Below are 224,829 nucleotides of genomic sequence, written 5' to 3'. Positions count from 1 at the left end.
ACTTGCGGATGGCTTCCGCGGTATCGTGCGCCGGCAGCTTTTTTTCATATTCGGCGCTGAGATAGCCGATATTGCTGACGATCTTCTCATAGCAATAGGCGAGCGAACGCGGCATCTGCCCATTGAGGATCAGGAAGTCGGCAATGTTCGCCGGCTTGTATTCCGGATCATAGGCCCATTTATAGGCCCGGTGCGCGGAGACTGATCTGAGGATCGATTCCCATTGCGCGTTGTCGAGCGAGGAGCCGACATGCGAGACGGATGGTAGCAGCACGTAATATTTGACATCGAGGATGCGTGCCGTGTTGTCGGCGCGCTCGATGAAGGTACCGATGCGGGCGAAATTATAGAGTTCGTTGCGCAGCATCGAGCCGTGGAAGGCGCCGCGGATGAGGCCCGCCCGCTGCTTGATGACGTCGATCGTCTCAGGCAGCTCGGCCGTCTTCAGCTTCTTGCCGAGCAGCGACTTCAGCTCGATCCAGCATTCGTTGGTCGCCTCCCACGTGTCGCGGGTCAGCGCCGTGCGCACCATGCGGGCATTGTTGCGGCCATATTCGATGCAGGACATGACGCTCGACGGATTGGAGCGGTCGCGCATCAGATAATCGATCGCGTCGGCGCCGGTCAGTTTGTTATGCACCTCATCGTAGGCTTCGCGCACGCCGGCGCTTTGCAGGACTCCGTCCCAGTCGTCATCGACGGCATCGCTGCGGGTCAGCGACATGCGCTGGCCGGCGTCGACGAGACGGGCTATGTTTTCGGCGCGCTCGATGTAACGGAACATCCAGTAGAGGCCATTCGCGGTTCTTCCCAGCATGTCCGATCAGTCCTCCAGAACCCAGGTGTCTTTGGTGCCGCCGCCCTGGCTGGAATTGACCACCAGCGAGCCTTCCTTCAGCGCCACGCGGGTCAGACCGCCGGGGATGATCCGCACCTTGTCGGAGACGAGGACATAGGGCCGCAGATCGACGTGCCGCGGCGCAATACCCTTGTTGACCAGGATAGGTACCGTAGAGAGGGAAAGTGTTGGCTGCGCGATGTAGTTATTCGGCTTGCTTTTGAGCTTCTCGGCAAAGGCCGCCCGCTCCTTTTTCGTGGCCGTCGGTCCCACAAGCATGCCGTAGCCGCCAGAACCGTGGACTTCCTTGACTACGAGATCGGCGAGGTTATCGAGCACATATTGCAAGCTGCTGGGTTCCGAACAGCGCCAGGTCGGCACGTTTTCGAGGATCGGCTTGCGGCCGGTATAGAATTCGACGATCTCAGGCATGTAGGAATAGATCGCCTTGTCGTCGGATATGCCGGTGCCGGGTGCGTTGGCGATGGTGATATTGCCGGCGCGATAGACATCCATGATGCCGGGAATGCCGAGTGCGGAATCCGGGCGGAAGGTGAGGGGATCGAGGAAATCGTCGTCAACGCGGCGGTAGAGCACGTCGATCGCCTCATAGCCGCGCGTCGTGCGCATCTTCACCTTGCCGTCGATGACGCGCAGATCCGAGCCTTCCACCAGTTCCACACCCATCATGTCGGCCAGGAAAGAATGTTCGTAATAGGCGGAGTTGTAGATGCCGGGCGTGAGCACTGCGACGCGCGGCTTGCCGGTGCAGCCCGGAGGCGCGAGCGATGCCAGGCTCTGGCGCAGCAGCAGTGGATAGTCCTCGACGCGCTGCACCTTGTTCTGGTGAAACAGCTCGGGGAACATCTGCATCATCGTTTCGCGGTTTTCCAGCATGTAGCTGACGCCGGAAGGGGTGCGGGCATTATCCTCGAGCACATAGAACTGGTCTTCGCCGGTGCGCACGATATCGGTGCCGACGATATGGGTGTAGACGCCGCCCGGCGGGCGGAAGCCGATCATTTCAGGCAGGAAGGCGTCGTTCTTCTCGATCAGTTCGCGCGGGATGCGGCCGGCGCGGATGATTTCCTGCTTGTGGTAGATGTCGTCGAGGAAGGCGTTGAGGGCGACGACCCGTTGTTCGATGCCCTGGGCGAGCTTGCGCCATTCGCGGCCTGATATGATGCGGGGGATGATGTCGAACGGGATGAGCTTTTCGGAGGAGTCTGCGTGTCCGTAGACCGCGAAGGTAATGCCCGTCTTTCGGAAGATGGTTTCCGCATCGCGGGATTTGGCAATGAGGTGGCCTCTGTCCTGGCCTGAGTACCACTCGAAGTATTTCTCGTAAGGCGCGCGCGGACTTTCATCCGCAGTAATCATTTCATCAAATGCCAAAGGTGCGGTCCCCGTGTTTTTACCCATTTGAATACAACGGTTTTTACAATGCAAGAACTATGCGCAGTTGCCATCGCGAATTTCTGAATGTCGGAAAATGCCGGATTTACAGGCATTTAAGAGTAACAGGGTTGTTACCTGCCAGCTCTTGTCGCAATCTGCGGATCAAAATTTGAGCATCTGCTTCTTTTGCGGACTGAGTGCCTGGGTGATGGCTGAGATTTCTGAAACCATGGCGGTGGTTGGCCGGACGTGAAGAAAAATTGATCGCTGTTTTCAGCAGATCGATTTTGACCGCACAGCCGCTATCGGCTATCAGCCTTCAACCCCTCCGCGCGACACCCCGAGTCGACCAGGATTCCGGATCCCAAGCGCCACATATATCGGTCCGATTCCCATGTCCCTCGATAGGCTTGCGCCCGCGATTTTTGTCCTTCTCTGGTCCACCGGCTGGATCGTCGCCAAATATGCTTCGCTGCATGCGGGTCCCTTTACCTTCCTGATGATTCGCTACAGCCTTTCGGCGCTTGCTTTCGTGCTGCTCTGTTCGATCGTCCGCGCCCGGTGGCCACGCGACTGGGCCAGCGTGTTTCGGGCTGTCTATTCAGGGATTTTCCTGCACGGCATCTATCTCGCGGGCCTTTGGTGGGCGATTGCCGAGGGCGTGCCGGCCGGCATTTCCGGCATCATTGCGGCACTGCAGCCGCTGATGACCGCCATGGCCGCACCGCTTCTTGTCGGCGAGCGGCTGCGGCCGATCCAGAAGGTCGGTCTGCTTCTCGGTTTCCTCGGCATTGCGATCGCGATCTCGCCGAAACTCCTGGCGACGGATACGGCCAACCTCTGGCAATCGGCGGTGCCGCTTGTTGTCAATCTGCTGGCTATGGTCTCGGTGACTTATGGCACGCTCTATCAGAAGCGGCACCTTCAGACAGGCGACCTCAGAACCATTGCGACCTTGCAATATGTCGGCGCGCTGATCGTGACCGTTCCCTTGACCTTCATCTTCGAAGATTTGCACTTTGACGGCACGCAGACAGCGATTTTGTCGCTGCTCTGGTCGGTCTTCGGCCTGTCCATGGGCGCCGTCGGCCTGCTGCTCTATCTCATCCGCCGCGGGCAGGTGTCGCGCGCCGCATCGCTGATCTACCTGATGCCGCCGGCCGTCGCCATCGAGGCCGCTATCGCATTCGGCGAGCCGCTGACGCTGCCGATTATCGTCGGCACGGTGATTGTGGTGATCGGTGTCTACCTCACCAATCGGCGTCAGGCGGAAGTCGTGCCGGAATAGGCTCTACGACTTCTTCAGGGCATCGCTCCGTTGCCGCCATCGTAAGAGCCTGCCATCGACAACTACCAGGCTGGAGACGATCAGAGCCAATCCGAGGAATTCGTAAGGTTCCAGACGTTCTCCAAGGAATGCGGCGCTCAAGATGATCGCGCTCGCCGGCACGAGCAGCGTCACCAGCGACGCATTTGTCGCCCCGGCGGAGGCGATGAGATTGAAATAGAGAATGAAGGCGAAGGCAGTCGTTACGATTGCAAGAGTCCCAATGGCCAGCCAGATCGAGATATTCGTACTTATGATTTCGCCCGGATCGTAGAGAAGAAGGACGATCGGTATCATAACGATGGTGGAGGCGGTCAACTGGCCGGCGGCAACAACGACCGGCTTGATATCCCGAAATCGCTTCGCGAAAACGGCCGCGAATGCATAGGAAATTGCCGCTCCGATGACCGCAAGCTTTGCCCATGTCGGTCCGCCCAAATTGGCGAAGAGCCCTGGACCGATCATAATGGCAGCGCCGCCAATCCCCAGAGCCACGCCGGCGAGCTTGCTGGCGGAGAGCTTTTCGTCAGCCGTCAGCAGATTTGCGACCAGGACTGTCCAGAGGGGCGTTGTCGCGTAGAGCACCGAGGCAAGGCCTGCTCCGATCTCCGTTTGGCCGCTGAATATCAGAGAAAACGGGATGACGTTGTTGAGCAGTGCGAGACCCAGGAACGAAGCTGATCTGGCAATAGCGGGAGCAAAGGAAATGTTACGCAGGCGCAACCAGACATGCAGAACAAGCGCGGCAATCGAAACCCGATAGAGCACCAGCGCCAGCGGCGGGATTTCTGCCACCGCTATACGGGCAAAGAAAAATGATCCGCCCCACAACGCGCCGAGAAGCAGGAGCTGCCCCCAGTCGTTTGCCGACATCGGCCGCGTTGCCGTCTTTCGCAATGCACCGCCTCCCAATCCTCCAAACATGCTCTAGACTATGCCGGGAAGCGTCTGCAGGCAGGAAACAGTCATCCAAACATTGTTCGCCAAGAGAAATGAGAAAGCCGGGTTGCTTCGAAGTTTCGAATTTACTCTCATGACTGCGTCCGAAGTCTTCATGCAGGCCGTCAACGGAGGAACTATTGATGGCGATTGAGATTCGGCCTGCTGTCGACGGCGATTTGTCGGGCATTGCCCGTGTCGTGGTCGATGTCTGGAGGGCGACTTTTGCCGGGCTGTTGCCGGAGGATTTCCTAAAGGGCATGTCCTATAGACATCAGGAGCAGCGCCATCGCCGCTATCTTGGTCATGCCGGCATTGCTTATTACGTGGCGGAAGACGAGAAAGGCGAGGTTGTCGGATTTGCGAGCGGAGGGTCAAGCCGGCATTCGGGCTTCCCGCAGGAAGCTGAAGTTTACGCGCTTTATCTTCTGCCTCGCTATCAGCGCCGCAAGATCGGTTCGGCTCTCTTTACTAAAGTGGCGCGAGCTCTCAAAGATATGGAACATAAAGGATTGCTGGCGTTGGCATTGGAGAACAATCCAAACAGGGGTTTCTACGAGCGCCTGCGCGGTCGATCAGTGGCGACGGGGTCGCTTACATTCGGCGAAACTGCAATCGGTCAGATCGCATATGTTTGGGATGATCTCCCGGCTTTAATCGAAAGCCTGCAAAGCCAGGCGGAATAACCAAAGAAAAAGGGGCCAATCGGCCCCCTTAACTCCATCAGGCACGCTCGCGGCGCTGGCCGCTATTGCCGCGGCGGCGCATGCGGCCGTTGCCGCCATTGCGTTGTTCGCCCTGGGCGCCACGCTCTTCGTTGTGGCGACCTGCGGGGCGGCCGTGGGAATGGCGCTGGCCGCGATGGGCGCCGCCCTCATGCGCGGCACCGTTGCCATTGGACTGGCCATTGTGCTGCTGCTTGCGAGCGGGACGGAAATCCGAGGTGGAGGCGAGGTCGTTGTCGGGTTCCGGGCGTGGCGTCGGTTCGTTGCGGCGCTGGCCACGGAAATCGGCGTTGCGATTGTTTTCGCGATGCGGGCGATCGTCGCGCGGGCGGCGTTCCTGGCGCTCGCCAGCCTCACCACGAGCCTCGCCGTTTTCCTTGTCGAAGAACGGACGGCGGGCCGGACGTTGCGGGCGGCCTTCGCCGCGCTCGCGTCCCTGGCCATTCTGGCCTCTGCCCTGGCCGCCATTGCCGTGATTACCATTACCCTGGCCGCCACGGCCCTTGCCGCGAACGGGACGGCCGCGATCGGCCGGAGCTTCGCCGCTCGCAACGGCGATCTCGATACCCATCAGGCGCTCGATGTCACGCAACAGGCGGATTTCGTCGGGCGAGCAGAAGGCGATAGCGATGCCATCGCGGCCGGCGCGCGCGGTGCGGCCGATGCGGTGGACGTAAGCATCCGGCACTTCCGGCAGGTCGTAATTATAGACATGCGAAACGCCGGGAATGTCGATACCGCGTGCGGCGACGTCAGTTGCGACGAGAACGCGGACGTCGCCATCACGGAAGCCCTTCAGAGCGCGCTCGCGCTGGCCCTGGCTCTTGTTGCCATGAATGGAGGCGGCGGCATAGCCGACATGGTCGAGATGCTTCGTCAGTTTCTCGGCACCGTGCTTGGTACGCAGGAAGACGATCGAACGGCCATCCGGGTTGGCGTTCAGCGTTTCCTTGAGGATTTCGGTCTTGTGGTTCTGGCCGGCGACGAAATGCACATACTGTTCCACCTTGTCGGCAGCCTTACCGGGCGGGGTGACTTCCACCTTGACCGGATTGGTCAGGTAATCGGAAGCGAGGTCGGCAATCGCCTTCGGCATGGTCGCCGAGAAGAGCAGGGTCTGGCGCTTGGCCGGGACGAGCTTGGCGATCTTGCGGAGATCGTGGATGAAGCCGAGATCGAGCATCTGGTCGGCTTCGTCGAGGACGAGGTGCGTGACGTGGCCGAGCGAGATGGCACGGCGGTTGATGAGGTCGAGCAGGCGGCCTGGCGTCGCGACGAGAATGTCGGTGCCGCGCTCCAGCTGAAGCTGCTGCTTGTTGATCGAAACACCGCCGACGACGATGTTGATGCGCAGCGGCGTCTTGCGCACGAAGAGCTTCAGATTGTCGGCGATCTGGTTCACCAGCTCGCGGGTGGGGGCAAGGATCAGGGTGCGCGTCGTGCGGTTATCCGGGCGCTTGCCTTCCTTGGTCAGCATTTCGATGATCGGCAGGCCGAATGCGGCCGTCTTGCCGGTGCCGGTCTGGGCGAGGCCGATAAGATCGCGGCCCTGGAGAACGAGTGGGATCGCCTGTGCCTGGATCGGCGTCGGCGTAGCGAAGTTGTTCTGCGACAGCGTATCTACGATCTGCTTGGAGAGACCAAGCGAGTGAAAATCGGTCAATTCAATACCTTTCGGGGCGCCACAGAAAATAGGCCGGGTCGCACCATGCGGTCCGGTCTGTCTCTGGCGTCAAGAACCCCGCGTGAAGTGGGAACTTGTAAGTTGGAAATAGCTTTCCCAGCGCATTGGCCGCAGCGCTTGGCGCGGCCTCATTCATAAAAGCGCTTTTATCCTTCTCTTGCGTACAGATTGTCCCGCAGGGCACGCTCACGCGGCGGCCGGAAGGTGAAAGCTGAGGCGCATTTGGTCTTAAACGCGCGGAATGTCAAGAGGTGTAGGCGAAAGCTTTTCATCGCGCATACAAAAATGCCGCCGAAATCCGGCGGCATCCCAAATCTGACAAGGGCGCATGCGCTCAATCAGCGATTGCTGATCCTAGCGGCAGACCTCGACACGATAGGGCCGACCCCACCCGTCGTGGCGCCACGCCCAATAGCAGCTGGGATAGGGGCGCACATAGACGCGCTCGTAGACCGGGCCGTCATAGTAGGCCGGATATGCCGGATAATAAGCAGGGTAGGCCGGGCGCGCAGCCCCGGCTATCAAGGCGCCACCGACAACACCGGCGGCAAGACCGCCGAAGAAGGCGCCGCGGTCGGAGGCGCTGGCAGTGGTGGTGGTTACGGCCGTGGCGCTGCCAAGCGTCAGCGCGATCAAACCGGCCGTCGTTAAAGTGCGAAGCACAGACATTGACATCCCTTTCCCAAAACACAGGCTGGCTCCCAGCCAAAGCCGAGTTAGACGTTGCTTGGGAAACGGGGCGAAGTCGCGGCCGAAAAGTGGGTCGCGAGATTAAATTTCGTTCATGATTCCAGGCGTAAAGCCTTTGATTTTTAATTAGAAATCTGTAGGAACACCGCCCTCCGCCTTGCGTCTTGCGACGAAGGCGTCGAGCTCTTCCTCGATTGCCGGATCGAGGGGCGGCCGTTCGTAGCGCGCCAACGTTTCCTTATAGACGCGATTGGCGTGATCGTAGGTTGTAGGTCTTCCGGCTTCCGTCCAGGTTTCATTGTTTCGCCAGTCGGACAGGATCGGCGAATAGAAGGCGGTTTCGTAGCGGGCGAGCGTGTGCGCCGTGCCGAAATAATGGCCGCCGGGGCCAACGTCGCGTACGGCATCCAGCGCCAGGGCATCGGCGCTGACATCAAGCGGCTTGAGGAATTCCGCGACCATCTGCAGCATGTCGACATCCAGGATGAATTTCTCGAAGGAGGCGGTTAGCCCGCCTTCGCTCCAGCCCGCTGCATGCAGGACGAAATTGCCGCCGCCCTGGGTCAGCGCCCAGAGCGACAGCGCTGATTCGTAGGCTGCCTGCGCATCGAGCGTATTGGAAGCGTTCGTGTTGGAGGTGCGGTAGGGGATGCCGTATCGGCGAGCGAGTTGGCCGCCCGCGATGACCGCCTTCATGTATTCCGGCGTGCCGAAGGCGGGCGCGCCCGTCTTCATATCGACATTCGAGGTGAAGCCGCCATACATGACCGGCGCGCCCTTGCGCACCATCTGCGTGAAGGCGAGGCCGCAGAGCGCTTCCGCATTCTGCTGCACCAGCGCGCCGGCGATCGTCACCGGCGCCATGGCACCTGCCAGCGTGAACGGTGTGACCACGACTACCTGGCCGCGTGAGGACATTTCGATGATCCCCTGCAGCATCGGTCCGTCGAGGCGCAGCGGCGAGGAGGAGTTGATGATGGTGAAGAGTGAGGGCTCGCGCTCCATCTGCTCCATGCTGATGCCGCGGCCGATACGGGCGATCTCGATCGCGTCGAGATTGCGCTGCTTGCCAAGCGAATAGCAATGGAAGGCCTTGTCGGTGAGCTTCACGATGTCGGAGAGGCAATCGAGATGGCGCACCGAGGCATGGATGTCGATGGGTTCGACCGGATAGCCGCCGGTCATATGGATGACGTCGAATGACTGCGCAAGCTTGATAAGCTTGCGGAAGTCCTCCTGGTTGCCGGCTCTCCTGCCGCCATCGCGGTCGGCGACGAAGGGAGCGGAGGCAACCTGTGCGAAGACAAGATTGCGGCCGCCGATCTCGACGTTTCTAAGGGGATTGCGGGCATGCAGCGTGAAGTTCGAGGGGATCGAAGCGATCAGCTCCATGATCATGTTGCGATCGAAGCGGACGCGTTCCTTGCCCAGCGTGACGTCCGCGCCGGCAGCCTTCATGCGCTCGCGCGCTTCCGGCAGGATGATATCCATGCCGATCTCTTCGAGGATGGTCAGCGATGCCTCATGAATATCGTCAAGCGCTTCAGGCGACAGGAGTTCCGTGTGCGCGAGATTGTTGACGAGGTTGAGATATTTCGTGCCGCTCGGCTTGCGGCTGCGTTCGGCGCCACGCCCTCCGGCCCGCCGCCGCCGTTCGCCCGTCGCCGTTGCGATCTGCGCTTCGTTCAAGGTCAGGCTTTCTTCATCGCTCATGGCGCTCGCTCCCAATGATCCGTTGACGGATTCTTGGCAGAGTTTCCCTCGATGTGCCGCCGTCGTTTGCGACCAAGGCATGACCGTTATAGAACAGTGCATGGTCTGAACGCGACGTCGGCGCGATGGTTAAACATGGTTAACGCCTTGTTAAAGGCATTTATGTTAGAGGGTCGTTTCATGAACTATCATGCGCGGTGAAAAGAGAGGCTCCGTTTGACCTTGGACGGTGAACTGCTCGACATAGCGTGCCGTCGGATCGCCAGTCTGGACAGGCCCGCCTACATCAAGAACAGCGAGCTTCGTTACGTCGCCGTCAATGATGCCTATGCGCGGTTTTTCGGGCGCGAGATTTCCGATTTCATCGGCAATCGCAGTCACGATCTCCTCGATGCGAGCGAGAGCGCCGACAGAGAAGACAGGGAGCGCCGTGCGCTGGTCTTCGGCTCTGAAGAAGTGGCGCTGTGCTTCGATGGATCGGGTCGTGAGCGCTCGCGCATCCAGATCGAAAGTTTTTCCCCTGCGGAAGACCGCCTCTATATTTTCGGTGTATTTCTTGAAGCGCCTGCCAGGGGACTGCATCAGGATCTCGACAATATTCTTCGCTCGATGCCGATCGGTGTTTTGATCCACGACAGCGACTACGTCGTCGAATACGTGAATGATGCCTTCTACGACATTTTCGAATTCTCGAAGGATGAGCGCTTCGAAGGCCGCCCCTATCGGGATCTCATCGCCAAACATTACGAACTCGCGCGCTTCGACACCGACGGCCGCAGCATCGACGACATTTATCAGGCGCGCCTGGCAGCACTGCGCAAGGCAGGCGAGCATCTACAAACAGAAGTGAATTTTGCCGACGGCAAATCCGTCATCATCGATGCGCGCCGCATTGCCAACGGGCGGACGCTGATGTCCTACACGGATATTTCCGCCGTCAAGCAGCAATTCCGCGAGATCACCGAGGCCCGGCTGGCGCTGGAACGCCTCGGCGAGCTGATGGCCGATGCCATGCAGGCCATGTCCCAAGGCCTGCTGATCGTTCAAGACGGTACGATCATGCTGGCCAACGACCGGCTGAAGGATATGCTGAAGCTGCCGGCCGAGCTCCTCGAAGTCGGTAGAAACTGGTCTGCGGCGTTCGATTATTGTGCGCAACGCGGAGACTTCGGCGAGGACGCCGAGGCTATGCGGGCATCTTGGGGAGAAAGCGTTGCTGCCGGCAAGCCGATCTCTTGTGTGTTCCAGATTGAAGGCGATCGCTGGATGCAGCTCGAAGCCGCGCTCGGCGAGCATCGCCGCTGGACGGTGGTGCTGACCGACGTTACCGAGATGAAGGAGCGCGAGGCGGATTTGCAGCTGCTCCTGGCGCGCAGCAATGCCGCGGATCGGGCGAAATCCGAATTTCTCACTCATATGAGCCATGAAATCCGCACACCGATGAATGGCGTTCTCGGTATGGCGGAACTGCTTGGCAAGACCGATCTCGATGCGAGGCAGAAGACCTTCGTCGATATCATCGTCAAATCGGGCAATGCGTTGCTGACCATCATCAACGACATTCTCGATTTTTCCCGCATCGATACCGGCGAGATGCATCTGCGCAAGATGGCATTCGATCCCGCCGAGGCCGTCGAGGATATCGCGACCCTGTTGGCTGCCGCCGCATCGGAAAAGAATATCGAGCTGATGGTGCGCATCGCTCCCGGCGTACCGGCGGCGATCCTCGGCGATGCCGGTCGTTTTCGGCAGATCGTGACCAATCTTGTCGGCAATGCGATCAAGTTCACCGAGCGCGGTCATGTGCTGGTGGAGTTGGACAGCCAGCCGGCACCGGGCGACACCATATTGCTTGTCCTCCGTATCGAAGATACAGGCATCGGCATTCCCGAAGAAAAGCTCGATACGATCTTCGACAAATTCTCACTGGCGGATTCATCCTTTGCGCGGCGGCTCGAGGGATCGGGCCTTGGTCTTACCATTACTGCCGGTCTCGTCGATCTTTTCGGCGGTTCGCTGTCGGTGGAGAGCGAATGGGGGAAGGGATCGGTCTTCACGGTCCATCTGCCGATGCCGCTGGTTGCCGCTCGGGGCAAAATCGCGGAGCTGCCGGCCAATGTCAGGGATGCCCGCGTCCTGATCGTGGAAGACGACGCGATCCATCGGCGCATCTTGACCGAACAGCTGGCGCAATGGGGTTTTGACGGGCATGTCGCCGAGAATGGTGGGACCGCGCTCGCTATTCTGGATGCTGCCTTCGATATGGGCGTATCGGTCGATGCTGTTATCGTCGATTACAGCATGCCCGGCATGAATGGCTATCAGGTCGCGACCGCCGTGCGCGCCGATCCGCGTTTCGACACGCTGCCGATCGTGTTCCTGACGTCGATGGGTGTCGCCGGTTGCGACAGGGAATTCGCCGCGGTCAACGGCCAGGCGCATCTGATGAAGCCTGTGCGCGCCAATGTGCTGCGCGGCACGATCATCGATGTCGTGCGTGCAACGCGGCGGAAAAAGCTGGGTGAGCGATTGGCCTCCGTTGAACGTCGGCTGCCGATAGAGATGGAAGCCGCAGCCGCGATCGAGGCCACGGACGGGATGACGTCGGCCAAATCAGGCAATGCCATCGACGTCCTCGTGGCGGAGGACAACGAGGTGAACCAGATCGTCTTCACGCAGATCCTGCAGGCGACCGGCCTGCGGTTTCTCGTCGTGGAGAACGGCCAGGCTGCCGTGGACGCATGGCGCCAGCTGCGGCCGTCGTTGATTCTCATGGATGTGTCCATGCCGGTCATGAATGGTCATCAGGCGACCCGCATGATCCGGCAGTTCGAGACACAGGCCGGGCATGGATGGCATGTGCCCATCGTCGGGGTGACGGCGCAGGCACTGGATGTCGATCGCATCATGTGCATGCAGTCTGGCATGGATGATTGCATGTCCAAGCCGATCAGCCCCGAACTTCTCGAGACGAAGATCCGGCGCTATCTTGGCGATACCGCTCTCATGGCAGATCGCTCGAACAACTAGGGTTCGGATCCAGACTTGCTCGCAGGGCTGGATGGCGGCTTCCCGCCATCGCAACCGTCGCGGCCATCAGCCATCGGTGGAAACGGTAACGGCTTTCCAGGCTTCGATCTCCTGTTTGAGGCGCTCAATCCTATCCGACACAAGTGCAAGGGCATCGCTGCCGAGCAGGAGCTGCGGCGGAGGGGCGTCGGATTCGATCAGGTCCAGGACGGCTGTGGCGAGCTTGTCGGGATCGCCGAGCTGCTTGCCGCTTTTGGATTGCCGCGCCTGCCGGATCGGATCGAACAGCGTGTCATAATCCGCGATTGATCGTTCGGTCCGGACCATCGAGCGTCCGGCCCAGTCTGTCCGGAAGGAGCCGGGGCAGAGGGCAGTGACCCGAACGCCGAAAGGCGCCATCTCTGCTCGCATGACCTCCGAGATGCCCTGAAGCGCAAATTTGCTTCCACAGTAATAGGCGATGCCGGGCATGGTGATCATGCCGCCCATGGAGGTGACGTTGACGATGAAGCCGCTGCGCCTTTCGCGGAAGCGCGGCAGGAAGGCCTTGGCGACCGCAACTGCGCCGAAGACATTCACGTCGAACTGGCGGCGCATTTCTTCAAGAGGCGACTCTTCAAGAATTCCCTCGTGACCGTAGCCGGCATTGTTGATCAGCACGTCGACCGGTCCATGGTCTTCTTCCGCCTGTCGAACAACGTCGCCTATGCGGTCAAATTCCGTCACGTCGCATAGGATGGGTTGCACTGCCGGCAAGCGTTCTGTCAGGGCTGTCCGCGACTGTTCCGAGCGGATGGTGCCGATAACCTTGTGGCCATTCCGGATCGCGGCGGCTGCGATTGCGAAACCGAAGCCGGAATTCGCTCCGGTGATGAAGAAGGTCTTCTGTGACATGATAGATGTTCTCTTCTTGATTGGTCGATGCTCATGACTGATAATCTTCGAAACTGTTGTCAGCGATCGCGAAAACTATGAATATCTTGCCAAATCCTATGAATACGAAGAGCCAATGGTCGAAGCGTCGGGAGTTGATGGAGCTGGCAGGCCTTCTTGCTCCCAGCCAGGGATACAATCCAACCGCACTTGCCGGTGTCCGGATTCTCAGGACTGAGGCGGTCCTTCACGATGTCCCGGTGCTCTACAAGCCCGGTGCGGTATTCGTTCTGCAAGGCCGAAAGCAGGGTATGCTGGAAGGCGAGGTCTACCTCTACGATGAGGAGCACTATCTGGCCGTGTCGGTGCCCGTTCCGTTTCGGATGGAATCGTCAGCCAGCGCAAAACGCCCCTTGCTTGCTGTCTATGTCGAGTTCGACATGCTTGTGGCTGCTGAGATCGCCTCGGAGGTGGGGGCGAGACGGTCCGTAACAACGATGGGCAAAGTGAGAAGCCTGATATCGAGCAGGATGGAGCCGATGATCGAGGATGTCGTGCTGCGCCTGCTGCGGGCATTGCGTGATCCCATCGAGCTTGCGGTTCTGGGAGCAGGCATACTGCGCGAGCTGCACTACCGGGTCCTTGTGGGTCCGCAGGGCGGAGCGATGATCTCGGCGCTTCAGCAGCAGGGCATTTCCGGTAAGATCGTGCGAAGCCTGGCCCGATTGCGTGAAACCTACAATTCCGAGATTTCGGTTGCCGCGCTGGCGCGTGAGGTGGGGATGAGCGTTCCCTCCTATCACGTCCATTTCAAAGCCCTGACGGGAAGCAGTCCGATACAATATGTGAAGGCAATGCGGCTCCACGAGGCGCGGTTGATGATCGCGCGTCAAAGTGGGACGATTGCGGAGGTGGCGGCATCGGTCGGCTATGCCAGTGCTGCGCAGTTCAGCCGGGATTTCAAACGGCACTTCCGGCGGACGGCCTCCGAAGAGGCCAAGTGGGTTCGCCAGCATCTTGGCGAACTCATCTGAGCCCTCGATATGGTTGCCGACTAACCCGGCACATCGGACCGGCCTCAGGCCGGCTTGATGCCGCAGAGCATTTCGCGCTTGCCGGCGAAGCCCTTGCGCCGTTCCACGATAAATCCGGCCGCCTGCAGGTTTCGCCTCACGAAGCCGGCGGCTGCATAGGTGGCGAAGGTGCCGTTCGGAACCGTCTTGTCGTGGAGCGTCTGCATCAGCTCCGGCGACCACATGTCGGCATTGCGCGAGGGTGCGAAACCGTCGAGATACCAGGCATCAAAACCCGGTTCGGCACGGCTGACGCCTTCGAGAGCCGGGCCACAGACGACGCTGAGACGCGTATTTGCATCTAGCCTCAGCGACACGACACCCTGCGGGTTGTCCGGCCACGCTGCGGCAAGAGCCTGGCGCTCCCCATCGATTTCCGGCCAGTGCGAAAGCGCGCGGTCGATCTCCTCCGCTCTCATGGGATAGAGTTCGAAGGATATGAAGTGCAGGTTCGAACCGGGGATGGCCTGCTGCCGCCATTGGCGCCAGGTCTCGCAGAAGTTCAGGCCGGTGCCGAAGCCGAGTTCGCCGACGCGGAAGTCCTGTCGTCCCTGCCAGCGGTCGGGAACGCCATTGCCGGCCAGGAAGACATGGCCACATTCCAACCTGCCGTCGGTCTGGCAATAAAAATGGTCGCCAAATGCGGTCGAATAGGGCATATCGCCGTCGCGCCATTCGAGCTCCGGGCTTGCCGCATTGGTTTCGGACGCCTTGGTCCGATCGGAAACTGGATCTGTCATGGAAAAAGCCGATAATCCTCCAAGACCTGCGGGTCAATCGTCCGTCGATCTGCTGATCGTCGGTGGCGGGATCATGGGGCTATGGGCCGCCGTTCATGCCGAGCGTCTTGGTATCCGGACATTGCTTGTCGAAGCTGGCCGTTTCGGGCAGGGGGCAAGCGGTGGTCTGCTTGGCGCGCTGATGCCGCACATGCCGGACAAATGGTCCGAGAAGAAACAGTTTCAGTTCGATGCGCTTGTCGCGCTGGAAGAGGAAATTGCAACCCTGGAAGCGGAGACCGGCCTTTCAGCCGGTTATCGCCGCGCCGGTCGCTTGATCCCGCTGCCGAAGCCGCATTTGAGGCAGATCGCGCTGGGTCATTCCCAGGATGCGGAGGTGCATTGGCACCATGGGGAGCGCCGGTTTCACTGGAATGTGCTGGATGACGCACCCGTCGAAGACTGGATCGAACCTTCAGCCGGCGAAAGCGGCTTTGTCCACGATACACTGGCGGCCCGCGTCGCACCGCGCGCGTTTCTGGAGGTCCTGCGGAGGTTCCTTACAGCTGCACGACATGTTCGGCTTTGCGAGGGCGTTACCGTCGAGAGTATCGATCCAGGGCGGGGCCTTGCGCGTTCAAGCGATGGCGACATTCGCTTCGGGCGCTGTATCCTTTCTGCCGGTTACCGTTCGTTTCCGATCCTTGATGAATTGACGGAAGGACGCAAAGCCTCATTCGGTCAACCGGTCAAGGGACAGGCGGCCATGCTGAAAGCCGATGTTGACGGCGGCTTGCCCGTCATCTTCCGCGACGGGCTCTATATCGTTCCGCATGAGAATGGATTGGTCGCGGTCGGCAGCACGAGCGAGAACCGATTTGACGATCCTTTATCGACGGATGGGCAGCTCGACGATCTGTTTGCAGCGGCGCGTGCCATGGCGCCGGTGCTCGCCGCCGCGCAAGTCGTCGAGCGTTGGGCGGGCTTGCGCCCGAAGGCCGTGGATCGTGATCCGATGGTGGGTGCCCATCCAGATCACCCCGCGTTGATTGCGCTCACAGGCGGCTTTAAGGTGAGCTTCGGGCTGGCGCATAGGCTGGCGGAGGCGGCGGTACGTGAGGCGGTGGGCGCGCCCGGTCGCTTCAACTTGCCGCAGAGTTTCACTTTAGCGAGTCATATTTCAGTCATATCACATAAAACGTGAATTCACGCCTCTTTCGGGTCGTCAATCTGTCACGCAAATCACCTATCTCCTTGGCCATCGGTGCCGGTTCGGTCTGCCTGACGTTACGCCCTGGAGGAATTTTATGCGGTATGCCATTTGCTTCACACCGTCTGCGAGCGATCCGCTGACGCTTGTGGCGGCGAATTGGCTCGGCCGCAATGTCTATTCCGGCGAGATGGTCGATCCGCCCGCAGTCCGCGGGCTCGGCATTCACGAGATCGCTTTCTACACCGCAGTCCCGCGCCGCTATGGTTTCATGGGGATTCTGAAGGCGCCGTTCCGGTTGGCCGAAGACATGTCCGAAGCCGGGTTGCTGCGCGATCTGATGCGGTTCTCTGGCACCGTAGCGCCTTTCGAAATCCCGAGGCTCGAGGTCGCGCGGCTCGGCGGCGCGCTGGGCCTCGTTCCCTCCGCACCAAGCCAGCAGATGCATTTCCTCGCGGCATCGCTGGTGCAGACCTTCGATCAATATCGGGCTCCTTTGAGCGAAGCCGAGATCGAACGGATCGATCCGGATGGGCTTTCTGCGACGCAGTTCGCCAATCTGCATCGCTGGGGGCATCCGCACGTCATGGACGAGTTTCGCTTCCAGATGATGCTGACGGGCACCGTGAGCCTTGCCGATATGGCGCGTATCGAGCGTGCGCTGCGCGATTTCTTCGAGCCTGCCTTGGCTGCGCCCATCCCCGTTTCCAACATTGCGCTCATGATGGAAGAAGGCGCTGGCGGTCCCTTCCGGGTGCACTCGCTGCATCCCATGGGAAAGGTCAGCGCCCGCAAGATCGCCTAGATTAGCGGCTGGCGTTCACGCCAATACCCCGCTTTGAAGCGAAAGTGATTTTCCACTTTCCGTCTCGACTTTCGCGGCGTGGATGCTACCGTTCCGGGATCAGAGAAGGTGCTTCAATGTCGGAAATCTATCCCCGTAATCTCATTGGCTACGGCCGCAATACGCCGGATCCGAAATGGCCCGGCGATGCCCGCATCGCGGTGCAGTTCGTGATCAACTACGAAGAGGGCGGAGAAAGCTGCATTCTCGACGGTGATCCGGGGTCGGAAAACCTGCTTTCGGAGATCGTTGGCGCAGCTTCCTGGCCGAATCAGCGCAACCTCAACATGGAATCGATCTACGAATATGGTTCACGCGCCGGCTTCTGGCGGCTGTGGCGCATGTTCACCGAACTCAAGGTTCAAGCGACGGTCTATGGGGTGACGCTTGCCATGGCGCGCAACCCGGAAGCGGTTGCCGCCATGAAGGAAGCGGGCTGGGAAATCGCCAGCCACGGCTACCGCTGGCTGGAATACAAGGATTTCTCCGAGGATCTGGAGCGCAAGCACATTCTCGAAGCCGTTCGGCTGCATACCGAACTCACCGGCGAGCGGCCCTACGGCATGTATCAGGGCAAGCCGTCGGACAATACGCTGCGGCTCGTCATGGAGGAGGGCGGTTTCCTCTATTCCTCCGACTCCTATGCCGACGATCTGCCCTTCTGGGTCGATGGTCTGAACGGCAAGCCGTTCCTGATCATTCCCTACACGCTCGAAACCAACGACATGCGCTTTGCGACACCACAGGGCTTCAATTCCGGCGACCAGTTCTTCACCTACCTCAAGGATGCTTTCGACACGCTCTATGAAGAGGGCAAGGACGGCAGTCCGAAGATGATGTCTGTCGGTCTGCATTGCCGCCTCGTCGGCCGCCCGGGCCGCGCCGCCGCGCTGCGGCGGTTCATCGAATATGTGCAGAAGCACGACAAGGTCTGGATCCCAAAGCGCATCGAGATTGCCAACCACTGGTATGAAAATCACCTTCCCGGGGGCGCGCGCTGATATGATCTCGCGGGATGATTTTGTCGGCCGCTTCGGCGGTGTTTTCGAACATTCGCCCTTCGTTGCCGAGCGCGCCTACGATCAGGGCGCCATTGCCGAGCCATTGACCTCCGGCGGCGTGCATGCCGCGCTGGTGCGGGTCTTCCGCGCTGCCAGCGAGGCGGAGCGACTTGGCGTGCTGCGGGCACACCCCGATCTCGCCGGCCGGCTGGCGATTGCCGGCCAGCTGACCGAGGATAGCCGTAAGGAGCAGGCCGGTGCAGGGCTCGATCGGTTAAGCCCCGAGGAGCATGCTCGGTTTACCGAGCTCAATGCCGCCTATGTGACGAAATTTGGCTTTCCTTTTATTATCGCGGTGAAGGGGCTCGGCAAGGACGATATCCTTGCCGCCTTCGAAACCCGGATTGGCAACGGCCGGGACACGGAATTTGCGACGGCTGCCGCTCAGGTCGAGAAGATCGCGCTACTGCGTCTGCAATCCATGCTGCCTGAAGCCTGAGGTTTGGCCTCAGGGCCGCGATCCTCCAACCCATGTCCCTGGGCGGATTTCTCGTTGAGGTACGCGCTATTTTTCGGTCTACTCATGACTTAGTATCCGCTTGGCAGGATACTGAGTCATGGGACCACGGAAAGCATTGGGCAGAGATAGAAGCGGACGGATGATTGGTGACGCCAAGAGGCGCGTCATCGCACCGGAATCGGGCGTTGCCGGCGGAGGAAAGCCGGCATGAGCCTGGATCGACTGATTACCTACCTCGAACGCATGCAGCAGGCTGCATCCGAAATCGGTCAATTCCTCCGGGACGTCGATCAAGCCGCCTTTTTCAAGAGTGTCGAGAAACAGCGCGCCGTCGGCATGAACCTTCTGCTGATCGGCGAGGCTACCATACGCATTGCCGAGGAATATCCGGAGTTTGTCGTTGACCATCCGGAGCTGCCTTGGCATGTGATGCAGGACTTTCGGAATCGTATTGCGCAAGGATATGTCAACATCGAGTTGGCGGCCCTGTGGGACATCGCGCGCAAATCTCTTCCGGAGTTGCTCCTGCAACTGGACTCCATTCGCCATTGGCGAGCGGAAGGCGAATAATCAGTCAATGACACAGCATCTAGACATCAATCCTTTGACAAAGGCCGCGTTTGAGCCATTCGGCGATGTGATCGAGGCCGATCCTGCGACTATGCGGTACATCAACGGTGGCACAACCGAACGTTTCCACGCGTTGTCGAATGCCGAAGCTCTCGGTGACGGGGCGCGGGTTATCCTGAACCTCTTTCGCGGCCAGCCGCGTGCCTTTCCCTTCTCGATCGACATGATGGAGCGCCACCCCTTCGGCAGCCAGTGTTTCGTGCCGCTGAATGGTCGGCCGTTCCTCGTCGTCGTTGCAGAAGATGAGGGCGGCAAGCCGGGCCGGCCGCAAGTCTTCCTTGCGCGCGGCGACCAGGGCGTGAACTATCGGATCAATGTCTGGCATTATCCCCTGATGGCCCTCGACGAACAGAGTGATTTCCTTATCGTGGATCGTGACGGGTCGGAGAACAACCTCGAGGAATATTTCTTCGACACGCCCTTCATCATCGGAGCACCGACGCTATGACCGGATTGACGACCCATGTGCTCGATACCGCCCTCGGCAAGCCAGCCGAAGGGCTGGTGATCGATCTCTTCAGAATCGAGGGCGATGCCCGCAGGCATGTGAAGACGGTAACGACCAATGCCGACGGACGCGTGGATGGCGGTCCCATCCTGATCGGCGACAGCTTCGTTGCCGGCACCTATGAATTGCTGTTTCGCGCCGGAGACTATCTGCGTGCCAGCGGTATCAAGCTGCCGGAGCCGGCTTTCCTCGATCTGGTGCCGATCCGTTTCGGCATTGCCGATAGCACGGCGCATTATCATGTGCCGCTGCTGATCTCACCCTACGGCTATTCCACCTATCGCGGGAGCTGAGATTGCGTTTTGCAGCCATAGCGGACATCCACGGCAATCATCTGGCGCTTGAAGCCGTGCTTGCGGATATCCGCAGGCAGGGCATTAGCGACATCATCAATCTCGGCGATTGCTTCAGCGGGCCACTGACGGCGGGAAAGACAGCCGACCTGCTGCTGGAACTGAATGCGCCGACGGTGCGCGGTAATCACGACCGCTATCTGATCGAACAGGCGCCCGAGACGATGCATGTTTCAGATCGGGCCGCGCATTCTGAACTGACGGAACGCCATCTCGAATGGCTGCACACCTTGCCGGTCAGTGCGGTCCATCTGGATGAGGCCTATCTCTGCCACGCGACGCCAGCCGATGATAATGTCTATTGGCTCGAATCCGTCTCGCCCGAGGGTCATGTCTATCTAAAGCCGCTGGAAGAGATCGAGGCGCTGGCTGCCGGCATCGATTTTCCGCTGATCCTGTGCGGGCATAGCCATATTCCGCGCGCCGTTCGCCTTTCCGACGGGCGCCTGATCGTCAATCCCGGGAGCGTCGGCTGCCCCGCCTACGACGATGACCTGCCCTACTATCACAAGGTGGAGGCGGGCCATCCCTTTGCTTCTTACGCCATTCTGGAAAAGATCGGCGATACCTGGCTGCCAGTCTTCCGGCAGGTGGCCTATGACCACATGGCGATGGCGACGCTCGCGGCGCAGAACGGCCGCGAGGAGTGGGCGAGCGGTCTGGCGACAGGCTGGCTGCGCTAGAGCATGCCGCGCAAATGTGTGCAGCGGTTTTGCGGTAACGACATGCGCTATTAAAGGTCAGCGAGTATCGACCGATCCACCGCCTTGATATCGCGCTTGCCGCAGAGTGCCATGGAAATATCCAGCTCCTTGCGGATGATTTCGAGTGCCAGCGTGACGCCTTCCTTACCCATGGCGCCGAGACCATAGAGGAAGGGGCGGCCGATGAAGGTGCCCTTGGCGCCGAGGGCTATGGCTTTCAGTACGTCCTGGCCGGAGCGGATGCCTCCGTCCATATGCACCTCGATCCTGTCGCCGACGGCATCGACGATTCTCGGTAGCATGCTGATGGAAGAATGGGCGCCGTCGAGCTGCCGGCCGCCGTGATTGGAGACGATGATGGCGTCGGCGCCGACATCGACGGCCGCTTTTGCATCCTCGACGTCGAGAATGCCTTTGATGATCAACGGGCCGCCCCATTGCTCCTTGATCCAGGCGACATCGCGCCAGGAGAGTTTGGGGTCGAACTGTGAATGCGTCCAGTGTGACAGCGTCGTCATGTCGGAAATATCCTTGGCATGACCGATGATATTGCCGAAGGAGCGGCGCTTGGTCTTCAGCATACCCATGCACCAGCCTGGCCGCGTCGCCATCTGCCAGAGATTTTTCGCCGTCATTTTCGGCGGTGCCGACAATCCGTTGCGGATATCGTTGTGGCGCTGCCCGAGGATCTGCAGGTCAGCTGTCAGCACCAGCGCCGAGCATTTTGCTGCCTTGGCGCGCTGGATCAGATTCAGGACGAAATCGCGGTCCTTCATCACATAGAGCTGAAACCAGAAGGGCTGCTTCGTCACCGAGGCGATGTCCTCGATCGAGCAGATGCTCATGGTCGAGAGTGTGAAGGGGATACCGAATTCTTCCGCCGCCCGCGCCGCCAGCATCTCGCCATCGGCGTGCTGCATGCCGGTGAGGCCCGTGGGTGCCAGCGCCACCGGCATCGAGGCTTTCTGACCGACCATGGTGGTTGCCAGCGACCGGTCGGACATGTCGACGAGCACGCGCTGACGCAGCTTGATCTTGGCGAAATCAGCCTCGTTTGCGCGGTAGGTCGACTCCGTCCACGATCCGGAATCGGCATATTGGAAGAACATTTTCGGCACGCGCCGCTGCGCAAGCGTTTTCAGTTCGGCGATGGTCAGCGGCGCGGTCATGGCTCTTTGCCTTCTGGATGGTTACATGGAGGTGGGCTGGGATTGCCTCATTGCAGGATCGATTTCATCGGCTTTCCAGCAACATAGGTTTCGACGACCGCCCGGTCGTCGCCCATGGTCTGAAGCAGGAACAGCTCTTCGGTAAGGCTCTTCGTCACTTCCATCTTCAGTGCCATGGCTGGCGTTGCCGCTGCATTCAGCACGATGAGGTCGGCTTCCGTGCCAGCATCGAGCGTGCCGATCTTATCGACGAGGGAGAGCGCCTCGGCATTGCCGCGTGTCATGTAGTAATAGCTTTCCAGCGGGTTCAGGCGTTCGCCGAGCAGCTGCTGGATCTTGTAAGCCTCGTCCATCGTGCGCAGCATGGAATAGCTGGAGCCGCCGCCGATATCGGTGGCGACACCGATGCGAACGGGTTTCTCGCGGCGGGCCAGCGCCTTCAGCGGGAAGAGGCCGGAGCCGAGGAACAGGTTGGAAGTCGGGCAATGCACCGCAACCGCGCCGGCCTCGCTCATGGCGTCGGCTTCGCGGTCGGAAAGATGGATCGCATGGCCGAACAGGCTCTTGGGGCCGAGCAGTCCGTAGTGAGCATAGATATCGGTATAATCGATCGCTTCCGGATAAAGTGCGCAGGTGAACTTGATCTCGTCGTGGTTCTCGGACAGATGCGTCTGAATATGCAGATCCGGGAATTCGCGGGCAAGCGCGGCCGTTGCCTCCATCTGCGCCGGTGTGGAGGTGATGGCGAAGCGTGGGGTGATCGCGACATGGTTGCGGCCCTTGCCGTGCCAGTCTGCGATCACCTGGCGCGTCTCGTCATAGCCCATTTCGGGCGTATCGAGCAGACCCTGTGGGGCGTGGCGATCCATCATCACCTTGCCGCCGACCATGCGCATGTTGCGACGCATGGCTTCGGCAAAATAGGCGTCGGCGGAGGTCTTGTGCACAGAACAGTAGGCGACGGCCGTCGTTGTGCCGTGGCGGATCATCTCGTCGTAGAAATGCGTGGCGATGCGCTCGGCATGCGTGCTTTCGACGAAGCGGCATTCCTCGGGAAAGGTATAGGTGTTCAGCCATTCCAAGAGGTTGGCGGCATAGGAGGCGATCACCTGCATCTGCGGAAAATGCAGGTGCATGTCGATGAAACCCGGCAGGATCAGATGCGGGCGGTGGTCGACTTCGGCGACACCTTCCGGCGCCTGCGCCTTGATATCGGCATAAGGCCCGGTCGCGACGATCATGCCGTTCTCGACCAGCAGGCCGCCGTCGCTTTCGTAAGCGTAGCTGCCCGTATCATCGAGGCTTTGCGGCAGGTGCTTGAAGGAAAGCAGTCGGCCGCGCAGAAGGGTGGTCATTGGCTTTTTTCTCCGATGGAGCTTTCGAACCAGGCGACCAGCAATTTGCGTTCCTCTGGCGTCACTTCGGTAACATTGCCCGGAGGCATGGCATGGCTGCGGCCGGCCTGAATATAGATCTCCCGGGCATGCATAGCGATTTGCTCGTCATTTTCCAGCATTACGCCCTTTGGCGGTCGAACAATCCCCTCATAGACGGGTTCGGCCGAATGGCACATGGTGCAGCGCGTCGAAACTATCTCTTTGACGGACGAGAAATGTATATCCGAGGCATATTGCTGGAAGGCGGGAGGAATCGCATTGGCCTCCTTCTCCTCGGTCAGCACCTTCGGAACGGTCGAAAGCCACATGATGATAATGAAGAGGACGACGGTAACGATCCAGGTCCAGGTTGGATGACCTTTGCGGGCATGTGTCGTGTTGAACCAGTGACGGATGGTGACCCCCATGAGGAAAACCAGCGCCGCGATCACCCAATTATAGGCCGTGCCGAAAGCCAGCGGATAGTGGTTGGACAGCATGAAGAAGATGACAGGCAGCGTCAGGTAGTTGTTGTGCAGCGAGCGCTGCTTGGCGATACGGCCATATTTAGGGTCGGGCGTGCGGCCGGCAATGAGGTCTGCGACAACGATCTTTTGATTGGGAATGATGATCATGAAGACGTTCGCCGACATGATCGTCGCGGTGAAGGCGCCGAGATGCAGGAAGGCGGCGCGGCCGGTGAAGAGATGCGTGTAGCCCCAGGCCATGAAAACCAGGACGGCATAAAGCACGATCATCAGGCCCCAGGTGTTGTTGCCGAGCGGGGACTTGCAAAGCAGGTCGTAGACGATCCAGCCGCCGGCAAGCGAAGCGAGTGAAATCAGGATCGCGACCGGGACGCTGACATCGAGCACATGCCGGTCGATGAGGAAGAGGTTGGCGCCGCCGTAATAGACGATGCACAGCATCAGGAAGCCGGAAATCCAGGTGAAATAGCTTTCGTATTTGAACCAGGTCAGATGCTCCGGCATCTGCGCGGGAGCCACGAGATATTTCTGGATATGATAAAAGCCGCCACCATGGACTTGCCATTCTTCGCCATAGGCGCCGGGCGGAAGATGCGGGCGCTTCACCAGCCCGAGATCGAGCGCGATGAAGTAGAAAGACGAACCGATCCAGGCAATGGCGGTTATGACGTGGAACCAGCGGGCGGCAAAGGCCAGCCATTCCCACGCTATGGCGTATTCATACATTCAGTTCCCCTTTTTCTTCCTCCGACTCCGCACCTTGCAAAATGTTGGCGACGGAGGGAAGGGGAGAGTTTGCCGCGTCAGCAAAAAGCCACGCTCTTGTCTGGCGCCTAGGGCGCATTAGATCAGATTATGGCAGTTTTTTAATAAAATGCCCTTGGCTGCTTGGAGCGGGCCGTGTCCGCGGTAGCCGTCTATTTTTTCGACGGAGAATTGCCCATGCGAGGTATTCTGGCGTTCGTATTTTTTCTTCTCTCCACAGCCTTCGCCTTTGGGCATGAGGCGCCCTCCGGCTGGTCCTACGACCCCTATTGCTGCAATGGTGACAGCAAGACGGGCGATTGCGAGATGATCCCCTCGCGTACCGTCACCATTGTACCCGGTGGCTATCGGGTGACGCTCAATCCGGGCGATCATCGCTATATAACCCACGCGCATATCTTCAATCTGCCGCAGCAGAAAACGATGCGTTCTCCCGACGGAGCCTATCATCTCTGTCTGTTTCCGGACGAGAATACGCCGCGCTGTTTTTATGCGCCCGACATGGATTATTGAAGGCTATTCCAGCGGCATGCCGAATTCGCGGAGGAGCCAATCCCTGAAGGCGCGGATGCGCGGCGTATGACGTCTGTTTTCGGGATAAGCGATCCAGTAGTCCGTATTGTCGGACGAAAGAATATCAAAGGGCTGGATCAGCCGGCCGGAAGCCAGATCGTCCGCATAGAACTCCGGGGTCAGGATGGCGACGCCCTGGCCGGCCAATGCTGCGCTCGCCTCGAAGGACTGGGCACCGAGCCTGCTTCGCGGCCGGCCCTGAAGGCCGGGATCGGGAACGCCGGCCTCTTTGAACCATTGCGCCCACCACGGGTCGCCTGCGTCGATGATACGGAGCTTCAGGAGATCGGCCGGTTCATGTATGCCGCCGATAGATTCGGCAAGCGCCGGGCTCAGCATCGGCGTGAAATAGACCTTCATCAAAAGATGGGCGCGCAGTCCCGGCCATTGGCCACGCCCGGCGCGGATGGCGATATCGGAGGGCTCCCGGGCGAAGTCGATGATCGAGCCGGAGGTATCCAGCCGGACCGCGATATTGGGATGCTTGAGCTGAAACGACCCGACATGACGAGCCAGCCATTGCGAGGCGAAGGTGGGCGTCGAATGAATGCGCAGCGTCGTTTCGGCATCGCCACTGATCGAGGCCATGGCCTCCTGCAGCAGGGCAAAGGCTTCAGCCACTTTCGGCGCGAGCTGTTCTCCGGCTTCCGTCAATAGGATCTGCCGCGGACGACGCAGGAATAGCGGCTCCCCCACCGTCTCCTCCAGTAGCTTGATCTGATAGCTGACCGCCGTCTGCGTCATGCCAAGCTCTTCGCCGGCGCGGGTGAAACTGCCGAGCCGGGCGGCGGCTTCGAAAACGCGCAAGGCATTCAGCGGGAAGCGCTTGGACTGCTTCATGGATAAGTTCTCTTTATGTATGCAGACGATAGTTCGATTGGAATTCCAGCATTTTTCGCGCCAGACTGCAATTCATATCGTTGATTGAATTGAGGTGTTGTCATGGACTGTTATGTGATCGAGCCGGTGGAGGCAGCCAAGCCCGCGCTTGTGGCGCGTCTTCTGGAGCCGCTGATGCAGGTCTTCCTGAAGCACGGCGAACCGTCACCGCATCTAGACCTCGATGAGATGCCGGACCGGCTGAAGCGCGACCTTGGATTTCTGGATGGGCGTGAGCCGCGTTATGACGATAGGTCGCTGCTGTAGGTGGTGAGGACCGTCGAGGGGTTGGGTCATGAATTGAGACCCTTCATGTATGTGGAGCGTGAGTGCCCCCTCTGTCCTTGTCGGGACATCTCCCTCACAAGGGAGAGATGGGTAACCCGCAGCTTTCTTCGGATATCAAACGAAGATAGTATCTGTGGAAACGACAGTGGCATGTTCTGTTAGGTGGAGCGACACCCCCAACAATCTCCCCCCTTGTGGGAGAGATGTCAGCGAAGCTGACAGGGGGCTGCGTCAAATGCAGTCCTCTCGTTTGGCAGGACGACAATCACATCCCCTTCAGCCGCTCCACCGCCATCAGCACGCGCTCCGGTGTCGCCGGGGCGTCGAGGCGGGGGCAGACGCGGTAATCCGCGACGCTGGCGACCGCCATCGATAGGGCCTCGAGCACGGATATGCTCAGCATGAAGGGCGGCTCGCCCACGGCCTTCGAGCGGCCGATGGTCGCCTCCGTGTTTTCCGACCATTCCGCAAGGCGGACGTTGAAGATTTTCGGGCGGTCGGAGGCGAGGGGGATCTTGTAGGTGGAGGGCGCATGGGTGCGCAGTCGGCCCTTGGCATCCCACCAGAGCTCCTCGGTCGTCAGCCAGCCCATGCCCTGCACGAAGGCACCTTCGACCTGGCCGATGTCGATCGCCGGATTAAGCGAGCGACCGACGTCGTGAAGGATGTCAGTGCGGTCGATCAGATATTCGCCCGTCAGCGTATCGATCGACACTTCCGAGCAGGCGGCGCCATAGGAAAAGTAGTAGAATGGCGTGCCGCGGCCGGCCTTGCGGTCCCAATGGATCTTTGGCGTCTTGTAGAAGCCGGCGGCCGAGAGCTGCACGCGGGCGAAATAGGCTTGCTTGACGAAATCGGGGAAGGGGATTTCCGTTTCTCCGACGCGTACGCGATTGGGAAGGAACTGCACCTCTTCCGCGCCCACGCCCCATTTCTCGGCTGCGAAGGTGATGAGCCTTTCCTTGATTTGGCGAGCAGCGTCATAGGCTGCCATGCCGTTCAGGTCGGAGCCGGATGAGGCCGCCGTCGCCGATGTATTCGGCACCTTACCTGTTGTTGTCGCTGTGATCTTCACCCGGTCGATATCGACCTGGAAACTGTCGGCCAGAACCTGCGCCACCTTCGTATAGAGGCCTTGACCCATTTCGGTGCCGCCATGGTTCAGGTGAATGGAGCCATCCTGATAGATATGCACCAGCGCGCCTGCCTGATTGAAGGCGGTCATGGTGAAGGAGATGCCGAATTTCACCGGCGTCAGCGCGATGCCCTTGCGGATGAAGCGGCTGGAGCGGTTGAACTCGATGATCGCCTTGCGCCGCGCCTGATAGTCGGAACTCTGTTCGAGCTCGTCGACGACGCGGTTGATGATGTTGTCTGTGACCTCCTGATGATAGGGGGTCAGTGTCCGGCCGGAGCCCGGCTGGCCGTAGAAGTTGGCACGGCGGATTTCGAGTGGATCCTTGCCGAGCGCATAGGCGATCTCTTCTATCATGCGCTCGCCACCAACCATGCCCTGCGGGCCTCCAAAGCCACGGAAGGCGGTGTTGGAGACTGTATGCGTCTTCAGCGGCTTCGAGACCAGATGCACATGCGGGTAGAAATAGCTGGAATCCGCATGGAACAGCGCGCGGTCGGTCACCGGGCCGGAAAGATCGGAGGAGAAGCCGCAGCGCGCGGCATAGGTGGCGTCGACGGCGTGGATGCGGCCTTCGTCGTCGAAGCCGACCTCGTAATCCACGAGGAAGTCGTGCCGCTTGCCCGTGGCGCTCATGTCTTCGTCGCGGTCGGGACGGAATTTAACGGCGCGGCCGAGCTTCTTGGCGGCGACGGCGGCAAGAGCCGCAAATTGGTTGCCCTGCGTTTCCTTGCCCCCGAAGCCGCCGCCCATGCGGCGTACGTTGACGGTGACGGCGTTGGACGGGATGCCGAGAACATGGCCGACGATATGCTGGATTTCGCTCGGATGCTGCGTCGAGGACCAGACAGCGACTTCGTCGTCCTCGCCGGGGATCGCCATGGCGATATGGCTTTCGAGATAGAAGTGCTCCTGACCGCCGATGCGCATCTGCGCCTTGATGCGGTGCTTGGCGTTGGCCATTTCAGTTTCCGGCTCGCCGCGCTTCAGCGTCATCGGCTCGTAGACGAGCGGTGCGCCATTGGCGAGCGCGCCGTCGATATCGCTCCAATGCGGGAGGTTGCGATAATCGATCCTGGCAAGGCGGGCAGCACGGCGGGCGGCATCGCGGGTTTCGGCGATGACGGCGAAGATCGGCTGCCGGTGGAATTCGACTTTCGTCTCGGCAAGCAGCGGTTCGTCATGCATGCCGTTGGAGCTGGTGTCGTTGACGCCGGGGATATCCGAGCCAGTGAAGACCCAGACGACACCTGGATATGCTTTGACGGCCGAGAGATCGATGCCGGTGATCTCGGCATGCGCGCGATCGGAAAGGCCCAGCGCGCCATGCAGCAGCCCGGCCGGTTCGGGAATGTCATCAATATAATCGGCGGCTCCGGTGACGTGCTTATGTGCGGAATCATGGCGTAACGAGCCGTGCATCGAGCCGTTGATGAGGACCTTGGCTTCTTCGAACGTAGACTTGTCCATAGCTCAGACCTCCGCCGTCGCGAAACGCTTCAATTCCTGCGGTGCGCCTGATGTCTCAAGATAGAAGCGGATGAGAAGATTCTTGGCGGTCAGCTGGCGGTATTCGGCGGAGGCACGCCAATCGGTGAGCGGCGTGTAGTCGCTGTCGAAGGCATCGCGTGCGGCCATGACCGTTGCCTCTGTCCACGGCTTGCCGATCAATTCTGCCTCGACAGTGCGAGCGCGCTTCGGTGTGCCGGCCATGCCGCCGAAGGCGATGCGGATATCTTCGACATTGCCGGCTGAATCCAATGACAGATGGAAGGCGCCGCAAGCGGCCGAAATATCCTCATCGCGGCGCTTGGAGATTTTGTAGACGGCGAAATGCGTACCCTTGGCAGGATAGGGTACGAAGATGCTCTCGACGAACTCACCGGGATGCCGGTCCTGCTTGCCGTAATCGATGAAGAAATCTTCGAGCGGCAGGCTGCGTGTGCCCGCTGTCGAGCGGAGTTTCACCGTTGCGCCGAGCGCGATCAGCGGCGGCGGCGTGTCGCCGATCGGCGAGCCGTTGGCGATATTGCCGCCGATGGTGCCCATGTTGCGCACCTGCTCGCCGCCGATGCGGTTGATGAGGTTGGCAAAGGCCGGGATCTTTTCGCCGATCACAGCAAAAGCGCGGCTGTAGGTGACGCCGGCGCCGATACCAAGCCCATCGTCTTCGACGACGATTTTCTGCAGATCGGTCAGATGATTGATAAAAACGACCGGGTTCAGCCGGCGCATCTGCTTGGTGACCCAGAGGCCGACATCGGTCGAGCCGGCAACGACGGTCGCCGTCGGCTCGTCGGCAAGCACCTGTGCCAGCGCCGAGACAGAGCCGGGCACGATGAGGCGATCCTCACCCTCGGCAATCTCGATGGTATCGCCACCCTGCATCGCCCAGAGGCGGGCGATGATATCGGCCCTGGTCTTTTCAAGTGGATCGAAAAGAGCGCTCGGCCGCTTCTGGCTGACCTGCTCGGCCGCCTTGACGATCGGCTCGTAGCCCGTACACCGACAGAGATTGCCCTGCAGCGATTTTTCGATCTGATCCCGGCTGGGCTTTTCCGTCGTCAGCCAGAGACCATAGAGCGACATGACGAAACCCGGCGTGCAGAAGCCGCATTGCGAGCCGTGGCAATCGACCATGGCCTGCTGGACCGGGTGAAGCGTGCCGTTCTGGGCGGCGAGATGTTCGACGGTGACGACGTGGGTCGCATGCAGCGAGCCGACGAAGCGGATGCAGGCGTTGACGGATTCATAGTGCAGCCCACCATCGATCAAACGTCCCACAAGCACCGTGCAGGCGCCGCAGTCGCCTTCCGCGCATCCTTCCTTCGTGCCCGTCAGTCTCCGGTTGAGACGCAGGAAGTCGAGCAGCGTCTCGGTAGGGCGCAGGCTGGATAGAATGATATCCTCGCCGTTGAGGATAAAGCGGATGCTGTCGCTCATGTCGTTCCCGTTTATGATGTCTTGGCCGGGGCCGGATGCGCGAACGAATCCGGCCCTAACCGCAAATGGTTATTCCGCGGTCCAGCCACCGTCAATCGAGACGTGTGTGCCGGTCACCTGGCGCGCCTCGTCGCTGGCAAGGTAGAGCGAGAGGGCACCGATTTCCTCGGCCTTGACGAATTCATGCGTGGGCTGCGCCTTGAGGATGACTTCGTTTTTGACCTGCTCCTCGGTCATGCCGCGGGCCTTCGCGGTGTCCGGGATCTGCTTCTCGACAAGCGGGGTCAGGACATAGCCTGGGCAAATGGCATTTACCGTCACGCCGAACTCGGCAAGCTCGAGCGCTGCGGTCTTGGTCAGGCCCAATATACCATGTTTTGCCGCGACATAGGCGGATTTGAAGGGAGAGGCGACCAGGCCATGCGCCGAGGCTATGTTGATGATGCGCCCGTACTTCCTAGCCTTCATCAGCGGAATGGCGGCGCGGATGGTGTGGAAGGAGCTGGAGAGATTGATCGCGATGATCTGATCCCATTTCTCGATCGGGAAATCCTCGATCTTCTCGACATGCTGGATGCCGGCATTATTGACGAGAACATCGACGCTGCCGAAGGTGGAGTTGGCAGTCGCGATCAAATCGGCGATCTCGGCAGGCTTCGTCATATCGGCCGGATGATAGATCACCTTGCCGCCGCCGGAGGCTTCGAGCTTCGTCTTGATCGCATCGATTTCCTCGGGCTTTCCGAAGCCGTTGATGACGACGTTATCGCCCTTGGCGGCGAAGGCGGCCGCGATGGCGAGGCCGATACCGCTTGTGGAACCGGTGACGACAACTGTTCTTGCCATGATCATCTCCTTGGACAGCGCAGCTTCCTGCTGCAGTGCAAAACGATCTCAGCCTAGTCCCAAACCTCCGGATATGGCAATCGCAATGCTGGTGGCCCTTCGGCCACCATGCTGTGAATCGAAAAGTATATCCTTTAGCGAAAAAATTTCGTTTTGCTTTCTTTTCACATTCGTTTTGCTCGCGTATCTGTTGTTTCGGGACGCAACAGGCGGGAGGAGTGCATGAGCGGTTATGTCTTGGCGATCGATCAGGGAACGACGTCGACACGGGCTATCGTTTTCGACGGCAAGATGAAGGTTGCCGGTGTCGGGCAGAAGGAATTCACTCAGCATTATCCGAAGCCGGGCTGGGTAGAGCACGATCCGGAGGAAATCTGGTCCTCTGTCCTCGTCACCGTCCGCAAGGCGATCGAGGCTGCCGGCATCACCGCCAAGGATATTGCAGCCCTCGGCATCACAAATCAGCGCGAGACGGTCGTCGTGTGGGATCGCGAGACCGGCAAGCCGATCCACAATGCCATCGTCTGGCAGGACCGCCGAACGGCGAGCTATTGCGAGAAACTGAAGCGGCAGGACCTGGAAAAGCTCTTCACGCGCCGCACCGGCCTGCTGCTCGATCCCTATTTTTCCGGCACCAAACTCTCCTGGCTGCTCTCCAACGTGAAAGATACGCGTGCCCTTGCCGCCAAAGGCAAGCTGTGCTTCGGCACCATCGATACCTTCCTGATCTGGCGTCTGACAGGGGGCAAGAGCTTCGTCACCGATGCCACCAATGCCTCGCGGACGCTGATGTACAATATCGGTGCGAATAAATGGGATGAGGAACTGCTGGAAATCCTGCGCGTTCCCGCTGCCATGCTGCCCGAGGTGAAGGATTGTGCGGCGGATTTCGGCGTCACCGATTCCACGCATTTCGGCGCGGAGATCCCGATCCTCGGCGTTGCCGGCGACCAGCAGGCGGCGACGATCGGCCAGGCCTGCTTCGAACGCGGCATGATGAAATCCACCTATGGCACCGGCTGCTTCGCACTGCTCAACACCGGCGCTGATATGGTGCGCTCGAAAAACCGCCTGCTGACCACCATCGCCTATCGGCTGAATGGCGAGACGACCTATGCGCTCGAAGGCTCGATCTTCATCGCGGGCGCTGCGGTACAATGGCTGCGCGATGGTCTGAAGGCCATCCAGCGCGCTTCGGATTCCGGCGAGCTGGCGGCCAAGGCCGATCCCCTGCAGGAGGTTTATCTGGTGCCGGCCTTCACCGGCCTCGGGGCACCGCATTGGGATCCGGACGCACGTGGCGCGATTTTCGGGCTGACGCGCAATACCGGACCTGAGGAGATCGTCCGGGCGGCACTGGAGGCGGTCTGCTACCAGTCTCGCGATCTCCTGGATGCCATGCATAAGGATTGGCGCAACGGCAACGGGCAGGGGACGGTGCTGCGCGTCGACGGCGGCATGGTCGCTTCCGACTGGACGATGCAGCGGCTTGCCGATCTCCTGAATGCACCGGTCGACCGCCCGACGATCCTTGAAACGACCGCGCTGGGTGCCGCCTGGCTTGCTGGCAGCCGCGCCGGCGTCTGGCCGGATCGCACCGGCTTTGCCAAAGCCTGGGCGCGAGACCGGCGTTTCGAACCCAGCATGGATGACAAGACCCGAAACGCGAAGCTCAAAGGCTGGAAGAACGCGGTGTCGCGCACCTTGAGTACACGGCAGGGGTGATCGGCCCTCATCGGCTGCTCACCCCAGGTTATGTCGTGTAAGATTTCTTTATTTTGCTTATATAAGTGCGCGCAGCGATACTCGCCTTGTTCGTGGCTCCGGGAGGATTCCGTGCCACATTTCGCCGGACCGCACCTTTTGAGGGCGGACGCCTTCTCAAGAGACGATAAAGCGAATAATGGCTGCTCAATTTTCTGAACTGAAAAAACATTACTACCGGCAGATCAAATATCATCTGACACGGCCGAAGCCGCCAATGCTGGCCGAGCGGTTCGATGGGCCTGTTCTCGTCGTCGGCTCGGCGCCGGTTTCGAACAAGCCGGTGGATTTCGATGAGAGCTTCAAGGTCATCACCATCAACGGTTCGCAGACGGTGACGAAGGGCTGGGGGATCGAGGCGCCCGATGTGACGCTCGTCCAGTTCAACCAGATCGAAGGCACCAACACCAATGCCGTCGAGGTGCGACGGGTTCTGAACGGCGAACGGACCAAGATGCTCTACGTTCTGCTCTGGCGGAAAGAGCGCGAGCGGCTGGAAGAGGGTCTGCGGAGGTTCAACTATAGCTACGACAAGCTGGAGATCGTCGATCGCTACAAGCGCATGGCACTGCTCGACCGGGTCGGCGGGGTGAAGTGCAGCGAACTCGGCGCCGACGACAAATGCTCGAACGGCATCAATGCCGTGCTCTTCGCGATCTATAACGGCGCCACCGAAGTGATCATCACCGGCATCAATCCCGATTCCGGCGGGCACGTCTACAATCAGGAAAATCTCGCCCGGCTGCATGTGCGCAAGGATCGCGAGGTTCTCGAACGGCTTTTGGAACGCGGCTATCCGGTGTTCACAAGCGATCCGGCCGTGTCGCAATCCATCGGCCTGCCGTTATGGGCAGGCAAGGCGAAGGCCGGCTGGACAGTTGAAGCCGATGCCAAGGGCAAGCGACCGGCACCGATAACGGCTGAGGCCGTCATCAATTCTTGAGCTAAGGATCCGCCAACGGTCAATCTGCGGCTGACGCTGGTCGTGATTCCGTGCCAAGATCGCTCCATGGAATCACGCAGCCATTCAGACGCCGATCTGATATCGATGCCGCCGCCCTTGCGGCCGGGCGACAAGGTGCGCTTTGTATCCCCAGCAAGCCCGCCCGACAGGGATATGGTTCTGAGGCATGCTGAAATATTGAAAAACTGGGGATTGAACGTCGATTTCGGTGAACACGCTTTTTGCAAACGAGACTATCTTGCCGGGACTGACGAGGAGCGGCTGGCCGATCTCAATACTGCTCTTCGCGATCCAGAGGTACGGGCGATCTTTACGACCCGCGGCGGCAAGGGATCATATCGGATTGCCGACAAACTGGATTTTGCCGCTGTGCGGCGCGACCCGAAATTCGTCATCGGCTTCAGCGACATCACCGCATTGCATCTCAGCCTCCTGAGGAATGGCCATCAGATCGGCATTCATGGAGCCTTCTTTCGCGGGCCGAATGACGATGATGTCAGTCCTTACACGCGCGCAGCATTATGTCGCGCGATGATGACGACCGAAGATATCGTCATCGAAGCTCGTCCCGATGAACCGACCTTCCGTCTGACGACAGGCGGGACGGCCAGAGGGCCGCTGATCGGTGGCAATCTGGATATGGTTGCGACCTCGGCTGGTTGGGCGCTGCCGGATCTGAATGGCGCGGTTCTTTTGCTCGAAGCCGTTAATATGTATCGCGGTCAGGTGGACCGCCAGATGACCATGCTGCGCAAGGCCGGGCATTTGGATGGTTTGGCAGGGGTCGCTGTTGGCCAGTTTACTGACTTCGAGTTCGACCGCCCTTATTCGGTGATCGACATCCTGCGTGAACATCTGACCGAACTGAAAGTGCCGATCCTCGGCGGCCTGCCGCTCGGGCATGGCGATAGCCCGGCAAGCGTTTTTATCGGCGCTATGGCGGAGCTTGATGCGAAGGCCGGTATGCTGGCGATCCGGCGTGGGAACATCTGAGATCCTCTTCGATATTTTTTGACGTAGCCTGTCGGTACGGGTGATATTCCTTCGTCTTTAAAGGGAGAAGGGAATCTCAATGCTTTACGCGATCCTATGCTACAACGACGAAGACACGGTGTTTGCCTGGTCCAAGGAACAGGAAGACGCGACGATGGCACGGTTGATTGCCGTGCAGGAGCCGCTGGCAAAGGCTGGAAAGCTCGGCCCCGTAGCACGGCTGATGCCAACGACGGCGGCAACGACCCTGCGCAAGGGTAAGAACGAACCGATCGTGATCGACGGTCCCTTCGCGGAAACGAAGGAGCAGTTGCTCGGCTTCTACGTCGTCGATTTCGAAACTTTAGACGAAGCCATCGGTTTTTCGAAGGAGCTTGCCGTCGCCAATCCCGGCGTCGGCTCCTATGAAATCCGCCCGCTTTATGTCTTCCGGCCAGGAGCCGTTGCAACATGACCGACATTGCCTGGATCGACATTGCGCTTACCAACGCCCGACCCCAGGTGATGGGCGCGCTTTTGCGCTATTTCCGCAATCTCGACATTGCCGAGGAGGCCTTTCAGGAGGCCTGCCTCAGGGCCTTGAAGACCTGGCCCGACAAGGGGCCGCCACGCGATCCCATTGCCTGGCTGATCTTCGTCGGCCGCAACAGCGGCATCGATACGGTGCGCAAGCAGGCCAAGTTGCAGAGCCTGCCGGATGAAGAGGCGATCTCCGATACGAGTGATGTGGAGAGTGATCTGGCCGAACGGCTTGATGGCTCCGGATATCGCGACGATATTCTTCGGCTGCTGTTCATCTGCTGCCATCCGGATCTGCCGGCGACGCAGCAGATTGCACTCGCATTGCGCATCGTTTCCGGCCTTTCGGTGCAGCAGATCGCTCGCGCCTTCCTCGTCAGCGAAAGCGCGATGGAGCAGCGCATTACAAGAGCCAAGGCGCGTGTCGCTGCAGCTGGCGTTCCCTTCGAAACACCGGGTGCGGTAGAGCGGAGCGAAAGGCTGGCGCTCGTCAGTGCCATGATCTACCTGATCTACAACGAAGGCTATTCGGCCGGCGGAACCCATCGTGAGGCGGCCGCTTTCGCCGACGAGGCGATCCGGCTTGGCCGGTTGCTGTTGCGAATCTTTCCCTCCGAGCCGGAAACCATGGCGCTGCTGGCACTGATGCTTCTGCAGCAATCGCGCAAACACGCCAGGTTCGACGCCAATGGACAGATCATCCTTCTGGAAGATCAGGACCGTTCGCTCTGGGATCGGACGCTGATCGACGAGGCACTGGCGCTGCTCGACAAGGCGATCCGTCACCGCAAGCCTGGTCCCTATCAGGTGCAGGCGGCGATCGCAGCGCTGCACTCGAGAGCGAAGCGCGCCGCCGATACGGATTGGGAAGAGATCGATCTTCTCTACCAGATGCTGGAGCGGCTGACGCCGTCACCCGTCGTCACACTCAACCGCTCGGTCGCGCTCTCGAAGCTCAAGGGGCCGGAGGCGGCTCTGGCATTGATTGCGCCGCTGGAAGCACAGCTCGACAGCTATTTCTATTTTCATGGTGTGAGAGGTGGTCTGCTTGCGCAGCTCGGTCGCGCGCAAGAGGCTCGTGTCGCTTTCGACAGAGCCATAGCGCTCGCCCGCTCCCCCGCCGAAGCAGCCCATATTCGTTATCAGCTCGATCGTCTGAGCGCGGATGCTTTTGCGACTGCAAAATAATCGAAAAACCTGTGTCTTCGCTGTCGGGAAATGACCGTCTCGAACGTCATTCGTGTATGGGCCGAGCAGGCCGCGTCAAACAACAAAGAGGAGCAAGATATGACTGAACAGAGCCAACGCCACGAGCTTTCCCTGACCCGCGTCATCGACGCACCACGAGACAAGATCTTCCGTTGCTGGACCGAAGTGGAGCTCTTGAAACAATGGTTCGCACCGCTGCCATGGACGATATCGGCAGCCAGCGTCGACGCTCGTGCCGGAGGCTCAAGCTCGATCACCATGCGCAGCCCAGAAGGCGAGGATTATCCGGGCAACGGCGTCTATCTGGAAGTGGTGCCGAATGAGCGGATCGTCTTCACCGATGCCTTCACCAGCGCCTGGGTGCCGTCGGCCAAGCCCTTCATGGTGGTGACGATCCAGCTCGACGAGCTCGACGGTGGCAAGACCCGTTATACCGCCACGGTGCTGCATTGGTCCGCGGAGGATCGCGAGGCGCATGAGAAGATGGGCTTTCATCAGGGATGGGGTCAGTGCGCCGAGCAGCTCGCAGCACTGGCAGCCAAGATCTGAATTTCCGATTCAATTCCGGGGGATGTGACAATGTCTTATGCTGCTGATTCATCTTTGCCCTCGGTCACGCGCGCGCAGCGCGTGACCGGTATGATCCTGAGCGGACTGGTCATCGCCTTCCTGCTGTTCGATGGCGCGATCAAGCTTGTTCCGCTTTCGGTCGTCACCGAGACGATGGCGGGGCTTGGTTATTCTGCCGATCCGGCACTTGCGCGGCTGCTCGGCATCATCACGCTCGGCTGCGCCATTCTCTATGCGATCCCGAGGACGTCCGTCCTCGGCGCCATCCTGCTGACGGGTCTGCTCGGTGGGGCGATCGCGACGCATCTGAGAGTCGGCAGCCCGATCTTCTCGCATCTGCTGTTCGGCGTTTATCTTGGAGTGATCGCCTGGGGCGGACTTTATCTTCGTTATGAAGCGGTTCGGAAAATGATTCCGTTCTTTCAGCGAAGCTTTTGATTTTGGATTCGATTTGATAAGGCTCGCTCCTCAATAAGGACGGAGCGAGCCATGCCGCAAGTGATCATCGCGCCGGTCAGGCAATCGGATGCGGACGAGCTGATCGCCGCCAATATCGCGAGCCGCGCGCACCATGTGCCCTGGGCCTATCCCTTCCTTGATCGTGACGGTTTCGACGCGTGGTTCGGTCAGACGGTGACGGGGCCGAACATCGGGCTGGTGGCGCGCGACCCCGGTTCGGGCGGCATCGTCGGCGTCGTCAATATCAGTCAGATGGTCTGGGGAGGCTTTCGCAGCGCCTTTCTCGGCTATCACGGCATGGTGGGTTTCGCCGGTCAGGGGTTCATGACTGAAGCGGTTCGTCTGGCCGTCGCGCACGCCTTCGATGCCGTGGGCCTGCATCGCGTGGAGGCCAATATCCAGCCGGGCAACCATCCGTCCATTGCGCTGGTCAAACGGCTCGGCTTCCGCAAGGAAGGGTTCTCGCCCAAATATCTGAAAATCGGCGGCGTCTGGTGCGATCATGAACGCTGGGCATTGCTCGCGGACGATCCTCGTTCCTGACCCCTTTCGGATTTCGAAAGCTGCGCTATCTGGCGGAAAACCTCACAAAGACATTGACTGTGCGGAGGGAAGGGGCGAAAGCGACCTTGAGCCTCTCGCCGCACGTTGCCGAGAGTGCGAGGGGTGCCGGAAGCCGTAGATGATCGTTTCGACCGAAGAAGAACTGACCAAACTAAAAGATATCGGCCGCATCTGCGCCAACGCGCTGCAGGCCATGGCCGCAGCACTGGAGCCGGGTATTACGACGCTGGAACTCGACGCGATCGGCCGCAAGGTGCTGGAAGATGCCGGCGCGCAATCGGCGCCGGAACTGGTCTACAAGTTCCCCGGCGCGACCTGCATCAGCGTCAACGAGGAAGTGGCTCATGGCATTCCAGGCCCACGTGTTATCAAGGCGGGCGATCTGGTCAATCTCGATGTATCGGCCGAGAAGGATGGCTTCTTCTCCGATACCGGCGCGTCCTTTACCGTGCCGCCGGTCAAGCCGAAGATCGAGCGCCTTTGCCGCGACGGTAAGAGGGCGCTCTGGGTCGGCCTCAATCAGGTGAAGAGCGGTGCGCCGCTTGCGAAGATCGGGCAGGCGGTCGGCGCCTTCGCGCAGAAGAACCGTTATACTTTGATTGCCAATCTCGCCAGTCATGGCATCGGTCGCTCGCTGCACGAAGAGCCCGCCGAGGTTTCCACCTGGGCGGACCCTTCCGAGACCCGGATCATGGAGGATGGCCTGGTTTTTACGGTCGAGCCATTTCTGTCGCTCGGTGCAACCTGGGCAGAAGGCGGCGACGACGCGTGGACGCTCTATGCCGATCCCCAGGCTCCCACCGTCCAGTACGAACACACGATCATCGCTACCCGCAACGGGCCGGTCATCCTGACATTGCCGGACGCCTGACGTCCTGAAGCCGTCGCGAACTTTCAGTTTCGTGCCCTGCGCTTCAGGCGTCTAATTTGCGCATGTCGTTATCGCAAAACCGCTACGCAGTTTTGCGCGACATGCCGTAGCTCAATCGTCAGCCTTCGGCTCGTCCTGGCCCTTCGTTTCGCCGCGGATGATATCGGCGGCGGCGCGCTCGAGGATTGCCGCGATGCGTGCGCCTTCGGCCTTGCTCCATGGGAACTTCGAACGAAGTGCGGAGCGCAGCAGGTGGCGGGCGCGATGGACGTCACCGGCGCCATGGCGATCGAAAGGATTGTCGCGGCCATCCTCATCGTCACCGCCGAAAACCTCGCGGACGCGGGCCATTTTCTCGCCGATGGAGGTGAGCTTGGCGAGCGTTGCCTCGACCAGATCGCGATTGTCGTCGACGCGCTTCTGGCCGCTTTCGGTGATACGGTAGAGCTTTTTCGCGCCGCTCACCTCGACTTCGGCCTGGCCGGTCTCTTCGAGATAGGTTAGCGCCGGGTAGATGACGCCCGGGCTCGGTACATAAAAGCCGCCGGAGCGCTCCTCGAAGGTCTTGATCAGTTCATAGCCGTGGCGCGGCTGTTCGGAGAGCAACGCGAGGATGATGAGCTGCAGATCGGCCGCATCGAACTTGCGGCCGGTGCGAAACCCGCCGCCGAACATGCCGCCCTTGAAGCCTCTCATGAAGTCTCTCCTATGCTCACCGCGCGATTCACGGCCTCGACCGTGTCGTAGGATATATGCCTCGACGATGTCAAAGCCATCTCCGAACATGTGACGATCTCTAAAACCTCTCATATCGTTTCTCCTTGAAGGGTGAGAGTTTATATCGTTAGTCATGTCGTAAGATATATATCGTAAGATAGTTTTCTGCAAGAGGCGAGCTGCGAGATGGGACGATCGCTTGCTGGTTATCATTCAAAAGCGGGAGAGAGTTCATCCAATGGGTGAAAATCCGTTGCTGAACAACTGCATCACGATCGTGGGATAAGCGATTACATCTATGTAAGAATATGTCTTGGCCGGTTGCCGCTCTTGGCGAACTGTCCTAGGCTCGCCACAAATTAACGTCATTTGCGGTTCCAGTCTGAACCCGATCAAGGAAGCCTATCCACCGTGTTCCACTCCTTCTTTCCGCAGCCGAAACCTTTCTTCACGTCAATGGTGGTCTGGACGCTTGCCTGCATTGCGGCCTGGTATCTGTTCTTTTCGGACCTGGGGACACGGCTAGGTTTCGTGTTGCCTGGTGAAGGAAAGGAGCCATACGATCTCAGCTATTTTCTGCTGTGGGGAAATCTCTGGTTTTACGGATTCTTTCTTGCCTGCATCGTTATCTTCTGTGGTGCTTGGCACATTCGCGCCTGGAGCCACCCCTGGAAGATTTGGTCGCTTTGGGGTTCTGCGCTCATCATCCTGGTTACCTATTTCGGTGTTCAGGTCACCGTAGTTATCAACAATTTTCGCCGCCCCTTCGGCGATCTGCTACAGGCTGCACTCACGAAGCAGCCGGGTGTGACGACTGACAGTTTCTATTCGTTGATGATCATCTTTGCGCAGATCGCGTTCCTCAGCATGTTCGTCTCGATTCTGACGGATTTCTTTACGAGCCACTACATCTTCCGCTGGCGGACGGCGATGAACGACTTCTACATGTCGAAGTGGGAGAAGCTTCGCCATATCGAGGGTGCCTCGCAGCGTGTGCAGGAAGACACAATGCGCTTTTCCAGTGTGCTGGAAGGCCTCGGCATCAGTCTCATCAATTCCGTTATGACGCTGATTGTGTTCCTGCCAATTCTGCTTGCGCTTTCGACCTACGTAACGGAGCTGCCGATTATTGGCAAAATTCCGCATTCACTTTTCTGGCTGGCGCTTTTCTGGTCGATCTTTGGCACCGTTCTACTGGCGGTCGCTGGCATCAAGCTTCCTGGGCTGAATTTCAAGAACCAGCGCGTAGAGGCGGCTTATCGCAAGGAGCTTGTCTATGGTGAGGATCACGAAGAGCGGGCACAGCCCACGACGGTGAAGGAGCTTTTCGCCAACGTTCGGCGCAATTATTTCCGCATCTACTTCCACTACGTTTATTTCAACGTCGCGCGCTATTTCTATCTGCAGGCCGATACGATGTTCGTATTGTTCATGCTGGTGCCGACCTTCGTTGCCGGTGCGATCACATACGGTATATATCAGCAGATCGCGACTGCCTTCGGTCAGGTCAGCAATTCCTTCCAATACCTCGTCAATTCTTGGACGACGATCATCGAGCTTCTGTCGATTCACAAGCGTCTGAAGGCTTTCGAGGCAGCGATCGACGATGAGCCGTTACCGAAGATCGATCAAACCTATCTGGAACGCGAAGCGGGCGTCATCCACGCCGACGGCTGATGAGAAGGCTCCGTAGACTTTTCGTTGGTTAGAATATTCGGGCCATCCTCGCCTTCGACAAGCTCAGGGTGAGGATGGAGCGCGTTATTGCGTGAAGCCAATTCAATATTCAGCCTTCTGCAGGAGGCGTCCTCATGGTGAGGCCGCCTGAAAGGCCGTCTCGAACATGGAGTAATCGCGGCGCGATCTCGCCCTGGCTTTTTGTGCTAGCGGGGGTGGTTGCCCCCGATAAGATGGAAAAAGGGCTCTCGATTGGAACCGGGCCCAAACATCGGATGGAGGCAACCATGAACCAGTATATTGGGCTTGATGTTTCATTGAAAGATACCGCGATATCGATCCGGGAGAACGGCAAGCGGATCTGGCGGGGGAAGTGCCCTTCGGATCCAAAACTTCTGGCAGAGATGATCCGCAGGCATGCTCCCCGCGCTCGGCGCGTCGTATTCGAAACGGGACCGCTGTCGACGTGGTTCTATCACGCGTTGACGACCGAGGGGGTTCCTGCGATCTGCATTGAAGCGCGGCACGCACAAAAGGTATTGAACGAGACGCTCAACAAGACCGATACCAATGATGCGGACGGCTTGGCGCAACTCGCTGAAGCGGGTTTTTACAAAGCGGTTCGCGTCAAGTCGTTTGACGCCATGATGGCCCGCACGTTGGTGGCTGCCCGCGCACAGCTTTTGAACATCTCAACACAACTCGGCAATCAAATCCGCGGCCTGATGAAGACCTTCGGCCTGATCATCCCGAAAGCGAAGGGTCGAGTATTTGATGGCGATGTGCGGAAGCTTTTGGATGGGAACAACGAGCTTGCAAAAGTTATCTTGCCTCTTTTGGAGGCGTGGCACGATCTCCGAAAGCGCGCAGCTGATCTCAGTCGCCAGTTGCTGGTGGTGGCGCGTGAGAGCCAAGCTACGAAGCTACTGATGACAATCCCAGGCATCGGGGTTGTCACGGCGGTATCCTACGTTACGGCAATTGAAGATCCAGGAAACTTTCGAACGTCGCGCTCGGTGGGCGCCTGGCTCGGGTTGACAACCCGGCGCTACCAATCAGGCGAGGTCGATTATGACGGCCATATCTCGCGCAGGGGTGACAATCGCTTACGTGGGTTGCTTTACGAAGCGGCGACAACGCTGCTGACGAGAACCAGTGCCAGGACCGAGAGCAGTCTCAAGAGTTGGGGACTTAAGCTGCGCGAGCGACTCGGCTTCAAGCGGGCCGCTGTGGCCGTGGCCCGGAAACTCGCGGTCATCATGCACAGCATGCTCAAGACGGCAGAAGTGTTCAACGCATCGGCTGGCGCCACCGTATAGGAGACGCCCAGTCGTCGTCCCTCAGCGCGCCATCTAACTCTGGGCGCTGAGCGTCCCTGCTGCGGACGTGGGCAGGATCATTCCGCTTCTAGTGGCTGCAGCTCGTTGAGACTGCGTCTCGAACATAGGAAGATCCCACCTGCGAAGACCATTGTGCGGCGGCATTTGCCGACCGCGGAGACAACCCTGCGCCCAGCACTGGATAGCTCAGTACGACATGGCCGGAGAGGGCAGATCCACTCAATCGGTTCGGCCGCGTTGCCTGTCCCGCAAGCCGGCAAGGTCGTTCAATGCCAAAACCAGCTTGACGGATGGAATGCGATTAGACAACCACGAGGGCTTCGTCCGATTGCCCTCACCCCTGCTGCGGCTTGCCTCTTGCCGCAATCAATGGAATCGCTTCAGAATAGCTGACGCAGGCGACATCCTGCTTGTGGCAGACATCGCTGACGAAGCGGTCGAGGGCGCGCCAATAGGCGCCGTCATTCATTTCGACGAAATGGAAACCGAGCTGCAGCGGAATGCGCTCGCCGTCATACTGCTTGTTGAAGGCGGCTTCGAAGGCATCGAAGGTGCGGTCTTCATAGGTCTTGGCATTGGCCTTGTCTTCTACGCCCCTGGAGTGGCGGACATAGAGATTGTAGTCCATGCCGATGACCTGGCGATGTTCGGGACCTTCGGGGATCAGTGGCAGACCGAAGCGATAGATGCCGTCGACGACCTGCGGCAGTGCAGGGCCTTTGGTGACCAGGCTTGCATCATACTGGAAACCCATCTCCTTTTCCGCTGGCACGAGGCCATCGCTGGTGGAGAGATAGGGCGCGCGAAATCCCTTGACGTCGTTCGTCGCGAAATCTTCCCAACCCTGGGGCTCCTTGTCGGCAAGGCCAACATTCTTCCAGGCGTCGCGAAGCGCGATCCGCGCATTCATGAATTCCTGTTTCCAGTCAGCAGCACTCCAGCCCTTGCCGTCAAAATGGCCGCAGGCATGGCTTGAGATGTCGTGGCCTTCCTGATGCGCGCCCCAGATATTGGCGATGCGCGTGCGCACATCATCCTCGCTCTTGGCGAAGCCGACATTCGATTTGCCCGGCCGCTGCTTCGGCCCCTGGTAGGCCTTGGCCTGCGTCTTGTTCATCAGGAAAGTGCAGGACAGAAAGTAAGTGAAATGCGCGCCATTGCGCGAAGCGATCTCGCGGCTCTTGGTCCAGAGCGCATTGTCATGAGCACCATCGAAGGAGATCATGACGAGTTGCTTGGGCTTGTCATCGGCCTGGGCGGCGACGGGAAGCCCTAAGGAAATGGCGACGGAGAGACAGGTAGCAAAGCGAAACATGGGTACCGAATATTGATTGCGTCGAGCAAGGCTTGCCAGGAATCGTCCAGCGATATCGGATAGCGCGCTCAGGATCGCTTCCTTCCTTTCGCGCAATTGCGGCGAAGCTGCGGTGATGCTGGCATTTTTTTGCGGCAGCCGATAAGGATGTGACTACAAGACCATAAAGGATTTCATCCATGGCATTGCTCGTTCTCGGCATTGTTCTCTTTCTCGGCCTCCATCTGGTCCGTGTTGTTGCCCCCGGCCTCAGACGCTCGATGATCGCGCGTTTGGGTGAGGGCGGTTGGAAGGGTGCCTATTCGATTGCCAGCATCGTGGCGCTGGTCATTCTGATCTACGGTTTCGGTCAGGCGCGCGACATGACCCCGATCTGGACGCCGCCGTTCTGGATGAGCCACATCACCATCCTGCTGATGCTCTTCGCCCTGATCTGTCTTGTCGCCTCGCTGCTGCCGGCGGGGCATATCGCGGTCAGGACCAAGCATCCGATGGTGCTGTCGGTGAAGATCTGGGCGTTGGCGCATCTCCTGTCGAATGGTGATGGAGCGGCGATATTGCTCTTTGCCGCCTTCCTCTGCTGGGGCGTAATTCTGCGCATTTCGCTGAAACGGCGCGAGCGGGCCGGCGAAATTACCCCGCGTCCGTTCGTTTCGGCGAAATATGATCTTTATGCGATCGTCATCGGCGTTATTGTCTGGGCCTTGATCATTTGGAAGCTTCATGCGTGGATTATCGGGGTTTCGCCGCTCGTTATGTGACGATTTCTGCCATTCCCCCTTACATCAGCCGCAAAATGGAGTAGAAGGCCCCACTAAACCTAAGCTTTGAACTATTTGGCCTGGGCCGGAGACAAGAATGGCATTCAATGACGATAGCTTCATCCGCGAGGTGAACGAGGAACTGCGCTCGGACCAGCTGCGGTTCATATGGCGTCGTTTCGGCAAGCTCATCATCGGTGCTGCCGTGCTCGTCGTCCTTGGCACCGCAGCCTATAGCGGCTATCGCTATTGGGCCGGCAATCAGGCCGGCAGCGGTGGCGATCAGTTCATTGCCGCGCTGACGCTGGCCGATCAGAACAAGACGGATGAAGCGCTGGCCGCATTCGCCGCCATCGAAAAGAGCGGCCCCGGCTCCTATCCGGTGCTGGCCCGCCTGCGCGCCGCGACGCTGCAGGCACAGAAGGGGGACAAGGCCGCTGCCATCGCCACCTTCTCGGCGGTCGGCAAGCAGACGGACCTTCCGGTCGTTATCCGTAATGCGGCCCGCCTGCGTGCTGCCTACCTTCTCGTCGATACCGGCACCTACGATCAGGTCGCCGCCGAAGCCCAGGAACTGGCCGTCCCCGCCGACGCCTTCCGCCATTCGGCGCGCGACGTTCTCGGCCTTGCCGCTTACAAGGCCGGCGATTTCGCCAAGGCCCGGCAGTGGTTCCAGGCGATCGTCGACGATCCGCAGAGCCCGCGCAATGTTGCCAACCGTGCCCAGATGCTGCTCGATCTCATCACTGCATCCGGCAAGGCTCCGGTCGCAAAAGGCTGAAGGATCGCTCAATGAGTTTTACGGTCGCGATCGTCGGTCGCCCGAATGTCGGCAAGTCCACGCTGTTCAACCGGCTGGTTGGCAAGAAGCTGGCGCTCGTCGACGATACGCCGGGCGTCACGCGTGACCGTCGTCCCGGCGATGCCAAGCTGATCGATCTCCGTTTTCGCATCGTCGACACCGCCGGTCTTGAAGAGGCTCAGGATGAATCGCTTCAGGGCCGTATGCGCGCCCAGACGGAGGCGGCGATCGACGAAGCCGACCTGACGCTGTTCGTCGTCGATGCCAAGATGGGCCTGACGCATGTCGACAAGACGCTTGCCGAAATGCTGCGCAAGCGCGGCCGGCCCGTGGTGCTGGTTGCCAACAAATCCGAAGCGCGTGGTTCCGACAGCGGATTCTACGATGCCTATACGCTCGGTCTCGGCGAACCTTGCCCGATCTCGGCCGAACACGGCCAGGGCATGATGGATCTGCGCGACGCGATCGTCGAGGCGATCGGGCCTGAGCGCGCCTTCGGGGAAGAGGAAGATGAGGCGGAGACGAATGTCAGCATTCCACGTCCTGCCGTCGGCGAAGATGGCGAAGAGATCGACGAAGAGCCCGCCTATGACGAGACGCGCCCGTTGCGCGTGGCGATTGTTGGCCGTCCGAATGCCGGTAAGTCGACGCTCATCAACCGCTTCCTTGGCGAAGACAGGCTGCTGACCGGCCCGGAAGCTGGCATCACCCGCGATTCCATCTCCGTCGACTGGAGCTGGCGGGGCCGTACCGTCAAAATGTTCGATACCGCCGGAATGCGCCGCAAGGCGAAGGTCACGGAGAAGCTGGAGAAGCTCTCGGTTGCCGACACGCTGCGCGCCATCCGTTTCGCCGAAACCGTCGTTATCGTCTTTGATGCGACCATTCCCTTCGAGAAGCAGGATCTGCAGATCGTCGATCTCGTGATCCGCGAGGGGCGTGCCGCCGTGCTTGCCTTCAACAAGTGGGACATGATCGAGGATCGCCAAGCCGTGCTCGCCGATCTGCGCGAAAAGACCGACCGGTTATTGCCGCAGGCGCGGGGCATTCGCGCCATACCGATTGCCGGCCAGACGGGCGAGGGGCTTGATCGCCTGATGCAGGCGATCGTCGATACGGACAAGGTCTGGAACAAGCGCGTCTCGACCGCGCGCCTCAACCGCTGGCTCGAGACGCAGCAGGTTCAGCATCCGCCACCGGCCGTTTCCGGCCGCCGCATCAAGCTGAAATACATGACGCAGGTAAAGGCGCGGCCGCCGGCCTTCATGATTTCCTGCACCCGTTCGGATGCGCTGCCGGAATCCTATGTGCGCTATCTGATCAATGGCCTTCGTCAGGACTTCTCCATGCCGGGCGTGCCCATCCGCATTCATTTCCGCTCGTCGGAAAATCCCTACGAAAACAAAAAGAAGCGGTAACTCGCCGAAGCGCCCCATCGAGAGATGGGCGCGCTTCAATCAGGCGGCATTCCTGCTGAGCGCCTCGCGCAACGTCGTGATTTCCGCCTTCAGCCGTGCGAGTTCGTCCACTGTTTGCTCGGTGGCGTCGAGAATGCAAGGGGGAACGGTTGCGGCCTTCTTCTTCAGGGCCTTGCCTTCACTGGTCAGTTGAATCAGCACTTGGCGCTCATCTTCCTTGCTGCGGATGCGCTTGATGAAGCCGGCTGCTTCCAGGCGCTTCAAGAGCGGTGTCAGCGTGCTTGATTCCAGAAACAGCTTTTCACCGATGCCGCCAACGGTCTGGCTGTCTTCCTCCCATAGTGTCACCATGACGAGATATTGCGGATAGGTAAGATTGAGCGCGTCCAGCATCGGCTTATAGAGACGATTCATCGCATGGTTCGCCGAATAGAGCGCGAAGCAGATGAAGTTATCCAGCTTTAACGGGTCGTCGGTCATCTCAAGTACTCCCTGAGAGGTCTAATGTAGATCGTGCGATAAATAATTGTACACCCAAATTTATGCCTGAGCTACGGGTTTCTTCCGTTTTTGGAAAGGCAGCTGCTGAGGCTCTGGCGAGGCACGGTCTTTTCGGGTCGATCAATGCCGTGGTGATCGAGTGCCATAAATGGTGGTCCAAAGATAAGAATCAAATGACATTCTTCGCGCCATTGCTCGATGTGGGCTTCATCGTGCTGGATAAGACGCAGCTATCCGATTCTCATGCAGGGCTATGCTATGCCGTCAGGGCAGCGCGGTGATCGTTGACGGCATGTAAGGCCGGAGCTGCAACTTCACTGATGGTGCCGATCGTTTGGGGACTCAATGCCTGTTGTGGACGTGCAGCCGGCCTCGGTGATTGGCAATTCTGACATTGCCGATAAATTGCGCCGTCGCCGCCTCCCAGGAATAGTTGAGTGCCAGCGTGTGTGCGGCATCGCGGGAGCAAGAGAGTGCGGCGAGGCAGGCCGTTGCTAGATCGGCATCTACAACGCCGGCAGCCCTGTTTCCTCCCAGAATATCCGCGGGGCCGGTGACGGGGTAGGCGGCGACCGGAACGCCGCTTGCGAGCGCTTCCAGAATGGCGTTGCCAAAGGTGTCGGTCTTGGACGGGAAGACGAAGACGTCGGCCTGCGAATAGGCATGCGCCAGTTCCTCGCCGAATTTCGCGCCAAGAAAATGGACATCAGGGTAGAGCTTCTGCAGTTCGGCCCGGGCGGGGCCATCGCCCACCACCACTTTCGATCCGGGCAGGTCGAGATCGAGGAAGGCGGGCAGGTTCTTCTCCAGCGCGACGCGGCCGACAGTCATGAAGATGGGACGGGGCAGGCCGAAGGGGGCGTCGTCCTGAGGCTGCGGTCGAAACAGCGAGGAGTCGATGCCGCGGCTCCAGGGCAGCAGGTTGCGGATGCCACGCTGCTTGAGTTCGGTTGCCAGACTTGGCGTTGCTACCATGCAGCCATAGCCCGCATTGTGAAACCATTTGACGAAGGCATAGAGCCAACTCTCCGGTATCGGCAAGCGAGCAGCGACATATTCAGGAAAGCGGGTGTGGTAGCTGGTCGAAAACGGCATGCCGTTTCTCAGGCACCAGCGCCTGGCCGTAAGCCCGAGGGGACCCTCCGTAGCGATGTGGACATAAGTTGGCCGGAGTGCTTCTATTCTTGCGGCGATCTTGCGGTAGCTGGCGATCGAAAGCCGGATTTCCGGGTAGGTCGGGCAGGGGATATTACGAAAGCCGTCCGGCGTGATCATCGAGACCTCGACGCCCATGCGCGTCAGTTCCCGATTGGTGTTCTCGATGGAGCGGACGACGCCGTTGACCTGTGGATGCCAGGCATCGCTGACGATGAGCAGCCGTTCGGGTACTGCGACAGGTGTCGCCGCCTGCGTCCAGGTGGTTTGATCGATGTCTGACAAGCGTTGCAACATGCCCAAAACAGTCCATCCGCACCGCATCCTCATGATGACGGTGCCAGCGATTGCGGTGTTTCAAACATGATTCCCGCGCCCACTCTATTGTGGGGGGTGTCCATGATGGAAATATTACAGCGTTTAGCGGATGGACTTCAGCTTCTCGGGCGAGACGAGCGCACCGTATTCCTGAATGACCTTTGCCGCGATCTTGGCTGCGAAGCCGGCGGCAGCGACCGCATCCTGATGCTGCAGATAGTGAGCCAGAAATGCGCCATTGAAGCTGTCGCCGGCGCTGGTGGTGTCGACGACCTTGGCGACCTTGACCGCCGGGACGAGGGTCTCATCGGTACCATCGCCGATGGTCGCGCCCTCGGCGCCGTTCTTGACGACGATCATCTGGGCTCCGTACTGCCGGTAACGGCGGATGGTGGCGGGAATCGAATCGTCGCCGAAATGCACGGCTTCATCATCGAAGCTCGGCATGACGAGCGTTGCGGCGCGCGCGCCTTCCGAAATCATGGTGTGCATGGCGTCGAGGCTGGACCACAGGCGAGGGCGCAGGTTCGGATCGAAGGCAACCAGCTTGCCGGCAGCCTTGGCGCGACGCAGTTCTGCGAGCAGCGTGAAGGCATCTTCGCGCGGCAGGATCGCCAGCGTGATGCCTGAGAAATAAAGGACGTCGGAGGCTTCGATTGCAGCGCGCAGGGCATCGCCATCGGCCGCAAGCTGGCGGGCGGCTGAGCTATCGCGCCAGTAACTGAAGGAGCGTTCGCCATCCTTCAAATTGATCATGTAGAGGCCGGGAGTCTTGCCGCGCAGGCGGCGGATGCTCGCCGTGCCGATGCCGGCGCCGCCCATGAAGGCGATCATTTCGTCGGACATGGCATCGTCGCCGAGGGCGGTGAAATAATCGATCGACCAGTCGGCCGGCAAGCAGGCGCGGGCATACCAGGCGGTGTTGAAGGTGTCGCCGGCAAAGCCCTTGCGCAGGTGCCCGTCATCGGCTTGCGACAATTCCACCATGCATTCGCCGATCGATAGAAAACGCCCGCCCAAGACTGCCTCCTGCATTTTGTCTTGGTGCTGCATACGCGCAAGCGGCGGCTGGGGCAAGGTGGACGGCGGCTGCCGCCGTCCACTTTCGCTGGATCTGCTTTACGGCCGATCCATGTGATAGCAGGCCGCCGTCTGACCCGGACGGACGTGCTCGGTTGGCGGCATTTTCGTGCGGCAGATATCTGTCGCCTTCCAGCAGCGGGGCGAGAAGACGCAGCCCGGCGGCGGATTAAGCGGCGAGGGCGGATCGCCCTGCAGGCGGATACGCTCGCGGCCACGAGCGAGCTTCGGATCGGGGATTGGCGCGGCGGAGAACAGCGCCTGCGTGTACGGATGAGCCGGATGATCGAAGACTGTCGCGGCTTCGCCTGCTTCCACCACCTTGCCGAGGTAGAGCACCAGCACGTCGTCCGAGATCAGGCGCACGACAGAAAGATCGTGGCTGATGAAGATCAAGGTGAGGCCGAACTCCTTGCGCAGGCGACGCAGAAGCGTGATGACCTGTCCCTGGATCGAAACGTCGAGCGCCGAGACCGGCTCGTCGCAGATGATGAGCTTCGGCCGGGTGATAACGGCGCGGGCGATGCCGATGCGCTGCGCTTGGCCGCCCGAGAATTCGTGCGGGTAACGGTTGATCATCTCCGGAACGAGGCCGACGGCAGCCATGATCTCGCGAACGCGATCTTGCCGCTGCGCCCGAGTCAGTTTCGGTTCGAAGACCGTGAGCGGCTCGGCGATGATGTCGCCGACGGTCATGCGCGGATCGAGCGAGGCGATCGGATCCTGGAAGATGATCTGCATGTCGCGGCGGGCGGCACGCATTTCCTCTTCGGTGAGATCGAGCAGATTGCCGCCTTGCCAGAGAATGCGGCCTTTCTGCGCCTTGATCAGCCGCAGGATGGAGCGGCCAAGCGTGGACTTGCCGCAGCCGGATTCGCCGACGATGCCCAGGGTGCGGCCGGTTTTCAGTTCGAAGCTGACATCGTTAACAGCCGTGAGGATCATCGGCGGCTTGAAAAAGGATTTCGACGGCAGTTCAAATTCGGTCGTCAGATGCTCGACCTTCAGAAGCGTTTGCTCAGCCATGGACGAGGCTCCGTTCCTGATTAGCCGAAAGGGGATGGAAGCAGGCCGCACAGCGTCGCGATGAAAGCTGGTCGAGCGGAGGCGCGGCGTCGAGGCAGTCGTCCTGCACATGGGCGCAGCGCGGCGAGAAGGCACAGCCGCGCGGCAGGTGCATCAGGTTCGGCGGCCGTCCAGGGATGACGGTGAGGTCGTCGACATCCTGGTCCGGCCTCGGGATCGCCGAGTGAAGCGCCGCCGTATAGGGATGGGCCGGGCTTTCGAACAGCTCCTCGACCGGCGCTTCCTCGACGATGCGGCCGGCATACATGACGGCAACGCGGTCGGCGAGACCGGCAACGACGCCGAGGTCATGGGTGATCATGATGAGCGCCGTTTGCATTTCCGCGGTCAACTCATTGAAAAGATCAAGAATCTGCGCCTGGATCGTTACGTCGAGCGCCGTCGTCGGCTCGTCGGCGATCAAGAGCTTCGGCTTGGTCAGCAGCGCCATGGCGATGACGATGCGCTGGCGCATGCCGCCCGAAAGCTCGTGCGGGTAGAGGTTGAAGCGGCGGGTCGGGTCAGGGATGCCGACACGCTTCAGCATATCGAGCGCCGCTGCCGAGGCGGCACGCGCCGAAAGCCCGCCATGAACTTCGAGCTGTTCCGTCAACTGCCGCGAGATGCGAAGCGACGGATTGAGGGCGGTCATCGGGTCCTGGAAGACCATGGCCATGTCCTTGCCGCGCACATGGTCGAGTTCGCGCGGTTTCAGCGTCAGTAGATCCTTGCCGTCGAGCAGCGCCTGGCCGCTGGTGCGGCCGTTCTTGGCGAGCAGGCCCATCAAGCCGAGAAAAGTCTGGCTCTTGCCGGAGCCGGACTCACCGACGATAGCGATGCGTTCGCCGCGGCCGATTTTGAGGTTCATCTTGGAGACTGCCGCCACTTCGCCCTCGGGCGTGCGGAAGGTGATCGAGTAGTCTTTGAGTTCGAGAAGTGTGTCTGTCATGTCAGCGATCCTTCGGATCGAATGCGTCGCGCAGACCGTCGCCGATGAAGAGCAGGCTCATCAGCAGCGCGACCAGGAAACCGGCAGGGAAGAACAGCAGCCAGGGCGTCGTCTCCATGCCCGCCGAGCCTTCGGCTATCAGCGTGCCGAGAGACGTCAGCGGCTCCTGGACACCGAAGCCCAGATAGGAGAGGAAGCTCTCCGTCGCGATGATTTCCGGGATGGTCAGCGTCGCGTAGATGACGACCGGGCCGACGAGGTTCGGCACGATATGTTTCAGGATGATCTTGAACGATCGCTGCCCCGAGGCGCGGGCGGCCTCGATGAATTCCCGCTGCTTGATCGACAAGGTCTGGCCACGCACGATACGCGCCATGGTGAGCCATTCCAGCGCACCGATCGCCGCAAACAGCAGGTAGACGTTACGGCCGAAGATCACCATCAGCAGGATGACGAAGAGGACGTAGGGCAGGGCGTACATGATATCGACGAAGCGCATCATGATCGCATCGACGCGACCGCCGAAATAACCGGCAACGGCGCCATAGAGCACGCCGATGACGACCGAGACGAGGGTCGCAACAAGTGCGACCGTCAGCGAGACGCGGGTGCCGTAGAGCGTGCGCGCCAGCAGGTCGCGGCCATTGCCGTCGGTACCGAAATAGTGGCCGGCGGCGAAGTCTGGAGCGCCGCGGAACGACGTCCAGTCCGGATCCTCATAGTTGAAGGGCAGGAAATACGGGCCGAATATGGCGACCAGAACCAGCACGGCCAGTATGACCAGCGAAAGTGCCGCCGCCTTGTTGCGCAGGAGACGACGCATCGCGTCGCCTGTGAGGGAACGCCCCTTGGGTGCGAGCCCTTCTGCCGAAAGCAATTCCGCTTCCAGCAATTCTCTTTTGGCGGAATTGAGGATCATCGCATTCTCACTTTCGGGTCGAGCCAGGCATAGGCGATGTCGACCAGCAGGTTGAGGACCACGATCAGGACCATGTAGAAAATGACCGTGCCGAGGACCATGCCGTAATCGCGGTTCAGCGCCGCGCCGACGAAGTAGCGGCCGACGCCGGGGAGGCCGAAAATGCTTTCGACGACCAGCGAGCCGGTGAGCAGATAGCTTGCCGCCGGTCCAAGATAGGAAACGACAGGCATCATGGCCGGCTTCAGCGCGTGGCGCATGATCGTCAGTCGCGGACCGATGCCTTTGGCCTTGGCGGTCCGGATGAAGTTCTGGCCCATCACCTCGATCATCGAGCCGCGCATCAGGCGTGAGATGCGTGCCGCGTGCGGCAGCGTCAGGACGATGATGGGCAGGATGAGGAATTTGACGGAGCCGTCACCCCAGCCACCGACCGGCAGCCAGCCGAGCGTGTTGCCGAAGATGAGCTGCAGGATCGGCGCGATGAGGAAGCTCGGCATGACCAGGCCGATGAGGAGACCGCCGCCCAGCCAGTAATCGGCCGCGCGGTTTTGATAAAGCGCCCCGAGACAGCCTATGAAGATGCCGACGACAGTTGCAAGCACGAAAGCGGCGCCACCAATGGTCAGCGTGTAGGGGAAGCCGGACATGATCTGCTGGGTGACGGTGAAGTCCTGATTGGCGAAGGAGGGGCCTAGGTCGCCCTTCATGACGTCGCCGACATAGATCAGGTATTGCTCAACCAGGGGCTTGTCGAGGTTGTAGTGAGCCGCGAGGTTGGCTTTGACTTCCGGCGGCAATGGCCTTTCGCCATCGAAGGGGCCGCCGGGAGCGAGGCGCAGAATGAAAAAACACACTGTCACGGCAATCCACAGAACCGGGATTGTCGACAGCAAACGACGGAGAGCGTAGCCAAACATGGTCTTAGACGGCTCCCTCCCGATCGTGTCCGGGAGGGAGCCTGTTCCCAATTATTCTTTGATCGACAGCCAGCGCGTGCGGTGGATGTCCTGGATGTTGTCAACGTAACCCTGCACCTTCGGGGCGACGATGCTTCTGGAAACGTAGTAGTAGATCGGGATCGCGGCGCTGTCGTCGAGGGCGAGCTGCTCGGCCTTCTTGTAGATCTCGGCGCGCTTCTTGAGATCGGTTTCTTCATTGCCCTGCTTGATCAGAGCATCGTAGTCCTTGTTGCTCCAGCGGCCGTAGTTCATGTCGACGCCGGTGGAGAGCAGGTTCAGGAAGTTGATCGGGTCGTTATAGTCGGCGAGCCAGCCGGCGCGGCCGATCTGCACCTCACCGCGCTGCATTTCATCGTAATGCACCTTGGTTTCGGTGTTGTAGAGCTCGATATCGACGCCAAGCGGCTTCCACATGGCCGCGATCGCAACGGCAATGCGCTTGTGGTTGTCGTTGGTGTTGTAGCGCAGCTGTGCCTTCAGCGGGTGGTCAGGGCCGAAGCCGGCGTCCTTCAGCAGCTTCTTGGCCTCTTCGACCTTCTGCTTGTAAGGCTCGTCCTTCCAGCTGACATAGGCCGGCTCGCCGTAATTGGCCGTGCCCGGCGGCACCCAGGAATACATCGGCAATTCGCCGGTGCCTAGGATCTTCGGGCCGATGACTTCGCGATTCACGGCCATGGAGAGGGCCTGGCGAACGCGCTTGTCGTTAAATGGCGGCTTGGTGGCGTTCAGGACGTAGTAGTAGGTGCCAAGGAAGGGCACCACATGTGCCTGGCCGGGCAGGTTCTTCTGGATCCAGTCATATTGATCGGCCGGGAATTCCGTTAGAATATCAAATTCGCCGGCGCGATAGCGCTTCAGAGCAGCGGCCTGATCTTCCAGCGTGTAGAAGTTGACCTTGTCAATTTTGATATCGTTGGCGCCATAATATTGATCGTTCTTGACCGCGGTGACGTGCGAGCCAGGCACCCACTCCACTGGCTTGTAGGGACCGTTGGTGACGATGTTGCCGATCTTGACCCACTGGTCGCCCTTGGCTTCAACGACATGCTTCGGCAGCGGATAGGCCGTGTAGTGCATCAGAGCGTTGAGGAAGTAAGGTGTCGGGTTTTCAAGCGTGATTTCGAGAGTCTTGTCATCGATCGCCTTGACGCCGAGCTGGGTCAGATCCTTGATCTCGCCCTTGTTGATCTTTTCCGCGTTCAGGATCGTGTACTGCAGATAGGCGTATTGCGCGGCGGTCTTCGGGTCCATCAGGCGCTGGAAAGCAAAGACGAAGTCCTGAGCCGTCACCGGTTGGCCATCGGACCACTTGATGCCGTCGCGAAGCTTGAAGGTATAGACCTTCTGGTCGGGCGAAATGGTCCAGCTTGCAGCCTGGCCGGGTATCGGGTTGTCCTTGGGATCTTCGGTCACCAGCCCTTCGAAGATATCGCCGTCGATACGGTTTTCCCAATCGCCGGAAATTTTTTGCGGATCGAGCGAAGTCGGGTCGCCGCCGTTGTGGATATTGAGGGTCGCGGCATGCGCGGAAACGCTCAATATCGTGCTGACGAAAGCCGCAGCGATAAATTTTCTGGTGATGTGCGCCATATGTTTTCCCACCTTTCTGGAGTTCTTGTCCTTGTTTTACAAGGGTGTTTTTGATCCGCAGGTGACCTGTACGTGCAGGTCAATGCGCGAAGTTATCGAAAGCGACGTCGCTTTCAAGTTAAAAAAAGTCGGGCATGCTTAGCGTGTGAACTTTCATATTGGTAATTCGCTAAAATTGATACTGCGAATTTATCCGCCGGTGGTTGAGCTTTTCGGATGACCGATTTGCGGCTTGCCGCCTGCGCCCGAGTGTGCAAACTGGCAGGCCTTGTGCGATATCGAGGCGGTTTGATGAAATCGACGAATAAAGCGGCGGGAGCCGACTGGTGGCGCGGGGCTGTGATCTATCAGGTCTATCCGCGGTCGTTTCAGGACACGGATGCCAACGGGCTCGGCGACATCAAGGGGATCACCCGGCGCCTGCCTCACATTGCCGCACTCGGGGTCGACGCGATCTGGCTGGCGCCGTTCTTCACCTCGCCGATGGCCGATATGGGCTATGACGTCGCCGATTACTGCGATGTCGATCCGATCTTCGGCACGCTTGCCGATTTCGATGAGATGATGGGGGCAGCACATGAACTCGGCCTCAAGGTCATCATCGACCAGGTCATCTCGCACACTTCCGACCGGCATCCCTGGTTTGTCGAAAGCCGTACAAGCCGCGACAATCCCAAGGCGGATTGGTATGCCTGGGCCGATCCGAAGCCGGATGGGACGGCGCCGAACAACTGGCTGTCGATCTTCGGCGGCCCTGGCTGGGAATGGGATGGCGTGCGCCGGCAATATTACCAGCACAACTTCTTGACATCGCAGCCGGATCTGAACTTCCACAATCCGGACGTTCAGGATGCGGTATTGGCGGCCGTCAAATTCTGGCTCGATCGCGGCGTCGATGGTTTCCGCCTGGACACGGTCAACTACTATTTCTGCGACAAGAAGCTTCGCGACAATCCGCCGGCGCTCGTCGCGACCGGCGGGCTCGACGCGCCCGAAACCAACCCCTACGGGATGCAGAACCATCTCTACGACAAGACGCAGCCGGAGAATATCGGCTTCCTGAAGCGGTTGCGGGCATTGCTCGATCAATACGAAAACCGCACGACCGTCGGCGAAGTGGGTGACGGCGTGCGCTCGCTGGAGACGGTTGCGGCCTATACCAGCGGCGGCGACAAGCTGCACATGTGCTACACGTTCGATCTTTTGGGTCCCGATTTCACGCCGGCGCATTTCCGGCGCTGCGTCAGCGATTTCCAGGACAATGTCGTTGATGGCTGGGTCTGCTGGGCCTTTTCCAACCATGACGTTCAGCGCCATGTCAGCCGCTTTGCCGAGACGGAGGAGGAACAGCCGCGCGTGGCGAAGCTCGCGATTTCGCTGTTATCAACCCTGCGTGGCTCGATCTGCCTCTACCAGGGCGAAGAACTCGGTCTGCCGGAGGCAGAGCTTGCCTTCGAGGATCTGCGCGATCCCTACGGCATTCGCTTCTGGCCGGCCTTCAAGGGCCGCGACGGCTGCCGCACGCCGATGCCCTGGGAAGCGAGCCGTGCCCATGCCGGCTTTACCACGGCCGACAAGTCCTGGCTGCCGGTTCCCTACCAGCATGCGGCGCTCGCCGTCGACAAGCAAGAGGCGGATGCGGATTCCGTGCTGCATCACTACCAGCGGACAATGGCTTTCCGTGCGGAACATGCCGCTTTGCGCGATGGCGACATGACCTTCCTCGATACAAAAGAGGACGTTCTCGCCTTCACCCGCTCCAAGGGTGACGAGACGCTGCTCTTTGTCTTCAATCTCTCCCGCAAGCCTGTGAAGGTTGCCTTGCCGGAGGACATCAAACTTGGCAAGACGATCGCCATGCCGGGGTTTGACACGGCAGATGCCGGAGCAGCGCTAACGCTTGCTGCTCTGGATGTTTATTGCGGCAAGCTCGCCTGATCACCCGATCAGCATGAACTTGTCGACATCGACAAGGCCCCGATCCGATATCTTCAGATGAGGGATCACGGGCAGGGGCAGGAAGGCGAGCTGCAGGAAGGGCTCTTCCAGCGTCGCGCCAAGGGCATAGGCCGCCTGGCGCAGATGGTGCAGCGTATCGCGCACGCTTTCATAAGGCTTGAGGCTCATCAGGCCGGCGACCGGCAGGGCGATTTCACCGGTCACGACGCCGTCCTCGACGACGACAAAGCCGCCGTTGATGTCGCTCAAGCGATTGGCGGCGAGCGCCATGTCATCCTCGTTGACGCCGACGACGCAGATATTGTGGCTGTCATGGCCGACGGTCGAGGCGATCGCGCCTTTCTTCAAGCCAAAACCTTGGACGAAGCCGTTGGCGTGGTTGCCGTTCTTGCCGTGCCGCTCGATGACGGCGACCTTGATGATATCGTTGCCGAGGTCGATATCGGTCTGGTTGCCCTTGGTCGGCAGGCGATAGCGGCGATGTTGGGTGATGATCTTGCCAGGCGTCACGCCAATGACGGAGCTTTCGCCCTCCGTCACCGGCACGCCAAAATCGGCTGCGTTGATCGGGCGGGCCTTGACGCTGTCGAGGCCGACCGGCTCTACCGAACCGCGGGTCGCGAAGAGTTCAGCGGTGACACGGCGGCCTGCGGAGAAGACGATCTCGGCCTTGCAGCTTTCCAGGCTGTCGACGACGACGAGATCGGCGCGCCAGCCCGGTGCTACGAGACCGCGATCACGCAGACCGAAGGCGCGGGCTGCCGAGATCGAGGCGGCGCGGTAGATCGCCAGCGGCTCGACGCCATGGGCGATCGCCGTGCGGATCATGTAATCGAGGTGGCCCTGTTCGGCGATATCGAGCGGGTTGCGGTCGTCGGTGCAAAGCGCCAGATGAGGCGACAGGCGCTCAGTGATAACAGGCATCAGCGCGTGTAGATCCTTGGAAACGGAACCTTCACGCACCAGCACGTGCATGCCTTTGCGGATCTTCTCCAGTGCCTCTTCGGCGGTTGTCGATTCATGCTCCGTGCGAATGCCGGCTGCGAGATAGCCGTTGAGGTCATTACCGCGCAAAAGCGGCGCGTGGCCATCGATATGGCCGCCCTGGAAGGCTTCGAGTTTCGCCATGCAGACGGGATCCTTATGGATCACCCCGGGGAAATTCATGAATTCGGCAAGGCCGATCACCTGCGGATGATTGCGGAACGGCAGGAGCGTCTCGATCGGCAGATCGGCACCCGAGGTCTCCAGATGCGTTGCCGGCACGCAGGAGGAAAGCTGGACGCGGATATCCATGATGGTTTCCAGCGAACAGTCGAGGAAGTAGCGTATGCCTTCGGTGCCGAGCACGTTGGCGATTTCATGCGGATCGCAGATGGCGGTGGTCACGCCATAGGGCAGGACGCAGCGGTCAAATTCGAGCGGGGTCACCAGCGAGGATTCGATGTGAAGATGGGTGTCGATGAAGCCTGGTACGACCATGCGGCCGGCGATATCGATTTCCTCACAACCGTGATAATCGCCGCAGGTCCCGACGATACGGTCACCGCAAATAGCGATATCCGAGGCAACCAGCTCGCCCGTCACCAGATCGAAGAACCGGCCGTTCTTCAGCACGATATCGGCGGGTTCCCGGCCAGCGCCCTGGTCGATATAGCGTTCGAGTTTGGTGGTCATGTTTGTCCCTCGCATATGGATCGCCCCTCATGCCAGCTCTTCTGCTAATGCAAAAGGAGGCGTGAGGGGCGGAGATGTGTTCGAGCTTATGCCTTAGATATTATTCTGCAAGATCTCGCGGAGCTTGCCGAACAGCTCGTCGATGTGATGCTTTTCGATGATGAGCGGCGGCGAGAGCGCGATGATGTCGCCGGTGGTGCGGATCAGGAGGCCCTTTTCATAGGCCTTGAGGAAAGCGGTGAAGGCGCGCTTGGTGGGCTCGCCGGCGATAGGGTCGAGCTCGATGGCGCCGATCAGGCCGGTGTTTCTGATGTCGATAACGTTCGGGCAATCCTTCAGGGAATGCAGGGCATCGGCCCAGTAGTCGGACAGTTCGGCTGCGCGCGTCAGCAGGCCTTCTTCCTTGTAGGTGTCGAGCGTCGCAAGCGCTGCAGCCGAGGCGATCGGATTGCCGGAGTAGGTGTAGCCGTGGAAGAACTCGATCATATGCTCGGGTCCCTGCATGAATGCGTCGTGGATCTCCGAGGTGACGAAGACCGCACCCATTGGAATGACGCCGTTGGTCAGGCCCTTGGCGGTCGTGATGATATCCGGCTTCACATCGTAATATTGGGCGGCAAAGGGGGCGCCGAGGCGGCCGAAGCCGGTGATGACTTCGTCGAAGATCAGCAGGATGCCGTGCTTGGTGCAGATGTCACGCAGCTTCTGCAGATAGCCCTTCGGCGGGATGAGCACGCCGGTAGAGCCGGCAATCGGCTCGACGATGACGGCCGCGATTGTTGAGGCGTCGTGCAGCGTGACGATGCGCTCAAGCTCGGTGGCGATATCGCCGCCATGTTCTGGCTCGCCGCGCGTGAAGGCGTTCTTGCCGGGTACATGGGTGTGCGGCATGTGGTCGACGCCGGTCAGCAGCGTGCCGAACATCTTGCGGTTGGTGACGATGCCGCCGACGGAGATGCCGCCGAAATTGACGCCGTGATAGCCGCGCTCGCGGCCGATGAGGCGGAAGCGCGAGCCATTACCCTTCACGCGATGATAGGCAAGCGCGACCTTGAGCGCGGTTTCGACCGATTCCGAACCGGAATTGGTATAAAGAACGTGGTCCATGCCCTCGGGTGCAATATCGACCAGCCGGTTCGCAAGCTCGAAGGCCTTGGGATGGCCGAGCTGGAAGGCCGGAGCATAATCGAGTTCGCCGGCCTGCTGGCGGATCGCCTCGGTGATCTTCGGACGGCAGTGTCCCGCGTTCACACACCACAGACCCGCAGTTCCGTCCAGTACCTGCCGACCGTCATGGGTGGTGTAGTACATATCCTTGGCGCTGACGAAGAGGCGCGGTTCCTTCTTGAACTGGCGGTTGGCCGTAAACGGCATCCAGAAGGCGCGCAAATCGTTAGGGGTGGCATTCAAACGGTCCGACATGCTGTTCTCCAATGGCCATTCGGGGGCCTGTTACCCGACCGCGGCGCGGCGCCGCGCGATTATATTTACTGCTTGGTCAAATTATCAGCCGGCCTTTTTGCGTCAAGGCAAAGATGGGTCGGGGAAGAAGGCTGGGGCGCGGCAGAATTGGATCGCAGCATGCCGGCGGCGTTGGGCGAGGATCATCCGCAGACGGATGTGAGCTCGTTCAGACATGAAAAAACTGGCAAATCCGAAGATTTGCCAGTTAAAGCAGTAAAACACCTGGTGATGAAAGCAAGTCGATCTTTCAGGGCCTAAATTGTTCCCCAGAGATCGTTTGTCGACAGGCCCTAAGCTATTGAAAGCTCTTAAGCAGCCGATCTACTTTTTTCCGGCTCGCAATAAATGTCTTCCAGCGTTTCAAGAACACGGATCACGGATTCTGATGTGCTGGAGTAGTAAATCGTTTGAGCATCACGACGCGTCTTGACCAGCTTCTGAGCGCGAAGCTTCGAAAGATGCTGAGAAAGTGCTGATTGGCTCAGTCCGACCTGATTGGCAAGAACGCCAACAGGAACTTCACCCTTAACGAGACTGCAAAGGATCAAAAGACGCTTCGGGTTCGCCATTGCTGATAATAATGCTGCCGCAACATTAGAGTGTTCGGCCAAATCTCTTGTCTTCATCTGTTAATCTTCCCAATGCGGAGCGTACATCAGAAACTGTGCTATTTCCAAGCCGGTCCAAACCGATATCTAACAATACCAAGAGGGGTCGAAGATTGTATATACCTAAATTTAAGGTATCGAGTATGCTGTTTTAGGTATGTACGTATGATGCCTCAGCGATAATGCTGAGGTCTCCAGCGTTCCATCCAGGGGCTAAATTAGACCAAAATAGGTCGATTCTTATCGTTTCGGAGCCGCAAACATGCCAATTTTGGTCACCACGGATTTGCAACCTGGGAATATTGGCTGTTTCTACGTCAGGCTGTCCACCTACTAATTCTCGCACTATTGTATGATTTTATTGCCGCCGGATTTTGTTTTCGGTTTAAAGCATCATCAGGTCTTTTGAGGACAAGATGTAAGCCCTTCCAAAGCCGCCGTTCAGGCTGGCATCGAGCGGAACGAGGCGGAAGAAGCAGAAATCCGGAAAATCAATATAGAGGTTGGATTTCGGGTGGCGATCGAGAAAAAGCGCTCGGATGCGATCGTGCGCTTAGCTTTGCCGATCGATGCGCTCTGCGCTGCAGCGTAAGGTCAGGCGGGGATGGGCGAGAGGGTCGCCCTTGCCGGGCTCGCCAAAAAGCGCCGAAGCGCGGCTGTCCTTCATCAAAGCTTTGGAATGGGAGGAGAGGCCGGAGACCAGGATGACCGGAGCGCCATCGGCATCCATGGCGATCAGGACGCGGCTGACGGAGGGAAAGCCGGTTTCAGGGTCGATGACGGCCAAGGCTGCATGTGCGGCTTTGTGCATGAGGTCGCGCGCCTGAATGCGCGCATCCTCATCCGTTTCCCGGATCACCGATGGTTTGTCGTTCATTAACGGCTCCATGAATTGAGGAGCAGTCGCGAACGACTACTCCTTTCGTCGGTGGCTGGTGAGGCCCGACACCACGTCTTGCGCCGAGATCGTTCCAATAATCGTGCCATTGTCAACAACGCCGATATTGCCCGGCTGGCGCGTCAGTGCGTCAAGAATATCGATGAGCGGCGTCGCGGCGGTTGCCGTCGCGGTGACGGAACCGGCATTGGCAGAATGTCCGACGCCCTGCTGCATGATGTCCCGTGCCGTCAGCATGCTGATCGGGTTCATGTGCTGCACGAAGTCGGCCACATACTGATCAGCCGGATTCTTGACGATCTCCTGAGGCGTTCCGCACTGGATGATGTGGCCGCTTTCCATGATGGCGATGCGGTTGCCGATGCGGAATGCCTCGTCCAGATCGTGGCTGACGAAGAGGATGGTGCGCTTCAGGCGGCGCTGGAACTCCAGAAGCTCGTCCTGCAGGCGGGTGCGGATCAGCGGATCGAGGGCCGAGAACGGCTCGTCCATCAGCAGGATTGGCGCGCCGGTCGCAAAGGCACGGGCGAGGCCGACGCGCTGCTGCATGCCGCCCGAGAGCTCGTTGACCTTGCGATTGGCCCATTGCGTGAGATTGACGAGCTGCAGCTGTTCGTCGACCCGCTTCTTGCGCTCGGCGTCCGGAACGCCGGCAAGCTCAAGCCCGAAGCCGACATTGTCGGCCACCGTTCGCCAGGGCAGAAGCGCGAACTGCTGGAAGACCATGGAGACGGTATGCATGCGCAGGTCGCGCAGGGCTTTTGGGCTGCAGGAGTAGGGGCTGACGGCGCCGTTCTTGGTGTTGACGGAGACCTCGCCGCGCACGACCGGCGCCAGGCCGTTGACGGCGCGCAGCAGCGTCGATTTGCCGGAGCCGGACAGGCCCATGAGCACCAGGATTTCGCCTTCCTCGATTTGCAGCGAGGCATTGGCAACACCGAGCACCATGCCGGTGGATTTACCGATATCGTCGCGCGACTTGCCTTCGTCGACGAGTTTCAGGGCGGCATCGGGACGATCGCCGAAGATGATGCTGACATTTTTGAAATCAACGGCGACGGTCATGAGCGGTCTCCTTCGCCGGGCGCGCGGAACATACGGTCGAGAATGATCGCAAGAATGACGATGCAGGCGCCGGAATCGAAGCTCTTGGCGACATTGACGCTATTCAGCGCGCGCAGAACCGGCACGCCGAGACCCGGGGCGCCGACGAGGGCGGCGATCGAGACCATCGAGAGCGACAGCATGATGGTCTGCGTCAGGCCGGCCATGATCTGCGGCGTGGCAAAGGGAAGCTCGACCTTGCGCAGAACCTGGCGGGGTGTCGCGCCGAAGGATTCGGCCGCTTCCACCAGCGAAGGGGGAGTGGAAATGATGCCGAGGCGTGTCATGCGGATCGGTGCGGGAAGAGCAAAGACGACGGTGGCGACCAGGCCCGGGACCATGCCAAGGCCGAGCAGGATCATTGCCGGCACCAGATACACGAAGGTCGGGATGGTCTGCATCAGATCGAGGATCGGCCGCATGATGGCGTAGAGCCAGGGACGTCGGGCCGCCGCGATACCGAGGGGGACGCCGACCAGCATACAGACGAAGGTGGAAGCCAGCACCAGCGCCAGCGTCTCGGTCGTCTCTTTCCAGTAACCCTGGTTGATGGTGATCAGCAGGCCGATCAGGGTGAGAACCGTAATCGTGACGCTCCGGCGCATCCAGTGGGCGATTGCCGTGAAGACAACGACGACGATCAGCGGATGCGGTGCCTGCAAGAGGAACAGCAATCCGTTGATTCCATGCGCGACAACGAAGGAAAGGCCGTCGAAGAACCATGTGACATTGCTCGTCAGCCAGTCGACGACGGCTTTGGCCCATGGCCCGATGGGGATGCGGTAATCGGTTAACCAGTTCACGTCTTTGCCCATGATTGGGGGCGGCGTTTCCGATTGTTACTTATGGTTCCGGAAGTGCCGCCGAAGAATAACGGTCTGTCACGCCAAGCGGACCATTGTCCGGGGATGGCGGGACGCGAAAGCAAGCAGTCCGTTCAAGGAAGAGAAAGGGGCGGTTTGGCCGCCCCTCCATCCATCCATTTATTACAGGCCGAGCTTGGCCTTGACCGCCGCCAGGCCATCACCGCCATCCTTGGTGGTGACGCCTGCGAGCCACGGCGTGATTGCTGCGGGGTTGGCCTTCAGCCATTCCGTTGCTGCGACTTCCGGATCCTTACCGTCATTCAGGATCTTACCCATGATTTCGTTTTCCATCGGCAGCGAGAAGACGAGATTTTTAACGAAGGTGCCGACATTCGGGCATTCCTGCAAGTAGCCGGCCCGGACGTTGGTATAGACGGTCGCACCACCGAAGTTAGGTCCGAACACGTCGTCACCGCCAGTGAGATAGGTCATCTTGTAGGTGGTGTTCATCGGATGCGGGGCCCAGCCGAGGAAGATGATCGGCTTGCCTTCCTTATCGGCGCGGGAGACCTGAGCGAGCATGCCCTGTTCGGAGGATTCGACCACTTCGAAGTCCTTGAGGCCGAAGGTGTTCTTGTCGACCATGTCGATCACCAGCCGGTTGCCGTCATTGCCCGGCTCGATGCCGTAGATCTTGCCGTCAAGGTCATCCTTGTGGGCGGCGATGTCCTTGAAGTCCTTGATGCCGAGATCCGCGCCCTTTTGATTGGTCGCCAGCGTGTATTTGGCGCCCTCCAGATTGGCGCGCACGGTCTCGACCGATTTGTCCGCGGCGAACGGCTTGATGTTTTCGGCCATGGAGGGCATCCAGTTGCCGAGGAAGACGTCGATGTCCTTGTTCTTCAGCGACTGGTAGGTCACCGGCACGGCGAGAACCTTGACGTCGGTGTCGTAGCCGAGCGCCTTCAGGAGGATGGAGGCGGTGGCCGTGGTGGAAGTGATGTCGGTCCAGCCCACATCGGCGAAATGTACAGTGCTACAGCTTGCCGGCTCGGCTGCGGAGGCCGCGGTGGCGCCCAATGTCAGTGCGGAGAGAGTTGAGGCGAAAGCGAATGCAGTAAGGGTCATTTTTATCATTGCGTGACTCCCAGTCTAACGTTCCCAAGCAACCATCAATAACTGACATTTTCAAGCGACCACAGTGTATTTGCGGCGGTTTGAGGGGGCTGAATGCGACGCCCGTCTTTTTATGTCCGCTGGTGGCCAAGGCTTTTGCGCCCTGGGTGAAGCACGCCGGAATCCTGTGGTTTTCGCCGCGACCATCTTTCCTTATCGTCCCGCAGCACCCATGAAGCATTCAAGGAGAATGTCATGGCCAAGCTCTACTTCCATTATTCGACGATGAATGCCGGCAAATCGACGATGCTGCTGCAGGCTGCCTATAATTATCAGGAGCGCGGCATGCGCACCGCAGCCTTCATCGCAGCCCTCGACGATCGCGCCGGCCGCGGCACGATCGCCTCGCGCATCGGACTGACGATGGATGCTTTGCCGTTCGAAACGAGCGACGATCTCTATGCGATGGTCGATGAAATGCATGCAAGCGAGCCGCTTGCCTGCGTCTTCGTCGATGAGGCGCAATTTCTGACGCGCGAGCAGGTCTGGCAGCTTGCCCATATCGTCGACCGCCTCGGCCTTCCGGTCATGACTTACGGGCTGCGCACGGATTTCCACGGACGCTTGTTTCCGGGGTCACAGGAACTGCTGACCATCGCCGACGAATTGCGCGAGGTGCGCACCATTTGCCATTGTGGGCGCAAGGCGACGATGGTCGTGCGCCTGGATGCCGCCGGCAAGGTCGTTCACGAAGGGGCGCAGATCGAGATCGGCGGCAGCGACAAATATGTCTCGCTCTGTCGTCGTCATTGGGAAGAGGCGATCACCTGCGAGTGAAGCGCTGCCCGCGGGCTTTCAGTAGCGTTGCGGACTTTCCTCGGCATATGATCGTTGGTCGGGATTGAGCTGATCGGGAGGGATGATGAAACTGCTTTGTCTGCTGTCGGCCGTCATCGTGCTTGCCTCGACCTCTTGCGCGCTTGCAGACGGCGATGCGGTCGCCGGCGCCGTCGTTTTCAAGAAATGCGGTGCCTGTCACACTGCGACCGGGCCTGACAATCGGGTTGGCCCCTCGTTGATGGGGGTCGTCGGACGAGCCGTCGCAAGCAAGCCCGATTATGTCTACTCGCCGGCGATGCGGGCATTCGGCGCCGACGGCAAGGTCTGGGATGAAGCGTTGCTGCGGAAATATCTGCCGGCGCCGCAATTCCTCGTCAAAGGCACTCGGATGACGTTCCCGGGTCTGAAAAGCGACAAGGACCTCGACGACCTGATTGCCTATCTGAAGAATCCTGCCGCTGCCCAATAGTTTTCGAGCATTTCCTTCGCCTCAGGAAGCGGCTAGTCTCGCGCTAGAGGTAGGGGAGGGAATGCTTTCATGGTCAGGCCTCATTCCTTCGATGGCATGCTCGATAAGGCGCAAGCGACGCTCGATGACGCCATGAACGACGCGAATTCGGCCGTGGCGACGCTTGCCGGCCACGCCAGGGAGGGCGAGCGCGTCGAGGTCGTCAATTTTCCTGTCGAAGAAGCGTCTGTCCGCGAGGCGGTCGAACTGCTCGATCGGTGGAAATCAACCGCCCTGTCGCTGGTCAAAGAGCTGGATCATGCGACCGAGGAGGCGGACTTGCAGCATCGCAGATTGTTCAACGAGAAGGTTGGTCTTGAAAATGCAAGCCTGCTCAGCCGGACGCTGGCGCGTGGACCGATGAAGCCGGAGGCTATCATCGCCGATCTCGATACGATCCTTAACGTATCGGCCGAACTCGACCTCCTTTTCAAGCAGGCAAGACCCGTATTCTCCCGATGTTTTCATGACTGCGAACTACAGCTGGAAGGCGTGATCGAACGCCGGCGGAAGCTCGATTTCGATATAGAGGAGATGCAACGCAGGGCCAATGCCTTGGTAGAAAAGCTCATGTATCAGCGACGCAACCGCCCATCCTCGCGCCATGCCGATCTGCAGTCCGAACTCGAAGGGGACTATCGTGCTCTCTTGCTGGAGCAGGATGATATTCGGCGGCAAGAACAGGAGCTTCAATCCCGCCGGACCGTGCGACAGCGTCTTATAGACATTTATGAAGGGCTGGCGGCTGCTCTGAATAGGCAGATCGCCGCCATCGGCGCTATGGCCGCTAAGCTGACCATCGATATCGAGCAACGGATTGCCTTGCTCAAGGCATTGGCGGCAGAAGCGGCGCCGGCATCGACCACGGTTTCGCGAACGGCAGCGGTTGAGAGCCTGATCCAGGCGTTCGAGGCGAATGTGCTGGCGGGGCATGACCTCGCCGTGCGCAAGGCTCATGTCGATGCCGTCTTCAAAAGACGGCTGGAGCCGCATCTGCTCCCCGCATCCACTGACCCGAGCGGAGCGGCGGAAGAGGTGCAACCGGAGGGTTGATTGTCGTCCGTCATGGAAAATTCCAAGCGGACGGTTGTTGTTTTTCCCAAGAACACATATTTGCTGGAACGTGAATGGCGATAAGGACTTAATGATCCGAGGGCCGCGGGGATTTTCGCGACGTCCATTGCGCAGGTTTGGTGTGGTGCGTCCTTTGCGGGTCGGCGGGATGCGCGGTACGGTTTAGGAGGCGTGTCCATGCTTGACTCGATCACGGCGTTCTTCAAGCGGATTTGGGCCGCTATCGCACGCTGGCTAGGATTGGTTTTTGTCGGGCTTAGCTGGCCATTTCTTGCAGCGCATGGCTGGTATCGGCAGCGCAACTGGCTGATCAAGCTGCCGGTCGCCGCCTTCGTGACGCTGATGGCGCTGCTCTATATCTATTTCGTTTGGCAGACGCAGGTCTGGACAGGGTTCAATCCGGCCTATCCGGATGTCTATAAATTTTCCGAGCGCAAATATTCGGCCGGGCAAGAACTGCCTGCAACAGACAGCCAGCAGGCCGCGGCAACGGCGGCCAAGGCCTGCCAAACCTCGGCTGTCGTCGACGTTGCCACCGATCTGATCGATTTCAACGTCAACCAGAATGCCTGGATTTCCTCGATGCTGCTCTACAAGCTCGGCTTCTTCGGCATTTCGTGGGATGACACGCCCTTCCTCGACAACAAGGCTTCCTTCCAGCGGGGCATCAATTCTGTCGTTCGCCGTACCTCGGCGGAGCTGGTCGACACACTCGGCCGCGTGCGCGGAACCTCCGGCATCAACAGCGATCTGCAGAAGGCGCGCGGCAACCTGCAGTTCGATGAGTCGAGCTGGTATTTCGGCCTGCATCCCTTCGGGCCGAAGACGCCGAGCCCAAGCTATTATCGCGCCGCGATGAGCAATCTGCGCAGCTTCAATAGCGACCTCGGCAACTGCAAGGCAATTTTCGACGGGCGCGCAGACAATCTTCTGCAGTTCGTCGACCACATTGCCAACGATCTCGGCAGCACGGCGGATATATTGGCCAAGAGAGCAGGGGATCACAGCTACGGCTGGCTGGATACGCGGGCTGACGATCGTTTCTGGTTTGCTTACGGGCAGCTCTACGCAAGCTACGGTATCCTGATGGCGGCTCGTTCGGATTTCCAGCAGGTGATCGCCGAGCGTAATGTCAGCGCGCTTTGGGCCGACGTCACGACGCAATTGCAGACTGCTTTGCGCATTCAGCCCTTCATCATTTCCAATGGACCCGAAGATAGCTCCTTCATGCCGAGCCATCTCGCGACCATGGGCTTCCATATTCTGCGGGTGCGTTCGAGTCTCGTTGAAATCCGTACGGTTCTGGGCGGTCGCTAAAGAAGAAGTGGATTGCCGTCCGTTCCGGCGCGGCAGGCGCGCATACGCTTGGCCCGGTCGTCGGGCTCCGTACGGAGGTGCTTGAGTGAGGACTCGCCTAGCTGATCAGCTTCAGGCGGATGGCTTTTGCGACAAGCTGTGTGCGGTTGACGCAATCGAGCTTCTTGATCGCATTCATCATATAGGCGTTGACCGTATGGTCGGAGAGGGTGAGGATCTGGCCGATCTCCACCGAGGTCTTCCCCTGAGCCGTCCAGCGAACCACTTCCAGCTCACGTGCCGAAAGCGAGTGCGGCGCGGCACTGTCGTTGCGCTTGAGGCAATTATAAGCATCGAGCGCCTGCAGCATGATCAGGGTGAGTTCGTTGATCTCGCTCTGGCCGAGACTGTTGCGATTGCCCATGAACCAGAAGACAAGGCGTTGACCATCCGGGGCGTTGACCGGAATGATGACGCTCATCGGGCAATTGTAGTTGATCAGGAGCGCGCGAAGTTCGCGCGGCAAATCCGCGTCGGGTTCGGCGTCCTTTTCCAGCAGATGCCAGGAGCGCGGCATGACCGAATCGCGCGTGCGCAACAGCATTGGACAACGGCGAACGAGCTGATGGCGATCGAATTCACGTACGAATTGAGCCGGCATCGTGCCTTCGATGAGCAACGGCGTCATCATCGTGTCGTCGGGAACCGGGGCGTTCATGAGAGCCATATGGCTGAAGCCAAAAGCTAACCCGGTCCGTTCCAAGGCCAGTGCAAAGGCCGCTTGTGTCCGAGCAGCAACCAACTCGGCAGAAAGCAGCAATTGTCTCTCGGCAGTAATGATATAGGACATATGAGTTGAAGCGCCCACAGCGTGTTATCGTTATCAAATACCGGATTTAGGAGTGAATGCTAGACGCAAAAATACCACAGGACCAGAAATAATTTCATTTTCATATATTTTAATATTCAGTCATGCAAAACTACGCAAATCTTCGCCCAAAATGGTCATTAAGCGTAAAAATAGCGTTTCCGTTAGCCTAATTTCGACGAAGCCATACAATTTGCGTCGACCTCGACAGCTAGGGAGCAACCCGACGAAGCGCATTTGCCCGGTCAAAATGAGGCCCGAATGTGCGTTTGGACAGGGGAGATCCCGAGCTGGCAAAGAGCCGCGGCTTGATCCAAAACTGTCCCATGCTTCATGTTAGGATTAACCGTTTGTCACAGCATCAGTTCGGTTCCATCTCTCGTTCCTGAGGTCCGCCGGTGCTCAATTTTCTCGTCGCCAGCTCTTGCATGGGTGCAAGCGGCCGGGAGTTTCATCAAATGATGCGTTGCCGCATCGGCGCGCCTTGCGAAGGCCCAAAGCGGTTGCTATCGGTCTTGCCAAGGTAATCGCTTGCAGGCGTATGACTCATGGATTTTCGCTTCTTCCCGCAGCTTGCGGCGCGCTGCTGTCAAACGCTGTTGTGGTTCGTCACCGGCGTTTCGCTTCTGCTTGTTTCGCCTGTGCTTGCCGAAGCGGCTGGCGTTGCCGGCGGCACGCCGATGCGGTTCTTGCTCGTTCACGGCGAGATGGGCCAGTGCCGTGCCGATAATACATGTCCGGACTGGATCTCCGCCGAAGGGCAGATCATGGCAGATACGCCGCGGAAGCTGCAGAAAATCCTGAAACAGGTCGGCGATCGCAAGTTGCCCATAATCGTCAGTTCGCCAGGCGGCGATGTCAAAGCAGCCATGGAGATGGCTCGTATCATTCGGAAGCAGAAGCTTTCGATCGCAGTCGGGCGTACTCGCTCGCGGGCATGCCCCTATGCCGAGCCGATCTGCTCGGCAGCTTTTGCCAAGGACGGCTCGATAACAGGACAGCCATTCTCGGATGGCGCAATCTGCTTTTCGGCCTGCCCGCTGTTTTTTGCAGGCGGTGTCCAGCGCGTTTCCAGCCCCTTCGCGCTGCTGGGCGTTCATCAGATCACAACGACCTACAGCGAGGTGCGTGTCCAGTACCGCACCGAATATGAGATGGTGGATGGCAAGCGCAAGGTCATCTCCAAGAGAGAGATCGGCCGTAAATTCGTCGGCAAGTACGATACGACCAAGCTCGACAAGGCGCAGAGGGCGAGGCTGGTCAGCTTCCTCGACAAGATGGGCGTGGACCGGGGACTTGTCGATCTGATGCTTGGAACCGACCCGAACGGCATTCATCTGATTTCGCAGATGGACGCGTTGAGGCTGAGGCTGACGACGGAGCTCGCCGATGCCGATGCGCTGGTCTCGGCGCGCAACTGTAGGGACAATCAATCGATTTCCGATTGTGCCGCGCCGGCACCGTCGGCAGCCCCTGCGCCGATGACCAGCGCATCGGCAATGGCCGGCAAGTAGTCACTCCCGGCCTTAGCTATCCTTGGCTTTGGCTTTCGCCATGATTTTTTCCAGGAAGCCCAGCAATAGCGCGGACACGACGAAGGCCAGATGGATGATGGTGAACCACATCAGCTTGGCGTTGTCGTATTGAGTGGCGTTCAGGAAGATCTGCAGCAGGTGGATCGAGGAAATGGCGACGATCGAGGATGCGACCTTGATCTTGAGGCTGCCTGAATCGAGCTTGCCGAGGAAGGAAACCTCACCCTCGGCCTCGTCGAAGCGGCTGACGAAATTCTCGTAGCCGGAAATCATCACCATGACGATCAGGCTCGCCACCAGGGCGGCATCGATTAGGCCGAGGATCGCAAGGATCATATCGGCCTCTTCATAGACCAGCACGTTGATCGCGACCTTGTAGAACTTGTAAGCGAACGAAACGGCGTAGACGGCGAGTGAGGCGGCAAGACCGAGATAGAAGATCACCAGAAGCCAGCGACTGGAGAGAATGATGCGCTCGACCAGCAATTCCAGGGACTTCATATCTTTTCCTTCTTCCGCGGTTTGATTGGACGCCGAAAATAGGCATGCCGGCATCGTGAGACAAGGCGGCGCGTTTCGATAGGGAGGGGCTTCGCCAACTATTCACACCCGAAACATATTGGTTTATCCCGACAGGGAAATGACCGTATGTTTGGGGGCGAGACTTATGGCGACGACAGTGGCATCCGATATCGAGATTGCGCGCGCGGCGAAGAAGCTGCCGATTATGGAGATCGGTGCCAAGCTCGGTATTCCGGCGGAAGATCTCGCACCTTACGGTTACGACAAGGCAAAGATCGGTGCAGCGTTCATTGCAGCACAGGCTGGCAAGAAGGACGGCAAACTGATCCTCGTCACGGCGATCAACCCGACGCCTGCGGGTGAGGGCAAGACCACCACGACGGTTGGCCTTGGCGACGGCCTGAACCGCATCGGTAAGAAGGCCGTGGTCTGCGTACGCGAGGCGTCGCTCGGCCCATGCTTCGGCGTGAAGGGCGGGGCGGCCGGCGGCGGCTATGCGCAGGTTATCCCGATGGAAGATATCAACCTCCATTTCACCGGCGATTTCCATGCGATCACCTCTGCCCATAATCTGCTTGCCGCGCTGATCGACAACCATATCTATTGGGGCAACGAGCAGAATATCGATATCAGGCGCATCACCTGGCGCCGCGCAATGGATATGAACGACCGCGCATTGCGCGATATCGTCTCCTCGCTCGGCGGCGTTGCGAACGGCTTTCCGCGCGAAGGTGGCTTCGATATCACCGTCGCCTCCGAGGTGATGGCCATCCTTTGTCTGGCATCCGATCTCAAGGATCTGGAAAAGCGGCTCGGCAACATCATCATCGGCTATCGCCGCGACCGTACGCCCGTTTATGCCCGCGACCTGAAGGCCGACGGCGCCATGGCCGTGCTCCTGAAGGACGCCATGCAGCCGAACCTTGTGCAGACGTTGGAGAACAATCCGGCACTGGTGCATGGCGGTCCCTTCGCCAATATCGCCCATGGCTGCAACTCGGTGATTGCGACGCGCACGGCACTGAAGCTTGCCGATTACGTCGTGACGGAAGCCGGCTTCGGCGCCGATCTGGGTGCGGAGAAATTCTTCGATATCAAATGCCGCAAGTCCGGGCTCTCGCCGGATGCCGCCGTCATCGTCGCGACCGTGCGGGCCTTGAAGATGAATGGCGGCGTCAAGAAGGACGATCTCGGCAGGGAGAATGTCGAGGCTTTGGTGAAGGGCTGCGCCAATCTCGGCCGGCATGTCGCCAATGTCCGCAAGTTCGGCGTGCCTGTCGTCGTCGCAATCAATCATTTCGTTTCGGACACGGAAGCCGAAATCGAGGCGCTGAAGAATTATGTCGCCCGTCTCGGCGCCGAGGCCATCCTTTGCCGGCACTGGGCCGAGGGCTCGGCGGGCATAACCGATCTCGCGCACAAAGTGGTCGAGCTTGCCGAATCCGGCCAGGCGAAATTCCAGCCGCTCTATCCCGATAATCTTCCCTTGCTGGAGAAGATCGAGATCGTGGCCTCCAAGATCTACCATGCCGGCGAGGTGACGGCTGACAAGGCCGTGCGAGATCAGCTCAGGTCCTGGGAGGATCAGGGTTACGGGCATCTGCCGGTCTGCATGGCGAAGACGCAATATTCCTTCTCGACCGATCCAAATGTTCGGGGAGCACCCGAAGGCCATATCGTACCCGTTCGCGAGGTACGCCTTTCAGCCGGGGCCGGCTTCGTCGTCGTCATCACCGGCGAGATCATGACCATGCCCGGCCTGCCGAAATCGCCGGCAGCCGAGAGGATTTTCCTTAATGATCAGGGCTACATCGAAGGACTATTTTAAGTTCAGAATCCGATTCAACCGAGGCCGTTTGAACTCAGAACCTCTGCCGATTCGGCTCCACCTGCAGCAGAGTGCGATGCGGTTCAAGGGAGAAAAACCGCCCGTTCGCTTGACGCCATCGGCAACAGGATCGACAACGGACACCGACATCATCGGATGGAAGAGTGGAGGCAGATCGTGACTGCAGACAGCCGTGCCAGCTTGGACGATATACGCGCCTTCCATGCGAAAATGATGGCTGCCGCCAGCAACTCGGTGGATGAAAGGCTAGAGCGGGCCTTCCGCCAGGTGCCGCGCGAAGCCTTCATGGGACCGGGGCCTTGGCAGATCGTGGTCAAGGGACGCTATCTCGAAACGCCGAGCAGCGATCCTGCCTTTCTCTATCAGAATGTTCTGGTCTCCCTGGACAGATCGAAGGGCATCAACAATGGCGAGCCGTTTCTCCATGCCGCTTTCCTGGGTGCCGTCGCGCCCAAGCCCGGCGAAACCGTCGTTCAGATCGGCACGGGGACGGGATACTACACCGCCATTCTCTCAACGCTGGTGACACCGGGTGGGCATGTCCATGCCATCGAGATCGATGAGGTATTGGCCGGCCGCACGCGAGACAACCTCGCCTCCTATAAAGACGTTTCCGTCATCTGTGCCGATGCGACTTCGTTCGAGCTTCCGGATGCCGATCTGATCTATGTGAGTGCCGGCGTGGTGGCGCCGCCGAAGTCATGGCTGCAGGCGTTGCGACCCGGAGGCCGGCTCATCGTGCCCTGGCAGGCGAATGAGAGGGTCGGGCTTGCCGTCATAATTACCCGCGAGGATACCGGATTCAGCGCTCGTGCTTTGATGCCCGCCTATTTCATCCCCTGCATCGGGGCATCCGATCCCATGCAATCCGCGAAAATTCCGAATGGCGGCGAGGCTCGCTCCATTCGGTCGGTTTGGCTCACTCAGGAGCGAGCGCCGGACGAAACGGCGGTGGCGATCTATAGAGACCTATGGTTCTCGAATGTAGGCCTCGGGATATGAAGAGATTCAAAGATCATCGTGGGACCAAGCCCACGACGCGTTTCTAGTGGCAGTAACGAAAGCCGCCATTCCTTTCGATGACGTCGAGATGAAAATGGGTCTCGTGGGCAGCGTCGCTTTCCGGGTCTAGAACCGTCGTGAAATAGAGGCAGGCAGACGCACTGGCCGCACGCTGGAATGCGCCTGTCAGCGTCGGATCTTCGCGGCGTGGCTCGATTGCGATGGTCTTGCCGTTTTCGAAGGTAAAACTCGCGACATCTATGGCGTTGCCGCGGGCATGCTCGGAGATCTTGCCGGTGGAAGCATTGTTGCGCAGCCGGCAGACATAGGTCGATGCCTGATTGATCGTGACGATCTTGCCATTGTCCAATGCCGTCGCTGATGGAATGACGCTTTCCTTCATCCATTGAGCCAAAGCGAGAGCGGCTTCGCAGCGCATTTTCCCTTCGGGCTTGAATTCTATGCCCGGCAGCGGAGAGCTAAGCGCGATCGGCTTGTCGATGCCGCAGCCATTGCCATCGTCGATGCGGGCGATCTCTTTGAAAGTCGCTCCGATGGCGGTCAGCGCCTTTAGGCAGGCCTGGTGCTGATCATCCGGTTCGGAAGCGATGGTCAGGGGCGGACGGGGAGGGCCTTGCATCTGTTGGCCGTTTGTCTGTTCCTCCGGCCGTGGCGCCGGCTTTTCTTCCGGTTGAGCCGTCGGCTTTTCCGCCGGAACGACAGGGCCGTCCGGTGATGCCGAGGGTTTTTCTGCCGGGATCGGCGCTTTGCCATCCGGCTGAACTTGTTCCTGATCCGGTTTTTGCTCGGGTATCGGGCCGGTCTGCGGGAGAGAGGCGGCCATGAAAAGGACGGCGGCGGAGACTAATGAAACAATTCTAAACAGCATCAAGTAATTCAGCCAATTCTAATGATGATGCCGATAGAACGCATGAGGCTGTCATTTCGTTGCAATTCAGCAACGTTCGCCTCTTGTCTTAAAAGGTGACAATTTTATTCATGATTAAGTGCGCCGAATATATTGACAATAATACTCATGTTTTTTATGCGGCAGAAAGAAGGCGGAATATTTCCGCCCGTTAACAAGATAACCTAGCCAGCCCCTTGCCTGCTTTCGACGCAGCAACCAGCCAGCCCGGTGAAGCAATTCGAAAGGAATGGTTATGGTTGTCCGGCGCTCACGCTCGGCCCTCTTGGCATGCACCGCGTTTCTCGCTCTCGGGCTGGCGACGACGTCTTTTGCGCAAACAGCCGCTCAAAATGAAGAGGCGACGGGCGAGGCCGCCAAGGGCGATCGAGTCACCAATCTGAAACCGATCGTCGTGAAGGGCAAAGGCAAGGCGAACAAGGATGTGCTTGCCGACTCTCCGACCACGAGCGAGACGACGGCCAAGGACATCGACGACCAGCAAATCACACGTATCGAGGATCTCGGCCGCAGCACCGAAGTCGGCGTCGGCTTCAACCGTACGACCGGCGGCGTCAATATTCGCGGCCTTGGCGACGACCGCGTTTTGACCACCGTCGACGGTATCCAAATTCCTTTCCTTCTTGATGCTTCACGCGAATCGGACGGTGGCATCAACAGCTTCGATTTCAACGCGCTTTCCAGTGTCGATGTCGTGCGCGGCGCTGATTCCAGCCGTGCCGGTTCGGGTGCTCTCGGCGGAGCTTTCGTGCTGCGCACGCTGGAGCCGGAAGATCTGATTGCGCCAGGCTCCACCTGGGGTGGCATCTTTAAGTTCGGTTATAATGGTGACGACCGGAGCATTGGCGGTTCGGCCGCTGTTGCCAAGCGCATCGACAATACCGCCGTTCTCTTCCAGGGCGGCTACACCCACGGTCACGAGCTTGAGAACAACGGCGATGTCGGCGGCTATTCGACCAAGCGTACAGAAGCGAATCCGGCTGACTACAATCAGAAAAGCGGCCTGTTCAAGATCCGCCAATATACCGACGTCGGCTCCCTCGGTATTACCGCCGAGCACTACAACAAGGATAAAGACACGGATTTGATGACCTTGCAGAGCCCGACCGGAAACTTCCGGCCCGGCAATTACAATGGTACAGACAATGTCGAGCGCAATCGCGTGTCGCTCGATTACAAATATGAAGCCGAGAATGCCGATTCACTGCTTGATACAGCCAATGCCGTTTTCTACTGGCAGAATCTCGTGCGTGAAACCGGTACCGCGGGTTACAGATACACGTCGGTTATTGGCGACTATTCTCGTCTTAACGAAATGGAAGACCGCAGTATCGGCTTCAGCGGCAACGCGTCGAAGTCTTTCGACACCGGCAACCTGCATCACCAGCTCACCTTCGGTCTCGACGTCGCCTTTGACAAGGTTCACCAGTACTCAGCCGGCAAGGATAGCTGCAGCAACCCACGCTGGCGCGCTACTTGTGCATTCCTCCATACCAACCAGTCCGACATGCCCGATGTCGATGGCAAGCGCGTCGGCGCCTTCATCGACGACAAGATCGAGTTGGGCTCCAGCAATTTCTATCTGACGCCGGGTCTGCGCTTCGACTGGTATGATTACTCGCCGAAGAACACGGCTGCCTATCGTGATAGCGCGAACTATGATGGCCTGCCCCCCGGACAATCCGACAGCCGCTTCTCGCCGAAGCTGCGCGCATCCTATCAGCCGCAGGACAATGTCGAACTTTATGCGCAGTGGGCGATGGCCTTCCGTGCACCTAACGTCAGCGAACTCTATGTGAACTACGGCGTACCTGGCGGCTACGTCAACATCGGCAATCCGAACCTGAAGCCCGAGACCAGCAACGGCATCGAAATCGGCACCAACCTCGGCGATGACGATTTCGGCGGCCATATCGGCGCCTTCTATAACAAGTACAAGAACTTCATCGACACGCTGAATTATCGCGATCCTACGGGCACCTATCCGCTCGGGATCACTGAATACTTCAACCGCGCCAATGTCCGCATGTTCGGTATCGAGGTCAACGCGCACAAGACGTTCGACAATGGCATCCACGTCAAGGGCTCGCTTGCCTATGTCAACGGCAAGGATTCCGATACTGGCCAGTGGATCGGCTCCGTCGCTCCGGCCAAGGCGGCCTTCACTGTCGGCTATGCGGCTGATGTCTGGGGAACGGACCTGACTTTCATCACCGCGGCGCGCGAGGCGAAGAAGACAGGCGATACGCTGCAAACCCCTGCCTACGGTATCTTCGATCTCACAGCCTGGTGGGAACCGGAGCAGGTGAAGGGCCTTAGCATTCGCGGCGGCGTCTACAACATCTTCAACAAGACCTATTACGACGCTCTCAACGCACCGTCCTATAGCGGCACGCTGACCCAGCCTGCTTCCTATTATTCCGAACCCGGTCGGACCTTCAAGCTGACGCTGACGCAACGGTTCTAAGCCGTTACATCGATGCAGCAAACTTGGGCGATGCTTCGGCATCGCCTCTTTTTTGCTCTCCCGCGTGGCATCGGGCGATCTGCGCAATTGTAAATGGCAGCGTTCGATGCTATTCGAACAACGCAGTCTTTAACCGTCGAGAAAAGAAGAGAGGAGGACCGTATGACCAAGATAGTCTGGCATATTCGCCAGTTCGGTCCGACTCGTGCCCTGCAGATGCGTTTGCAGGGCTGATCAGAGGCTGTTTTCTCACTCAATCCTTCTGGTCTGCCCTTTGGGCGACGCGAGCTCGCGCACCTACGTGGCCGCGTCATGACATGTTTTCGAGCATTGGCCTGCTTTGGCCATCGGCATAGGCGTAGCGCGGCAAAAGGAGCCGCCGGCGATGTCTTGAGATGCTCGATCGAGACCGGAAAAGACCATGACTCTGATCAATCTCCGCAATCTGGGCGTCACCATGGGTGCGCCGCTGTTTTCCAATCTCAATTTCACGGTGGATGCCGGTGACCGCGTCGGCATCGTCGCCGCGAATGGACGCGGGAAGACCACGCTGCTCAACTGCATCACGGGCAGGCAGGAGCCGACCACAGGTGAGATCACCCGCGCCCGGGGCTTGCGCGTCGGCTATGTCGAACAGAACGTGCCGGCGAACCTGCTGGACGTCTCCTTCTATGATGCCGTTATGCGCGCTTTGCCTCAGGAGCAAGTCGCGAGCGAGAGCTGGCGTGTCGACGTCACTCTCGATTCGCTTGATGTACCTGATGCGATGCGGGAGAGGACGTTGGCGCAGCTCAGCGGCGGCTGGCAGCGGCTTGCCGTGCTTGCCCGGGTCTGGGTGACGGAACCCGACGTGCTGCTGCTCGACGAGCCGACCAACCATCTCGATCTCGCCAAGATCGCACTGCTGGAGGATTGGCTGAATGCCTTGCCGCGCGATGTGCCCGTCATCATCGCCAGCCACGACCGCGCCTTCCTCGATGCCGTCTGCAATCGAACCCTGTTCCTGCGCCAGGATCAGTCGCAAACCTATGCGCTGCCGTATAGCAGGGCGCGTGCGGCGCTGGACGAGGTCGATGCCTCGGACGAGCGGCGATATCAGAAAGAGATGAAGACGGCGCAGCAGCTGCGCAAGCAGGCGGCCAAACTCCACAATATCGGCGTCAATTCCGGCAGCGATCTCCTGACGGTGAAGACGAAGCAATTGAAGGCGCGGGCCGAGAAGCTGGAGGACAGCGCGAGACCGGGCTACCGTGAGCGTTCCTCCGGCTCGATCAAGCTCGCCAATCGTGGCATCCACGCCAAGGTCCTGCTGACGCTGGAGGATGCCTCGGTGACGACGCCTGATGGTACGTTGTTATTCAAGACCGGCCAGCAGTGGATTTGTCAGGGCGACCGCATCGTGTTGCTCGGGCAGAATGGTGCCGGCAAGACGCGGTTTGTCGAGATGATCCGTAGGGCGATCGCCGATCCGTCTGCCGGCGGCCCAATCAAGCCGACGCCGTCTCTAGTGTTGGGTTACAGTGATCAGGCGCTCTCCCATCTCGGTGAAAAGGATACGCCGCTCGGCATGATCACGCGCTTGTTCGAGCTCGGCGAACAACGCGCCCGCACGCTGCTGGTCGGTGTTGGCATCGGTATCGACATGCAGGGGAAGGAGATCGGCCGTCTGTCTGGCGGGCAGAAGGCGCGGCTCGCCATGCTGGCGCTGCGGCTGACCAATCCAAACTTCTACCTGCTGGACGAGCCGACAAACCATCTGGATATCGACGGCCAGGAGGCGCTGGAGGGCGAACTGACGGCAAATGAGGCGAGCTGCCTTCTCGTCTCGCACGATCGCAGTTTCGTGCGATCGATCGGCAATCGCTTCTGGCTGATCGACCGGAAGCGATTGGTCGAAGTGGATGGGCCGGAGGAGTTCTTCGAGGCGGCGAGAGGGCAGGCGTGAGGAGGGCGGAATCCTCAGGCGGCCGACGGGTGCGAAAACAGATTGGCCGCCATAAAATCCACAAAGGCACGTATCTTCGGGGACAGGTAGCGGCTCGTGGGCCACAATACGCGAAAGATGCCTGTCTTCGCGATATGGTCTTCGAGCAGCGGCACAAGCTGGCCGTCCGCGATTTGCGTGCTGACGGCAAAGGGCGGCAGGCACGTGATGCCGAAGCCGTTTTCGGCTAGGTGGATGAGCGGTTCGATGGTGCTGGCGATCGTCGTCGTCGGCAAAGCGAGCCGCAACTCCTCCCCATTGCGCGCCAGAGGCCACGGCTCCAGCTTGCCCGTGCTGGGATAGCGATGATGCAAGCATTTGTGCTGAAGCAGGTCTTCAGGTGCAAGCGGGATTCCTTCCGCTTTCAGATAGTTGGGTGCGGCGACGATTTGAAAGCGGAATGTACCGAGCTTGCGGCTCATCAGCCTCGTATCCCTGACATCGCCGGTTCGGATGACCGCATCGAATCCCTCCTCGATCACATCGACCAGCCGATCGGTAAAATCCAGATCCAGCGTGATATCGGGATAGGTGCGCATGAAGGCCGATATCGCCGGCATCAACAGCATTCCGGCCAGGGGGAGGCTGACGCGAAGGTGGCCGCGAGGAGCCGCATGCGATTTCGAAAGCTCCGCCTGAGCCGTATCCAGCTCTGAGATGATGCGCCGGCAGGTGTCGAGGAAGAAGCTGCCTTCTTCGGTCAGCGTCATGCTGCGGGTCGAGCGGTGAAAGAGGCGAACGCCCATCTCCCGCTCCAGGCGGGCGATTGCCTTGCCGACGGCGGAGCTCGAAAGACCGAGCCGGCGCGCGCCCGCAACGAAGCTGCCGCCTTCCGCCGTCTGTACGAAGATCCCAAGCGTTCCAAGCCTATCCATCACGGCTCCCGATTGCGGAATATAATTCCGATCTTATGTGAATACCGGATCATTTATCCGCTATCTCACTCTCGATATCCAGTGCCGGTGCGGCACATGAAGCCGCTTTTTCGAAAGGAACCGCAATGGATACGATTTCCGCCCATTTCACCGCCCAGCCGCAGCCGACCACCTTCATCGTCAATGTCATCCACGTTCATCCCGGCAAGCAGGAAGAAGCCTTCCGCGTGATCCAGGATGTTGTTCACTATGTCGCCGAACGGAAAGAAGGATTCCTCTGGAGCAATCTTGCCAAGAGCACGGACGGCCTGACGGTTGTGAATATCGAAGCCATCAAGGGCGCCGGCAATGTCGACGAATTCTTCTCCGATCCAGTTTTTGTCGAGAAATTCCGCAGGCTCGATGACGTTTCGACAAGTGAATTCCACACCTACACTGTTGGCGATCTGGTTTTGCCGAAGCTCGGCGGCGGTGAAGGCGCCAGTGTCTAAGGCGTTGTAATCGATAGCAAGCAGATGCCGCCTCTTCGTTGCCGGAAACTTTCCTTCCATCTTCCGCTTGCGCATCGCGGCATCTCACGCTAACAATTCCCGCCATGAACACGTCCTTGAACAACATTGCAGTTTGGTGGTGGGCACGCTGAGGCGGCCTCGACCAATCGTGTTCAAAGACGACGAGTGAGCCGCCCGAGATTTCGAGGCGGCTTTTTTGTTATATTGGCCGCCTGTCATCCGGGCCCGACAACGGAGTGAGGAACAATGGTAACGATCCTTCGGGATGATGGTGCGGAAATCTACGAGACGAAGGGCGGTATCACTGTCACTCGGCAGCGCCGGCCGACGCCCTATGCGGATGCGGTTTCATCCTATATCGACAAGCTCGATGAGCGCCGCGGCGCCGTCTTCTCCTCCAACTACGAATATCCGGGCCGCTATACGCGTTGGGATACCGCCATCGTCGATCCGCCGCTCGGCCTGTCCTGCAACGGGCGCGATGTCTGGATCGAAGCCTATAACGAGCGCGGCGAAGTCATTCTCGGCTTCATCGCGGAGAAGCTGAAGACCGTTTCCGAGGTGGTGCTTGGCGCCTCGGCGCCGCGCCGGCTCGATCTCACGGTCAAGACGCCGGATCGTGTTTTCACCGAGGAAGAGCGCTCGAAGATGCCGACGGTCTTCACCGTGCTGCGCGCCGTGACCGATCTATTCTATTCCCAGGCCGATGCCAGCATCGGCTTCTACGGCGCCTTCGGCTACGATCTGGCGTTCCAGTTCGACGCAATCGATCTGAAGCTCAAGCGCCCGGACGACCAGCGCGACATGGTGCTCTACCTGCCGGACGAAATCCTTGTGGTGGACAACTATTCCGCCAAGGCCTGGATCGATCGCTACGATTTCGCCAAGGGCGAGGTATCGACGGAAGGCAAGTCCGGCGAGATCGCGCCCGAGCCGTTCCGGCACACCGATGCGATCCCGCCGAAGAGCGATCATCGCCCTGGCGAATATGCCGAACTGGTGGTCAAAGCGAAGGAGAGCTTCCGCAAGGGCGACCTCTTCGAAGTCGTGCCCGGCCAGAAGTTCATGGAGCGCTGCGAGAGCAAACCATCAGATATTTCCAAGCGCCTGAAGGCGATCAATCCGTCGCCCTATTCCTTCTTCATCAATCTCGGCAATCAGGAATATCTCGTCGGCGCTTCGCCTGAAATGTTCGTGCGCGTATCGGGCCGCCGCATTGAGACCTGCCCGATTTCGGGCACGATCAAGCGCGGGGACGATCCGATCGCCGACAGCGAGCAGATCCTGAAGCTCTTGAATTCCAAGAAGGACGAGTCGGAACTCACCATGTGCTCCGACGTCGACCGAAACGACAAGAGCCGCGTCTGCGAGCCGGGTTCGGTCAAGGTCATCGGCCGCCGGCAGATCGAGATGTATTCGCGCCTCATCCACACGGTCGACCATATCGAGGGCCGCCTGCGCGACGATATGGACGCCTTCGACGGCTTCCTGAGCCACGCCTGGGCCGTCACCGTCACCGGCGCGCCGAAGCTCTGGGCCATGCGCTTCATCGAGAGCCATGAAAAGAGCCCGCGGGCCTGGTATGGCGGCGCGATCGGCATGGTCGGCTTCAATGGCGACATGAACACCGGCCTGACGCTGCGCACCGTTCGCATCAAGGATGGCATTGCCGAGGTGCGGGCAGGCGCGACGCTGCTCAACGACTCGATCCCCGAGGAAGAAGAAGCCGAAACCGAACTGAAGGCCTCCGCCATGCTTTCCGCCATCCGTGACGCCAAAACCGGCAATTCCGGCAAACAGCAACGCGACGTTGCTTCCGTCGGCAAGGGCGTGAAGATCCTGCTCGTCGACCATGAGGACAGCTTCGTCCATACGCTTGCCAACTACTTCCGCCAGACGGGTGCAACGGTTTCGACCGTGCGCACGCCGGTGCCGGAAGAGGTCTTCGACCGGCTCGACCCGGATCTCGTCGTACTGTCGCCGGGTCCTGGCAATCCAAAGGATTTCGATTGCAAGGCGACGATCAAGAAGGCGAGGGCGCGCAACCTGCCGATCTTCGGCGTCTGCCTGGGCCTGCAGGCGCTGGCCGAAGCCTATGGCGGCGAGCTGCGCCATCTGGCGATCCCGATGCATGGCAAGCCCTCGCGCATCCGCGTGCTGGAGCCCGGTCTGGTCTTTTCCGGTCTTGGCCGTGAAGTGACCGTTGGCCGCTACCACTCGATCTTCGCCGATCCGTCGAGCCTGCCGCGCGACTTCATGATCACGGCCGAGAGCGAAGACGGCACGATCATGGGCATCGAGCATGTGAAGGAGCCGATCGCGGCCGTGCAGTTCCATCCGGAATCGATCATGACGCTCGGCGGCGATGCCGGCATGCGGATGATCGAGAATGTCGTGGCGCATCTGGCGCGGCGGGCGAAGACGAAGGCCGCCTGAGACGAGCGTTTAGAATTCGGAGGTTTGATAGCCCCATGCACTCGGAAAAAGTGCATGGGGCTATTTTTATGCCTTGAAAGAGCCAACAAACCGCTGAAAGAATTGAATGATGGCAGGGGCGTTCAGTCGGTGATCTCAAGAATATTCAAGGGCGTTTTCTTCGCCGTTCTTGCCGTCATGCTCCTCGTCGGCCTTGGCATCGTCGTACCGCGGCCGCTCTGGCATGACGAACCGACTGCACGCACCGCGCACTCGCGGCAAATCCTCATGCTCAGCAATCCCATCCATACGGACATTGCCATCCCCATCGATGATGACCTCCTGAACCGTTTCGCCTTCCTGCGAACGGCCGGGCTCGATCTCGACAATCCCAATTTGCGGTATCTTATCTTCGGCTGGGGCGGCCGAAGCTTTTATACGGAAACGCGAACTTGGGCCGATTTGAAGGCCGGTCCACTCCTTAAAAGCTTCACGCTGGATCGCTCCGTTATTCATACGGGGTTGACGGGCGATATTCCACTGGACGCTCCCGCCATCACTGCGATCAGAATTGATGCCGAAGGCCTGGAACGGCTCAAGCAATTCATTTTCGACAGCTTCGAACAGACGAACGACCAACCGAGCCCGTTGATCGGCAGCAATTACGGGCCGAACGATGCGTTCTTCGAGGCACGGGAACATTTCAATGCGCTGATGGGATGCAATACCTGGACTGCTGCAGGGCTGAGGCAGGCGGGATTGACCTCCGGCCTTTGGACGTCGCTGCCGTGGATGCTGCGAATGTCCTTGCGGCTGCATAATGACGATGAACGCTTCGCGGCAAGCCATAGCCTGCCTTGACGCGGTTTGACTTGCTTCAGGTTGTATCCTAATCTTTGCGTCGTTCCTGTGGGGCACATCGGCATCGGGCCGAAAGGGCTAGGCCTGCCCGCTGATATCATTCAGCAGGAGTCTGCCATGCCAACCCTCGATACCTACCGCAAGCAAGCCAAGCTACTGATGCGCTGGCACAAAGAGCGTGACTATTCCATCGGCGGAAGAGTCCGAATGCTCGATCGTTTCAAGGAGCTGACGGATCGCGAGATCCTGGCGATGAAGTTCCCCCTAACGCTAGCGCAGGAGATCGTTGCGGTCGAAGCGGGTCACAGGAGCTGGGCGGAATTGAAGTCCGTCGCAGCGGACGCGCCGAAGATGCCGGCCCCATTTGCAGAACCGCCGATTTTCAAGAGTGTCATTCCGATCCTTTTCGTGCGGGATGTTACTGCCAGCGCAGTCTTCTTCAGGGAGAAGCTTGGCTTTGCGGAGGAATTTCTGCACGGGTTGCCGCCATTCTACGGTGCTGTGTCGCGCGATGGCATCTGGATTCACTTGCGGCTCGTCTATGAACCCTATTTTGCAGCTGCTGCGGCGAAAGAGGGCGCGCTGATCCTGGCGTCGATTGAGGTTTCGAACGTCCAGGGATTGTTCGAGGAGTTCAAGGCGAAAGGCGTGGAGTTTGCGCAGCCGCTCACCAAGCAGGCTTGGGGAGGCACCGATTTTCATGTGCGCGATCCGGATGGAAACGTGATCTCGTTTGTGACATTCAGGTCGTAACACTTTGATCCGTCGAGGGTTGGCGCAGAGCGGCCATACTCACATATCCTCGCAAGCCTGCCAGCCTTCCTCGAAGACGAGCTTGTCGAGCGGCAGGCGCTCGCGCCATCCCTTCACGGCGAGTTCCGGCATGTCGTAGAGCTCGTCGACATAGCCGACACAGAGCCATGCGACGATCTTCACATGCTCGGGTATGCCGAGGATCGCCTTGATGGCATCTTCATGGAAGATGCTGACCCAGCCGACACCGACGCCCTCGGCTCGTGCGGCAAGCCAGAGATTCTGTACGGCGCAGACGGTCGAGTAGACATCGGTATCCGGATTGTGCGTCCGGCCGAGCACGACGGGACCGCCGCGCTTGGTGTCGCAGGTGATGCAGATGCTGAGCGGCGCCTTGCGAATGCCTTCCAGTTTCAACCGCTGATACTGCGCGCGACGATCACCTTCGAACATCGCGGAGGCTTCCTCATTGGCCTGATGGAAGGCCTGCCATACGCGTTCACGCGTTTCTGGCTGACGGATCAGGATGAAATTCCATGGCTGCATGAATCCGACCGACGGTGCCGAATGGGCAGCCTCGAGCAAGCGCCGGACGACATCGTCAGGAAGGGGATGGGGCCGGAATTGGTCGCGCACGTCGCGCCGGGTCTCGATGGCGCGATAGACGGCGCTGCGTTCCACCTCCGAAAATGCTCCGGCTGCGACCAGATGATCCGATACACCAGCGGGAGCGTCGGCAGCGTAAGGTGTAGCATCGGCAGTCTTTTCAGGAGCGGGCATGTTCAACCGTGATTTTCATTAGGAGGCGGCGGCGTATCGGCCGGTGTCGCCGACCCTTGCACATCAGGCTGAAGCACAGCTTAGCGCTGGATGGCAAGTCAAACTACCAGCGCGCTTTTCCACAGGCGAGCGACAATCGCGCCACCGGATGGCGAATACATGGCGATAATTTGGTGCTAAGAATGATGATTGACTTATAAACAGTCGACATGCCCAACTGCAGTGTAAGCGGCAAGATTGCATGTCACCAGTCCAAGCGTCAAAATCACCCCATGACACGCTGCCCAAAAGAGCGAATGGGCGCGCATGGTCGGCTGCGAAGCCGCTGCTGCCAGGACGGCAATGCTTGAGATGAAGATTGCGAAAAGCAAGATGCTTAGCGGCGGAAAGTAAAGCGGAATGATCTGCCAGCAACTTGCAAAACGGTAGGTGCCAGCCGTGTTGTATGCCAGCGCGGCAAGCGCTACCCAAACGAGAGCATGGAATAATATCTTGCGGGTTTCCACGCTCATTCTCAGTTGATCCGTCTATATTCTTTTATTACGAACTTACTGCATTAGATGGATATCAACTTCAAGTTTTAAAAAATGGTGTTTCTATCATCGTGTGCTTCAGTGGCCGGACGACGCCGACCGAAACTGAGTGGGCGATCCAGTCACGTTTTGCTTGTTCTGTTCAGCAACGGCCATTTTTGATGTGAGAGCGAAACTCGCCTTTGACAAACTTGGCATCGTGATCCATATGAGCCGTTAATGAACCGCCTGCGCGAAAATTCGCGCGGGCGGTTTTGCATTTCAACGGCGCCTTCTTTGCAATTCATTCGCATAAGCAGGCGTGAAGACATTTGGAGACGGGCATGAACAGTCAAGGAAACGATACGATCAGGCGGCTCGCCCTTTGGGGCATTCCGCTGTCGCTCGGCGTCATGGGGCTGAAGATGCTGGCCTGGTGGCTGACGGGTTCCGTGGCGCTTCTGTCCGATGGACTTGAATCGCTCGTCAATGTCGTTGCTGCCTTCATCGCCTTCTTCGTCATCCGTTACGCGCAGAAGCCGGCCGATCACGATCATCCCTTCGGTCATCACAAGGCGGAATATCTTTCCGCCGTCACCGAAGGCGTGATGATCGTCGTTGCAGCGCTGATGATCGTGCAGGAGGCGGTCGGCCATCTCGCAAATCCGCAGCCGATGCAGGCGCCGGTGCTCGGTCTCGCGATCAACTTTGTCGCCGGCGTCATCAACGGTATCTGGGCTCTGACGCTGATCCGGGCCGGCCGGACATATCGCTCGCCGGCATTGACGGCGGATGGCCAGCACATCATGTCGGATGTCTATACTTCGATCGGCGTGCTCATCGGCCTGTTGCTGGCGCTCGGCACCGGCCATCCGATCTTCGACCCCGTGCTTGCCATTCTCGTTGCCATCAACATTCTCTACCAGGGCTGGAAGGTCATCTCCGCTTCGATCGACGGGCTTATGGATAAGGCCGTTCTGCCGGAAGAGGAGAATGTCATCAAGGATGCGATTGCCAGAAACGCCGAGGGTTCGCTCGGCGTTCATGATCTGAAGACACGCAGGGCAGGGGCCGTGACCTTCGTCGATTTCCATATGGTCGTACCCGCCGCCATGCCGGTGCGAGAGGCACATCGAATCTGCGACCGCCTTGAAGATGCCATACGGGCGATCCATGCGGGCGCCGAAATAACCATTCATGTGGAGCCGGAGGGCGAAAAAGCCCATGGTATCCGCGTCAAAGTGATCAAGGAGACCTGAGATGCCTAAGACCGATGTGTCCGGCCTGTCGATGCTCGGCAACCAGACTGAGACCGCCAGCAATCCGGAAGAAGCCGTTCTGGAGAAGGTGCCATCCGGCCACGCCGGCACTGATTATGTCGTGCGCTTCACCGCGCCCGAATTCACCTCGCTTTGCCCGATGACGGGACAGCCGGATTTCGCCCATATCGTCATCGACTACATTCCCAATGAATGGCTGGTGGAATCGAAGTCGCTGAAGCTCTTCCTGCATTCCTTCCGCAATCATGGCGCATTCCACGAGGATTGCTCGATCTATATCGCCAAGCGCCTAGTGGATCTGCTGCAGCCGAAGTGGCTGCGCATCGGCGCTTATTGGTATCCGCGCGGCGGCATTCCGATCGATGTCTTCTGGCAGACCGGCAAGCCGCCGGAGGGTGTATGGCTGCCGGACCAGGGCGTGCAGCCCTATCGCGGCCGAGGCTGAATGAAAAAAGCCGCCATCAGGGGATGGCGGCTTTTCTGATGGATTCGATGAGATTGCGGCTCAGGCAAACGAGTTGTCGTCGCCATCGTCATAGGACGAGTCGTCATAATCATCGTCCTGAGCGTCTTGGGCAGCGTCCTGGGCATAATCGGCCGCCCTCTGATCATTCTGATCACTATTGTCGTCATTGCCGAAATAGTTGTTGTTGATGATCGTTTCCTGAACCGGCTGTTCGGCTGCGTTGGCCGCAGTACCCCCGAAGAGGCCACTGCCGGCATTTCCACCGAAGAGCCCGCCGCCAGTGCCGCCCAGATGCGGGCTGAAGAGGCTGGAGAGCGATTCCGCCAGCATCACGCCGCCGGCAACCCCGGCTGCCGTGCCAAGCGCACCGCGCAGGAAGCTGCCGCCAGCCGAAGGCGTTGCCGCCTGCTGGCTCCATGGGCCGGATGGCTGTGGCTGGCCAGCCCAGGGGCCGGACTGAGGCGCATTGCGGGCATAGTCGTCATAGAGACGACCCTGCTGCTGCGGGCTGGTCCCCTGCGGCGCTGGCACAGGCTGCTGCTGGCCGCCGCCGAAGAGCGAGCCGATTCCGCCGAGGAAACCGCCGCTCTGGCCCTGCGGGTGATTGTCGGCGCCCTGCTGCTCGAGTTCGTGCACGCGGGCTTCGAGCTGCTGGATGCGGTCAGCTGCAGCCTTCATGCCCTGTTCCTGCAAGATGACGGCCTGCGCCAGGAAATAAGGCGCATAAGGCTGGTCGCGGACTGCCTGGTTGATAAAGGCCTCCGCATCGGCGTCGCGCTGCGTGCTGGCGGCACCGCGCACGCGATCGAAGAGAGAGGCGAGCAATTGACGTTCTTCTGGCGACATGATGGCCTCCTTGGCTATCTGTGCTGCAAATTCGGGGCGCGGTTTCTAACCGCGCTGACCTGACGTAGGATCAAATCTCGGCTTTTCAAAGCCATTCAAGTTACATTTCGGTAATCCGCAACCATAACACCATGTTGTCAGTCGCTATTCCCGCCTTGTCTTTTTCCGGCATTGTTTTACGCATTGAGTCGCACTATGTGCGGTGAACGACGCATCATGCTGGAGAGTTGAATGAACGACGAAGACGAACAGGAAGACAAGAAGACCGAGCAGCCCTTGGGCAAGGACGCGGAGGCGAATCTTTTCAAATCGCGTTCGATCTTCATCTATGGCGGCATCACGCAGGAACTGGCGCAGAAGGTCTGCTCGCAGCTCGTGGCGCTTTCCGCTGCCAGCGACGACGATATCCGCATCTATGTGAATTCGCCCGGCGGCCACGTCGAATCAGGCGATTCCATCCACGACATGATCAAGTTCATCAAGCCGAAGGTCTGGATGATCGGTACAGGCTGGGTCGCTTCCGCCGGAGCGCTGATCTACGTTTCCGCTCCCAAGGAGCGCCGTATTTGCCTGCCGAACACGCGCTTCCTGTTGCACCAACCGTCTGGCGGCACGCGCGGCATGGCCTCCGATATCGAGATTCAAGCACGCGAAATCATCAAGATGAACGAGCGCCTGAACAAGATCTTCTCGGAAGCCACCGGCCAGCCGGTCGAGCGCATCGCCAAGGACACCGACCGCGACTATTGGCTCTCCGCCGAGGAAGCCAAGGCTTACGGCCTGGTCTCGCGCATCGTGACCTCGCAGGCGGATATCTGATCTGGCCGGTTTTTCCGATTGAATTGAGCGCCCTCGCTTGCCGGAAGGCTGGCGGGGGCGTTTTCGATGAAAAAGCTTTGATCAAAAGCCAAAAGCTGGCGGCAGAAATCTCTGCCGCCAGCCTTCACCGCTCGGGAGGTTGCAACGTTTCCGGGAGCGGCGAACTCGAAAGCGCAAACTACAGACCGAGCGTGTCCTATATGGTAATCTCCACCGGCGTTCCGTCCGGCATGGTGATGACAGCCTCATAGAAGCCGTCGCCGGTGGTGCGTGGTGCGGATTTCAGGCGATCATCCGCCTTGCATCGTTCAGCCAGCGCATCGACGGCAGCTTTGCTGCCGAGGGATATGGCAATATGGTCCCAGCCGATGCGTTCGCTGTGCGGGTCGGGAGAAAGCCAGGGGCCGGTCATCAGTTCGATCTGGTCGTCGCTTTCCGGCAAGGAAATGAAGCGGGAGACGAAGCCAGGCCGTCGCTGGCTTCGATAGAGTTCACCGACGGTTGCGCCGAAATAAGTCTCCCAGAAATTCGCGGCGGCATCGAGATCATGCGTCCATAGAGCGGTATGAGCGATCCGCATCTGTCTCTCCCTGTGCCTGTTCGTGATTGCGGGTAACGATGCTGGCGCAGAGAGGTGCGACGCAGAGGAGTGCGGCGAGCATCCAGAAGGCGCCGGGCAGGCCGAGATGATCCGCCGCGAAACCGACGCCGGCGGGGCCGACGAGCACGCCCGCATATCCGGTCATGGTGATGGCCGCGACGGCCAGGCCGGCCGGCATGACCTTCTGCGAACCGCCTTTGCGGAAGAGCACCGGGACGATGTTGGAGGCGCCAAGCCCGATCAGGAGGAAACCGCTCATGGCGAGGATCGCGATCGGGCTAAGAAGGAGGACGCCAAAGCCAACGACCGCAATCACGCCACCCCATAGCATGATTGCCCTGTCGCCGACTCTTGCGGTAATGGCATCGCCGCTCAGGCGGCCCACCGTCATCGCAATAGCAAACAGCATGTAGCCGAGGCCGCCATGACTGGTATCGACCTGGCCCTGCGTGGTAAGCAGCAGAGCACTCCAATCGAGGATCGCGCCTTCGACGAGGAAGGTGATTGCTGCCAGCGCGGCCAGCAGCAGCACGACGCCGCGTGGCATGACGAAAAGCGGCGCGTCCTCCGCGGGGACGGTTCGCAGCAGACGGGGCCATGCGATGATCATGGCGATCACCATGACTGCCGAGCTGAGAAGCGTTGCGGCAAGGGGACCGGCCTTGGCGGAGAGGAGCAGGGTGACGAGCAGGGAGCCGATGAAGCCGCCGATGCTGAACAGCGCATGGAAGCCGGACATCAGCGGCCGGTCCGCACCTTTCTCCACTTCGACGGCATGAATGTTCATGGCCACATCGAGCGATCCAAGGCAGGCGCCGAACGCCGCCAGCGCAAGGCCGAGGGTGAATGGCGTGCTCGCTATGGCCAAGGCCGGCAGGAGAAGTGCGAGACCGAGACCGCCTGCGATGATGATCGGCTTGCTGCCATATCGCGCGCTCAACATGCCGGCTGCAAGCATCGCCGCGACCGAACCGAGGCCAAGGCAAAGCAATAGCATGCCCAGCACACCATCATCGACGCCGAGGCGATCCTTGGCGAAGGGGACGAGGGGAGCCCAGCAGGCGAGGGCAAAACCTCCAACCAGAAAAGCAAGTCGTGTTGCCAGCCGGGTTTCCGGCCGATCCGTGGATTGCATGGTCATTTCTTATCTTTCGAAATCAGGAGGATGACGTGACGTCGCTTGCCTTCACCAGCGAGAAGCCGGCGTCGGCGGCCGCCTTTTCGTCAGCGACAGGCAGGTCATCCTCGACAACAAGCCAATCGATATCGTCGGCGCCGCCGATGCGGTGCGGCGCGCGTTCGTGAAACTTCTCCGAGGTAATCAACGCGATCCGTGCTGCGCTTTTCTTGAGCAGCGTCCGCTTGAAGATCGCATCTGCATGTTCGTACACGCTGATGCCGTTTCTTGCCGAAACGGCGCAGACGCCCAGGAAGCAGCGATCGATGTTCATGGCTTCGATGGCTGCAACGGCCGACGCATCGACGCTGCCGCCGACGACGGGATCGACCGCACCACCAATCAGGACGAGCGGAATATCGCCGCGCTTCATGACTGCACTGGCGATATCGATGGAGTTCGTTGCGATCGTCACGTCCATGTTCTTCTGCAGAAGATCGACCATTGCGAGATTGGTGCTGCCGCTGTCGAAAAACAGGAATTCGCCCGGTTCGATCATTGCGGCGGCCGCCTTGGCCAGGGCTCTCTTGCGACCGGATTCCTGGCCGACGCGTACGGCCATCGGCTGCGACGGCGTCAGGAGAGGGAGCGCGCCGCCGTAGACGCGGCGGCATTTGCCCTCTGCGGCAAGTGCCCGCAGATCGCGGCGCACGGCATCTTCGGACACGTTGAATTCGGCGGCCAGAGATGCGGCAACGATCTGCCTGCCCTCTGCAAGCCGCGCTTCGATGACGTCCCGACGGGATAATGGAAGTGAATTGCTCATCAATTTGCATTAACGTGCATAAGCAAGAGAGTCAATATGCACGTTTATACACGGTATGAGTCGACGACGATATATTCCGCGAGTGATTTGCTGAGCGACACTGCCATTCGCGCGAAAACAGCACTTGCACGCCTGATGCTTGTAATGCTCCATGCGCGTTCCATCGATCCTCACGCATTCTTCGAGTCTCCATCGCCATGCTCAAAGATTTTTCCGTTCAAAGCCTGTTCATGGGTTGCCTCACGGCCTTCGTCGGCTTTGCCAGTTCCTTCGCCGTCGTCTTTCATGGCCTGCAGGTGGTCGGCGCGTCGGATGCGCAGGCAGCATCCGGTCTGACGGCGCTTTCGGTTGCGATGGGTCTCTGCGCGATCGTGCTCAGCATGGTGACGAGACTGCCGATAAGCATTGCCTGGTCGACACCGGGAGCCGCGCTGCTGGCGAGCGCAGGAGCGATCGAAGGCGGCTTCCCGGTGGCTGTCGGTGCATTTTTCATTTGCGGCATATTGATCGTCATTGCCGGGCTTTTTCGGCCTTTTGGCCGGGCGGTCGCATCCATCCCGGCACCGCTCGCCAATGCCATGCTGGCCGGCGTGCTGCTCGGCCTCTGCTTTGCACCCGTCAAGGCGATCGCCTTCAATCCTGCCTTCGGTTTGCCAATCATCCTTGCCTGGATCGTCGTTGGGTCGTTCAAGCGGCTATGGGCGGTACCGGCGGCGCTTGCGGCCTTTGTCCTGGTGCTGGCCTTCGGCGTGAAGATACCGGATGGTGCCTTCGCCTCGCTCGAGCATTCGCTGCTGCCGACGGTCGAATTCGTGAAGCCAGTCTTTACGCTTGCCGGTATCGTGTCCATCGCGCTGCCGCTGTTCATCGTGACCATGGCATCGCAGAACATTCCCGGCATCGCCGTGCTCAAGGTGCATGATTACGAGCCGAAACCGGGTCCGCTGTTTGCCGTGACCGGCGTGTTCTCGCTGCTTGCTGTCCCGTTTGGCGGCCATGCCGTCAATCTTGCGGCAATCACCGCGGCGATGTGTGCCGGGCAGGACGCTCATGCTGATCCCGCGCGGCGCTACTGGGCCGCGATTGTCGCCGGGATCGGCTATGTGATCCTCGGATTGCTGGCGAGTGCCGTGACGGCTTTCGTGGCGCTGGCGCCGCCGATTCTGATCGAGGCGGTGGCCGGCCTGGCGCTGGTCGGCGCGCTCTCCAATTCCGCCTTGAACGCTTTCCAGCAGCCGGAATCGCGCGAGGCGGCCGCCATCACGTTTCTCGTGACGGCATCGGGTGTTTCCTTCGGCGGTATTTCCGGCGCCTTCTGGGGGCTCATCGCCGGCGGGCTGATGCTGGCGCTGTCGCGCGGCGTGCAAATGCTGAAGAAGTAGGCGAGGGGTTGCTTCTTTCTGATCCGGCAGCTATAAGCGCGGCCATGAAGCTGACTGGCGCAAAGATTTCCGAGCAGATTGCACGTGGGCGCGTTGCCCTGCGTGACAATACGCGCGCCCTTACTTCGCTTCTCCTCCTCGGCCTTACGCGCGGTTGCCGGGTCCTTTGAGGAGCGCCCGGCGGCCGAAAAGCCCGCTGGCCATCGCTCCTCGCGACTTACCCTAAAATCGACAGCTTACCCGCAAAGGGTCCGCATTTATCATCGCCAAGCCGCATCCGATCGGCTAAGACGCGGGATAAAATGACGGGAAAGGAAGAGACGAGACCATGGACGCGAACAGCCATTCCCCCAAAGGCATGCCCGAAGCAGCGGTGAAATACCGCGCCTATCCGCAAATCAATATTCCCGACCGGACCTGGCCGTCCAAGGTGATCACCAAGGCGCCGATCTGGTGTTCGGTCGATCTGCGCGACGGCAATCAGGCGCTTGTCGATCCGATGGGTCACGACCGCAAGGCACGCATGTTCCAGCTGTTGCTGGATATGGGTTTCAAGGAAATCGAGATCGGCTTCCCCTCGGCTTCGCAGACCGACTTCGACTTTGCCCGCTGGTGCATCGAACAGGGCAGTGTGCCTGCCGATGTATCGCTGCAGGTTCTCGTCCAGTGCCGCCCGGAATTGATTACCCGCACCTTCGAAGCGCTGGAAGGCGCCAACAAGCCGATCGTGCATTTCTACAATTCCACCAGCGAATTGCAGCGCCGCGTCGTATTTGCCAAGGACGTGCAGGGCATCAAGCAGATCGCCGTCGACGCGGCCAAGATGATCACCGACATGGCGGCGAAGGCCGGCGGCGGCTATCGCTTCGAATATTCGCCGGAAAGCTTCACCGGCACCGAGCTGGATGTGGCGCTGGAAATCTGCAACGCCGTCATCGACGTCGTGAAGCCGACGCCTGATAACAAGCTGATCATCAATCTGCCGTCGACCGTCGAAATGGCGACGCCGAACATCTATGCCGACCAGATCGAATGGATGTGCCGCAATCTCGATAACAGAGAAAACCTGATCATTTCGCTGCATCCGCACAATGACCGCGGGACGGGTATTGCCGCTGCCGAGCTGGCATTGATGGCCGGCGCCGATCGTGTGGAAGGCACGCTGTTCGGCAATGGCGAGCGCACCGGCAATGTTGACGTTGTCACCATGGCGTTGAACATGTTCACACAGGGCGTCGATCCGGAGCTGGATTGCTCCAACATCGAGCGCATGAAGGAAGTTTACGAATATTCCAACCAGATGGCGATCGGCGAGCGCCATCCCTATGTCGGCGAGCTGGTCTATACTGCCTTCTCCGGTTCGCACCAGGATGCGATCAACAAGGGCATGAAGGCCGCCAAAGTCGCCAACGATCCGGTTTGGGAAGTGCCCTATTTGCCGATCGATCCGCAGGATGTCGGTCGTACCTATGAGGCGATCATCCGCATCAACTCGCAGTCCGGCAAGGGCGGCATCGCCTATATCATGCAGCAGGATTACGGGCTGAATCTGCCGCGCAATCTGCAGGTGGAATATCGCGAGGAAATCCAGCGCATCACCGACGAGGAAGGCAAGGAATTGCCCTCCAAGCGCATCTACGAGCATTTTATCGAGCGCTATGTCACGCAGCCGGAGGCGCGGCTCCGCTTCGTCGACCACCACACCTTCGCCGACCCCGAGCATAAGGGGCAGCGCATCGTCGCGGCCGAGATTACCGACAAGGGCGAGGTGAAGCGCATCGAGGGCAGGGGTAACGGCCCGATCGATGGCTTCATCAACGCGCTCTCGATCTATCTCGGCATTCCGATGTCGGTCGAGGATTATTCCGAGCATTCACTCCAGCACGGCTCGAACGCCTCGGCGATCTCCTATGTCGAGGTCTCCTATCCAGGCGGCAAGCTTTTCGGTGCTGGCATCAACACCAATATCGTCGCTGCGTCCCTCGAGGCGATCGTCTCGGCGGCGAACCGCGTGCTCGCCATCAAGTCGGCATAAGGCTCAAGCCTGGTTGCAGCTCTGATTTGAAAGGCCCCCTCGTTTTCGAGGGGGCCACTTTTATTGCACATCAGTCGGCTGGCGGTTCGTCGCCTTCGATGAAGCCGCCGGATTGGTGCGACCACAGCGTTGCGTAGATGCCGTTCCGGGCGATCAGCTCCGCATGCGTGCCGTCCTCGACGATGCGGCCGTGGTCGAGCACGACGATGCGGTCCATACGCGCGATGGTCGACAGGCGATGGGCGATGGCGATCACGGTCTTGTCTTCCATGATGCCGTAGAGCGTATCCTGAATTTCGGCTTCGACTTCCGAATCGAGGGCAGATGTTGCCTCGTCGAGCACCAGAATCGGGGCATCCTTCAGAATAGCGCGCGCAATCGCGACGCGCTGCCGCTGACCGCCGGAAAGCTGGACGCCACGTTCGCCGGCATGCGCATCGAAACCGATTCTTCCTTCCTGATCCCTGAGGCCCGCGATGAAATCGCTGGCCGCAGCCTTCTCTGCCGCAGCGAGAACCGCATCCTCCGAAAAGCTGAGATTGCCATGCGCGATGTTATCACGGATGGAGCGGTGAAGGAGCGACGCTTCCTGACCGACCACCGCAATCTGCCGGCGCAAGCTATCTTGCGTCACCTGCCGAATATCCTGGCCATCGATTTCGATGATGCCGGCTTCCGGATCGAAGAAGCGCAGTAGCAGGTTGACCAAGGTCGATTTGCCAGTGCCGGAGCGGCCGACAAGGCCGACTTTCTGGCCTGCCTCAATTCGAAGCGAAATGCCGTCCAGCCCGCCATCTTCCTTGCCGTAGCGATGGGTGACCTCTCTGAAGGCGATCTCGCCATTGGTGACGGCAAGCGGCTTTGCGCAAGGCATATCGGTAATGGCAAGCGGCTGCGAGACGGTCAGCAGCGATTGCCGCATGGCGCCGAGATGGGCAAAAAGCGACGATACCGCGTCCAGCATCCATTCGGCCATGCCGGTTATACGGAAGCTCAGCGCTAGGGATGCCGCGATCAGCCCGAGCGGTGCCCCGCCGGACTGCCAGAGGACGACCGCATAGCCGACAAGTGTGACAATGAGGAAGCTGCCAAGGAACAGCATGCTCGAATTGACCAGCACTTCCAATCTCTGCACCCTGACAAATGTTTCGCGGGCTTGAGAGAAACGACGACGGGTCTCCTTATCCTCCGCCCTTGCATCGGCAAAAAGCTTGATGAGGTCGATATTGGCATAGCTGTCCACCAGCATGCCCGTCAGCTCGGCATAGGCTCCCTGGTATTGCGCGGAGGCCTTCTGCAGGCGAGGGATGACATAGGCCATCAGTGCGAGATAGCAGAACAGCCACACCGCCAGGGGCCAGATGAGGCGCGGGTCGATCGAGGCCATCAGCCAGAGCGAGCCGGCCACATAGATCGTGACAAAGGAGAGCGTATGCAGGACCTGATAGGCCGCGCCCGTTGCTGCCGTGCCAATGTCGCGCACCTGGCTGGCGATTCGACCGGAAAAGTCCTGACGGAACCAGCCGACCGATTGCCGAAGGACATGACGGTGAGCCCGCCAGCGGAACAGCGTCTCGGCATTCGGCCGAAACGCGATGTCATCCAGGCTTTCGCGGAGATAGCCGGCAAGAGGCCGTCCGATCAGGACGAGGGCGGCCGCGGCGAGCAAGCCGAATCCTTCGGATGCCCAGAAATCCTCGCGCCGGGCGGCGGCGAGATCGTCCACCAGCCGGCTCGAATAGCCGATGAGCCAGATCTCGATGATAGCGCCGATCACGGTCAGACTGAGGCTGATTGCCATGACCGTGCGAAACGGGCGAAGATTGGTTAGAAGATAGCGCCAGGCCTTGGGTGATGGCTGCAGCTCGTCATGATCCTGAAACGGATCGACAAGCTCTTCGAAGCGACGAAACATGAGTGCCCTCCACGGGCGAAAGATAGCAATCTGATGGTCGGGCCGATAAAGCAGCCCTTCACGGCACTGCCTTTCAGCGGTGGTTTCCTGTGCCGTGATTTTTCATCAGAGTGCTCTCCTCATTGGTCGCTGCAACCTCTATAGCGTGTATCCGCGCCGATGTCAGCAGAAATTGTATCGTGATCGTTCGACATAGAAGGCCGAGTGCCGTTCTTTCCACGCCTCGCGTCGAGCTCGTCCAGGCATATGTGCTTCAATGGTGAGTTTTGCTCAGGCCTTGCCTTTGGCAAGCTCATCGCGCTGCTTCGTCAGACGCTCGAGCTCTTCTTCCTGCTCGGCTATCCGCTCAGATGTCCGTTCTTCGTCGGCGGCGCCGGAAAAGGCTGCTGCCTGCTCGATCAGTTCGCGAAGGTTTTCCTTTATCGCCGCGATACGCCTGTCGATTTCAGGAATGGTCAGCAGAACGTCGGACATGTCGAAACTCCAGCAAGACTATCGGGCTCATGCGGTTGTCGCCGCCCATTATCCATCGGCCGGCCGGCAGCCGCAAGGCGCAAAACGGATGGGATATCAGTCAGATTTCCGAGGATACCCGATTGGCGATCTGATCGAGCATTGCATCCGAGGAGGGACCGACGACCGCATAGGTGGTGCCGTTGCGGTGCCAGGACACGATGCTGATATCGTCCTTGATGGTTTCGCTGAAATCGTCGTCGGCAACGCCGTCCGTCTTGGTAAAGCAGATGGCGACGACATCACCATCGAGGTTCTTGTAGATCAGCTGGCCGACTGGCTTGCCGGCTGCGATGGACATGCGCGCGCCTTGGAAGACGAGACCATCGGCAGCAAGGTCCGGAAAATTGAATTTGACGCCGACCGTGCTCGCCAGCCACTTGGCGATCTCGTCCAGCTGGCTTGCCTGCAGCTCGACCATACGCTGCGGCTGGCGCGAATAGATGCGGTGATAGGCGGCGATATCATCCAGCCAGTTGCGTGTCATAGCCTGTGTCGGGGTCGGCGGAGGACTCGCCGGGACGTCAGCGGGCTGCATGCCGAAAAGATAACCGATGCCGCCGCCGACGGCGAACAGGATGAGAGCCGCGGCCAGCGATTGCTTGCCCGTGGGCGCCAATTTCAATGATTGCCGGGTGAGACGGGGAGAGGGATCTCGGGTCTTCGGAGGCTGGGCGCTCTTGATGGAGCGAACGAGCGCCAGCGGTACAGGCTCCTTCAAAACCTCGTCAAAAGCCTTGCGGCCAACATCGGAGCCGTGCTTCAGCTCATCGAAAATACGTCGCGCGTTCGGATCCGAGGCGATGAGCTTTTCCAACTCTTCTTTTTCTTCGCGGCTCGTCTCGCCATCCATGAAGGCGGACAAGCGGATTTCGAGCGGCGTTTTCTTCATGTCCTGCAATGCTTAAAACCTTCGAGGCGAGCGACTATGACCCTGGGAGGCAAGGTAAAGGCGTGCGCTGGATAGCCTTGACATCACTGCCGACAAAGGGATGCCGAGGACGTCGGCAGCCTGCTTGTAGCTGTGCCCTTCGACGTCGACCAGCAGGAAGACACTGGCAAGTCCTTCTGGCAAAGATGTGACGAGACGATGCGCTTCGCCGGCTTCTACAAGATTTAAATGGGTGCCGGATATCGGCTCGCCCTGTTCTAGTGCACTGCCCTTTGCGGCGGGGCGTAGTTTGTGGCGTCGCGCTTCATCGACCCATTGATGCCGGGCCATCGTATAGAGCCAGCTTTCCAGCTTGCCGCCGCTGTTCCAGAGATGGAACTTGGCTATGCCGCGCTGACAGACGTTTTGAACAAGCTCGTCCGCCTCGGCGAGATCGCCGGTCAGCGTCACCGCAAAGCGGCGAAGCTTCGGAAGAAGGCCGACCAGATCGCGTCTGATATCAGTGGCTGCTACCGGCGTTGGCATGATCGTTCCAGGAAGGCGTTGGAGGTTGTTACATCGACAATCTGCTTCCGCGATGGACAGCCTTTCCCGTAAGAAAGGTGATGCGAGCGGAATAATTGTCCTGTGCTGGTATGAACCATTTCCGTGCCGTTTCGCAAGTCTTCAAAAGCACCCGCGCGTTTGACTGTCATTCTTACCGCAGTAATCCCACAATGTGTCAGCCGGTCTTGTCTCGGCGCTGCCCGAGCTCTCCAAGAAGCCGCAACCCACGGGATACAGGCTCCGAAAACCGGCATGCGGTGCTCCTTGTCACGACCTCAAAATCCATCCCGCATTTCAGGATTCCAATGCTTCGATTGTAGCTCCGTATCTTAGAAAACGCTACCGAAACGATGCGCACGATGACGCTAAAAGGCTCACCATGTCGCGAGAATATCGAAGCCTTCGGGGTCGACGCCGCTGCCGTTGTCGCTGAGGCTGTAACGCTCCGCCTTCAGTTCCCAGGCGCCCGGCCGCCCGGCGATGGTGAAGAGATTATAGGCCGCGCGCGGCTTCAATCCGCCGACTCCTTGCGATGCTGAGGCGATCCCGACGACCGGGACCGGGCCCATGTGGCCGCGCAGCCAATGCAAGGTGTTGAGATGTGTGTGGCCATGCAGGACAAGTTCGGCGCCGCCGGTCGAGATGACGGCGGCAAAACGGCGAATGCCGATCATCCGCTTGTAGAAACTGGTTGCACCGCGAATGGGCGGGTGATGGATCATGACGACGCGAAAGAGCCCGGCATCTCCGGCTGCGCGCAGGATATTGACCGTCTCGCGCGCCTGGCGCGAGGAGTAGAAGCCGCTCGCAGCAAAGGGCGGGGTGGCAACGGCTGTGGAGCAGCCCACAAGCGCGACCTGACCGCGGATACGCAGATAGGGGAAAATGCGCTGCTCTTCCTGCCATTCGGCAGGAGCATCGTCGCCGCGGACATAGGGATACCAGGAGCGCATGGCCTTTTCGTAGGCGCCGGGCACATAGGCATCGTGATTGCCGGGAACAACTGAGGTGTGGAGAGGATCGCCGACAGTCTTCAGCCACGCGGCTGCTGTCTGGATCTCCATGCCGCTCGCAAGGTTGACGAGATCGCCGGTTACGGCCAGGTGATCGGCCTGTTTCGCCTTGATGTCGTCAAGAAGGAGATCGAGCGTATCGCCAAAAAGATGCTTGCGCCGGTTCCGGTGCCAGTTCACAAATCCGGTAATGCGTTTGGAGGCGAGTTCTCTGATCGAAAGACGTGGCAGTGGACCAAGGTGAACATCGGAAATATGCGCGAGCTTGAACATGGGATGAGACATAGCCCACTCTATTGTCAAAACAAATACATCCCCAATCCAATTGTAGATCGCGACGCCGGGGTTCAGGCATGAGCGAAGACAATCGACGCGACGAAAGGCAGAGTTTGGCTGTGCGTCTGTTCGGCCGCGCGCTGCATGTCTATTTCGTGCTGACCCGCAGCATGACCATCGGCGTGCGCGCCGCTTGCTTCGATCGTGAAGGGCGGATTTTTCTGGTTCGGCATTCCTATATCGCCGGATGGCATATGCCCGGCGGCGGCGTCGAACGCCATGAGACTGTGGAGCAGGCGCTCGAAAAGGAGTTGCGCGAGGAAGGCAATCTGGCGATCTCAGGCAAGCCGCAGCTCTTCCACGTCTATTTCAACAATCACACCAGCAAACGCGACCACGTCGTCTTCTATCGCGTCGAGGTTACCCAGACCTCGCCGCGCAAGCCAGATCGGGAGATCGTCGAATGCGGCTTCTTTGCAGTCGATGCGCTGCCGCCAGGCACGACGAAGGCAACCTATCGCCGGCTGAAGGAATTGGAAGGAGCGGAAGCTCCCTCCAGCTATTGGTAGTCTCCGACGCTTGGATCAGGCAGCCTTTGCCAGCCGCTCACGCCCATGCGGGCGATCGAAATCCAGTTCCGGCCCGATCGGCACGATGCCTGTCGGGTTGATGGTCTTGTGGCTGCGATAATAGTGGTTCTTGATGTGCCCGATGTTCACCGTCTCGGCAACGCCGCCGATCTGATAGAGATCCCGGAGATAGGCCGAGAGGTTGGCATAGTCGGCAATGCGCCGGATATTGCATTTGAAATGTCCGACATAGACGGCGTCGAAACGAACCAATGTCGTGAACAGCCGCCAATCGGCCTCCGTCAAGCGATCACCGAATAGATAGCGCTGTGTCGCCAGCCGCTCATCGAGCATGTCGAGGGTTTCGAAAAGGCGGAGTGCGTTTTCCTGATAGGCTTCCTGCGTCGTCGCAAAGCCGGCCTTGTAGACGCCGTTGTTGACCGTATCGTAGACGCGCTCGTTCAATGCATCGATATCGGCCTGCAGATCGGTGGGATAGAAATCCGCCGTGGAGCCGGTCAGGCCATCGAAGGCCGTATTGAACATGCGGATGATTTCCGCGGACTCATTGTTGACGATCGTGCCGGTCTGCTTGTCCCAGAGAACGGGAACAGTCACGCGGCCGGAATAATGCGGATCGGCTTTGACATAGACCTCCCAGAGCTTCGTCGCGCCGAAGAGATGGTCGACAGTGCCGCCATCCTGTCCTTTGAATTCCCAGCCATTTTCCAGCATCAGCGGATCGACGATCGAGACGGAGATCTGCTCCTCCAGCTTTTTCAGCTTGCGGAAGACCAGGGTTCGATGCGCCCAGGGGCAGGCGAGCGAGACGTAGAGATGATAGCGTCCGGCCTCTGCCTTGAAGCCGCCGGTGCCAGTGGGGCCGGCGCTGCCATCCACGGTGATCCAGTTTCGAAACTGCGACGCGGCGCGCTTGAAATGGCCTTTCGTCTCCTTGGTATCGTACCAGACGTCATGCCAGACGCCGTCCACCAACATGCCCATTGCTTAATCCTTTCGGAAAACTGCCGAAACTATATATCTAGAGATACGGCATGCGCGCCGGATTTCGAGACGGCAAATGATGAACACTGCGTCATAGGTGCTGTCGGCGGGCTCATGTGGCGACGTGAAGCTTCAGAAAAGACACGATGCCGGCACGATCCTGCATGAATGAACGGCAGGATGCATTTTGCATTGGACGCGCCGAATATTTCCTGCTATCCGGCTTCTCACACTTTAAGGACCCCTTGTCATGAAAGTAACCAGAAGCCTGCGACGACGCCGATGATCTTGAACGCTCCATGAGCGCTTTCGGGAACAATATCGTCCGTCTATCTGGTTTTCTGGGCTAATGTACAAGCACGATCTGGTCTACCTCACTGAGGATGCGTCGCACGACGCTGCTATCGAACTCATCAACGAAGAAGCTTTCGGTCCGGGACGGTTTACACGCGCCGCTGCTCGCATTCGCGAGCAGGGACCGCATGACCGTTCGCTATCCTTCATCTGCGCCGACGATGGCGAGACGATCGCCTCGGTGCGGATGACGCCGGTGCTGGCCGGATCGGTCAAAGGACATCTGCTCGGCCCGCTTGCGGTGCGTCCGTCCCACAAGAACAAGGGGATCGGCCGCGAGCTCGTGCGGATTGCGGTGGCGGCCGCTCAGCGCAAGGGGTCGGAAGCCGTCATCCTGATCGGCGATCCGCCCTATTATTGCCCGCTCGGTTTCGAGAAGGTCGCCTACAACGCACTGACCTTCCCGGGGCCTGTCGATCCAAACCGGGTGCTCGTCGTGCCGATCGCCGCAGACACGCATGCGCGGCTGCATGGCACGATTGTCTGGCGCGATGATTCCATTCCGGCTATCGAAGCCGAAGCCGAAGACGAAGACGATCTGGATGATGTCGTGCAGTTCACGGCGATCGCTGTCTAAGGCGCCATCAACGAAAAATCGCCCTGCTTGATGTCAGCGGGGCGATAACGTCTTCTTCAGAAAGAATCGGCTGCGACCGGCCGGGAAATCTGGCAGTTCGCCGAAGATGGCATAGCCCTGCCGCTGATAGGCTTTCAGCGCCTGTGGATTGAAGGTATCGATCCATGCGCCGAAGCAACCGCGGGCGCTTGCCTCCGCTTCCGCCGCCTCCAGCAGCTTTCCGGCCATGCCCTGGCCGCGCAGGCTTTCCGGCACGAAGAGCCATTGCGTGAACAGCCATCCCCAGGCGGTATAGCCCGAGATGCCACCGATGGGCTTGCCGGCATCGTCGCGGATCAGAACGGCGAGGGATTGCCGGCCGGATGGCCCGACGTCGGTGGTGTTGAACGCTGTCAATCCCTCGCTGATGGCCGCAAGCTCGCCTTCGGATGGCGTATCGGTCACTTCGATCTTCATCACATTCATCGTCCTTCGCGCCACCATGTGGCGGAGAAAGCAAAAAGAAGGGCGGCGAGACCGGCAAAGCCTGCAAAGAGCGGCAGGGTATTGATCCCCTTCAGCACGGTTTCGTCAGTCATGCGGATGGTCAGGCGCTGACCGTCGGCGACGCGAACGGCGCCGCGCACCGGCAGAACTTGCGGCACCGTCACGCCACCATTTGCGCCGGCAACGCGAGTGACGAGACCCTTCGTTTTTTGTGCCAGCGGTTTCAGTGTCTCGGTGGTCGAGATCATCGCCTTGAATTCCGGAGCATCGATTGCGCCGATATGAACGAGTGTCGACAGATTGCCGTTGGCGATCTGGTAGAGCCCGATTTCGTTCATATGCTTCTCGGCTTGATAGAGACCCGGCTGGGTCTGCCTCAGCGGCAAGGTTTCCGTCTGGCCGGAAGGCAATTTGATCGTAGCGGGGCCGGGATCGTTGCCGATCGTCTGGCGTGTTACCTGCAGCGTGCGCCCGGCGGCATTGGCCGTCAGCGCTTCTTCTTCCAGCGCTGGCTCTTTCAGCAGCCAATGGGCGATGCGACGGTAGAGCGAGACATGTGGGCCGCCGCCTTCGAAGCCGCGTGCCCAGAGCCAGCCCTCGTCGGAGAGCAGCATGGCGACACGCCCCTGGCCGACGCGGTTCAGCACCAGCAAGGGACTATTGTCAGCGCCGACCATCACGGTCTGTCCTTGCGGCCTCTCCACATCGACGCTGCGGAACCAGCGGCCCCAATGCGGTGGCTCGGTTTCGGAGCCATCCAGCCCGCGCGTGACGGGGTGCTTTTTGCCCTGGTCCGACAGGCGCGGATAGAAGGCTTTTTCGATCATCTGGCCCGTCGGCTCGGCCGGCAGTACCGAGGCAAGCGGCGTCAGCGCGATCGAACTGCCGCCGGCATGTTCGGGGCCGGCCGCAACCAGCAATGCGCCGCCGTTTTCCACATATTGTGCCATGTAATCATAATAGATCGTCGGCAGGACGTTTTGGCGGTCCTGATAGCGGTCAAAGATGATCAGGTCGAAAGAGTTGATCTTGTCGACGAAAAGCTCGCGGGTCGGGAAGGCGATCAGCGACAACTCGTTGATCGGCGTGCCGTCCTGCTTGTCCGGCGGGCGCAGAATGGTGAAGTGCACGAGATCGACCGAGGCGTCCGATTTCAGAAGGTTGCGCCAGGCGCGCTCGCCGGCATGCGGCTCGCCCGAGACGAGCAGGACGCGCATGTTCTGGCGGATGCCTTCGATCAGCTGGACCGTCTGATTGTTGATGCCGGTGACTTCGCCAGGCACTTCGGCGACCGCGAATTCGAGGACATTGTTGCCGGCGCGGGGCACCTTGAAGCTGAAGGGCGTGTCCTGGCCGGGTGTCGCCTGCAGGGTGGCGATCTCGTCGCCATTCATCTTGACCGTCACTGCTGCCGTGCCGCCGGGGCTCTTGCCATCGTCGACGACACGGAAGACGAGCTGCTGCTCTTCGTTGACAAGACCGAAGCGAGGTGCTCGCACGATCTCGATGCGGCGATCGAATTCGTCCGGTTTGCCCGTGATCAGCCCGTGGACGGGTGCGTCAAAGCCGAGCTGCTGATTGACGCCGGGGATATCGTGGATCTGGCCATCCGTCAGGAAGATGGCACCGCCGATACGGGCGGGCGGGACGTCGGCGATTGCCGAGGAGAGGGCAGAGAAAAGCCGTGTCGACGGAGATTCCGACTCCGCCGGATCGCGGAATTCCACGATCCTGGGCTCGATGCGGGGGAATTGCGCCAGCCGATCCTTGAGCATCGCCAGGGCTTCGTCCGTCATCTTGGCACGTTCCGGCGTCTGCTGGCTCAGGCTGCGGTCGACGACGACGGGCACGATCGTCGTCAGCTGATCGCGATCCTCCTGCATCAGTACCGGGTTGGCGAGTGCCGCCAGCAAGGCAATACCTGCGAAACCACGAATCCAGCCGCCGCGCAGGCGCCTGTAGATGGCAAGCGCCCAGATGGCGAGCGTCAGCACCGCCAGAGCGGCAAGGATAGGCCAGGGGAGGAAGGGGGCAAAACCGATATTCATACTATTGCCCCAAGCGCTGCAGGATATCGGGAACGTGGACCTGATCGGACTTATAGTTTCCGGTCAGCATGTACATCATGATGTTGACGCCGGTGCGGTAGGCATATTCCCGCTGCGTTTCATCCGGGGGGACGGTCGGCAGCAGCGGCGAGCCATTGTCGCCGATAGCCCAAGCGCCGGCAAAATCATTGCCCGTAATCATGATCGGCGTCACCCCGTCGGAGGTCGCGACGGCGTTCGCATCGCGGCGCGCATCCTGACGCGCTTCCACCCAGAGCGGGCTGTCTGCATAGCGGCCGGGGAAGCTCGACAGCAGGTAGAAGGACTTGGTCAGCACATGGCCGGCGGGCACGGGCTCGAGGGGAGGAATATCGAGGTTGGCAAGGATCTGCTGCAGTCGCTGGCCGTTGGGGCTCGGTGACGAAGTGTCGCCCATCGTGTCGATGGCGTCACGCGTGTCGAAGAGCACGGTGCCGCCGTTGCGCATATAGGCGTCGATGCGGTTGATGGCGTCGTTGGACGGCATCGGCGCGGTTGCTGAAATCGGCCAGTAGATCAGCGGGTAAAAGGCGAGTTCATCCTTGGCAGGATCCACCCCTACCGGCGGGCCTGGTTCGAGCGTCGTACGATAGGTGAGATAGTCGGAGAGGCCGGCAAGCCCGCGCTCCGAAATGTGATCCACGTCCGTTTCGCCTGTCACGACATAGGCAAGATGCGTCTTGTCGAGCCGCGAGAAGATGGCGTCGTCGCCCGGTTTGGAATCGTCGGCCAGAGCGTTTGCCGGATGCAGGAATATGGCGAGCGATGCAGCCAGCAGCAGCATTGCCGTGCCGCCCGCAATCGTCTTGGCCGATCTGCCCAGGCGTGGAAAGGCACCGTTCATGAACAGTACGATGATGCTGTCGGCGAGCAGCAGGAGGAAGGCGAGGGTAAAGAGGATCGGCTTTGCCGACCAGGCCTCGCCCCCGATAAGGCCTTCGCGCGCGACAGCGCCGGCCGCCGAGGTATCCAGCGGCTTGAGCACTGCGCCGCTCGGCAGGGTGTTGAGCGCACTGAAGCCCTCTTCGGAACCGTAGAGGCCGGGCGGGTTGTCGAAACTTGCGACTGCGGCCCCCTTGTTTGGTTCCAGCGGGCGGGCGCTGCCGATCTCGCTGGTCAGCACGCCCTTGGCGGACAGGAGTCGATAGGGTGGCATTGCTTCACTTGCCTTGGAGGCAGCCACTTGCCCCGGAGCCACGCCACCGGCACGCGACAATTGTACGATGCGGCGCAGCATCTCGACGAAATCGCCTGATATCGGCAGATCCGACCATTGCGGCTCGGCGCTGACGTGGAAGAGCACGATACGGCCGGCCTGCATCTGCTTTTCGGTCACCAGCGGCGTGCCGTCGGCAAGGCTTGCCCAGGTGCGCTCGGCGAGATCCGGTGTCGGCTCGGCCAGAACCTGCCGTTTGATCAGGACATCATCCGGCTTCGGCATGCCGGCGAAGGGGCCGAAAGAGGGGAAATCGGCAAGCGGCTGCGGCTCGGCCCAGGAAAGAGCGCCGCCGAAGGTGCGCTCGCCCTGCCGCAATGTGACCGGGACCAACGGATCGTCGGCGGGAGCTGCGGCAAGGCGCGGTCCGGCGAAGCGGACGAGCGTGCCGCCATTCTCGATCCATTTTTGCAGCGGCGCATAGGTCTCCTGCGGCAGGCGGCCGACATCGGCCATGATGATAACGGAGGGATTGCCCGCAAGCAGTTGGGGGATCGACTTTGCCAGATCGGCGCTGTTCGGCTGAATGAGATCAGCAAAGGGCTGAAGTGCGCGCTGGATATAATAGAGTGGCGACAGGATCGGTTGGAATTCGTCAGCAGCCTGTCCGGAGAGGAGGGCCACGCGGCGGCGGCGAAAACCGTCGTCGAGCAGATAGACGCTGCCGGCGCTAGCCTGGCGGTCGATGCTGATGCGGGCGAAATCATTGCGCATTTCGAAGGGCGCGGCGATGGAGCCGGTCGCAACCGTCTGCCCGCCCGCGAAGTCAAGCGAACCGGCGGCGATTGGCCGTCCCTGATTGTCTTGCGCCGTCAGTCCGAGGCGCATCGGGCTACTGCCGTTCAGCCGTGTGGCCGTGACGGTCATGTTGCTGGCGGTATTGGCTGCGCCGGTGAGCGCGACGATATCGCGGCCGTCGCCTTCGATCAGCCGCAGCTCGCTCGGCTGCAGCACGGCAAGGCGGCTGACGATATCGTCCTTGTCCCTGCTCTCGATGCCATCGGAGATGAAGGCGATAGTACCGGGCTTCATGCCGTTGAGCGCCGCCTTGACGGCGTCGGCGGCGCGCCGGCGATCCGGCACCAACGGTTGCGGGTTCATGGCATGCAGCTTGTCTCGGGCCGATGTCGCCGCACCCGGTGTGGCATCGTTGCTCTGTTCGGCGGTGAAGGCGATCGAGACCGGAATGCCCTTGGCATCGGCATCGTCGATCAGCGCGTCCGCCGTGCGCACGCGGCGTTCCCAGTCGGAGACGCTTGCCCAGCTATTGTCGATCATCAGCGCCAGCGGGCCGCTGCTCGACAGCGTGTTGGTGCGCGGATTGAACATCGGATTGGCGATGGCAAGAATGATCAGGGCGGCAAGCAGCATGCGCAGCAGCGTCAGCCACCATGGGCTGCGCGCCGGGGTTTCCTCACGTTTGAGGATGCTCGCCAGAATGCGGAGCGGCGGGAACACTTCGGTGCGCGGCTGCGGCGGGGTCAGGCGCAGCAGCCACCAGATCGCAGGAAGCAGAATGAGCGCTGCCAAGATGGCCGGCGAAGCGAATGCAAAGGAGAGACCGCTCATGGCTGGCCTCCTGACGCGATCCTCGCGGGCATGCCTGAGAGATACATGTGCACGGCGACCAGCGCTTCGGAAGCCAGGCGGTCGGTGCGGTGGTTGACGAAGGTCCAGCCGAGATGGCGCAGCGACTGGCCGAGATTTTCGCGCCGCGCCAGATAGGCGCGCCGATAATCGTCACGCAGGTTTTCCGCGCGGCCGGCGATCAGCTTCGAGCCCGTTTCGGGATCGCTGAATTCGGTGCGCCCGCTATAGGGAAATAGTTCTTCGGCGGGGTCGGCAACCTCGATCACATGACCGCGTAAGCCACGGCGGGCCAGCGGTCCGATCCTGCCCATCACGCTATCGGCATCGTCGAGAAAATCGCCGATCAGCACGATATCGCTCCAGCCGCGGATCATTGATGTCTGCGGAAGGCCGCCTTCGAGCGGCGTATGCATCAGCGCTGCGGCCAGGCGTTCGGCAGCGTTGCGGGTCGAAACCGGCTCCATGATGCCGGGGCAGCCGATGCGCTCACCGGAGCGGGACAGGATTTCCGCCAGCGCCAGCATCAGGACGAGCGCGCGGCCTTCCTTGGACACATGGCCATAGGTCGATTTATACATCATGGATGGGGAGAGATCGGCCCAGAGCCAGATCGTGTGAGCGGCTTCCCATTCATGATCGCGGATATAGGTGTGATCGTCACGGGCCGAGCGTCGCCAGTCGATGCGCGACAGGCTTTCGCCTTCGGTATAGGGGCGGAACTGCCAGAAATTCTCGCCGATGCCGCGCTTGCGCCGGCCGTGCCATCCGGCGATGACGGTATTGGCGATGCGCTTGGCTTCGACAAGGCAGTCCGGCACGAGTGCGGCGCGACTACGGGCTCGGGAGAGGGCATCGTTGCCTGAGGTCGGTCTGACGGTCTGTCCGATGGATGCCACGCGCTATACTCTCCTCGACATCCGGGTCACGACTTCGACTGCTTGACCAGCCCTGAAATGACATCGCGTACGGACATGCCTTCGGCGCGGGCTGCGAAAGTCAGCGCCATGCGGTGTTCCAACACTGGCTCGGCGAGTGCATGAATGTCGTCGATCGACGGTGCAAGCCGGCCTTCGTAAAGGGCGCGGGCGCGGGCGCAGAGCATCATCGCCTGGCCGGCACGCGGACCTGGACCCCAGGCGACATGCTTGTCCGTCGAGGCATTGCCCTGGCCTGGGCGGGCCGAGCGCACGAGCGACAGGATCGCATCGACGACGCCGTCACTGACGGGCATCTGGCGGATGAGTTGCTGGATTTCCAGCAAGCGTTCGGCGTCGATGACCGCCTGTGGCGTCGCTTCGCTTAAGCCGGTGGTTTCGAGCAGGATGCGGCGTTCATCCGCAAGCTCGGGATAATCGACGTCGACCTGCAGCAGGAAACGGTCGAGCTGGGCTTCCGGCAGCGGATAAGTGCCTTCCTGCTCCAACGGATTCTGTGTTGCGAGAACGTGGAAGGGAGCAGGAAGGTCATAACGTTGGCCGGCGATGGTGACGTGATATTCCTGCATGGACTGCAGCAGGGCGGACTGCGTGCGCGGCGAGGCGCGGTTGATTTCGTCGGCCATCAGCAATTGCGCGAAGACCGGACCCTTGACGAAACGGAAGGAACGGCGGCCGGTTTCGTCCTGGTCCATGACCTCGGAACCGAGAATATCCGACGGCATGAGGTCCGGCGTGAACTGCACGCGGTTGGAGGCAAGGCCGAGAACGGCGCCGAGTGTCGTCACCAGCTTCGTCTTGGCGAGACCCGGTACGCCCACCAGCAAGGCATGACCGCCGGCGAGCACGGCCAGAAGCGTGTTTTCCACGACGCTTTCCTGACCGAAAATGACCTTCGACACCTCCTGGCGAACGGCGGCGATATCGCCCAGTGCCTTTTCGGCTGAGGCAATGATGGCCTGCTCGTCGAGGCTCGTTTCGGTCGATTTGATCATGCCCATTTGCGTCTCCAATGGCAGAAAAACGGTGCGCGTGATTCGCAGACGTTACACATTTGCCTCATAATCAATACAACTTATCGCCAGCAAGACCGCTGACAAGCACGTTTCAAATGACTATCTCGTGAGAACTGTCATATTCCTGACTAACGACCAACCGGGACAGAAGAATGGCAACCGAGGAAATCAGGACAACGGGCGATGCCGCAAGCCTCGCGGCGCTGATTTCGCGCGCGGCTGGCGATAGCGGTGGCTCCAAGAAGGGTTTGCCGCCCGTCGATCGCTGGAATCCGCCCTTCTGCGGCGATATCGACATGGAGATCCGCGCCGACGGCACCTGGTTCTATCTCGGCACGCCGATCGGTCGCGCGCCGCTGGTGCGGCTGTTTTCCACAGTTCTGCGCAAAGACGAGGATGGGAAGACCTATCTCGTGACGCCTGTGGAAAAGGTGGGTATTCGCGTGGTCGACGCGCCGTTCGTGGCCGTCGAGATGAGCGTGACGGAGCGTGAGGGCAGACGGGTGCTGACCTTCCGCACCAATGTCGGCGATGTCGTCGAGGCAGGCAGGGATCATCCAATCCGCTTCGTCATCAGCGGTGAGAACGATGAATTGAAGCCTTATCTGCATGTCCGCGGGCGGCTTGAGGCTCTGGTGACGCGTGCGGTCATGTACGATCTCATCGAGCTTGGTGAGCCCGTCGTGATTGCCGGGCGAGAGATCTTCTGCGTGCGTTCCGGCAGCTCCATATTTCCCGTCATGCCGGTTGCCGAACTGGATGCACTGACTCGATGAATGAATTTCCCCTTTATTCCGCGGATGAATTCCGCCGTCGCGCCCTCCATCAGAGTGGCGGACCGGTGGAGCTTGCCTGGCGCGATCACGGCGATCATCTTCTCAATCCCGAGACCATTTCACAGGTCGCGGACCTGAAGCTCAAGGATGCCGCCGTGCTTGTGCCCGTCGTTGACAGCGGCGACGATGCCAAGGTGATCTTCACGCTTAGAACTTCGACGCTGCGCAAGCATTCGGGCCAGATCGCCTTTCCGGGTGGTGCCATCGATCCAGAGGACGCGTCGCCGGAAATGGCGGCGGTGCGCGAAGCGGGCGAGGAAATCGGGCTTGCCGATATCTTCATCGAGCCCGTCGCGCGGCTGCCGCATTATCTGGCAGCGACCGGCTTTCGCATCACGCCCATTCTCGCCGTGGTGAAGCCGGGCTTTCACCTGGCTCTCAATCCGACCGAAGTGGAGGATGTCTTCGAGGTGCCGCTCTCTTTCCTGATGGACCCCGGCCACCACGTGACCGACACGATGCTTTGGCAGGGGACGGAACGCCATTTCTACCGCATGCCCTATGGGCAGCGCATGATCTGGGGCATTACCGCGGGCATCGTCCGCACGCTTTATGAAAGGCTTTATACATGACGTCCGTTGCCGATGAGGCCTGGTTTCGCGATGAGGCATTGCAGCGGGTGCTGGCGCTGCTCGATGCCGATGGCGGCGAGGGGCGCGTGGTCGGTGGTGCCGTCCGCAACAGCCTGATGGGGCTGCCCGTCGCCGATATCGATATAGCCACAACTCTTTTGCCGGAAACGGTTGTGGAACGAGCAGAGGCGGCCGGAATCAGGGCGGTACCAACAGGCATTGCGCATGGTACGGTCACTCTGGTCATCGACGGAAAGCCGTTCGAAATCACCACCTTGCGACGCGATGTGGAGACGGATGGGCGGCGCGCCGTAGTGGCCTTCAGCCAGGATTGGCAGGCCGATGCCGAGCGGCGGGACCTGACGATCAATGCGCTCTATGCATCCGCCGACGGCGAGGTCGCGGATCTCGTCGGCGGGCTTGCCGATCTGGAACGCCGCAATATTCGGTTCATCGGCGATGCTGCGACGCGGATTGCCGAGGATCACTTGCGCATCCTGCGCTTCTTCCGCTTCTTCGCCTATTATGGCAGCGGCCGTCCCGATGCCGATGGCTTGCGCGCCTGTGCCGCCGCAAAGTCGAAGATATCAACACTCTCGGCCGAGCGTGTCTGGTCCGAGATGAAGAAGCTGCTGGCAGCCCCGGACCCGGGCAGGGCGCTGCTCTGGATGCGCCAGATCGGCATTTTGACTGAAGTGCTGCCGGAAACCGAGAAATGGGGCATCGACGCCATTCCTGGGCTGATCGCCGCCGAAGAGGCTCTCGGCTGGCCGTCGGAGGCTCTACTTCGTCTTGCAGCCATTGTGCCGCCCGATGCGGCAAGGCTTGCCAAGCTTGCCGAGCGACTGCGCCTCTCGAAAGCGGAAGGCTCCTATCTGCAGGCCTGGGCGAATGCGCCCATCGTCAAGGACGATATTTCAGAGGCGGCCTTCGATCGCCTGCTTTATCGCCATGATCCGACCGGCGTCGCGGTTCGCCTTAAGTTGGCGCTGGCCGTTGCGCGGAGCAAGGCGGAAGGCGATTTCGAGGAAATGGCCCGCGTGGCGCGGCTCGGGAAATTGTTGGAACGGACGGCAAAATGGAAGAAGCCGGCTTTTCCGCTCAATGGCGCTGATGCGCTTGCCGCGGGCGTCAATGCGGGTCCGCGCGTGGGCGAGCTTCTTGGCAAGATCGAGCAGGAATGGCTCGATGGGAATTTTGCGATGAACCGGGCGAGCCTTCTCGCCCGACTCAAGGACTTAGCCAACGCCTGATAATGAGACCTGCATAGCGGGACTGACTGGCCAGCCTGCCGATCAGGCTGCGTTTGCCTCGTCGCGAATTCGGGCCTTGATATTGTCGACCATGTTTTCGCGGATGATGGTTTCGCCATGCGCTTCGCGCATGTGCTCGACCGCGCGACGAACCACCTCGGCGTCATCCTTGGCGCGAGTATGCCAGGCGCAACCGGGCACGAGCGTACCACATTCGAACAGTCGCATATCTTCCTCCTCATCTTTCAGCGGATTCTCGCCCTACAAAGGACCTGAAGACCTAAACGCAACGAACGAGAAAAGGTTTCTGCCGTCCGGCAAGTCTCCAGCTTGCCGGCGGCTTTCCGGACATTAATCCGGCATCGCCCAGGATTTGAAGCAATCCGACGATTGATAGCGAGTGATAGGCACTTGCTTGGCCGAACGATCGGCCGCGAAGCGGGCGATATCGCTCGGTGATTTGCCCGCCAGCTGCATCCTCACCTGCTCTATGAAGCAGGAAAGGGGCAGATCGGATCCACTGCGGATCCGCATATCCTCCGCCAGTCGGATGATGAACTCCGGACTATCGACTGTGCGCGAAAGTTTCCGTTCTTTCGAAGCTTCCGTGACTTGTTTCTCTGCTGCCATTACAACCTCCTCCGATTGAAACGAGCATTAGATCACTTAGGCACTCCTCCCGCCGATTTCAGGACACCGTCCGATCATTTCATGTTGAACGTCTCAGCGCATCGCGATCTTTCGGATTCGTTCGCTGCGCTTGAAGTTCGAAGCTTTCCCTGCGTCGTTATCGCAAATCGCCGCCTGCTTTTGCGCGACGTGTCTTAGGGCCAGCGCACCACCGGCGGCAGAGACGATAGGATCGACTCCACGTTGCCGCCTGTCTTCAGTCCGAATATTGTACCCCTATCGTACAGCAAATTGAACTCCACATAACGTCCGCGACGAATTAATTGCTCGTCGCGATCCTCTTCCGTCCATGTTTCGTTGAAATTCGAGCGGACAATGCGCGGGTAAACCATCGCGAAGGCGCGGCCGACGTCGCGGGTGAAGGCGAAATCGGCATTCCAGCCGCCGGCGTCTTCCGAAGAATGCAGCCAATCGAAGAAGATGCCGCCGATGCCACGCGGCTCGTTGCGGTGCTTTAGGAAGAAATATTCGTCGCACCAACTCTTGTAGCGTTGGTAGTCGGCGACGGCATGGCGGTCGCAGACGATCTGCATGGCGCGGTGGAAGAGGGCGCTGTCGGGATCTTCCTGGGTGCGTCGGCGATCGAGTACCGGCGTCAGGTCGGCGCCGCCGCCGAACCACTGGCTCGTCGTCACCACCATGCGCGTGTTCATATGCACGGCCGGCACGTTAGGATTGACGGGGTGGGCGATCAGCGAGAGCCCCGAGGCCCAGAAGCGGGGATCTTCCTCGGCGCCCGGAATCTGGCTGCGGAAATCGGGAGAGAATTCGCCATAGACGGTCGAGGTGTGGACGCCGACCTTCTCGAAGACGCGCCCCTCCATCATCGACATGCGGCCGCCGCCGCCCTGGCCCTTGTCCCTCTGCCAGTCCTTGGCGACGAAGCGGCCTGGTTCCTGGTCGGAAAGGGGGCCGGTCAGCTCGTTCTCCAGCTGCTCGAACTCAGCGCAGATCGTGTCGCGCAGGCCCTCGAACCAGTGTCGCGCTGCCTCTTTCTTTTCTTCAATATCCTCGGGTAATCCCTTGGGAAGATTGGGTCGTTCCATTCATGCTCTCCGACGGTGCGAGCAGCCGGCGGCCCGCGATTCGCACCGTATGTATCGTGAGTTGGAATATCAGCAAGATTGCGGCGCAGCCAGTGCAGCAACGTCGCAGGAGAATCGACTCGCAAATTTCACAATGCGGTATTATGTTCCCTCTCTCAAAGGCGAGGTTTTATCATGAAGATACCCGGACCGCCGCCCCTGGATGGGTTGAGAAACAGAATATTCCGTTATCGGCAGGACCATCCCGCCGGTGGAAAGAGTGAATTCGTTCGCGAGACCTTTTGTCTCAGTCGCCCCGAAGCGCGCGAAAAGGCGCGTGAATGGTTCAACGAGTTCCCGAAAGCCGCCTATTGGACCGAGGTCGAAAGCTGGCGTCAGGTCGACGGCGATCGCATCGAATTCACCATGCGGCGCTTGCCGTCGGCGGACTGAACTGAACGATACGGCGCTCGCATCGACGGGTGATGGCTCTCGAAGTGTGTTCCCGTTCCTCCGAGGCTGGCTGGCGATTGGTCGTCAGCTCAATGCGGCATGGTCGGTGACGGATCATCCGACGGGCCGAACGCGGCCGGCTGAGCGCTTGGCATAGGCCTCGCGGAGAAAGCTTTCTTGACCTTCTCGATCGCAGTCGTATTACCGCCGGCCGAAGGCGGCGGAGACTTTGTCTCCTGTATTGCCGCCGGTTCGGCCGCGGCACCGAGCTTTGCAGCTTGGTGTTCTTCAGCTTTCTGATCTTCGGCAATGGGTGATGCCGCGAGAATCTCCATCAGCGTGATGGTCACCGGCAGGTGGCCGCCCAAATCGGTGTTCGTGTGATGCCATGCATGCGCGACGCGCTGATCGGCGTGGATGAACCGTCGGGAATTGATCTCTCCAAACCAGTCCCACTCGCCCATGACATCGATGACATCGTTGAATACCGGAGGCATTGCGATGCGCGCGCCGATCGTCACGATCTTCGTATGCCGCGCCAGCTCAGCAACTCGTCCTTCATCCTGCTTCGAGAGGTTATGCAGGGCGGCAGAAAGGACGAGATTGCCTTTGGAGTGTCCCGCCAGTAGAGGGAAGGAGAGTCGGGGATCGGCGAGAAGCGCCTGTACCGTTCTGGTGTCCAGGCTGGTGCGGGCAGCCGTTTCATTGCGCTGCGCTCCAACCTTGGGCCGGCCGGCAAGATCATCCAGCCTTTCAAGCAACGGCCGCAGCCCCCTCAAATGACCGAAGAAAAACGATCCGCCAAAGGCTTCAGTGATGGCGTCGGCGATGCCGTAGCCTGAGACGACAACGGCGACTGGTGCGTCGATCGCATCGGCCACGTTGCGGGCAAAGGCGGCGGCACCGAGCGCGGAACCGCCGATGCCGGCGACTGCGAGCGCCCGGGCATTGCCGCCGCCGCGCAAGACAAATTCATCGATGGTTTCGCAGAGGGTGAGCGCCCCAAGGCCGCTCGGCGGCACGATCAGGATCGCGCCTTCGGCGGCGAGCGAGTCACTGATGTAGAAAGCTTCCTCGGGTGTAATGACCTTGACGTCGTAGAACAGCGCATCGAGAGCGAGGTTGCGCTGGCGAAGGCCCTCAAGCGCAAGGTTGCGCAAAGGGGAGTGCTGGAGCCGTTCGGGGAGGCTCAATGTACGTGCGAACTGCGTCAGGGAAAGCGTGAATGCCGTCTGGAACATGGGTCACCTCGCCAAGGCTGCCTGAGTTAGAGCATTCCAGAGCGAAGCTTCTCACACTTTATCCGGCGTGCCAACGCCTATTCGGGTGCGACATTCAGGCCCGGTGCAGCCCCAGTGCGGTAAGCGGCGGCCATTGCGTTTGCCGCAAGGCTTCCCCCGATATCATGGCGGCCGACATCGCAACATTGATGGAGCGTTGGCCCTCCACCATGGGGATCAGGACGCGGCCATCGGCCTTTTCATGCACATGCTCCGGCACGCCGGCGCTTTCGCGGCCGAAGAGGAGGATATCGTCGTCGCGATAAGCAAAATCCGTGTAGCGCTGGGCCGCCTTCGTTGAAGCCAGCACCAGCCGCCGCCCGCTTTCCTGCCTCCACGTCTCGAAGCGCTCCCAATTGACGTGCCTGGTCAGGGTGACGGCGGCAAGATAATCCATGCCGGCGCGCTTCAGATTGCGGTCCGATATGTCGAAGCCGGCCGGCTCGATAATGTCGACGCCGAGGCCGAGGCAGGCGGCGAGCCGCAGGATCGTGCCGGTGTTGCCGGGAATGTCGGGTTGGTAAAGGGCGATGCGCAGTTTTGTCATATGCTGCAACTAGCGAAATCGCCTGGATTTGTCTCAGATTTTTCGCGCGCCCTTCATTTCCGTGATGTCTCCTATAAAGAGAATTGAAGGATTCAGCCCATTTTTCAGGCATATTTCGCTTTTCAAACAGAAAAAGTCGCGCTAAAAGACGAGCGCTCTACAACTTGCGAAAGAAGGAGGCACAGATGGATATCTTGTTTGTGATAATGCGCCTCCAGGCCGTGAACTCACGGATTTGACTGGCGCTACAAGGCGCGTATTCGCAAGTACCCCCCTTCTTTAAGTCATTGCGCGGCCGGCATGGCCTCGTTGTTTTATCACCCGGCCACCATATGAGTCTGCGATCTTTCAGCGCAGTGGGTGGTCGAAGGGTCGAGTCTTTGGAGCATTTCAATGTTTAGCTGGTTCGAACGCCGACTAAATCCATTTCCGAGCGAGGTGCCGGACACTCCGCCGCGCGGCCTTTTCGCCTTCTGTTGGCATTATTCCAAGCCGGCTCTGCCATGGCTGATCGCTATGAGCATCCTCACCATGTCGATCGCGATCGGTGAGGTGGCGCTGTTCCAGTTCCTCGGCGATATCGTCGACTGGCTGACACATGCGGATAAGGCGACCTTCCTGCAGACGGAATGGCACAAGCTGTTCTGGATGGGCGCGATGGTGCTGATCGGCTTGCCGGCTGCGGCGATCCTCGACAGCTTCATCATGCACCAGGTGCTGCTCGGCAACTATCCGATGATCGCGCGCTGGCAGATGCACCGCTTCCTGCTGCGCCACAGCATGACCTTTTTCGCCAATGAGTTCGCCGGCCGCGTCGCCACCAAGGTGATGCAGACCTCGCTTGCCGTGCGCGAGACGGTCATGAAGATCCTCGACGTCTTCGTCTACGTGTTCACGTACTTCCTGTCGATGATCCTTGTCATCGCGGCGGCTGACTGGCGGCTGATGATTCCGATCCTGGCCTGGCTTGGCGTCTATGTCGCCATTGTCGCCTATTTCGTGCCGGTGCTACGCAAGATCGCTGCGCAGCAGGCCGATGCGCGTTCGATGATGACGGGCCGTGTGGTCGACAGCTATACCAACATCGCCACGGTGAAGCTGTTCTCGCACGCTGGCCGCGAAGAGAAGTATGCGAGGGCCGGCATGGAGGAATTCCTCGATACCGTGCACAAGCAGATGCGCAAGGTGACGCTGTTCCACGCATCGGTCTATTTCAACAACTGCGCGGCGCTGTTCATCGTCTCGTCTCTGTCGATCTGGTTCTGGCTCAGCGGCTCGATCTCCGTCGGCTCCATCGCCATTGCCATCGGCCTTGCCATGCGTGTCAACGGCATGTCGCAATGGGTGATGTGGGAAGTCTCGGCGCTCTTCGAAAATATCGGCACCGTCTATGACGGCATGGAGATGATGACGAAGCCGCACGATATCGTCGACAAGCCGGCAGCATCGCCGATCGTGGCCAAGCAAGGTGCGATCCGCTTCGACCACATTCGCTTCCATTACGGCAAGGCGAAGGGTGTCATGGAGGATCTGACCCTCGATATCCGCGCCGGCGAAAAGGTCGGCCTTGTCGGCCGCTCCGGTGCCGGCAAGACGACACTGATGAACCTGCTGCTGCGCTTCTACGATCTGGAGGGCGGCCGCATCACCATCGACGGCCACGATATCGCGGGCGTCACGCAGGACAGCCTTCGCTCGATGATCGGTGTGGTGACGCAGGACACGTCGCTGCTGCACCGATCCATCCGCGACAACATCGCCTACGGCCGTCCGGACGCGACCGACGAGGAAATCATCCAGGCGGCCAAGCGCGCCAATGCCTGGGACTTCATCGAGGGGCTGGTGGATATGCATGGCCGCACCGGGCTCGACGCGCAGGTCGGCGAGCGGGGTGTCAAACTGTCAGGCGGCCAGCGCCAGCGTATTGCGATCGCCCGCGTCTTCCTGAAGGACGCGCCGATCCTGGTGCTCGACGAGGCAACCTCGGCGCTCGATTCCGAAGTGGAAGCAGCGATCCAGGAAAACCTCTTCGCGCTGATGCACGGCAAGACGGTGATTGCCATTGCCCATCGCCTGTCGACGCTGACCGAGATGGACCGCCTCGTCGTTCTCGACAAGGGTCGGATCATCGAGATGGGCACACATCAGGAACTGGTCGAGGAGGGCGGCATCTATGCCGAACTCTGGAGCCGGCAATCGGGTGGGTTTTTGGCGGATCACGAGGAGGCCGAGGCGGCGGCGGAGTGATGAAGGGAACATTGGGGTGCTTCGGCACCCCATCATTGTTTCAGCGATCTTCTCGTCCGTGCCATATGCGCAGAATGAAAACAGTCGAGCCTGCAATTTCGTAGCGCATTTCATAAGCGCCTACCAGGATGCGCCTGACGTCGCGAGGCTCGAATTCTTCAAGTCTTTCCCCGATGCGCGGATGCTGAAGGAGCTGCAGCGGAGCGGATGAAAGAGTTTGTGCGGCTCTGATTGCCGCAGGCCTGTTGACCGGTGCCAGAAAGTCGTAGACGCGGATCAAATCGGATTGTGCTTTCGCAGTCCACTTGATTTCGATCAACGGGATTGAGCCTCGTCTTCCGACGTGCCCAAGTCGCGCACCCAATCCCAAATAAGCTGATGGTCGACAACATTCCCGGCATCCACATCGGCCAGTGCTTCAAGTGTCAGCCTGTGACGCTCTTCCTGCAGAGCGACCCAATCATTGAGTGCTTGCTTCATGATCCATCCCCGGGAGCGCTCCAGCCGAGCGGCTATCTGGTCAACTTTTTCCGCCAACGACAGCGGAACATGTGTCGTCAGAACTTTCGTGTCGGCCGTCTTGTTGTTCATTTCGATCGCGTCCTATTCCTTGCTATAAAATAGGCGAATGATGGATTTTGTATAGATTTATCGGATTCAATCTTTCTGATTAAGTTTGATTAAATCACCGATGAAGAACGGAACTTCAAGTGCGCGGCTGAACATGAAGAAAATATAACCTTTTCTGCGGCACGCCGTGAGTTTGCGCGTGTCTCAAAATTCCCTATATCGCTGGCATGTTCATCCGTTCCGTGTTCCGTCTGTTCGAGACCTGGATTGATCCTTACTATCGTAGCGGCGATCTTCGGCCGCCGCGGTCGCTCGGTGCCTTCATCTGGTACTATGTTGGTCAGGCCAAGGGGCCTTTCATGGCGATGGCGGCACTCGGCGGTGCCGTCGCGATGCTCGAGGCGGCGCTGTTCTGGTTCGTCGGGCATCTCGTCGATATCCTTGACAAGGTGAAGCCGGGCGAGGGGTGGTCGGGGTTGCTTGCCGGCCATGGCGCGGCGCTGCTCGGCATGGTTTTCGTCGTGCTCGTGGTGCGCTTCGTTGTCGTCAGCCTCGGCGCATTGGTCGAGGAACAGGTGGTCGTGCCAGGGTTTCTCAATCTCGTGCGCTGGCAGGCTTATCGCCATGTGGCGAGGCAGTCCGTCGAATTCTTCCAGAACGATTTTTCCGGCCGTGTCGTCACCAAGGTCTGGTCGGCGGGGCAGGCGACGGGTGATCTCGTTGTGTCGCTGCTGCAAGTCGTTTGGTTCATCATCATCTATGCCGCGTCGACCATCGCGCTGGTCGGCGGGCTGGACTGGCGGCTGGCGCTGGTCATCGCGGTCTGGATCGGCGTCTTCTCTCTGCTTGCGCGATATTTCGTGCCACGCATCCGCCGGCATGCGCGCAACGCGGCCGAAGCGTCCTCAATGCTGAACGGCCGCATGGTCGATGCCTACGCCAATATTCAGACGCTGAAGCTCTTTGGCCGGGAGGAGCAGAACGACCACTACATCCGCAATGGTTTCGACCGCTTCCAGGCCGCCGTCATGCCGTTCACACGATTGTTGACCGGCGTGCGCTCATCGCTGGCGCTGCTGTCAGGCGTCATGATCACCACGATCGGCGCGCTCGCCGTCCATCTCTGGCTGGCGGGTGAAATCTCGACCGGAGGCGTCGCCTTCACGCTCAGCATGGTGCTGCGCCTGAACATGCTCTTCGGCCGAATGATGTCGCAGTTCAATGCCATCATGCGTAATCTCGGCACCATTCAGAATTCAGCCGAGATGATCTCCGAGCCGATCGGTCTGGTCGATCGGCCTGATGCCAAGGATCTGGTCGTCACTGGGCCGGAAATTCGTTTCGACGATGTGACGTTTCACTATGGGCGCGGTGGCGGCATCATCGACAATTTTTCTCTCAACGTACGCGCGGGGGAAAAGGTTGGCATCGTCGGCCGCTCGGGAGCGGGCAAGACGACGCTCGTCAATCTGCTGTTGCGTTTCTACGATCTTGAGGGCGGGCGTATCCTGATCGACGGACAGGATATTGCCACCGTCAGGCAGGAGTCGCTGCGTAGCGCGATCGGTATGGTGACGCAGGACACCGCTCTCCTCAATCGCTCCATCCGCGATAATATCCTCTTCGGTCGGCCTGACGCTACCGACGAGCAGATGGTGGAGGCGGCCCAGCGGGCGGAGGCGGATCGCTTCATCACCGCTCTCGAAGATCAGAAGGGGCGCACCGCTTATGCCGCCCATGTCGGCGAGCGCGGTGTCAAGCTTTCAGGCGGCCAACGCCAGCGCATTGCGATCGCGCGCGTCATGCTGAAGGACGCGCCCATTCTCGTGCTCGACGAGGCGACGTCCGCGCTGGATTCGGAAGCTGAGGCCGTGCTGCAGTCCAATCTGGATAGTCTGATGAAGGGCAAGACCGTGCTTGTGATCGCGCATCGGCTGTCGACCATCGCCAAGCTCGACCGGTTGATCGTCATCGACAAGGGCGAGGTCATCGAAGAGGGGACGCATGACGAGCTGATCGCTCGCGGTGGCCTCTATTCCGAACTCTGGGCACGTCAGTCCGGCGGTTTCATTGCGGCGGATGCCGATTGAGCCACCCCGAAACCCGCCGGATCATTTCTGCCGAGGCACGCTGAACTCCGTCATCAGGCCGAAATGATTCGAGCCCATGGCGTCGCGGATCTGCTTTACGGATATCAGCCGCAACGGCGCACGGGCGAAGACGTGATCGATGGTGATGCCATAGGCGCCCGCAGCAATCGGCCATGTGGCGGGCTCGGGAAAGGCATGGCGAAGGCCGGTTGCCGCCAGGAAGTCGCGCATATCGGGCGTGATGACCGAGGCGTTGAAATCGCCTGCGAGAATCAACGGCCCTTTCACGTCATTAAGGGCCGGAGCGAGGAGACCGAGCTCGATCTGGTGGAATGCATCGAAATAAGGCTTGCTCAGATGAACGGAGGCGAAGTTCACGGGCTGGCCGTCCATGTCGATGGTGGCGAGAATGAAGCGATTGTCCCAGAGGCTGCCGAGGCTGCGCATGAGTTGGGTTTGGAACGGTCTCTTCGACAGCAGCAGGGAATCGCAATCGGTGGTCATCACGCCGCAGCCGATGCGGTTGGGATAGACTTTCAAGATGCGGTCCATCTCGGAAAAGATCGGTCCTGCCTCGAAGATTTCGACGACGTCGGCTTTCGAGGCGATGATGAGATCGGCGATGCGAGGGCCGTTTTCGAAATTGCTGTCCTCTATGTTGAAGGAGAGCAACCTGAAATGCTCGCCGCTCGCCTCAGCCGAAGCGACGAGCGAAGACGTGGTGTATTGCTGCAGCATGAGGACGGAGTGAACCAGCAGGATGATCCCTGCGGCAGTCAGGAAGAGCGCATACCAGTGACGCTTAAAGGCGAATGCGATCAAGGCGAGCAGGATCGCGAACAGGCTTATATGGGTCTGCAGACTTTCGAAAAAGGCCAGCAGCCAGGAATCGGCGACGTAACGCGCGGCTAGGATGCCGACCGCCAGTGTGGCGAGAACGCATAGGACGCAATAAATCGTGTGTCTCATGAGAAGTTCTCGTGCTTCGTTTTCGCTGCAGCGTATGCGCAAGACAACGAGTGCAATCCTCCATAAATCCCGGGGGAAATCCATTTGGATTTAAGTGGTAAAGCGCAGGTCACACTGAGTGGCGAAAGTGATGATACCGCAGTGCCTTCCGCAATGCAGCATTGAAATCATTGTCTATTTTGCCTTGCAATATAAGAAGATACTACAGAAATCCCCAGATTTTTCATGGGTTTAACTTTTCGCATCGGTGCCGAAAGAGTTCAGGCTCCAACCTTGCGACGCAATAGCGCAGTTTTGCCGCGACATTGTGCCCTGACCCCTTGCCAAGACTGGACATAATTTGCGATCAAGCTTAGAACGCAGCGGGTTACGGAGGAATCTATGGCGGAATTATGGTCGCATTGATTCGCCGTTAGTGAGAGGGGTACCGCGGTTTTGCCGTGGTTTGCGGGAAGAGGATGTGCAGCTTTGAGCGAGCATAGTACGACAGTTGAGTCCAGCGGCGAGCCGACTCGTCGCGATTTCCTTTATTTGACGACAGGTATGGCCGGTGCGGTGGGTGCTGTTGCCGTCGCATGGCCGTTTATCGACCAGATGCGTCCGGACGCATCGACACTTGCTCTTGCATCCATCGAAGTCGATGTGTCGAGCCTTGAGCCCGGCATGTCGTTGACGGTGAAGTGGCGCGGTAAACCCGTCTTCATCCGTAACCGCACGCAGAAAGAAATCGACGATGCCAAGGGTACGCAGCTTTCGGACTTGAAGGATCCGATCGCTCGCAACGCCAATCTTCCGTCCGATGCACAAGCAACCGACGTTGCCCGTTCGGCCGGGGAAGGCAAGGAAAACTGGCTCGTCATGATCGGCGTCTGCACCCATCTGGGTTGCATTCCACTCGGCCAGGCAGGTGAATATGGCGGGTGGTTCTGTCCCTGCCATGGTTCGGTCTACGATACCGCCGGTCGCATCCGTCACGGGCCTGCGCCGCAGAACCTCTTCATCCCGCAATATGCGTTTACGTCGGAAAAGAAGATCAAGGTCGGTTGAGGGGGAGCTGAATCATGAGTGGTCATTCGTCTTACGAGCCATCGACAGGGCTCGAAAAATGGGTAGACGCGCGGCTTCCGTTGCCGCGTATGGTCTATGACAGTTTCATCGCCTATCCGGTTCCCCGCAACTTGAACTATGCCTATACGTTCGGCGCCATGCTGGCGGTCATGCTGGTCCTGCAGATCCTGACCGGCGTCGTGCTGGCGATGCATTACGCGGCCAACACGGCGATTGCGTTCAACTCGGTCGAAAAGATCGTCCGCGACGTCAATCACGGCTGGCTGTTGCGCTACATGCACGCCAACGGCGCATCTTTCTTCTTCGTGGCCGTCTACCTGCACATTGCCCGCGGCCTTTACTACGGCTCTTATAAGGCGCCGCGCGAAATCCTCTGGATTCTCGGCGTGATCATCTACCTCCTGATGATGGCGACCGCCTTCATGGGCTACGTACTGCCCTGGGGTCAGATGTCTTTCTGGGGTGCGACCGTTATCACCGGTTTCTTCTCGGCCTTCCCATGGGTCGGCGACTGGATCCAGACCTTCCTTCTCGGCGGCTTCGCCGTCGATGATCCGACGCTCAACCGCTTCTTCTCGCTGCACTATCTGCTGCCGTTCATGATTGCAGGTGTCGTCATCCTGCATATCTGGGCGCTGCATGTGACCGGCCAGACGAACCCGACCGGCGTCGAAGTGAAGCTGAAGACCGACACTGTCGCCTTCACGCCCTATGCGACGCTGAAGGATGCGCTTGGCGTCTCCATCTTCCTGCTGGTCTTCGCCTATTTCGTCTTCTACCTGCCGAACTTCCTCGGTCATGCCGATAACTACATCCCGGCCAATCCGCTGAAGACGCCGGCTCATATCGTTCCGGAATGGTACTTCCTGCCGTTCTACGCGATGCTGCGCTCGATCACCTTCAACATCGGCCCGATCGACTCCAAGCTCGGTGGCGTTCTGACGATGTTCGGCGCGATCATTGTGCTGTTCTTCCTGCCCTGGCTCGATACGTCGAAGATCCGCTCGGCCGTCTATCGTCCCTGGTACAAGCTGTTCTTCTGGCTGTTCATCGCCGATGCCATCCTGCTCGGCTGGCTGGGCTCGCAGCCCGCGGAAGGCATCTACACCACGGCTGCGCAGTTTGCGACGCTGTTCTACTTCCTCTTCTTCCTCGTCATCATGCCTGTGCTCGGCATTGTCGAGACACCGAGGCGCATTCCAAATTCGATTACGGAAGCGGTTCTTGAGAAACAGGGCGGTAAAGTTGCCGCTTCGGTTCAAGCATAACCGGCGATAGAGGAAGAAAACGATGAAAAAACTTGTTGTCGGCCTTCTATCCCTGACGCTCATCGGCGGCCTCTCGACCGCCGCTGTGATCGCTGCGGAAACGAAGCCTGCCGCGGAAGCAGAGACGCCGCACTATCCGCTGAAGGAGCCGCGCGAGCAGCATTGGACCTTCTCCGGCCCGTTCGGCTATTATGACAAGGCGCAGCTGCAGCGTGGCCTGAAGGTCTACACGGAAGTCTGTTCCGCCTGCCATTCGATGAAGCTGGTGGCTTACCGCACGCTGGAAGACCTCGGCTATACGGAAGCACAGGTGAAGGCCTTCGCTGCCAATTACGAAGTGCAGGACGGCCCGAACCCTCAGGGTGAAATGTTCAGCCGCAAGGCGCTTCCGTCTGACCATTTCAACTCGCCGTTCCCGAATGACGAGGCTGCTGCGGCCTCCAACAACGGGGCCGTGCCGCCCGATATGTCGCTGCTTGCCAAGGCACGCGAAATCGAGCGCGGCTTCCCGCAGTTCATCTTCGACATCTTTACGCAGTATCAGGAAGGTGGGCCGGACTATATCTACTCGCTGCTGACCGGCTACGAAGAGCCGCCGGCCGGGTTCAAGGTGCCGCAGAACTCGCACTATAATCCGTATTTCGATGCGGCTGCGACCTTTGCGATGCCGAAGCCGCTTTCCGACGGCCAAGTGACCTATGACGATGGCTCGCCGCAGACTGTGGACCAGTATGCGCGCGACGTGGCGGCGTTTCTGATGTGGACCTCCGAACCGCATCTGGAAGATCGCAAGCACCTTGGCTTCATGGTCATGGTATTCCTGCTGATCTTCTCAATCTTAATCTATCTCACCAAGCGTTCCGTCTATGCAAAGGCCGGCGCTCACTGAGCATCGCGACAATGATCGAGAAAAGGCGGCCCGGCGAGGTCGCCTTTTTTGTTGGTATAGCGCCTTGGTATTGATAGGGTGCAACCGGCCCTATCACAGCCTGAGAGACTATATTTGATGAACACTATTGCTTCGGAGCTTGCCGCCAGCATCCGCTCCATTCCGGATTACCCCAAGCCCGGCATCATCTTTCGCGATATCACGACGATGCTTGGCGACGCCAGGGCATTCCGCCGTGCTGTCGATGCGCTGGTGCAGCCTTACGCCGGCACGAAGATCGACAAAGTCGCCGGAATGGAAGCACGCGGCTTCATTCTCGGAGGGGCGGTGGCCCATCAGCTGTCGTCCGGCTTCGTGCCGATCCGCAAGAAGGGCAAGCTGCCGCACGACATCGTCCGCATCGCCTACAGCCTGGAATATGGTGTCGACGAAATGGAGATGCACCGTGATGCGGTCAATCCGGGTGAGAGGGTCATCCTCGTCGACGACCTGATCGCGACGGGCGGAACCGCCGTCGGCGCGACGAAGCTTCTACGCCAGATCGGCGCCGAAGTGGTTGCCGCCTGCTTCGTCATCGACCTGCCTGACCTTGGCGGCCGCAGGAAGCTCGAGGAGCTCGACGTGCCGGTTCACACATTGGTGGAATTTTCCGGTCACTGACCGCGTTCGGAAGATTGGCGAGGGCCGTTATGAACGGCCCCGCAGCTCGCTATTCAGAGGCAAGCACCGTGCTTTCGAACCGTAGGGCCGGCAAGCCGTCCTGGTTTATTCCGTCACAAGCGAGTGTGTAGAGCGTCCAGCCCGGGCGCGAGGCCAAAGCGCGGCTACCAAGGATCGCAACGCCATAACTGATGGTATCGCCGGCAAAGACCGGCCGCAGCCATTGCAGCTTCGTGAAGCCGGGCGAGGGGCCGAGAACGGGCGGCGTCTTGCCCTCGGCAGTCAGTCTTGCCGTTTCGGATTTCCAATAATCGACGAAGCTGCGCATCCACATGGAGCAGCTATGCCATCCCGAGGCACAGAGGCCGCCGAACAAGGAATGCTTGGCCGCTTCCGCATCCATATGGAAGATTTGCGGGTCGAAGCGCGAGGCAAAATGGACGATGCCCTCAGGCGTGAAGGTATGGCTGCCGATGTCGATGCGTTCGCCGACAGCGTAGAGGTCGCTCATCTTCATGCCGAAACCTCCGCAACACTGCGCATGCGGATCATGACCGCATTCTCTCCGAGGCAGACCAGTTCGCCGCGTTGATTTTCGACCTCGTGGCGAAACTTGACGATGCCGATGCCGGGGCGAGAACGCATGGCGCGTATCTCCACGACGATGGACCGGCCAGAGAGTGTATCTCCGGCCAGAACGGGCTTTTTCCACTCCATGAAATCGATGCCGGGCGCGCCTTCGGCATCGGTGGCAAGGAGATAGGAGTCGCACATCATGCGCATGAACATGGACGATGTATGCCAGCCGGAAGCGGCAAGGCCGCCGAGAATGCTGGCACGGCCGGCTTCCTCGTCCAGATGCATCGGTTGTGGGTCGAATTCGCTAGCGAACTCGATGATCTCCGCCGCCGTTACATGCTTTTGGCCGAGCGGAAATTCTTGTCCCGGCAGGAAGTCTTCGTAGACGAATTTCGTCATATCTTCTGTCGTCCTCCACGTCTCGTTTATCGGCAATCGCATGGCCCGCGGTGCTGGCGCAAGCATTTTCACGGTCAATACAAAGAAGGGACGACGATGACTGTCTATTGGCCGCCGACAGCCCTTGATTGTATGCCGGCGATATGTTGAGGCTTGGTCGTGGCAAGATGATGTGAGAGCTGGAATGAGCGAACTCAAAGTCGCATTGGAAGAGGCAGCCGGCGCGGGGATCATTTCCTCCAGTCAGGCCGAGAGATTGCTGCCCTATCTGGCGGACAAGAACATCGGTGCGTTGCCGACCGGACAGGGTCTCTCTGCACCGCGTTTTCCAGATGATCCCAACCCTCTGGAGGATACGGAAGCGCCGCGTTTCGTGCGGGGCTTTCACGATGTGCTCATCACTATCGGTCTCGTCGTTTTGCTCATCGGGCTATGGGGGCTGGCGAACCGTTATGCGCCCTTGCTGGCAATCGTCGTCCTGGCCGAGATCCTGGTGCGCCGACAGCGGTTGGCGCTTCCGGCCGTGGTCTTGACCGTCGCGCTCGTTGTCTGGATTTTTTACATGGTGGTCAGCTATGTGAGTTCCACACCGGCGCTGAGCGATAATTTCACGGTCGGCGCAATCGTGCTGGTGGCGCCATTTCCGCTGTCGCTGGCCTTGTTTTACTGGCGCTACCGCGTCCCGCTGTCGCTGGCCTTGTTCCTGTTTTCGCTGTTTGGCCTGTTTCTCGCCGCAGTTTTCTATGTCGCCGGCACGGTAACCGGCTCTTCGAATGTGCCAGCGGATTACCCCATCCAGACGATGATGATCTTGCTGGTGACCGCGCTTGGCAGTTTCGCATTGGCAATGCGCTATGATCTCAGCGATCCGCAGAGAGTTACGCGCCGGTCCGACGTTGCCTTCTGGCTGCATCTCGCAACGGCGCCGGCTCTGCTTTATTCGACGATCCTCTTGGCCTTGCGCCTCGAGCTCGCCAGTAGCGGCATGGTCTTCACCAATCTCACCGATGCCCTCTTCGGGGGCTATCTGCAGGCGGTGACCGTCCTTGTGGCGGTGCTGGTGATGATGCTGATCGGGCTTGTCATCGATCGCCGCGCTTTCGTGACCGCCGGCCTCGTGTCGCTCGGCCTCGCGACCGCGGCCATTCTCCGGCACAATAATGCCGGGCTCGACAAGGTCGGCTTCCTGGTGCTGATGATTGTCGGTCTGGTGGTGCTCGTCATCGGTATCGGCTGGGCCGATCTGCGCCGCTTCATCGTGCGGCGGCTGCCTGCAGGCATACAGGCGAGATTGCCAGCACTGAGATAGAGCTTTTCCGCTTTTCTTCGAATCGCGAAAACGCTCTATCCTTTTGTTTTAGAGCGGGATGCCGAAAAGTGTGCGCGGTTTTCGGGCGACATCCCGCTCTAACTTTTTAATTTAGAGACGGATTCAGATAGAAGGCGATCAGGTGTTGAAGCGGAAGTGGATGACGTCGCCGTCCTGGACGACGTATTCTTTGCCTTCGTCGCGTGCCTTGCCGGCTTCCTTGGCACCGGTTTCGCCGTTGTAGGCGATGTAATCGTCATAGGCGATCGTGTTGGCGCGAATGAAGCCGCGCTCGAAATCCGAGTGAATAACGCCGGCGGCCTGCGGAGCCTTCGTGCCCTGTTCGATGGTCCAGGCGCGCGTTTCCTTCGGGCCTACCGTGAAATAGGTGATGAGGTGCAGGAGCTTGTAGCCTGCGCGGATCAGGCGATCGAGGCCGGCTTCGTCAAGGCCGAGCGCGGAGAGGAATTCCTTCGCCTCCTCATCGGGCAACTGCGCCACTTCCGCCTCGATAGCTGCGGAGATGATGACGACCTCCGAATTCTGCTCCTTGGCCATGGCAGCCACGGCCGCCGTATGCTCGTTGCCGGTCGCGGCATCGCCTTCGGCGACGTTGCAGACGTAAAGCACCGGATGCGAGGTCAGCAGGTTCAGGCTCTTGAGGATGCGGATCTCTTCGGCATCGAGCTTCGAGAGCAGCGTGCGAACAGGCTTGCCTTCCTGCAGCAGCTTCAGCGAGGCTTCCATGATCGGCAACATCGCCATGGATTCCTTGTCCTTGCCGGTGGCGCGCTTGCGCGTCTGCTCGGTGCGGCGTTCGAGGCTCTCGAGATCGGCAAGCATCAGCTCGGTCTCGATGGTCTCAGCATCGGCGACGGGATTGATGCGGCCTTCGACATGGGTGATGTCGCTATCTTCGAAGCAGCGCAGCACATGCACGATGGCATCGACTTCGCGGATGTTGGCGAGGAACTGGTTACCGAGACCTTCACCCTTCGATGCGCCGCGCACGAGGCCGGCGATATCGACGAAGGAGATGCGCGTCGGGATCAGCTCCTTCGACTTGGCGACGTCGGCAAGCTTGCGCATGCGCGGATCCGGCACCGCGACTTCACCCGTGTTCGGCTCGATCGTGCAGAACGGATAGTTGGCCGCCTGTGCCGCCGCCGTCTTGGTCAGCGCATTGAACAGAGTGGACTTGCCGACATTCGGCAGCCCGACGATACCGCATTTGAAACCCATGGCACCTTGTCCATATCTTGAAAATCTTTGCTGTGCCTATGGGGGAAGGGCCGTTGCGGGTCAAGTCTTGTGCGGGCAAGGAGGCTTTTTTCTGCCGAAAGAGAGGCAGAAGTCGCGCGAATACTCCTTTGTATTACCTGAGAGGCGCTGTCGTCCTTGAACCGTGTAGTGCGCTGCACTATAATTTCTCTATTAGCCCAAAGCCTCTTTCCCTGTCGTCAACGGTGATGCCGATGAGTGACAATGATGTTGTCCTGAAACCGAAGACTAAAACGAAGCCGAAGGTCGAACGGCCGAAGCTCTACAAGATTATTCTCGTGAACGACGATTATACGCCGCGGGAATTCGTCATCATGGTGTTGAAGGCTGTCTTCCGCATGAGCGAGGAGACCGGCTATCGGGTGATGATGACGGCACATAAGCTCGGCACTTGCGTCGTCATGGTCTGTGCGCGCGATATTGCCGAGACGAAGGCGCAGGAGGCGGTCGATCTTGCCAAGGGCGCCGGCTTCCCGCTGATGTTTACGACCGAGCCGGAAGAATAGGAACGGCCGCTCTCACTGCGCGGGCCGGCGGATATGGAAGCCGGTCTTGTCCTGCTTGAAGCCGCAATTGGCGTAGAAACGCAGCGTAGCCGGATTTTTCGAGCCGGTCAGCAGCATGACCTTGTAGCAGTTCCTCTCCCAGGCGCTTGCGAACGCCTTATGGATGAGCGTGCCGGCAAGACCGCGCCGACGGTATTCGGCATGGGTCACCACATTCTCGATCAAAGCATAGGGCGCACCGCCGCGCGTGAGATTGGGAATGACGGTCAGCGTCACCGAGGAGACGGCCTTGTCGCCGTCAAAGGCGGCCAAGATCGTCATGCCGGAATGCGCGAGGATTTCCGCAAAGCGGCTCTCCGCGAGGCTTAGGTCCAGTATCGGATCTTCCGTGTGCAGGTGCCGGTAAAGTGCAAGCAGCGTGGGGAGGTCCGCCATCGCGACCGACCGGATGACGATATCCGCCGCGCTTTCCACCGCTATTTCCGACATCTCAATTGTCCTTCTTGCCGAACATCCGCTTCAGCATTTCCGCCATGGGACCGGTTTCCGGGATGTTCGGCTTGATATGATTGCGCGCCTGATGAATGTGGGACTTGGCAGGCGCCTTCTTTTCCGGCTTGGGCGCGTCGTCTTCCGCCTTGCCGCCAAGGGCAAGCGCGATCTTGTTCATTAACTGCGAATCTTCACCGCGCACCAGCATGTCGGCATTGTCGGCGAGCGCGTCGAACAGCGGCTCCAGCCAGTCCCTGTCCACTTTGGCGAAATCGCCGAGAACGTGATTGTGCACCAGTTCCTTGGCGCCGGGATGACCGATGCCGAGCCGCAGACGGCGGTATTCCTTGCCGCAATGGGCGTCGATGGATTTGATGCCGTTATGGCCGCCATGGCCGCCGCCGGTCTTCAGTCGCGCCTTGCCGCCTGGCAGATCGAGTTCGTCATAGATGACAACGAGATCGGACGGCTGCAGCTTATAGAAGCGCATGGCTTCGCCGACGGCTTCGCCCGAGAGGTTCATGAAGGTCTGCGGCTTGATGAGCAGCACCTTCTGGCCGCCGAGTTCGCCTTCGGCAATCTCCGCCTTGAATTTCTTCGACCAGGGCGAAAAGCTATGGCGGCGGTGGATCGCATCCACGGCCATGAAGCCGATATTGTGGCGGTTGCCCTGATATTTGGCGCCCGGATTGCCGAGGCCCGCGATGAGAAGCATACGCTTCATCCCTTCGAAAATGCCGATGTCCTTCACCACAGCGATTTGACGGCAAAGTCAAGGCGGGATGCGGTCAGTCGCCGAGGTGCAGGCCGTACTTCAGGAAAATCCGCTTTTGCGTTCCGTCGGCAATCAGCGCATTCAGAGCCACTTGCATCCTGTTCAGGAGATCGGTCGGGAAATCCTTGTGGCAGGCGATCCCCATGGGCTGTTGCGAGAGAAGGGTCACCTTTTCCACGGCGTTGCCCTCTTTCTGCAACTTGTCGAAATAGAATTCCGAGATCGGCATCAGGTCAATACGGTCGCTCATCAGCTTCTTGAGCGCGGCCTTGAAGTCGCTGCCGACGTCGATGCGCGGGAAGTCGTTCCGGCGCAGGAGCGCTTCCGTATAATCTTCTCGCCAGGTGCCGACGAGATATTTCCTGGCTTCGGCGATGTTGCCGGCGGTAACACCGGAGCCGCTATGCTTGATCAAAACATTACGGTCGATCAGCACCGGCTGCACCCATTTGAAGAGCTTGTCGCGTTCTTCGTTGTGAGCTGCGACGAATACACAGGTCATGGGTTCCATCAGCGCCTGATTGTAGGCTCGCGCCCAAGGCATGATGTCGATCGTATAGTCGACGCCGACATCGGTCATCACCTTCCGCACCTGGTCGGTGGTCGCTCCGACTACGGTCTTACCCTCACGATAGTTGAAGGGCGGATATTCCTCAGTGGTGAAATGGATCGTCTCGGCGTGGACTGAGGAGAAGAGTGTGAGCGAAAACAGGCTGGTAGCAATCATAAGCAGCGGTTTTCGCATGCGGTTCCTCATCGCTATGACGCTTGTGCTACGGGGGAAGGGTGATGTTGGTGCGAGCCGACCAGCGTCCTTACCAGATTGTCCGGATGCAGCGGCCGGTAGAATAGATAGCCCTGGCCATAGTCGATACCCATGGCGCGCAGGGTTGCGCATTCCTCCTCGGTCTCCACGCCCTCGGCAATGACCGTGCAGTTCATCTTGTGCGACAGCGTGGTGATGCTTTCGACCAGCATGCGGCTCTTGGCGCTGACATCGGACGCAGTATCGTTGATCGCCCGGATGAAGGATTGATCGATCTTGATGATGTCGACGGGGAAGCGATTGATATAGCTCAGCGAGGAATAGCCCGTGCCGAAATCGTCGAGCGCGATGCGGCAGCCGTAGCGGCAGATCTCGTTGATGACCATGCGCGTCTCCGGATTGTCATCCATGAGGACGGCCTCGGTGATTTCCACGACGATGCGCTGGGGTGCGATTTCGTAGCGCGCCAGCAGGGCCGCAATGCGCAGTGGCAATTCCTGCTCGAATTGCAGCGGCGAGAAGTTGATGGCGAGATAGGTGTCCTGCATGCCCTCGATCCGAGAGAGGCGAGCAAAATCGGCGATAGCCTTCTCCATGATGCGGTTGCCGATGCGAATGATGGAACCCGTCTCCTCCGCGACCTCGATGATGCGGCCAGGCGGCAGGATGCCTTTCTGCGGGTGATGCAGGCGCATCAGCGCCTCGAAACCGGCGATCGAGCGGTCGTCTATATTCACGACGGGCTGCAGATAAGCTTCGAACCAGTCTTCGCTGAGGCCGGTTTCGATATAGTTCTCCAGTTCGGCCCGGCGGCGGGAATCGTCCAGCATGCCGTTGTCGAAAATTTGTGCGCCGTTCTTGCCATCGCGTTTCTTGGCATACATGGCGATATCGGATTTCAGCAGCAGTTCGGCCGCGTTTGCGGCCTGACGCGGGTAGATCGCAATGCCGATGCTGGCGCTGAGGCGCGCGTCGCCGATGAAGGGTGCCTCGAAGGCCTCGGCAATAAGGGCCGCCATGTCGATCGCTCTTGCTTCCGCATTCTCGGCCAGCAGCAGCATGGCAAATTCGTCGCCGCCGAGGCGCGCGGCGATATCGCCCGGCGCCAGGCATTTCTGCAGGCGCGATACCAGTTCGCGCAGTGCCGCATCACCGGCAGCATGGCCCATATTGTCGTTGATCCACTTGAAGCGATCGAGATCGATGAAGAGGCAGGCGAGCTCACGCCTGCGCAGGTCGGCTTCATTGATCTTTGCGTCCAGCGCGCTCTCGAAGCCCTGGCGGTTGAGAAGGCCGGTCAGATGGTCGGTAATCGCCTGCCGCAGGTTACGGTCTTCCGACTGCTTGAGTTCGGTGACGTCGGTCATGACGGAGAGCGACAGACCGTCCTGGATCGCAGTTGTTTCGAGGATCAGGACATCCATGATCCGCCCATCCTGGCAAAGGAATTTCACCGTCACGGCGAGGCGGGCGGCACTGTCGGGGTTGCCGCGTTTGCGCTCTATATATTGCATGCGCGAATCCGGCAGAATCAGGCTTGCAAACTCGCGGCCGATCACCTCGGCGCGATCATAGCCTGTCGCCGCGAGCCAGTAGTCGCTGACGGCAGCGATGCAATCATTCTTGTCGAGCGAGAAAAGCATGGCGGGCGTCAGATTATAGGTGTCCGTCGCCCGGCGATGGGCCAGCTTCAGTTCGTTTTCCTCGCGCTGGAGTTTGCTCTGCATATCGTTGAAGCTGCTGGCAAGCCGACCCATTTCGTCGTTCGACTGCCAGTCGACATGATGACGCGAGCCGAGCCGCCGTGTCGCCTCGATGGCATGCGTCAGCCGCATCAGGGGCTGGATGACGAAGATACGATTGCCGATCAGCGCCGCGCCGAAGACCGTCAACACAGCGAAGATGAAGATGGAGATGAAGACGATCTCTTCGCTCTTCAGGCCGTCGAACAGGCCGAGTTGAGGATAATAGACCGTGATGGTGCCAAGCCGCTTCGCACCGTCGACGCCGTTGTAGATGATTGGCCGGTCAACGGACTCCAGATTGCCCTTGTAAGATTTCGGGATGGTCGATTGCGTGACGTCGAGCTGGCCGGAAAGATCGCGGACGTTGACACGGACGATCGCGCCTTCGGCAACGGTGGTCGCGCTGATCTGGGTGACGCTGTCTTCGTCGAGGTCCCATAGCGGCTTTGCGAGGGCCTGGGCATTAGCGACGAGGAGAACCGTTATGTGATCCTTGATTTCCTTTTCGGCGCGTTCGGACGACAGAAAAAGGAAAAGGACGAAGAGCGGCGCTACGAAAACCAGCAGCGCACCGCAAACGATCGCGAAAAACCTGTTTTCGACCGAATGGCTCATAGTTCCGTTAGCTCCCCGGTCATAGACCAGCGGATTTTGGGCGCGCCGCTTTCTACAACTCTTTCGCGTAGATTTTCATGAATCCGTTAAATGTTGCTGAAACTGTGGGGTTAATGGAAATCAACGATAGTATAGATCCAAGACGTTCTTATTTTTACTTTCTCTAATATTTATTCCCGGACATGAAAAAACCCGCCGTCCCAAAAGGGAGGCGGGTCTCAAATGCTTCAGGTCGAAGATGCCAATCAGGCGCTGGCTTCTTCGCCGCCTTCTGCTTCGTCTTCAGCAAGGCCGGCTGCCGGGGCAACAATCGTTGCGATCGTGAAGTCGCGGTCGGCGATGACCGGGGTCACGTTCTTCGGCAGCTTGACAGCCGAGATGTGGATGCTGTCGCCGCTCTTCAGACCGGAGAGGTCAACGGTGAAGAACTCCGGGATCGCATCGGCCGGGCAATGAACTTCGACTTCGTGGCGAACGATGTTCAGCACGCCGCCAGCCTTGAGGCCCGGGGACTTCTCGTGGTTTTCGAAATGAACCGGGATTTCGACGGTGACCGCCGTGTTGCCGGAAACGCGCAGGAAGTCGACGTGAACCGTGAAGTCACGGACCGGATCGAGCTGGTAGTCCTTCGGCAGAACCTTGATCTTCTTGCCGTCGACGTCGATCGTTGCGATCGTCGTGAGGAAGCCGCCGGCGTGGATGCGCTTCGTCACCTCATTGGTGTTGAGAGCGATAGAAATGGGGGCCTGCTTGTCACCATAGATGACAGCGGGAATGAGACCATTGCGGCGAAGTTCACGGGCGGACCCCTTACCAACCCGTTCGCGCGCCTCGGCCTTGAGCTCGTAGCTTTCGTGGCTCATAGCTATTCCTTTCGAGGTTATTTGGAGAGTTCATTCGCTCGGTCATGCGCCGTATCGATTGAACTGGAGGAGGGCGTACCCTGCCTCATCCGCGTTGCCTCCAAGGGTGTCTACGCGGACGCGTGGCGTATAATACAAAGCGGCCAAAGGTGCAAGCACCCCCGGAATGCGAAGCCTTGTGGTGACATTGCAACTGCCGCGAACAAGCCTGAGGTGGCATGTCTATCAACGCCTTGACATATACCCTCGGCCCCATCAACAGTCGAATGCAATCGATTGGCGTCAGAAGGAGAGGTCGGGCATGCGTTCCAGAGCAATCGCCGCCGCGGTTTTTTCCATGGGTCTTGCTGGCGCATCACAGGCTGCCGACGTCAATGAGCAAGGCGCCAAGGAACTCCGCAACATCCTGACCCATTCGCTTTCGCAGGACCTTGCCCGCAGCGATTTCGTGACCGTCAAGCCGGCCGGCGATCAATATGAGATTACCTACGATCTCGCGAAATTCTTCGACAAGATCAATTCGAATGCGTTTTCGGTCACGGGTTTCAAGCCGCTGTCGCTTTTTGCGCAGCCGGTCGAACAGGGACGGTGGCATCTGACGGGCGACAACAGCCTCGATGTCGCCCTGCATTCGCCGACCTCGGACATTGCCTATTCGATCGTTTCCAGCTCTTTCGACGGCATTTTTGACCCTACCATCGAAATGATGCGGTCGATGGGTATCAAGAGCAGTGGCGTGAAATTTTCGAGTGCCGGCAGCGGCCCGAAAAGCGGGCGCAAGATCGATGCGACAATCGACAGCGCCTCCTTTGCCCATACGGTTACCGACAGCAGCGAAGCCGGCAAGGTCGACCTGCAATTGCAAGGAACGCTGCAGCGCTTGCGTGAGCAGTTCACTGTGCGTCCGGACGCTTCGCCCATCATTTTTAGCGCCGATAGCGTCGATACCAATGTCACAGCGACAAGCCTGCCGGTGAAGGATCTGCGCGCGCTCATCCGTTTCTTCGTTCAGCACGTAAAGGCTAAGCAGCTGTCGCAAAGCGGCAGCGAGAAGTTCGAGCAGCTGGTCCATCAGGCCCTGCCGGTTTTCGGTTCGCTCGGCAAGACCGTGACCGTGAACAATGCGCTGGTGGCAACGGAGAGGGGCAAGGTCGGCGTCAAGCGCATCGACTATAGTTTCAAGATGGACGGTCTAACCAAGGCTTCGAACGTCAATCTCGAGCTTAGGGCCGAGCAGTTCACCCCCGATGCCGATCTCGTGCCGGCTGCCTTTACGCCCTTCCTGCCTGCGGCGCTGGACGTTCAGCTCGGCGTGCCCAATATCAACTTTGCCGGTCTCATCGATGCCGGGCTCGATTCGATTGCAACACGGGCGACGCCGGTTTCCGGCGAGGCTCTGAAACGCACGATGTTCCCGAGCGGCTACGGAACGCTGGAGTTCCCGAAGATCAGCGCAAAGTCTGACGTCTATGACGTCGAGGTTTCCGGCGCGCTGAAGGGCTCGACCAAGCCGCATTCCGGCATTTCGCTGCAGGCGACGATCCTGGCGCGCGACTTCGACAAGACGGTTGCAGCACTTCAGGAGGCCGCCAAGGCTCAGCCTCGTTTGAATAGCGTTTCTTTCAGCCTGCTGGCCGCCAAGGGTTTTGCCAAGACCGACCCGGACGGCCGTCTCCGCTGGGACATCACGATGGATGAAGACCGGACGGTGACGGTCAACGGACAAGTGATGAAGAAGCCTTGAGGTTTGAGGGCAAGCCCATAAAGTTCCATGCGAAAGGCCGCTCGGCTCTTTCCAGATTTCCACGTTTCTTTTCCATCATATTTGGGGGTGAATTATGCGTTTCAAAGCGGTTGCCACGGCGGCTGTTCTCGCTGCCGGCGTGGCCGGCCTTGTGCAGGCGGCTGACGTCAGTGAGCAAGGTGCCAAGGATCTCTACGGCAATCTGACCTACTTCCTGCCTGATGATATCGCCAAGAGCGGTGCGATTTCGGTCAAGCCGGTCAGCACGCACTATGAAGTCACCTATGATGTGCAGAAGCTGCTCGACAAGTTGAACGTGAGCGATTTCGCCATCAGCGGCCTCAAGCCTTTGATGATGCTGGCGACGCCGCTCGATAGCGGCCTCTGGAACATCGAAGGCAACAATGCCTTCGATATCACGGCGAAGTCCAAGCCCGGCAGCGGTCCCGACACCGAATTTCGCTATGCCCTGGCGTCATCGACCTTCCAGGGCGTGTTCGACCCTGCGCTTCACTATCTGCGTTCTATGGATATGAAGGGCAACGGCATCACCATCGCGACAAAGACCACCGACGCAGATAAGAGCGTCCAGAAGAATGACGCGACGGCCGACAGTATCGTCTACACCCTGTCATCGGCAGACAGCGGTGAGCCGGGCAGGCTCGATCTCAAGATGAACGGCAGCCTGCAATCGCTCTACGACAAGATTTCGGCCGACGATGCAACGCTCGGAGAAATCAAGATCGCGGCGATCGACTTCAACGCTGGCGCGACCAGGCTGCCGCTGAAGGCGGTGAATTCCCTGTTGCAATTCGTCTCCGAACACAAGGATGAGAAGACGCTTTCCGATGCCGACAGCAAGGCGGTCAAGGCCCTGCTGATGGATGCGATGCCGATTGTCGGCTCCTTCGAGGAGTCCGTCGCGATCAAGGACATTGCGGTCACGACGCCATTCGGCAACGGCGGCCTGCAGAAGATGGGCTATTTCTTCAAGGTAGCCGGGCCAGCCAATGCCATGAACGCCGATTTCGGCCTGAATGCCGAGAAGCTTGCCCTGGAAACGGGCCTGATCCCTGAAGACTATGTCGCCTTCATTCCCGATACGGCCGATATACAGGTACAGGTGCCGAACCTGAATTTCTCCGCTCTGGCGGATGTGTTCCAGCAAGCCGATTTGAAGAACCCGGAGAGCGATAAAGCCCTGGACGAGAAGCTGCAGAAGGCCATGTTCCCCGACGGGACGATGACCATCAACTTCCCGAAGATCAGCGCCGTCTCGGGTCTTTATGATGTCGAGGCTTCGGGCAGTATGCGCGGCTGGCTGACCGAAAAGGACCGCGTCGCCATGAAGATGACGGTTCTTGCCCGCGATCTCGATAAGACGATCGCCGCCATCCAGGAGGCCGCAAAGACCAAGGAGGATCTGTCTCAGCTCTCCTTCGGCCTGATGATGGCCAAGGGCTTTGCCAAGACGGATGCCGATGGACGCTCGCGCTGGGATATCGATCTTTCCGACGACGGTCACGTGACGGTCAACGGGCAGGTCATGAAGTGAGCCACTCCGAAATCAGAATGCGATCATGTTCGTCCTGAAGCCGCTGAGCCAGCGCTCGATCTCTCTCTTATGGGCCGGCCAGGTGCTGGCGGCTACAGGCTCCGAATTCTACATGGTCGCAGTCGTCTGGATTGCGGCCGACTTCATCGGCCGCGATGCGGGATATGTCTCCGCATTGCAGTCCGGTGCGCTGCTGTTCGGCAGCCTGTTCGGCGGCATCGTCACGGATCGCTGGCGGCACAGCACGACGATGATTACTGCCGATCTGCTGCGTGCGGCTCTATTGCTGATGCTGTCCCTGGCAGGTCTTCTGCATCTGATGAGCCTGCCGCTGTTGATCGTGCTTGCCGGAAGCATCGCGTTGTTGACGTCGACGTTCGATCCGTCGCTGCAGGCGACTCTGCCGGTGATTGCCGTCGATGCCGAAGTCCGGCATGCGACCAACGGCTTGTTCGATGCCACCCGCCGCATGGCGCGTATTCTCGGCCCGAGCCTGATCGCGCTTGTGAATGGGCTCCTGCCGAAATCTCAGTTCTTCACGGTCACGGCTGCTACCTTCATATTGTCGGCGCTTGCCGTGTGGCTGGCGGTGGCGAAACTTCCAACGCTGTCGCGGCGCCGGGATTTCTCCGGAATGGCGGCTGTGGTGGACGGCGTTCTCGGTGGCTGGCGCGCAGCGCGGGGCCATGCGGCAATCCTCTATGGCCTCTTCACCAACCTGATGGGAAACGTTGCCTGGGCGATGGGCATCCTGCTCGGCATGATCCTGCATTTGCGCGAAACCAGCGCCAACCCGTTGACCGACTATAGCCTGATGATGACGGCTTACGGCGTCGGCAACCTGACCACCAACCTGATCCTCGGCAGCGTCAAGCCGCGCCGGCCGGTGGTCTGGATCATCGTGGCGAAGCTCATTTTCGGATCTGGCGTTTTCCTGCTGCCGCTGATGCATGATCGGATCGGGTTGATGATCGTTGCCTGCTTTGCGGCGATCAACGGTCCCTTCGAGAACCTTGCCACGCTGCACCTGATGCAGACGCGCTGCGAGCCGCATCGTCTGGCGCAGGTCTATCGTCTATTGATGTGCGCCATATTCACCGGCCTGCTTCTGGCCTACCTGATGTCGCCAACCCTGTTCGCGTGGTTCGGCATCGGGCCTTCGATTATGGGATCGGGCGCGGCCGTCTTCATCTCGGGGCTGTTGGGCATTGGCCTGCTCGCATGGAAACAGGCGCATCCTGCGGGAGCAAAGGCCACCTGAGGCGGGCCTCAGGCTCAGTCGAACAGGCTTGAAACCGATTCTTCCTGGCTGGTGCGATTGATGGCTTCGCCGATGAGGGTCGCCGTCGTGATAACGCGGATATTCGGCGCCGAAAGTACGGCGGTCGTCGGCTGGATGGAATCGGTAATTACCAGTTCCTTCAATTTCGAGTTTGCCACGCGGGTCACCGCGCCGCCGGAGAGAACGCCATGAGTGATATAGGCGGTAACGCTTGCCGCACCTTGTGCGAGCAGTGCTTCGGCAGCATTGCAAAGCGTGCCGCCGGAATCGACGATATCGTCGATCAGGATGCAATCCTTCCCGGCCACTTCGCCGATGATGTTCATCACTTCGGACTCACCCGGGCGGTCGCGGCGCTTGTCCACGATCGCCAACAGACAGTCAAGACGTTTTGCCAGGGCGCGGGCGCGCACGACACCGCCGACATCGGGCGAGACAACCATCACGTTGCCAATATCGTAATTCGCCTTGATATCGCGCGTCAGGATCGGAACCGCATAGAGATTGTCCGTGGGAATATCGAAGAAACCCTGGATCTGGCCGGCGTGCAGGTCGAGGGTCAGTACGCGGTCAGCGCCGGCCTCGGTGATCAGATTGGCCACCAGCTTGGCCGAGATCGGGGTGCGCCCCGAGGCGCGACGATCCTGGCGGGCATAGCCGAAATAGGGGATAACCGCGGTTATGCGCCGCGCCGACGAGCGGCGCATCGCATCGATCATGATCAGCAGTTCCATAAGATGATCGTTGGTCGGAAACGACGTCGGCTGCACGAGGAACACATCCTCGCCACGTACATTTTCCTGGATCTCTACGAAAATCTCTTGGTCGGCGAACCGACGGACGCTAGCTCTTCCCAAGGGAACGTTGAGATAATTGCAGATCGCTTCGGCAAGATGCCGGTTCGAATTGCCTGCGAAAACCTTCATTGTGGCCCGCCTATTACCAACCTGATAGCCGCGCTTTTAACCGCCTTGCTCTCGAATGCAAGAGGGAGAGACACGTTAGCTTCATATTTCTGAAAAGCTTTTAGCTATCCACCGTTGGATTCGCGCCAGGAATTGAATTCCGACATGGTTTTGGTGGCAATTTTCTGCATGACCGTTGGAGGAACGGCCGACCAAGGGTCGCCACGCTTCAAAGGCGCGCTTTCTGAGCCCTGGATGCGGTGGACGCGGTTGCCGTTGCTATCAAGCACATCCCAAACGTAGGTCACGGAAATCTGCGGGCCGTCTTCGAAGGCGGAAAGATAGCCCTTGAGAATATAGGCGGCACTGGAATCGGTTGAGCTCTTGATCGTCAGGCCAAGCGAACGGGCGTCGGCACCAAGCTGGCGCGACAGCGGAGTGACGGCTTCCACGGGAGCGCCGATGATCGGCAGGAAGCGGACGCTGTTGCCGCCGGCCGCGGCCGTGGGCGGCAGCGACGCCTGTTGATCCGGCTGCTGTTGTTCCGGTTGAGGATCGTCTGCACTCTGCTGCTGCTGTGGCGGTGGGTCGTCCGACAGGCGCCGGTCGGCCTCGCGCTGTTCGTCGGCCTCCGAAAACTGATTGTTAGACGGAGCGATGGAGGCGGTCCGGGAGCCGTCGAGCGGGCGGGAGGCATATGGATTGCTGCCGCTCGACCTCAGCGCCGAGGCCTGCTCGTCGAGCGTGCCGCTCCCGCCGTAACTTTGCGGCTGATAGGCTTGCTGGGAGGTCTGCTGCCGATAACCGTAACTGTCCTGCGTGTCCTGATAGACCTGGCGGCGCTGGGGCGCTGAAGCCATGCGCTCGACGTCGCGCTGCGTGACCGGGCTGGAGCTGACATCACCGATGGCTTCGGGCGGCGTCAGGGCGTCCGTGGTATTGCAGGCGGAGAGCGCGAGGCAAAAGCCGGCGACAGTCAACGTTATCCTGACCAGTCCCATAGACGCGATCCTTTCTCCCGACGGTCTTACCGTCCAGGATCGCTATCTTACGCCCCTAACGGTTAAGAAATTCGAGAGGGTGGCGAGAAAGGGCTTTTGGCGCCTGTGAGGTCGTCAAATAAGTTTGTCCGAGGGTCATGGCGGTGCCGCTGTCGGAATCCATGATGATCATATGGACGAAGAGCGACATGTTCTCCTGGATCTCCAAGGGATTGCCCATATGGAACATTTCGTACTCCATCCATGACGGCGAGAAGCGGGCGCCGAGAGAGTAGCCGCAGGCGTTCAGCCGGTGGCGAGCAAGGCCGCGCTCGTCCATGATCTTCGCATGCATGTCGAAGATGTCGCCGAAAGTATGCCCCGGCATCAGGATCGTTTCGATCGCCTGCAGGGTTTCCAGGCAGGCGCTGTAGAGCTCGCGGTGGCGATGGCTGGGAGTGCCGATGACGACCGTGCGCATCATGGCAGCGTGATAATGCGCATCCACACCGGCCCATTCGAGCGTCAACTGGTCATTGGCGTCGAGCTTGCGGCGGCCGGATTTATAGCGGCAGAGCAGGGCTTCCGCACCCGAGCCGATGATGAATGCGTTGGCGGGATAATCGCCTCCACCCGAAAAGACGGCGCCCTGCATGGCCGCGAGAATATCCGACTCGTCCGCGCCGGCCTTGACCACAGACAGGGCTGCGTCGAGGGCATCGTCGGCCAGTGCGGCGGCCCGTTCGACATGGGCGATTTCCGCCGGGCTCTTCGTCAGACGCAGACGACTGATAAGATAAGAGGCATCGATGATCTGTCCAAAGCTTGCAAGCTGATGATCGAGCAGGCGAGCGATGCGACCCGTCATGCCGTGAGTGTCGTATTCGACGCCGATACGGGCACCGAGCAGATCGAGATCGGACAAGAGCTCCTTGAGATCGAGCGTCGGATCGGCGTTGACGCGGTCGACCCATATGCGGATGTCGCTGATGACGGAGGTCAGCTGCGCCTGACGCAGATCGGCCGAGCGCGTCAGGAGCGTCAGCGACCCATCCGCCTTGACAACCAGCGTCTGGAAAAAGCAAAAGCCGAACGTGTCGTAGCCCGTCAGCCAATACATGCTCTCCTGTGCGAAGAGCAGCATGGCATCGAGCTTTTCTTCCTGCATTCTCGCCAGCAACCGTGCCAGACGAGCATCGAATTCGCTGCGTTCGAAATGCACGGCCATATCAAGCTGCCTTTCCGATGGCGATGGCGGAAATCTGCCGTCCGTAATCCGGCTCCTTCGCATGCGTCGTGCGCCGATAGGAGAAGAAGCGCTCAGGATCCGGATAGGTGCACAGGTTCAGGCTTTCGGCGGTGACGCCCGCCTTGCGCAGCCGATCGACCGTGAGGGACGGCAGATCGAACATGGCATGACCGTCGCGTTCCGAAGGGGCGAAATATTTGGCATAATCGGGATCATGAGTGATGAAGCGCTCGACGAATTCGGGACCTACCTCATAGCTCGCCTGGCTGATCGACGGGCCGAGGCAGGCAAGGATCGCTTCACGTCGCGCGCCAAGCGCTTCCATCGCATCGATGGTATTTTCCAGCACGCCGGTCAGCGCGCCCTTCCACCCCGCATGAGCGGCGCCAATCACCCGATTTTCCGGATCGGCAAAAAGGATGGGGCCACAATCGGCGGCGAGGACGCCGATTGCGATGCCCGGTGTCGCCGTGACCATCGCATCGGCCTGCGGCCGGCTGCCATCGTAAGATGTGCCGATTGTCACGACATCGGGTGAATGGATCTGATGCACGGTAGCGAGCCGTTCGACGGGCAGACCGAACCAGCCGGCCACGCGGCGGCGGTTTTCCTGCACGTGCTCGCGATCGTCATGCGAACCCAAGCCCACGTTCAGCCCGCGATAAAGGCCTTCGGAAACGCCGCCGGCGCGGGTGAAATAGCCATGGCGAATGCCGGCAGCCTCGGCGGCGCTCAGCAGCGTGCTTGCAAGTGGTGTCGGCAACTGCAGTGTCCCTTGATGTCTTGGTTCAGCCTGTCGTGCGATGAATAACGCAGCCGCGGCGAAGCAGTTCGATTTGACTGGGATGTTGGCCCAGTCCGGCGCGCACTGTCAATGCGTAGGGATCGATGGTCACGTTTCAGCCGACGGGACGAAAGGGCAGGAGATCGATCGCCGGGCTGGAGACCGCCAGCACCTTGAAGAGCTCTCCCATCTTGCCTTCGCCGGCGCCTGCCAGCCTTTCCACGGCGACACGGATATTCTCCTGGGTCGCCGCATCCTGGTCTCTGCCAAGGGCTGCCGCCCGCTCCAGCAGGCCGAGACCGACGAGGAAATCGCCCTGATGACAGCAGCCGTTGATGTGCATGCCGGAGGCGAGGGCGGTTTGCGCCAGATGCTGGAAATCGACATGGCTGGTGAGATCCGCTTCGCCCGGATGTTCCAGCGGCGGATCGTATTCGTGCATGCGCACGGCCTGCAGCGTATCGCCGAAGCCTGTCGCCATGTGGCCGTAGTCGATGGCAAGCGCCGTGCCGCCATGAGCGGCAAGCCTATCGCAGATCGTCGTCATAACGGCCTGACGGGCGGGTGCGATTTCGAAAATCGTACCGATCGGCGGCAGTCCGCCCTCTGGAAGAAGTGCAGGATCGAGCGTGGCGACGCCCGCCGTGAAGCTCAGCTCGTCGTTGGCGTCGAGGCCGACCGTGCGCTCGCGGAAGCCGTTGGCGGTGCGAACAAACTGGCGGATGGGAATGGCGTCGAAGAGTTCGTTGGCAGCGAGCAGGGTGAAACCTTCAGGCACCTCGCCGAAATCCGTATGCCAGGAGATTTTTGCGCCGTAGGCATCAAGGGTCTGGCGCTGGAAGCCCTGCAGGCGCTCGCTGGTTTCGACGAGATGGACCGTCATGGCATCATAGAGCGGCGGGGCCAGCTTGCCGATGACGCGCAGCATGTCGGACATCATCGTGCCACGGCCCGGACCGATTTCGACAAGACGCACCTCGGCAGGAGTTCCATGTCGCTGCCAAGCATGCACCATGAAGACGCCGATCATCTCACCGAATAGCTGACTGACTTCGGGCGCGGTGACAAAGTCGCCGGATTGCCCGAAAGGTTCGCGCGTCTTGTAGTAACCATGCACCGGATCGGCGAGACACAGCGAAAAATAATCGGTGATGCTCAATGGTCCGTTGGTGCGGATGATGGCTTTGATTTTTTCCCCGAGCGCCGTCGTCATTCTATGCTTTCGCTAATGCGTGGCCCAGACAGACTGGGAGTGTCTTTCAAGAAGACCACGCGATATTGAACTCCACCTCAAGCTATCTGCCTTGCCGCTGCCTGACGGGCGCGGATAACGGCCCAAAGGCCTATCGCCACCATCGGAAGCGAAAGCACCATCCCCATCGTCAGCCAGTTCGTGCCGAGCAGATAACCGAGCTGCTCGTCAGGCTGACGGAAGAATTCGACAAAAATGCGCGAGAAAGCGTAGCCGATGACAAAAATGCCGCTGGCCGTGCCCGGTTTCTTCAGCGTCAGCGCCCAGCGCGTAAGCACAAAGAGAATAAGGAAGAGGATGATGCCTTCGATGCCGGCTTCATAAAGCTGACTCGGGTGCCGCGGGTCTGGGCCTGCAGGGCACACGCCGTTATGGGCGGCGATCACATGTGGGCTGCAGAAGACCATCGCCCAGGGAACATCTGTGACGCGACCCCAGAGCTCGCCATTGATGAAATTGGCGATACGGCCGAAGAAAAGCCCGATCGGGGCGACGGCGGCGACGATATCGAACAGGCTCCAGACGGGAATCTTGTTTCGCCTTGCGAACAAAATCATAGCGATGGTGGTGCCTATTAATCCGCCGTGGAAAGACATGCCGCCGTTCCAGACTTCGATGGCACGGATCGGATTGGCCAGGACCGGATCGAGATCGTAGAAAAGGATATAGCCGATGCGGCCGCCGAGAACGATGCCGAAGGCTACCCAGAGAATGAAGTCATCCAGATGCTGGCGCGTCATCGGTGCTGTATCGTTCAGCCAGAGCCTGCCGTTATCGACCAGCCGCCTGGCATAGAACCAGCCGAGCAGAATGCCAGCGACATAGGCAAGTCCGTACCAATGGACTGAAACCGGGCCGAGAGAAACGGCGACCGGATCGATATCCGGAAAAGGCAGGATGGCGGCGAGATTGGCGGATGTCAGCAAGATCGTCAGGCCCGTTGCAGCATGTTCCCGAAAGCACCGTGCCATTTCGGGGCAGGATCATGCTAAATATCCAAAATGTGCGCGGAACATGGCGTTCGCTGTCGAAACGGTCAAGTCGATTGTTGATCTCGCCGAGATGGCAGCTCCGGTTGTCCAGTCCTATCTCAATTTGCTTGCATCGGCCCCTTGGAAATCCTACCTCAGCACTATCTGGCCCATATCGATGCCTGACCGTTGAGGGCCGACGGCTGCAAGGAGATTGCCATGAGCACTGGACCGAACCGAATCTTGGATGAATTCGCCAAGCTGATGACCGATGCCGCCGGTGCTGCCCAGGGCGTGCGCCGCGAAATCGAGACCGCCTTCAATGCCCATGCCGAGCGCTGGCTGAACAGCATGGATATCGTCAAGCGCGAGGAATTCGAGGCCGTTCGAGAAATGGCGATCAAGGCGCGCGACGAAAACGAGGCACTGCTGGCGAGAATCGAAGCGCTCGAAGCCAAGCTCGCTTCAAAGGGCAAATAAGCCTGGACTTCTGTTTGCTGATCGGCGCGGCACCCGTTTGCCGTGCCTTTTTCCTCTGAAAATTTCCGTCAGTTTTTCCACCTGTGGACATAGGCAAAAAAGCCAATCGCCAGAGTCGGTTATGACTCCCTTCTGAATAGGCGTCCGAAGAGCTTTCCACAGTGCCGTTTCCAAAATCACCGTTCAGGGGCTGGCATGCCGGGCATGCCACTATACACTGATTTTAAATGATGATTCGAAACGGACTTGGTAAGCCCCGGGCATGGTGGAAGCGTTAGTCTGGCAGCCGTTCAACATCATCCCGAGGATGTTTCCGGAGTAAAATTGTTTGCGTTCTTTCAGTGTCGAGCCACGGGAAAACTGCAACCGATCCGGTCAAGAAGGTGCTGCATGAGCCTTATGGAAATGGAAGCCGAACGACAATCGAATCCGGTCGACATGATCGAATTCGTTGCTGCCAACAACGACTGGTCGTTCGAACGGTCGGGCGAAGACGAAATCGCCATGACCGTCGAAGGACGATGGACCGACTATCACGTCTCGTTCTCCTGGATGGAGGAATTCGAGGCGCTGCACATAGCCTGCGCATTCGATGTCAAGGTTCCGGACCCGCGCGTCAACGAGGTGATCAAGCTCTTGTCCTGCATCAACGGGCAGGTGCTGATGGGCCACTTCGATCTGTGGCGTCAGGAAGACATCGTCATCTTCCGTCAATCGCTGCTCTTGTCGGGTGGGGCGGAGCCCACGAACAGGCAGGTGGAAGTGCTGCTTTCCAACGCGCTTGACACATGCGAGGCTTACTATCAGGCTTTCCAATTTGTCGTATGGTCCGGGCTCGATGCAAACCGAGCCATGGAAGCCGTACTCTTCGAAACGGTAGGCGAAGCGTGACATGACAGGTGAACAATCCGCCAATGCATTTGCGTCCTCCGGGCCGATCGTTCTGATCGGCGCGGGCAATATGGGGGGCGCATTGCTGACGGGGTGGCTGAAAAACGGCGTGCCGGGCTCTTCGGTCGTTGTCGTCGATCCCAATCCGGCCGAAGCGATGCGGAAAATGATTGCGGATGCGGGCGCAAGCCATGTCACCGAAGTTCCGAAAGGCTTGACGGCGGGCGTTCTCTTCATCGCCGTCAAGCCGCAACTCATGGACGCGGTTCTGCCGCCGTTCAAACCGCTCGTCGGAGAGACGACCGTCGTCGTCTCCATTGCGGCCGGCAAGACGCTCTCTGCGCTTGAGACGCATCTGGGAGACGCGGCCATGGTACGCGCCATGCCGAATACGCCCGCCATGGTCGGGCGCGGCGTGACCGGCGCTTTTGCCAATGCGCGCGTAAGCGATCGCCAGCGGCAGCTGGTCCAGAACCTGTTGAAGGTATCCGGTCCGGTCGAATGGGTGCCTGGCGAAGCCGATATCGATTCGGTGACTGCGGTTTCGGGCAGCGGGCCTGCCTATGTTTTCTATCTCGTGGAGTGCATGGCGGAGGCGGGCCGAAAGCTTGGCCTGCAGGCGGACCTCGCCATGCGGCTCGCACGGGAAACCGTCGCGGGGGCTGGTGAATTGTTGCACCAGTCTCCCGACGACGCTTCGCGTCTGCGCCAGAATGTGACGTCTCCCGGCGGAACGACTGCAGCGGCGCTCGGCGTGCTAATGGCGGAAGACGGCATGCAGCCATTGTTCGATGCGGCTCTGGAAGCAGCGCGCAAGCGGGCGCAAGAGCTGGCAGGCTAACAATTTCAGGAAAAGTGCATAGCGGTTTTCCGCCTGGAATTGCATAAAAGCCAAGAGCTGGAACGGTTTAGCCGTTCTGCGAAGCGCTAAAGCGTTCCAGGTTTTCGATAAAGGACAGGGCATGACGGAAGAGATCACCTATGGCGATTTCGAGCGGGTGGATATCCGCGTCGGAACGATCATTGAAGCGGAGACTTTTCCGGAAGCACGCAAGCCTGCTTACAAGCTCAGAATCGATTTCGGGCCGGAGATCGGCATCAAGCGTTCCTCCGCACAGATCACCGTACATTATACGCCGGAATCTCTTATCGGCCGGCAGGTGTTGGCCGTGGTCAATTTCCCGCCACGCCAGATCGGACCGGTGCGTTCCGAAGTGCTGACGCTCGGTTTCGAGGATGAGTCCGGCGCAATCGTTCTCGCTGCGGTGACCCAGCCGGTGCCGAACGGTAAGAAGATGATGTGAGCTGTATCCCTTTCGCAATCGAAGGGAAGTGCCCTCAGTGGATGTCCCTCGATAGCGGATCGCTCAGGCTGAAATCGAGAAATTCCGCTTCGAAGCCTTCGCGTTGCGGCGAACAGAAGGCGGGACCGACCGACACTTCCTCCAGCATCGGATCGAACCAGGCGAGCCTCGCCATGCGCCACTCGCTCATACGGTCGGTGCGATACTGGATGAAGAGGGCATCGCCGTTGCGCGTGACCCGTGCCGACATGGCATCGAATTCATGATCGAGCCGGAAGGCCGACCAGTCGGAATTGCCATTGGTGACGACGACGCTGAAATGCCTGGCGCCGTCGGTATATTCGATCCCGCATTTCATCCAGTGCCTGGCATCGTGGCGGATCATCAGGCCGGCTTGATCGTAAAGCTCGCGATAGTGGCCGACAAAGGTGACTGCTGCTGTGAAATCGCCACGGCGCGGCGTGCCGAGAAAATGACCGTTGTCGCGATGGAAGCCGTAATAGGTCTCCTGCCAGAAATCGGTCTTGTCGCCGGAACGGACAAACAATCGTCCTTGGTTCACCTCCCACATCGGCGGCGCATTCAGCCAGTGCATGCCATCGATATCGATCGCCATGTGACGCCTCCTCAGGCAGGAATGCGGATAGTGGCGCGCAGGCCGCCGAGCGGGCTGTCGCCAAGCGTGACGTTGCCGCCATGGCTGCGGGCGATGTCGCGCGCGATGGCAAGGCCGAGGCCTGTGCCCGACTTGTCGAGATTGCGGGCCGAATCCAGCCGGAAGAACGGTTTGAAGACGTCATCGCGCGCCGCGGCTGGAATGCCGGGGCCATCATCATCGAAGATGATCGTCAGCCATTTGGCACTGTGCCTTGCCTCGATACGTAGGCTGTTGGCATAGCGCCGGGCGTTCGTGGCAAGGTTCGTCACCAGGCGGGTAAAGGCATTCGGCCGGACGGAGATTTGATCGTCACCGTCGATGGAGAAGCTCATGGATTTACCGTGCAGCGTGAAGTCCTGCTGGATCTTCTCGAAGATATCGCTGAGCTTGAACTGACCGACATCTTCTTCTGCCTCGCCGCGTGCGAAGGCCATATAGCCCTCTAGCATGCTTTGCATGTCCTCCACATCTTCGCTAAGGCCGGCAAGATCCGGATTTTCACCGACAAGGGCAAGCTGCAGCTTGAAGCGGGTCAGAACGGTTCGCAGGTCATGGCTGACGCCGGAGAGCATCGCCGTGCGCTGCTCGATCTGCCGTTCGATGCGCTCGCGCATCAGAATGAAGGCGAGACCGGCGCGGCGTATTTCGTCGGCGCCCCGAGGGGAATAGTTTTCCAGTCGCTGTCCTTTGCCGAAGCTTTCCGCGGCCTGAGCGAGAGCCAGGATCGGACGGATCTGGCCGCGCAGGAACAGGACGGCGATGCCGATCAGCACCAGTGAGGTGCCGACCATCCACAGGATGAAGATATGGGTATTGGAGGCATAAGTCTGGCTGCGCTTGGCGAAGACGCGCAGCACCTTGTCGGGCAGTTTGATGCGGATTTCGACCAGGCTGGAGTTGCCGACCGTATCGATCCAGAAGGGCAGGTTGATCTGATCTCGGATCTCGTCGCTCAGAATGCCGTCGAGGATCGAAAAGAACGGTTTTTCGGCGGGCGGCGGCAGCTCGCCACCCGGTTCGATCGAAATGGCGAGATCGAGCTTCTGGCGTGCCATTTGGGTGATGGCGGAATAGTCGGCATCCTGCGGATAGGTCTGGATGATGGTGATGATGGCGGCGATGTCGCGCGTTGTCGCCATCGACAGGCGCTGGGTCACCATCTGCCAGTGGCGCTCCATGAAGACGACGGTAACCACCGCCTGCAGGATGATCATCGGCAGAATGAAGATCAGCAATGAGCGGGCATAGAGGCCGGTCGGCAGGATATAGCGACGCATCCAGCGCGAAAGCCACCGCAATCCGTTGGACGGCGTGTGATCCTGGTCGCGTCTGATCGAATCGAATGTCACCATCACCTGGTCCCGCGGAGCCGATCTCAGTCTATGCTAAGGCGGTAGCCGATGCCACGCACCGTCTGCAGCCAGATAGGGTTGGCCGGGTCGTCTTCAATCTTTCGGCGCAGCCGGTTGATCTGCACATCGATCGTTCGTTCGCCCACCTCTGCGTCATTGCCGATGAGCTCGTGACGCGGGATCGTCTCTCCGGCACGCTTGGCAAACAACAGCATGATTTCCTGCTCGCGGTCGGTAAGCCGGATGAGTTCCGCCGCCTTCTTCAGCTCCTTGCGGGTGAGCGAAAACGTGTAAGGTCCGAACATCACAAGCTCGATCTTCGGGGAATCGGCGGGCGCGTTGCGGCGAAGGATATTGTTGACGCGCAATACCAGCTCACGCGGGTCGAAGGGCTTTGGCAGATAGTCGTCCGCGCCGGCCTCAAGGCCTGCTATACGGGAATCGGCTTCAGCCAGTGCCGTCAACATGATGATCGGAATGTTCTTGATCGCCCGCAGGCTCGACGTCAGCGCGATGCCGGATTCGCCGGGCATCATCACATCCATGATGATGAGGTCGAAGTCGAGCCCTTCCAGCTTGCGGCGGGCTTCGGCGCCATCGGCGGCAGACGTGACGCGAAAACCTTTCTCCATGAGATAACGGTTGAGGAGGGCACGGATACGTGTGTCGTCGTCCACCACCAAAAGATGTGCTGCGTCATCCGAGATTGCTGCTTTTGTCGTCATTCGGTCTGTCTCGATCCTGTCCTACCCATCGATTGCATTGAGGCACTCCGCACCGGCACCGCGGGCTGAATCGCCGTCATTTCCCCGTCTGCATTCCCCTCAGGAAACGCTTCACGCTTTCGCGCGTCGCTTCCGACGCGCCTTCGAATGCCCTTTCAATGCGGCGCGATTGCGGCTCGGCCAGTGCCAGCGCCAGATCGCGGCCGGCTTGCGTCGGATACAGCTTGCGCTGCCGCCGGTCCTCCGGACCTGCGACCTGGCGAATATAACCCGAATCGATCAATTGTTTGAGAACCCGCGCCAAACTCTGTTTGGTGATCTGCAATGTTTCCAGAAGGTCCGCAACCGTCATGCCTGGTTCGCGGTTAACGAAATGGACGACACGATGATGGGCCCGGCCGAAACCGCTCTTGACGAGGATCTGGTCCGGATCGGAGACAAAATCACGGTAGGCGAAGAAAAGCAGCTCGATAATCTCGAAATCGATGCTTCCCGCGTTCTGCATCGGTGTGCCCAGCAGCTCCGTTTTTGCCGCATTCTGGCTCATCTGTCGTGGCACCGTGACATTTCCTTTCCTATTATGGAGCATCCGGGAAACTTCCGCAAAAATATGTCAGCTCTGTTGACGCATTTCTACGTCGTTGCCCGCTTTCGCACAATGCCGTGCGGCCCGAACGGGCTGCCCTATCGGGAAATTAAGCGCGGTCCCGCAAAAACTCCAACATATCCTGTATATTAATCCGTCGCCACAGGGGCAGAATATGGCCGATAGCGATCATGCCTTGAGGTGGCGAGATTGTTAGAGAACAATGGAGCGAGAAGCAGGCGCCCTTGCTGAAGGTCGCGCATGTCCGGCCGTCGAACGGCAACCATCGTGAAAGCGGGTATCTTTTCCGCGCCATCCGCTTCAAGGCAGGGGCGAGATGCGCCTGTTGCCAAACGGAATTGATGTTGATCCGCACAAGCCGGGTGTTTGTCGGCCCGGCTTGTGCGATCCGATCTAGTTACGACTTACGGCCGAGAACGGCACCGACGATCGCGGAGAGCACGCCGCCGGCGACCAATGAGGATATGCCTTGCGCGATGAGGCCGGTGAGAGCTTCGCTGCCGATCAGGTTCAGGATCAGGCCGCCGCCAAGGCCACCCACGGCACCGGCGATCGTTCTCGCAATGAGATTGATCCCATCCTGCTTCAAAACGGCGCTCGCGGCGTTGCCACCGATCGCACCGGCAATCAATTGCGTAATGATAGGCCCTAGACTTTCCATGACTGCCCTTCTCCCATAGTTCCGGAGACGCTTCCGGATGCCCTCTCGCGGCGTCCCGGATCGATGCCAGGGAGCGGCGATAATCCTTCATCGATATTAGGATTACATCATGCACGGATCGCTGGAAATAGAAGAGCAACTCAAACGGGAGAATTCCCTAATAATTTCAGGGGAAATCCTCGGTTTGGACATGCGGCCGACCCGCCGCATGTCAATTTCGCCATCTTATGTGGTCCTGCGAGGCGAATCAGCGGTAGACGTAGACGATGCGGCGTGTACCCGGATCGACCAATACGGGTTGGTGGTTTACCTCGACGTAGCTGTATTGGTAGTCTGGAATACGGTGTACTTCCACGCTTTGCGGAATGGTGGCGCCAACCACCAGATCTCCACGCAACTGAACGGTATCGACTGGATTGTCGTCGATATAGGTGCGGACTTCCTCAGGCGGGGTGATTGCGACTACATCGCCACCGCTCTGATCGACGGGCCCCAGCAATTCGTCGCTCGGATCGGGCTGAACGCGCTGGACGCTGCCGGTCTGGATCGGATCGGTCTGTTCATAGGTGATGGTGGGAATGCCCAGGTCATCCCGGTGGTCCTGAACGACGACCGAGGTGCCATTCTGTTCGACGCTCAGATATTGCGCATAGACCCAGCCGCGCATGCCATTGACGTCGACCCGGCACCAGCGGCTACCTTCGACGCAGCCGTCGAGTGTTGCTTCGGACCCGCGAGTGGCGACACCAACGGTCGGGAATTCCGCACCGGGCCCGGAACGAACTTCTATATCCGTGGCGGTGGTTGCGGCCATCTCGGCCTGGGCGAGACCCGCACTGCCGAGAAGGACAAAGCCGGTCAGCAACAGATTTCTCTTCAAGGACATTGGTTTTCTCCTTCTGTCTTGAAAGACCTACCTTCAACGTTTCGAGTGCCTGAGTGTTCCGGTTTGCCGGGCACCAATAGGTCATCGTTCGATGGGAGGATCAAATAAGCACTTGAAAACATGGGTATTATCGAATCTTGAGGTTCGGTTGTCGCGTTTGGACCACTTTGAAGCTTCGGGGGCTGCTTTGTCTGATGTTTGCCGTTATACCGGCAGTACGACGATCAAACAGACGAGGCGCTCCATGGGCATGCTCCAGGCCGGCATTATTCCGGTGACCCCTTTCGAACAGAACTGCACTATCCTGTTCGATCCGGAGACCAAGGAAGGCGTGGTGGTCGACCCGGGCGGCGATGTCGATATCATCCTGCAGACGGTGCGCGAGAACGGCATTACCCTTAAGGCCGTCTGGCTGACACACGGCCATATCGATCATGCCGGCGGTGCCGACGAGGTGCGTGAGGCACTCGGCATCGAGGTGATCGGCCCGCATGAGGACGATCGCTTCCTGCTGGAGGATATCGAAGCCAAAGGCAAGATGTTCAACATCAGCGGCGTGCGCAACGTCACGCCGGACCGCTTCCTGAAGGAGGGCGACAAGGTTTCCTTCGGCGAGCATGAATTCGAGGTTTTCCATTGCCCCGGCCATGCGCCCGGCCATGTCATCTATGTCAACAGGAAGCAGGGCTTTGCACATCTCGGCGACGTGCTGTTCAACGGCTCGATCGGCAGAACCGATCTGCCCGGCGGCAATCATCAGCAGCTTTTGGAATCGATCCGCGACAAGGTTTTCCCGCTTGGCGATGAAGTCGGCTTCATCTGTGGTCACGGGCCGGGGAGCAAGATCGGCGACGAGCGCCGCACCAATCCCTTCCTGCGTGGGCTGTAGGCAAAGCGTTATCAGCGGGCCTTTTGCCCCGCATTCCCGTGGCATCTGGAAAGAATATCGTCGACAACATTGGCGAGCGGCACTGTTGCGTCGATGCTTATCGCGTTCTTCGGAATGTCCTCCTGCGTCGCGTGTAATCGCACGATGATGTCTCGCTCGGCGGGCTTGCCGCCAAACTCATCTTCCGGTCTGGCGGCAAGCCGGCGGCTTAGTGTGTCCAGATCGACGTTGAGCACGAAGACCTCATCGAACAGATCGATAAAGCAATGAAAATTCCTTGAGCCGCCGCAGAAGAAGGTGGTCGGATTGCTTCGATCGGCGACGAGGGATTTGACCTTGCCGACATCCCAAAGGTGATGTCTGTGCCCGAAGGCCACATCGCCAATGTGCTCCCGAAGGACAGAGGCATCCAGCGGTTCACCCGTTTTCGGATCGCCCTTATAGGCCAACTCCCGATCGCCATGGATGACATGGTAGCCGCGCCGCTGCAGTTCGGTGGCGACAGAGGTCTTGCCAGCTCCAGAAACGCCGTCGATCAAGTAATTCCTGACGCCCATTCTCCAACCTCTGAAAAGCTTCTTCGCGCAGCCAGAAATGATGGCAACACGCATAAAATGCCAGTGTGACCATGGCAGGACATTATCACAGAGTGTCTGGATGAGAGTTTTGGGCGCAATGGGGCCGGCGTTCTTATCAGAGACGTTGTTTCAGAGAAGGCGTGGAGCGTTCAGTGTGCGAGAGACGGCAATGCGGGGACGCTGCCGCAAATCCAGGCGGAAAGACGAACGCTTCCCGATGGAGCTATTCCGCATCAATCAGGCGCCGCTCGGAAGCGGCGCCTTGGTTCCTCGCATTGTCATTAGGAGCACGTCTGGAATCAATCGGCCGTGCAGAAATGGCGCATGCCGTCAAAGCCGACATAGGTGCCGGTGCGGCCATCGAAGCTTCTGTAGCGGTCGTAGCAATAGCGCATCCATGCGGACGACCAAGGACGCAGACCGTATGCCGGCGCTGGCGCATAATAGCTGACGTCGCGTTCGACATAGACGCGGCGCGGTGCTGGGCGATAGTAGTAGCCAGGGGGAGGAGCGTCGTAGCCTGGGTCGACATAGGCCGGGGTCGGTTCGACGTAGCGCGGCTGGCTGGCAATGGCGGAGCCGACGATCAGGCCGGTTGCGAGCCCGGCGGCGCCGAATGCCCAGCCGTCTCGGTTATGATGGCGCCAGTATTCGTCGGCGGAAGCGGCACTCACGGAAGTGATCGTCAATGCCGCCGCGACGGCGGACATGACAAGCGTTTTGCCGAGTATGGTCATTGGCCTATCCTCTAACGGAAGCGGGACAAAAGTCATTCCCGCCCTTTCATGGGAGGCAAATTATACGTGGCAAACTGAATGCAGACTGAATGACAAAACCCGGCATTGCTGCCGGGCCTCAACTCGAATTTGAAAGCCGTAAGGTGTCTTAGCCAGCAATCTGCAGATTGACGGCCTTCGGCCCCTTGCCGCGGCGATCCGGTTCCGTGTCGAAGCTTACCTTCTGGTTTTCCGACAATCCTGCCAGACCAGAAGCCTGAACTGCAGAAATGTGTACAAAGATGTCCGCGCCACCCTTGTCCGGTTTGATGAAACCGAAGCCCTTATCGGTATTGAAAAACTTTACAGTGCCAGTCTCGGCCATGCCTCAGGTCCTTTTCTCTCTGCCCACCATCCACACGGGCAGCATTACTTGTGTTGCCCTTGCGGGCGCTTGCAGGCAGTTCTCGAAATTTGAAGGAAAAGGTCCCCGTAACTCGGCATGGTCTCGATGCGATGTTTGCCACCCCGCTTCTCGACCAAGCTGACCGGAATATTAGCGTTTCCGGCTCGCAATTCTATTAGGACTTCCCATGCTCTAAAAATGCCCGAACACTGTTGAGAGTGCTGTGTTTATGGGAAATTGGCAAGCAAAAGTTTTTTAACGTGGCACAACAGGCACAATACCGTAACGCGAATATGTTAAGGCGATTCGCAAATTTTCCCACTTTGAAACAAGTTTCTAAGGGTTTTGCATCGCTCGCGATATAGTTTTGGCGAAATTTCCCCAAATCCGCTGGTGTGAACAGCCGTTTTCGATTGTTCGAAAAATTTTGGCGTGCCATGCCGTCAAGCGCCTAAAAGCGCGCATTTCCGGCGTTTTTTATGCTGTGGCGTCGCGCCGCCGAGTCAATTCCGGCACCAATTCCACGGCCAGCATCGCCGTAAACATCAAGGCGCAGCCGGCATAGCCGAGAGGGCCGATGGTTTCGCCGAGCAGCAAGGCGCCGAGTGAAGCCCCGAACAGTGCCTCCGAAGACAGGAAGATCGCGGCTTGGGGAGCGGTCGTATAACGCTGGCCGATGATCTGCAGCGCGAAAGCCAGGCCTGAGGAAAAGATGCCGACATAGAGGATCTCGCCGAGTGCGGCGCTAATATCGGCGATGCTGATCGGTTCGATGGCGACGGCAACCGCGAGAGCGAGAACGGCGGTGACGGCAAATTGCGTGGCGGAGATGCCAAGCGGCCGGCCGGTGTCGTTAACGGCGGAGCCGGCGAGCGTGATTTGCGCTGCCCAGAAGAGTGCGCAGATCACGGTCAGGAAGTCGCCGACGGTGAGGCGCGAGAAGGAGCCACCCGACAGCAGGTAGATGCCGCAAAGCGCCATCAATGCCGCGGGCCAGATGACCCAATGCGGCGAGCGGCGCAGGAAGATAACGGCGATCAGCGGCACGAAGACCACGTAGAGACCGGTGATGAAGCTAGAATTCGTGACCGTCGTTGTCAGCAGGCCGAGCTGCTGCGTTGCCGCTCCGCCGAAGAGAGCGAGGCCGATCAGCAGAAAGGAGAGCCAGTTGCGAGGCGTCAGCGGCTTGGCGGCCTTCCTGTTTTCCATCCACACGAAAGGCAGGACGACCATGGTGGCCACGGCGAATCTGAGGCCGATGAACCAGAAGGGTCCGATCGCCTTCATCGCTGTCGATTGCGCAACGAAACCGCCGCCCCAGATCGCGGCGGCAAGCAACAACAACAAATTCGCCTGTATGCGAGACATCTGCATCCTGCGGGAAGGGGAGGAAAGAATGAGGCCGACCGTTAGCAGCTGCTTTTGCTTGCGGCAAGGCCGAAAGATGCTCCAAGCGGCGCGTTGAGCCTAACTTGCTGCTCTCGAAATCCTCAGAAGCGCACCGTCGCTTTCATCGGTCGTTATCAGCAACGCACCGTCGGGCGCGACCGTTATGTCGCGCAAGCGGCCGAATTTTCCCTCAAACATTCGTTCCCGCTCGGTGATTTTGCCTTTGCCGTTCTGGCTTAGCCGTGAGAGCAGCTCGAACTTCAGCGCCGTGACGAGGAAATCGCCGTTCCATTCGGGAAACATCTTGCCGCGATAGACTGCAATGGCGCCGGGGGCGATCGAAGGGTCCCAATAGAAGCGCGGCTGCTCCATACCTGCCTTTGCGGTGCCGATGCCGATTTTCGTGCCGTTATAATTGACGCCATAGGAAATGACCGGCCAGCCATAGTTCTTGCCGGCTTCGGGCGTGTTGATCTCATCGCCGCCCCGAGCGCCGTGCTCTGCCGTATAGAGTTTGTTCGTCTGGCTGTCGAAGGTGATGCCCTGAGGATTGCGATGGCCCTTCGTCCAGATTTCGGGAAGGGCACGCTTTCCGTCTCTGAACGGATTATAGGCAGGAATGCTGCCATCGGCGCCGATATGGATGATGGAGCCGGCATCGTCGTGAAAATCCTGTGCGCGATCCTGTTGGAAGCGATCGCCAAGGCTGACGAAAAGGCTACCATCGCGGGCGATCGCGATGCGCGAGCCGTATTGGAGATTTCCGCGCGACAGCTTGTTCATCACGAAAATGCGCTTCACATCGGTCAGCTGCTTTTCGTCAGGAGATAGTGTGGCGCGGAATACGGCCGTACCGCTTCCGCCGTCGCCTGCCACCGAGGCGGTGAAATAAAGGGTGCGGTTGCTGGAGAATTTCGGATCGAGTTCCACATCCAGCAAGCCCCCCTGACCATGGGCATAAACCTTGGGGACGCCTGAGATTGGAGCGGAAATCTTGCCATCACGGATGAGCCGCATGCGGCCTGGCCGTTCGGTCACGAGATAGGCACCATCGGGCAGTACGGCAACCGCCCAGGGATGTTCCAGCCCGGCCGCGATCGTCTCGACCTTGACGTCGACCTTTTGCGTCTGGATGGTCTGTATAGGTTCGGCAAACACCGATGTTGCCGTCAGCAGGGCACAGACCATCAAGGCGATCGCAAATCGGTTTCCGCCTGAATCCGCTTTTGCCTCACGCATCTGTCTGACCTCCCAATAGCCTCGCTTTTGCAAGGTGGGGCCGTTCAGTTGCCATTCAAGGCTGGTTGCGGAGCCGATAACGTCTTTGTGTTCTCGCTTTTGACTGATGGATGCTTTTCGGCTCATTCACGCCTGCTTGCGAGGGAGGCGTTTTGCACGCGAGAGGCATCCGGCCGGCCTCGTGGGAAGCTGATACCGAGGGAAGTATTTGATCTCTATTAGAAATTCCCAGCGTCCTCAGAATCCGATTCAGGCGCTTCGCGTAATGATTCAAGTTTGGATCGAGCGGCGATGCCTGGCTACGATCCATGCGGTCGGGGCAAAACCGGCAAGCGCGCTCGCGGCCTGGCTTCTAGCCGGGTAAGGAAAGCTTATGCACATGGCCCGGAAACCCATGAAATAAAGCCACTGTGACGCCTTTGTGCTTGAAACGTCGGCCCATATTCGACATAGAGCTTAGCGCAGAAATCTGGTCCACAGGCTTTCTGCCATTTTCAACCGAATAGGACCGATCACCATGGCCTTTCTTGCCGACGCTCTTTCCCGTGTAAAGCCTTCTGCCACCATCGCCGTTTCCCAGAAAGCGCGCGAGCTGAAAGCAAAAGGACGCGACGTGATCGGCCTCGGCGCCGGTGAGCCGGATTTCGATACGCCCGATAATATCAAGACGGCGGCCATCGACGCGATCAATCGCGGCGAGACGAAGTACACGCCGGTCGCCGGCATTCCGGAACTGCGCAAGGCGATCGCCGCCAAGTTCAAGCGCGAGAACAATCTGGAATACGCTCCCGAGCAGACCATCGTCGGCACGGGCGGCAAGCAGATCCTGTTCAACGCCTTCATGGCGACGCTGAACCCCGGCGATGAAGTCATCATCCCGACGCCGTACTGGGTTTCCTACCCGGAAATGGTGTCGCTGTGCGGTGGCACGCCGGTTTTCGTTGCCACGACACAGGCCAACAACTTCAAGCTTCAGCCGGCCGATCTTGAGAAGGCGATCACGCCGAAGACCAAGTGGTTCATGTTCAACTCGCCGTCCAACCCGTCGGGCGCGGCCTATTCGCATGCTGAGCTGAAGGCGTTGACGGACGTGCTGGTCAAGCATCCGCATGTCTGGATCCTGACCGACGACATGTACGAGCACCTGACCTATGGCGAGTTCAAGTTTGCCACTCCGGTCGAGGTCGAGCCGAGCCTCTACGACCGCACGCTGACGATGAACGGCGTGTCGAAGGCCTATGCGATGACCGGCTGGCGTATCGGCTATGCTGCCGGCCCGCTGCAGCTCATCAAGGCGATGGACATGATCCAGGGTCAGCAGACCTCGGGTGCGACCTCGATCGCCCAGTGGGCTGCCGTCGAAGCGCTGAACGGTCCGCAGGACTTCATTCCGCGCAACAAGAAGATCTTCGAAGGTCGCCGCGATCTCGTAGTCTCGATGCTGAACCAGGCGAAGGGCATTTCCTGCCCGGTTCCGGAAGGTGCCTTCTACGTCTATCCGTCCTGCGCCGGCCTGATCGGCAAGACGGCTCCGACCGGCAAGGTCATTGAGACGGACGAGGATTTCGTCTCCGAACTGCTGGAATCGGAAGGTGTGGCGGTCGTCCACGGTTCCGCTTTCGGCCTCGGCCCGAACTTCCGCATCTCCTACGCGACTTCGGAGGAGCTGCTCGAGGAAGCTTGCCGCCGCATCCAGCGCTTCTGCGCCGCCTGCAAGTAAGCGACCCATAATCGTTCAATTGAAAAGCCCGCCAGAGATGGTGGGCTTTTTGCATTCAGGTTGATGGTTTCATCTTCATCAACTGATCCAAGCGTTTCGCAATTTGAATCCGCCAGTCGGCGCAAGTCTTTGAAATCGGAATCAAAGACCGAGCGCTGTCAGCATGATGAAAGTGGCGAAGAGAATGAAATGGGTCATACCCTCAATGGCGTTGGTTTCGCCGTCGTTGAGGTTGATGGCGGCGACGATCAGGGTGATCATTACCATGACCGTCTGCACTGGCGACATGGCCATCATGAAGGGCTGGCCGGTATAGAGCGCAATCGCCTCCATGACCGGCACCGTCAGGATGACGGTCGAAAGAGAGGCGCCTAAAGCGATATTCACTGTCGCCTGCATGCGATTTCTGAGCGCCGCCCGCAGAGCAGTCAGAATTTCCGGTGCGGCGGAGATGGCGGCAACGACGATCGCGGCGATGGCGGGCGGAGCGCCCGTGCCCTTGAGGCCGGTATCCATGAAGGCCGACATGAATTCCGCCAGCACGCCGATCAGCACGACGCCGATCAAGATCGTGACGATCGAAGTTGTCGTGGATTCTTCTTCATGATGCTCTTCAGCCTCTCCGGCAGCGAGTTTCTTCTCCGAGCGCGGATAGCTGTAGCTGAAGAAATAGCTGTGCCGGCCGACCTGCATGCGCAGGAACAGCGCATAGAGGGCGATCATCGCGACGATGGTGAAGGCCGAATAGTAGTGCCATTTCGCATCCGGGATGAACTCGGGCACGATCATCGAAATGCCCATAGCGGTCAAGATCATAACGCCATAGGTCCGGCTGGAATCGTCATTATAGGGCTGTTCGCCATGTTTCAGACCGCCGAGAAGAGCAGCAAGACCGAGGATGCCGTTGATATCGAGCATGACGGCGGCATAGATGGTATCGCGCACCAGCGTCGGCGAACTCTCGCCGCTCATCATGATGGCGAGGATGATGACTTCGACCGCAACGGCCGAAAGAGTGAGGATCATCGTGCCGTAGGGATCGCCGACCTTGACGGCGAGGGTCTCTGCGTGGTGGGCGACGCGCATGGATGCTAATACAATCGTCGCGATCAATGCCACGGCGGCGACCATCGCAGTGCCTTGGCCCATTTCCAGTATGGAATGCTCGCCGACATAGGCGACGACAGCAATCGCCAGTGCCACTAGCAGGTTTTTCTCCTGCTTAAACCATTTCGTTATGATCACTTTCCCCACCTTTGCGCCGATTCACGGTTGCACTCTAAAGCAAGGATTTCGCACATCAAGCTTGCGGGGAGGAGGGCGAAATTTGCAGTTAACGCGGTTTAATGGAATACTATGCGGACAGGTCTGCCCAATCACAATGTCGCGGCATCCTCGAACCCGTCTCAGATGCACGCGATTCTGCCGGCAACGTCCGGTTCGAAGGTCTTGGCAGATGAGAAGGAGGGTCTGAATGGTCAAGGTCGTTTACGAAATCGTGCCGCATGACGGTGGGTGGGCTTATCGCTTCCGCGACGTTTATTCGGAAGCGTTTCCAACACATTCCGAGGCGGTGGAGGCCGCGAGGATCGTGGCGGCGGAACAGCAAATCGGGGGAGATTCAGCCGAAATCAGCTGGCAGGACGAGAGCGGCAAATGGCATGAGGAATATGCCGATGGCGGTGACCGACCGGAAACGGAAGTCATCGACGGCCAGATGCATTTTCCGCCGGTGGATACCGCTCCAGGCGCCTAGATCTGCCGCTGGCCGACTGCCTTTTCGATAACCGCGTCGACGAAATGACGTTTCTCGGCAGTGTAGCGATCGCCATCATGTCGATGCATTCCGGCGAGCTCCAATTTCAGCGCGGCATAGGCTGCCGCTTCTGCAGGATGCGCTCGAAGATAATCGCGAAAGATCACCCGGCGCTCGTGGGTCCGGTTGTTCGGCGGGCAGAGATAGACGCGCTCCGGCGGCCTGCCGTCGCGCCGCATGAAGGCCCAGACATCGTCGTCGTAGCGATTGCCACGCGGTTCGTAATTCTCCTGCAGAAGAATCTGGGTCGCCGCAGGCACATCGGCTGAGCTGCGGAAGATGATATCGATGTCGATAAGCGGTTTTGCGGCGATCCCGGGAATGGATGTGCTGCCGATATGTTCGATCGTCACGACATAGGGCGCCAGCAATCGTTCGAGCTTTTCGCGGATGCGTTCGAAATCCCCTGGCCAGCATGGGTCGTACGGCACAAGTTCCACCGCTGTTCCCATGGTCAAAATCCATTCTCCACGTTGTTTTCCTTGATGTAATCAAGCAAACCCGCAACGAGGGCATCGAACGTCACGCGGCAGCGTGGCGACGTCTTCAGATTTTCATGCATGACGATCCAGGTGTCGATCTCCACCTTTATCTCGGACAATATCTGCACGAGGTTCGGATCGCGGCTTGCCAAGGGGATCTGATAGAAACCGATGCCGATGCCGGCGCGCAGCGCATTGTGGAGCGCGATGCTGTGATCGGAACGAAAGCTGAAGGAAGCGCCTTCGAGCATCGGATAACGCTTCAGCATCATGCGTATATAGGCAGTCTGGCGATCGAAGCCGATGAGCTTGTGCCGACGCAGTTCCTCGAGGGTTTCGGGCTTGCCGTACCGCTCGATATAATCGCGATGGGCGAAGAGGCCGAGAGAGATGATGCCGATATGCCGGGCGAGCAGTGCTTCTTGCGCCGGCGCGACCATGCGCACGGCGATATCGGCCTCACGTTGCAGCAGATCTTCCACCGTATCGGAGGCTGAAAGCTCGACGATCAGGTCGGGATAGATTGCCTGCAACTTGGCAAGGATCGGCGGCAGCACTTCCGTGCCGATGACTTCGCTCGCGCTGACGCGCACTGTTCCGCTGACTTTGTCCTTCGAGCCGGAGGCTGCGCGCAACAGTGCGGCGGTCGTGCTCGCCAAAGTCTCGGCATAAGGTCTCAGAACGAGGGCGGTGTCGGTCGGCAACAGCCCTTGTTGCGAACGCGTGAACAGCTCTGCACCGACCGATTGCTCCAATGCGAGGATATGACGCCCCACAGTCGGCTGTGTCAGGCCGAGTTCGCGGGCAGCGGCCGACAGCGAGCCGTGCTCCAGCACGGCAAGAAAGGTGCGATAGAAATCCCAGCTTGGTTCAGATAGCGACGCCATACATTTATATATATCATCTGCAGATTTTTCAGCAATTTCGTTTATCGCCGATACCAAGCATAGTCAGCCCATCGAAACCGATGGAGATGACGATGAGCAACAATAAGGAAAGCACGAAGACGGCCCTGATACTCGGCGCGACCGGCGGCATTGGCGGTGCTGTCGCGCAAGGGCTTACCCTTCGCGGCTGGCGCATTCGGGCGCTGAACCGCAATGCGGCCGAGGCGGCCCGCCGCCAGCCGGAGTTCGACTGGTTCCAGGGCGATGCCATGCAGGCGGATGATGTTCTGAAGGCGGCGCAGGGTGTCGATGTCATCGTGCATGCCGTCAACCCGCCCGGTTATCGCAATTGGGGTAAGGTCGTCCTGCCGATGCTCGATAATACGATTGCCGCCGCGAAGGTGGTCGGTGCGCGGATCGTGCTGCCCGGTACGGTTTACAATTTCGGTCCCGATGTTTTCCCGAATGTCACGGAAGATAGCGCGCAACGGCCGAAGACCCGCAAAGGCGCTATCCGCGTGCAGATGGAACGGCGCCTGCGGGCGGCGGCAGAGCAGGGCGGTACGCCTGTTATCATCGTTCGCGCCGGAGACTTCTTCGGTGGTGCGCGCGCCAACAGCTGGTTCTCGCAGGCGATGGTGACGCCGGGCAAGGCGATTACTTCAATGACCTATCCAGGCAAGCGCGGTGTCGGCCATCAATGGGCCTATCTGCCCGATGTTGCCGAGACCATGATCCGGCTGATCGAGAAGGGCGACGAGCTGCCGGCTTTCGCCGTCTATCATATGCGCGGTCATTGGGATGGAGACGGCAGACAGATGATTGAAGCCGTGCAGCGCGTCGTTGGACACAAGGTGAAGGTGAAATCGTTTCCCTGGTGGATAGTACCGCTGGCTTCTCCCTTCGTGACATTCATGCGGGAACTGCGCGAGATGAGCTATCTCTGGGATGTGCCGCTGCAGATGCGAAACGACAGGCTGGTGGCTGTTCTTGGCGAGGAACCGCATACGCCGATCGATGAGGCGGTGAGGGCAAGTCTTGCATCGATCGGCTGTCTTCCGGCAGCTTGAGCCGCCGGTCAGGCATTCTGTCCAAGGGCACTGGTTACAACAGCGAGTGGAAAAGCCCCGCAACATCTTGGTGCGGGGCTCATCGTTAGCTTTATGCCGGCCTTGCCACTGGGGAAGAGGCCGGTCCGTCAGAGATGTTATGCCGCTTCGTCCAGGGTCGGATAGTCGTCGTAGCCCTTCGCGCCGCCGCCGTAGAGCGTTGCCTGGTCCCATTGGGCGAGCGGTGCGTTTTCCTTCAGGCGGCGGACGAGATCCGGATTGGAGATGAACGGCTTGCCGAAGGCAACGACATCGGCCTTGCCGCTGTCGACGGCTTCGATCGCCATCTCGCGGGTATAGGCATTGTTGACCATCCAGCCGGCCTTGCCGCCTGCAGCCTTGTAGGCCGAGTGGAGAGCGTCATAGTCGAAGGGCAGGAAGTCGCGCTTACCGCCGGTCTGGCCTTCGATGACGTGGATATAGGCGAGGTCATATTTTGCCAGACCTTCGACGACGTAGGTGAAGAGCTGTTGCGGCGCCGGATCGCTGGCATCGCCGGATGGCGTGACAGGCGAGATGCGGATCGCCGTGCGGCCGGCACCGACTTCCTTGGTGACGGCATCGACCACTTCGAACAGGAAACGCGCGCGGTTCTCGATTGCGCCGCCATACTGGTCGGTGCGGTCGTTGACGTTGCCGCGCAGGAACTGGTCGATCAGGTAGCCGTTGGCGCCATGAATCTCGACACCGTCAAAGCCGGCATCGATCGCAGCGCGGGCCGCCTTGCGGTAATCCTCGATGATGCCCGGGATTTCCGAGGTTTCTAGCGCACGCGGTTCGGAAACATCGGCAAAGCCGCCGGTGCCGTCGCTGTTGACCAGATAGGTCTTCGAATTCTCAGCGCGCTTGGAGGTCGACGAGACCGGCTTGCCACCATTCGGCTGCAGGGTCGTATGGGAGATACGACCGACATGCCACATCTGCACGACGATCTTGCCGCCGTTGGCATGCACGGCATCCGTCACCTTCTTCCAGCCATCGAGCGCTTCCTTGCTGTAGAGGCCGGGAACGTTGGCGTAGCCCTGACCCTGATGGGTAATCGCCGTTGCTTCGGTGATGATCAGGCCGGCAGTGGCGCGCTGGGCGTAGTATTTTACGTTCAGTTCATTCGGCACTGCATTCGGCGAGCGATTGCGCGTCAGAGGTGCCATGACGATGCGGTTGGCGATGGAAATATCACCCAGCTTCGTCGGTTCGAATAATTTGGTCATGGATCGTCCTTTCTATAGGGGGCGGGGAAATCAGGACGAGGCGATCGCCAGGTCCGAAGAACTATGGTGGTTAAGGCAGCAGCTTCTCGGGGAAGATTGCGTCGGTGACGGGGGGCATGGGCGCAAATACAGGGAGCGCAGCAGACATTTTCAGAGTTCCTTCTGCATGGCCGCGAGGAATTCGGCGATCGTTTCCTCGTTGCGCTTGTAGAAAATCCACTGGCCAAGGCGCCGCGTCGTCACCAGGCCGGCGCGATGCAGCGTGCCGAGATGCGCTGAGACGGTCGATTGCGACAGGCCACAGCGCTCGAACTGGCTAGCGCAGACGCCGAGCTCCAACGGGTGCTCCTGGGTCGGGAAATGGGTGTGCGGATCTTTGAGGTGATTGAGGATTTCGAGCCGGGCCGGGTGGGCCAGAGCCTTCAATATCTCGTTCTTGTCCATGGCGTTCACCATATGAATATCGAATAATTGCGATTTATGTATCGACGATTTTCGATATATCAAGGGCGACGCTGAAGATTATTTTCGGCAAGGCCGTCGACGTGCGTGCTTAGAAATTAGGCAAAAAAAGAGGGCCACCGGAATGAACCAGGGCCCTTATAGGTGTGAAGGTCAAAACCTCCAGAGGGGAACAGCCAATGCGGTGGAACTGGGAGGAAAAGCCACCGTGTGCATCAGCTGAGTGCGTTATGATGCTAATTTGTGCAGTGCGCAATGCTTTTTTGTGCATGGCAGTTATGCGTTTGCTACGTCGTCGGCAAAAGGGCAAAAAAAAGGGCCTCCGGAGTGAACCAGGGCCCTATAGGTATGAAGGTCAAAAACCTCCAGAGGGGAACAGCCAATGCGGTGGAACTGGGAGGAAAAGCCACCGTGTGCATCAGCTATGTGCGATATGGTAGTTAAATGGGCAGGCTTCAACTCTCATTTGTGCATATCAGCTATGCATCATATGCGTGGCTGATATACTAGCCGTAAAAAGAGTTCGTTATCAGTGACTTACCTTCGTCAGAAGTTCCAGTTACGAGCCTTCGCGACAATAAAATCACGAAAAACCTTGAGCTTGGCCGCGTTCTTCATCTCGTCGGGATAGCAGAAATAAGTGTCGAAGGACGGCACGTCGGCATTGATGGCAAGCTGAATGAGGCCGGGGTCGCGGCCGACGATATAGTCAGGCAATACCGCGATGCCGATACCAAGCAGGCAGGCGCGCTTGATCGACGTCTGGCTGTTGATCTGCAGGTGCGGCACGCGCTTGTTGTCGGAAGACCGGCCGGCGATCTCCAGCCAGTTGACGTCGAGCAGGTAGTTTGGTGCCGGCTCGCCGAAGCTGATGATGCGATGTTCGTCTAGATCCTCCACCGACTGCGGCTCGCCGTAGCGGTTGATATAGGAGGGGGCCGCATAGACGTGCATGTGCACGGTAAAGAGCTTGCGCTGGATGAGATCCGATTGCTGCGGCTGGCGCAGACGGATGGCGCAGTCCGCATGGCGCATGTTCACATCCAGCTCCTCGTTGTCGAGGATCAGCTGAATCTGCATGTCCGGATAGAGCTGCAGGAATTCCTGGATCTTGTCTGTGAGCCAGCCCTGGCCGAGACCGACTGTGGTCGTCACGCGCAGCTTGCCGCTCGGCTTGTCGGTCGTTTCGGTCAATTGCATCTTGACCGTTTCGAGCTTCAGCAAAACGTCATGGGCCGTGCGATAGAGCAGCTCACCCTGTTCGGTCAGGATGAGGCCGCGCGCATGGCGGTGGAAAAGCTTAATGCCAACGTCTTGCTCGAGAGCGCTGACCTGCCGGCTAATGGCGGATTGAGACAAGTGCAACTTGTCGGCCGCATGCGTGAATGAACCCGCTTCGGCAGCCGCGTGAAAGATACGCAGCTTATCCCAATCCAATGGCATGCCGTTTCCCCTCATCGGCTGCATCACTCCGCAGCCACGGCGACGGGCATGTGCCCGGTCAAATAGCGTTCCGCCTCAAGCGCGGCCATGCAGCCCATCCCGGCTGCCGTGATCGCCTGGCGGAATGTATCATCGGTCACATCACCCGCGGCATAGATGCCTTCGACGCTGGTCGCGGTCGAATCAGGAGCGGTCCAGAGATAGCCATTGTCCTTGAGTTTCAATTTGCCCTTGAAGAGCTCGGTCGCCGGCGCATGGCCGATGGCAACGAAGACACCGTCGATCGGCATTTCCGTGATGGCGCCGGTACGCGCATCGCGCAGGCGTGCGCCCGTGACCGATGGCGGCATCGGCGGCTTGGCGGGCGTGCCGATGATTTCGGCAACCTCAGTATTCCAGAGGATCTTGACGTTTGCCTTGGCGAACAGGCGCTCCTGCAGGATCTTTTCCGAACGGAAAGTATCGCGGCGATGCACCACGGTCACCGATTTGGCGATGTTGGAGAGATAGAGCGCCTCTTCAACGGCGCTGTTACCGCCGCCGACCACGATCACGTCCTTGTTGCGGTAGAAGAAGCCATCGCAGGTGGCGCAGGCGGAGACGCCGAAGCCCTGGAAATGCTGTTCGCTCTCGATACCCAGCCATTTCGCCTTGGCGCCGGTGGCAATGATGAGCGTGTCGGCGGTCCAGACCTGGCCGCTATCTGTATGGGCAACGAAAGGACGCTTGCTGGTATCGACTTCGGTCACGAGGTCGTTGACGATTTCGGCGCCGACATGCTGTGCCTGCTGAAGCATCTGCTCCATCAGCCATGGTCCCTGGATAGGATCGGCAAAGCCCGGATAGTTCTCGACATCGGTCGTGATCATCAGCTGGCCGCCCTGTTCGAGACCAGCGATCAGAACCGGCTGCAGCATCGCGCGCGCGGCGTAAACCGCGGCGGTGTAGCCGGCTGGGCCGGAACCGATGATGAGCACCTTTGTGTGGCGGGCAGGCATAGTCAGTCCTTTCAATTTCGGCGATTGGGAAACCGCGGCTTCAAGCGCGCAAAGCAGGCGATTTCGCGATCCGCGGCTTCATTTATGATTGCCTTATGCATTTATTCAAGGGCAGCCTTGCATTACACACAGAGCAAATCTGCTTTGTGTAAGAATCAACTACGCGAGAGAAACTTTCTTGCGTATTTTCCTGCCTTATATAGAAGCTGGCGAGGGGGAATTAAAGAAAGGCAAGAAAGTGCTTCGCGCTGAGCTCGATGCCATCGATATCAAGATTCTGCGGGAACTCCAGCGGGACGGACGCATGACCAACGTCGAGCTCGCAGACAGGGTCGGCATTTCGGCGCCGCCATGTCTGCGCCGCGTGCGCAAATTGGAAGAAGCCGGCGTTATCGAAGGCTATCACGCCATGTTGAACAGCCCGAAATTGGGCTTCGATCTCGTGGCTTTTTGCATGGTCGGCCTCAAGCATCAGTCGGAAGCGAACCTCAAGGCTTTTGCCAGCGCAACCTCGGCATGGCCGCTGGTTCGGCAGGCATGGATGGTGTCCGGCGACAGTGATTTCCTGCTGCACTGCGTTGCGGAAAATCTCACTCGTTTCCAGGATTTCGTCATCGAAGTTCTGACGGCGAATGAACATGTCGACACCGTGCGCACCATGTTGACCATTCGGCAAGTCAAAAAGCTCGGCCTGGTGGAGCTCTAGGCGAATGGCGGATCGCCCCTGGCATCGGTCGGTGATTAAGTCTGGCGTGCGCCTCTTTCTAGGCGGCTCCCGGGCTCATGTGCAGGACTGGTTCCCGGGGCTCACCATCGTTCGCAGCCAGAATGTCAGCGAGGTGCTTTACCGCGGCGCCAAGGTTGCAAGCCTTGCCGGCATGGATCGTCTGCGCGAACGTTGCGGCGATGCGGTCTACATCGTCGGCTCGGGTCCATCAATTCGCGATTGCGATCTGAGTGGTCTGGAATTCCGCAGTGCCATTCTTTTGAACGGTGCCATCGGCTTGTCTGGCGACCGGATCGGCGAGCCTTTAGCAATTGCCGTCGAGGATGAGCGTTTTGTCTGGCGACATCTCGACATGCTCCGCGAGAAGGTGGCTCCCGGTTCTCTTTGCCTGTTTTCCGTGGCGGTGCTGCGTGCGCTGTGCGAAATCGACAAAAGCTGGCTGGCGGACAAGACCATCATCTTGATCGACGATATCCGCAAGCCCTATGGTGCGCGCCGCCGTTCGGTCGACGACCTCAAGAAACTGCAATATGTGCGATTGAATACCGAGGGGTCGGCGGGTTTTTCGCTCTCACCGGACCGCGGGGTGTTTCTGGGGGGATCCGTCGCGGTATCGGCCCTCCAATTTGCCCTTTACTGTGCAAAGCAGCAGGTCGGCTTTCTGGGGATCGATATATCCAATGCCGGCGAGCCGCGCTTTTATGAGACTCCCAGCGACATGGCGTTCTCCGGCATTGCGCGGGCAGAGAGTCGCATCATCGAGCATCTGGTGCTTGCGCGGCAGATCGCAGCCGAGCGCGGCGTCTCTTTCGTCAACTACTCCCGCATTTCGGCATTGCTCAAATATGATTTTGGTTACGACGACAGGTTTGCATTGAAGCCGCGGGCGTGATGTTCGCCGGCGTTGGCGAGGCTGCTGTGAAATTAGGGTCGATGGAATGAAGCTTATGCGCTGGCTGAAACCCAAGGCGTCCGACGCCAAGAAGCTGTGCATCGAACCGCCTGAGCCGAGGGCAGGGCGCCACGGCATTGCCATTGCCGCCTGCGTGAAGAACGAGGCCCGTTATATCGAAGAATGGGTGCGCTTCCATCAGGCAGTCGGCATTCGCCACTTCTATATCTATGATAATGACTCGACGGACGAGACCTGCTTGCTTCTTCGAAGCCTGCTCTCTGAAGATGCTTTGACGATTATTCCCTGGGCTGGGCGCATGCGCGATGCGGCCACATCGGCAGTACTGAACGGCCAGGTCATCACCTTCGCGCATGCCATTTTGAATTTCGGTGGCGATTACCGCTGGATGGCGTTCATCGATGTCGACGAATTCCTCCTGCCGAAGGAGGCTGCGACGGTCGAGCAGGCGCTGGAGGCCGTCGGCGATTTCCCGAATGTCTCGCTGCCCTGGCATATGTTTGCGACCAGCGGCCATGAGACGCCGCCGGACGGACCTTTGACGTTGAATTATACGATGCGCGGCGCCGATCCGATGACGACGAAGGAAAATGTCAGCAATTTCAAATGCATCGTTGATCCATGCGAAGTCACCGAAGTCAGTGTGCACCAGTTCCAGACGCGTGCCTATGGCGATCTGACAGCCAATGACGCCGGCAAGCGGTTTACTCGGCGCGCACGCAAATCCCCTGAGTTTTATTCAAACCAGTTCCTGCAGCTGAACCACTACTATACGAAATCCCGGCAGGAGCTGATGGAGAAGCTGGCGCGGGGTTGGACCTATGACAGCAGTGCGACCAAATATCGGGACAAGGTCTTGTCCATCGTCAAAAGCATCGAGGAAGACATGATGGAGGATCGTTCGATGATCGAATTCATCGAGCGCAACCATATTGATCTTAGCCGCTGATCGGTCCGTTCACTTGTTGGCGCCAAGCAGCCGCTTGTAGACCTCGCCGATAGCGGTCGCTTCCTTTTCCAAAGCGAACTCGCTGCGCACATGGCGCACGGCATTTTCGCCCTGGCGAAGGGTTTCCTCTGGATTGGCAAGATAGAAGGCGATCGCTCTAGTCAGGGCCTCGCCATCGCCCGCCGGCACCACGGCGCCTGTTTCGCCCGGTACGATCATTTCGGCATAGGCGCCGGCATCAGAGGCGACGACAGCGGTGCGGGAGGCCATGGCTTCCAACGGTGTCAGGCCAAAACCCTCGTTGCGGGAAGGGGCGACATAGAGGGTGGCGCGGCGATACCAGGGTTTGATATCGTCGACTTCGCCCATGAAGCGGATACGATCGGTGAGACCTGCATCGGCCACCATCTTTTCCAGCTGCTCGCCAAAACTGCGGTGCTCAGCTGTCACGCGGCCGCAGACGACGGCGGTCCAGTCCGGATGGCGCGGCAACAGCTCGATCATCGCCTTGACGAAGAGATCCGTGCCCTTCTGATGGCGGACGCGGCCGAAGCAGCCGATCAGATAGGTGCCGGGCAGGCCGGTTGCGGCCATGCGGTCGTCAGGCTTTTCCGGCGGATGGAAGCTGTTGAGGTCGACGCCGTGCTGGATGACGGTGTGCGGCACTTCGAGAAAGCTGCCCGAGCGCGTGCTGGTGGCGATCACGGCATCCATGCGGCGGATCAACCAGCGTGTGTAGCCAGTGTGGCGGCGCTGGGCTGCGGAGGTGAAGACAAGTTTCAGGCGCATGCGCAGAACGGAGCGCAGCAGCAAACCCACAAGCATTTCGTTGTTGCGGCGGGCATGCCAAACGCGGAGGCGATAGCGGCGCGGCTTCATCCAGAGACCGGGCAGGCGGAGCCAACCGAGCCTTGGCAGGTTTTCCGGCAGGCCAGGGCCGAGTGTGGCGATATGATAGCCGAGCTCGACCTGCTTGGGGATGAGCTGCACGATCGTAGACGTAACGCCGGAAAGCCGGCGTTTGAAATTCGTTGCTATGATTTCGATCTCACGGAGATCGCTCGCATGCGCTGTCTCGCGATCGCGCACGGGCGATCAGCCCCAGGAGACGGAGAGGATTTCGTAAGCCTTGGCGCCACCGGGTGCATTGACCTCGATGGAATCGCCGACTTCCTTACCGATCAGGGCGCGGGCGATCGGGGAGGAGATGGAGATGCGGCCGGCCTTCACATCGGCTTCCTGATCGCCGACGATCTGGTAGATCTTTTCTTCCTCGGTGTCTTCGTCGACGAGCTTGACCTTGGCGCCGAACTTGATCTTCGAGCCGGACATCTTGGTGAGATCGATGACTTCGGCACGCGCCGTGAGATCTTCCAGCTCTGTGATGCGGCCTTCATTGTGGCTTTGAGCTTCCTTGGCGGCATGGTACTCGGCATTTTCAGAGAGATCGCCGTGGGCGCGCGCTTCTGCAATTGCCTCGATGATTCGCGGGCGCTCTTCCTGCTGACGCCAGCGCAGCTCTTCCTGCAGCTTGACGAACCCGTTCTGTGTCATCGGTACCTTTTCAACCATTTTTCTTGTCCTTCACTCCCTGTGTTGCTCTGCTGCAGACACAAAAGAAAACAGGTCCCGAAGGGGTACTTCGGAACCATCCAGAGCCGTTATTCTGTCATCTATAGCAGATTGCGACAGACGAATGCCAGAAAATTCGAAGGTTTAAGGAAAAGCTCCTGTTGAAGCTCCCTCACCATTCGATCGGCTGTCGGGGCCGCAACGAACGTGAGCCGGCTATCTTGCTCACGCTCCCCACGGTCGAATTAGCTGCGTCAGAAATAGCTCTGCAGCGGCTGTACCTCGAGGTTTCCGGCCTTCAGCGCCTTGATTGCCATGGCGGCTGCTTCGGCGCCGGCCATGGTCGTGTAGTAGGGCACCTTCTGCATCAGCGTCGCCCGGCGCAGCGACTTCGAATCCGAGATCGCCTTGTTGCTGTCGGTCGTATTGATGACAAGCTGGACCTGGCGGTTGCGGATCGCGTCCTCGATATGCGGCCGTCCCTCAAGGACCTTGTTGATCTTGGTCGCTTCGATGCCGTTTTCAGCAAGGAAACGCTGCGTTCCGCCGGTTGCGAGCACCTTGAAGCCCTGTTCGGCCAGCATGCGGATGGCCGGCAGCACGCGCGGTTTGTCGTCGTCGCGAACCGAGACGAAAACCGTTCCGTCACGCGGCAGTTCCACGCCGGCGCCGAGCTGGGACTTGGCGAAGGCGAGCGCGAAATCCGTATCGAGGCCGATGACTTCGCCGGTCGAGCGCATTTCCGGCCCGAGGAGAGTGTCGACGCCGGGGAAACGCGCGAAGGGGAAGACGGCTTCCTTGACGGCGATATGCTTCAGCTTGCGCGGATCGGGCTTTTCGCCATAGGCGGCAAAGGTCGCATCCAGCTTCTCGCCGGCCATGACGCGCGCGGCGATCTTGGCGATCGGCGCGCCGATGGTCTTGGCGACGAAGGGCACCGTGCGCGAGGCGCGCGGGTTGACTTCGAGCACGTAGACCGTGTCGTCCTTGATGGCGAACTGAACGTTCATCAAGCCGCCGACATTGAGAGCCTTGGCCATTGCTTTCGCCTGGCGCTCGAGTTCGTCGATCATGGCTGCGGAGAGCGTGCGAGGGGGCAGCGAGCAGGCGGAGTCGCCCGAATGGATGCCGGCCTCTTCGATATGTTCCATGATGCCGGCGACATAGACGTCGGTACCGTCGGAGAGGCAGTCGACGTCGACTTCGATGGCGTTGGTCAGATAGCTGTCGAAGAGCAGCGGGTTCTTGCCGAGCAGCGTGTTGATCTGGCCGGTCTTGTCATTTGGGTAGCGCTGCTTGATGTCTTCCGGCACCAGTTCCGGAACGGTATCGAGCAGGTAACCCTGTAGCTGGCCTTCCGAATGGATGATCTGCATAGCGCGGCCGCCGAGAACGTAGGACGGGCGCACGACCAGCGGGAAGCCGATTTCGGAGGCAATGAGGCGTGCCTGCTCGACGGAGTAGGCAATGCCGTTGTTCGGCTGGTTGAGATCGAGCTTCATCAGGAGCTTTTGGAAGCGGTCGCGGTCTTCGGCAAGGTCGATCGCGTCAGGAGCGGTGCCGAGGATCGGGATACCATTCTTTTCCAGGGCTTCGGCGAGCTTCAGCGGGGTCTGGCCGCCGAACTGGACGATGACGCCGACGACTTCGCCCTTTTCCTGCTCCGCGCGCAAGATTTCGATAACATCTTCCGCGGTCAGCGGCTCGAAATAGAGACGGTCCGACGTATCGTAATCGGTCGAAACCGTTTCCGGGTTGCAGTTGATCATGATCGCTTCATAGCCGGCATCCTTCAGCGCGAAGGCGGCATGGCAGCAGCAATAATCGAACTCGATACCCTGTCCGATACGGTTCGGGCCGCCGCCGAGGATGACGACCTTCTTGCGGTCGGAAACCTGCGCTTCGGAACGAGCGGCGCCGACGAAGGGCGTCTCATAGGTCGAGTACATATAGGCCGTCGGTGAGGCGAATTCGGCGGCGCAGGTATCGATGCGCTTGAAGACCGGGCGGACGTTCAGCGAATTGCGGAGTTCGGCTACTTCCTTCGGGCGCTTGCCGGTCAGCGTCGCAAGACGTGCGTCGGAGAAGCCCATGGCCTTCAGCATGCGCAGATTGGCGGCATCCTGCGGCAGGCCGTGCTCGCGGATGCGCTCTTCCATATCGACGATGTTCTTCAGCTGCTCGAGGAACCATGGGTCGATCTTGCAACCTTCATGCACCTCTTCGATGCTCATGCCCTGGCGCAGCGCCTGGGCGACCATACGCAGACGGTCCGGCGTCGGCGTGCCGATGGCGGCGCGAATGGCGTTCTGGCTGCCTTCGCCTTCCTCGATGCCGGGGATCTCGATCTCGTCCAGACCGGTCAGGCCGGTTTCGAGGCCGCGTAGCGCCTTCTGCAGCGATTCCGCGAAGGTACGGCCGATTGCCATGACTTCGCCGACCGACTTCATCGCCGTGGTCAGAACCGGGGAGGCGCCGGGGAATTTTTCAAAGGCGAAGCGCGGGATCTTGGTGACAACGTAGTCGATCGACGGCTCGAAGGATGCCGGGGTTGCACCGCCGGTGATATCGTTTTCGAGTTCGTCCAGCGTGTAGCCGACAGCGAGCTTGGCGGCGACCTTGGCGATCGGGAAGCCGGTTGCCTTCGAGGCAAGCGCAGAGGAGCGCGACACGCGCGGATTCATTTCGATGACGACGAGGCGACCGTCCTTCGGATTGACCGCGAACTGTACGTTCGAGCCGCCGGTTTCGACGCCGATCTCGCGCAGAACCGCGATCGAGGCGTTGCGCATGATCTGGTATTCTTTGTCCGTCAGCGTCAGCGCGGGAGCGACCGTGATCGAGTCGCCGGTGTGAACGCCCATCGGGTCGATGTTTTCGATCGAGCAGATGATGATGCAGTTGTCCGCCTTGTCGCGGACGACTTCCATCTCATACTCTTTCCAGCCGAGGACCGATTCTTCGATCAGCACCTCCGTAGTCGGCGAGGCGTCGAGGCCACCGCCGACGATCTCGAAGAATTCCGAGCGGTTGTATGCAATACCGCCGCCGGTGCCGCCGAGTGTGAAGGACGGACGGATAATGGCGGGCAAGCCGACATGATCGAGCGCCTGCGCGGCAATTGCCATTGCGTGGCTCATATAGCGCTGCTTGCGATCGCTTTCGCCGAGGTTCCACTGGTTTTCCAGTTCGTCGAGCGCCTTGTCGAGCTCAGGACCAGAAAGAGATGCCTTCAGCTTGCTCCGCTCGGCCTCATGCGTCTTGCGGTCGGCGTCCTTGATATCGGTGGCATTTGCCAACATGGAACGCGGCGTTTCGAGGCCGATGCGGGCCATGGCTTCGCGGAAGAGAGCGCGGTCTTCGGCCATGTCGATGGCGGCTGGCTTGGCGCCGATCATCTCGACATTGTAGCGGTCGAGTACGCCCATGCGCTTCAGCGAAAGCGCGGTATTGAGTGCAGTCTGGCCGCCCATGGTCGGCAACAGCGCGTCCGGACGCTCCTTGGCAATGATCTTGGCGACGACCTCGGGCGTGATGGGTTCGACATAGGTCGCATCCGCCAGACCCGGATCGGTCATGATCGTTGCCGGGTTGGAGTTGACGAGGATGACGCGGTAGCCCTCCTCCCGGAGTGCCTTGCAGGCCTGCGTGCCCGAATAGTCGAATTCGCAAGCCTGTCCGATAACAATCGGTCCTGCACCGATAATGAGGATCGATTTGATATCTTGGCGCTTCGGCATGGGCTCACATCCGTTTTTTTCGTTGCGCCAAAAACCGGCCAGGGTGGGAGGTCACCGGCCGGGGGCGCTATGGGCAATATTTTCAGGCTAGAAGCGGCTTATAGGCAAATGTATTTGCAAACGGAACCCCATAAATGGCGGAATCGACATGAATTCTGCCGAGATCGTCATGGAGCGGCCAAACGCCGGGTAAGGGCAACCCATACTGATGCTATCGATCAACTAGCTCTCGATATAATGGGGTACGAAGCGTGAGGTGTCGCGCGTGACGGGAGTATCGTCCTCGCGGATGCCGATACCCGCCGGCTGACCGGCAACGATCCAGGATCCGATGACGGTCCAATCATCGCCAAAGCGGGGAAGAAGGTGTAATGCCTGTCTGATATATCCTTCTTCACCATAGGGTCCCTCGACGTGATATGTACCAACGCCGGCTTCGTGATTGACGAGCGTCACATTCGCGCCTTCGCGCGAAAGCAACGGTTTACGGACATAACGATCGCCGAGATTGCCGATACGCGGATCGTCCTCGAAATAGGCAGGCAATAGATTTTCATGGCCGGGAAACATTGCCCACAATACCGGCAGCAATCCTTTGTTGGACAGTGTCAGTTTCCATAGCGGTTCGATGACCCGCGTGGGAGTTGAGGGCAGATGGCGGCCGAAGGGCTCGCGCACCATATCTTCGAGCGGATAGAGCTTGAACAGGCAGTCGATGGGCTCATCTTGAAGATCGATCAGCCGGTGGCCGTCGTCGACGCCGATATCGGGCATGGCGATCAGCTTCGTCTCGCAGCCGGCCTGTGCGGCGCAATCGACAAGATAGTTCAGCGTCACAAGGTCTTCTTCCGATTCCAGCATACCGGCAAAGTGCATGCGACCCGACGGCGCAGCGAGAAGGCGCAGCGCGTCGATCAGGCGTTCATGAATGGAATTGAACTGGTCTGCCGAGGAGGGGAGTTCGCCGCGCCGCTTCATGTCTTCCAGCCATCGCCACTGGAAAACAGCGCTTTCGAACAGGCTGGTCGGCGTGTCGGCATTGAACTCAAGAAGCTTTGCCGGACCGTTCCCATCATAGGCGAGGTCGAAACGGCCGTAGAGGTCACGTTCCCGATTGCGCCAGGAACGCAGTACGGCGTCATGATAGGCCGGCGGAATGGCCAGCCGGCGCATCAATTCATCGTCCGAAGCGATCCGTTCGACCGCCGCATAGCACATGTCCAGCAACTCGGCGGAGGGTTCTTCGAGTTTCGCCTCTACTTCCTCGAGGGTAAACGCGTAGGCGTGTCTCTCATCCCAATAGCGTTGACCGTACATGGAATGGATGGTGAAGCCACAGGCTTCGGCGTCGGCCTTCCAATCCGGCCGCTCATTCATGATAATACGTTTCATCCGTTCACCCGTCAGCTCGAAAGGTGGAAGCCGCGAGAGCCCCAGCCGCCGCGTTCCACCGTGCTGGCTGAGGGCGTCGATCGTTCGGAAGACTTCCCCCAGGAACCACCGCCACCACCGCCGCCGCCACTGGAGGAAGACGATTGCGTATTGTCGTCCTTTCTTTCCGCATAGACTGTTTTTCCAAGCAACATGCCATTCGCAAGGCTTCGTCCGGCGGCCGTTCGGAAGTCGCTGCTCCCACGCGGTTGGTAAAGTGCTTTGGCGTCAAACGATCTGGCGGCGCTGCCGACGAGATAGCCGGCCAACAAGGGAATAAAGTGACCCGTTCCGGCCTGATGAGCGCTGGTTGCCGGCTGACATCTGCCAACGCCGTAATCCTTTTCGCAATTAGCCGCTGTTTCGTAGGCGGGCGCATTTCGCTGGCGCTCCTCCTCGGCTGCGGCAAATTGGGTTCGGCATTCGTCGGCGGAAAAGACATCCCCCGCGATGCACGCGTCGACGTCCTTGTATATCTGGACGGTGTCTTGCTTTTGCCCGCAGCCCGCCAATGCCGCTGTTCCCATGAGCAGCAGAGACACACTCATCGATCGCTTCATAAAACCCCCTGCGCATTGCGCGTTCATGCGCCCGCATATTCAAGGATACCACCCGGTCTAGGTCGATCAGCCGCAAACACGCAGGCGCGGTATCGCGGTTGTCCACATATGTAAGGGATACAACGTAAAGAATATAGGCGCGAAGAAAGAGTTAGGTGCCGATCGGCCGCATTTAAAGAACGTAGACGTGCGCTCGGTTGATTTTTTTAAGACCAACGGTTGTGATCGTAAAGAATAGCTTTACGGCTTTCATAAGCCGTGGGAGCATTTGAAAAAAAAGCGTCTCTCTTCCTGGGCCTGAATTGCCGGGAGGCGCACTACGGGTTGGAATGGGCCTGTCGGCCGCGGTGCCGTCGTCAGCCGAAACGGTGCCGGACGGCTTCGGCATAAGAGCGGCTGACAGGCACTTCCACGCCGTCGCGCGTGATGACGAAAAGCTTGCCGTTGTCGCGTTTCAGCCGGTCGACGTGGTCCGTCGCGATCCAATGGGATCGGTGGAGGCGTATGCCCTCCGTATTGCCGAGTTCCGTAAGCGCATCGCCAAAGCGCAGCAGGATGAGCTCCCGGCCACGTGTTGTTACGACCTCGGTATAGTGATCGCGAATGGTGAGCCTTATCAAGGCGCCCCGGTTTTCCGGCTTCAAGCGCGACAGAATCGGCGGCGGAGAAGCCGAGGTTCGGATGCCCGCTGCCGACGCGGTTTCCGTCTCCGCGGCATCCGATCCCTCGGCTGCCATTGCCATCTGCTGATGCATGGTCAGAGTGGACAAGATACTGAAGAGAGCACAAAGCGGTATGGCGCCGAGCGACTGACGGAGGCTGCCGATCACCGTGAACGTCGTTCGGAAAAACGCCAGGTCGACGAGCGTAATGCCGAAGCCTATCGGCAGCGCGGCAATGATAGATCCGATCATCATCCGGAGGAGCATATTCGATATATGCTTGCGTAGGAGGATTTCGGCGGCCACGGAGAAGACGATGGCGATGAACCAAGCCATGGCGTGAAGGACAAGCCAATAACCGAGGCGGGCTCCCGGCGTTAAGCGATAAATGGTGCCGTACGGCCCGGTCCACGCAAAGATCAGGACGATAGCGACAAAGGTCGCCCAGAAACGCGGTGAACGCTGGATGACCCGCAATTCGCGAAGCGTGGATTGCAGAAAGGTGTGATCCACGAAGATGTTCCGTTCTTTCGCGCAGATTGGGTTGAGAGAACAACAGTATCACGGAAAGATTTGTCAAACTCAACCGGATACAGATGATGACTCTCGAGCCGCTTCTCAGTGCCCCGATCGCAATCCGAATCCATGTCGCGGCGGTCATTCCCGCCGCCGTGCTCGGCACCTATCTTCTCGTCAGGCCGAAGGGGACGCCGAGTCACCGTCTGCTTGGCAAGATATGGCTGGCCTTGATGGTGATTACGGCGCTGTCGAGCTTCTTTATTCACCAGATCAACGTCTTCTATGGCTTCAGCCCGATCCATCTGCTCTCGATATTTGTTCTCGTCGCCAGTTGGCGAGCGATCGAAAATGCCCGCAGACATAATATAGCGGCACATAAGCGTAACGTCAGAAGCCTTTACTTCGGCGGTATTGTCGGCGCGGGCATGTTTAGTTTCATACCGGACCGCATCATGGGCAAGGTGGCCTTCGATGGAAATGAAACAGCGCCATTTCTGGTCGCGGCAGGTATAGCCATCGCGCTTTTATGGCTGATGTCCAAAGAAATAAGGCAGCGGCGGCGTTTAAGCTGATGTTCTGTCGATAGCCAACTGGCTTTGTTGCACATCCTGGATATATAAATGCCTCAAGGGACTTTGAATTTTAGGCATCGCCAGGAGGTGCACTATGGATTGGAAGGGGCGTCGGCAATCCGACAATATCGAAGACGAACGCGGCTCATCGCCGATGGGCGGCGGGATAGGTGGCGGCGGCTTCCGGTTTCCGGGCGGAGGGATCGGTGGCGGTGGCTTGAGCTTCCGCACCATTATCGTGCTTATCGTGATCTTCCTGATCCTGAGGGCCATGGGCGTCGATGTCATCGGCCTGCTGCAGCAGAGCGGCATGCTGGAAGGTGGCGGCTCCGGATATCAGCAGAGCACCTCCAACAGCGGTGGAGGCGGGCAGCCGGCCAACGACGAGATGAAGCAGTTCGTCGCGACCGTTCTTGCCGATACGGAAGACACCTGGACCGGCATCTTCAAATCAATGGGTCAGACCTATACCGATCCGAAGCTCGTGCTGTTTTCCGGCAGTTTCCCTTCGGCCTGCGGTCAGGCTTCCGCGGCTACCGGTCCGTTCTACTGCCCGAGCGATCAGAAGGTCTATCTCGACATGGCTTTCTTTCAGCAGATGAAGGATCAGTTCGGCGCGTCCGGCGATTTCGCGCAGGCCTATGTGATCGCACATGAGGTCGGCCACCATGTGCAGGACCTGCTCGGAATCCTGCCGAAATTCAATCAGGCCCGCCGCAACATGAGCGAAGTGGACGCCAACAAGATGTCGGTGCGCATCGAGCTGCAGGCCGACTGCTTCGCCGGCATCTGGGGCAAGTTCACCCAGCAGAAGGGCATCCTGCAAGCCGGCGATCTCGAAGAGGCGCTGAATGCGGCGCAGCAGATCGGCGATGACACACTGCAGAAGCGCACGCAAGGCTATGTCGTTCCCGACAGTTTCAACCACGGCACGTCGGCGCAACGCGTAAAGTGGTTCAAGCAGGGCTTTGAATCCGGCAAGCTCTCGGATTGCGATACGCTGAATAATCCGGTCTGATCTTGCTTGCCCGCTCCCGTGATACCGGCGAGCGGGCAAGCCTTTGGCGCATTATTTCTCGCTGTCGAGATGCGTCAGCTGTGCTTCCGGATAACGGCCGCCGGCTGCAGCGTCTTTCGGGATCGCGCGTTCGATTGCGGCCATATCGGCTTGTGACAATTCAACCGAGAGCGCTCCCAGGGCTTCCGTCAGGCGATCGCGACGGCGGGCGCCTATGACCGGGACGATGTCTTTGCCCTGAGCTGCGACCCAGGCGATTGCGATCTGTGCAACGCTGGCGCCTTTCGCCTCGGCGATCCCGCGCAAAGCTTCGACCAGTTCCAGGTTCTTTTCGACGTTTCCGGCCTGAAAGCGCGGACTTATCGTGCGGAAATCGCCCTTTTGGACATTATCTTTCTGCCAGTGGCCACTGATGAGACCGCGCGACAGCACGCCGTAAGCGGTGATGCCGATCCCTAATTCACGGCAGGTCGGCAGGATCTTGTCTTCTATGCCGCGCGATATCAGCGAGTATTCGATCTGCAGGTCAACAATCGGATGGATGGCAGCGGCGCGGCGGATGGTGTCAGCGCCGACTTCCGACAGGCCGATATGCCTGATGTAGCCTGCCTTGATGAGATCCGATATCGCGCCGATCTGATCTTCGATTGGCACGTTCGGGTCGAGACGGGCAGGGCGGTAGATATCGATGTGATCGACGCCGAGCCTTTGCAGCGAATAGGCGACGAAATTCCGGATCGCCGCCGGCCGGGCATCGTAACCGAGCCATGCGCCGGAGGGATCGCGGAGTGCGCCGAACTTGACGCTGAGCAGGAAATCATCCCGCTTCAATCCCTTGATGGCTTCGCCGATCAACATCTCATTGTGGCCCATGCCGTAGAAATCACCCGTATCCAGCAGGTTGATCCCGGCATCGAGGGCGGCGTGGATGGTGGCGATGCTCTCAGTGCGATCGGACGGGCCATACATGCCGGACATGCCCATGCAGCCGAGGCCCAGAGCCGATACCTGCAGGCCTGTCCTACCCAGTTGAGTTTTTTCCATCCTGCTTCTCCTTGGCTAAGGCGTGCGCCATCTCACGATGGCTTCTATTGTCATATTTACTCCATCAATCCCTGTGCGATAATCCAGGTAAATCGAAACGGGTTGTTTGGAATTTCGTACAATGGATGATTTGCCCCTGGCCGATCTGGTCGCCTTTACCGCCGTCGCCCGCGAGCGCAGCTTTCGTGAGGCAGCGCGCAGGCGCGGCGTTTCCGCCTCCTCGTTGAGCGAAGCGGTTCGCCGGCTGGAGGAGCGGCTGGCGGTGCGCCTGCTCAATCGCACGACGAGAAGCGTCACGCCGACGGAGGCGGGAGAGCGGCTGATGGAGCGCCTGACGCCGGCCATGAGCGAGATCGCCGTCGCGCTCGATGACATCAACAGCTTTCGCGACAGCGTCGGCGGAACGTTGCGGCTGAATGTGCCGACGGTTGCCGCCATGGTCGTCATGCCCGATATCATCAGCCGTTTCCTGAGGGAATATCCGGCGATCTCGGTCGAAATCGTTGCCGAGGATAGTTTCATCGACGTCGTGGCGGCTGGCTATGATGCCGGTATTCGCTATGATGAGCGGCTGGAAAAGGACATGATCGCCGTGCCGATCGGGCCGCGGCAACAGTATTATGTTACGGCTGCGGCACCGGCCTACCTCGCGGCAAATGGCACGCCGAGGCATCCGCGCGATATATTGGAGCATCGCTGCATCCGTCATCGCTTCCTGAGCGGATCCGTCGTTCCCTGGGAGTTCGAAAGAAACGGCGAGACGATCTTCATCGCCCCGCCGATGGTCGTTGCGACGAATTCGATCGATATCGAACGCAGTGCGGCCGCGGCCGGCTTGGGTATCATCCGAACATTCAAGGAATTTCTTGAGCCGCAAATTGCCCGCGGAGAGCTGGTGCCGATCCTCGAAGAATGGGACACCGTCTTTTCCGGTCCGTTTCTCTATTACGCCAGCAGGCGGCACATGCCGGCGCCACTCAGAGCCTTCGTCGATTTCCTGAATCGCGAGCAGAAACGCAGTCGCGACAGATAGTCGCTTTGCGCCGAAGATCAAAAAAACCGGTCAATAAATCAATAAGATTGAAGCGTTCACGGATTGTTTCCGCCAAAATCTTTATGTATGGGGGAGCTCCGGTTTTTCGTTCACGTTCTGTCTCTTTCATCGAGACGGAGCCGCCAGAAGGCACCTCCATGATCGATCAGAAATTCGCCCGTCGGGGCCTGTTCCTCGTCTTCCTTATTCTCTTCCTCGACGTCATCGGCATCGCGATCATCATGCCGGTCATGCCGAAATATCTTGAGGAATTGACGGGTGCCTCGGTCAGCACGGCGGCGACCGAGGGTGGCTGGCTGCTGCTGGCCTATGCCGCCATGCAGTTCCTGTTTTCGCCGTTGATCGGCAATCTGAGCGATCGTTTCGGCCGCCGCCCGCTTCTGCTTGCTTCGGTACTGACATTCGCCATCGACAATTTCATCTGCGCGATTGCCGGCTCTTACTGGATGCTGTTCGTTGGCCGCATTCTTGCCGGCATCAGCGGCGCAAGCTTCTCGACCTGCTCGGCCTATATCGCCGATATCAGCAATGACGAAAACCGCGCGAAGAATTTCGGCCTGATCGGCATGGCTTTCGGCGTCGGCTTCGTGCTCGGGCCTGTTATCGGCGGCTTCCTCGGCGAGTTCGGGCCGCGCGTGCCTTTCTACGGCGCGGCGGCTCTGGCCTTCCTGAATTTCGTCGGCGCCTATTTCCTCTTGCCGGAAACGCTGGATGCCAAGCATCGCCGGCCTTTCGAGATCACGCGCGCCAATCCGTTCGGCGCGCTCAGACAAATGCGCCGCTACCAGGGCATCGGCTGGGTCTGCGTCGTGATGTTCCTGAACTGGCTGGCGCACGGCGTCTATCCGGCCGTATGGGCTTTCGTCACCTCCTATCGCTATGACTGGAGCGAAGGGCAGATCGGCTTCTCGCTCGCCGTCTATGGGATCGGTGCCGCCATCGCCATGGGTCTGGTACTGCCGCGGCTCGTGCCTGTGCTCGGTGAGTGGAAGACCGCAGTGCTCGGAATGGTGTTTTCCTGTCTCGGTCTGATCGGTTACGCCTTTTCATGGCAAGGATGGATGGTTTACGCGGTTATCGTCCTGACTGTCATCGAAAACGTGGCGGATGCGCCTTTGCGATCGATTGCAGCCAGCAAGGTTCCGCCTTCCGCACAGGGTGAATTGCAGGGGGCGCTCGGTAGCCTGACGAGTATTACTGCCATCATCGGGCCGGTGCTGTTTCCCTATCTGTTTCAGTATTATACCGCGCCGGCCGCACCCGTCGTTTTTGCCGGTGCACCCTTCATCATGAGCGCAATTCTGGTGGTCGGCGGGCTTGTCGTGCTTGTGATGAAGGTTCGCAAGACGGAACCGAAGGCGGTCGCACAATCACAGGCGGGCGAGGCAGCCTAAAAAATCATCAGATATTTTGATGCTCCGATGAATTCTTTAGCATCATGGGCTTGTCTGCTGGCTTTTTAAGCTAAGTTGCGTTAATGCGGCAGGCTCGCGCACGCATGGGTAGGGCGGTCCGCGCGATTCTAAAGATCGAGTCTTCGCTATGGATATGCCGGTACCTGCGCGCCCGCACGCGCATGACAATGATAATTCGTGGTCCGCACATGTTCGCGCAACGCTTGCGCTGGGCATTCCGTTGATCGGCGCGCAATTGGCGCAGCTCGGCATCAATACCACTGACGTGATGATCGTCGGCCGGCTCGGCGCCGAGCAGCTGGCTGCAATGGTGCTTTCCGCGCAGTTCCTGTTCACGATCCTGGTTTTCGGTTCGGGCTTTTCCATCGCGGTCATGCCGCTGGTGGCACAGGCCTATGGCAGAGGCGACGTTACCTCGGTGCGCCGTGCGCTGCGTATGGGCCTGTGGGTCGTAACGGCCTATTGGCTGTTGGTGCAGCCGGCATTTTTCTATTCCGAACAGATTCTGCTGGCGGCCGGACAAAAGCCTGACGTCGCGAAATTGGCGAGCGGCTATATCGATATCGGCCACTTCGCCGTGTTGCCGGGGCTGCTCTACAATGTCATCCGGGCGTTGGTCAGCGCCATCGGCCGTGCCGGCATCATCCTCAAGGTCACCATCGCCATGCTGGTCATGAATGCCGTGCTGGCCTATATCCTGGTGCTCGGACATTTCGGCTTGCCGGCGATGGGGCTGCATGGCGCGGCCATTGTCTCCGTCGCCGTGCAGACGGCCGGATTTCTCTTCATCGTCGGTTACGTGCAGGCCCACCAGGAAACGCGGCGCTACGAGATCTTCGCTCGATTCTGGCGGCCCGACTGGCATGCTTTGTGGGATGTCATCCGGCTTGGTTTTCCGATCGGTGTGACGGTTCTGGCTGAGGTCAGCCTGTTCACCGCGGCATCGCTGCTGATGGGGCAGATCGGCACGATCGAGCTTGCTGCCCACGGTATCGCGCTGCAGTGGGCTTCGATCGCCTTCATGATCCCGCTCGGCCTCAGCCAGGCTGCGACCGTGCGCGTCGGCGTCGCGCACGGCCAGGGCGATCATTTCGGCCTGAAGCGCGCGGCCATCGTGGTGCTCATCGTTTCGAGCTGCATTGCGGTTTGCGGCAGCATCCTGTTTGCAACCGTGCCATCCTGGCTGGCAAGCTGGTTCCTGGACGTCCATTCGGCCGAGGCCTCGCAGGTGCTTGCCTTTGCCGCGCCGCTGATTGTCGTCGCCGGCTTCTTCCAGCTCGTCGATGGGCTGCAGGCGATTGCGAGCGGCCTGCTGCGTGGTCTGAAGGATGCGCGCGTGCCTATGATCCTGGCGCTGATCGCCTATTGGCCGATCGGCTTCTTCCTCGCCTGGCTGCTGGCGTTTCCGCTCGGCTTCGGCGGCATCGGCATCTGGTTCGGCTTCCTGCTCGGCCTTGCTTCGGCGGCGGCGATGCTTTGTGCCCGGTTCTACATCCTCGTGCGGGCTGAGAAGGCTGCCGCCTGATAGCGACGGTCTTCGTTGCGTTGCGAGACTACTGACAAAACTTGACAGCATGGTCGTCTATATTGGTGACATACCAAAGACGGGAGACGACCATGTTATTCAAGGCAAGTAATCGTAACGATGTCGCGCTTTTCCCGCGGGACGACCAGATCAATCGGGGGGCAGCTGTACGCCTCCTGCCGCACGCCAACACTTCGTCCCGGCGACCGGAGCCGGAGCAGAAGTCCTATTGGTTGGCTGTGGCCAGTGCTGAGCATGTACGCATTGGGCGCGAACATGGCTTCATGCAAGTGAATCATGGCAAGCGGGCCCCCTTGAAGCGCATCAAGCCGGGCGACGGCATCGTCTACTACTCCCCATCCGTCAAGATGGGCGAGAGGGACGGCTTTCAGAGTTTCACTGCTATCGGCTTTGTCCGTGAGGGTGAGCCTTATCTCGCCGAGATGGGTTGCGGAAAAGCTTATCGCAAGGATGTGGATTGGCTTGATGCGCCCGAACAGCCGCTCCGTCCTCTCCTGGGCTGGCTTGATTTCACCCAGGACAAGAATTGGGGTTACAAGCTGAGATTCGGCTTCGTTGAATTCGGACAATCGGATTTCGAGTTCCTCGAAGAAATCCTGATGAGCGAGCTCGAAGTGGTCAAGCAGCGCCGCCTGCAAGCCTGAGCTCGGGCAAGCATGAACATATGCGACGAAAGACCTCCCAAGTTGACGCACAAAAAGAAAGCCTCGGATTGGTACCAATCCGAGGCTTTCTCATGCGATTGGATGGTCGGCTTTATCAGGCGCGTTCGGCCAGGGCTTCTTCGCCCTTCTTGTCGCGCACCAGGTTGATGAAGCGGCGGAAAAGATAGTGGCTATCCTGCGGGCCGGGTGACGCTTCAGGGTGATGCTGCACCGAGAAGACCGGCTTGCCCGATACGCGCAGGCCGCAATTGCTGCCGTCGAAGAGCGAAATATGAGTCTCCTCAACACCTTCCGGCAGCGAGTTGGAGTCGACTGCGAAGCCGTGGTTCATCGAAACGATTTCGACCTTGCCCGTCGTGTGGTCCTTCACCGGATGGTTGGCGCCGTGATGGCCCTGATGCATCTTCGCCGTCTTGGCGCCGAGCGCCAGACCGAGCATCTGGTGGCCGAGGCAGATGCCGAAGAGCGGGATTTCGGTCTTCAGCAGGTCCTTGATGACGGGCACGGCATATTCGCCCGTCGCAGCCGGGTCGCCGGGACCGTTGGACAGGAAGATGCCGTCCGGCTTGAGACCAAGCACGTCATCCGTCGAAGCCGTCGCCGGCAGGACGGTGACCTTGCAATCGAGGCCGGCAAACAGGCGCAGAATGTTACGCTTGACGCCGTAGTCGAGGCAGACGACATGGTACTTGGCGTCGTCGGCGCCGAGTTCACCATAGCCTTCGTTCCAGACCCAGGGCGTCTGCGACCATTGCGAGGACTGACCCGAGGAAGCGACCTTGGCGAGATCGAGACCTTCGAGACCGCTCCACGCCTTGGCGTCCGCCTTCAGCTGCTCGATGTCGAAGACGCCGTTCGGATCGTGAGCGATCACGCCATTCGGCATGCCGTTCTCGCGGATCCAGGCGGTCAGCGCACGGGTGTCGATGCCGCAGAGACCGATGATACCGCGCGCCTTCAGCCACTGGTCGAGGTGCTTGGCGGCACGGTAGTTCGAGGGATCGGTGATATCAGCCTTGAAGATGACGCCGACAGCGCCGTGACGGGCGGCTGGTGTCAAGTCTTCGATATCTTCATCGTTGGTGCCGACATTGCCGATATGAGGGAAGGTGAAGGTGACGATCTGGCCGAGATAGGAGGGGTCGGTGAGGATCTCTTCATAACCCGTCAGCGCCGTGTTGAAGCAGACTTCGGCCTGGACCTTGCCGGTCGCGCCGATACCCTTGCCTTCGATCACGGTGCCATCCGCGAGAACGAGGAGGGCGGTCGGCTTTTCAGTGGTCCATGGGGCTGTGGCGGTCATAGTCATCCCGTTTCCGGCGTCGGGCGCGGCCTTGAAGAGACCGGCGGTTCCGCCATGTTTGTAGCAAGGTGCAGCCGTCGACCGAGGTCGCGGCTTGAGATCTTCCTATCGATCTAATGTGCAGGTGATGGACATAGCTAAACAAGGCGAGCCGGTCAATGCGCGCTTTCGCTTTCCTGATAGGGAATTCGGGCTTCCGGGCGCAATTGCGTTGATCGGCACTGTTGGTTTAAGAGACAGCAACATGACATAAGTGGCCGGGGCGATCGTCGCCGGCCTGCTTCAAGGAGTTTAGAGACATGATCCGCGAAACCCTTTCCAATGCCCAGAAGGACGCCATGAAGGCAAAGGATACGGCGAGGCTTTCGACCGTCCGTCTCATCCTTGCTGCGATCAAGGACAAGGACATTGCCAATCGCGGTCTCGGCAAGGAACAGGCGAGCGAGGATGAGATCCTGCAGTTGCTCGCCAAGATGATCAAGCAGCGCGAGGAATCGGTGAAGATCTACATCGACGGCGGCCGCCCGGAGCTCGCCGACAAGGAGCGCGAAGAGATCGCCGTCATCCAGGGCTTCATGCCCGAGCAGCTTTCCGAAGAAAAGGTGCGTGAGATCTGCGTTGCGATTGTCGCAGAACTCGGCGCGCAGAGCCTGAAGGATATGGGCAAGTGTGTGGCCGCCCTGCGCGAGCGCTATGCCGGCCAGATGGATTTCGCAAAAGCCTCGGCCATCCTTAAGGAACTGCTGAAGTAAAACTCTGTTTCACCCTCGGCATGCGGACCGGCCGCGTGCCGAGGACAGTTTGCCAGGCGGCGTCTATGATGGCGAGCTTCCCCGCCTGATAATTCCGATATTCCTCAATGAAAGCGGTGGAGAGCCAAAGCTGGCTCCGCCCCGGCGATCCCGTCCATCCGACGCTTTGCATCTTTATGGCCTTGTTCATGAGTCGCTTTGCATTGGTCCTGGAGATGAGAAACCGGTTGCAGATATCCGTAAAGGCCACCGGCCCGATGACCGCTTTCTGAGTCGTCGTGTTGATCGTGACGATGCGAGAGATCAGATAATCCATGATGATGCCGCCTGAATTTGCCCAGGTGAACAGATCGAACGTTTCTCCCGGATTGCGCAGGTCGTCATTTTCTATGATGCCGACCGAGATCGGGGGCTGTAGCAGACCAATGAGCTCCGGTTTTTTGCTGAACAGGGCGTTGCGCTTGCCGCCATCCAATCGATCCAGCACGGAAAGATGGATGCTCATCCATTTCGCAAGCTGCATTGCTGCCTCTTCCGTGGGCTGCATCGGCCGCGCGCGCCTGTCGCTCGTGACCGGCAGATAGCGCAGAAAACCGAGAGCCAGCATCTCCTGAATGAAGCTGAGCGCGGTGTTGTGGCTGGCGATTTCATGTTCGACGATATAGTTGGCGAAGCGATTGGCATGAATGCCGGGCGGTTCTCCATCGATGCCGCCGCAATAAAGGGCGAAGCCGGCGAGCGCCATCAGCCAGCGTTGCTGCGAAGCAAAGACAGAGCATACGCGCTGATTCTCATCATAAGTGGATATAATCTCTCGTGTATAATCGAGGATTTCCGTGAAAAATTTGGGGTCTTGAACAAGTTCCTTCGCGGATAAAGACATGCAACCGTCTCCGATCAGCTGAACAAAGTTTCAAATTGTCTGACGAGATAATTACTAAGATCGCATATACGTAGATAATAAAAGATATCGATCGAGGTCGTTGCGTCAAGATACTTGCGCCGACGAACCAAAGATGGTCCGCAGCCTATGTTCAATGCTCGTGTTGTCGCGAAATTGAGATGGCCCAAAATTAGAGAAGGCAGGAGCTGGGGGAGCTCCTGCCTTCTTGCGCTTTGCTGACGTTCGATGACGCAGGGTGGGGCCCAAAAATCAAACGTCTTTTGCAAAGGCACTCAGGTGGGGCGGCGCCGGGGGTAGGGATGGTGCCCCACCTGAGTATCTGCTGAACTTATCTGAAGATCCTAATCTGCTGGGGCAAAGCCAATGCCTGCGGCGGCAGTTCGGACATTTGAACCTTTACGCCTGCCGTAAGGGCAGGAACTTTCATATTCGCCGGCAACTGATATCCCGCACCGGCATAGAGCACATTCTTTTCGCTGGCGCCGCTGTCCATCGTGGCCGAGCTGTAGGTCGCTGTGGCGAAGATGGCCGCTGCTGCCAAGGGTACGATCAGAATGCGCATTTCCCTCTCCTAAACTGAAAGCCCGTACCTGGTGGCTTCCGGTTCGTCAGGGCGTCTCGGCATGTCGCGTCGCAAAGAAGTTTCTTCGCCGGCTTGTCTCGCCCTGTGAGAAGAACGCTATTGCGGCGCACACGAACAATCAAATTACAAAAAAATAATGTTTGGCTTACAAACCTTGCCGCAAATGCGCCGTCAGAGAGTGTCCCACGGGCGTCATTGCTTTGCACCCATTGATTGTCCATTGCAGTGCTCTTGTTCGCGTTTGTCTGCAATAGGCTGCGCAAGCCTTTGCTTTTTGGCGGATTTTCGCGGACGAAATAGTTACTCCTATGGACATAACCTACCAGTTTCGGTCACGCCGAGGCGATTTTTGAGCGTTTCAGGCCTGTCGAACGCAGCCGTGGATTTCGACACGAATGCGGATAAATGTGTCGCCGTGTTCACGGAGTTGTGATCGAATGGCGACGATGCAATCGCCGACAAAGGGCTGTGAATAGCGTGGGAGGCGGTCGGGGTCATCGTGGCAATGCCTGGTATTCCTGTTTATATGGGATGAGCCAGAGGTAGCCATGCGATTTTCCAATACGTTTCTCGACGAGATTCGCGACCGCGTCTTGATTTCGGACGTGATCGGTCGTCGTGTGACCTGGGACAGGCGCAAGACGAATGTGCCGCGCGGCGATTACTGGGCTTGCTGCCCCTTCCACGGCGAGAAGTCGCCGAGCTTCCACTGCGAGGACCGCAAGGGGCGTTATCATTGCTTCGGCTGCGGCGTAACGGGCGATCATTTTCGCTTTCTCACCGAATTGGAAGGCTTGAGCTTTCCGGAAGCGGTGCAGCAGATCGCCGATATGGCCGGCGTTCCCATGCCTGTTGCGGATCCGATGGAGGCGAAGCGCGAGAAGGAACGCACGTCGCTACTCGATGTTATGGAGATGGCGACTCAGTTTTTCCAAGATCAGCTGCAGACCGCCAATGGTGCACGGGCGAGGGCTTATCTGCGTGATCGCGGCCTCAGCGGCCGCACCATCGAAACCTTCCGCCTAGGATATTCGCCCGATAGCCGCAACGCGCTGAAAGAGCATCTTGCCAGCAAGGGTGTGCTGAAGGAACAGATGGAGGCCTGTGGCCTTGTCGTGCACGAGAATGTGCCGGTTTCCTATGACCGGTTTCGTGACCGCATCATGTTTCCGATTCTCTCTTCCAGGGAAAAGGTGATTGCCTTTGGCGGCCGCGCCATGTCGCCGGATGCACCAGCGAAATATCTGAATTCCAACGAGACAGAGCTCTTTCACAAGGGCAACGTGCTCTACAATTTCACGCGTGCGCGCCGCGCTGCTCAGGGTGCCGACGGCGCTGGCACGATTATAGCAGTCGAAGGTTATATGGATGTCATCGCGCTGCATCAGGCCGGCGTCGAGAATGCGGTTGCGCCGCTCGGCACGGCACTGACGGAGAGCCAGCTCGATCTCCTGTGGAAGATGACGCCGGAGCCGGTGCTCTGCTTCGATGGCGATGGTGCCGGCATCCGTGCCGCCAATCGTGCTGCCGATCTGGCGCTGCCGCACATCAAACCGAACCGCACCGTGCGCTTTGCGCTATTGCCCGATGGCAAGGACCCTGACGATCTCGTGCGGCAGGATGGGCGTGCGCCGTTCGACAAGGTGCTGGCGCAGGCAAAGCCGCTTGCTGAGCTCATCTGGACGAGGGAAGCCGGCAGCGGCACCTTCGAGACGCCGGAGGCGCGTGCGGAGCTGGAAGCGCGATTGCGGCGCATTGTTTCGGTCATCGGCGATGAAGATGTGCGCCGTCATTATCAGCAGAATATGCGCGAGCGGCTGAACGGGCTGTTCCAGCCGCAGTTCCAGCGGGGCGGCCAGCGGGGACGTGGTTTTTCCCGTGACGGCAATGGCCGCAACTTCGCAGGTCGAGGCGGGCAGGCACGTGTTGGGGCCGCAATGATAACGACGGCATCCGACCGCCTGCAGCGCTCGGCCATGATTAAGGGACATCAGGATATCCCGAGCCTTCGCGAAAGCGTGCTCGCTTTGACCATCGTCAACCATCCGGCACTCCTGCAGGACGAATATGACGAGATTGCCGCGATCGATTATGACAGTCGTGAGTTGCAGCGGCTCTGGTCCGCGGTTCTCGGGGCAGCCGCAACTCTGGTCGGGCCTCAGCTCGTCCGCGAGCGGCTGGTCGAGCAATTGGAAGAACAGGATTTCGGCGCCTTGCTGAAGGGTCTGGAGCAGCAGATTCGCAATGCCCGTCTGTGGACGGCGACCGAGGAGGCCGCCATGGAGGATGCGCGCGAGGGGTATCGCCAGGCGCTCGCGCTCCACAAGCGTTCGAAAGCATTGCGCTGGCATAAGATCGAGCTGGAGGGTGCTATTGCCGAGGCGACGGAAGAAGGCGACGGTGAAGCGATCGAGCCATTGATTCGCGCCTTGCAGGAAGTGCAGCTCGAGGCGCTGCGGCTGGAAAACCAGGAAGCGATCATCGATGGCTTCGGCGTGCTCTCCGGTCGCGTCAAAGGTGCCGCTGGAAAATAGGGAATAGATGCCTCAGCCTGAAAGACAAGAGCCGCGATTTTCCGCAGACGACGCGTTGTTCGCCGAGCATACCGGTGCGCCAGCGCCGCTCGATGTCCTGAAGCGCGTTTATGGCTATTCCGCCTTTCGCGGCAAGCAGCAGCAAGTGGTCGAGCATGTCGTTTCCGGCGGCGATGCGGTCGTGCTGTTTCCGACCGGTGCCGGCAAATCGCTGTGTTTCCAGATTCCCGCGCTCTGCCGCAATGGTATCGGCATCGTCGTCTCGCCGCTGATTGCGCTGATGCGGGATCAGGTGGAGGCGATGAAGCAGCTCGGCATTCGGGCGGTCGCCTTGAATTCGTCACTGTCGCGCGAGGAGGCCAGTGATGTTTATCGCGCTATTTCCGCCGGCAAGCTCGATCTGCTCTATGTGACGCCGGAACGCATCGCGACGGAAGGCTTCTGCCAGATGCTCGGCAGAGCGAAGATCGCGCTTTTCGCCATCGACGAGGCGCATTGCGTCTCGCAATGGGGGCATGATTTCAGGCCGGAATATCGCGATCTCGGCAGGCTTGCCGAGCTCTTTCCCGGCGTCCCGCGCATCGCCCTGACGGCAACGGCCGATCCGCACACGCGCGACGACATTATCGAGCGGCTGGCTCTCGACAATGCCAAGGTTTTCACCACCAGCTTCGATCGTCCGAATATCACTTACGAGATTGTCGAGCGCGATCAGCCGCGTCAGCAATTGCTGCGTTTTCTCGAAAGGCACCGTGGCGATAGCGGCATTGTTTATTGCCTCTCGCGTGCCAAGGTCGAGGATACGGCAGAATGGCTGAACGGGCAGGGCATCCGCGCACTTCCCTATCATGCCGGCATGGATCGAGCGCTTCGCGATGCCAATCAGGATGCTTTCTTGAAAGAGGAAGACCTGTGCCTCGTGGCGACGGTTGCCTTCGGCATGGGCATCGACAAGCCGAATGTGCGCTATGTCGCCCATCTCGATCTGCCGGGTTCAGTGGAAGCCTATTATCAGGAGACGGGACGAGCCGGGCGTGATGGCCTCTCCTCGAATGTCTGGATGGCCTATGGCATGGCCGACGTCATCCAGCGTCGGCGGATGATCGATGAAGGCGGGGCATCCGAGGAGATCAAGCGTGTCGAGCGGGCAAAGCTCAATGCGCTGCTCGCCATTTGTGAAACGGCAGGATGCCGGCGGCAGTCGATCCTCGCGCATTTCGGTGAGGCGCACGGCGGCGGCTGCGGCAATTGCGATACCTGCCTCAAGCCTGTCGAGACTTGGGACGGGACGGAAGCGGCGATCAAGGCGCTCGCCGCCGTCTATCGCACCGGCGAGCGTTTCGGCACCGGCCATGTCATCGATGTGCTGATGGGCACCGTCAACGAGAAGACCGAGCGCTTCGGCCATGTCGACATGCCGGTTTTCGGCGCGGGAAAGGATATTCCCGCCCGCACCTGGCAATCGATCTTCCGGCAGTTGCTGGCGAGCGGTTTCATCAGCATCGACCACACGGCCTTCGGTGCCATGAAGCTCGAGGAGCAGGCAAGGGCTGTCTTCAAGCGCGAACGGCAGATCTTCTTCCGCAAGGATCGGCCCGAAACGGGCCGTCGCGGCAAGAAGGCGGGACGACCGGAGAAGCAGGCTCACGGCCTTACCGGCGAAGACCAGCTTCTCTTCGATGCGCTGCGCGCCGAGCGCACCAGGATCGCCAAGGAATTGGGCGTGCCGCCTTATGTCGTTTTTCCGGATACGACCCTTATCGCCTTTGCGACGGAGCGACCGAAAAATCATAAGACGCTTCTGGGGATTTCCGGCGTCGGTCAGTCAAAACTCGAACGCTACGGAGATGCGTTCCTTGCTGTCATCTCGGATTTCGTCAGTCGTTGATCTCTGGCGGCGGAGCGTGCTGGCCAGGCGGTTTGGCAGCTACATGCGCACCGTCATGCCCCCATCCACGGTCAGGACATGGCCGTTGACGAAGGATGCGGCGTCGCTGGCGAGGAACAGTGCGGCGCCCGCAATCTCGTCCGGACATCCCCAGCGCTGAACGGGTATGCGCTGGCGCACGATGGGGATCAGGTCTTCGTTCGCGACCATGGCCGCGTTGGTTTCCGTTGCGAACCAGCCAGGTGCGATGGCATTGCTTGTGATGCCGTGAGGGCCAAATTCAACAGCCATGCTGCGCATGAGGCCCGTCAGGCCCTGCTTGGCGGCGGGATAGACACAGTCACCCGGCATGACGACCTGACCGCTGATCGAAGTGACCGAGATCAGCCGCCCATGATTGTTTCGTTTCATCAAGCGCGCGGCATCGCGGGAAAGCATGATCGAGGCGGCGAGATCCGTGTTGAGCAAGGCGAGAATCGCCTCGTCGTCGAAGTCGGCCAGCGGGCGCCTGTCGCGCGCACCGACGTTGTTGATCAATATGTCGAGCCGGCCATGATTTTTCTCGATGTCACTTATTGCTGCGTGCTGAGCGTCGCGATCGGAAATATCGAAGGCGGCGGTTTCTGCGGAGCCGCCTCTCGCCTGGATGATCCCGACGGCCGTATTCAATGTCGCTGCGGTCCGCCCATTGACGATGACGTGAGCGCCGGCATCGGCAAGAGCCTTCGCCATTTCGAATCCGAGCCCGCGTCCGCCTCCGGTGATGAGGGCAACCCGTCCTGCGAGGGAGAATCTATGGAATATGCTCATGGCTCTCCCTTATTTTCAGAGTAACGCTAATCTGCTGTGAAATATTGGACTGAGTCAAGTAATTTTTGGGATAGTGAGCAATGAGGGCTGGCTGGAAAGTTGCGTGTATTAAGTCCGCTTTGACAGATAATATCGAAACTGCCGCCTATCGCGCAGACGTCACGGCGTTGCGCATTTTTGCCGCTGTCGGATGCAGCAACGGGCCGGATCCTATGTTATTCCTTCATGAATTGGGCCCTTTGACCAGCATCGGAATGCGACCATGACTTCAGCGTTCATATCCCATTTGCGCAACGAGCTTCTCGGCCTGAAAGAAGCCGGCCTCTATAAGGCCGAGCGCGTCATCACATCCAAGCAGGCCGGCGAAATCGCCGTGCTTGGGGGTGCGCGCGTCCTTAATTTCTGCGCGAACAACTATCTTGGACTTGCCGATAATGAGGAGCTCGCGGAAGCAGCGAAGAAGGCGCTAGATCGCTATGGCTACGGCATGGCCTCGGTACGTTTTATCTGCGGCACGCAGGAGGAGCACAAGCAGCTCGAGGCACGGATCTCAGCCTTTCTCGGCATGGAGGCGACGATCCTCTATTCCTCCTGCTTCGATGCCAATGGCGGGTTGTTCGAGACGCTGCTATCGGAAGAAGATGCCATCATCTCGGATGCCCTTAATCATGCCTCCATTATTGATGGCGTCCGGCTCTCCAAAGCCAAACGCTTCCGTTACGCCAACAACGACATGGCAGCGCTTGAGGAGGAACTGAAGAAGGCCGAAGGCAGCCGCTTCAAGCTGATCGCGACCGACGGCGTCTTTTCGATGGACGGCATCATTGCCAATCTCGGCGGCGTCTGCGACCTGGCGGAGAAATATGGCGCGATGGTCATGGTCGATGACAGCCATGCGGTCGGCTTTGTCGGCGAGCATGGTCGGGGCTCGGCGGAATATTGCGGCGTCGAAGGCCGGATCGACATCATCACCGGCACACTCGGCAAAGCGCTTGGCGGGGCGTCCGGGGGCTATACGTCGGCCAGAGGTGAAATCGTCGAGTGGCTGCGGCAGCGCTCGCGTCCCTATCTTTTCTCGAACACCTTGGCGCCTGTCATCGCCGCAGCCTCGTTGAAGGTGTTCGATCTTATCGAAAACGGCTCCGACCTGCGTGCACGGCTTCAAGGCAATGCCGAACTCTTTCGCCGTGAAATGACCAAGCTCGGCTTCACGCTGGCGGGGGCGGATCACCCGATCATCCCAGTCATGCTCGGCGATGCGAAGCTCGCGCAGGACATGGCGGCGCTCATGCTGCAGAAGGGCGTCTATGTCATCGGCTTTTCCTTCCCCGTGGTGCCGAAGGGTCAGGCGCGCATCCGCACGCAGATGTCGGCCGCTCACTCGAAGGCCGATGTCGAAAAGGCGATCGCAGCCTTTGCCGAAGCCGGAAAAGAACTTGGAATCATTTGAATTGGTTGGAGAGAACCGATCATGTCGAACATGATGAAAGCGTTGGTCAAATCCAAGCCGGAGGTCGGGCTGTGGATGGAGCATGTGCCGGTTCCCGAAGTCGGGCCGAACGATGTCCTGATCCGGGTCAAGAAGTCGGCGATCTGCGGGACCGATGTCCATATTTGGAACTGGGATCAATGGGCGCAAAAGACCATTCCCGTTCCGATGGTGGTCGGCCACGAATTCTGCGGTGAGATTGCCGAGATCGGTTCCGCCGTGACGAAATATCATGTCGGTGAGCGCGTCTCGGGTGAAGGTCATATCGTTTGCGGCAAATGTCGCAACTGCCGGGCGGGCAGGGGCCATCTCTGCCGCAACACGCTCGGTGTCGGCGTCAACCGTCCCGGCTCCTTTGGTGAGTTCGTCTGTATTCCCGAATCCAATGTCGTGCCGATCCCCGACGATATCCCGGATGAAATTGCCGCGATTTTCGATCCCTTCGGCAATGCAGTTCACACTGCGCTCTCCTTCGATCTGGTCGGCGAGGACGTGCTGGTGACCGGCGCGGGGCCGATCGGCATCATGGGGGCCATGGTCGCCAAGCGCTCCGGTGCGCGCAAGGTCGTCATTACCGATATCAATCCCATCCGACTGGCGCTTGCCCGCAAGGTCGGCATCGATCATGTCGTCGACGCTTCCAAGGAAAACCTCGCTGATGTGATGAAGTCCATCGGCATGACCGAGGGGTTTGACGTCGGTCTGGAAATGTCGGGCGCGGCTCCCGCCTTCCGCGACATGATCGACAAGATGAACAATGGCGGCAAGATCGCCATTCTCGGCATTGCGCCGGCAGGCTTCGAGATCGACTGGAACAAGGTCATCTTCAAGATGCTGAACCTCAAGGGCATTTACGGCCGCGAGATGTTCGAGACCTGGTACAAGATGATTGCCTTCGTGCAAGGCGGTCTCGATGTATCGCCCGTCATCACGCATCGTATCGGCATCGATGATTTCCGCGATGGTTTCGAAGCAATGCGCTCGGGCAATTCCGGCAAGGTCGTCATGGACTGGAATTGATGCCATTCGGACACACTTCCGGCCTCGGTAATACCTGCCGATGCTGGAAATGTGAGGCTTTGCTCAGAATGCTCTTGTCATCGCGTGGGGACTTCCTAAATACGGGAAACATTAAATCGCTGCGTGCGGAGCCTGTGGATAAGGCTTTTTCGCGCATTTAACGGGCTTTTTTGCTGGAAAAGCTTGACGAGAACTAAAATTCTGGGAATCACCGTTTGACTTCGGAAAGAACGGTAAAACTGGATCAAGCGGATCACCTGATATCATGGCCGGAAATCCAAACGCAATCCAGCTTTGCACTCCGGTGGCGGTGATCGTGGTTAATTGGGCATTAAAGGTCATTCCGTTAGGTGTTCGTCGGTGAGTCGCGGCTGGTGCAGGGCGCGCCAGTCAGTGTGATTGTTTCACCGCGTGTAAGTTTGCAGCGTCAGGGAAAGCGACGATATAAAGATGGCAACAAAGGTCAAAGAGAACGAAGAAGCTGAAGTCGAGCGCGACGGCACCTCCGACGGCCCACTTCTCGATCTTTCCGACGACGCGGTCAAGAAGATGATCAAGGCCGCGAAGAAGCGCGGCTATGTGACGATGGACGAGCTCAACGCCGTTCTTCCGTCCGAGGAAGTGACGTCCGAACAGATCGAAGATACGATGGCCATGCTTTCGGACATGGGCATCAACGTCATTGAGGACGAAGACGTTGAAGAGGCTGGCGCTGCGGCCAGCGACGACGACGATGCCGGCGGCGATGACGATAGCGAGGGCGGCGAACTAGCTCCTTCGACAGGTTCTGCTCTGGCGACGGCCAAGAAGAAAGAGCCGACCGACCGCACGGACGATCCAGTGCGCATGTATCTGCGCGAAATGGGTTCCGTCGAGCTTCTGTCGCGCGAAGGCGAAATCGCGATTGCCAAGCGCATCGAGGCCGGCCGCGAAACCATGATCGGCGGCCTCTGTGAGAGCCCGTTGACGTTCCAGGCGCTGATTATCTGGCGCGACGAACTCAACGAAGGCACCACGCTGCTGCGCGAGATCATCGACCTCGAAACCACCTATTCCGGTCCCGAGGCCAAGGCTGCCCCGCAGTTCCAGAGCCCGGAGAAGATCGAGGCTGACCGCAAGGCGGCCGAAGAGAAGGAAAAGGCACGTCGCGGCCGTGCTCCTTCCGGCGACGACGACATCACCAATGTTGGCGGTGAAGGTCTACCGATCGAGGAGGAGGAAGAGGACGAGGACGAGTCCAACCTCTCCCTCGCTGCGATGGAAGCCGAGCTTCGTCCGCAGGTCATGACGACGCTCGACATCATCGCCGAAACATACAAGAAGCTGCGCAAGCTGCAGGACCAGCAGGTCGAGCAGCGCCTGTCGGCCTCCGGCACACTGTCCTCCGCACAGGAGCGCCGCTACAAGGAACTCAAGGATGAGCTGGTCAAGTCGGTCAAGTCTCTGTCGCTGAACCAGAACCGCATCGACGCGCTCGTCGAGCAGCTCTACGACATCAACAAGCGCCTCGTTCAGAACGAAGGCCGCCTGCTGCGTCTGGCTGAATCCTATGGTGTCAAGCGCGACAGCTTCCTGGAGCAGTATCAGGGCGCCGAGCTCGATCCGAACTGGATGAAGTCGATCGGCAATCTGGCTGCGCGCGGCTGGAAGGAATTCGCCAAGAGCGAAAACACGACGATCCGCGACATTCGCCAGGAAATCCAGAATCTTGCGACCGAAACCGGTATTTCGATCTCGGAATTCCGCCGTATCGTTCACATGGTTCAGAAGGGCGAGCGCGAAGCCCGCATCGCCAAGAAGGAAATGGTCGAAGCCAACCTGCGCCTCGTCATCTCCATCGCCAAGAAGTACACGAATCGCGGCCTGCAGTTCCTCGACCTCATTCAGGAAGGCAATATCGGCCTGATGAAGGCGGTCGACAAGTTCGAATATCGCCGCGGTTACAAATTCTCGACCTACGCCACCTGGTGGATTCGTCAGGCGATCACCCGTTCGATCGCCGACCAGGCGCGCACCATCCGTATTCCGGTGCACATGATCGAAACGATCAACAAGATCGTCCGCACGTCGCGCCAGATGCTGCACGAAATCGGCCGTGAGCCGACGCCGGAAGAACTGGCCGAAAAGCTCGCCATGCCGCTCGAAAAGGTGCGCAAGGTTCTGAAGATCGCCAAGGAGCCGATCTCGCTCGAAACCCCGGTGGGTGACGAAGAAGATTCGCATCTCGGCGATTTCATCGAGGACAAGAACGCGCTTCTGCCGATTGACGCCGCCATCCAGGCGAACCTGCGCGAAACGACGACCCGCGTTCTGGCATCGCTGACCCCACGCGAAGAGCGTGTGCTGCGCATGCGTTTCGGCATCGGCATGAACACCGACCATACGCTCGAAGAAGTCGGCCAGCAGTTCTCGGTGACGCGCGAGCGTATTCGTCAGATCGAAGCCAAGGCGCTGCGCAAGCTCAAGCACCCGAGCCGCAGCCGCAAGCTCAGAAGCTTCCTCGACAGCTGAGGTCTGGCGCAAGTCGGCATCGGCAGGTTACAAAACAAGGCCCGGTTCGCGAAAGCGAGCCGGGCTTTTCATTGAGGATATCAGGATCAAAGAGGGTGATCATGGCGAGCAAGCCGCAATTCACGGAGATATCCCTTCCTGTCCGCCTGCGCGATCTGCTGGCGGGGTATGAATGGCGGCAGGATGCGCTCGGGCGCTCTTCGGCCCATGTTTTCCGACTTGAGGCTGATGGACGCGTGCCTGTTTATCTCAAGAGCGAGCTGGTCGATCCGTTGGGTGAATTGGCAGGCGAGGTTGCGAGGCTGCGATGGCTCGCCTCGCAGGGCCTTGCGTGCCCTGATATCATTGCCCATGAGAAGGACGGCGAACGCGAATGGCTTTTGATGAGTGCTCTTCCCGGCAGCGATTTCGTCAGCGCCGAGTGGTTACAGCCGCTTGAGCGGGTGCGGCTTTTTGCGGGTGCCTTGCGGCGATTGCACTCAGTCGATATCGCGGCCTGCCCGTTCGATCATCGGCTGGAGAACAGGATCGGCACGGCATGGGCACACTTGCTTGCCGGCCGCGTCGATGAGGACGACTTTGATGAGGCCCGGCTCGGAAGGTCGGCGGCGGATCTTTTCCGCGAACTTCAGGCCAAGAGACCGTCGACGGAGGATCTTGTCGTCACCCATGGCGATGCCTGCCTTCCGAATTTCGTAGTCGATGGCGATAGATTCAGCGGTTATATCGATTGCGGCCGCCTCGGCGCGGCTGATCGCCATCAGGATATCGCGCTGGCCTGCGGTAGCGTCGAGCACAATTTCGGACAGGAATTGGTTGGCGAGTTTTTGAAAGCCTATGGCGATTTTGAACCGCAGGCCGAAAAGATGGCCTATTATCGGCTACTGGATGAGTTCTTCTAGCGGGAGATGCGACTATCCCGCGCTGCGCGATCACGCAGGTTTGTTTTTGCGCCATTGCGGATCGCGCAGATGCCTGACAAGTTCGATTTCGGCCGATACCTCTTTCCCGGCGTGTGGTCGGGTACCATATGTCAGCGACCGAAAAGTCTTCTGATCTGTTTGCCAGCAAGGATCGAATGAATCGATGCGCAATTTCCTCTTGATTGCTTTCTCTGCGCGAGTCCTCGGCTGAACGATGGAAAAGGGCGCGGAAAAACGGGATAGGGAGATAAGGCCGGGCTTTGTCCTGTCGATCCTTCTGCACGTCCTGTTTGTCGCGCTCTTTTTGCTGCCGCTGTTTCCCGCGCCGCCAGAGGCGAAGCCCGAGCAGAGCGTCAATGTCGAGCTGGTGCCGCAGCAGGAGGAAAAACAGGAACTGGCGACGAAGGCGAATGAGAAGCCCGACCAGCCTCCCAAACCGACGCCAAGACCTGACGAGAAGCCGGCAGAACAGACGGCGGACGCTCAACAGGAGCCGCAGCAGCCGGAGGGAAAGAAGGCGGACGAACAGCCGCCAAAGCAATCCAACCCTGAGGGCAAGAAGCAGGCAGAGAAGCCTGCATCCAAGCCTGACGAGGCCAAGGCTGATAAGCCGGTAGAGCAGGCGAAGTCTGAGCCCAAACCTGATGATCCCGGCGCTGAGAAGCCTGTTGAGAAAGCGGAACAGCAGCCTTCTGCGACCGAAACGCCGCTTCCGGACATGAAGGGCGATCAGAAGGATCCGACGACCACGCAGCAGGCGGATGCTTCAGAACAGTCGAAAGACGATACACCCCCGACGCGGCCAAACAACAATGCAGCTGAGCAACAGGCTGCTGCAGCTGCGCAAGCCGAAGCTCAAGCCAAGGCTGAAGCCCAGGCCGCCCAACAGGCCCAGCCGCAAGTTGACGCCAAGGATCAGCAAGCAAACGCGGCGCAGCCGCCGGCGAGCGATTCGAACGCCCCGGCTTCGTCTACCGCACCCAATATCCTGGCGACCAACGAGCCTTCGGATTCGCAGGTGCAACAACCGCAGGTGCCAGCGGTAGATCAGAATAATCCGCAGGCACAAGCGCCGTCATCCGATCCGCAGCAGCAGGCTCCGGCCGGGCAGGCCAAGGATGAGGCGAAAGACTCGCTGCAGATTGTCGTTCCGGCGGTCAGGCCATCGCCGGCACAGCAGAGTGCTCAAGGCCAGTCTGTTTCCAGTCAAGGCGATCCGACGAGTGGCACCGCGTTGGTCACCGAGCCACCGCGGCCTAAATCACTTGTGCCGAAGCGAGCCGTTCAGGCGAAGAAGCTTTATTCGGGTGCGGAGATGGCCCGTCTGTCGAAGAGTGAATATGACGCTTGGAAGAAACTGCCACGGCGTGATCGGGTACGATATCTCTGCAATTCTGAGGAGCTGTTGCAGTTTCGTCATGATCTCGGTGCGGTAGGGTATAATAACTCCGCGCTGTCCTCGGCGATGCTCTCTGATGTTAGCTTGTTTGGCGATGGGGTCGCGGTTCAGACGCCCAATGGCTGGCGGAGAGTTGCATTCACCTGTGAAGTGGATGACGATGCGCTAAAGGTTATCGCTTTTTCCTACACGGACAGGGGACGCATTTCCCCGAGCCAAATGGATCAAGCACGCTTTCTAAGCAATTGAACCCAGAGAAGCGTACTCGCTCCCCACGTCCGGCTGAAACAATAGTTTATCCCCACCCCAATCGAAATCCACTCCATTTCATCATACAATTGCCTGCATCCCACTGATTCAGTGTTCTTCCATCGCCCTTTTCTCAAGATTCCAATGTCCTCGATTACAGCCGATTCCAGTTCTGCGGCAGCGGGCCGCTCCGCCCTGCGTGGTGTCCTCGTGGCATTCGCGTCCTATGCAGTCTTCGCCTTCAGCGATGCGTCGATCAAGATCCTTCACGGGACGATCCCTTCCTATCAGGTCGCGTTCATCGGTGCGCTGTTCGGCTTTGCCGCCATACCTTTCCTGAAGAAGCGGGAAGACGAGTGGCTCGATATGGTGCGGACGTCAAACCGTCCCTTGTGGCTGCTGCGCTTCGTCTGCGGCGCGGCGGGCGCCATCTGCTCCGTCGTTGCCTTCACCAAACTGCCAATGGCGGAAGCCTTTGCGCTGCTGTTTCTGCTGCCGTCCTTTGTCACCATTCTCTCTGTGATTTTTCTCAAGGAGGATGTGCGCTGGCAGCGCTGGACGGCGGTCATTCTCGGTTTCGTCGGCGTGTTGATCGTCCTGCGTCCGGGTTTTCGCGAGCTCTCGGTCGGGCACCTTTGCGCGGCAATCGGTGGCCTTGCGGCGGCCATCTCCATCGTCATCAACCGCGCGCTCGGTTCAAAGGAGAAGCGCATCTCGCTCTATGGGGCAGGCCTTTTCGGAACGCTTATCGTCAGCGGCCTCCTCATGCTCTCCGAAGTCACCATGCCCACGCCGACGCAATGGATATTCCTCGCGAGCTACGGCCTGCTTGGCGCGTGCGGCAGTGTCCTGCTCTTGACGGCTGCGCAGATGGCGCCTGCCAATCTGGTTGCGCCGCCGCAATATAGTCAGATGCTCTGGGCGATCGCCTTTGGCTACCTGTTGTTCAACGACAGCATCGATATGCCGATGGCCGTCGGCATCGTCCTCATCATCTTTTCCGGCCTGCTGACATTGGCGCGGGAGCGCAAGCGCGGCACGCCGCTGCCGACGGCGGTTGCCGGCAATACGCAGGCCGCATTGGTGACGGCGGAGGAAGACAAGGCTGCAGGCGGCGTTTAAGTCTTGTGTCCCGATTGCGGGTACGCGACATTGTCGCTCATATGGGACGCCTTAGCTGATAGAGCGAATAGGCGGGATGAGAGGCACCAGCGATGAAGTCCGGTCAATTCAGGATATACCGCTCTCGCCTTGCCGGCATCGAGGCAGTCCGAGCCGAAACCGGCCATAGCTTCCCAAAGCACACGCATGACCAATTCGGCATCGGTGTCATCGAGGCCGGTGCGCAGAGGTCGCTTAGCGGGCGAGGGGTGGTGCAGGCAGAGGCCGGCGACGTCATCAGCGTCAACCCGAACGAGGTGCATGACGGCATGCCCATCGGCCAAAGCCGCGCGTGGTCCATGCTCTATTTCGATCCCCGGCTGATCGGCGATCTGTTGCGCGATGTCGGCGAGGGTAGGTTCGGTGTGGTGGAATTCCCGTCGCCTGTCATCCGCGACGGGGAGATGGCTGGGCATTTCAGAAGCCTGTTTTCGCTTCTGGTCAAGGATGCGGCTGAAAATGTTCTCCTGCGGGATGGCCTGCTGCTGTCGCTCATCGCCGCTGTGATGCGTGAGGGATCCGGTGCCTTGCGTGAAGATGCCATTTCCACTGATATCAAAAAGGCGCGCGAGCTGATCGATGACGATCCAGCCGCTCCCCTGACCCTTGCCGAGCTTGCGGAGTTGTGCGGTCTAAGCCAATTTCGTTTCCTGCGGGCCTTCACCAAGGCGACGGGGCTGACGCCGCATGCTTACCTCATGCAGCGCCGGATTCATAAAGCGCGCCGACTGATTGCGGTGGGCATGTCCTTAGCCGAAGCGACCTTTGCCAGCGGTTTTTCCGATCAGAGCCATATGACGCGCCTCTTCGTCCGCAATTTCGGCGTCTCGCCCGGCGCCTATGCGGCGGCGATCGGCTGAAGCTTCTGCAATTTTATTCAAGACCGGAGGACAGCGGCGAGGTTTCCTGCTGCGCCAAGCAGATGCCTATCAGGAGGTGCCATGTTTTTCCGCCATTCGAACGAGATTTGGAGTGAGTTTCCCGAGCTGGTTCCCGGCGTGTTGTTTGCCGAAGGGATCACCTCGACCGTTGATGTCGAAGATCGGATGGCCAAATATCATGCGATTGCCGCAGACCGGCTAAAACAAGGTCCCGAAGGCGAGATGGCTGAAATCCAGGTGTGGCGTCGTGCTTTCTCCAAAATGGGCTTGAAGCCGACACAATATCGGTGCGCATCCGAAGCGCTGCTGCGCCGATTTCGCCAGGAAGGGTCGTTGCCGCGGCTGCACCCGCTCGTCGATCTTTGCAATGCCATCTCGATCGCTTTCGCAATTCCCGTTGCTGTGTTTGATCTTGCGAAAATCTCTGGCGATCTCGAAGTGCGGCATGCGAGCGGCAGCGAAACCTATTTGACCTTTTCCGGCGAAATAGAGCATCCGGCAGTCAGAGAAGTGATCTTTGCCGATGGAGCAGGACGGGCGCATGCCCGGCGCTGGACCAATCGCCAGAGTGGTTTGTCCGCCGTGCGCAATGATACACATGCGGTGTTGATTGTCGCGGAGGCGCTGCACGAATCGGCAGGCAGCGATGTTCCGAAGCTGATCGATGCGATTGCGTCGGAGTTGACCGCCATCTGGTCGATCGAGGCCACGCAGGGCCTCCTCAGCCTGTCATCACCGCGATTTGATCTATCGGCCGCGATGAATTTGCAACTGCAGCAAAAACGAGATTGACAGAAGGCGCGTTCAGGCAGAGCAGGGACTGTAGAATTTCCGACTGTCGAGAAGCATGTCTGCAAGCGTCCGTGGCGGCAGACTAAGAAGGCTCATGGATACCCTGCAGACTCAAGACCGGCCAAGCGTGCTCGGTCACCCCGGCTATCGTTCATTCGCTGCGTCGCGTGTCTTTTCCTCGATAGGCTTTCAGTCTGTCACGGTCGCCATGGGCTGGATGATCTACGATCAGACCCATAGCGCTTTTTTCCTCGGCCTCGTCGGCTTCTGCCAGTTTCTGCCGATGGTCATCCTGACCTTCGTCGTCGGGCATGTCGCCGATCGGTTCGACCGCCGCCGCATCGGCCTTGCCTGCCAGATCATCGAGGCGCTGACCGCACTGGTCCTTGCCATAGCTGTCTGGTTTCATTGGATAGGACCTGCCGGTATTCTAGCCGCCGTTGCCATCATGGGTGCGGCGACGGCCTTCGAACGTCCGACCATGGCGGCGCTTTTGCCCAACATCGTGCCGTCGTCGCTGCTGCAGGTTGCCATCGCGACCTCCACCTCGATGATGCAGACCGCCTTTATCATCGGGCCGTCGCTCGGCGGTCTGCTTTATGGCGTCAGCCCCCTTGCGCCGTTTGCCGTTTCGGCTGCGCTGTATGTCATCGCCAGCATCAACGTTATCTCGATCCGGGTCGAACGCGAGCAGCCGTCGTCGCGCGAGCCGGTGACGCTGAGCTCCGTCTTTGCCGGCGTCTCCTTCATCAAGAGCCGGCCGGTCATGCTGGGGACGATCTCGCTCGATCTCTTCGCGGTGCTGCTTGGGGGCGCGACGGCGCTGCTGCCGATGTTTGCGCGGGATATTCTGCATGCCGGGCCATGGGGACTTGGCCTGCTGCGCGCCGCGCCGGCCATCGGTGCGCTCATTATGTCGATCTGGCTGGCACGCCGGCCGCTGCAGAGCGATGTCGGCAAGAAGATGCTGTTTGCCGTGCTCGTCTTTGGGGTCGCCACCATCGTCTTTTCGCTGTCGAGCAATATCATCCTTTCGGTCGCAGCGCTCTTCGTCGTCGGCGCTTCGGATACGGTCAGCGTCGTCGTGCGCAGCTCGCTCGTGCAGCTCCTGACGCCGGATGCCATGCGCGGCCGCGTCAATGCCGTGAATTCGCTTTTTATCGGCACCTCCAATCAGCTCGGTGAATTCGAGTCCGGCATGCTTGCCACTGCACTTGGGCCTGTCCTCACCGGCATCGTCGGTGGCGTCGGGACCATTGTGGTGGTTGTGCTCTGGATGCGCCTCTTTCCGGACCTGACCAGAGTGAAGACGCTCAAAGGCTAGCGACGTCCATCATTGGATTGCTTTTCCGCAAGGTCGCTTAGCCCGATATCCCGCAATAGATGTTGGTTTGCCTGAGGTAGCATATCTCGCTTCCGGGCATTTTCCTTATGCGATCGCCATTCCATGCCCCCTCGTCGGGTTAGGAGTTGGACGACGCATGTTCTCCAGCTTATAACATGAAGAACGTTCATATATCTACGACCTCGAAGTGCCTAGCCAATAGATAGATGCGCTTAGAATATAGTTATGTATAATGAATTCTCAGGCTGCAAAGCATGAGGGATTTTCATGGGAAAGAGGCCGCTGCCACCGCTCTCGGTGCTTCAGACATTCTGTGCCATTGTAGAGACTGGCGGTTTCGGTCGTGCGGCCGAGCGGATCGGGCAGACACAGACCGCCGTCAGCCATCAGCTTGCACAGCTGGAAGGCTGGATCGGCGGGCGCCTGTTCGACCGAGGCCGAAATGGGGCGCGGCTGACGCCGTTGGGTGCGCGCCTGCACCCCGCAATTTCAAGCGTGATCGCCGAGCTGGAAACCGCCTTGTACCAGGCGCGCGCGAGTATTTCGGTTCGCAGCGTCGCGATATCCGTCTCGCCGGAGTTTTCCAGCCAGTGGCTGGCGGCGCGGCTGCCGGATTTCTGCCAGCGCTATCCAGACATCGAGGTGAAGCTGGCTGTCGGCTATCAGCGCCCGGATTTTCAGCCTGATGGCACCGATCTTGCCGTCTGGCTCGGCCGTGCCGACGCCGGTCTTACGCATGAAGAACTGTTGACTGACGAGGAGTTCGTCGTCAGTTCGCCGGAACTGTCCAAACGATTGCCGCCGCGCTGGGCCATAAGAGCGGCGCCGCTTCTGCGCTATTCCGGCATGCGGCATACGATTCTCGATTGGCAGCGCTGGCACGAGCAAATTACCAGCGGGTTGGATAACGGGGCAAATCCGCATTTCGACATCGCTCGGGCGGTCGAGGAGGCTCCCTTGTTCGATTCTTTCGCCGAAATGCTCGAGGCTTGCCGGCAGGGCGGCGGCTTCGCGCTCGTGCGAAGCTCATTGGTGGCACGCGATCTCGCCGACAATAAGCTGGTCAGATGCTTCGTCGAGGTGCAGCCGGCTGCTGTCAGCTATAGTCTGGTCTATCCGCCGAATGCCTTGGTGAACCCGGCTGCGGCCCTGTTTCGCAACTGGCTGCTCTCGCAAGTTCATTCGCCGGGTTAGCGGGCGATGATCTGTCAATCGCGCAGCCGAATGAGGCCGGCCTCAGTGGGAGCAAAACCGAGCCCTTGATAAAAGCCGGCGAGATGTGGTTCGAAATCGACATGCAGCCATTCCGCGCCACGTTCGCCGGCCAGGGTTTTCGCCCGCTCGACCAGAGCACTTGCGATACCTCTTCGCCGAAATTCCGGATCGACGCAGGTGTCGAGAATGAAGGCATGAATGCCGCCATCCCACGCGACATTGACGAAGCCCACCAGTCTTGCAGCCGCGAATGCGCCCACATGCGCGAGGTTTCTGGCGAGAATGGGCTGGAAATCCCGAGGGGAGGAGCTGCCCCATGCGGTTGCCCATAGGGCATTGAGCACCTCATTTTTGAGCTTGGGATCATTCTGGTATTCTATCGTCATAGGCGTCCCTCCGCGGGATCGTTCAGCGAATTCGCGGCCGTTTCCGACCAACCGGCAGGCGTGCGAAAAATATCTGCCGCCAATGTCGGATCTGATTGCCGTCAACCGTCTTTCAAAGGTGAACATAGAACAGAGGAGGCAGAAATGTCCTATGTCGATGGCTTCATCCTTGCCGTGCCGAAAGACAAGATTGAAGCATACAAGGCGCAGGCGGGCAGGGCCGGCGATGTCTGGCGGGAGCATGGCGCGCTCAGCTATGTCGAGGCCATAGGCGACGACGTACCGTATGGCGAACTGACTTCTTTCCCGCGTGCCGTGCAGGCGAAGGAAGACGAGGTCGTTGTGTTCTCATGGATCACCTACGAATCGCGAGAGAGCCGCGACACAGTATTGGCGAAGGTCATGGCCGACCCGCGTTTGAAGGATGACATGCAAAACATGCCCTTTGACGGCAAACGCCTGATCTATGGTGGTTTCAACATCATCATCTCGCTATAGGCTCAACGCGGTGGCCGGGCTTGACATTCCGGCCACTCGCCCGACCTGATGCGGATCGCTATCGCCATGCCCGGAGGATGCAATGCCGCAAACAGTGATCACGCTTTCGACTCATGGCCAGGGGCTCTATGAATTTACCGATCAGGCGGCGGAATTCGTCCGCGCCGCGGCAGGCGGCGGCGAGGGGCTTCTGAACGTCTTCGTCCGCCACACCTCCTGTTCCCTCCTGATCCAGGAAAATGCCGATCCCGATGTGAAGACCGATCTCAAGGCCTTCTTCAGCCGGCTCGTGCCGCCATCCTCGGATCCTTCGATGCGCTGGATCGTGCACACGATGGAGGGGCCGGACGATATGCCGGCGCATATCAAAGCCGCACTGATGCAGGTCTCGATCGGCATTCCGGTGACGCACGGTCGGCTGGCGCTCGGCACCTGGCAGGGCATCTACGTTTTCGAGCATCGCGACCGGCCGCATCGGCGCGAAATCGTGCTGCATTTTTCCGCCTGAGCCGCGCTCCTTATTGCGTCAATAGATTGTTAACCGTCGTGAATACAATCTGAACGGCCAATTCGTGTTCGGTTCAGCTTGGCTGACCTAACGTGGCCCCAATCCCGAGGCATTGCCGATGGCGAGGCCAATAATGGGATTGCAACGATCCGCAGCAAGGATTTGAAGGAGAAACACCATGACCAATCTTTTCGCCAAGGCAGGTATTGCAGCTCTCATCGCGCTCGGCGCCATGTCCGCAACGGTCGTCACGGCCTCCGCCAACGACTTCCATCCCGGTATTCAGCAGGCTCGCTATGACCACCCGCGCGGTCGCATGTGCTCGCCGCGCCTCGCCGTCGAGAAAGCACGGGACATGGGTCTGCGCCGCGCCCGCATCGACAATGTCACGCCGCGCCGCGTCGTTGTTGAAGGTTTCGGCCGCCGTGGTCCGGATCGGGTTGTCTTCGCCAACGCACCGGGTTGCCCGCTGATCCGTCGCTAATCGCAGCGCTCCCAAGTTTTCCACATCTATTCGATGGATTCGAAGTCGCCTCCGAAGGGGAGGCGGCTTTATTTTTTATGTTGTGCTATTATCGGCCATCTGGTTTCCCTTTAGCGTTCAATGTAGCTGAATAATGGATGAATGGCTGATTCTGAGCTCATTCAGCATAGCGCCGCTACCTCTTGGGCACTCGCTCAGCAAATATTGCAGGCGTGAGAAAGAAGCCCTCTGCTTCATGGAGAATATAATGAAACAAATGCTGGCAAAATTGGGAGTCGCCGCCTGCGTCGCAGTGACCGCCCTGTCGGGCACGGCGGATTTTGCCTCCGCACAGGGTGTGGATATCTATGTCAATCCGGGCCGTCATCGCCCGCCACCGCCGGATTATGACCGTCCGCCGCCGCCGCGTTTTGACCGCCGCGGCTGCGATCCTCGTCAGGCCGTGGACGTTGCCCGCAGCTATGGTCTGCGCCGCGCCCGTGTTGTGGATGTGACGCCGCGTCGCGTCGTCGTCGACGGTTTCGGCCGCCGCGGTCCGGATACGATGATGTTTGCCAATGTTCGCGGTTGCCCGCTTCTGGGTCGCTGACAAGCAAAGCGGGCGCACGAGGCGCCCGTTTTCATTCTCTGACCTTTTCGCCTTTTTTTGGCGGGGGCCGCGGAACCGCCCTTTGCTCGATCCGATCGGATCTGAGCGAAGGGCGGTTTTGTTTTGATTACTGCTGGATCGCGTAGGTGATGCTCACCGATGCGTTGTATTCGTTTTCTCCGGTGGCGACGGGAACTACCTTGTCCATCGGAGCCGCCGCGGCCATGCTGCGCATATAGGGCTGCGGCGGGGCTGCAATGCCGCCTTCGTGGATCGCGATAACGCGGCCGAGCTTGACGCCGGCGGCATCCGTCAAGGTCTTTGCTTTGGCGGCAGCGTCGGCGACTGCCTTCTTGCGGGCCTCTTCGATCGTGGCGTCGGGCTTGTCGTTGGTGAACTGGATATCGCCGCCTTGATTGATGCCGAGCTTGACCGCCTGGTCGAGCAGCCCGCCGAGCTTGGAGAGATCACGCACGCGAACGGTCAAGCCGTTCGTCACCTGGTAGCCGTTCAGAACCGGCGGCTGGTTGTGGCCGTCCTTGTCGTTCGGATAGGTATATTGCGGCTGAATGGAAAAGCCGGAGGTCTGCAGATCACGCTCTGCAATGCCGCTTTCCTTCAGCGTTGCCAGCACGGCGCCCATGGCCTTGTTGTTCTGATCGAGTGCATCCTGGGCCGCCTTGGCCTGCTGAACGACTGCGAGCGTTACGACAGCCATATCCGGCGCGACGGAAGCATGTCCCTCACCGGTGACGGTGATGACAGCCTCGCGCGGCTTGGCATCTTCGGCAAAGGCTGCAGCCGCAGGCACGAAGAAAGTGGCGCTGACAAGAGCGGCAAGAGCAAAATCTCTGGTTTTCGTCAGAAGCATGATTCGTTCCTTGGTTGATGATCCCTCGAGATCCGCTTTTGCGGATTGATTGTGAAGGTATTACGGCAGTCCCTTGTCGGAAAACAGAAATTGGGTTAGAGCCAAGTCGTCTTCGGGGAACCATTGCTCCGGAGTCGCGAGCGCGGAGTCTCAATCTTGCGCTGGGCCTGTAGCTCAATGGTTAGAGCCGGCGGCTCATAACCGCTTGGTTGGGGGTTCGAGTCCCTCCGGGCCCACCATTCATTTTCTAACTAACTGATTTCGTTTCGTTTTCTGAAACATTCCCCTCGCAGGATTCACATGGAGGGGCGAGTTCGTTCGCCAACTGTTCAGACACAATGCGCGAAGCCTTCACTCCAAGCCGTGCTCTGTCGGCCCCTTTCGTGTAAACTTCCGCCTGTTTAGAGTTCGTCCATCCGAATTGGCTCATAAGCTCATGAGCCGTAGCGCCGCCATTTGCTGCCATGGTCGCCGCCAATTTCCTCAAGCCGTGAGTATTTTTCTCAATATCGGCTTTGCGTGCCGCATCCCCAAACCAATTACCGAACCCTGGTACGGAAAATGGTTTCCCGTACTCTGTGACGAGGAAATGCAGATCACCCGTTTTCGTAGCGTCGATGATATCGAGGACACGTTGAGGCAATTCGACAGTGATCCTGGCGCCTGTCTTAAAGGTTTTCATCGAGGCGACGTTTCCACGAAGATGCTGGCGTCCGAGCTTCACGAGATCCGATCGCCGCAGACCGGTATGCATTGCTAACTCAAGAGCAAGACGCTGCTTCGTGCCAATAGGCCACTTTAGGCAGAATGCACGAACGTCCTCAATATCCCATGCTGGGAACCCGTCACCATCAAGCTTATTTCGCGCTACCCCTTCTGCCGGGTTCGCCTTCATGTGGCCGTCGCTGACTGCCCACTTACAAAGAGCAGACATTGTTTTGAGATAGTTGTTTGCGGCAGCCGGCGTTGCCCGACGATCCTCCATTCCGTAAGAGATCGCCTTTTTCGTGATCGCAGAAATTGGAGCGCTATAAAGCGAGTTTCCATTCTTGTCTTTTTTTGCCTTGATCTGCAGGAATATATTGCTTCTCTGCTTTCTGGTGGCTGCCTTGAGATCTCTCCACGCTCCGCTCTCCATATAACGACCGATCAGCCACCCGATGGTTTTCGGCAGTTCCTTTTGCCCGGCATCAAAAGGCAAGCCTTTGAGCGCAGCATCATAGGCAGTCTTGAAACGCTTATCGTTGGCATGCGGCAAACGCGTACGTGGGCCTTTCCCGATACGGAAATAGAAGACCCATTCGCCCTTACGGTTTTTCTGGCGAACGACATAGAGAGGAAGCTTGCGGGGCATGTCCTCCATCAGAGACGAATCTCCTCTTCTTCCGCAATCTCTCGTTCCCTGTGATTAGCGGGGATATCGGGCGAAACGCCGATCTTTTTTCCGTCGATCTCTATCCAGACGGTAACGCCGTCGCGCTTGGCAACCTTCGCCATGCGGTGGAGATCGGATTCCTTGATGAGCGCAGAGGCCGTCATTCCCCCTCCTTCCCGTCGTTGGCATTTTGTTCCTGCAATAGAGTGGGGGAGGAGTCCGAAAGGGCGCGGATTGCCGAAGCAATAGATCGAGCACCAAGACGCATAGCCTCAGTTTCTGAGCCCATACCGGAGCACTCAGACTTGGCATGATCGTCTGCGATCTTGGCAGATTCTTCCAAAGCCTCGCGCCAGCATTCAATAAACATACGCTCAATGATGGCGTCTACCTCTGGAATGTGGTGGATCGGATCAGTCTTCGATGCGGCGATGGCATAACGAATTTCGAGGCCGGTATTGTACGCAATTTTGCGGATATCCATTACCAGAGGTCCTCCGAAAAGAGCCGCGGCGATTTCTCCGTCCTATTGGTTTCGGTGAGGATCTGCCCAGCCTTGAGCGCGATGTAGTAGGCTTCCACCCGGTTCACGAAGCGACCGGTATCAGTCAGGAAGCCTTGGGTCTCGGGCGTTGCCTTTGTGCCGTTGATCCCCATTTCCAAATCCATGGTTTGGATGATGGTGTGGTGGCGAGCCGGTGGTGGGAGCGAAATCGTCCCGGCAAACTGGATAGCGGCGGCGATGATGCGTTCCGTCACTTCCCCGCCTCCTCGTTAAGAGCGGCGCGGCGCTCAAGGTTGATACCTGCATGGTAAAGCCACCACGCAATGCGATGTTTTATCCAGTTGTCGGGAGGGCCATACGGATATTGTCGAAATGACAGATCAGTTCGCCAAAGCTTCAGCGCAGTATAGATACAGATACCGGCGATCAACTTCACCATCATTGACCCTCCAGCTTAGAGAGGAGGGCGCGGGCGACACGTAGGTCGCCGACGCGCAGTTTTGACGACATCACCTTGGAATAAAGCTTAATCTTGATGACATAATCATCCGGCGCCTTGTCGTCGGGCCATGTTGCGCACTCGGCTGCAAACGGCTCTAGCACCTTCCTCACCTCTTCCATCACCTCTGCATGGCGATGGCGTTCGGAGAGGATAAGGCGGGAAAAGCTATCTGCTAGCCCATCTATGGCGTGTGGTGAAAGAGAGCCCTTAGAGTTCCCAGCGTGCAACCATTTTGCATAGATCTCAGCCTCAAGGATTCCAGCCTGAATTATTTCGTCGGGAATCTTGCTCATGGCCTGGATTCCTTGTTCTTGCGGATCGCGTTCCGGCTCGTGACCATGGTGTAGCCATCAGGGAAACGGACGCAGCAGCTATTCATGGTGCCGCGTGCCAAAACCTCGCAGGGCTGGCCTTTCCGGCCTTGGCGATCCCATCTGTAAATGTATGGAAGAAGTGCTGCGCTCATTGCAGCGGCCCTCCGTTGGCAATCCCCTCGGCTTGCATACGCGCTTGGGGGATGTAGGAGGTAACGAAGGCCTCAAGCTCATCATGGGCCAAGGGGGCATCGACGACAAAGGAATGCAGAATTCCCATAAGCCCTGTCAGGATGCCGCCTGTCACGACTTCGATTTGCTCGGCCGGCTGAAGACTGCGGAAGTCTGGGTTGTTGAATATGGAGATGCCCAGAGATGCAACCTTTCGGCGGATCTCGTCTGCCATCGCATCGGTCTTGCTGTTGGGATCGAAAGGTTTGGGCGCGCTCATGGCTTCTCCCCTTCGTTAGAGGGGGACGGTGGAGCGGGGAGATTGGTGACCTTGATCCCAACATAGCATCCGGCCGCTTTGGCGAGCTTTGGGCCGTCCTCAAGCCATCTCGCAAACTGTTCAGCCGGAGATTTTGCAATCAGATCGTAAGGAGCAACACCAAGGAGCATCATCGCTCCTGTGGCATCAACCTGAAGCTTGGCATCCTCTTCATTATCGAAATAGATCCATCCATCGGCGTAGTCTTTAACGAACCATCCGCGGACTATCGATCCATCCCCGCCGTTTCCGGCTTCTATAGGGGCGTGGAGGGGCGAAGCGTTAATCATCGCCTCCCAAGCCAAGCGGCCGTTGGCGAATGCATTGATTCCCAATCCGTTCTGAAGCTCGCAGTAGGCAGAAATCATAGCGGGCGTGGGTTCGCGGGGTACGACTATGCCGCCTATAGAGGAGAAGTAATCTCGAACGACATTTTCCGCGATGGTCTCGAATGTGCAATCTTGTGTCCATTGGATGCCGTTCGCGGCAGCCTGAATGGCCTTATCGTGCGGGGTGGTGGTCATCAGGTCCATCCATCGTCAAGACCGGCCTGGCGTGCATGCTCGATTGGCATGGAGGCGGTTATGTCGTCGATTTTGGTGAAGTATTGTCGATTTACGGATCGCTCCGCATAATCAGATGAGAGAAGTGCCCCGGTGGCTGTCTCCTTGACAATCATCAGGATCACATTGTGCTGGCGAGCTGATTTTTCGGGGGTTCTGCCGAAAAATAGCGAGAATAATTTCCGCATTACTCCCCTCCTTTATAGAGAGGGGCGGCGGAAGAGCGACTTGGGAGGAACTGAAAAGGAATAACTTCTCCATCGGCAACAAAATCGTCCAGATACATTGGACTATAGCCGGTGTGTTTGAAGTGAAGTCCGCGTTTCCCTTCATAAAGCTTTTTGAAGCACTGTTCGCCAGTCTCGAAATTTATGGCCCGCACATAGAGATCTAGGCCACGCTGCTGGTTTGGATGCTGCTTATGCTCAATCGGCCCTTCGATAATCCCAAACGTGGGGTATTGTGGGTCATATTTGACGGCGATTTTTTTTATGCTCATCCCCGCTCTCCCTTCGCTACATGCTGGAGGGCGGAACGAACGTCGGCTCCAGACTTACCGGCGGTGTCAGGAAGAAGCCTGATTTCGGCTATCCCTACGTGTTCCTCAAATTCCTTTGCCCAAGGGTAAACATCTTCGAGATTGTCGACATCTGCATCACCCAATTCGAATGAGCCGCCCTCCATCCGATAGACGTTCCCATAGCCGAGCAACTCGGTCTTATGACGCGGTATCTCCTTCAGCGCGGCGATATCGGAGGCGGGGGTGGGCTCGACTGCCTTATCCCAACATTCGGCGCTGCAAACCCATCGCCCATCGGAAAGCTCGCATTCGGAACCGCCGTCGCCTTCAACAGTCGAAAGCCCCTTCTTGCCGCACATGCAGCATTGTGGCAACACTGGAGAGGAGAGAGCGGAGCGGATGCGTTCCCCCACGAGCTGATATAATGCTCGTTGCCTGTCAGGATCACCGGAATTTTCGATGCTGTAGCCGAGCACGGCGTCAACAACTTCAACTGCGAGCGCATATGTGTCGGCCTTCACCGCCACAGGCAGCGGCGCGGGTATTAGCGCGGCGTTATGGGCATCTGCAATCCTAGCTACGGTATCTCGATGCACCTTAATAGGGCGCAGGATAGCGTCATCGTCATTGCCTGCCTGTTCAAGCTCGATGCCCCAATATCCGTGGATGGTGTCTTCGAAGATGCGCCAACGGGACGAAACCTCCTTCGATTCAACAGGCAGCGGCGCGGGTGAGGCGTATAGGGGGCGCAGGTTTCGAATGCCCTGCGCATCGGATGGCTTCTTTGCCGAAAGACGCTTGTCCCAACCAATAAACGCTCCGTCACGACCGCCCATATAATTGGCGACTTCATATTCCCATGCCACCGGCTCTCCGGGTAGGAGCGCAAGGGCGGCCGCAAGGCCATCTTCTAGGCCATGGATTGCGCCGGTTCGCTGGACTTCCACTTTGCTCCAGAAGGCTTCGATCATTTCAGGTGTCGGAGTCATGCATTGATTTCCTTCAGCAGGAGCACGAGAAATAGGTCGCGCGGTCTTCGGTCCTGATCTTATGGCCGGTTACAATCTCGATATGGTCCCAAAATTCAGGAGGGATCTCGCCATGCGCATCTTGACCGTTGAAGTGCAGATATTCAGAACTCCAGCTATCGGCATTGTCGATTGCCGCGGCGATCACCGTTTTGTAGTCGGGACAATCAGAGTTTGAGATAAAATCGCGTAGCCACTTTTCCGAGGCGGCTTTCTTCTCTGCTTCGGTCACGACTGGCGCAGAAGGCGCGATATCGCTCGAAAATGCCGGATGCTCCCAAACGTGTCTGAGCGACGTGATAGTACGAGGATAGACGACAAGCCAGAAGTGTTGGCCCGGCGCTACGAAGCCCTCAAGGAACGGATCGACAATGCCGATGTGTTTGCCTTGCGTGCCAACGCCACCGTCGACAAAGCCGACGTGCTGGCCTGGATAAAGCTTCTCCACAGCGATTACCGGCTCGACAGCGAGGTGTATGGCATCACGGCCCGCGTTTTCATCGATAATGGTTCCGAGCGTTGCGAGAGCATCAGTTGCTACGGTATGCGTCTGCTTGACCATAATTTCTTCCTTATTGGGTTCCGTAGAGAGGCAAAGCCCACAGGCGGCACATGAGCCGGATAGGCAGCCTTTGGTTCTGAATGGGGCCAGGGAGGTCACTGATCGATCTCCCGATATAGCGGTCTGGGCTGCAGGCTCGGCTTAGGCTGCCGGCGCAATGCCTTTTCGGATTTGGGGAAGCCGGCTGATTTGATCTTCGCCGAAGGCCGCACGGCGCCGGACGCCTTGTCGCGTTGACGATCGGACTTGCGGATGCGCCGAATATCGTCCGCTGTCTTTTCAGCGTGGCAGACGCGGCAGATCAGTCTACCGTTGGCAATCGTTGGTTCGCCGCCAAGGGCGCAAGGAAGGATATGGTCGACCTCTCCATCGCCAGTCTTAAGTACGGCTCTGCACTTTTCGCAGTGGCCGGCGGCGCGGGCGATGATCGCGGCCTTGGTCTTGCGATTGAATTCGAGACGGCTCATCCGCGCCTCCATACCCAAGACAGAATCCGAGCAAAGAGACGACGCCAGCGCTGAGACCGGTTATAGGCCTTGAGTTCAGCGATCCTATCCGCTTTCATCTGCTGATAGGCGAGGGTCGTCGAGCGTGCTTGAGGATATTTCAGAAGATGCTTGCGGATGGCGTCGGTCATGCCGCGGCCTCCTTCGCGCTATCGATGAAGTGGACGCGATAGGTCTTGTCGAAGACTGCTTGGAACTGAGCCGCCACGCTCTCGGACATATCCTCGTAGAAGAAGCTGGCGGCGAGGCTCGCATGCATCTGGACCATGTATGCCGCCAACCCTATAAGCATGTGGTTGACGTCTGCGCCGGGGCGCTGGATCTCGGCATTGACGAAGTCTGTCAGTTCGTCGTGGACCTTCGAGACCGAAAGGCGCGCGATGAAGGCGGTGATAGGATCGCCGCAGGTCAGCGCGTCCTCATCAGACATACTACCTGGCAGGAGACGTTTCTTCGTAGTCATGCCGCCCTCCGGTTCTTCAAATCTTCAGGATTGGTTAGGATGACGCCCTGTTGGGAAAAATGACGATGGACGGCGTCGAGATAGGCCGTCTTCTGGCGCGTCGTCATGATACGGGTAACCCCGAAGTCAAACGGCACCATCATGAGCTTCAGCTTGTGCTCGTAGGGGAGCGGCATGATCACAGCATCATATTCGGCCTTGAACACGTCGTTCTCGTTCCGAAGGATAGGCACGCCGAAGTGAAGCTTGCAGTAGCCGCGCACCTCTTCCGGCGTCTGGTCTCCGAGTTGAGCCGAGATTTCCAATACCCATTGACGCTGAAGGCGGTTCTGATCGCTGGTCCGGTGCTTGCCGTCGGTGATTGACACACTGAATGGGAGCTTCTTGCCCGTGATAAACTTCACCAGCATATCCCGCGCCTGCTCGGTCTCAACTATGCGGTTGTTGGTCGACATCGTCAGAAGGCCTCGGCGTTGTGAAGCTCGCGTCCGGCGGCATTACGGGCTCCGGTACCGCTCTTACGGTCGCCCGGGAAATCGTCGCTGGCCTCTTCAAGCTCCTTCTTTCGCCGAGCAAAACGGCGACGAGCTTCGTCCCAATAGTCTTTTGACCAACCGGCCTTTTGCGCATCTTCTGCCCAAGCGTTCAGAAGCTTTACGACATCACCTGGCGTTCGGCAGTCGACTAATTCGCGTTCGATTTCCCCAAGGCCTCGCTTTTGATCTGCGGCCGTAGCTTTTGGCGGTTTCGTGCTTTCGCCACCGGCTGGGGTGTCATCGTTCTCGCCGTTGGGATCGACAGGATGAAGATCACCCTTATGCCAAAGGTCCAAGGCAGCCCCAAAACGCATTGCTGCGTTCCTCATTGCATCGCCAATAACCTCCTTCACCGCATCGCCGCCGGTTTTGCCGTCAGCGTGGCCGTATCCGAGGCGGGTATGACCGCAGACCGTGAGCTTTATCCACATTCCGCCCATACGGTCGAAGGCTGGCTGACCATCTTGCGTGAATGAAACAGGCTCCCAATTCCAAAGCGGATCTACATCAAGGAGCCGGTCCGTAAGTGCTGCGTGGCCGACGTAATCCAGGTGGATAGTTTCTTTATGATGCCACTGTCCACAAAGCTGGCAGCGGATACCGAGGCGTCGATCACGCTCCCGCTCTTCCTTTTGCTGTTTGGTTTCCTTTGGCTTTTGACTGATCTGGTTATCGGGGAAAGGTGCGCGCAGCGCCTTCAATGCGTCGTCTGTAGACATCATGCGGCCTCCCGCATATCGGCGATTGCGACCTGAAGCTGCTTCGGCACATCGAAAAAGCCGCCGTCCGAAAGCTTCGGGTTCATCAGCCAGTTGAGATAGCTATCGGGAAGCTCGGAAATGTGCTTGCCGGAATGCTTGCCGAACGTGACATAGCCCTGAGCGGCAAGGTCTTCGGTGCCGGGACCGACGAGAAGCTTCAGCTTACCTTCGAGCGCATCCTCATATGCGACACGCATTTCGTCGTCCCAATAGAAGCTCTCGACGTTGAGAGACAGGGATCGGAGCAACTGTTCGCCGTCTTCCGTCTTCGCAAGCGCTTTTTGCAGGCTGAGGGCGGCGCGACGGAAGAGAATAAGCGATGGATCGTCCGGCAAGACTTCAAACGTCGCTGACTTTTTATCGGTCACATAAACCAGATTGACCGGAACGCCGCGCGCCTTGGCATAGAATGCAGCCTGCCAGCGATGCGACATCGACACGTTTTCGAGCTTCGACGGGCAGCGGGTCGTCGTCTTGAGTTCGATGATCGACTTGTCCTCGAAAAGGAAGTCGATCTTGCCGTAGACTGGCACATCAACGTCATCCAGGAAGGCTTCGACGCCGAACTGCGTGCCCATCAGCGGAACCGTCTTGTCCGATGCCGCCATAACAGCTTGCTCGACCATCGCTGGCACCATCGCAGCCGCGGCTTCGATCTCATCTGAAATCTCGCCTTCGGCACGCTGCCAAAAAGTGTCAGTTGCCAGGAGCTTCGCATTTGCCATGCTGTCTTCGCGCGTCCGGTTATGAAGCCAAAACTGTAGGCCGGCCTCGACGGCATCGCCGCGCCACATTTTCTCGTTGGCTTTTCCCTTGATACCGTAGAGCCGGCGAAGGATAAGGGTGGCCGGGGCTGCATCCCATTGCGCAATCATCGTCGGCGACAGGGAGCGAATATTGAAGCGTTCGAAAGCGTTCATTGCATCATCCTCGCGTGGTTCTCGTACCAGTCAGCTCGCTCATCGGCGCGCACGGCGTCGGCAAGCCATTTGTCTCTGAGGGCAGGAGGGGTTTCGTTGCTCTGGGCATCGCGGCGATAATCGGCAGCCAATCGGCGGGCCGCTTCCGCGCCACGAATGAAGTTTTCAGCGGCGTGCGACATGGACGGAGCTCTCCTGATTTCTGAGCTGCTGGACGCGATAGGCCTCATTGGCGTTGTAGAGCGCGGCCCAGCCGATGACGGTGAAGAAGGTGACGAGCATCAGCATGCCGGCGAACTGCTGGCGCGCCGTAAACTGGATGACCGGCGTATTGCTGGTATCCATGATCGATCGCATAGGAGCGACGGCGCATTCGCCGGGGAGGCATGAGCATTCGCGGTGTAATTTCAGGTCACATCTTTGCATTTCGGACCTCGTTAAAAGATGAATTTCGAACTGGGCCCGAAGGCCCACGCCGAACTCCATCGGCCTAGTCTGCGACCCTGCGGGCCAATTCTGCGTAGGGGTCGAATTCGCGTTCCGTCCGGAACATGATCTTGTCGCCGGGATCGAAGGCATGCGGCGCGTGAGTATCGTGGCCGCGAAGATGTTCGAGCCTGCCGGAGCTTTCGAGGATCGCGTACAGAACAGTCATGCCTTGCGGTGCGTCTGGATCGGCGAAGACAGCGACGCGTTCGGCTTCGAGCACGTGATGATGTCCGGTTTCGCTGTGGCCGATAATGAACTTGCCATTCTCCTTCGCCACGGGCTTTGCCGAAGAGGGAATTTCATCGACACGGAACATCCGGATCTCGCCCTGTGCTCCGAGAGTTTCAATAATGCGCATGTGCAGTTCCTTTCAGCTTCAGGTTCTGATGGTGGGAAATTCGAAGGATTCAACAGGAAGGCCGGTTAGCCATGCCTGCGCTGACTTCACGGTCTGGCATTCAGGCGGAACGCCAATCGCGAATTCTCGATTTGTGCCGCAGCGTGCGTGGATGAAGCGGCTCTTGCGGTCGAGATCGGGAAGCTGGACTTCAACGAGCGCGCCGCAAAGCGGATCCGGATGCTCGTCGATGACCTTGGCATTCAGTTCGCGCAGAACATTGTGCCAGCCAACGATTTCAAGAGCGGCGCGACGCTGCTCAATGTTCGCCCAGGTCAGCGCGGTCTTGGCTGTCAGGCTTTCCTTGTCCTCGATCCATTCAGCCGGGATCTGGACGCCATGCCAATAATAAAGGCACCAGCCATCACGCCAGCGATGCGACGGACCATTCTCACAATGTGGGCGGTTCTGGTCGTCTACCTTCAGGGTTTCGGGGAAATCTGACACGAGGCAGAATTCCTCGTGCATGACACGGAACCCGCCGTGGATCGCTGCCTGCTCCCAGTGAGCGTAGCCTTCGTGCTCGCGCAGTTCCAAGCCGAGAATATCGCGGCAAGCCGTCAGGTAGCAGTCATAGCCGGCCCACATGTTGCCGCCCTGATAAGAATTGTACCAACGCGGCGCGCAGCTAATCCCTAGATCGCCGCCAAGCTCCCGGCATACGCGCGCCGCTGCGCTCTCTGCGAGAGCTTTCGCGCCTTTGGCGCTAGACTTTTTATCGTCGGTGGCGGCGCTGGTGG

Annotated in this window: 226 protein-coding genes, 1 tRNA gene and 1 pseudogene (2 of these 228 running past the window's edge); 100 read left to right on the top strand and 128 right to left on the bottom strand. The window is 59.2% G+C overall.

Features of this window, described 5'->3' with window-relative positions; all coding sequences use genetic code 11:
* Positions 1-817, bottom strand: partial view of an alpha-E domain-containing protein gene (locus JJQ51_RS17270; RefSeq protein WP_113389007.1) — the 5' portion only. 125 nt of this gene lie to the left of the window's left edge; the window shows 817 of its 942 coding nt (coding positions 1-817); the start codon lies at positions 815-817; its stop codon lies beyond the left edge, outside the window.
* Between the two features lie 6 nt (positions 818-823).
* On the bottom strand, positions 824-2,233 hold the full coding sequence (locus JJQ51_RS17265) for a circularly permuted type 2 ATP-grasp protein (RefSeq protein ID WP_113332154.1): 1,410 nt from the start codon (positions 2,231-2,233) through the stop codon (positions 824-826).
* Positions 2,234-2,630: 397 nt separating this feature from the next.
* Between JJQ51_RS17265 and JJQ51_RS17260 the strand changes: the two genes are divergently transcribed.
* Positions 2,631-3,524 (top strand): DMT family transporter, encoded by an 894-nt coding sequence (locus JJQ51_RS17260; RefSeq protein ID WP_113332155.1) that lies wholly within the window; start codon positions 2,631-2,633, stop codon positions 3,522-3,524.
* A 3-nt stretch (positions 3,525-3,527) separates the two neighbouring features.
* Here the strand turns inward: JJQ51_RS17260 and JJQ51_RS17255 are convergent, their stop codons facing one another.
* Complete coding sequence (locus JJQ51_RS17255; RefSeq protein WP_113351785.1) at positions 3,528-4,436, bottom strand: DMT family transporter; 909 nt, start codon at positions 4,434-4,436, stop codon at positions 3,528-3,530.
* A 209-nt stretch (positions 4,437-4,645) separates the two neighbouring features.
* Here JJQ51_RS17255 and JJQ51_RS17250 point away from each other — a divergent pair, with 209 nt between their 5' ends.
* On the top strand, positions 4,646-5,188 hold the full coding sequence (locus JJQ51_RS17250) for a GNAT family N-acetyltransferase (RefSeq protein WP_113351786.1): 543 nt from the start codon (positions 4,646-4,648) through the stop codon (positions 5,186-5,188).
* A gap of 37 nt (positions 5,189-5,225) precedes the next feature.
* Here JJQ51_RS17250 and JJQ51_RS17245 read toward each other — a convergent pair whose 3' ends face one another.
* From JJQ51_RS17245 to JJQ51_RS17235, 3 genes are all read right to left on the bottom strand, one after another.
* Positions 5,226-6,890, bottom strand: coding sequence for a DEAD/DEAH box helicase (locus JJQ51_RS17245; RefSeq protein WP_113351787.1), 1,665 nt, complete (start codon positions 6,888-6,890; stop codon positions 5,226-5,228).
* Positions 6,891-7,265: 375 nt separating this feature from the next.
* Positions 7,266-7,580, bottom strand: a complete 315-nt coding sequence (locus JJQ51_RS17240; protein WP_113332159.1) for a hypothetical protein — start codon at positions 7,578-7,580, stop codon at positions 7,266-7,268.
* Between the two features lie 147 nt (positions 7,581-7,727).
* Positions 7,728-9,314, bottom strand: coding sequence for a trimethylamine methyltransferase family protein (locus JJQ51_RS17235; RefSeq protein ID WP_269244978.1), 1,587 nt, complete (start codon positions 9,312-9,314; stop codon positions 7,728-7,730).
* 216 nt (positions 9,315-9,530) lie between these two features.
* Here JJQ51_RS17235 and JJQ51_RS17230 point away from each other — a divergent pair, with 216 nt between their 5' ends.
* On the top strand, positions 9,531-12,344 hold the full coding sequence (locus JJQ51_RS17230; protein WP_269244977.1) for a response regulator: 2,814 nt from the start codon (positions 9,531-9,533) through the stop codon (positions 12,342-12,344).
* Between the two features lie 66 nt (positions 12,345-12,410).
* Here JJQ51_RS17230 and JJQ51_RS17225 read toward each other — a convergent pair whose 3' ends face one another.
* Complete coding sequence (locus JJQ51_RS17225; protein ID WP_269244976.1) at positions 12,411-13,238, bottom strand: oxidoreductase; 828 nt, start codon at positions 13,236-13,238, stop codon at positions 12,411-12,413.
* Positions 13,239-13,321: 83 nt separating this feature from the next.
* Here JJQ51_RS17225 and JJQ51_RS17220 point away from each other — a divergent pair, with 83 nt between their 5' ends.
* Entirely contained in the window at positions 13,322-14,251 is a 930-nt protein-coding gene (locus JJQ51_RS17220; protein WP_269244981.1) for an AraC family transcriptional regulator, read from the top strand.
* Between the two features lie 44 nt (positions 14,252-14,295).
* On the opposite strand, the gene mnmD is transcribed toward JJQ51_RS17220, so the two are convergent.
* Positions 14,296-15,030 (bottom strand): tRNA (5-methylaminomethyl-2-thiouridine)(34)-methyltransferase MnmD, encoded by a 735-nt coding sequence (gene mnmD, locus JJQ51_RS17215; protein WP_269244975.1) that lies wholly within the window; start codon positions 15,028-15,030, stop codon positions 14,296-14,298.
* Between mnmD and JJQ51_RS17210 the strand changes: the two genes are divergently transcribed.
* The 8 genes from JJQ51_RS17210 to JJQ51_RS17175 all read left to right on the top strand — a co-directional run bounded on the left by JJQ51_RS17210 (position 15,029) and on the right by JJQ51_RS17175 (position 20,758).
* Positions 15,029-16,213 carry an NAD(P)/FAD-dependent oxidoreductase gene (locus JJQ51_RS17210; RefSeq protein WP_269244974.1) on the top strand — a complete coding sequence of 395 codons (1,185 nt, stop codon included), beginning with the start codon at positions 15,029-15,031 and terminating at the stop codon, positions 16,211-16,213. The genes mnmD and JJQ51_RS17210 overlap by 2 nt on opposite strands.
* Before the next feature lie 103 nt (positions 16,214-16,316).
* A complete protein-coding gene (locus JJQ51_RS17205) occupies positions 16,317-17,024 on the top strand; it encodes a DUF1045 domain-containing protein (protein WP_269244973.1) in 708 nt (235 codons plus the stop codon).
* A 116-nt stretch (positions 17,025-17,140) separates the two neighbouring features.
* Entirely contained in the window at positions 17,141-18,064 is a 924-nt protein-coding gene (gene puuE, locus JJQ51_RS17200; protein ID WP_113351795.1) for an allantoinase PuuE, read from the top strand.
* 1 nt (position 18,065) lies between these two features.
* Positions 18,066-18,563 (top strand): 2-oxo-4-hydroxy-4-carboxy-5-ureidoimidazoline decarboxylase, encoded by a 498-nt coding sequence (gene uraD, locus JJQ51_RS17195; protein WP_113351796.1) that lies wholly within the window; start codon positions 18,066-18,068, stop codon positions 18,561-18,563.
* A gap of 228 nt (positions 18,564-18,791) precedes the next feature.
* Positions 18,792-19,154, top strand: coding sequence for a HepT-like ribonuclease domain-containing protein (locus tag JJQ51_RS17190; protein WP_113351797.1), 363 nt, complete (start codon positions 18,792-18,794; stop codon positions 19,152-19,154).
* 7 nt (positions 19,155-19,161) lie between these two features.
* A complete protein-coding gene (locus JJQ51_RS17185) occupies positions 19,162-19,662 on the top strand; it encodes an ureidoglycolate lyase (RefSeq protein ID WP_113332168.1) in 501 nt (166 codons plus the stop codon).
* Positions 19,659-20,015, top strand: a complete 357-nt coding sequence (uraH, locus tag JJQ51_RS17180; protein ID WP_113351798.1) for a hydroxyisourate hydrolase — start codon at positions 19,659-19,661, stop codon at positions 20,013-20,015. The genes JJQ51_RS17185 and uraH overlap by 4 nt, the downstream gene beginning before the upstream one ends.
* Before the next feature lie 2 nt (positions 20,016-20,017).
* Positions 20,018-20,758 carry a metallophosphoesterase family protein gene (locus JJQ51_RS17175; RefSeq protein ID WP_113351799.1) on the top strand — a complete coding sequence of 247 codons (741 nt, stop codon included), beginning with the start codon at positions 20,018-20,020 and terminating at the stop codon, positions 20,756-20,758.
* 50 nt (positions 20,759-20,808) lie between these two features.
* On the opposite strand, the gene JJQ51_RS17170 is transcribed toward JJQ51_RS17175, so the two are convergent.
* From JJQ51_RS17170 to JJQ51_RS17160, 3 genes are read right to left on the bottom strand one after another with little or no spacing between them, the layout of a single operon-like run.
* Positions 20,809-21,948, bottom strand: a complete 1,140-nt coding sequence (locus JJQ51_RS17170; RefSeq protein ID WP_152092600.1) for an alpha-hydroxy acid oxidase — start codon at positions 21,946-21,948, stop codon at positions 20,809-20,811.
* Positions 21,949-21,995: 47 nt separating this feature from the next.
* On the bottom strand, positions 21,996-23,303 hold the full coding sequence (gene guaD, locus JJQ51_RS17165; RefSeq protein WP_113351801.1) for a guanine deaminase: 1,308 nt from the start codon (positions 23,301-23,303) through the stop codon (positions 21,996-21,998).
* The gene (locus JJQ51_RS17160; RefSeq protein ID WP_113332173.1) at positions 23,300-24,538 is read right to left on the bottom strand and encodes a urate hydroxylase PuuD; all 1,239 of its coding nucleotides are present in this window, start codon (positions 24,536-24,538) and stop codon (positions 23,300-23,302) included. Before JJQ51_RS17160 ends, guaD begins: the two co-directional genes overlap by 4 nt.
* 216 nt (positions 24,539-24,754) lie before the next feature.
* On the opposite strand from JJQ51_RS17160, the gene JJQ51_RS17155 reads away from it, so the two are divergent.
* Positions 24,755-25,090, top strand: a complete 336-nt coding sequence (locus JJQ51_RS17155; protein WP_113332307.1) for a hypothetical protein — start codon at positions 24,755-24,757, stop codon at positions 25,088-25,090.
* Between the two features lie 3 nt (positions 25,091-25,093).
* On the opposite strand, the gene JJQ51_RS17150 is transcribed toward JJQ51_RS17155, so the two are convergent.
* On the bottom strand, positions 25,094-25,990 hold the full coding sequence (locus JJQ51_RS17150; protein ID WP_113332174.1) for a LysR substrate-binding domain-containing protein: 897 nt from the start codon (positions 25,988-25,990) through the stop codon (positions 25,094-25,096).
* Positions 25,991-26,092: 102 nt separating this feature from the next.
* On the opposite strand from JJQ51_RS17150, the gene JJQ51_RS17145 reads away from it, so the two are divergent.
* Positions 26,093-26,296 (top strand): hypothetical protein, encoded by a 204-nt coding sequence (locus tag JJQ51_RS17145; RefSeq protein ID WP_069612746.1) that lies wholly within the window; start codon positions 26,093-26,095, stop codon positions 26,294-26,296.
* Between the two features lie 286 nt (positions 26,297-26,582).
* Here the strand turns inward: JJQ51_RS17145 and xdhB are convergent, their stop codons facing one another.
* From xdhB to JJQ51_RS17130, 3 genes are all read right to left on the bottom strand, one after another.
* Positions 26,583-28,922, bottom strand: a complete 2,340-nt coding sequence (gene xdhB / locus JJQ51_RS17140) for a xanthine dehydrogenase molybdopterin binding subunit (protein ID WP_113332175.1) — start codon at positions 28,920-28,922, stop codon at positions 26,583-26,585.
* Positions 28,923-28,925: 3 nt separating this feature from the next.
* Complete coding sequence (xdhA, locus tag JJQ51_RS17135) at positions 28,926-30,395, bottom strand: xanthine dehydrogenase small subunit (RefSeq protein ID WP_113332176.1); 1,470 nt, start codon at positions 30,393-30,395, stop codon at positions 28,926-28,928.
* Between the two features lie 69 nt (positions 30,396-30,464).
* On the bottom strand, positions 30,465-31,241 hold the full coding sequence (locus JJQ51_RS17130; RefSeq protein WP_113351804.1) for a 3-hydroxybutyrate dehydrogenase: 777 nt from the start codon (positions 31,239-31,241) through the stop codon (positions 30,465-30,467).
* A gap of 222 nt (positions 31,242-31,463) precedes the next feature.
* Here JJQ51_RS17130 and glpK point away from each other — a divergent pair, with 222 nt between their 5' ends.
* The 9 genes from glpK (at position 31,464) to map (ending at position 39,154) form a co-directional block, all read left to right on the top strand.
* Positions 31,464-32,966 carry a glycerol kinase GlpK gene (gene glpK / locus JJQ51_RS17125; protein WP_152096536.1) on the top strand — a complete coding sequence of 501 codons (1,503 nt, stop codon included), beginning with the start codon at positions 31,464-31,466 and terminating at the stop codon, positions 32,964-32,966.
* A gap of 178 nt (positions 32,967-33,144) precedes the next feature.
* Positions 33,145-33,948 (top strand): membrane-anchored protein, encoded by an 804-nt coding sequence (locus JJQ51_RS17120; RefSeq protein WP_269244972.1) that lies wholly within the window; start codon positions 33,145-33,147, stop codon positions 33,946-33,948.
* Between the two features lie 66 nt (positions 33,949-34,014).
* The gene (locus JJQ51_RS17115) at positions 34,015-34,962 is read left to right on the top strand and encodes a S66 peptidase family protein (RefSeq protein WP_233789747.1); all 948 of its coding nucleotides are present in this window, start codon (positions 34,015-34,017) and stop codon (positions 34,960-34,962) included.
* Positions 34,963-35,041: 79 nt separating this feature from the next.
* Complete coding sequence (locus JJQ51_RS17110; RefSeq protein WP_113351807.1) at positions 35,042-35,416, top strand: YciI family protein; 375 nt, start codon at positions 35,042-35,044, stop codon at positions 35,414-35,416.
* Positions 35,413-36,669: an RNA polymerase sigma factor gene (locus JJQ51_RS17105; protein ID WP_269244971.1), complete on the top strand. Its 1,257-nt coding sequence runs from the start codon at positions 35,413-35,415 to the stop codon at positions 36,667-36,669. The genes JJQ51_RS17110 and JJQ51_RS17105 overlap by 4 nt, the downstream gene beginning before the upstream one ends.
* A 99-nt stretch (positions 36,670-36,768) precedes the next feature.
* A complete protein-coding gene (locus tag JJQ51_RS17100; RefSeq protein WP_113332310.1) occupies positions 36,769-37,239 on the top strand; it encodes an SRPBCC family protein in 471 nt (156 codons plus the stop codon).
* A gap of 30 nt (positions 37,240-37,269) precedes the next feature.
* Positions 37,270-37,698 carry a DoxX family protein gene (locus JJQ51_RS17095; RefSeq protein ID WP_113332180.1) on the top strand — a complete coding sequence of 143 codons (429 nt, stop codon included), beginning with the start codon at positions 37,270-37,272 and terminating at the stop codon, positions 37,696-37,698.
* Positions 37,699-37,749: 51 nt separating this feature from the next.
* Entirely contained in the window at positions 37,750-38,262 is a 513-nt protein-coding gene (locus JJQ51_RS17090; RefSeq protein ID WP_092711816.1) for a GNAT family N-acetyltransferase, read from the top strand.
* Between the two features lie 139 nt (positions 38,263-38,401).
* Entirely contained in the window at positions 38,402-39,154 is a 753-nt protein-coding gene (map, locus tag JJQ51_RS17085) for a type I methionyl aminopeptidase (protein WP_112720880.1), read from the top strand.
* 111 nt (positions 39,155-39,265) lie between these two features.
* Here map and JJQ51_RS17080 read toward each other — a convergent pair whose 3' ends face one another.
* Positions 39,266-39,850, bottom strand: coding sequence for a PadR family transcriptional regulator (locus tag JJQ51_RS17080; RefSeq protein ID WP_113332311.1), 585 nt, complete (start codon positions 39,848-39,850; stop codon positions 39,266-39,268).
* A gap of 432 nt (positions 39,851-40,282) precedes the next feature.
* On the opposite strand from JJQ51_RS17080, the gene sbmA reads away from it, so the two are divergent.
* The gene (sbmA, locus tag JJQ51_RS17075) at positions 40,283-41,548 is read left to right on the top strand and encodes a peptide antibiotic transporter SbmA (RefSeq protein WP_113388981.1); all 1,266 of its coding nucleotides are present in this window, start codon (positions 40,283-40,285) and stop codon (positions 41,546-41,548) included.
* Between the two features lie 287 nt (positions 41,549-41,835).
* Complete coding sequence (locus JJQ51_RS17070; RefSeq protein ID WP_113353887.1) at positions 41,836-42,867, top strand: IS110 family transposase; 1,032 nt, start codon at positions 41,836-41,838, stop codon at positions 42,865-42,867.
* 355 nt (positions 42,868-43,222) lie between these two features.
* Here the strand turns inward: JJQ51_RS17070 and JJQ51_RS17065 are convergent, their stop codons facing one another.
* Positions 43,223-44,203: a polysaccharide deacetylase family protein gene (locus JJQ51_RS17065; protein WP_152092602.1), complete on the bottom strand. Its 981-nt coding sequence runs from the start codon at positions 44,201-44,203 to the stop codon at positions 43,223-43,225.
* Positions 44,204-44,382: 179 nt separating this feature from the next.
* Between JJQ51_RS17065 and JJQ51_RS17060 the strand changes: the two genes are divergently transcribed.
* The 3 genes from JJQ51_RS17060 (at position 44,383) to der (ending at position 47,184) form a co-directional block, all read left to right on the top strand.
* A complete protein-coding gene (locus JJQ51_RS17060; RefSeq protein ID WP_152092603.1) occupies positions 44,383-44,964 on the top strand; it encodes an NnrU family protein in 582 nt (193 codons plus the stop codon).
* A 97-nt stretch (positions 44,965-45,061) separates the two neighbouring features.
* Positions 45,062-45,745: a tetratricopeptide repeat protein gene (locus tag JJQ51_RS17055; protein ID WP_095435471.1), complete on the top strand. Its 684-nt coding sequence runs from the start codon at positions 45,062-45,064 to the stop codon at positions 45,743-45,745.
* An 11-nt stretch (positions 45,746-45,756) separates the two neighbouring features.
* The gene (gene der, locus JJQ51_RS17050; protein ID WP_113332185.1) at positions 45,757-47,184 is read left to right on the top strand and encodes a ribosome biogenesis GTPase Der; all 1,428 of its coding nucleotides are present in this window, start codon (positions 45,757-45,759) and stop codon (positions 47,182-47,184) included.
* Between the two features lie 39 nt (positions 47,185-47,223).
* Here der and JJQ51_RS17045 read toward each other — a convergent pair whose 3' ends face one another.
* From JJQ51_RS17045 to JJQ51_RS17010, 8 genes are all read right to left on the bottom strand, one after another.
* Entirely contained in the window at positions 47,224-47,664 is a 441-nt protein-coding gene (locus tag JJQ51_RS17045) for a MarR family winged helix-turn-helix transcriptional regulator (protein ID WP_152092604.1), read from the bottom strand.
* A 363-nt stretch (positions 47,665-48,027) separates the two neighbouring features.
* Positions 48,028-49,137, bottom strand: coding sequence for a glycosyltransferase family 4 protein (locus JJQ51_RS17040; protein ID WP_152092605.1), 1,110 nt, complete (start codon positions 49,135-49,137; stop codon positions 48,028-48,030).
* A gap of 123 nt (positions 49,138-49,260) precedes the next feature.
* On the bottom strand, positions 49,261-50,178 hold the full coding sequence (locus tag JJQ51_RS17035; protein ID WP_152092606.1) for a sugar kinase: 918 nt from the start codon (positions 50,176-50,178) through the stop codon (positions 49,261-49,263).
* Positions 50,179-50,277: 99 nt separating this feature from the next.
* Positions 50,278-51,264: an ABC transporter ATP-binding protein gene (locus JJQ51_RS17030; RefSeq protein WP_113332187.1), complete on the bottom strand. Its 987-nt coding sequence runs from the start codon at positions 51,262-51,264 to the stop codon at positions 50,278-50,280.
* Positions 51,257-52,252, bottom strand: coding sequence for an ABC transporter ATP-binding protein (locus tag JJQ51_RS17025; protein ID WP_113351813.1), 996 nt, complete (start codon positions 52,250-52,252; stop codon positions 51,257-51,259). The genes JJQ51_RS17030 and JJQ51_RS17025 overlap by 8 nt, the downstream gene beginning before the upstream one ends.
* A gap of 1 nt (position 52,253) precedes the next feature.
* Entirely contained in the window at positions 52,254-53,171 is a 918-nt protein-coding gene (locus JJQ51_RS17020; RefSeq protein WP_069612725.1) for an ABC transporter permease subunit, read from the bottom strand.
* A complete protein-coding gene (locus tag JJQ51_RS17015; RefSeq protein ID WP_113332189.1) occupies positions 53,168-54,091 on the bottom strand; it encodes an ABC transporter permease subunit in 924 nt (307 codons plus the stop codon). The genes JJQ51_RS17020 and JJQ51_RS17015 overlap by 4 nt, the downstream gene beginning before the upstream one ends.
* Positions 54,092-54,142: 51 nt before the next feature.
* Complete coding sequence (locus JJQ51_RS17010; protein ID WP_152096196.1) at positions 54,143-55,723, bottom strand: peptide ABC transporter substrate-binding protein; 1,581 nt, start codon at positions 55,721-55,723, stop codon at positions 54,143-54,145.
* Between the two features lie 291 nt (positions 55,724-56,014).
* On the opposite strand from JJQ51_RS17010, the gene bglA reads away from it, so the two are divergent.
* Positions 56,015-57,661: a beta-galactosidase BglA gene (gene bglA, locus JJQ51_RS17005; RefSeq protein ID WP_152096197.1), complete on the top strand. Its 1,647-nt coding sequence runs from the start codon at positions 56,015-56,017 to the stop codon at positions 57,659-57,661.
* Here the strand turns inward: bglA and ade are convergent, their stop codons facing one another.
* From ade to JJQ51_RS16970, 7 genes and pseudogenes are all read right to left on the bottom strand, one after another.
* The gene (gene ade / locus JJQ51_RS17000; RefSeq protein WP_152096198.1) at positions 57,662-59,359 is read right to left on the bottom strand and encodes an adenine deaminase; all 1,698 of its coding nucleotides are present in this window, start codon (positions 59,357-59,359) and stop codon (positions 57,662-57,664) included.
* 93 nt (positions 59,360-59,452) lie between these two features.
* Positions 59,453-60,781: an aspartate aminotransferase family protein gene (locus JJQ51_RS16995; RefSeq protein WP_113408107.1), complete on the bottom strand. Its 1,329-nt coding sequence runs from the start codon at positions 60,779-60,781 to the stop codon at positions 59,453-59,455.
* Between the two features lie 350 nt (positions 60,782-61,131).
* Complete coding sequence (locus JJQ51_RS16990; RefSeq protein WP_015340680.1) at positions 61,132-61,449, bottom strand: ArsR/SmtB family transcription factor; 318 nt, start codon at positions 61,447-61,449, stop codon at positions 61,132-61,134.
* Between the two features lie 111 nt (positions 61,450-61,560).
* Positions 61,561-62,308, bottom strand: a pseudogene (locus tag JJQ51_RS32930) (HugZ family pyridoxamine 5'-phosphate oxidase).
* Between the two features lie 36 nt (positions 62,309-62,344).
* Positions 62,345-63,394 (bottom strand): choline ABC transporter ATP-binding protein, encoded by a 1,050-nt coding sequence (choV, locus tag JJQ51_RS16980; protein WP_095435459.1) that lies wholly within the window; start codon positions 63,392-63,394, stop codon positions 62,345-62,347.
* Complete coding sequence (gene choW / locus JJQ51_RS16975) at positions 63,391-64,248, bottom strand: choline ABC transporter permease subunit (RefSeq protein ID WP_095435458.1); 858 nt, start codon at positions 64,246-64,248, stop codon at positions 63,391-63,393. The genes choV and choW overlap by 4 nt, the downstream gene beginning before the upstream one ends.
* A 171-nt stretch (positions 64,249-64,419) precedes the next feature.
* Entirely contained in the window at positions 64,420-65,376 is a 957-nt protein-coding gene (locus tag JJQ51_RS16970) for a choline ABC transporter substrate-binding protein (protein ID WP_269244970.1), read from the bottom strand.
* A gap of 234 nt (positions 65,377-65,610) precedes the next feature.
* Between JJQ51_RS16970 and JJQ51_RS16965 the strand changes: the two genes are divergently transcribed.
* The 4 genes from JJQ51_RS16965 (at position 65,611) to JJQ51_RS16950 (ending at position 69,094) form a co-directional block, all read left to right on the top strand.
* Entirely contained in the window at positions 65,611-66,192 is a 582-nt protein-coding gene (locus tag JJQ51_RS16965) for a thymidine kinase (protein WP_075851140.1), read from the top strand.
* An 85-nt stretch (positions 66,193-66,277) separates the two neighbouring features.
* Positions 66,278-66,664 carry a c-type cytochrome gene (locus JJQ51_RS16960; protein WP_113395395.1) on the top strand — a complete coding sequence of 129 codons (387 nt, stop codon included), beginning with the start codon at positions 66,278-66,280 and terminating at the stop codon, positions 66,662-66,664.
* A gap of 69 nt (positions 66,665-66,733) precedes the next feature.
* Positions 66,734-67,756 (top strand): hypothetical protein, encoded by a 1,023-nt coding sequence (locus tag JJQ51_RS16955; RefSeq protein WP_113395394.1) that lies wholly within the window; start codon positions 66,734-66,736, stop codon positions 67,754-67,756.
* 198 nt (positions 67,757-67,954) lie between these two features.
* Positions 67,955-69,094 (top strand): DUF2333 family protein, encoded by a 1,140-nt coding sequence (locus JJQ51_RS16950; protein ID WP_152092608.1) that lies wholly within the window; start codon positions 67,955-67,957, stop codon positions 69,092-69,094.
* Between the two features lie 97 nt (positions 69,095-69,191).
* Here JJQ51_RS16950 and JJQ51_RS16945 read toward each other — a convergent pair whose 3' ends face one another.
* Positions 69,192-69,923, bottom strand: a complete 732-nt coding sequence (locus JJQ51_RS16945) for a helix-turn-helix transcriptional regulator (protein WP_269244969.1) — start codon at positions 69,921-69,923, stop codon at positions 69,192-69,194.
* 566 nt (positions 69,924-70,489) lie between these two features.
* On the opposite strand from JJQ51_RS16945, the gene JJQ51_RS16940 reads away from it, so the two are divergent.
* Positions 70,490-71,455 (top strand): hypothetical protein, encoded by a 966-nt coding sequence (locus JJQ51_RS16940; protein ID WP_152092610.1) that lies wholly within the window; start codon positions 70,490-70,492, stop codon positions 71,453-71,455.
* A gap of 12 nt (positions 71,456-71,467) precedes the next feature.
* Here JJQ51_RS16940 and JJQ51_RS16935 read toward each other — a convergent pair whose 3' ends face one another.
* The gene (locus JJQ51_RS16935; RefSeq protein ID WP_113332201.1) at positions 71,468-71,977 is read right to left on the bottom strand and encodes a TIGR00645 family protein; all 510 of its coding nucleotides are present in this window, start codon (positions 71,975-71,977) and stop codon (positions 71,468-71,470) included.
* 166 nt (positions 71,978-72,143) lie between these two features.
* Between JJQ51_RS16935 and JJQ51_RS16930 the strand changes: the two genes are divergently transcribed.
* Both JJQ51_RS16930 and JJQ51_RS16925 read left to right on the top strand, forming a co-directional pair.
* Positions 72,144-73,826 (top strand): formate--tetrahydrofolate ligase, encoded by a 1,683-nt coding sequence (locus tag JJQ51_RS16930; protein ID WP_113332202.1) that lies wholly within the window; start codon positions 72,144-72,146, stop codon positions 73,824-73,826.
* 177 nt (positions 73,827-74,003) lie between these two features.
* Positions 74,004-74,849 carry a protein-L-isoaspartate O-methyltransferase family protein gene (locus tag JJQ51_RS16925; protein WP_113395540.1) on the top strand — a complete coding sequence of 282 codons (846 nt, stop codon included), beginning with the start codon at positions 74,004-74,006 and terminating at the stop codon, positions 74,847-74,849.
* 43 nt (positions 74,850-74,892) lie between these two features.
* Here the strand turns inward: JJQ51_RS16925 and JJQ51_RS16920 are convergent, their stop codons facing one another.
* The gene (locus tag JJQ51_RS16920) at positions 74,893-75,693 is read right to left on the bottom strand and encodes an extensin-like domain-containing protein (RefSeq protein WP_152092611.1); all 801 of its coding nucleotides are present in this window, start codon (positions 75,691-75,693) and stop codon (positions 74,893-74,895) included.
* A gap of 319 nt (positions 75,694-76,012) precedes the next feature.
* Between JJQ51_RS16920 and JJQ51_RS16915 the strand changes: the two genes are divergently transcribed.
* Entirely contained in the window at positions 76,013-78,244 is a 2,232-nt protein-coding gene (locus JJQ51_RS16915; protein WP_152092612.1) for a TonB-dependent hemoglobin/transferrin/lactoferrin family receptor, read from the top strand.
* A 421-nt stretch (positions 78,245-78,665) separates the two neighbouring features.
* Entirely contained in the window at positions 78,666-80,189 is a 1,524-nt protein-coding gene (locus JJQ51_RS16910; RefSeq protein ID WP_152092613.1) for an ABC-F family ATP-binding cassette domain-containing protein, read from the top strand.
* Between the two features lie 14 nt (positions 80,190-80,203).
* Here the strand turns inward: JJQ51_RS16910 and JJQ51_RS16905 are convergent, their stop codons facing one another.
* On the bottom strand, positions 80,204-81,103 hold the full coding sequence (locus tag JJQ51_RS16905) for a LysR family transcriptional regulator (protein ID WP_152092614.1): 900 nt from the start codon (positions 81,101-81,103) through the stop codon (positions 80,204-80,206).
* Between the two features lie 125 nt (positions 81,104-81,228).
* Between JJQ51_RS16905 and JJQ51_RS16900 the strand changes: the two genes are divergently transcribed.
* From JJQ51_RS16900 to JJQ51_RS16885, 4 genes are all read left to right on the top strand, one after another.
* On the top strand, positions 81,229-81,594 hold the full coding sequence (locus JJQ51_RS16900) for an antibiotic biosynthesis monooxygenase (protein WP_113351826.1): 366 nt from the start codon (positions 81,229-81,231) through the stop codon (positions 81,592-81,594).
* Positions 81,595-81,861: 267 nt separating this feature from the next.
* Positions 81,862-84,051, top strand: coding sequence for an anthranilate synthase (locus JJQ51_RS16895; protein WP_152092615.1), 2,190 nt, complete (start codon positions 81,862-81,864; stop codon positions 84,049-84,051).
* Between the two features lie 129 nt (positions 84,052-84,180).
* Entirely contained in the window at positions 84,181-84,891 is a 711-nt protein-coding gene (locus JJQ51_RS16890; protein WP_308936587.1) for a TIGR02117 family protein, read from the top strand.
* 117 nt (positions 84,892-85,008) lie between these two features.
* Positions 85,009-85,644 carry a glyoxalase superfamily protein gene (locus JJQ51_RS16885; protein WP_152092616.1) on the top strand — a complete coding sequence of 212 codons (636 nt, stop codon included), beginning with the start codon at positions 85,009-85,011 and terminating at the stop codon, positions 85,642-85,644.
* A 39-nt stretch (positions 85,645-85,683) separates the two neighbouring features.
* Here the strand turns inward: JJQ51_RS16885 and bluB are convergent, their stop codons facing one another.
* Together bluB and JJQ51_RS16875 are read right to left on the bottom strand one after the other, a co-directional pair.
* Entirely contained in the window at positions 85,684-86,424 is a 741-nt protein-coding gene (gene bluB / locus JJQ51_RS16880; protein ID WP_233788716.1) for a 5,6-dimethylbenzimidazole synthase, read from the bottom strand.
* 194 nt (positions 86,425-86,618) lie between these two features.
* Positions 86,619-86,936, bottom strand: a complete 318-nt coding sequence (locus JJQ51_RS16875; protein WP_095435442.1) for a hypothetical protein — start codon at positions 86,934-86,936, stop codon at positions 86,619-86,621.
* A 344-nt stretch (positions 86,937-87,280) separates the two neighbouring features.
* On the opposite strand from JJQ51_RS16875, the gene JJQ51_RS16870 reads away from it, so the two are divergent.
* Together JJQ51_RS16870 and queF are read left to right on the top strand one after the other, a co-directional pair.
* Complete coding sequence (locus tag JJQ51_RS16870; protein WP_095435441.1) at positions 87,281-88,195, top strand: cation diffusion facilitator family transporter; 915 nt, start codon at positions 87,281-87,283, stop codon at positions 88,193-88,195.
* 1 nt (position 88,196) lies between these two features.
* On the top strand, positions 88,197-88,661 hold the full coding sequence (queF, locus tag JJQ51_RS16865) for a preQ(1) synthase (protein ID WP_015340658.1): 465 nt from the start codon (positions 88,197-88,199) through the stop codon (positions 88,659-88,661).
* Between the two features lie 60 nt (positions 88,662-88,721).
* Here queF and JJQ51_RS16860 read toward each other — a convergent pair whose 3' ends face one another.
* The gene (locus JJQ51_RS16860; protein ID WP_152092617.1) at positions 88,722-89,528 is read right to left on the bottom strand and encodes a DUF2076 domain-containing protein; all 807 of its coding nucleotides are present in this window, start codon (positions 89,526-89,528) and stop codon (positions 88,722-88,724) included.
* Positions 89,529-89,759: 231 nt separating this feature from the next.
* Here JJQ51_RS16860 and JJQ51_RS16855 point away from each other — a divergent pair, with 231 nt between their 5' ends.
* A complete protein-coding gene (locus tag JJQ51_RS16855) occupies positions 89,760-90,347 on the top strand; it encodes an ATP-dependent Clp protease proteolytic subunit (protein ID WP_152092618.1) in 588 nt (195 codons plus the stop codon).
* A gap of 196 nt (positions 90,348-90,543) precedes the next feature.
* Here JJQ51_RS16855 and JJQ51_RS16850 read toward each other — a convergent pair whose 3' ends face one another.
* Genes JJQ51_RS16850 through JJQ51_RS16840 form a run of 3 tightly spaced genes read right to left on the bottom strand, consistent with a single transcriptional unit; the run spans position 90,544 to position 92,891 of the window.
* The gene (locus tag JJQ51_RS16850) at positions 90,544-90,927 is read right to left on the bottom strand and encodes a VOC family protein (RefSeq protein ID WP_113395382.1); all 384 of its coding nucleotides are present in this window, start codon (positions 90,925-90,927) and stop codon (positions 90,544-90,546) included.
* The gene (locus tag JJQ51_RS16845; protein WP_113395535.1) at positions 90,893-92,083 is read right to left on the bottom strand and encodes an MFS transporter; all 1,191 of its coding nucleotides are present in this window, start codon (positions 92,081-92,083) and stop codon (positions 90,893-90,895) included. Before JJQ51_RS16845 ends, JJQ51_RS16850 begins: the two co-directional genes overlap by 35 nt.
* Before the next feature lie 22 nt (positions 92,084-92,105).
* Positions 92,106-92,891: a DeoR/GlpR family DNA-binding transcription regulator gene (locus JJQ51_RS16840; RefSeq protein WP_113351831.1), complete on the bottom strand. Its 786-nt coding sequence runs from the start codon at positions 92,889-92,891 to the stop codon at positions 92,106-92,108.
* 197 nt (positions 92,892-93,088) lie between these two features.
* Here JJQ51_RS16840 and JJQ51_RS16835 point away from each other — a divergent pair, with 197 nt between their 5' ends.
* Complete coding sequence (locus JJQ51_RS16835; RefSeq protein ID WP_113395381.1) at positions 93,089-94,273, top strand: benzoate/H(+) symporter BenE family transporter; 1,185 nt, start codon at positions 93,089-93,091, stop codon at positions 94,271-94,273.
* A 328-nt stretch (positions 94,274-94,601) separates the two neighbouring features.
* Entirely contained in the window at positions 94,602-96,308 is a 1,707-nt protein-coding gene (gene leuA, locus JJQ51_RS16830; protein WP_113420494.1) for a 2-isopropylmalate synthase, read from the top strand.
* A 70-nt stretch (positions 96,309-96,378) separates the two neighbouring features.
* On the opposite strand, the gene JJQ51_RS16825 is transcribed toward leuA, so the two are convergent.
* The 5 genes from JJQ51_RS16825 to JJQ51_RS16805 form a co-directional block, all read right to left on the bottom strand.
* Positions 96,379-98,223 carry an ABC transporter ATP-binding protein gene (locus JJQ51_RS16825; protein WP_113420495.1) on the bottom strand — a complete coding sequence of 615 codons (1,845 nt, stop codon included), beginning with the start codon at positions 98,221-98,223 and terminating at the stop codon, positions 96,379-96,381.
* 270 nt (positions 98,224-98,493) lie between these two features.
* Entirely contained in the window at positions 98,494-98,697 is a 204-nt protein-coding gene (locus JJQ51_RS16820) for a hypothetical protein (protein WP_113332216.1), read from the bottom strand.
* 100 nt (positions 98,698-98,797) lie between these two features.
* Entirely contained in the window at positions 98,798-99,637 is an 840-nt protein-coding gene (locus JJQ51_RS16815; protein ID WP_173002435.1) for an anti-sigma factor family protein, read from the bottom strand.
* A gap of 3 nt (positions 99,638-99,640) precedes the next feature.
* Positions 99,641-100,153 (bottom strand): RNA polymerase sigma factor, encoded by a 513-nt coding sequence (locus tag JJQ51_RS16810; protein WP_112720912.1) that lies wholly within the window; start codon positions 100,151-100,153, stop codon positions 99,641-99,643.
* Positions 100,154-100,548: 395 nt separating this feature from the next.
* Entirely contained in the window at positions 100,549-101,490 is a 942-nt protein-coding gene (locus tag JJQ51_RS16805; protein ID WP_113395378.1) for a metallophosphoesterase family protein, read from the bottom strand.
* 50 nt (positions 101,491-101,540) lie between these two features.
* Between JJQ51_RS16805 and JJQ51_RS16800 the strand changes: the two genes are divergently transcribed.
* The gene (locus JJQ51_RS16800) at positions 101,541-102,032 is read left to right on the top strand and encodes an NUDIX domain-containing protein (RefSeq protein WP_113395377.1); all 492 of its coding nucleotides are present in this window, start codon (positions 101,541-101,543) and stop codon (positions 102,030-102,032) included.
* 15 nt (positions 102,033-102,047) lie between these two features.
* On the opposite strand, the gene JJQ51_RS16795 is transcribed toward JJQ51_RS16800, so the two are convergent.
* The gene (locus JJQ51_RS16795) at positions 102,048-103,037 is read right to left on the bottom strand and encodes a glutathione S-transferase family protein (RefSeq protein WP_152092619.1); all 990 of its coding nucleotides are present in this window, start codon (positions 103,035-103,037) and stop codon (positions 102,048-102,050) included.
* A 349-nt stretch (positions 103,038-103,386) separates the two neighbouring features.
* On the opposite strand from JJQ51_RS16795, the gene JJQ51_RS16790 reads away from it, so the two are divergent.
* A complete protein-coding gene (locus tag JJQ51_RS16790; RefSeq protein ID WP_113395375.1) occupies positions 103,387-103,968 on the top strand; it encodes a GNAT family N-acetyltransferase in 582 nt (193 codons plus the stop codon).
* A gap of 33 nt (positions 103,969-104,001) precedes the next feature.
* Here JJQ51_RS16790 and JJQ51_RS16785 read toward each other — a convergent pair whose 3' ends face one another.
* The 5 genes from JJQ51_RS16785 to JJQ51_RS16765 are packed head-to-tail and all read right to left on the bottom strand — an operon-like array spanning position 104,002 to position 111,283.
* Positions 104,002-104,424, bottom strand: a complete 423-nt coding sequence (locus JJQ51_RS16785) for a GNAT family N-acetyltransferase (protein ID WP_371864924.1) — start codon at positions 104,422-104,424, stop codon at positions 104,002-104,004.
* Between the two features lie 5 nt (positions 104,425-104,429).
* Positions 104,430-106,502 carry a hypothetical protein gene (locus JJQ51_RS16780; protein ID WP_152092621.1) on the bottom strand — a complete coding sequence of 691 codons (2,073 nt, stop codon included), beginning with the start codon at positions 106,500-106,502 and terminating at the stop codon, positions 104,430-104,432.
* A 1-nt stretch (position 106,503) separates the two neighbouring features.
* Positions 106,504-109,326 carry a DUF4159 domain-containing protein gene (locus tag JJQ51_RS16775; protein WP_152096206.1) on the bottom strand — a complete coding sequence of 941 codons (2,823 nt, stop codon included), beginning with the start codon at positions 109,324-109,326 and terminating at the stop codon, positions 106,504-106,506.
* A complete protein-coding gene (locus JJQ51_RS16770; protein WP_152092623.1) occupies positions 109,323-110,243 on the bottom strand; it encodes a DUF58 domain-containing protein in 921 nt (306 codons plus the stop codon). Before JJQ51_RS16770 ends, JJQ51_RS16775 begins: the two co-directional genes overlap by 4 nt.
* Before the next feature lie 26 nt (positions 110,244-110,269).
* Positions 110,270-111,283, bottom strand: coding sequence for an AAA family ATPase (locus JJQ51_RS16765; protein ID WP_113420497.1), 1,014 nt, complete (start codon positions 111,281-111,283; stop codon positions 110,270-110,272).
* A gap of 167 nt (positions 111,284-111,450) precedes the next feature.
* Here JJQ51_RS16765 and JJQ51_RS16760 point away from each other — a divergent pair, with 167 nt between their 5' ends.
* From JJQ51_RS16760 to JJQ51_RS16750, 3 genes are read left to right on the top strand one after another with little or no spacing between them, the layout of a single operon-like run.
* A complete protein-coding gene (locus tag JJQ51_RS16760; protein WP_069612680.1) occupies positions 111,451-112,074 on the top strand; it encodes a DUF1285 domain-containing protein in 624 nt (207 codons plus the stop codon).
* Positions 112,071-112,706 (top strand): CoA pyrophosphatase, encoded by a 636-nt coding sequence (locus JJQ51_RS16755; RefSeq protein WP_113332228.1) that lies wholly within the window; start codon positions 112,071-112,073, stop codon positions 112,704-112,706. Before JJQ51_RS16760 ends, JJQ51_RS16755 begins: the two co-directional genes overlap by 4 nt.
* A complete protein-coding gene (locus tag JJQ51_RS16750) occupies positions 112,703-113,959 on the top strand; it encodes a CCA tRNA nucleotidyltransferase (RefSeq protein WP_152092624.1) in 1,257 nt (418 codons plus the stop codon). Before JJQ51_RS16755 ends, JJQ51_RS16750 begins: the two co-directional genes overlap by 4 nt.
* Positions 113,960-114,001: 42 nt before the next feature.
* Here JJQ51_RS16750 and JJQ51_RS16745 read toward each other — a convergent pair whose 3' ends face one another.
* From JJQ51_RS16745 to hemF, 3 genes are all read right to left on the bottom strand, one after another.
* Positions 114,002-114,187: a DUF1059 domain-containing protein gene (locus JJQ51_RS16745; RefSeq protein WP_075851104.1), complete on the bottom strand. Its 186-nt coding sequence runs from the start codon at positions 114,185-114,187 to the stop codon at positions 114,002-114,004.
* 123 nt (positions 114,188-114,310) lie between these two features.
* Entirely contained in the window at positions 114,311-114,589 is a 279-nt protein-coding gene (locus tag JJQ51_RS16740) for a hypothetical protein (RefSeq protein ID WP_113332230.1), read from the bottom strand.
* Between the two features lie 194 nt (positions 114,590-114,783).
* On the bottom strand, positions 114,784-115,695 hold the full coding sequence (gene hemF / locus JJQ51_RS16735; RefSeq protein WP_113351843.1) for an oxygen-dependent coproporphyrinogen oxidase: 912 nt from the start codon (positions 115,693-115,695) through the stop codon (positions 114,784-114,786).
* Positions 115,696-115,866: 171 nt separating this feature from the next.
* Between hemF and JJQ51_RS16730 the strand changes: the two genes are divergently transcribed.
* Positions 115,867-116,127 (top strand): hypothetical protein, encoded by a 261-nt coding sequence (locus tag JJQ51_RS16730; protein WP_041677939.1) that lies wholly within the window; start codon positions 115,867-115,869, stop codon positions 116,125-116,127.
* An 89-nt stretch (positions 116,128-116,216) separates the two neighbouring features.
* Here the strand turns inward: JJQ51_RS16730 and JJQ51_RS16725 are convergent, their stop codons facing one another.
* Together JJQ51_RS16725 and JJQ51_RS16720 are read right to left on the bottom strand one after the other, a co-directional pair.
* Positions 116,217-117,368: a hypothetical protein gene (locus JJQ51_RS16725; RefSeq protein ID WP_113395371.1), complete on the bottom strand. Its 1,152-nt coding sequence runs from the start codon at positions 117,366-117,368 to the stop codon at positions 116,217-116,219.
* A 94-nt stretch (positions 117,369-117,462) separates the two neighbouring features.
* Positions 117,463-117,954 carry a tRNA (cytidine(34)-2'-O)-methyltransferase gene (locus JJQ51_RS16720; RefSeq protein ID WP_113395370.1) on the bottom strand — a complete coding sequence of 164 codons (492 nt, stop codon included), beginning with the start codon at positions 117,952-117,954 and terminating at the stop codon, positions 117,463-117,465.
* Positions 117,955-118,347: 393 nt separating this feature from the next.
* On the opposite strand from JJQ51_RS16720, the gene JJQ51_RS16715 reads away from it, so the two are divergent.
* Positions 118,348-120,201, top strand: a complete 1,854-nt coding sequence (locus tag JJQ51_RS16715; protein ID WP_113395369.1) for an ABC transporter ATP-binding protein — start codon at positions 118,348-118,350, stop codon at positions 120,199-120,201.
* A gap of 40 nt (positions 120,202-120,241) precedes the next feature.
* Here JJQ51_RS16715 and JJQ51_RS16710 read toward each other — a convergent pair whose 3' ends face one another.
* Entirely contained in the window at positions 120,242-120,517 is a 276-nt protein-coding gene (locus tag JJQ51_RS16710; RefSeq protein WP_112721478.1) for a type II toxin-antitoxin system RelE/ParE family toxin, read from the bottom strand.
* On the bottom strand, positions 120,517-120,792 hold the full coding sequence (locus tag JJQ51_RS16705) for a CopG family ribbon-helix-helix protein (protein WP_152096207.1): 276 nt from the start codon (positions 120,790-120,792) through the stop codon (positions 120,517-120,519). Before JJQ51_RS16705 ends, JJQ51_RS16710 begins: the two co-directional genes overlap by 1 nt.
* Before the next feature lie 206 nt (positions 120,793-120,998).
* Between JJQ51_RS16705 and JJQ51_RS16700 the strand changes: the two genes are divergently transcribed.
* Positions 120,999-122,861, top strand: coding sequence for an ABC transporter ATP-binding protein (locus JJQ51_RS16700; protein WP_269244968.1), 1,863 nt, complete (start codon positions 120,999-121,001; stop codon positions 122,859-122,861).
* Between the two features lie 21 nt (positions 122,862-122,882).
* On the opposite strand, the gene JJQ51_RS16695 is transcribed toward JJQ51_RS16700, so the two are convergent.
* Positions 122,883-123,830, bottom strand: coding sequence for an endonuclease/exonuclease/phosphatase family protein (locus tag JJQ51_RS16695; RefSeq protein WP_152096209.1), 948 nt, complete (start codon positions 123,828-123,830; stop codon positions 122,883-122,885).
* A gap of 468 nt (positions 123,831-124,298) precedes the next feature.
* Here JJQ51_RS16695 and petA point away from each other — a divergent pair, with 468 nt between their 5' ends.
* The 4 genes from petA (at position 124,299) to JJQ51_RS16675 (ending at position 127,715) form a co-directional block, all read left to right on the top strand.
* Positions 124,299-124,877 carry a ubiquinol-cytochrome c reductase iron-sulfur subunit gene (gene petA / locus JJQ51_RS16690; protein WP_069612671.1) on the top strand — a complete coding sequence of 193 codons (579 nt, stop codon included), beginning with the start codon at positions 124,299-124,301 and terminating at the stop codon, positions 124,875-124,877.
* 14 nt (positions 124,878-124,891) lie between these two features.
* Positions 124,892-126,166, top strand: coding sequence for a cytochrome b (locus tag JJQ51_RS16685; protein WP_112413580.1), 1,275 nt, complete (start codon positions 124,892-124,894; stop codon positions 126,164-126,166).
* A 22-nt stretch (positions 126,167-126,188) separates the two neighbouring features.
* Positions 126,189-127,055, top strand: coding sequence for a cytochrome c1 (locus JJQ51_RS16680; protein ID WP_069612669.1), 867 nt, complete (start codon positions 126,189-126,191; stop codon positions 127,053-127,055).
* A gap of 117 nt (positions 127,056-127,172) precedes the next feature.
* Positions 127,173-127,715, top strand: coding sequence for an adenine phosphoribosyltransferase (locus JJQ51_RS16675; protein WP_095435409.1), 543 nt, complete (start codon positions 127,173-127,175; stop codon positions 127,713-127,715).
* A gap of 49 nt (positions 127,716-127,764) precedes the next feature.
* On the opposite strand, the gene JJQ51_RS16670 is transcribed toward JJQ51_RS16675, so the two are convergent.
* Positions 127,765-128,232 carry a MaoC family dehydratase gene (locus JJQ51_RS16670; RefSeq protein ID WP_113388937.1) on the bottom strand — a complete coding sequence of 156 codons (468 nt, stop codon included), beginning with the start codon at positions 128,230-128,232 and terminating at the stop codon, positions 127,765-127,767.
* Positions 128,229-128,693, bottom strand: a complete 465-nt coding sequence (locus JJQ51_RS16665) for a MaoC family dehydratase (protein ID WP_145316533.1) — start codon at positions 128,691-128,693, stop codon at positions 128,229-128,231. Before JJQ51_RS16665 ends, JJQ51_RS16670 begins: the two co-directional genes overlap by 4 nt.
* A gap of 184 nt (positions 128,694-128,877) precedes the next feature.
* On the opposite strand from JJQ51_RS16665, the gene JJQ51_RS16660 reads away from it, so the two are divergent.
* Positions 128,878-130,002: a hypothetical protein gene (locus tag JJQ51_RS16660; protein ID WP_269244967.1), complete on the top strand. Its 1,125-nt coding sequence runs from the start codon at positions 128,878-128,880 to the stop codon at positions 130,000-130,002.
* 138 nt (positions 130,003-130,140) lie between these two features.
* Here the strand turns inward: JJQ51_RS16660 and ychF are convergent, their stop codons facing one another.
* Positions 130,141-131,244, bottom strand: a complete 1,104-nt coding sequence (gene ychF / locus JJQ51_RS16655; RefSeq protein ID WP_113332241.1) for a redox-regulated ATPase YchF — start codon at positions 131,242-131,244, stop codon at positions 130,141-130,143.
* 233 nt (positions 131,245-131,477) lie between these two features.
* On the opposite strand from ychF, the gene clpS reads away from it, so the two are divergent.
* Positions 131,478-131,789, top strand: coding sequence for an ATP-dependent Clp protease adapter ClpS (clpS, locus tag JJQ51_RS16650; protein WP_113332322.1), 312 nt, complete (start codon positions 131,478-131,480; stop codon positions 131,787-131,789).
* Between the two features lie 12 nt (positions 131,790-131,801).
* Here the strand turns inward: clpS and JJQ51_RS16645 are convergent, their stop codons facing one another.
* The 5 genes from JJQ51_RS16645 to JJQ51_RS16625 all read right to left on the bottom strand — a co-directional run bounded on the left by JJQ51_RS16645 (position 131,802) and on the right by JJQ51_RS16625 (position 137,045).
* Positions 131,802-132,278: a GNAT family N-acetyltransferase gene (locus JJQ51_RS16645; RefSeq protein ID WP_113332242.1), complete on the bottom strand. Its 477-nt coding sequence runs from the start codon at positions 132,276-132,278 to the stop codon at positions 131,802-131,804.
* Between the two features lies 1 nt (position 132,279).
* A complete protein-coding gene (gene pth, locus JJQ51_RS16640; protein WP_269244966.1) occupies positions 132,280-132,996 on the bottom strand; it encodes an aminoacyl-tRNA hydrolase in 717 nt (238 codons plus the stop codon).
* Positions 132,997-133,069: 73 nt separating this feature from the next.
* Positions 133,070-133,801 carry a substrate-binding periplasmic protein gene (locus JJQ51_RS16635; RefSeq protein ID WP_269244965.1) on the bottom strand — a complete coding sequence of 244 codons (732 nt, stop codon included), beginning with the start codon at positions 133,799-133,801 and terminating at the stop codon, positions 133,070-133,072.
* Positions 133,802-133,815: 14 nt separating this feature from the next.
* A complete protein-coding gene (locus JJQ51_RS16630) occupies positions 133,816-136,182 on the bottom strand; it encodes an EAL domain-containing protein (RefSeq protein ID WP_113332244.1) in 2,367 nt (788 codons plus the stop codon).
* A 245-nt stretch (positions 136,183-136,427) separates the two neighbouring features.
* Positions 136,428-137,045, bottom strand: a complete 618-nt coding sequence (locus JJQ51_RS16625) for a 50S ribosomal protein L25/general stress protein Ctc (RefSeq protein ID WP_113332245.1) — start codon at positions 137,043-137,045, stop codon at positions 136,428-136,430.
* A gap of 301 nt (positions 137,046-137,346) precedes the next feature.
* Here JJQ51_RS16625 and JJQ51_RS16620 point away from each other — a divergent pair, with 301 nt between their 5' ends.
* From JJQ51_RS16620 to JJQ51_RS16610, 3 genes are all read left to right on the top strand, one after another.
* Positions 137,347-138,789: a hypothetical protein gene (locus JJQ51_RS16620; protein ID WP_269244964.1), complete on the top strand. Its 1,443-nt coding sequence runs from the start codon at positions 137,347-137,349 to the stop codon at positions 138,787-138,789.
* 94 nt (positions 138,790-138,883) lie between these two features.
* Entirely contained in the window at positions 138,884-140,344 is a 1,461-nt protein-coding gene (locus JJQ51_RS16615; protein WP_152096214.1) for a hypothetical protein, read from the top strand.
* Positions 140,345-140,369: 25 nt separating this feature from the next.
* A complete protein-coding gene (locus JJQ51_RS16610; protein WP_113332248.1) occupies positions 140,370-141,605 on the top strand; it encodes an MFS transporter in 1,236 nt (411 codons plus the stop codon).
* 14 nt (positions 141,606-141,619) lie between these two features.
* Here the strand turns inward: JJQ51_RS16610 and JJQ51_RS16605 are convergent, their stop codons facing one another.
* The 6 genes from JJQ51_RS16605 to lgt form a co-directional block, all read right to left on the bottom strand.
* Entirely contained in the window at positions 141,620-142,552 is a 933-nt protein-coding gene (locus JJQ51_RS16605) for a ribose-phosphate pyrophosphokinase (RefSeq protein ID WP_069612657.1), read from the bottom strand.
* Between the two features lie 104 nt (positions 142,553-142,656).
* Complete coding sequence (locus JJQ51_RS16600; protein ID WP_269244963.1) at positions 142,657-143,532, bottom strand: hypothetical protein; 876 nt, start codon at positions 143,530-143,532, stop codon at positions 142,657-142,659.
* Between the two features lie 55 nt (positions 143,533-143,587).
* Positions 143,588-144,739: a M24 family metallopeptidase gene (locus JJQ51_RS16595; protein WP_152096216.1), complete on the bottom strand. Its 1,152-nt coding sequence runs from the start codon at positions 144,737-144,739 to the stop codon at positions 143,588-143,590.
* Position 144,740: 1 nt separating this feature from the next.
* Entirely contained in the window at positions 144,741-145,523 is a 783-nt protein-coding gene (pgeF, locus tag JJQ51_RS16590; RefSeq protein ID WP_113351859.1) for a peptidoglycan editing factor PgeF, read from the bottom strand.
* Between the two features lie 136 nt (positions 145,524-145,659).
* A complete protein-coding gene (locus JJQ51_RS16585) occupies positions 145,660-146,757 on the bottom strand; it encodes a class I SAM-dependent methyltransferase (RefSeq protein ID WP_113332252.1) in 1,098 nt (365 codons plus the stop codon).
* Positions 146,758-146,834: 77 nt separating this feature from the next.
* A complete protein-coding gene (gene lgt, locus JJQ51_RS16580; protein WP_113352040.1) occupies positions 146,835-147,722 on the bottom strand; it encodes a prolipoprotein diacylglyceryl transferase in 888 nt (295 codons plus the stop codon).
* A 264-nt stretch (positions 147,723-147,986) separates the two neighbouring features.
* Here lgt and JJQ51_RS16575 point away from each other — a divergent pair, with 264 nt between their 5' ends.
* The 4 genes from JJQ51_RS16575 (at position 147,987) to JJQ51_RS16560 (ending at position 150,442) form a co-directional block, all read left to right on the top strand.
* A complete protein-coding gene (locus JJQ51_RS16575; protein ID WP_069612652.1) occupies positions 147,987-148,247 on the top strand; it encodes an accessory factor UbiK family protein in 261 nt (86 codons plus the stop codon).
* 390 nt (positions 148,248-148,637) lie between these two features.
* On the top strand, positions 148,638-149,138 hold the full coding sequence (locus JJQ51_RS16570) for a YbjN domain-containing protein (protein ID WP_069612651.1): 501 nt from the start codon (positions 148,638-148,640) through the stop codon (positions 149,136-149,138).
* A gap of 1 nt (position 149,139) precedes the next feature.
* Positions 149,140-149,979 (top strand): pyrroline-5-carboxylate reductase, encoded by an 840-nt coding sequence (gene proC, locus JJQ51_RS16565; protein ID WP_113388924.1) that lies wholly within the window; start codon positions 149,140-149,142, stop codon positions 149,977-149,979.
* 121 nt (positions 149,980-150,100) lie between these two features.
* Complete coding sequence (locus JJQ51_RS16560; protein ID WP_152096218.1) at positions 150,101-150,442, top strand: tRNA-binding protein; 342 nt, start codon at positions 150,101-150,103, stop codon at positions 150,440-150,442.
* A gap of 34 nt (positions 150,443-150,476) precedes the next feature.
* On the opposite strand, the gene JJQ51_RS16555 is transcribed toward JJQ51_RS16560, so the two are convergent.
* The 6 genes from JJQ51_RS16555 to JJQ51_RS16530 all read right to left on the bottom strand — a co-directional run bounded on the left by JJQ51_RS16555 (position 150,477) and on the right by JJQ51_RS16530 (position 155,331).
* A complete protein-coding gene (locus tag JJQ51_RS16555; RefSeq protein ID WP_152096219.1) occupies positions 150,477-151,058 on the bottom strand; it encodes a DUF1349 domain-containing protein in 582 nt (193 codons plus the stop codon).
* An 11-nt stretch (positions 151,059-151,069) separates the two neighbouring features.
* Entirely contained in the window at positions 151,070-152,452 is a 1,383-nt protein-coding gene (locus JJQ51_RS16550; protein ID WP_069612647.1) for an ATP-binding protein, read from the bottom strand.
* 23 nt (positions 152,453-152,475) lie between these two features.
* A complete protein-coding gene (locus JJQ51_RS16545) occupies positions 152,476-153,177 on the bottom strand; it encodes a response regulator (RefSeq protein WP_069612646.1) in 702 nt (233 codons plus the stop codon).
* Positions 153,178-153,253: 76 nt separating this feature from the next.
* Positions 153,254-153,724: a MarR family winged helix-turn-helix transcriptional regulator gene (locus tag JJQ51_RS16540; RefSeq protein ID WP_173004631.1), complete on the bottom strand. Its 471-nt coding sequence runs from the start codon at positions 153,722-153,724 to the stop codon at positions 153,254-153,256.
* 457 nt (positions 153,725-154,181) lie between these two features.
* Positions 154,182-154,445 carry a hypothetical protein gene (locus JJQ51_RS16535; protein WP_092711633.1) on the bottom strand — a complete coding sequence of 88 codons (264 nt, stop codon included), beginning with the start codon at positions 154,443-154,445 and terminating at the stop codon, positions 154,182-154,184.
* 247 nt (positions 154,446-154,692) lie between these two features.
* Positions 154,693-155,331 (bottom strand): DUF1236 domain-containing protein, encoded by a 639-nt coding sequence (locus tag JJQ51_RS16530; protein ID WP_113332255.1) that lies wholly within the window; start codon positions 155,329-155,331, stop codon positions 154,693-154,695.
* 244 nt (positions 155,332-155,575) lie between these two features.
* Between JJQ51_RS16530 and JJQ51_RS16525 the strand changes: the two genes are divergently transcribed.
* Positions 155,576-156,220, top strand: a complete 645-nt coding sequence (locus JJQ51_RS16525) for an MBL fold metallo-hydrolase (protein ID WP_113332256.1) — start codon at positions 155,576-155,578, stop codon at positions 156,218-156,220.
* Between the two features lie 11 nt (positions 156,221-156,231).
* On the opposite strand, the gene JJQ51_RS16520 is transcribed toward JJQ51_RS16525, so the two are convergent.
* From JJQ51_RS16520 to JJQ51_RS16500, 5 genes are all read right to left on the bottom strand, one after another.
* Positions 156,232-156,777, bottom strand: coding sequence for a nucleoside kinase (locus JJQ51_RS16520; protein WP_113332325.1), 546 nt, complete (start codon positions 156,775-156,777; stop codon positions 156,232-156,234).
* A gap of 320 nt (positions 156,778-157,097) precedes the next feature.
* Entirely contained in the window at positions 157,098-157,535 is a 438-nt protein-coding gene (locus tag JJQ51_RS16515; protein ID WP_269244962.1) for a BA14K family protein, read from the bottom strand.
* A 148-nt stretch (positions 157,536-157,683) separates the two neighbouring features.
* Positions 157,684-157,899, bottom strand: a complete 216-nt coding sequence (locus tag JJQ51_RS16510) for a cold-shock protein (RefSeq protein ID WP_004116423.1) — start codon at positions 157,897-157,899, stop codon at positions 157,684-157,686.
* Positions 157,900-158,397: 498 nt separating this feature from the next.
* Positions 158,398-159,288, bottom strand: coding sequence for a DMT family transporter (locus JJQ51_RS16505; RefSeq protein ID WP_113332258.1), 891 nt, complete (start codon positions 159,286-159,288; stop codon positions 158,398-158,400).
* A gap of 99 nt (positions 159,289-159,387) precedes the next feature.
* Entirely contained in the window at positions 159,388-160,548 is a 1,161-nt protein-coding gene (locus JJQ51_RS16500; protein ID WP_269244961.1) for a PQQ-dependent sugar dehydrogenase, read from the bottom strand.
* A gap of 517 nt (positions 160,549-161,065) precedes the next feature.
* Here JJQ51_RS16500 and JJQ51_RS16495 point away from each other — a divergent pair.
* Entirely contained in the window at positions 161,066-162,268 is a 1,203-nt protein-coding gene (locus JJQ51_RS16495) for a pyridoxal phosphate-dependent aminotransferase (RefSeq protein WP_152092636.1), read from the top strand.
* A 141-nt stretch (positions 162,269-162,409) separates the two neighbouring features.
* Here the strand turns inward: JJQ51_RS16495 and JJQ51_RS16490 are convergent, their stop codons facing one another.
* A complete protein-coding gene (locus JJQ51_RS16490; RefSeq protein ID WP_371864925.1) occupies positions 162,410-163,471 on the bottom strand; it encodes a calcium:proton antiporter in 1,062 nt (353 codons plus the stop codon).
* Positions 163,472-163,742: 271 nt separating this feature from the next.
* Here JJQ51_RS16490 and JJQ51_RS16485 point away from each other — a divergent pair, with 271 nt between their 5' ends.
* On the top strand, positions 163,743-164,024 hold the full coding sequence (locus JJQ51_RS16485) for a DUF2188 domain-containing protein (RefSeq protein ID WP_092711617.1): 282 nt from the start codon (positions 163,743-163,745) through the stop codon (positions 164,022-164,024).
* On the opposite strand, the gene JJQ51_RS16480 is transcribed toward JJQ51_RS16485, so the two are convergent.
* Together JJQ51_RS16480 and JJQ51_RS16475 are read right to left on the bottom strand one after the other, a co-directional pair.
* Positions 164,021-164,536, bottom strand: coding sequence for a GrpB family protein (locus JJQ51_RS16480; RefSeq protein ID WP_113351867.1), 516 nt, complete (start codon positions 164,534-164,536; stop codon positions 164,021-164,023). The two genes, JJQ51_RS16485 and JJQ51_RS16480, sit on opposite strands and share 4 nt — an antisense overlap.
* Positions 164,537-164,538: 2 nt before the next feature.
* Positions 164,539-165,453: a LysR family transcriptional regulator gene (locus JJQ51_RS16475; RefSeq protein ID WP_113351868.1), complete on the bottom strand. Its 915-nt coding sequence runs from the start codon at positions 165,451-165,453 to the stop codon at positions 164,539-164,541.
* A gap of 92 nt (positions 165,454-165,545) precedes the next feature.
* Here JJQ51_RS16475 and JJQ51_RS16470 point away from each other — a divergent pair, with 92 nt between their 5' ends.
* Positions 165,546-166,523 carry an SDR family oxidoreductase gene (locus JJQ51_RS16470; RefSeq protein ID WP_233789750.1) on the top strand — a complete coding sequence of 326 codons (978 nt, stop codon included), beginning with the start codon at positions 165,546-165,548 and terminating at the stop codon, positions 166,521-166,523.
* A 137-nt stretch (positions 166,524-166,660) separates the two neighbouring features.
* Here JJQ51_RS16470 and JJQ51_RS16465 read toward each other — a convergent pair whose 3' ends face one another.
* The 4 genes from JJQ51_RS16465 to trxB form a co-directional block, all read right to left on the bottom strand.
* On the bottom strand, positions 166,661-167,773 hold the full coding sequence (locus tag JJQ51_RS16465; protein WP_113332265.1) for an alkene reductase: 1,113 nt from the start codon (positions 167,771-167,773) through the stop codon (positions 166,661-166,663).
* Positions 167,774-167,923: 150 nt separating this feature from the next.
* On the bottom strand, positions 167,924-168,217 hold the full coding sequence (locus JJQ51_RS16460; protein ID WP_069612851.1) for an ArsR/SmtB family transcription factor: 294 nt from the start codon (positions 168,215-168,217) through the stop codon (positions 167,924-167,926).
* 564 nt (positions 168,218-168,781) lie between these two features.
* Positions 168,782-169,678, bottom strand: a complete 897-nt coding sequence (locus tag JJQ51_RS16455; protein ID WP_092711607.1) for a LysR family transcriptional regulator VtlR — start codon at positions 169,676-169,678, stop codon at positions 168,782-168,784.
* Between the two features lie 23 nt (positions 169,679-169,701).
* A complete protein-coding gene (gene trxB, locus JJQ51_RS16450; protein WP_269244960.1) occupies positions 169,702-170,676 on the bottom strand; it encodes a thioredoxin-disulfide reductase in 975 nt (324 codons plus the stop codon).
* A 238-nt stretch (positions 170,677-170,914) separates the two neighbouring features.
* Between trxB and JJQ51_RS16445 the strand changes: the two genes are divergently transcribed.
* From JJQ51_RS16445 to JJQ51_RS16435, 3 genes are read left to right on the top strand one after another with little or no spacing between them, the layout of a single operon-like run.
* A complete protein-coding gene (locus tag JJQ51_RS16445) occupies positions 170,915-171,382 on the top strand; it encodes an Lrp/AsnC family transcriptional regulator (protein ID WP_015340578.1) in 468 nt (155 codons plus the stop codon).
* Between the two features lie 4 nt (positions 171,383-171,386).
* Positions 171,387-172,295: a glycosyl transferase gene (locus JJQ51_RS16440; protein WP_113351870.1), complete on the top strand. Its 909-nt coding sequence runs from the start codon at positions 171,387-171,389 to the stop codon at positions 172,293-172,295.
* A gap of 55 nt (positions 172,296-172,350) precedes the next feature.
* Entirely contained in the window at positions 172,351-173,265 is a 915-nt protein-coding gene (locus JJQ51_RS16435; protein WP_113352041.1) for a glycosyltransferase family 92 protein, read from the top strand.
* Positions 173,266-173,274: 9 nt separating this feature from the next.
* On the opposite strand, the gene JJQ51_RS16430 is transcribed toward JJQ51_RS16435, so the two are convergent.
* The 6 genes from JJQ51_RS16430 to JJQ51_RS16405 all read right to left on the bottom strand — a co-directional run bounded on the left by JJQ51_RS16430 (position 173,275) and on the right by JJQ51_RS16405 (position 181,743).
* Entirely contained in the window at positions 173,275-174,354 is a 1,080-nt protein-coding gene (locus tag JJQ51_RS16430) for a glycosyltransferase family 4 protein (protein WP_113351871.1), read from the bottom strand.
* A gap of 6 nt (positions 174,355-174,360) precedes the next feature.
* A complete protein-coding gene (gene greA, locus JJQ51_RS16425; protein WP_069612629.1) occupies positions 174,361-174,837 on the bottom strand; it encodes a transcription elongation factor GreA in 477 nt (158 codons plus the stop codon).
* Positions 174,838-175,091: 254 nt separating this feature from the next.
* Complete coding sequence (gene carB, locus JJQ51_RS16420) at positions 175,092-178,577, bottom strand: carbamoyl-phosphate synthase large subunit (RefSeq protein ID WP_113351872.1); 3,486 nt, start codon at positions 178,575-178,577, stop codon at positions 175,092-175,094.
* Positions 178,578-178,799: 222 nt separating this feature from the next.
* Complete coding sequence (locus tag JJQ51_RS16415) at positions 178,800-179,969, bottom strand: glutathionylspermidine synthase family protein (RefSeq protein WP_113351873.1); 1,170 nt, start codon at positions 179,967-179,969, stop codon at positions 178,800-178,802.
* A gap of 11 nt (positions 179,970-179,980) precedes the next feature.
* Positions 179,981-180,568, bottom strand: a complete 588-nt coding sequence (locus JJQ51_RS16410) for a DUF1190 domain-containing protein (RefSeq protein WP_162748790.1) — start codon at positions 180,566-180,568, stop codon at positions 179,981-179,983.
* 356 nt (positions 180,569-180,924) lie between these two features.
* On the bottom strand, positions 180,925-181,743 hold the full coding sequence (locus JJQ51_RS16405; RefSeq protein WP_113351875.1) for a LytTR family DNA-binding domain-containing protein: 819 nt from the start codon (positions 181,741-181,743) through the stop codon (positions 180,925-180,927).
* Between the two features lie 86 nt (positions 181,744-181,829).
* Here JJQ51_RS16405 and JJQ51_RS16400 point away from each other — a divergent pair, with 86 nt between their 5' ends.
* Positions 181,830-182,321, top strand: coding sequence for a DUF2306 domain-containing protein (locus JJQ51_RS16400; RefSeq protein WP_113352042.1), 492 nt, complete (start codon positions 181,830-181,832; stop codon positions 182,319-182,321).
* 94 nt (positions 182,322-182,415) lie between these two features.
* A complete protein-coding gene (gene ypfJ / locus JJQ51_RS16395) occupies positions 182,416-183,339 on the top strand; it encodes a KPN_02809 family neutral zinc metallopeptidase (protein WP_113332271.1) in 924 nt (307 codons plus the stop codon).
* Between the two features lie 51 nt (positions 183,340-183,390).
* Here ypfJ and JJQ51_RS16390 read toward each other — a convergent pair whose 3' ends face one another.
* A complete protein-coding gene (locus tag JJQ51_RS16390; protein ID WP_113351876.1) occupies positions 183,391-184,383 on the bottom strand; it encodes an aldo/keto reductase in 993 nt (330 codons plus the stop codon).
* Positions 184,384-184,504: 121 nt separating this feature from the next.
* Between JJQ51_RS16390 and JJQ51_RS16385 the strand changes: the two genes are divergently transcribed.
* From JJQ51_RS16385 to JJQ51_RS16370, 4 genes are all read left to right on the top strand, one after another.
* Positions 184,505-185,416 carry a LysR family transcriptional regulator gene (locus tag JJQ51_RS16385; protein ID WP_113332273.1) on the top strand — a complete coding sequence of 304 codons (912 nt, stop codon included), beginning with the start codon at positions 184,505-184,507 and terminating at the stop codon, positions 185,414-185,416.
* A 158-nt stretch (positions 185,417-185,574) separates the two neighbouring features.
* Positions 185,575-186,831 (top strand): TCR/Tet family MFS transporter, encoded by a 1,257-nt coding sequence (locus tag JJQ51_RS16380; RefSeq protein ID WP_113351877.1) that lies wholly within the window; start codon positions 185,575-185,577, stop codon positions 186,829-186,831.
* Between the two features lie 148 nt (positions 186,832-186,979).
* Entirely contained in the window at positions 186,980-188,377 is a 1,398-nt protein-coding gene (locus JJQ51_RS16375; RefSeq protein ID WP_113332274.1) for an MATE family efflux transporter, read from the top strand.
* Between the two features lie 92 nt (positions 188,378-188,469).
* Positions 188,470-189,042 (top strand): EVE domain-containing protein, encoded by a 573-nt coding sequence (locus JJQ51_RS16370; RefSeq protein ID WP_113351878.1) that lies wholly within the window; start codon positions 188,470-188,472, stop codon positions 189,040-189,042.
* A gap of 115 nt (positions 189,043-189,157) precedes the next feature.
* Here JJQ51_RS16370 and carA read toward each other — a convergent pair whose 3' ends face one another.
* On the bottom strand, positions 189,158-190,366 hold the full coding sequence (gene carA, locus JJQ51_RS16365) for a glutamine-hydrolyzing carbamoyl-phosphate synthase small subunit (protein ID WP_113351879.1): 1,209 nt from the start codon (positions 190,364-190,366) through the stop codon (positions 189,158-189,160).
* 299 nt (positions 190,367-190,665) lie between these two features.
* Between carA and JJQ51_RS16360 the strand changes: the two genes are divergently transcribed.
* Positions 190,666-191,118, top strand: coding sequence for a GatB/YqeY domain-containing protein (locus JJQ51_RS16360; RefSeq protein ID WP_095435367.1), 453 nt, complete (start codon positions 190,666-190,668; stop codon positions 191,116-191,118).
* Here JJQ51_RS16360 and JJQ51_RS16355 read toward each other — a convergent pair.
* A complete protein-coding gene (locus JJQ51_RS16355; RefSeq protein ID WP_233788718.1) occupies positions 191,099-191,641 on the bottom strand; it encodes a hypothetical protein in 543 nt (180 codons plus the stop codon). The two genes, JJQ51_RS16360 and JJQ51_RS16355, sit on opposite strands and share 20 nt — an antisense overlap.
* Before the next feature lie 126 nt (positions 191,642-191,767).
* Here JJQ51_RS16355 and JJQ51_RS16350 point away from each other — a divergent pair, with 126 nt between their 5' ends.
* Positions 191,768-191,995 (top strand): hypothetical protein, encoded by a 228-nt coding sequence (locus JJQ51_RS16350; protein WP_233788719.1) that lies wholly within the window; start codon positions 191,768-191,770, stop codon positions 191,993-191,995.
* A 355-nt stretch (positions 191,996-192,350) separates the two neighbouring features.
* On the opposite strand, the gene JJQ51_RS16345 is transcribed toward JJQ51_RS16350, so the two are convergent.
* Positions 192,351-192,584, bottom strand: coding sequence for a hypothetical protein (locus JJQ51_RS16345; protein ID WP_092711581.1), 234 nt, complete (start codon positions 192,582-192,584; stop codon positions 192,351-192,353).
* A gap of 569 nt (positions 192,585-193,153) precedes the next feature.
* Between JJQ51_RS16345 and dnaG the strand changes: the two genes are divergently transcribed.
* Positions 193,154-195,139: a DNA primase gene (dnaG, locus tag JJQ51_RS16340; protein ID WP_113351880.1), complete on the top strand. Its 1,986-nt coding sequence runs from the start codon at positions 193,154-193,156 to the stop codon at positions 195,137-195,139.
* 7 nt (positions 195,140-195,146) lie between these two features.
* Entirely contained in the window at positions 195,147-197,027 is a 1,881-nt protein-coding gene (recQ, locus tag JJQ51_RS16335) for a DNA helicase RecQ (protein WP_113351881.1), read from the top strand.
* Positions 197,028-197,066: 39 nt separating this feature from the next.
* Here recQ and JJQ51_RS16330 read toward each other — a convergent pair whose 3' ends face one another.
* Positions 197,067-197,837 carry an SDR family oxidoreductase gene (locus JJQ51_RS16330; protein ID WP_113332280.1) on the bottom strand — a complete coding sequence of 257 codons (771 nt, stop codon included), beginning with the start codon at positions 197,835-197,837 and terminating at the stop codon, positions 197,067-197,069.
* A gap of 262 nt (positions 197,838-198,099) precedes the next feature.
* Between JJQ51_RS16330 and JJQ51_RS16325 the strand changes: the two genes are divergently transcribed.
* From JJQ51_RS16325 to JJQ51_RS16280, 10 genes are all read left to right on the top strand, one after another.
* Positions 198,100-199,287 carry a glycine C-acetyltransferase gene (locus JJQ51_RS16325; RefSeq protein ID WP_113332281.1) on the top strand — a complete coding sequence of 396 codons (1,188 nt, stop codon included), beginning with the start codon at positions 198,100-198,102 and terminating at the stop codon, positions 199,285-199,287.
* 21 nt (positions 199,288-199,308) lie between these two features.
* Complete coding sequence (tdh, locus tag JJQ51_RS16320; protein ID WP_113395366.1) at positions 199,309-200,346, top strand: L-threonine 3-dehydrogenase; 1,038 nt, start codon at positions 199,309-199,311, stop codon at positions 200,344-200,346.
* A gap of 450 nt (positions 200,347-200,796) precedes the next feature.
* Entirely contained in the window at positions 200,797-202,857 is a 2,061-nt protein-coding gene (gene rpoD, locus JJQ51_RS16315) for an RNA polymerase sigma factor RpoD (protein WP_113332283.1), read from the top strand.
* A 101-nt stretch (positions 202,858-202,958) separates the two neighbouring features.
* The gene (locus JJQ51_RS16310) at positions 202,959-203,759 is read left to right on the top strand and encodes an APH(3')-II family aminoglycoside O-phosphotransferase (RefSeq protein ID WP_269244959.1); all 801 of its coding nucleotides are present in this window, start codon (positions 202,959-202,961) and stop codon (positions 203,757-203,759) included.
* Positions 203,760-203,994: 235 nt separating this feature from the next.
* The gene (locus JJQ51_RS16305) at positions 203,995-205,428 is read left to right on the top strand and encodes a DUF930 domain-containing protein (protein WP_269244958.1); all 1,434 of its coding nucleotides are present in this window, start codon (positions 203,995-203,997) and stop codon (positions 205,426-205,428) included.
* A gap of 144 nt (positions 205,429-205,572) precedes the next feature.
* Positions 205,573-206,550, top strand: coding sequence for a DMT family transporter (locus tag JJQ51_RS16300; protein ID WP_145632498.1), 978 nt, complete (start codon positions 205,573-205,575; stop codon positions 206,548-206,550).
* A gap of 92 nt (positions 206,551-206,642) precedes the next feature.
* The gene (locus tag JJQ51_RS16295; RefSeq protein ID WP_145632501.1) at positions 206,643-207,449 is read left to right on the top strand and encodes an AraC family transcriptional regulator; all 807 of its coding nucleotides are present in this window, start codon (positions 206,643-206,645) and stop codon (positions 207,447-207,449) included.
* An 81-nt stretch (positions 207,450-207,530) separates the two neighbouring features.
* On the top strand, positions 207,531-208,262 hold the full coding sequence (locus JJQ51_RS16290) for a B3/B4 domain-containing protein (RefSeq protein ID WP_269244957.1): 732 nt from the start codon (positions 207,531-207,533) through the stop codon (positions 208,260-208,262).
* A 94-nt stretch (positions 208,263-208,356) separates the two neighbouring features.
* Positions 208,357-209,586, top strand: coding sequence for an MFS transporter (locus JJQ51_RS16285; protein ID WP_269244956.1), 1,230 nt, complete (start codon positions 208,357-208,359; stop codon positions 209,584-209,586).
* A 288-nt stretch (positions 209,587-209,874) separates the two neighbouring features.
* Entirely contained in the window at positions 209,875-210,801 is a 927-nt protein-coding gene (locus JJQ51_RS16280; protein ID WP_269244955.1) for a LysR substrate-binding domain-containing protein, read from the top strand.
* A gap of 14 nt (positions 210,802-210,815) precedes the next feature.
* On the opposite strand, the gene JJQ51_RS16275 is transcribed toward JJQ51_RS16280, so the two are convergent.
* Positions 210,816-211,208 (bottom strand): GNAT family N-acetyltransferase, encoded by a 393-nt coding sequence (locus JJQ51_RS16275; protein WP_269244954.1) that lies wholly within the window; start codon positions 211,206-211,208, stop codon positions 210,816-210,818.
* 144 nt (positions 211,209-211,352) lie between these two features.
* Between JJQ51_RS16275 and JJQ51_RS16270 the strand changes: the two genes are divergently transcribed.
* From JJQ51_RS16270 to JJQ51_RS16255, 4 genes are all read left to right on the top strand, one after another.
* The gene (locus JJQ51_RS16270; protein ID WP_113351889.1) at positions 211,353-211,706 is read left to right on the top strand and encodes a DUF1428 domain-containing protein; all 354 of its coding nucleotides are present in this window, start codon (positions 211,353-211,355) and stop codon (positions 211,704-211,706) included.
* Between the two features lie 82 nt (positions 211,707-211,788).
* Positions 211,789-212,214, top strand: a complete 426-nt coding sequence (locus JJQ51_RS16265; RefSeq protein ID WP_269244953.1) for a secondary thiamine-phosphate synthase enzyme YjbQ — start codon at positions 211,789-211,791, stop codon at positions 212,212-212,214.
* A gap of 178 nt (positions 212,215-212,392) precedes the next feature.
* Positions 212,393-212,698 (top strand): hypothetical protein, encoded by a 306-nt coding sequence (locus tag JJQ51_RS16260; protein ID WP_069612602.1) that lies wholly within the window; start codon positions 212,393-212,395, stop codon positions 212,696-212,698.
* A gap of 247 nt (positions 212,699-212,945) precedes the next feature.
* Complete coding sequence (locus JJQ51_RS16255) at positions 212,946-213,287, top strand: hypothetical protein (RefSeq protein WP_095435347.1); 342 nt, start codon at positions 212,946-212,948, stop codon at positions 213,285-213,287.
* A 127-nt stretch (positions 213,288-213,414) separates the two neighbouring features.
* Here JJQ51_RS16255 and JJQ51_RS16250 read toward each other — a convergent pair whose 3' ends face one another.
* Positions 213,415-214,158 carry an SIMPL domain-containing protein gene (locus tag JJQ51_RS16250; RefSeq protein ID WP_269244952.1) on the bottom strand — a complete coding sequence of 248 codons (744 nt, stop codon included), beginning with the start codon at positions 214,156-214,158 and terminating at the stop codon, positions 213,415-213,417.
* Between the two features lie 163 nt (positions 214,159-214,321).
* Here JJQ51_RS16250 and JJQ51_RS16245 point away from each other — a divergent pair.
* Positions 214,322-214,397 (top strand) — tRNA-Ile (locus JJQ51_RS16245).
* Positions 214,398-214,405: 8 nt separating this feature from the next.
* Here the strand turns inward: JJQ51_RS16245 and JJQ51_RS16240 are convergent.
* The 22 genes from JJQ51_RS16240 to JJQ51_RS16135 all read right to left on the bottom strand — a co-directional run.
* A complete protein-coding gene (locus JJQ51_RS16240; protein ID WP_269244951.1) occupies positions 214,406-215,521 on the bottom strand; it encodes a tyrosine-type recombinase/integrase in 1,116 nt (371 codons plus the stop codon).
* The gene (locus tag JJQ51_RS16235; RefSeq protein WP_269244950.1) at positions 215,521-215,697 is read right to left on the bottom strand and encodes a hypothetical protein; all 177 of its coding nucleotides are present in this window, start codon (positions 215,695-215,697) and stop codon (positions 215,521-215,523) included. Before JJQ51_RS16235 ends, JJQ51_RS16240 begins: the two co-directional genes overlap by 1 nt.
* Positions 215,694-216,017, bottom strand: coding sequence for a hypothetical protein (locus JJQ51_RS16230; protein WP_269244949.1), 324 nt, complete (start codon positions 216,015-216,017; stop codon positions 215,694-215,696). The genes JJQ51_RS16235 and JJQ51_RS16230 overlap by 4 nt, the downstream gene beginning before the upstream one ends.
* Positions 216,017-216,292: a hypothetical protein gene (locus tag JJQ51_RS16225; RefSeq protein WP_269244948.1), complete on the bottom strand. Its 276-nt coding sequence runs from the start codon at positions 216,290-216,292 to the stop codon at positions 216,017-216,019. Before JJQ51_RS16225 ends, JJQ51_RS16230 begins: the two co-directional genes overlap by 1 nt.
* Positions 216,289-216,480, bottom strand: coding sequence for a hypothetical protein (locus JJQ51_RS16220; protein ID WP_269244947.1), 192 nt, complete (start codon positions 216,478-216,480; stop codon positions 216,289-216,291). Before JJQ51_RS16220 ends, JJQ51_RS16225 begins: the two co-directional genes overlap by 4 nt.
* On the bottom strand, positions 216,477-216,833 hold the full coding sequence (locus JJQ51_RS16215) for a hypothetical protein (protein WP_269244946.1): 357 nt from the start codon (positions 216,831-216,833) through the stop codon (positions 216,477-216,479). Before JJQ51_RS16215 ends, JJQ51_RS16220 begins: the two co-directional genes overlap by 4 nt.
* Positions 216,834-217,002: 169 nt before the next feature.
* On the bottom strand, positions 217,003-217,305 hold the full coding sequence (locus JJQ51_RS16210; protein WP_269244945.1) for a hypothetical protein: 303 nt from the start codon (positions 217,303-217,305) through the stop codon (positions 217,003-217,005).
* On the bottom strand, positions 217,302-217,868 hold the full coding sequence (locus JJQ51_RS16205) for a hypothetical protein (protein WP_269244944.1): 567 nt from the start codon (positions 217,866-217,868) through the stop codon (positions 217,302-217,304). The genes JJQ51_RS16210 and JJQ51_RS16205 overlap by 4 nt, the downstream gene beginning before the upstream one ends.
* Positions 217,868-218,095 carry a hypothetical protein gene (locus tag JJQ51_RS16200; RefSeq protein WP_269244943.1) on the bottom strand — a complete coding sequence of 76 codons (228 nt, stop codon included), beginning with the start codon at positions 218,093-218,095 and terminating at the stop codon, positions 217,868-217,870. Before JJQ51_RS16200 ends, JJQ51_RS16205 begins: the two co-directional genes overlap by 1 nt.
* Positions 218,095-218,406 (bottom strand): hypothetical protein, encoded by a 312-nt coding sequence (locus tag JJQ51_RS16195; RefSeq protein WP_269244942.1) that lies wholly within the window; start codon positions 218,404-218,406, stop codon positions 218,095-218,097. Before JJQ51_RS16195 ends, JJQ51_RS16200 begins: the two co-directional genes overlap by 1 nt.
* Positions 218,403-219,416: a hypothetical protein gene (locus JJQ51_RS16190; protein WP_269244941.1), complete on the bottom strand. Its 1,014-nt coding sequence runs from the start codon at positions 219,414-219,416 to the stop codon at positions 218,403-218,405. Before JJQ51_RS16190 ends, JJQ51_RS16195 begins: the two co-directional genes overlap by 4 nt.
* Positions 219,417-219,429: 13 nt before the next feature.
* Positions 219,430-220,017, bottom strand: coding sequence for a hypothetical protein (locus JJQ51_RS16185; RefSeq protein ID WP_269244940.1), 588 nt, complete (start codon positions 220,015-220,017; stop codon positions 219,430-219,432).
* A 95-nt stretch (positions 220,018-220,112) separates the two neighbouring features.
* Positions 220,113-220,484: an HNH endonuclease gene (locus JJQ51_RS16180; protein ID WP_269244939.1), complete on the bottom strand. Its 372-nt coding sequence runs from the start codon at positions 220,482-220,484 to the stop codon at positions 220,113-220,115.
* Positions 220,481-220,654, bottom strand: coding sequence for a hypothetical protein (locus tag JJQ51_RS16175; RefSeq protein ID WP_269244938.1), 174 nt, complete (start codon positions 220,652-220,654; stop codon positions 220,481-220,483). Before JJQ51_RS16175 ends, JJQ51_RS16180 begins: the two co-directional genes overlap by 4 nt.
* Entirely contained in the window at positions 220,651-220,986 is a 336-nt protein-coding gene (locus tag JJQ51_RS16170; protein ID WP_269244937.1) for a hypothetical protein, read from the bottom strand. Before JJQ51_RS16170 ends, JJQ51_RS16175 begins: the two co-directional genes overlap by 4 nt.
* The gene (locus JJQ51_RS16165) at positions 220,983-221,441 is read right to left on the bottom strand and encodes a hypothetical protein (protein ID WP_269244936.1); all 459 of its coding nucleotides are present in this window, start codon (positions 221,439-221,441) and stop codon (positions 220,983-220,985) included. The genes JJQ51_RS16170 and JJQ51_RS16165 overlap by 4 nt, the downstream gene beginning before the upstream one ends.
* A 2-nt stretch (positions 221,442-221,443) precedes the next feature.
* Positions 221,444-222,244: a hypothetical protein gene (locus JJQ51_RS16160; RefSeq protein WP_269244935.1), complete on the bottom strand. Its 801-nt coding sequence runs from the start codon at positions 222,242-222,244 to the stop codon at positions 221,444-221,446.
* Positions 222,241-223,203 carry a PD-(D/E)XK nuclease family protein gene (locus tag JJQ51_RS16155; RefSeq protein WP_269244934.1) on the bottom strand — a complete coding sequence of 321 codons (963 nt, stop codon included), beginning with the start codon at positions 223,201-223,203 and terminating at the stop codon, positions 222,241-222,243. Before JJQ51_RS16155 ends, JJQ51_RS16160 begins: the two co-directional genes overlap by 4 nt.
* Positions 223,200-223,385 (bottom strand): hypothetical protein, encoded by a 186-nt coding sequence (locus JJQ51_RS16150; RefSeq protein ID WP_269244933.1) that lies wholly within the window; start codon positions 223,383-223,385, stop codon positions 223,200-223,202. The genes JJQ51_RS16155 and JJQ51_RS16150 overlap by 4 nt, the downstream gene beginning before the upstream one ends.
* Positions 223,369-223,548, bottom strand: a complete 180-nt coding sequence (locus JJQ51_RS16145; protein ID WP_269244932.1) for a hypothetical protein — start codon at positions 223,546-223,548, stop codon at positions 223,369-223,371. Before JJQ51_RS16145 ends, JJQ51_RS16150 begins: the two co-directional genes overlap by 17 nt.
* Before the next feature lie 145 nt (positions 223,549-223,693).
* Complete coding sequence (locus JJQ51_RS16140) at positions 223,694-224,050, bottom strand: hypothetical protein (RefSeq protein ID WP_269244931.1); 357 nt, start codon at positions 224,048-224,050, stop codon at positions 223,694-223,696.
* Positions 224,051-224,068: 18 nt separating this feature from the next.
* Positions 224,069-224,829: the 3' portion of a DUF6745 domain-containing protein gene (locus JJQ51_RS16135; RefSeq protein WP_269244930.1), read on the bottom strand. Its footprint extends 619 nt past the window's final position; 761 of the gene's 1,380 nt are visible here — the last part of the coding sequence; its start codon lies off the right edge, out of view; it ends in the stop codon at positions 224,069-224,071.

The sequence above is a fragment of the Rhizobium sp. AG207R genome, assembly GCF_027109195.1.
GTDB lineage: Bacteria > Pseudomonadota > Alphaproteobacteria > Rhizobiales > Rhizobiaceae > Rhizobium > Rhizobium dioscoreae.
Note: the sequence above shows the minus strand (reverse complement) of the source record. Positions and strands in the feature narration are given on the sequence as shown.

Coding starts and splice junctions, on each gene's coding strand:
- JJQ51_RS17260 (WP_113332155.1), top strand. CDS start 2,631: ATGTCCCTCGATAGGCTTGCGCCCGCGATTTTTGTCCTTCTCTGGTCC.
- JJQ51_RS17255 (WP_113351785.1), bottom strand. CDS start 4,436: ATGTCGGCAAACGACTGGGGGCAGCTCCTGCTTCTCGGCGCGTTGTGG.
- JJQ51_RS17250 (WP_113351786.1), top strand. CDS start 4,646: ATGGCGATTGAGATTCGGCCTGCTGTCGACGGCGATTTGTCGGGCATT.
- JJQ51_RS17240 (WP_113332159.1), bottom strand. CDS start 7,580: ATGTCTGTGCTTCGCACTTTAACGACGGCCGGTTTGATCGCGCTGACG.
- JJQ51_RS17235 (WP_269244978.1), bottom strand. CDS start 9,314: ATGAGCGATGAAGAAAGCCTGACCTTGAACGAAGCGCAGATCGCAACG.
- JJQ51_RS17225 (WP_269244976.1), bottom strand. CDS start 13,238: ATGTCACAGAAGACCTTCTTCATCACCGGAGCGAATTCCGGCTTCGGT.
- JJQ51_RS17210 (WP_269244974.1), top strand. CDS start 15,029: ATGGAAAAAGCCGATAATCCTCCAAGACCTGCGGGTCAATCGTCCGTC.
- mnmD (WP_269244975.1), bottom strand. CDS start 15,030: ATGACAGATCCAGTTTCCGATCGGACCAAGGCGTCCGAAACCAATGCG.
- JJQ51_RS17205 (WP_269244973.1), top strand. CDS start 16,317: ATGCGGTATGCCATTTGCTTCACACCGTCTGCGAGCGATCCGCTGACG.
- puuE (WP_113351795.1), top strand. CDS start 17,141: ATGTCGGAAATCTATCCCCGTAATCTCATTGGCTACGGCCGCAATACG.
- uraD (WP_113351796.1), top strand. CDS start 18,066: ATGATCTCGCGGGATGATTTTGTCGGCCGCTTCGGCGGTGTTTTCGAA.
- JJQ51_RS17190 (WP_113351797.1), top strand. CDS start 18,792: ATGAGCCTGGATCGACTGATTACCTACCTCGAACGCATGCAGCAGGCT.
- JJQ51_RS17185 (WP_113332168.1), top strand. CDS start 19,162: ATGACACAGCATCTAGACATCAATCCTTTGACAAAGGCCGCGTTTGAG.
- uraH (WP_113351798.1), top strand. CDS start 19,659: ATGACCGGATTGACGACCCATGTGCTCGATACCGCCCTCGGCAAGCCA.
- JJQ51_RS17170 (WP_152092600.1), bottom strand. CDS start 21,948: ATGACCGCGCCGCTGACCATCGCCGAACTGAAAACGCTTGCGCAGCGG.
- guaD (WP_113351801.1), bottom strand. CDS start 23,303: ATGACCACCCTTCTGCGCGGCCGACTGCTTTCCTTCAAGCACCTGCCG.
- JJQ51_RS17160 (WP_113332173.1), bottom strand. CDS start 24,538: ATGTATGAATACGCCATAGCGTGGGAATGGCTGGCCTTTGCCGCCCGC.
- JJQ51_RS17155 (WP_113332307.1), top strand. CDS start 24,755: ATGCGAGGTATTCTGGCGTTCGTATTTTTTCTTCTCTCCACAGCCTTC.
- JJQ51_RS17150 (WP_113332174.1), bottom strand. CDS start 25,990: ATGAAGCAGTCCAAGCGCTTCCCGCTGAATGCCTTGCGCGTTTTCGAA.
- JJQ51_RS17145 (WP_069612746.1), top strand. CDS start 26,093: ATGGACTGTTATGTGATCGAGCCGGTGGAGGCAGCCAAGCCCGCGCTT.
- xdhB (WP_113332175.1), bottom strand. CDS start 28,922: ATGGACAAGTCTACGTTCGAAGAAGCCAAGGTCCTCATCAACGGCTCG.
- xdhA (WP_113332176.1), bottom strand. CDS start 30,395: ATGAGCGACAGCATCCGCTTTATCCTCAACGGCGAGGATATCATTCTA.
- JJQ51_RS17130 (WP_113351804.1), bottom strand. CDS start 31,241: ATGGCAAGAACAGTTGTCGTCACCGGTTCCACAAGCGGTATCGGCCTC.
- glpK (WP_152096536.1), top strand. CDS start 31,464: ATGAGCGGTTATGTCTTGGCGATCGATCAGGGAACGACGTCGACACGG.
- JJQ51_RS17120 (WP_269244972.1), top strand. CDS start 33,145: ATGGCTGCTCAATTTTCTGAACTGAAAAAACATTACTACCGGCAGATC.
- JJQ51_RS17115 (WP_233789747.1), top strand. CDS start 34,015: ATGGAATCACGCAGCCATTCAGACGCCGATCTGATATCGATGCCGCCG.
- JJQ51_RS17110 (WP_113351807.1), top strand. CDS start 35,042: ATGCTTTACGCGATCCTATGCTACAACGACGAAGACACGGTGTTTGCC.
- JJQ51_RS17105 (WP_269244971.1), top strand. CDS start 35,413: ATGACCGACATTGCCTGGATCGACATTGCGCTTACCAACGCCCGACCC.
- JJQ51_RS17100 (WP_113332310.1), top strand. CDS start 36,769: ATGACTGAACAGAGCCAACGCCACGAGCTTTCCCTGACCCGCGTCATC.
- JJQ51_RS17095 (WP_113332180.1), top strand. CDS start 37,270: ATGTCTTATGCTGCTGATTCATCTTTGCCCTCGGTCACGCGCGCGCAG.
- JJQ51_RS17090 (WP_092711816.1), top strand. CDS start 37,750: ATGCCGCAAGTGATCATCGCGCCGGTCAGGCAATCGGATGCGGACGAG.
- map (WP_112720880.1), top strand. CDS start 38,402: ATGATCGTTTCGACCGAAGAAGAACTGACCAAACTAAAAGATATCGGC.
- JJQ51_RS17080 (WP_113332311.1), bottom strand. CDS start 39,850: ATGAGAGGCTTCAAGGGCGGCATGTTCGGCGGCGGGTTTCGCACCGGC.
- JJQ51_RS17070 (WP_113353887.1), top strand. CDS start 41,836: ATGAACCAGTATATTGGGCTTGATGTTTCATTGAAAGATACCGCGATA.
- JJQ51_RS17065 (WP_152092602.1), bottom strand. CDS start 44,203: ATGTTTCGCTTTGCTACCTGTCTCTCCGTCGCCATTTCCTTAGGGCTT.
- JJQ51_RS17060 (WP_152092603.1), top strand. CDS start 44,383: ATGGCATTGCTCGTTCTCGGCATTGTTCTCTTTCTCGGCCTCCATCTG.
- JJQ51_RS17055 (WP_095435471.1), top strand. CDS start 45,062: ATGGCATTCAATGACGATAGCTTCATCCGCGAGGTGAACGAGGAACTG.
- der (WP_113332185.1), top strand. CDS start 45,757: ATGAGTTTTACGGTCGCGATCGTCGGTCGCCCGAATGTCGGCAAGTCC.
- JJQ51_RS17045 (WP_152092604.1), bottom strand. CDS start 47,664: ATGACCGACGACCCGTTAAAGCTGGATAACTTCATCTGCTTCGCGCTC.
- JJQ51_RS17040 (WP_152092605.1), bottom strand. CDS start 49,137: ATGTTGCAACGCTTGTCAGACATCGATCAAACCACCTGGACGCAGGCG.
- JJQ51_RS17030 (WP_113332187.1), bottom strand. CDS start 51,264: ATGGCTGAGCAAACGCTTCTGAAGGTCGAGCATCTGACGACCGAATTT.
- JJQ51_RS17025 (WP_113351813.1), bottom strand. CDS start 52,252: ATGACAGACACACTTCTCGAACTCAAAGACTACTCGATCACCTTCCGC.
- JJQ51_RS17020 (WP_069612725.1), bottom strand. CDS start 53,171: ATGATCCTCAATTCCGCCAAAAGAGAATTGCTGGAAGCGGAATTGCTT.
- JJQ51_RS17015 (WP_113332189.1), bottom strand. CDS start 54,091: ATGTTTGGCTACGCTCTCCGTCGTTTGCTGTCGACAATCCCGGTTCTG.
- JJQ51_RS17010 (WP_152096196.1), bottom strand. CDS start 55,723: ATGGCGCACATCACCAGAAAATTTATCGCTGCGGCTTTCGTCAGCACG.
- bglA (WP_152096197.1), top strand. CDS start 56,015: ATGAAATCGACGAATAAAGCGGCGGGAGCCGACTGGTGGCGCGGGGCT.
- ade (WP_152096198.1), bottom strand. CDS start 59,359: ATGACCACCAAACTCGAACGCTATATCGACCAGGGCGCTGGCCGGGAA.
- JJQ51_RS16995 (WP_113408107.1), bottom strand. CDS start 60,781: ATGTCGGACCGTTTGAATGCCACCCCTAACGATTTGCGCGCCTTCTGG.
- JJQ51_RS16990 (WP_015340680.1), bottom strand. CDS start 61,449: ATGAAGACAAGAGATTTGGCCGAACACTCTAATGTTGCGGCAGCATTA.
- choV (WP_095435459.1), bottom strand. CDS start 63,394: ATGACCGTCGCCGTTGATTTCAAAAATGTCAGCATCATCTTCGGCGAT.
- choW (WP_095435458.1), bottom strand. CDS start 64,248: ATGGGCAAAGACGTGAACTGGTTAACCGATTACCGCATCCCCATCGGG.
- JJQ51_RS16970 (WP_269244970.1), bottom strand. CDS start 65,376: ATGATAAAAATGACCCTTACTGCATTCGCTTTCGCCTCAACTCTCTCC.
- JJQ51_RS16965 (WP_075851140.1), top strand. CDS start 65,611: ATGGCCAAGCTCTACTTCCATTATTCGACGATGAATGCCGGCAAATCG.
- JJQ51_RS16960 (WP_113395395.1), top strand. CDS start 66,278: ATGAAACTGCTTTGTCTGCTGTCGGCCGTCATCGTGCTTGCCTCGACC.
- JJQ51_RS16955 (WP_113395394.1), top strand. CDS start 66,734: ATGGTCAGGCCTCATTCCTTCGATGGCATGCTCGATAAGGCGCAAGCG.
- JJQ51_RS16950 (WP_152092608.1), top strand. CDS start 67,955: ATGCTTGACTCGATCACGGCGTTCTTCAAGCGGATTTGGGCCGCTATC.
- JJQ51_RS16945 (WP_269244969.1), bottom strand. CDS start 69,923: ATGTCCTATATCATTACTGCCGAGAGACAATTGCTGCTTTCTGCCGAG.
- JJQ51_RS16940 (WP_152092610.1), top strand. CDS start 70,490: ATGGATTTTCGCTTCTTCCCGCAGCTTGCGGCGCGCTGCTGTCAAACG.
- JJQ51_RS16935 (WP_113332201.1), bottom strand. CDS start 71,977: ATGAAGTCCCTGGAATTGCTGGTCGAGCGCATCATTCTCTCCAGTCGC.
- JJQ51_RS16930 (WP_113332202.1), top strand. CDS start 72,144: ATGGCGACGACAGTGGCATCCGATATCGAGATTGCGCGCGCGGCGAAG.
- JJQ51_RS16920 (WP_152092611.1), bottom strand. CDS start 75,693: ATGGCCGCCTCTCTCCCGCAGACCGGCCCGATACCCGAGCAAAAACCG.
- JJQ51_RS16915 (WP_152092612.1), top strand. CDS start 76,013: ATGGTTGTCCGGCGCTCACGCTCGGCCCTCTTGGCATGCACCGCGTTT.
- JJQ51_RS16910 (WP_152092613.1), top strand. CDS start 78,666: ATGACTCTGATCAATCTCCGCAATCTGGGCGTCACCATGGGTGCGCCG.
- JJQ51_RS16905 (WP_152092614.1), bottom strand. CDS start 81,103: ATGGATAGGCTTGGAACGCTTGGGATCTTCGTACAGACGGCGGAAGGC.
- JJQ51_RS16900 (WP_113351826.1), top strand. CDS start 81,229: ATGGATACGATTTCCGCCCATTTCACCGCCCAGCCGCAGCCGACCACC.
- JJQ51_RS16895 (WP_152092615.1), top strand. CDS start 81,862: ATGGTAACGATCCTTCGGGATGATGGTGCGGAAATCTACGAGACGAAG.
- JJQ51_RS16885 (WP_152092616.1), top strand. CDS start 85,009: ATGCCAACCCTCGATACCTACCGCAAGCAAGCCAAGCTACTGATGCGC.
- bluB (WP_233788716.1), bottom strand. CDS start 86,424: ATGCCCGCTCCTGAAAAGACTGCCGATGCTACACCTTACGCTGCCGAC.
- JJQ51_RS16875 (WP_095435442.1), bottom strand. CDS start 86,936: ATGAGCGTGGAAACCCGCAAGATATTATTCCATGCTCTCGTTTGGGTA.
- JJQ51_RS16870 (WP_095435441.1), top strand. CDS start 87,281: ATGAACAGTCAAGGAAACGATACGATCAGGCGGCTCGCCCTTTGGGGC.
- queF (WP_015340658.1), top strand. CDS start 88,197: ATGCCTAAGACCGATGTGTCCGGCCTGTCGATGCTCGGCAACCAGACT.
- JJQ51_RS16860 (WP_152092617.1), bottom strand. CDS start 89,528: ATGTCGCCAGAAGAACGTCAATTGCTCGCCTCTCTCTTCGATCGCGTG.
- JJQ51_RS16855 (WP_152092618.1), top strand. CDS start 89,760: ATGAACGACGAAGACGAACAGGAAGACAAGAAGACCGAGCAGCCCTTG.
- JJQ51_RS16850 (WP_113395382.1), bottom strand. CDS start 90,927: ATGCGGATCGCTCATACCGCTCTATGGACGCATGATCTCGATGCCGCC.
- JJQ51_RS16845 (WP_113395535.1), bottom strand. CDS start 92,083: ATGCAATCCACGGATCGGCCGGAAACCCGGCTGGCAACACGACTTGCT.
- JJQ51_RS16840 (WP_113351831.1), bottom strand. CDS start 92,891: ATGAGCAATTCACTTCCATTATCCCGTCGGGACGTCATCGAAGCGCGG.
- JJQ51_RS16835 (WP_113395381.1), top strand. CDS start 93,089: ATGCTCAAAGATTTTTCCGTTCAAAGCCTGTTCATGGGTTGCCTCACG.
- leuA (WP_113420494.1), top strand. CDS start 94,602: ATGGACGCGAACAGCCATTCCCCCAAAGGCATGCCCGAAGCAGCGGTG.
- JJQ51_RS16825 (WP_113420495.1), bottom strand. CDS start 98,223: ATGTTTCGTCGCTTCGAAGAGCTTGTCGATCCGTTTCAGGATCATGAC.
- JJQ51_RS16820 (WP_113332216.1), bottom strand. CDS start 98,697: ATGTCCGACGTTCTGCTGACCATTCCTGAAATCGACAGGCGTATCGCG.
- JJQ51_RS16810 (WP_112720912.1), bottom strand. CDS start 100,153: ATGCCAACGCCGGTAGCAGCCACTGATATCAGACGCGATCTGGTCGGC.
- JJQ51_RS16800 (WP_113395377.1), top strand. CDS start 101,541: ATGAGCGAAGACAATCGACGCGACGAAAGGCAGAGTTTGGCTGTGCGT.
- JJQ51_RS16795 (WP_152092619.1), bottom strand. CDS start 103,037: ATGGGCATGTTGGTGGACGGCGTCTGGCATGACGTCTGGTACGATACC.
- JJQ51_RS16790 (WP_113395375.1), top strand. CDS start 103,387: ATGTACAAGCACGATCTGGTCTACCTCACTGAGGATGCGTCGCACGAC.
- JJQ51_RS16785 (WP_371864924.1), bottom strand. CDS start 104,424: ATGAAGATCGAAGTGACCGATACGCCATCCGAAGGCGAGCTTGCGGCC.
- JJQ51_RS16780 (WP_152092621.1), bottom strand. CDS start 106,502: ATGAATATCGGTTTTGCCCCCTTCCTCCCCTGGCCTATCCTTGCCGCT.
- JJQ51_RS16775 (WP_152096206.1), bottom strand. CDS start 109,326: ATGAGCGGTCTCTCCTTTGCATTCGCTTCGCCGGCCATCTTGGCAGCG.
- JJQ51_RS16765 (WP_113420497.1), bottom strand. CDS start 111,283: ATGGGCATGATCAAATCGACCGAAACGAGCCTCGACGAGCAGGCCATC.
- JJQ51_RS16760 (WP_069612680.1), top strand. CDS start 111,451: ATGGCAACCGAGGAAATCAGGACAACGGGCGATGCCGCAAGCCTCGCG.
- JJQ51_RS16755 (WP_113332228.1), top strand. CDS start 112,071: ATGAATGAATTTCCCCTTTATTCCGCGGATGAATTCCGCCGTCGCGCC.
- JJQ51_RS16750 (WP_152092624.1), top strand. CDS start 112,703: ATGACGTCCGTTGCCGATGAGGCCTGGTTTCGCGATGAGGCATTGCAG.
- JJQ51_RS16745 (WP_075851104.1), bottom strand. CDS start 114,187: ATGCGACTGTTCGAATGTGGTACGCTCGTGCCCGGTTGCGCCTGGCAT.
- JJQ51_RS16740 (WP_113332230.1), bottom strand. CDS start 114,589: ATGGCAGCAGAGAAACAAGTCACGGAAGCTTCGAAAGAACGGAAACTT.
- hemF (WP_113351843.1), bottom strand. CDS start 115,695: ATGGAACGACCCAATCTTCCCAAGGGATTACCCGAGGATATTGAAGAA.
- JJQ51_RS16725 (WP_113395371.1), bottom strand. CDS start 117,368: ATGTTCCAGACGGCATTCACGCTTTCCCTGACGCAGTTCGCACGTACA.
- JJQ51_RS16720 (WP_113395370.1), bottom strand. CDS start 117,954: ATGACAAAACTGCGCATCGCCCTTTACCAACCCGACATTCCCGGCAAC.
- JJQ51_RS16715 (WP_113395369.1), top strand. CDS start 118,348: ATGTTTAGCTGGTTCGAACGCCGACTAAATCCATTTCCGAGCGAGGTG.
- JJQ51_RS16705 (WP_152096207.1), bottom strand. CDS start 120,792: ATGAACAACAAGACGGCCGACACGAAAGTTCTGACGACACATGTTCCG.
- JJQ51_RS16700 (WP_269244968.1), top strand. CDS start 120,999: ATGTTCATCCGTTCCGTGTTCCGTCTGTTCGAGACCTGGATTGATCCT.
- JJQ51_RS16695 (WP_152096209.1), bottom strand. CDS start 123,830: ATGAGACACACGATTTATTGCGTCCTATGCGTTCTCGCCACACTGGCG.
- JJQ51_RS16685 (WP_112413580.1), top strand. CDS start 124,892: ATGAGTGGTCATTCGTCTTACGAGCCATCGACAGGGCTCGAAAAATGG.
- JJQ51_RS16680 (WP_069612669.1), top strand. CDS start 126,189: ATGAAAAAACTTGTTGTCGGCCTTCTATCCCTGACGCTCATCGGCGGC.
- JJQ51_RS16675 (WP_095435409.1), top strand. CDS start 127,173: ATGAACACTATTGCTTCGGAGCTTGCCGCCAGCATCCGCTCCATTCCG.
- JJQ51_RS16670 (WP_113388937.1), bottom strand. CDS start 128,232: ATGAAGATGAGCGACCTCTACGCTGTCGGCGAACGCATCGACATCGGC.
- JJQ51_RS16665 (WP_145316533.1), bottom strand. CDS start 128,693: ATGACGAAATTCGTCTACGAAGACTTCCTGCCGGGACAAGAATTTCCG.
- JJQ51_RS16660 (WP_269244967.1), top strand. CDS start 128,878: ATGAGCGAACTCAAAGTCGCATTGGAAGAGGCAGCCGGCGCGGGGATC.
- ychF (WP_113332241.1), bottom strand. CDS start 131,244: ATGGGTTTCAAATGCGGTATCGTCGGGCTGCCGAATGTCGGCAAGTCC.
- clpS (WP_113332322.1), top strand. CDS start 131,478: ATGAGTGACAATGATGTTGTCCTGAAACCGAAGACTAAAACGAAGCCG.
- JJQ51_RS16645 (WP_113332242.1), bottom strand. CDS start 132,278: ATGTCGGAAATAGCGGTGGAAAGCGCGGCGGATATCGTCATCCGGTCG.
- pth (WP_269244966.1), bottom strand. CDS start 132,996: ATGCTTCTCATCGCGGGCCTCGGCAATCCGGGCGCCAAATATCAGGGC.
- JJQ51_RS16635 (WP_269244965.1), bottom strand. CDS start 133,801: ATGCGAAAACCGCTGCTTATGATTGCTACCAGCCTGTTTTCGCTCACA.
- JJQ51_RS16630 (WP_113332244.1), bottom strand. CDS start 136,182: ATGAGCCATTCGGTCGAAAACAGGTTTTTCGCGATCGTTTGCGGTGCG.
- JJQ51_RS16625 (WP_113332245.1), bottom strand. CDS start 137,045: ATGAGCCACGAAAGCTACGAGCTCAAGGCCGAGGCGCGCGAACGGGTT.
- JJQ51_RS16620 (WP_269244964.1), top strand. CDS start 137,347: ATGCGTTCCAGAGCAATCGCCGCCGCGGTTTTTTCCATGGGTCTTGCT.
- JJQ51_RS16615 (WP_152096214.1), top strand. CDS start 138,884: ATGCGTTTCAAAGCGGTTGCCACGGCGGCTGTTCTCGCTGCCGGCGTG.
- JJQ51_RS16610 (WP_113332248.1), top strand. CDS start 140,370: ATGTTCGTCCTGAAGCCGCTGAGCCAGCGCTCGATCTCTCTCTTATGG.
- JJQ51_RS16605 (WP_069612657.1), bottom strand. CDS start 142,552: ATGAAGGTTTTCGCAGGCAATTCGAACCGGCATCTTGCCGAAGCGATC.
- JJQ51_RS16600 (WP_269244963.1), bottom strand. CDS start 143,532: ATGGGACTGGTCAGGATAACGTTGACTGTCGCCGGCTTTTGCCTCGCG.
- JJQ51_RS16595 (WP_152096216.1), bottom strand. CDS start 144,739: ATGGCCGTGCATTTCGAACGCAGCGAATTCGATGCTCGTCTGGCACGG.
- JJQ51_RS16585 (WP_113332252.1), bottom strand. CDS start 146,757: ATGACGACGGCGCTCGGGGAAAAAATCAAAGCCATCATCCGCACCAAC.
- JJQ51_RS16575 (WP_069612652.1), top strand. CDS start 147,987: ATGAGCACTGGACCGAACCGAATCTTGGATGAATTCGCCAAGCTGATG.
- JJQ51_RS16570 (WP_069612651.1), top strand. CDS start 148,638: ATGAGCCTTATGGAAATGGAAGCCGAACGACAATCGAATCCGGTCGAC.
- proC (WP_113388924.1), top strand. CDS start 149,140: ATGACAGGTGAACAATCCGCCAATGCATTTGCGTCCTCCGGGCCGATC.
- JJQ51_RS16560 (WP_152096218.1), top strand. CDS start 150,101: ATGACGGAAGAGATCACCTATGGCGATTTCGAGCGGGTGGATATCCGC.
- JJQ51_RS16555 (WP_152096219.1), bottom strand. CDS start 151,058: ATGGCGATCGATATCGATGGCATGCACTGGCTGAATGCGCCGCCGATG.
- JJQ51_RS16550 (WP_069612647.1), bottom strand. CDS start 152,452: ATGGTGACATTCGATTCGATCAGACGCGACCAGGATCACACGCCGTCC.
- JJQ51_RS16545 (WP_069612646.1), bottom strand. CDS start 153,177: ATGACGACAAAAGCAGCAATCTCGGATGACGCAGCACATCTTTTGGTG.
- JJQ51_RS16540 (WP_173004631.1), bottom strand. CDS start 153,724: ATGAGCCAGAATGCGGCAAAAACGGAGCTGCTGGGCACACCGATGCAG.
- JJQ51_RS16535 (WP_092711633.1), bottom strand. CDS start 154,445: ATGGAAAGTCTAGGGCCTATCATTACGCAATTGATTGCCGGTGCGATC.
- JJQ51_RS16530 (WP_113332255.1), bottom strand. CDS start 155,331: ATGTCCTTGAAGAGAAATCTGTTGCTGACCGGCTTTGTCCTTCTCGGC.
- JJQ51_RS16525 (WP_113332256.1), top strand. CDS start 155,576: ATGGGCATGCTCCAGGCCGGCATTATTCCGGTGACCCCTTTCGAACAG.
- JJQ51_RS16520 (WP_113332325.1), bottom strand. CDS start 156,777: ATGGGCGTCAGGAATTACTTGATCGACGGCGTTTCTGGAGCTGGCAAG.
- JJQ51_RS16515 (WP_269244962.1), bottom strand. CDS start 157,535: ATGACCATACTCGGCAAAACGCTTGTCATGTCCGCCGTCGCGGCGGCA.
- JJQ51_RS16510 (WP_004116423.1), bottom strand. CDS start 157,899: ATGGCCGAGACTGGCACTGTAAAGTTTTTCAATACCGATAAGGGCTTC.
- JJQ51_RS16505 (WP_113332258.1), bottom strand. CDS start 159,288: ATGTCTCGCATACAGGCGAATTTGTTGTTGTTGCTTGCCGCCGCGATC.
- JJQ51_RS16500 (WP_269244961.1), bottom strand. CDS start 160,548: ATGCGTGAGGCAAAAGCGGATTCAGGCGGAAACCGATTTGCGATCGCC.
- JJQ51_RS16495 (WP_152092636.1), top strand. CDS start 161,066: ATGGCCTTTCTTGCCGACGCTCTTTCCCGTGTAAAGCCTTCTGCCACC.
- JJQ51_RS16485 (WP_092711617.1), top strand. CDS start 163,743: ATGGTCAAGGTCGTTTACGAAATCGTGCCGCATGACGGTGGGTGGGCT.
- JJQ51_RS16480 (WP_113351867.1), bottom strand. CDS start 164,536: ATGGGAACAGCGGTGGAACTTGTGCCGTACGACCCATGCTGGCCAGGG.
- JJQ51_RS16475 (WP_113351868.1), bottom strand. CDS start 165,453: ATGGCGTCGCTATCTGAACCAAGCTGGGATTTCTATCGCACCTTTCTT.
- JJQ51_RS16470 (WP_233789750.1), top strand. CDS start 165,546: ATGAGCAACAATAAGGAAAGCACGAAGACGGCCCTGATACTCGGCGCG.
- JJQ51_RS16465 (WP_113332265.1), bottom strand. CDS start 167,773: ATGACCAAATTATTCGAACCGACGAAGCTGGGTGATATTTCCATCGCC.
- JJQ51_RS16460 (WP_069612851.1), bottom strand. CDS start 168,217: ATGGACAAGAACGAGATATTGAAGGCTCTGGCCCACCCGGCCCGGCTC.
- JJQ51_RS16455 (WP_092711607.1), bottom strand. CDS start 169,678: ATGCCATTGGATTGGGATAAGCTGCGTATCTTTCACGCGGCTGCCGAA.
- trxB (WP_269244960.1), bottom strand. CDS start 170,676: ATGCCTGCCCGCCACACAAAGGTGCTCATCATCGGTTCCGGCCCAGCC.
- JJQ51_RS16440 (WP_113351870.1), top strand. CDS start 171,387: ATGGCGGATCGCCCCTGGCATCGGTCGGTGATTAAGTCTGGCGTGCGC.
- JJQ51_RS16435 (WP_113352041.1), top strand. CDS start 172,351: ATGCGCTGGCTGAAACCCAAGGCGTCCGACGCCAAGAAGCTGTGCATC.
- greA (WP_069612629.1), bottom strand. CDS start 174,837: ATGGTTGAAAAGGTACCGATGACACAGAACGGGTTCGTCAAGCTGCAG.
- carB (WP_113351872.1), bottom strand. CDS start 178,577: ATGCCGAAGCGCCAAGATATCAAATCGATCCTCATTATCGGTGCAGGA.
- JJQ51_RS16415 (WP_113351873.1), bottom strand. CDS start 179,969: ATGAAACGTATTATCATGAATGAGCGGCCGGATTGGAAGGCCGACGCC.
- JJQ51_RS16410 (WP_162748790.1), bottom strand. CDS start 180,568: ATGAAGCGATCGATGAGTGTGTCTCTGCTGCTCATGGGAACAGCGGCA.
- JJQ51_RS16400 (WP_113352042.1), top strand. CDS start 181,830: ATGACTCTCGAGCCGCTTCTCAGTGCCCCGATCGCAATCCGAATCCAT.
- ypfJ (WP_113332271.1), top strand. CDS start 182,416: ATGGATTGGAAGGGGCGTCGGCAATCCGACAATATCGAAGACGAACGC.
- JJQ51_RS16390 (WP_113351876.1), bottom strand. CDS start 184,383: ATGGAAAAAACTCAACTGGGTAGGACAGGCCTGCAGGTATCGGCTCTG.
- JJQ51_RS16385 (WP_113332273.1), top strand. CDS start 184,505: ATGGATGATTTGCCCCTGGCCGATCTGGTCGCCTTTACCGCCGTCGCC.
- JJQ51_RS16380 (WP_113351877.1), top strand. CDS start 185,575: ATGATCGATCAGAAATTCGCCCGTCGGGGCCTGTTCCTCGTCTTCCTT.
- JJQ51_RS16375 (WP_113332274.1), top strand. CDS start 186,980: ATGGATATGCCGGTACCTGCGCGCCCGCACGCGCATGACAATGATAAT.
- JJQ51_RS16370 (WP_113351878.1), top strand. CDS start 188,470: ATGTTATTCAAGGCAAGTAATCGTAACGATGTCGCGCTTTTCCCGCGG.
- carA (WP_113351879.1), bottom strand. CDS start 190,366: ATGACCGCCACAGCCCCATGGACCACTGAAAAGCCGACCGCCCTCCTC.
- JJQ51_RS16360 (WP_095435367.1), top strand. CDS start 190,666: ATGATCCGCGAAACCCTTTCCAATGCCCAGAAGGACGCCATGAAGGCA.
- JJQ51_RS16355 (WP_233788718.1), bottom strand. CDS start 191,641: ATGCAGCTTGCGAAATGGATGAGCATCCATCTTTCCGTGCTGGATCGA.
- JJQ51_RS16350 (WP_233788719.1), top strand. CDS start 191,768: ATGTTCGACGATATAGTTGGCGAAGCGATTGGCATGAATGCCGGGCGG.
- JJQ51_RS16345 (WP_092711581.1), bottom strand. CDS start 192,584: ATGCGCATTCTGATCGTACCCTTGGCAGCAGCGGCCATCTTCGCCACA.
- dnaG (WP_113351880.1), top strand. CDS start 193,154: ATGCGATTTTCCAATACGTTTCTCGACGAGATTCGCGACCGCGTCTTG.
- recQ (WP_113351881.1), top strand. CDS start 195,147: ATGCCTCAGCCTGAAAGACAAGAGCCGCGATTTTCCGCAGACGACGCG.
- JJQ51_RS16330 (WP_113332280.1), bottom strand. CDS start 197,837: ATGAGCATATTCCATAGATTCTCCCTCGCAGGACGGGTTGCCCTCATC.
- JJQ51_RS16325 (WP_113332281.1), top strand. CDS start 198,100: ATGACTTCAGCGTTCATATCCCATTTGCGCAACGAGCTTCTCGGCCTG.
- tdh (WP_113395366.1), top strand. CDS start 199,309: ATGTCGAACATGATGAAAGCGTTGGTCAAATCCAAGCCGGAGGTCGGG.
- rpoD (WP_113332283.1), top strand. CDS start 200,797: ATGGCAACAAAGGTCAAAGAGAACGAAGAAGCTGAAGTCGAGCGCGAC.
- JJQ51_RS16310 (WP_269244959.1), top strand. CDS start 202,959: ATGGCGAGCAAGCCGCAATTCACGGAGATATCCCTTCCTGTCCGCCTG.
- JJQ51_RS16305 (WP_269244958.1), top strand. CDS start 203,995: ATGGAAAAGGGCGCGGAAAAACGGGATAGGGAGATAAGGCCGGGCTTT.
- JJQ51_RS16300 (WP_145632498.1), top strand. CDS start 205,573: ATGTCCTCGATTACAGCCGATTCCAGTTCTGCGGCAGCGGGCCGCTCC.
- JJQ51_RS16295 (WP_145632501.1), top strand. CDS start 206,643: ATGAAGTCCGGTCAATTCAGGATATACCGCTCTCGCCTTGCCGGCATC.
- JJQ51_RS16290 (WP_269244957.1), top strand. CDS start 207,531: ATGTTTTTCCGCCATTCGAACGAGATTTGGAGTGAGTTTCCCGAGCTG.
- JJQ51_RS16285 (WP_269244956.1), top strand. CDS start 208,357: ATGGATACCCTGCAGACTCAAGACCGGCCAAGCGTGCTCGGTCACCCC.
- JJQ51_RS16280 (WP_269244955.1), top strand. CDS start 209,875: ATGGGAAAGAGGCCGCTGCCACCGCTCTCGGTGCTTCAGACATTCTGT.
- JJQ51_RS16275 (WP_269244954.1), bottom strand. CDS start 211,208: ATGACGATAGAATACCAGAATGATCCCAAGCTCAAAAATGAGGTGCTC.
- JJQ51_RS16270 (WP_113351889.1), top strand. CDS start 211,353: ATGTCCTATGTCGATGGCTTCATCCTTGCCGTGCCGAAAGACAAGATT.
- JJQ51_RS16265 (WP_269244953.1), top strand. CDS start 211,789: ATGCCGCAAACAGTGATCACGCTTTCGACTCATGGCCAGGGGCTCTAT.
- JJQ51_RS16260 (WP_069612602.1), top strand. CDS start 212,393: ATGACCAATCTTTTCGCCAAGGCAGGTATTGCAGCTCTCATCGCGCTC.
- JJQ51_RS16255 (WP_095435347.1), top strand. CDS start 212,946: ATGAAACAAATGCTGGCAAAATTGGGAGTCGCCGCCTGCGTCGCAGTG.
- JJQ51_RS16250 (WP_269244952.1), bottom strand. CDS start 214,158: ATGCTTCTGACGAAAACCAGAGATTTTGCTCTTGCCGCTCTTGTCAGC.
- JJQ51_RS16240 (WP_269244951.1), bottom strand. CDS start 215,521: ATGGAGGACATGCCCCGCAAGCTTCCTCTCTATGTCGTTCGCCAGAAA.
- JJQ51_RS16235 (WP_269244950.1), bottom strand. CDS start 215,697: ATGACGGCCTCTGCGCTCATCAAGGAATCCGATCTCCACCGCATGGCG.
- JJQ51_RS16230 (WP_269244949.1), bottom strand. CDS start 216,017: ATGGATATCCGCAAAATTGCGTACAATACCGGCCTCGAAATTCGTTAT.
- JJQ51_RS16220 (WP_269244947.1), bottom strand. CDS start 216,480: ATGATGGTGAAGTTGATCGCCGGTATCTGTATCTATACTGCGCTGAAG.
- JJQ51_RS16215 (WP_269244946.1), bottom strand. CDS start 216,833: ATGAGCAAGATTCCCGACGAAATAATTCAGGCTGGAATCCTTGAGGCT.
- JJQ51_RS16210 (WP_269244945.1), bottom strand. CDS start 217,305: ATGAGCGCGCCCAAACCTTTCGATCCCAACAGCAAGACCGATGCGATG.
- JJQ51_RS16205 (WP_269244944.1), bottom strand. CDS start 217,868: ATGACCACCACCCCGCACGATAAGGCCATTCAGGCTGCCGCGAACGGC.
- JJQ51_RS16200 (WP_269244943.1), bottom strand. CDS start 218,095: ATGCGGAAATTATTCTCGCTATTTTTCGGCAGAACCCCCGAAAAATCA.
- JJQ51_RS16195 (WP_269244942.1), bottom strand. CDS start 218,406: ATGAGCATAAAAAAAATCGCCGTCAAATATGACCCACAATACCCCACG.
- JJQ51_RS16190 (WP_269244941.1), bottom strand. CDS start 219,416: ATGACTCCGACACCTGAAATGATCGAAGCCTTCTGGAGCAAAGTGGAA.
- JJQ51_RS16185 (WP_269244940.1), bottom strand. CDS start 220,017: ATGGTCAAGCAGACGCATACCGTAGCAACTGATGCTCTCGCAACGCTC.
- JJQ51_RS16180 (WP_269244939.1), bottom strand. CDS start 220,484: ATGAGCCGTCTCGAATTCAATCGCAAGACCAAGGCCGCGATCATCGCC.
- JJQ51_RS16175 (WP_269244938.1), bottom strand. CDS start 220,654: ATGACCGACGCCATCCGCAAGCATCTTCTGAAATATCCTCAAGCACGC.
- JJQ51_RS16170 (WP_269244937.1), bottom strand. CDS start 220,986: ATGACTACGAAGAAACGTCTCCTGCCAGGTAGTATGTCTGATGAGGAC.
- JJQ51_RS16165 (WP_269244936.1), bottom strand. CDS start 221,441: ATGTCGACCAACAACCGCATAGTTGAGACCGAGCAGGCGCGGGATATG.
- JJQ51_RS16160 (WP_269244935.1), bottom strand. CDS start 222,244: ATGATGTCTACAGACGACGCATTGAAGGCGCTGCGCGCACCTTTCCCC.
- JJQ51_RS16155 (WP_269244934.1), bottom strand. CDS start 223,203: ATGAACGCTTTCGAACGCTTCAATATTCGCTCCCTGTCGCCGACGATG.
- JJQ51_RS16150 (WP_269244933.1), bottom strand. CDS start 223,385: ATGTCGCACGCCGCTGAAAACTTCATTCGTGGCGCGGAAGCGGCCCGC.
- JJQ51_RS16145 (WP_269244932.1), bottom strand. CDS start 223,548: ATGGATACCAGCAATACGCCGGTCATCCAGTTTACGGCGCGCCAGCAG.
- JJQ51_RS16140 (WP_269244931.1), bottom strand. CDS start 224,050: ATGCGCATTATTGAAACTCTCGGAGCACAGGGCGAGATCCGGATGTTC.